At 44.6% G+C, this 230,686-nt stretch carries 199 protein-coding genes, 2 tRNA genes and 3 rRNA genes (2 of these 204 only partly in view); 117 read left to right on the forward strand and 87 right to left on the reverse strand.

Features of this window, described 5'->3' with window-relative positions; all coding sequences use genetic code 11:
- The 8 genes from spoT to AC0VYA_RS01765 all read left to right on the forward strand — a co-directional run.
- Positions 1 to 189: the 3' end of a bifunctional GTP diphosphokinase/guanosine-3',5'-bis pyrophosphate 3'-pyrophosphohydrolase gene (gene spoT / locus AC0VYA_RS01730; protein WP_011573278.1), read on the forward strand. Its footprint begins 1,941 nt before the window's first position; only the last 189 of its 2,130 coding nucleotides appear in the window; its start codon lies beyond the left edge, outside the window; its stop codon occupies positions 187 to 189.
- 21 nt (positions 190 to 210) lie between these two features.
- Positions 211 to 597, forward strand: coding sequence for a RidA family protein (locus tag AC0VYA_RS01735; RefSeq protein ID WP_006994679.1), 387 nt, complete (start codon positions 211 to 213; stop codon positions 595 to 597).
- A 193-nt stretch (positions 598 to 790) separates the two neighbouring features.
- Entirely contained in the window at positions 791 to 1,543 is a 753-nt protein-coding gene (trmH, locus tag AC0VYA_RS01740; protein ID WP_473481417.1) for a tRNA (guanosine(18)-2'-O)-methyltransferase TrmH, read from the forward strand.
- 36 nt (positions 1,544 to 1,579) lie between these two features.
- Positions 1,580 to 2,224 (forward strand): peroxiredoxin-like family protein, encoded by a 645-nt coding sequence (locus AC0VYA_RS01745; RefSeq protein ID WP_475489869.1) that lies wholly within the window; start codon positions 1,580 to 1,582, stop codon positions 2,222 to 2,224.
- Positions 2,225 to 2,426: 202 nt separating this feature from the next.
- Positions 2,427 to 4,502 (forward strand): ATP-dependent DNA helicase RecG, encoded by a 2,076-nt coding sequence (gene recG, locus AC0VYA_RS01750; RefSeq protein ID WP_473477698.1) that lies wholly within the window; start codon positions 2,427 to 2,429, stop codon positions 4,500 to 4,502.
- Positions 4,495 to 5,343, forward strand: coding sequence for a class I SAM-dependent methyltransferase (locus AC0VYA_RS01755; RefSeq protein WP_011573282.1), 849 nt, complete (start codon positions 4,495 to 4,497; stop codon positions 5,341 to 5,343). Before recG ends, AC0VYA_RS01755 begins: the two co-directional genes overlap by 8 nt.
- Positions 5,344 to 5,393: 50 nt before the next feature.
- On the forward strand, positions 5,394 to 5,789 hold the full coding sequence (locus tag AC0VYA_RS01760) for a VOC family protein (RefSeq protein WP_011573283.1): 396 nt from the start codon (positions 5,394 to 5,396) through the stop codon (positions 5,787 to 5,789).
- A gap of 36 nt (positions 5,790 to 5,825) precedes the next feature.
- The gene (locus tag AC0VYA_RS01765) at positions 5,826 to 6,305 is read left to right on the forward strand and encodes a redoxin family protein (protein ID WP_475489870.1); all 480 of its coding nucleotides are present in this window, start codon (positions 5,826 to 5,828) and stop codon (positions 6,303 to 6,305) included.
- Positions 6,306 to 6,344: 39 nt separating this feature from the next.
- Here AC0VYA_RS01765 and AC0VYA_RS01770 read toward each other — a convergent pair whose 3' ends face one another.
- A complete protein-coding gene (locus tag AC0VYA_RS01770; RefSeq protein WP_475489871.1) occupies positions 6,345 to 7,931 on the reverse strand; it encodes a hypothetical protein in 1,587 nt (528 codons plus the stop codon).
- 1 nt (position 7,932) lies between these two features.
- Entirely contained in the window at positions 7,933 to 8,844 is a 912-nt protein-coding gene (locus tag AC0VYA_RS01775) for an ATP-binding cassette domain-containing protein (protein WP_475489872.1), read from the reverse strand.
- A 223-nt stretch (positions 8,845 to 9,067) separates the two neighbouring features.
- Here AC0VYA_RS01775 and AC0VYA_RS01780 point away from each other — a divergent pair, with 223 nt between their 5' ends.
- The gene (locus AC0VYA_RS01780; RefSeq protein ID WP_011573287.1) at positions 9,068 to 9,814 is read left to right on the forward strand and encodes a helix-turn-helix transcriptional regulator; all 747 of its coding nucleotides are present in this window, start codon (positions 9,068 to 9,070) and stop codon (positions 9,812 to 9,814) included.
- Here the strand turns inward: AC0VYA_RS01780 and AC0VYA_RS01785 are convergent.
- Positions 9,811 to 10,758, reverse strand: a complete 948-nt coding sequence (locus AC0VYA_RS01785; RefSeq protein WP_475489873.1) for a hypothetical protein — start codon at positions 10,756 to 10,758, stop codon at positions 9,811 to 9,813. The genes AC0VYA_RS01780 and AC0VYA_RS01785 overlap by 4 nt on opposite strands.
- A 228-nt stretch (positions 10,759 to 10,986) precedes the next feature.
- Here AC0VYA_RS01785 and AC0VYA_RS01790 point away from each other — a divergent pair, with 228 nt between their 5' ends.
- Complete coding sequence (locus AC0VYA_RS01790; protein ID WP_011573289.1) at positions 10,987 to 11,580, forward strand: acyl-homoserine-lactone synthase; 594 nt, start codon at positions 10,987 to 10,989, stop codon at positions 11,578 to 11,580.
- A gap of 570 nt (positions 11,581 to 12,150) precedes the next feature.
- Here AC0VYA_RS01790 and AC0VYA_RS01795 read toward each other — a convergent pair.
- From AC0VYA_RS01795 to AC0VYA_RS01825, 7 genes are all read right to left on the reverse strand, one after another.
- Positions 12,151 to 12,357 carry a hypothetical protein gene (locus tag AC0VYA_RS01795; RefSeq protein WP_011573290.1) on the reverse strand — a complete coding sequence of 69 codons (207 nt, stop codon included), beginning with the start codon at positions 12,355 to 12,357 and terminating at the stop codon, positions 12,151 to 12,153.
- A gap of 48 nt (positions 12,358 to 12,405) precedes the next feature.
- Positions 12,406 to 12,621, reverse strand: a complete 216-nt coding sequence (locus tag AC0VYA_RS01800) for a hypothetical protein (RefSeq protein ID WP_011573291.1) — start codon at positions 12,619 to 12,621, stop codon at positions 12,406 to 12,408.
- 26 nt (positions 12,622 to 12,647) lie between these two features.
- Positions 12,648 to 12,863, reverse strand: coding sequence for a hypothetical protein (locus AC0VYA_RS01805; protein WP_475489874.1), 216 nt, complete (start codon positions 12,861 to 12,863; stop codon positions 12,648 to 12,650).
- Between the two features lie 26 nt (positions 12,864 to 12,889).
- Entirely contained in the window at positions 12,890 to 13,105 is a 216-nt protein-coding gene (locus AC0VYA_RS01810) for a hypothetical protein (RefSeq protein ID WP_006994693.1), read from the reverse strand.
- 26 nt (positions 13,106 to 13,131) lie between these two features.
- Positions 13,132 to 13,335 carry a hypothetical protein gene (locus AC0VYA_RS01815; protein ID WP_475489875.1) on the reverse strand — a complete coding sequence of 68 codons (204 nt, stop codon included), beginning with the start codon at positions 13,333 to 13,335 and terminating at the stop codon, positions 13,132 to 13,134.
- A 26-nt stretch (positions 13,336 to 13,361) separates the two neighbouring features.
- Positions 13,362 to 13,577, reverse strand: coding sequence for a hypothetical protein (locus AC0VYA_RS01820; RefSeq protein ID WP_011573295.1), 216 nt, complete (start codon positions 13,575 to 13,577; stop codon positions 13,362 to 13,364).
- A 106-nt stretch (positions 13,578 to 13,683) separates the two neighbouring features.
- Positions 13,684 to 14,943, reverse strand: coding sequence for a DUF6895 family protein (locus AC0VYA_RS01825; protein ID WP_475489876.1), 1,260 nt, complete (start codon positions 14,941 to 14,943; stop codon positions 13,684 to 13,686).
- A 175-nt stretch (positions 14,944 to 15,118) separates the two neighbouring features.
- Between AC0VYA_RS01825 and AC0VYA_RS01830 the strand changes: the two genes are divergently transcribed.
- The 5 genes from AC0VYA_RS01830 to htpX all read left to right on the forward strand — a co-directional run bounded on the left by AC0VYA_RS01830 (position 15,119) and on the right by htpX (position 19,727).
- Positions 15,119 to 16,408 (forward strand): DUF6895 family protein, encoded by a 1,290-nt coding sequence (locus AC0VYA_RS01830; RefSeq protein WP_475489877.1) that lies wholly within the window; start codon positions 15,119 to 15,121, stop codon positions 16,406 to 16,408.
- Between the two features lie 10 nt (positions 16,409 to 16,418).
- Positions 16,419 to 17,318, forward strand: coding sequence for a hypothetical protein (locus AC0VYA_RS01835; protein WP_475489878.1), 900 nt, complete (start codon positions 16,419 to 16,421; stop codon positions 17,316 to 17,318).
- A 287-nt stretch (positions 17,319 to 17,605) separates the two neighbouring features.
- Positions 17,606 to 17,821: a hypothetical protein gene (locus AC0VYA_RS01840; RefSeq protein ID WP_475491017.1), complete on the forward strand. Its 216-nt coding sequence runs from the start codon at positions 17,606 to 17,608 to the stop codon at positions 17,819 to 17,821.
- A 140-nt stretch (positions 17,822 to 17,961) separates the two neighbouring features.
- Complete coding sequence (locus tag AC0VYA_RS01845) at positions 17,962 to 18,753, forward strand: substrate-binding periplasmic protein (RefSeq protein WP_475491018.1); 792 nt, start codon at positions 17,962 to 17,964, stop codon at positions 18,751 to 18,753.
- Positions 18,754 to 18,854: 101 nt separating this feature from the next.
- On the forward strand, positions 18,855 to 19,727 hold the full coding sequence (gene htpX, locus AC0VYA_RS01850) for a protease HtpX (RefSeq protein ID WP_011573301.1): 873 nt from the start codon (positions 18,855 to 18,857) through the stop codon (positions 19,725 to 19,727).
- Here the strand turns inward: htpX and AC0VYA_RS01855 are convergent.
- Entirely contained in the window at positions 19,724 to 20,410 is a 687-nt protein-coding gene (locus AC0VYA_RS01855; protein ID WP_475489879.1) for a cyclase family protein, read from the reverse strand. The genes htpX and AC0VYA_RS01855 overlap by 4 nt on opposite strands.
- A gap of 126 nt (positions 20,411 to 20,536) precedes the next feature.
- Here AC0VYA_RS01855 and AC0VYA_RS01860 point away from each other — a divergent pair, with 126 nt between their 5' ends.
- From AC0VYA_RS01860 to AC0VYA_RS01880, 5 genes are all read left to right on the forward strand, one after another.
- Positions 20,537 to 21,718 (forward strand): BaiN/RdsA family NAD(P)/FAD-dependent oxidoreductase, encoded by a 1,182-nt coding sequence (locus AC0VYA_RS01860; protein WP_475489880.1) that lies wholly within the window; start codon positions 20,537 to 20,539, stop codon positions 21,716 to 21,718.
- A 291-nt stretch (positions 21,719 to 22,009) separates the two neighbouring features.
- Positions 22,010 to 23,500 (forward strand): SulP family inorganic anion transporter, encoded by a 1,491-nt coding sequence (locus tag AC0VYA_RS01865; RefSeq protein WP_475489881.1) that lies wholly within the window; start codon positions 22,010 to 22,012, stop codon positions 23,498 to 23,500.
- Positions 23,501 to 23,510: 10 nt separating this feature from the next.
- Positions 23,511 to 24,362: a universal stress protein gene (locus tag AC0VYA_RS01870; protein ID WP_475489882.1), complete on the forward strand. Its 852-nt coding sequence runs from the start codon at positions 23,511 to 23,513 to the stop codon at positions 24,360 to 24,362.
- 826 nt (positions 24,363 to 25,188) lie between these two features.
- Entirely contained in the window at positions 25,189 to 26,037 is an 849-nt protein-coding gene (locus AC0VYA_RS01875; RefSeq protein WP_473477746.1) for a hypothetical protein, read from the forward strand.
- A 54-nt stretch (positions 26,038 to 26,091) separates the two neighbouring features.
- Positions 26,092 to 26,520, forward strand: coding sequence for an acyl-CoA thioesterase (locus AC0VYA_RS01880; protein ID WP_011573312.1), 429 nt, complete (start codon positions 26,092 to 26,094; stop codon positions 26,518 to 26,520).
- An 81-nt stretch (positions 26,521 to 26,601) separates the two neighbouring features.
- On the opposite strand, the gene AC0VYA_RS01885 is transcribed toward AC0VYA_RS01880, so the two are convergent.
- Complete coding sequence (locus AC0VYA_RS01885; RefSeq protein ID WP_011573313.1) at positions 26,602 to 27,162, reverse strand: porin family protein; 561 nt, start codon at positions 27,160 to 27,162, stop codon at positions 26,602 to 26,604.
- A 284-nt stretch (positions 27,163 to 27,446) separates the two neighbouring features.
- Here AC0VYA_RS01885 and AC0VYA_RS01890 point away from each other — a divergent pair, with 284 nt between their 5' ends.
- Positions 27,447 to 27,674 (forward strand): EexN family lipoprotein, encoded by a 228-nt coding sequence (locus AC0VYA_RS01890; RefSeq protein ID WP_011573314.1) that lies wholly within the window; start codon positions 27,447 to 27,449, stop codon positions 27,672 to 27,674.
- 111 nt (positions 27,675 to 27,785) lie between these two features.
- Here the strand turns inward: AC0VYA_RS01890 and AC0VYA_RS01895 are convergent, their stop codons facing one another.
- Positions 27,786 to 28,493: a DUF1499 domain-containing protein gene (locus AC0VYA_RS01895; protein ID WP_475489883.1), complete on the reverse strand. Its 708-nt coding sequence runs from the start codon at positions 28,491 to 28,493 to the stop codon at positions 27,786 to 27,788.
- A 122-nt stretch (positions 28,494 to 28,615) separates the two neighbouring features.
- Between AC0VYA_RS01895 and AC0VYA_RS01900 the strand changes: the two genes are divergently transcribed.
- Positions 28,616 to 29,455 (forward strand): sterol desaturase family protein, encoded by an 840-nt coding sequence (locus AC0VYA_RS01900; protein ID WP_475489884.1) that lies wholly within the window; start codon positions 28,616 to 28,618, stop codon positions 29,453 to 29,455.
- A gap of 6 nt (positions 29,456 to 29,461) precedes the next feature.
- On the opposite strand, the gene AC0VYA_RS01905 is transcribed toward AC0VYA_RS01900, so the two are convergent.
- The 7 genes from AC0VYA_RS01905 to AC0VYA_RS01935 all read right to left on the reverse strand — a co-directional run bounded on the left by AC0VYA_RS01905 (position 29,462) and on the right by AC0VYA_RS01935 (position 39,171).
- A complete protein-coding gene (locus tag AC0VYA_RS01905; protein ID WP_011573317.1) occupies positions 29,462 to 30,082 on the reverse strand; it encodes a CDP-alcohol phosphatidyltransferase family protein in 621 nt (206 codons plus the stop codon).
- Between the two features lie 59 nt (positions 30,083 to 30,141).
- Complete coding sequence (locus tag AC0VYA_RS01910; RefSeq protein WP_475489885.1) at positions 30,142 to 30,822, reverse strand: ATP-binding cassette domain-containing protein; 681 nt, start codon at positions 30,820 to 30,822, stop codon at positions 30,142 to 30,144.
- Entirely contained in the window at positions 30,806 to 32,455 is a 1,650-nt protein-coding gene (locus AC0VYA_RS01915; protein ID WP_475489886.1) for an ABC transporter permease family protein, read from the reverse strand. Before AC0VYA_RS01915 ends, AC0VYA_RS01910 begins: the two co-directional genes overlap by 17 nt.
- On the reverse strand, positions 32,431 to 33,546 hold the full coding sequence (locus AC0VYA_RS01920) for an ABC transporter substrate-binding protein (RefSeq protein WP_475491019.1): 1,116 nt from the start codon (positions 33,544 to 33,546) through the stop codon (positions 32,431 to 32,433). Before AC0VYA_RS01920 ends, AC0VYA_RS01915 begins: the two co-directional genes overlap by 25 nt.
- Positions 33,547 to 33,634: 88 nt before the next feature.
- Positions 33,635 to 34,513, reverse strand: coding sequence for a DUF547 domain-containing protein (locus tag AC0VYA_RS01925; protein WP_475489887.1), 879 nt, complete (start codon positions 34,511 to 34,513; stop codon positions 33,635 to 33,637).
- A 95-nt stretch (positions 34,514 to 34,608) separates the two neighbouring features.
- The gene (locus AC0VYA_RS01930; protein ID WP_475489888.1) at positions 34,609 to 36,750 is read right to left on the reverse strand and encodes an FAD-dependent oxidoreductase; all 2,142 of its coding nucleotides are present in this window, start codon (positions 36,748 to 36,750) and stop codon (positions 34,609 to 34,611) included.
- Positions 36,751 to 36,771: 21 nt separating this feature from the next.
- Complete coding sequence (locus AC0VYA_RS01935; RefSeq protein WP_475489889.1) at positions 36,772 to 39,171, reverse strand: TonB-dependent receptor; 2,400 nt, start codon at positions 39,169 to 39,171, stop codon at positions 36,772 to 36,774.
- 339 nt (positions 39,172 to 39,510) lie between these two features.
- Here AC0VYA_RS01935 and AC0VYA_RS01940 point away from each other — a divergent pair, with 339 nt between their 5' ends.
- Positions 39,511 to 40,758 (forward strand): MFS transporter, encoded by a 1,248-nt coding sequence (locus tag AC0VYA_RS01940; RefSeq protein WP_475489890.1) that lies wholly within the window; start codon positions 39,511 to 39,513, stop codon positions 40,756 to 40,758.
- Here the strand turns inward: AC0VYA_RS01940 and AC0VYA_RS01945 are convergent.
- From AC0VYA_RS01945 to AC0VYA_RS01955, 3 genes are all read right to left on the reverse strand, one after another.
- Complete coding sequence (locus AC0VYA_RS01945) at positions 40,748 to 41,731, reverse strand: GGDEF domain-containing protein (protein ID WP_475489891.1); 984 nt, start codon at positions 41,729 to 41,731, stop codon at positions 40,748 to 40,750. The two genes, AC0VYA_RS01940 and AC0VYA_RS01945, sit on opposite strands and share 11 nt — an antisense overlap.
- A gap of 352 nt (positions 41,732 to 42,083) precedes the next feature.
- Complete coding sequence (locus AC0VYA_RS01950) at positions 42,084 to 42,281, reverse strand: hypothetical protein (protein WP_041713174.1); 198 nt, start codon at positions 42,279 to 42,281, stop codon at positions 42,084 to 42,086.
- 707 nt (positions 42,282 to 42,988) lie between these two features.
- Positions 42,989 to 43,300, reverse strand: coding sequence for a hypothetical protein (locus AC0VYA_RS01955; RefSeq protein WP_475489892.1), 312 nt, complete (start codon positions 43,298 to 43,300; stop codon positions 42,989 to 42,991).
- Positions 43,301 to 43,436: 136 nt separating this feature from the next.
- Between AC0VYA_RS01955 and AC0VYA_RS01960 the strand changes: the two genes are divergently transcribed.
- The 6 genes from AC0VYA_RS01960 (at position 43,437) to AC0VYA_RS01985 (ending at position 52,087) form a co-directional block, all read left to right on the forward strand.
- Positions 43,437 to 44,969 (forward strand): 16S ribosomal RNA (locus tag AC0VYA_RS01960).
- Positions 44,970 to 45,072: 103 nt separating this feature from the next.
- Positions 45,073 to 45,148 (forward strand) — tRNA-Ala (locus AC0VYA_RS01965).
- Positions 45,149 to 45,166: 18 nt separating this feature from the next.
- Positions 45,167 to 45,243: transfer RNA gene (locus AC0VYA_RS01970), tRNA-Ile, on the forward strand.
- 379 nt (positions 45,244 to 45,622) lie between these two features.
- Positions 45,623 to 48,507: ribosomal RNA gene (locus tag AC0VYA_RS01975) — 23S ribosomal RNA — on the forward strand.
- Between the two features lie 162 nt (positions 48,508 to 48,669).
- Positions 48,670 to 48,785: ribosomal RNA gene (gene rrf / locus AC0VYA_RS01980) — 5S ribosomal RNA — on the forward strand.
- Together the 16S, 23S and 5S rRNA genes with 2 tRNA genes alongside form the textbook arrangement of a ribosomal RNA operon.
- A gap of 1,100 nt (positions 48,786 to 49,885) precedes the next feature.
- On the forward strand, positions 49,886 to 52,087 hold the full coding sequence (locus tag AC0VYA_RS01985) for a hypothetical protein (protein WP_475489893.1): 2,202 nt from the start codon (positions 49,886 to 49,888) through the stop codon (positions 52,085 to 52,087).
- Positions 52,088 to 52,243: 156 nt separating this feature from the next.
- Here AC0VYA_RS01985 and AC0VYA_RS01990 read toward each other — a convergent pair whose 3' ends face one another.
- The 5 genes from AC0VYA_RS01990 to AC0VYA_RS02010 form a co-directional block, all read right to left on the reverse strand.
- Entirely contained in the window at positions 52,244 to 53,323 is a 1,080-nt protein-coding gene (locus AC0VYA_RS01990; protein WP_473477771.1) for a pyridoxal-phosphate dependent enzyme, read from the reverse strand.
- A gap of 388 nt (positions 53,324 to 53,711) precedes the next feature.
- Positions 53,712 to 54,107 carry a DP-EP family protein gene (locus AC0VYA_RS01995; protein WP_033186667.1) on the reverse strand — a complete coding sequence of 132 codons (396 nt, stop codon included), beginning with the start codon at positions 54,105 to 54,107 and terminating at the stop codon, positions 53,712 to 53,714.
- A 33-nt stretch (positions 54,108 to 54,140) separates the two neighbouring features.
- A complete protein-coding gene (locus AC0VYA_RS02000) occupies positions 54,141 to 57,509 on the reverse strand; it encodes an nSTAND1 domain-containing NTPase (RefSeq protein ID WP_475489894.1) in 3,369 nt (1,122 codons plus the stop codon).
- Positions 57,510 to 57,748: 239 nt separating this feature from the next.
- Positions 57,749 to 60,958: an efflux RND transporter permease subunit gene (locus tag AC0VYA_RS02005; protein ID WP_475489895.1), complete on the reverse strand. Its 3,210-nt coding sequence runs from the start codon at positions 60,956 to 60,958 to the stop codon at positions 57,749 to 57,751.
- A gap of 8 nt (positions 60,959 to 60,966) precedes the next feature.
- Positions 60,967 to 62,130, reverse strand: a complete 1,164-nt coding sequence (locus AC0VYA_RS02010) for an efflux RND transporter periplasmic adaptor subunit (protein ID WP_011573331.1) — start codon at positions 62,128 to 62,130, stop codon at positions 60,967 to 60,969.
- A 250-nt stretch (positions 62,131 to 62,380) separates the two neighbouring features.
- Here AC0VYA_RS02010 and AC0VYA_RS02015 point away from each other — a divergent pair, with 250 nt between their 5' ends.
- The 5 genes from AC0VYA_RS02015 to AC0VYA_RS02035 all read left to right on the forward strand — a co-directional run bounded on the left by AC0VYA_RS02015 (position 62,381) and on the right by AC0VYA_RS02035 (position 66,232).
- The gene (locus tag AC0VYA_RS02015) at positions 62,381 to 64,033 is read left to right on the forward strand and encodes a M28 family metallopeptidase (protein ID WP_475489896.1); all 1,653 of its coding nucleotides are present in this window, start codon (positions 62,381 to 62,383) and stop codon (positions 64,031 to 64,033) included.
- 102 nt (positions 64,034 to 64,135) lie between these two features.
- The gene (locus AC0VYA_RS02020; protein ID WP_475489897.1) at positions 64,136 to 64,678 is read left to right on the forward strand and encodes a DsrE family protein; all 543 of its coding nucleotides are present in this window, start codon (positions 64,136 to 64,138) and stop codon (positions 64,676 to 64,678) included.
- Positions 64,679 to 64,757: 79 nt separating this feature from the next.
- Positions 64,758 to 64,952, forward strand: a complete 195-nt coding sequence (locus tag AC0VYA_RS02025; RefSeq protein WP_041713179.1) for a DUF1049 domain-containing protein — start codon at positions 64,758 to 64,760, stop codon at positions 64,950 to 64,952.
- Positions 64,949 to 65,257, forward strand: coding sequence for a DUF167 family protein YggU (yggU, locus tag AC0VYA_RS02030; RefSeq protein WP_041713181.1), 309 nt, complete (start codon positions 64,949 to 64,951; stop codon positions 65,255 to 65,257). The genes AC0VYA_RS02025 and yggU overlap by 4 nt, the downstream gene beginning before the upstream one ends.
- 105 nt (positions 65,258 to 65,362) lie before the next feature.
- Positions 65,363 to 66,232 (forward strand): ATP-grasp domain-containing protein, encoded by an 870-nt coding sequence (locus tag AC0VYA_RS02035; protein WP_475489898.1) that lies wholly within the window; start codon positions 65,363 to 65,365, stop codon positions 66,230 to 66,232.
- Between the two features lie 60 nt (positions 66,233 to 66,292).
- On the opposite strand, the gene AC0VYA_RS02040 is transcribed toward AC0VYA_RS02035, so the two are convergent.
- On the reverse strand, positions 66,293 to 66,760 hold the full coding sequence (locus tag AC0VYA_RS02040) for an Lrp/AsnC family transcriptional regulator (protein ID WP_011573336.1): 468 nt from the start codon (positions 66,758 to 66,760) through the stop codon (positions 66,293 to 66,295).
- Between the two features lie 141 nt (positions 66,761 to 66,901).
- Between AC0VYA_RS02040 and AC0VYA_RS02045 the strand changes: the two genes are divergently transcribed.
- Positions 66,902 to 67,720, forward strand: coding sequence for a tryptophan 2,3-dioxygenase family protein (locus tag AC0VYA_RS02045; protein ID WP_475489899.1), 819 nt, complete (start codon positions 66,902 to 66,904; stop codon positions 67,718 to 67,720).
- Complete coding sequence (locus AC0VYA_RS02050) at positions 67,720 to 68,862, forward strand: aminotransferase class V-fold PLP-dependent enzyme (RefSeq protein ID WP_475489900.1); 1,143 nt, start codon at positions 67,720 to 67,722, stop codon at positions 68,860 to 68,862. The genes AC0VYA_RS02045 and AC0VYA_RS02050 overlap by 1 nt, the downstream gene beginning before the upstream one ends.
- 67 nt (positions 68,863 to 68,929) lie before the next feature.
- Here the strand turns inward: AC0VYA_RS02050 and AC0VYA_RS02055 are convergent, their stop codons facing one another.
- Entirely contained in the window at positions 68,930 to 69,559 is a 630-nt protein-coding gene (locus tag AC0VYA_RS02055; protein ID WP_475489901.1) for an HAD family hydrolase, read from the reverse strand.
- 335 nt (positions 69,560 to 69,894) lie between these two features.
- Here AC0VYA_RS02055 and AC0VYA_RS02060 point away from each other — a divergent pair, with 335 nt between their 5' ends.
- The 4 genes from AC0VYA_RS02060 (at position 69,895) to AC0VYA_RS02075 (ending at position 74,780) form a co-directional block, all read left to right on the forward strand.
- The gene (locus tag AC0VYA_RS02060) at positions 69,895 to 70,311 is read left to right on the forward strand and encodes a hypothetical protein (protein ID WP_475489902.1); all 417 of its coding nucleotides are present in this window, start codon (positions 69,895 to 69,897) and stop codon (positions 70,309 to 70,311) included.
- A 285-nt stretch (positions 70,312 to 70,596) separates the two neighbouring features.
- Positions 70,597 to 72,948: a TonB-dependent receptor gene (locus AC0VYA_RS02065; protein ID WP_475489903.1), complete on the forward strand. Its 2,352-nt coding sequence runs from the start codon at positions 70,597 to 70,599 to the stop codon at positions 72,946 to 72,948.
- 206 nt (positions 72,949 to 73,154) lie between these two features.
- Positions 73,155 to 73,901 carry a ferredoxin--NADP reductase gene (locus AC0VYA_RS02070; RefSeq protein WP_475489904.1) on the forward strand — a complete coding sequence of 249 codons (747 nt, stop codon included), beginning with the start codon at positions 73,155 to 73,157 and terminating at the stop codon, positions 73,899 to 73,901.
- Positions 73,902 to 74,099: 198 nt separating this feature from the next.
- Complete coding sequence (locus AC0VYA_RS02075; protein WP_475489905.1) at positions 74,100 to 74,780, forward strand: spermine/spermidine synthase domain-containing protein; 681 nt, start codon at positions 74,100 to 74,102, stop codon at positions 74,778 to 74,780.
- Between the two features lie 37 nt (positions 74,781 to 74,817).
- Here the strand turns inward: AC0VYA_RS02075 and cysG are convergent, their stop codons facing one another.
- Positions 74,818 to 76,206: a siroheme synthase CysG gene (gene cysG / locus AC0VYA_RS02080; RefSeq protein ID WP_475489906.1), complete on the reverse strand. Its 1,389-nt coding sequence runs from the start codon at positions 76,204 to 76,206 to the stop codon at positions 74,818 to 74,820.
- Positions 76,207 to 76,449: 243 nt separating this feature from the next.
- Positions 76,450 to 78,189 carry a DEAD/DEAH box helicase gene (locus AC0VYA_RS02085; RefSeq protein WP_011573345.1) on the reverse strand — a complete coding sequence of 580 codons (1,740 nt, stop codon included), beginning with the start codon at positions 78,187 to 78,189 and terminating at the stop codon, positions 76,450 to 76,452.
- 555 nt (positions 78,190 to 78,744) lie between these two features.
- On the opposite strand from AC0VYA_RS02085, the gene prsT reads away from it, so the two are divergent.
- The gene (gene prsT, locus AC0VYA_RS02090) at positions 78,745 to 81,486 is read left to right on the forward strand and encodes an XrtA/PEP-CTERM system TPR-repeat protein PrsT (protein ID WP_475489907.1); all 2,742 of its coding nucleotides are present in this window, start codon (positions 78,745 to 78,747) and stop codon (positions 81,484 to 81,486) included.
- A 96-nt stretch (positions 81,487 to 81,582) separates the two neighbouring features.
- On the opposite strand, the gene trxC is transcribed toward prsT, so the two are convergent.
- On the reverse strand, positions 81,583 to 82,011 hold the full coding sequence (trxC, locus tag AC0VYA_RS02095; RefSeq protein ID WP_475489908.1) for a thioredoxin TrxC: 429 nt from the start codon (positions 82,009 to 82,011) through the stop codon (positions 81,583 to 81,585).
- Positions 82,012 to 82,860 carry an ion transporter gene (locus AC0VYA_RS02100; protein WP_011573348.1) on the reverse strand — a complete coding sequence of 283 codons (849 nt, stop codon included), beginning with the start codon at positions 82,858 to 82,860 and terminating at the stop codon, positions 82,012 to 82,014.
- Between the two features lie 460 nt (positions 82,861 to 83,320).
- Between AC0VYA_RS02100 and AC0VYA_RS02105 the strand changes: the two genes are divergently transcribed.
- The 5 genes from AC0VYA_RS02105 (at position 83,321) to AC0VYA_RS02125 (ending at position 89,003) form a co-directional block, all read left to right on the forward strand.
- Positions 83,321 to 83,875, forward strand: a complete 555-nt coding sequence (locus tag AC0VYA_RS02105) for a biliverdin-producing heme oxygenase (RefSeq protein WP_475489909.1) — start codon at positions 83,321 to 83,323, stop codon at positions 83,873 to 83,875.
- Entirely contained in the window at positions 83,872 to 86,271 is a 2,400-nt protein-coding gene (locus tag AC0VYA_RS02110) for an ATP-binding protein (RefSeq protein ID WP_475489910.1), read from the forward strand. Before AC0VYA_RS02105 ends, AC0VYA_RS02110 begins: the two co-directional genes overlap by 4 nt.
- Positions 86,272 to 86,479: 208 nt before the next feature.
- A complete protein-coding gene (locus AC0VYA_RS02115) occupies positions 86,480 to 86,932 on the forward strand; it encodes a response regulator (protein ID WP_011573351.1) in 453 nt (150 codons plus the stop codon).
- Between the two features lie 292 nt (positions 86,933 to 87,224).
- Positions 87,225 to 88,385, forward strand: a complete 1,161-nt coding sequence (locus AC0VYA_RS02120) for an iron-containing alcohol dehydrogenase (protein WP_473477817.1) — start codon at positions 87,225 to 87,227, stop codon at positions 88,383 to 88,385.
- A gap of 150 nt (positions 88,386 to 88,535) precedes the next feature.
- Complete coding sequence (locus AC0VYA_RS02125) at positions 88,536 to 89,003, forward strand: acyl-CoA thioesterase (protein WP_011573353.1); 468 nt, start codon at positions 88,536 to 88,538, stop codon at positions 89,001 to 89,003.
- A 190-nt stretch (positions 89,004 to 89,193) separates the two neighbouring features.
- Here AC0VYA_RS02125 and AC0VYA_RS02130 read toward each other — a convergent pair whose 3' ends face one another.
- Together AC0VYA_RS02130 and fdxA are read right to left on the reverse strand one after the other, a co-directional pair.
- Positions 89,194 to 90,381: a hydroxymethylglutaryl-CoA reductase gene (locus AC0VYA_RS02130; RefSeq protein WP_475489911.1), complete on the reverse strand. Its 1,188-nt coding sequence runs from the start codon at positions 90,379 to 90,381 to the stop codon at positions 89,194 to 89,196.
- 156 nt (positions 90,382 to 90,537) lie between these two features.
- Positions 90,538 to 90,861, reverse strand: coding sequence for a ferredoxin FdxA (fdxA, locus tag AC0VYA_RS02135; RefSeq protein WP_011573355.1), 324 nt, complete (start codon positions 90,859 to 90,861; stop codon positions 90,538 to 90,540).
- 220 nt (positions 90,862 to 91,081) lie between these two features.
- Here fdxA and AC0VYA_RS02140 point away from each other — a divergent pair, with 220 nt between their 5' ends.
- Positions 91,082 to 92,695, forward strand: a complete 1,614-nt coding sequence (locus tag AC0VYA_RS02140) for an NAD(P)/FAD-dependent oxidoreductase (protein ID WP_475489912.1) — start codon at positions 91,082 to 91,084, stop codon at positions 92,693 to 92,695.
- Between the two features lie 71 nt (positions 92,696 to 92,766).
- Here AC0VYA_RS02140 and tolC read toward each other — a convergent pair whose 3' ends face one another.
- Entirely contained in the window at positions 92,767 to 94,077 is a 1,311-nt protein-coding gene (gene tolC, locus AC0VYA_RS02145; RefSeq protein WP_473477824.1) for an outer membrane channel protein TolC, read from the reverse strand.
- A 223-nt stretch (positions 94,078 to 94,300) separates the two neighbouring features.
- Between tolC and nudF the strand changes: the two genes are divergently transcribed.
- The 6 genes from nudF to AC0VYA_RS02175 all read left to right on the forward strand — a co-directional run bounded on the left by nudF (position 94,301) and on the right by AC0VYA_RS02175 (position 100,048).
- Entirely contained in the window at positions 94,301 to 94,921 is a 621-nt protein-coding gene (gene nudF, locus AC0VYA_RS02150) for an ADP-ribose diphosphatase (RefSeq protein WP_473477826.1), read from the forward strand.
- On the forward strand, positions 94,905 to 95,360 hold the full coding sequence (locus tag AC0VYA_RS02155) for a DUF1249 domain-containing protein (protein WP_011573359.1): 456 nt from the start codon (positions 94,905 to 94,907) through the stop codon (positions 95,358 to 95,360). Before nudF ends, AC0VYA_RS02155 begins: the two co-directional genes overlap by 17 nt.
- Before the next feature lie 15 nt (positions 95,361 to 95,375).
- Positions 95,376 to 96,128, forward strand: a complete 753-nt coding sequence (locus AC0VYA_RS02160) for a metallophosphoesterase (RefSeq protein WP_473477828.1) — start codon at positions 95,376 to 95,378, stop codon at positions 96,126 to 96,128.
- 10 nt (positions 96,129 to 96,138) lie between these two features.
- Positions 96,139 to 96,732, forward strand: coding sequence for a YqiA/YcfP family alpha/beta fold hydrolase (locus tag AC0VYA_RS02165; protein WP_011573361.1), 594 nt, complete (start codon positions 96,139 to 96,141; stop codon positions 96,730 to 96,732).
- Positions 96,733 to 96,816: 84 nt separating this feature from the next.
- Positions 96,817 to 98,706 (forward strand): DNA topoisomerase IV subunit B, encoded by a 1,890-nt coding sequence (gene parE, locus AC0VYA_RS02170; RefSeq protein ID WP_475489913.1) that lies wholly within the window; start codon positions 96,817 to 96,819, stop codon positions 98,704 to 98,706.
- A 52-nt stretch (positions 98,707 to 98,758) separates the two neighbouring features.
- The gene (locus AC0VYA_RS02175; protein WP_475489914.1) at positions 98,759 to 100,048 is read left to right on the forward strand and encodes a YfiM family lipoprotein; all 1,290 of its coding nucleotides are present in this window, start codon (positions 98,759 to 98,761) and stop codon (positions 100,046 to 100,048) included.
- Positions 100,049 to 100,070: 22 nt separating this feature from the next.
- Here the strand turns inward: AC0VYA_RS02175 and AC0VYA_RS02180 are convergent, their stop codons facing one another.
- Entirely contained in the window at positions 100,071 to 100,412 is a 342-nt protein-coding gene (locus AC0VYA_RS02180; RefSeq protein ID WP_473477834.1) for an SMR family transporter, read from the reverse strand.
- 18 nt (positions 100,413 to 100,430) lie between these two features.
- On the reverse strand, positions 100,431 to 100,742 hold the full coding sequence (locus tag AC0VYA_RS02185; protein WP_011573365.1) for a hypothetical protein: 312 nt from the start codon (positions 100,740 to 100,742) through the stop codon (positions 100,431 to 100,433).
- A gap of 115 nt (positions 100,743 to 100,857) precedes the next feature.
- Here AC0VYA_RS02185 and AC0VYA_RS02190 point away from each other — a divergent pair, with 115 nt between their 5' ends.
- Positions 100,858 to 101,046, forward strand: a complete 189-nt coding sequence (locus AC0VYA_RS02190) for a hypothetical protein (protein ID WP_041713191.1) — start codon at positions 100,858 to 100,860, stop codon at positions 101,044 to 101,046.
- On the opposite strand, the gene epmB is transcribed toward AC0VYA_RS02190, so the two are convergent.
- Positions 101,047 to 102,072, reverse strand: a complete 1,026-nt coding sequence (epmB, locus tag AC0VYA_RS02195) for an EF-P beta-lysylation protein EpmB (protein ID WP_475489915.1) — start codon at positions 102,070 to 102,072, stop codon at positions 101,047 to 101,049.
- Between the two features lie 37 nt (positions 102,073 to 102,109).
- Here epmB and efp point away from each other — a divergent pair, with 37 nt between their 5' ends.
- The 5 genes from efp (at position 102,110) to AC0VYA_RS02220 (ending at position 106,011) form a co-directional block, all read left to right on the forward strand.
- Positions 102,110 to 102,679 carry an elongation factor P gene (gene efp, locus AC0VYA_RS02200; protein WP_006992639.1) on the forward strand — a complete coding sequence of 190 codons (570 nt, stop codon included), beginning with the start codon at positions 102,110 to 102,112 and terminating at the stop codon, positions 102,677 to 102,679.
- A 69-nt stretch (positions 102,680 to 102,748) separates the two neighbouring features.
- The gene (gene epmA, locus AC0VYA_RS02205; protein WP_475489916.1) at positions 102,749 to 103,732 is read left to right on the forward strand and encodes an elongation factor P--(R)-beta-lysine ligase; all 984 of its coding nucleotides are present in this window, start codon (positions 102,749 to 102,751) and stop codon (positions 103,730 to 103,732) included.
- Between the two features lie 84 nt (positions 103,733 to 103,816).
- The gene (locus AC0VYA_RS02210) at positions 103,817 to 104,953 is read left to right on the forward strand and encodes a GGDEF domain-containing protein (RefSeq protein ID WP_475489917.1); all 1,137 of its coding nucleotides are present in this window, start codon (positions 103,817 to 103,819) and stop codon (positions 104,951 to 104,953) included.
- 67 nt (positions 104,954 to 105,020) lie between these two features.
- Entirely contained in the window at positions 105,021 to 105,473 is a 453-nt protein-coding gene (locus AC0VYA_RS02215) for a hypothetical protein (protein WP_475489918.1), read from the forward strand.
- 7 nt (positions 105,474 to 105,480) lie between these two features.
- The gene (locus tag AC0VYA_RS02220) at positions 105,481 to 106,011 is read left to right on the forward strand and encodes a GNAT family N-acetyltransferase (RefSeq protein ID WP_475489919.1); all 531 of its coding nucleotides are present in this window, start codon (positions 105,481 to 105,483) and stop codon (positions 106,009 to 106,011) included.
- Here the strand turns inward: AC0VYA_RS02220 and AC0VYA_RS02225 are convergent.
- Positions 105,997 to 106,593, reverse strand: a complete 597-nt coding sequence (locus tag AC0VYA_RS02225) for a peptidylprolyl isomerase (RefSeq protein WP_475489920.1) — start codon at positions 106,591 to 106,593, stop codon at positions 105,997 to 105,999. The two genes, AC0VYA_RS02220 and AC0VYA_RS02225, sit on opposite strands and share 15 nt — an antisense overlap.
- A gap of 13 nt (positions 106,594 to 106,606) precedes the next feature.
- Complete coding sequence (locus AC0VYA_RS02230; protein WP_475489921.1) at positions 106,607 to 107,761, reverse strand: methyltransferase; 1,155 nt, start codon at positions 107,759 to 107,761, stop codon at positions 106,607 to 106,609.
- Between the two features lie 25 nt (positions 107,762 to 107,786).
- Between AC0VYA_RS02230 and AC0VYA_RS02235 the strand changes: the two genes are divergently transcribed.
- The 15 genes from AC0VYA_RS02235 to AC0VYA_RS02305 all read left to right on the forward strand — a co-directional run bounded on the left by AC0VYA_RS02235 (position 107,787) and on the right by AC0VYA_RS02305 (position 120,459).
- Positions 107,787 to 108,419 carry an alpha-ketoglutarate-dependent dioxygenase AlkB family protein gene (locus AC0VYA_RS02235; protein ID WP_475489922.1) on the forward strand — a complete coding sequence of 211 codons (633 nt, stop codon included), beginning with the start codon at positions 107,787 to 107,789 and terminating at the stop codon, positions 108,417 to 108,419.
- Positions 108,420 to 108,464: 45 nt separating this feature from the next.
- Positions 108,465 to 108,779 (forward strand): transcriptional regulator BolA, encoded by a 315-nt coding sequence (gene bolA, locus AC0VYA_RS02240; protein ID WP_473477854.1) that lies wholly within the window; start codon positions 108,465 to 108,467, stop codon positions 108,777 to 108,779.
- A 97-nt stretch (positions 108,780 to 108,876) separates the two neighbouring features.
- Positions 108,877 to 109,047 carry a YqaE/Pmp3 family membrane protein gene (locus AC0VYA_RS02245; RefSeq protein ID WP_473477857.1) on the forward strand — a complete coding sequence of 57 codons (171 nt, stop codon included), beginning with the start codon at positions 108,877 to 108,879 and terminating at the stop codon, positions 109,045 to 109,047.
- 95 nt (positions 109,048 to 109,142) lie between these two features.
- Positions 109,143 to 110,324, forward strand: coding sequence for an enoyl-ACP reductase FabV (fabV, locus tag AC0VYA_RS02250; RefSeq protein WP_475489923.1), 1,182 nt, complete (start codon positions 109,143 to 109,145; stop codon positions 110,322 to 110,324).
- Positions 110,325 to 110,801: 477 nt separating this feature from the next.
- Entirely contained in the window at positions 110,802 to 112,142 is a 1,341-nt protein-coding gene (locus AC0VYA_RS02255) for a Na(+)-translocating NADH-quinone reductase subunit A (protein ID WP_475489924.1), read from the forward strand.
- A 3-nt stretch (positions 112,143 to 112,145) separates the two neighbouring features.
- A complete protein-coding gene (locus AC0VYA_RS02260) occupies positions 112,146 to 113,357 on the forward strand; it encodes an NADH:ubiquinone reductase (Na(+)-transporting) subunit B (RefSeq protein ID WP_011573378.1) in 1,212 nt (403 codons plus the stop codon).
- Positions 113,347 to 114,108: a Na(+)-translocating NADH-quinone reductase subunit C gene (locus AC0VYA_RS02265; protein ID WP_011573379.1), complete on the forward strand. Its 762-nt coding sequence runs from the start codon at positions 113,347 to 113,349 to the stop codon at positions 114,106 to 114,108. The genes AC0VYA_RS02260 and AC0VYA_RS02265 overlap by 11 nt, the downstream gene beginning before the upstream one ends.
- 11 nt (positions 114,109 to 114,119) lie before the next feature.
- Entirely contained in the window at positions 114,120 to 114,752 is a 633-nt protein-coding gene (locus AC0VYA_RS02270) for an NADH:ubiquinone reductase (Na(+)-transporting) subunit D (RefSeq protein ID WP_006992653.1), read from the forward strand.
- Positions 114,753 to 114,756: 4 nt separating this feature from the next.
- The gene (nqrE, locus tag AC0VYA_RS02275) at positions 114,757 to 115,365 is read left to right on the forward strand and encodes an NADH:ubiquinone reductase (Na(+)-transporting) subunit E (protein WP_006992654.1); all 609 of its coding nucleotides are present in this window, start codon (positions 114,757 to 114,759) and stop codon (positions 115,363 to 115,365) included.
- A gap of 24 nt (positions 115,366 to 115,389) precedes the next feature.
- Positions 115,390 to 116,616, forward strand: coding sequence for an NADH:ubiquinone reductase (Na(+)-transporting) subunit F (gene nqrF / locus AC0VYA_RS02280; protein WP_011573380.1), 1,227 nt, complete (start codon positions 115,390 to 115,392; stop codon positions 116,614 to 116,616).
- Between the two features lie 87 nt (positions 116,617 to 116,703).
- On the forward strand, positions 116,704 to 117,729 hold the full coding sequence (locus AC0VYA_RS02285; protein WP_475489925.1) for an FAD:protein FMN transferase: 1,026 nt from the start codon (positions 116,704 to 116,706) through the stop codon (positions 117,727 to 117,729).
- A gap of 34 nt (positions 117,730 to 117,763) precedes the next feature.
- A complete protein-coding gene (nqrM, locus tag AC0VYA_RS02290; protein WP_011573382.1) occupies positions 117,764 to 117,997 on the forward strand; it encodes a (Na+)-NQR maturation NqrM in 234 nt (77 codons plus the stop codon).
- A 95-nt stretch (positions 117,998 to 118,092) separates the two neighbouring features.
- The gene (gene dinB / locus AC0VYA_RS02295) at positions 118,093 to 119,163 is read left to right on the forward strand and encodes a DNA polymerase IV (RefSeq protein WP_475489926.1); all 1,071 of its coding nucleotides are present in this window, start codon (positions 118,093 to 118,095) and stop codon (positions 119,161 to 119,163) included.
- 123 nt (positions 119,164 to 119,286) lie between these two features.
- Entirely contained in the window at positions 119,287 to 119,502 is a 216-nt protein-coding gene (locus AC0VYA_RS02300) for a DUF1653 domain-containing protein (protein ID WP_475489927.1), read from the forward strand.
- Positions 119,503 to 119,580: 78 nt separating this feature from the next.
- A complete protein-coding gene (locus AC0VYA_RS02305) occupies positions 119,581 to 120,459 on the forward strand; it encodes an MBL fold metallo-hydrolase (RefSeq protein ID WP_475491020.1) in 879 nt (292 codons plus the stop codon).
- A gap of 96 nt (positions 120,460 to 120,555) precedes the next feature.
- On the opposite strand, the gene AC0VYA_RS02310 is transcribed toward AC0VYA_RS02305, so the two are convergent.
- The 5 genes from AC0VYA_RS02310 to AC0VYA_RS02330 all read right to left on the reverse strand — a co-directional run bounded on the left by AC0VYA_RS02310 (position 120,556) and on the right by AC0VYA_RS02330 (position 131,632).
- Positions 120,556 to 122,214 (reverse strand): amidohydrolase, encoded by a 1,659-nt coding sequence (locus AC0VYA_RS02310; protein ID WP_475489928.1) that lies wholly within the window; start codon positions 122,212 to 122,214, stop codon positions 120,556 to 120,558.
- 181 nt (positions 122,215 to 122,395) lie between these two features.
- Positions 122,396 to 124,483 carry an elongation factor G gene (fusA, locus tag AC0VYA_RS02315; RefSeq protein ID WP_011573387.1) on the reverse strand — a complete coding sequence of 696 codons (2,088 nt, stop codon included), beginning with the start codon at positions 124,481 to 124,483 and terminating at the stop codon, positions 122,396 to 122,398.
- A gap of 273 nt (positions 124,484 to 124,756) precedes the next feature.
- Positions 124,757 to 125,779, reverse strand: coding sequence for a diguanylate cyclase domain-containing protein (locus tag AC0VYA_RS02320; protein ID WP_473477874.1), 1,023 nt, complete (start codon positions 125,777 to 125,779; stop codon positions 124,757 to 124,759).
- Positions 125,780 to 125,925: 146 nt separating this feature from the next.
- Positions 125,926 to 129,267, reverse strand: a complete 3,342-nt coding sequence (locus AC0VYA_RS02325; RefSeq protein WP_475489929.1) for an amidohydrolase family protein — start codon at positions 129,265 to 129,267, stop codon at positions 125,926 to 125,928.
- A 154-nt stretch (positions 129,268 to 129,421) separates the two neighbouring features.
- Entirely contained in the window at positions 129,422 to 131,632 is a 2,211-nt protein-coding gene (locus AC0VYA_RS02330) for a GspE/PulE family protein (protein ID WP_475489930.1), read from the reverse strand.
- Positions 131,633 to 131,988: 356 nt separating this feature from the next.
- On the opposite strand from AC0VYA_RS02330, the gene rpsJ reads away from it, so the two are divergent.
- The 11 genes from rpsJ to rpsQ are packed head-to-tail and all read left to right on the forward strand — an operon-like array spanning position 131,989 to position 136,916.
- Complete coding sequence (gene rpsJ, locus AC0VYA_RS02335; RefSeq protein WP_006992667.1) at positions 131,989 to 132,300, forward strand: 30S ribosomal protein S10; 312 nt, start codon at positions 131,989 to 131,991, stop codon at positions 132,298 to 132,300.
- Positions 132,301 to 132,318: 18 nt separating this feature from the next.
- Positions 132,319 to 132,957, forward strand: a complete 639-nt coding sequence (gene rplC / locus AC0VYA_RS02340) for a 50S ribosomal protein L3 (protein WP_011573391.1) — start codon at positions 132,319 to 132,321, stop codon at positions 132,955 to 132,957.
- 18 nt (positions 132,958 to 132,975) lie between these two features.
- Positions 132,976 to 133,581, forward strand: coding sequence for a 50S ribosomal protein L4 (gene rplD, locus AC0VYA_RS02345; RefSeq protein WP_006992669.1), 606 nt, complete (start codon positions 132,976 to 132,978; stop codon positions 133,579 to 133,581).
- Positions 133,578 to 133,880, forward strand: a complete 303-nt coding sequence (gene rplW, locus AC0VYA_RS02350; protein WP_006992670.1) for a 50S ribosomal protein L23 — start codon at positions 133,578 to 133,580, stop codon at positions 133,878 to 133,880. The genes rplD and rplW overlap by 4 nt, the downstream gene beginning before the upstream one ends.
- A gap of 14 nt (positions 133,881 to 133,894) precedes the next feature.
- Complete coding sequence (rplB, locus tag AC0VYA_RS02355) at positions 133,895 to 134,719, forward strand: 50S ribosomal protein L2 (RefSeq protein WP_006992671.1); 825 nt, start codon at positions 133,895 to 133,897, stop codon at positions 134,717 to 134,719.
- A gap of 15 nt (positions 134,720 to 134,734) precedes the next feature.
- On the forward strand, positions 134,735 to 135,010 hold the full coding sequence (gene rpsS / locus AC0VYA_RS02360) for a 30S ribosomal protein S19 (RefSeq protein ID WP_011573392.1): 276 nt from the start codon (positions 134,735 to 134,737) through the stop codon (positions 135,008 to 135,010).
- A gap of 10 nt (positions 135,011 to 135,020) precedes the next feature.
- Complete coding sequence (gene rplV / locus AC0VYA_RS02365) at positions 135,021 to 135,353, forward strand: 50S ribosomal protein L22 (protein ID WP_006992673.1); 333 nt, start codon at positions 135,021 to 135,023, stop codon at positions 135,351 to 135,353.
- A 9-nt stretch (positions 135,354 to 135,362) separates the two neighbouring features.
- Positions 135,363 to 136,061 (forward strand): 30S ribosomal protein S3, encoded by a 699-nt coding sequence (gene rpsC / locus AC0VYA_RS02370; RefSeq protein WP_006992674.1) that lies wholly within the window; start codon positions 135,363 to 135,365, stop codon positions 136,059 to 136,061.
- 2 nt (positions 136,062 to 136,063) lie between these two features.
- Positions 136,064 to 136,474: a 50S ribosomal protein L16 gene (gene rplP, locus AC0VYA_RS02375; protein ID WP_006992675.1), complete on the forward strand. Its 411-nt coding sequence runs from the start codon at positions 136,064 to 136,066 to the stop codon at positions 136,472 to 136,474.
- On the forward strand, positions 136,474 to 136,665 hold the full coding sequence (gene rpmC, locus AC0VYA_RS02380; RefSeq protein ID WP_006992676.1) for a 50S ribosomal protein L29: 192 nt from the start codon (positions 136,474 to 136,476) through the stop codon (positions 136,663 to 136,665). Before rplP ends, rpmC begins: the two co-directional genes overlap by 1 nt.
- On the forward strand, positions 136,665 to 136,916 hold the full coding sequence (rpsQ, locus tag AC0VYA_RS02385; RefSeq protein ID WP_006992677.1) for a 30S ribosomal protein S17: 252 nt from the start codon (positions 136,665 to 136,667) through the stop codon (positions 136,914 to 136,916). Before rpmC ends, rpsQ begins: the two co-directional genes overlap by 1 nt.
- A gap of 102 nt (positions 136,917 to 137,018) precedes the next feature.
- On the opposite strand, the gene AC0VYA_RS02390 is transcribed toward rpsQ, so the two are convergent.
- Positions 137,019 to 138,707, reverse strand: a complete 1,689-nt coding sequence (locus tag AC0VYA_RS02390; protein ID WP_475489931.1) for a S41 family peptidase — start codon at positions 138,705 to 138,707, stop codon at positions 137,019 to 137,021.
- A 297-nt stretch (positions 138,708 to 139,004) separates the two neighbouring features.
- On the opposite strand from AC0VYA_RS02390, the gene AC0VYA_RS02395 reads away from it, so the two are divergent.
- Together AC0VYA_RS02395 and AC0VYA_RS02400 are read left to right on the forward strand one after the other, a co-directional pair.
- Complete coding sequence (locus AC0VYA_RS02395; RefSeq protein ID WP_475489932.1) at positions 139,005 to 140,132, forward strand: GGDEF domain-containing protein; 1,128 nt, start codon at positions 139,005 to 139,007, stop codon at positions 140,130 to 140,132.
- A 132-nt stretch (positions 140,133 to 140,264) separates the two neighbouring features.
- Positions 140,265 to 141,761 (forward strand): catalase, encoded by a 1,497-nt coding sequence (locus tag AC0VYA_RS02400; RefSeq protein ID WP_475489933.1) that lies wholly within the window; start codon positions 140,265 to 140,267, stop codon positions 141,759 to 141,761.
- 130 nt (positions 141,762 to 141,891) lie between these two features.
- On the opposite strand, the gene AC0VYA_RS02405 is transcribed toward AC0VYA_RS02400, so the two are convergent.
- The 3 genes from AC0VYA_RS02405 to AC0VYA_RS02415 are packed head-to-tail and all read right to left on the reverse strand — an operon-like array spanning position 141,892 to position 144,190.
- Positions 141,892 to 142,470, reverse strand: a complete 579-nt coding sequence (locus tag AC0VYA_RS02405) for a paraquat-inducible protein A (protein WP_473477893.1) — start codon at positions 142,468 to 142,470, stop codon at positions 141,892 to 141,894.
- Between the two features lie 21 nt (positions 142,471 to 142,491).
- Complete coding sequence (locus tag AC0VYA_RS02410) at positions 142,492 to 142,920, reverse strand: type 2 periplasmic-binding domain-containing protein (protein ID WP_473477895.1); 429 nt, start codon at positions 142,918 to 142,920, stop codon at positions 142,492 to 142,494.
- Between the two features lies 1 nt (position 142,921).
- Positions 142,922 to 144,190, reverse strand: a complete 1,269-nt coding sequence (locus AC0VYA_RS02415; RefSeq protein WP_475489934.1) for a hypothetical protein — start codon at positions 144,188 to 144,190, stop codon at positions 142,922 to 142,924.
- A gap of 284 nt (positions 144,191 to 144,474) precedes the next feature.
- Between AC0VYA_RS02415 and AC0VYA_RS02420 the strand changes: the two genes are divergently transcribed.
- Positions 144,475 to 145,044: a hypothetical protein gene (locus AC0VYA_RS02420; RefSeq protein WP_475489935.1), complete on the forward strand. Its 570-nt coding sequence runs from the start codon at positions 144,475 to 144,477 to the stop codon at positions 145,042 to 145,044.
- Between the two features lie 42 nt (positions 145,045 to 145,086).
- Here the strand turns inward: AC0VYA_RS02420 and purU are convergent, their stop codons facing one another.
- Together purU and thpR are read right to left on the reverse strand one after the other, a co-directional pair.
- The gene (purU, locus tag AC0VYA_RS02425) at positions 145,087 to 145,941 is read right to left on the reverse strand and encodes a formyltetrahydrofolate deformylase (protein ID WP_475489936.1); all 855 of its coding nucleotides are present in this window, start codon (positions 145,939 to 145,941) and stop codon (positions 145,087 to 145,089) included.
- 103 nt (positions 145,942 to 146,044) lie between these two features.
- Positions 146,045 to 146,575: an RNA 2',3'-cyclic phosphodiesterase gene (thpR, locus tag AC0VYA_RS02430; protein ID WP_475489937.1), complete on the reverse strand. Its 531-nt coding sequence runs from the start codon at positions 146,573 to 146,575 to the stop codon at positions 146,045 to 146,047.
- Between the two features lie 101 nt (positions 146,576 to 146,676).
- Here thpR and hrpB point away from each other — a divergent pair, with 101 nt between their 5' ends.
- Positions 146,677 to 149,157, forward strand: coding sequence for an ATP-dependent helicase HrpB (hrpB, locus tag AC0VYA_RS02435; protein ID WP_475489938.1), 2,481 nt, complete (start codon positions 146,677 to 146,679; stop codon positions 149,155 to 149,157).
- A 129-nt stretch (positions 149,158 to 149,286) separates the two neighbouring features.
- Positions 149,287 to 151,632: a penicillin-binding protein 1B gene (gene mrcB, locus AC0VYA_RS02440; protein WP_475489939.1), complete on the forward strand. Its 2,346-nt coding sequence runs from the start codon at positions 149,287 to 149,289 to the stop codon at positions 151,630 to 151,632.
- Positions 151,633 to 151,648: 16 nt separating this feature from the next.
- On the opposite strand, the gene AC0VYA_RS02445 is transcribed toward mrcB, so the two are convergent.
- The gene (locus tag AC0VYA_RS02445) at positions 151,649 to 152,515 is read right to left on the reverse strand and encodes a hypothetical protein (protein WP_475491021.1); all 867 of its coding nucleotides are present in this window, start codon (positions 152,513 to 152,515) and stop codon (positions 151,649 to 151,651) included.
- A gap of 435 nt (positions 152,516 to 152,950) precedes the next feature.
- Between AC0VYA_RS02445 and glnK the strand changes: the two genes are divergently transcribed.
- Together glnK and AC0VYA_RS02455 are read left to right on the forward strand one after the other, a co-directional pair.
- Complete coding sequence (gene glnK, locus AC0VYA_RS02450; RefSeq protein ID WP_006992692.1) at positions 152,951 to 153,289, forward strand: P-II family nitrogen regulator; 339 nt, start codon at positions 152,951 to 152,953, stop codon at positions 153,287 to 153,289.
- 20 nt (positions 153,290 to 153,309) lie between these two features.
- Positions 153,310 to 154,578 carry an ammonium transporter gene (locus AC0VYA_RS02455; RefSeq protein WP_011573406.1) on the forward strand — a complete coding sequence of 423 codons (1,269 nt, stop codon included), beginning with the start codon at positions 153,310 to 153,312 and terminating at the stop codon, positions 154,576 to 154,578.
- A 128-nt stretch (positions 154,579 to 154,706) separates the two neighbouring features.
- Here the strand turns inward: AC0VYA_RS02455 and AC0VYA_RS02460 are convergent, their stop codons facing one another.
- Both AC0VYA_RS02460 and AC0VYA_RS02465 read right to left on the reverse strand, forming a co-directional pair.
- Positions 154,707 to 155,510, reverse strand: a complete 804-nt coding sequence (locus tag AC0VYA_RS02460; protein WP_475489940.1) for a response regulator — start codon at positions 155,508 to 155,510, stop codon at positions 154,707 to 154,709.
- Positions 155,511 to 155,551: 41 nt separating this feature from the next.
- Positions 155,552 to 158,713, reverse strand: coding sequence for a ligand-binding sensor domain-containing protein (locus tag AC0VYA_RS02465; RefSeq protein ID WP_475489941.1), 3,162 nt, complete (start codon positions 158,711 to 158,713; stop codon positions 155,552 to 155,554).
- A 331-nt stretch (positions 158,714 to 159,044) separates the two neighbouring features.
- On the opposite strand from AC0VYA_RS02465, the gene AC0VYA_RS02470 reads away from it, so the two are divergent.
- The 3 genes from AC0VYA_RS02470 (at position 159,045) to AC0VYA_RS02480 (ending at position 165,133) form a co-directional block, all read left to right on the forward strand.
- A complete protein-coding gene (locus tag AC0VYA_RS02470; protein ID WP_475489942.1) occupies positions 159,045 to 162,728 on the forward strand; it encodes a hypothetical protein in 3,684 nt (1,227 codons plus the stop codon).
- Between the two features lie 88 nt (positions 162,729 to 162,816).
- Positions 162,817 to 163,950, forward strand: coding sequence for a hypothetical protein (locus AC0VYA_RS02475; RefSeq protein WP_475489943.1), 1,134 nt, complete (start codon positions 162,817 to 162,819; stop codon positions 163,948 to 163,950).
- A 262-nt stretch (positions 163,951 to 164,212) separates the two neighbouring features.
- On the forward strand, positions 164,213 to 165,133 hold the full coding sequence (locus tag AC0VYA_RS02480; protein ID WP_011573407.1) for a Dyp-type peroxidase: 921 nt from the start codon (positions 164,213 to 164,215) through the stop codon (positions 165,131 to 165,133).
- A gap of 362 nt (positions 165,134 to 165,495) precedes the next feature.
- Here AC0VYA_RS02480 and AC0VYA_RS02485 read toward each other — a convergent pair whose 3' ends face one another.
- Genes AC0VYA_RS02485 through AC0VYA_RS02495 form a run of 3 tightly spaced genes read right to left on the reverse strand, consistent with a single transcriptional unit; the run spans position 165,496 to position 168,989 of the window.
- The gene (locus tag AC0VYA_RS02485) at positions 165,496 to 166,590 is read right to left on the reverse strand and encodes an adenylate/guanylate cyclase domain-containing protein (RefSeq protein WP_475489944.1); all 1,095 of its coding nucleotides are present in this window, start codon (positions 166,588 to 166,590) and stop codon (positions 165,496 to 165,498) included.
- A 44-nt stretch (positions 166,591 to 166,634) separates the two neighbouring features.
- Positions 166,635 to 167,930 carry a glutamate-1-semialdehyde 2,1-aminomutase gene (gene hemL, locus AC0VYA_RS02490; RefSeq protein ID WP_475489945.1) on the reverse strand — a complete coding sequence of 432 codons (1,296 nt, stop codon included), beginning with the start codon at positions 167,928 to 167,930 and terminating at the stop codon, positions 166,635 to 166,637.
- A 54-nt stretch (positions 167,931 to 167,984) separates the two neighbouring features.
- On the reverse strand, positions 167,985 to 168,989 hold the full coding sequence (locus tag AC0VYA_RS02495) for an aspartate carbamoyltransferase (RefSeq protein ID WP_475489946.1): 1,005 nt from the start codon (positions 168,987 to 168,989) through the stop codon (positions 167,985 to 167,987).
- A 147-nt stretch (positions 168,990 to 169,136) separates the two neighbouring features.
- Here AC0VYA_RS02495 and AC0VYA_RS02500 point away from each other — a divergent pair, with 147 nt between their 5' ends.
- Complete coding sequence (locus AC0VYA_RS02500; protein ID WP_475489947.1) at positions 169,137 to 169,649, forward strand: AAA family ATPase; 513 nt, start codon at positions 169,137 to 169,139, stop codon at positions 169,647 to 169,649.
- A 60-nt stretch (positions 169,650 to 169,709) separates the two neighbouring features.
- Here the strand turns inward: AC0VYA_RS02500 and AC0VYA_RS02505 are convergent, their stop codons facing one another.
- The 3 genes from AC0VYA_RS02505 to AC0VYA_RS02515 all read right to left on the reverse strand — a co-directional run bounded on the left by AC0VYA_RS02505 (position 169,710) and on the right by AC0VYA_RS02515 (position 172,465).
- Positions 169,710 to 170,426 (reverse strand): SGNH/GDSL hydrolase family protein, encoded by a 717-nt coding sequence (locus AC0VYA_RS02505; RefSeq protein WP_475489948.1) that lies wholly within the window; start codon positions 170,424 to 170,426, stop codon positions 169,710 to 169,712.
- A gap of 220 nt (positions 170,427 to 170,646) precedes the next feature.
- The gene (locus tag AC0VYA_RS02510) at positions 170,647 to 171,708 is read right to left on the reverse strand and encodes a M12 family metallopeptidase (RefSeq protein WP_475489949.1); all 1,062 of its coding nucleotides are present in this window, start codon (positions 171,706 to 171,708) and stop codon (positions 170,647 to 170,649) included.
- A 304-nt stretch (positions 171,709 to 172,012) separates the two neighbouring features.
- Positions 172,013 to 172,465, reverse strand: a complete 453-nt coding sequence (locus tag AC0VYA_RS02515; RefSeq protein WP_011573413.1) for an Lrp/AsnC family transcriptional regulator — start codon at positions 172,463 to 172,465, stop codon at positions 172,013 to 172,015.
- 117 nt (positions 172,466 to 172,582) lie between these two features.
- On the opposite strand from AC0VYA_RS02515, the gene AC0VYA_RS02520 reads away from it, so the two are divergent.
- Positions 172,583 to 173,176 (forward strand): LysE family transporter, encoded by a 594-nt coding sequence (locus AC0VYA_RS02520; protein WP_473477932.1) that lies wholly within the window; start codon positions 172,583 to 172,585, stop codon positions 173,174 to 173,176.
- Positions 173,177 to 173,287: 111 nt separating this feature from the next.
- Here the strand turns inward: AC0VYA_RS02520 and AC0VYA_RS02525 are convergent, their stop codons facing one another.
- From AC0VYA_RS02525 to AC0VYA_RS02540, 4 genes are all read right to left on the reverse strand, one after another.
- Entirely contained in the window at positions 173,288 to 173,626 is a 339-nt protein-coding gene (locus AC0VYA_RS02525) for an FKBP-type peptidyl-prolyl cis-trans isomerase (protein WP_473477934.1), read from the reverse strand.
- A 182-nt stretch (positions 173,627 to 173,808) separates the two neighbouring features.
- Positions 173,809 to 174,264, reverse strand: coding sequence for a hypothetical protein (locus tag AC0VYA_RS02530; protein WP_475489950.1), 456 nt, complete (start codon positions 174,262 to 174,264; stop codon positions 173,809 to 173,811).
- Between the two features lie 317 nt (positions 174,265 to 174,581).
- Positions 174,582 to 175,103, reverse strand: coding sequence for a hypothetical protein (locus AC0VYA_RS02535; protein WP_475489951.1), 522 nt, complete (start codon positions 175,101 to 175,103; stop codon positions 174,582 to 174,584).
- Positions 175,091 to 177,766, reverse strand: coding sequence for a reprolysin-like metallopeptidase (locus AC0VYA_RS02540; protein WP_475489952.1), 2,676 nt, complete (start codon positions 177,764 to 177,766; stop codon positions 175,091 to 175,093). The genes AC0VYA_RS02535 and AC0VYA_RS02540 overlap by 13 nt, the downstream gene beginning before the upstream one ends.
- A gap of 457 nt (positions 177,767 to 178,223) precedes the next feature.
- On the opposite strand from AC0VYA_RS02540, the gene AC0VYA_RS02545 reads away from it, so the two are divergent.
- Positions 178,224 to 178,904 (forward strand): DUF2982 domain-containing protein, encoded by a 681-nt coding sequence (locus AC0VYA_RS02545; RefSeq protein ID WP_475489953.1) that lies wholly within the window; start codon positions 178,224 to 178,226, stop codon positions 178,902 to 178,904.
- Between the two features lie 47 nt (positions 178,905 to 178,951).
- On the opposite strand, the gene AC0VYA_RS02550 is transcribed toward AC0VYA_RS02545, so the two are convergent.
- A complete protein-coding gene (locus AC0VYA_RS02550; protein WP_475491022.1) occupies positions 178,952 to 182,089 on the reverse strand; it encodes a hybrid sensor histidine kinase/response regulator in 3,138 nt (1,045 codons plus the stop codon).
- Positions 182,090 to 182,248: 159 nt separating this feature from the next.
- Between AC0VYA_RS02550 and AC0VYA_RS02555 the strand changes: the two genes are divergently transcribed.
- The 4 genes from AC0VYA_RS02555 (at position 182,249) to AC0VYA_RS02570 (ending at position 188,613) form a co-directional block, all read left to right on the forward strand.
- Positions 182,249 to 183,364, forward strand: a complete 1,116-nt coding sequence (locus tag AC0VYA_RS02555) for a PQQ-dependent sugar dehydrogenase (RefSeq protein ID WP_011573421.1) — start codon at positions 182,249 to 182,251, stop codon at positions 183,362 to 183,364.
- Between the two features lie 82 nt (positions 183,365 to 183,446).
- Positions 183,447 to 185,759 (forward strand): DNA topoisomerase IV subunit A, encoded by a 2,313-nt coding sequence (gene parC / locus AC0VYA_RS02560; RefSeq protein ID WP_475489954.1) that lies wholly within the window; start codon positions 183,447 to 183,449, stop codon positions 185,757 to 185,759.
- 62 nt (positions 185,760 to 185,821) lie between these two features.
- On the forward strand, positions 185,822 to 187,486 hold the full coding sequence (locus AC0VYA_RS02565; RefSeq protein WP_475489955.1) for a carboxylesterase/lipase family protein: 1,665 nt from the start codon (positions 185,822 to 185,824) through the stop codon (positions 187,484 to 187,486).
- Between the two features lie 8 nt (positions 187,487 to 187,494).
- On the forward strand, positions 187,495 to 188,613 hold the full coding sequence (locus AC0VYA_RS02570; protein ID WP_475489956.1) for a M14 family metallopeptidase: 1,119 nt from the start codon (positions 187,495 to 187,497) through the stop codon (positions 188,611 to 188,613).
- A gap of 17 nt (positions 188,614 to 188,630) precedes the next feature.
- Here the strand turns inward: AC0VYA_RS02570 and AC0VYA_RS02575 are convergent, their stop codons facing one another.
- Positions 188,631 to 189,128 (reverse strand): Lrp/AsnC family transcriptional regulator, encoded by a 498-nt coding sequence (locus AC0VYA_RS02575; protein WP_475489957.1) that lies wholly within the window; start codon positions 189,126 to 189,128, stop codon positions 188,631 to 188,633.
- A 226-nt stretch (positions 189,129 to 189,354) separates the two neighbouring features.
- Positions 189,355 to 190,653 carry a peptidoglycan DD-metalloendopeptidase family protein gene (locus tag AC0VYA_RS02580; protein ID WP_475489958.1) on the reverse strand — a complete coding sequence of 433 codons (1,299 nt, stop codon included), beginning with the start codon at positions 190,651 to 190,653 and terminating at the stop codon, positions 189,355 to 189,357.
- A gap of 210 nt (positions 190,654 to 190,863) precedes the next feature.
- Here AC0VYA_RS02580 and tyrS point away from each other — a divergent pair, with 210 nt between their 5' ends.
- Complete coding sequence (gene tyrS / locus AC0VYA_RS02585) at positions 190,864 to 192,063, forward strand: tyrosine--tRNA ligase (RefSeq protein WP_475489959.1); 1,200 nt, start codon at positions 190,864 to 190,866, stop codon at positions 192,061 to 192,063.
- A 43-nt stretch (positions 192,064 to 192,106) separates the two neighbouring features.
- Here the strand turns inward: tyrS and AC0VYA_RS02590 are convergent, their stop codons facing one another.
- The 6 genes from AC0VYA_RS02590 to AC0VYA_RS02615 form a co-directional block, all read right to left on the reverse strand.
- The gene (locus tag AC0VYA_RS02590) at positions 192,107 to 192,523 is read right to left on the reverse strand and encodes a DUF2721 domain-containing protein (protein WP_011573428.1); all 417 of its coding nucleotides are present in this window, start codon (positions 192,521 to 192,523) and stop codon (positions 192,107 to 192,109) included.
- Between the two features lie 81 nt (positions 192,524 to 192,604).
- Positions 192,605 to 193,048 (reverse strand): hypothetical protein, encoded by a 444-nt coding sequence (locus tag AC0VYA_RS02595; RefSeq protein WP_475489960.1) that lies wholly within the window; start codon positions 193,046 to 193,048, stop codon positions 192,605 to 192,607.
- Positions 193,049 to 193,228: 180 nt separating this feature from the next.
- The gene (locus tag AC0VYA_RS02600) at positions 193,229 to 194,194 is read right to left on the reverse strand and encodes a cobalamin biosynthesis protein CobD/CbiB (RefSeq protein ID WP_475489961.1); all 966 of its coding nucleotides are present in this window, start codon (positions 194,192 to 194,194) and stop codon (positions 193,229 to 193,231) included.
- A 12-nt stretch (positions 194,195 to 194,206) separates the two neighbouring features.
- On the reverse strand, positions 194,207 to 194,914 hold the full coding sequence (locus tag AC0VYA_RS02605; RefSeq protein WP_473477956.1) for a 5'-methylthioadenosine/adenosylhomocysteine nucleosidase: 708 nt from the start codon (positions 194,912 to 194,914) through the stop codon (positions 194,207 to 194,209).
- A gap of 245 nt (positions 194,915 to 195,159) precedes the next feature.
- A complete protein-coding gene (locus AC0VYA_RS02610; RefSeq protein WP_475489962.1) occupies positions 195,160 to 196,326 on the reverse strand; it encodes a DcaP family trimeric outer membrane transporter in 1,167 nt (388 codons plus the stop codon).
- A gap of 180 nt (positions 196,327 to 196,506) precedes the next feature.
- The gene (locus tag AC0VYA_RS02615) at positions 196,507 to 198,192 is read right to left on the reverse strand and encodes a methyl-accepting chemotaxis protein (RefSeq protein WP_475489963.1); all 1,686 of its coding nucleotides are present in this window, start codon (positions 198,190 to 198,192) and stop codon (positions 196,507 to 196,509) included.
- A 316-nt stretch (positions 198,193 to 198,508) separates the two neighbouring features.
- On the opposite strand from AC0VYA_RS02615, the gene acs reads away from it, so the two are divergent.
- Positions 198,509 to 200,449 carry an acetate--CoA ligase gene (gene acs, locus AC0VYA_RS02620; RefSeq protein WP_473477964.1) on the forward strand — a complete coding sequence of 647 codons (1,941 nt, stop codon included), beginning with the start codon at positions 198,509 to 198,511 and terminating at the stop codon, positions 200,447 to 200,449.
- 19 nt (positions 200,450 to 200,468) lie between these two features.
- Positions 200,469 to 201,128 (forward strand): LuxR C-terminal-related transcriptional regulator, encoded by a 660-nt coding sequence (locus AC0VYA_RS02625; protein WP_473477967.1) that lies wholly within the window; start codon positions 200,469 to 200,471, stop codon positions 201,126 to 201,128.
- On the opposite strand, the gene AC0VYA_RS02630 is transcribed toward AC0VYA_RS02625, so the two are convergent.
- A complete protein-coding gene (locus AC0VYA_RS02630; RefSeq protein WP_011573436.1) occupies positions 201,076 to 204,513 on the reverse strand; it encodes a PAS domain-containing hybrid sensor histidine kinase/response regulator in 3,438 nt (1,145 codons plus the stop codon). The genes AC0VYA_RS02625 and AC0VYA_RS02630 overlap by 53 nt on opposite strands.
- 181 nt (positions 204,514 to 204,694) lie before the next feature.
- Here AC0VYA_RS02630 and AC0VYA_RS02635 point away from each other — a divergent pair, with 181 nt between their 5' ends.
- The 7 genes from AC0VYA_RS02635 (at position 204,695) to AC0VYA_RS02665 (ending at position 213,990) form a co-directional block, all read left to right on the forward strand.
- The gene (locus AC0VYA_RS02635) at positions 204,695 to 204,961 is read left to right on the forward strand and encodes a DUF4212 domain-containing protein (RefSeq protein ID WP_006992727.1); all 267 of its coding nucleotides are present in this window, start codon (positions 204,695 to 204,697) and stop codon (positions 204,959 to 204,961) included.
- 10 nt (positions 204,962 to 204,971) lie between these two features.
- Positions 204,972 to 206,693: a sodium:solute symporter family protein gene (locus AC0VYA_RS02640; protein ID WP_011573438.1), complete on the forward strand. Its 1,722-nt coding sequence runs from the start codon at positions 204,972 to 204,974 to the stop codon at positions 206,691 to 206,693.
- Between the two features lie 195 nt (positions 206,694 to 206,888).
- Complete coding sequence (locus AC0VYA_RS02645) at positions 206,889 to 208,031, forward strand: FIST signal transduction protein (protein ID WP_475489964.1); 1,143 nt, start codon at positions 206,889 to 206,891, stop codon at positions 208,029 to 208,031.
- A gap of 32 nt (positions 208,032 to 208,063) precedes the next feature.
- Positions 208,064 to 209,890 carry a putative bifunctional diguanylate cyclase/phosphodiesterase gene (locus AC0VYA_RS02650; RefSeq protein WP_011573440.1) on the forward strand — a complete coding sequence of 609 codons (1,827 nt, stop codon included), beginning with the start codon at positions 208,064 to 208,066 and terminating at the stop codon, positions 209,888 to 209,890.
- A 228-nt stretch (positions 209,891 to 210,118) separates the two neighbouring features.
- Positions 210,119 to 211,954: a DUF294 nucleotidyltransferase-like domain-containing protein gene (locus tag AC0VYA_RS02655; RefSeq protein ID WP_475489965.1), complete on the forward strand. Its 1,836-nt coding sequence runs from the start codon at positions 210,119 to 210,121 to the stop codon at positions 211,952 to 211,954.
- Positions 211,955 to 211,986: 32 nt separating this feature from the next.
- On the forward strand, positions 211,987 to 212,661 hold the full coding sequence (locus AC0VYA_RS02660; protein ID WP_475489966.1) for an exonuclease domain-containing protein: 675 nt from the start codon (positions 211,987 to 211,989) through the stop codon (positions 212,659 to 212,661).
- 150 nt (positions 212,662 to 212,811) lie between these two features.
- Positions 212,812 to 213,990 carry a tetratricopeptide repeat protein gene (locus AC0VYA_RS02665; RefSeq protein WP_475489967.1) on the forward strand — a complete coding sequence of 393 codons (1,179 nt, stop codon included), beginning with the start codon at positions 212,812 to 212,814 and terminating at the stop codon, positions 213,988 to 213,990.
- 62 nt (positions 213,991 to 214,052) lie between these two features.
- Here AC0VYA_RS02665 and AC0VYA_RS02670 read toward each other — a convergent pair whose 3' ends face one another.
- The 5 genes from AC0VYA_RS02670 to AC0VYA_RS02690 all read right to left on the reverse strand — a co-directional run bounded on the left by AC0VYA_RS02670 (position 214,053) and on the right by AC0VYA_RS02690 (position 218,791).
- Positions 214,053 to 214,892 (reverse strand): 2OG-Fe(II) oxygenase family protein, encoded by an 840-nt coding sequence (locus tag AC0VYA_RS02670; protein ID WP_011573444.1) that lies wholly within the window; start codon positions 214,890 to 214,892, stop codon positions 214,053 to 214,055.
- Positions 214,893 to 214,958: 66 nt separating this feature from the next.
- Complete coding sequence (locus AC0VYA_RS02675) at positions 214,959 to 216,167, reverse strand: NupC/NupG family nucleoside CNT transporter (RefSeq protein WP_006992735.1); 1,209 nt, start codon at positions 216,165 to 216,167, stop codon at positions 214,959 to 214,961.
- A 45-nt stretch (positions 216,168 to 216,212) separates the two neighbouring features.
- The gene (gene udk, locus AC0VYA_RS02680) at positions 216,213 to 216,836 is read right to left on the reverse strand and encodes a uridine kinase (RefSeq protein ID WP_006992736.1); all 624 of its coding nucleotides are present in this window, start codon (positions 216,834 to 216,836) and stop codon (positions 216,213 to 216,215) included.
- Positions 216,837 to 217,170: 334 nt separating this feature from the next.
- Positions 217,171 to 218,106, reverse strand: a complete 936-nt coding sequence (locus tag AC0VYA_RS02685) for a hypothetical protein (protein ID WP_475489968.1) — start codon at positions 218,104 to 218,106, stop codon at positions 217,171 to 217,173.
- Entirely contained in the window at positions 218,096 to 218,791 is a 696-nt protein-coding gene (locus AC0VYA_RS02690; RefSeq protein WP_475489969.1) for a PhnD/SsuA/transferrin family substrate-binding protein, read from the reverse strand. Before AC0VYA_RS02690 ends, AC0VYA_RS02685 begins: the two co-directional genes overlap by 11 nt.
- Positions 218,792 to 219,382: 591 nt before the next feature.
- Here AC0VYA_RS02690 and AC0VYA_RS02695 point away from each other — a divergent pair.
- Both AC0VYA_RS02695 and AC0VYA_RS02700 read left to right on the forward strand, forming a co-directional pair.
- Entirely contained in the window at positions 219,383 to 222,409 is a 3,027-nt protein-coding gene (locus AC0VYA_RS02695; RefSeq protein WP_011573447.1) for a TonB-dependent receptor, read from the forward strand.
- Between the two features lie 69 nt (positions 222,410 to 222,478).
- A complete protein-coding gene (locus AC0VYA_RS02700) occupies positions 222,479 to 223,654 on the forward strand; it encodes an endonuclease/exonuclease/phosphatase family protein (protein ID WP_475489970.1) in 1,176 nt (391 codons plus the stop codon).
- Positions 223,655 to 223,744: 90 nt separating this feature from the next.
- On the opposite strand, the gene argR is transcribed toward AC0VYA_RS02700, so the two are convergent.
- Positions 223,745 to 224,209 (reverse strand): transcriptional regulator ArgR, encoded by a 465-nt coding sequence (argR, locus tag AC0VYA_RS02705; RefSeq protein WP_006992741.1) that lies wholly within the window; start codon positions 224,207 to 224,209, stop codon positions 223,745 to 223,747.
- Between the two features lie 165 nt (positions 224,210 to 224,374).
- Between argR and mdh the strand changes: the two genes are divergently transcribed.
- Entirely contained in the window at positions 224,375 to 225,310 is a 936-nt protein-coding gene (mdh, locus tag AC0VYA_RS02710; protein WP_006992742.1) for a malate dehydrogenase, read from the forward strand.
- A 91-nt stretch (positions 225,311 to 225,401) separates the two neighbouring features.
- On the opposite strand, the gene AC0VYA_RS02715 is transcribed toward mdh, so the two are convergent.
- Both AC0VYA_RS02715 and AC0VYA_RS02720 read right to left on the reverse strand, forming a co-directional pair.
- Positions 225,402 to 226,007: a DUF2726 domain-containing protein gene (locus AC0VYA_RS02715; protein WP_475489971.1), complete on the reverse strand. Its 606-nt coding sequence runs from the start codon at positions 226,005 to 226,007 to the stop codon at positions 225,402 to 225,404.
- A gap of 137 nt (positions 226,008 to 226,144) precedes the next feature.
- Positions 226,145 to 226,537 carry a hypothetical protein gene (locus AC0VYA_RS02720; RefSeq protein WP_475489972.1) on the reverse strand — a complete coding sequence of 131 codons (393 nt, stop codon included), beginning with the start codon at positions 226,535 to 226,537 and terminating at the stop codon, positions 226,145 to 226,147.
- A gap of 119 nt (positions 226,538 to 226,656) precedes the next feature.
- Between AC0VYA_RS02720 and AC0VYA_RS02725 the strand changes: the two genes are divergently transcribed.
- Positions 226,657 to 227,178: a DUF2937 family protein gene (locus tag AC0VYA_RS02725; RefSeq protein ID WP_475489973.1), complete on the forward strand. Its 522-nt coding sequence runs from the start codon at positions 226,657 to 226,659 to the stop codon at positions 227,176 to 227,178.
- A gap of 153 nt (positions 227,179 to 227,331) precedes the next feature.
- On the opposite strand, the gene AC0VYA_RS02730 is transcribed toward AC0VYA_RS02725, so the two are convergent.
- The 3 genes from AC0VYA_RS02730 to AC0VYA_RS02740 all read right to left on the reverse strand — a co-directional run bounded on the left by AC0VYA_RS02730 (position 227,332) and on the right by AC0VYA_RS02740 (position 229,882).
- Positions 227,332 to 228,417: an EF-hand domain-containing protein gene (locus AC0VYA_RS02730; protein ID WP_475489974.1), complete on the reverse strand. Its 1,086-nt coding sequence runs from the start codon at positions 228,415 to 228,417 to the stop codon at positions 227,332 to 227,334.
- Between the two features lie 307 nt (positions 228,418 to 228,724).
- Positions 228,725 to 229,069: an iron-sulfur cluster insertion protein ErpA gene (gene erpA, locus AC0VYA_RS02735; protein WP_006992748.1), complete on the reverse strand. Its 345-nt coding sequence runs from the start codon at positions 229,067 to 229,069 to the stop codon at positions 228,725 to 228,727.
- A gap of 114 nt (positions 229,070 to 229,183) precedes the next feature.
- Positions 229,184 to 229,882 carry a DUF6776 family protein gene (locus AC0VYA_RS02740; protein WP_011573454.1) on the reverse strand — a complete coding sequence of 233 codons (699 nt, stop codon included), beginning with the start codon at positions 229,880 to 229,882 and terminating at the stop codon, positions 229,184 to 229,186.
- A gap of 113 nt (positions 229,883 to 229,995) precedes the next feature.
- Between AC0VYA_RS02740 and AC0VYA_RS02745 the strand changes: the two genes are divergently transcribed.
- On the forward strand, positions 229,996 to 230,686 hold the start of the coding sequence (locus AC0VYA_RS02745) for a chloride channel protein (RefSeq protein WP_473478003.1). Its footprint extends 989 nt past the window's final position; the window shows 691 of its 1,680 coding nt (coding positions 1-691); its start codon is at positions 229,996 to 229,998; its stop codon lies off the right edge, out of view.

Consider the following 230,686-nt stretch of genomic DNA (forward strand, 5'->3'; position numbering starts at 1 on the left):
TGCGGCTCTAATATCGTCGGTTTACAAACCGAAGAAAAAGAAAGCGGTATCTATTACATTGATATAGAACTGACCATCACAGATCGTATTCAGCTCGCTGATGTCATGCGAAAAATTCGCATCATGCCCGAAGTTCAAAGGGTTTCAAGGCACAGCCAATCTAAGCAGAATAAATCACCTAACGTATAAACTTTAAAAGGTAAGCATATTATGTCTAAGTCTGTTATTCATACTGACAAGGCTCCACAAGCTATTGGTACTTACAGCCAAGCGATTAAATCTGGCACTACTGTGTATTTGTCTGGGCAAATCCCTCTTGTGGCGGAAACCATGGAAATGATCTCTGACGATTTCGCCGAGCAAGCTGAACAAGTATTTAAAAATGTTCAAGCCGTTTGCCAGGCTGCAGGTGGTAGCACCAACGATTTGGCTAAAGTGAATATCTTCTTAACGGATTTATCTAACTTCGCCACTGTGAACGAAATCATGAGCAAGCATTTCAAGCAACCTTACCCTGCGCGCGCTGCTATCGGCGTGAAAGAATTGCCTAAAGGTGCTCAAATTGAAATCGATGGTGTGATGGAATTACCTGAGTAATATCAGGTATTACCTACAGCAACATTCACTCTAAAATACAGGTGGCGTTTTAGCGCCGCATTGCGCACGGGGAGTCCAAATGGCCGTGCGCTGATCAAAAGATGCTAGCCTACTCGGCACGCTTCGTCGCGGGCAACAGGGCTATATAACATCAATAAGAAAAAGAATATAAACCATGACTGCTATAGCCCCCATGTCAGTAGAGCGTTATCAGCGCATTCGTAAATTATTAAGTACCCGCCAGCCATCCTTAACGGTTTGTTTAGAACAAGTTCATAAACCACACAATGTATCTGCTGTTTTGCGCAGCTGTGACGCAGTGGGGATCAACCGTATTCATGGCGTATGGGATCAAAAAACCAAGATACGCAAAGGCACCGCTATGGGGTCAGAGCATTGGGTTAAAACCGAGATGCACACCAGTATTGGCGATGCTGTCAGCGTGTTAAAACAACAAAATATGCAAGTGTTGGTCACTCATTTATCTGATGATTCAGTGGATTTCAGGGACATAGACTACACCCAGCCCACGGCCATTATTCTTGGCCAAGAGAAGCACGGTGCTACCGAAGAAGCGATTGCCCTAGCTGACAAAAACATTGTCATTCCCATGGTCGGTATGGTGCAGTCATTGAACGTTTCGGTGGCTGCTGCTGTGGTGTTATACGAAGCTCAGCGTCAGCGAGAAGTGGCTGGTATGTACAACAGCCTTCAACTGAGCGAAGAAGAGTGTCAGCGTGTTCTATTTGAAGGCGGGTTTCCTGTGTTATCAAACGTGTGTCGTAACAAAGGCCTCGATTACCCACATATTGATGAAGGCGGTAACATAGTGGCTGATGCAAGCTGGTGGCAGAAAATGCAAACCACCGCAAAAGCGATGCGCCAACTAGAACAAGAAGCCATTAGCGAGATAGAATACGAGAAAAGCCATAGAGGTAATCGTTAAGTACACACGATTGTTACCCCGATAAAGGATTTCAAAATGATGACTAATATAAAAGCAACAAACGGTTGTTTACTTCTTTTACTCGCTGTTCTGTCCTCGCCTGTGTTAGCGTTTGAGCGCACTACCATTGCTGAAGGTGCCCAAGATGTCACCCCATTGCTAGTCGGCCATTTTGCCCCAAACACCAAATTGCAAACCGGTGATGGCGCGCCAGTCAGCTTGAAAGCCATCACTATGCAAAAGCCCACTGTGCTAATTTTTTATCGTGGTGGCTGGTGTCCTTACTGTAATCGTCAGTTGGCTGGACTAAAAGACATTGAAAAATCTCTGGATGATTTGGGTTATCAAATATTAGCGATATCCCCTGAAACGCCAGCGCAACTGCAAGCTCAAAAACTGCAAAGCAAGTTTACCGTACAGTTACTTTCTGATAGCAAGTTAGAGACAATACGCGGTTTTGGTATTGGTTATTATGTGCCTGAAGACAAAACCGCTCAGTACAAAGAAAAAAAAGGCATAGAGTTAAATGCATCAGCTAAAGCAGGGCGGGGTGTATTACCAGCACCAGCTGTGTTTATTCTAGATGAACAGGGGGTGATCAAATTCAGTTACGTGAACCCTGACTACAAACAACGATTGTCGCCTGAATTACTTTATCAAGCGGCTAAGTATTCGCTTTAACACTCGATGCACGAAATGCGGAGTAAAGATAGGCACAAATGATGTTAAGTTCTTGCCCCGATTGAGTAAATCGTGAAGTATAATAAACAACTCAGCGATATTTTGTATCTGATTTACTTGAAGGGCAGGCGGCTATTTCTTTGTTATCTATTGTGCTTTTAATCACTTTCCCTAATCGGCTCACGCAAGGTTCGGACTCTCGATGTTAGGGCTAGCCCAGACGCCAGTCACCCAGCTTAAAGGGGTTGGCAGCAAAGTCGCTGAAAAGTTGGTTAAGCTTGGCCTGCAATCAGTGCAGGACTTGTTATTTCACTTGCCCCATCGTTATGAAGATCGCACCCGCATTTATCCCATCGCTGAGCTAATGCCGCATTTGCATACCAGTGTCGAAGGCGAAGTCATGTCTAGCGATGTGCAGTTTGGCCGTAAACGCATGTTAATTGTGCGCATCAGCGACGGCACAGGCACCATCACATTACGCTTTTTTCATTTTTCAGCGGCGCAAAAAAACAGCTTAGAAAACGGTACGCGCATTCGTTGTTTCGGTGAGGTACGTGCGGGCAAATATGGCCTAGAGATCATGCACCCAGAATATAAAACCCTTAGTGCAGATTCCAACGCCCAGTTGGCTGAATCTTTAACGCCAGTTTATCCCTCTACTGAGGGCGTTAAACAAATTACCTTGCGTAATTTGACTGAGCAAGCCCTCACATTGCTTGATAAAGGCGGTTTAGCTGAATTGCTACCTGAGGATGTTTATCAGCAGCAAGTCGGTTTGATTGAAGCTTTACACTTGGTACACAGGCCTCCACCTGATGTGACGTTGGCTTTACTTGAGGAAGGTAAGCACCCCGCTCAGCAGCGCTTAGCGCTAGAAGAGCTATTGGCCCATCACTTAAGTGTGCTTAAAGTACGCCAGCAAAGTCAGTTACAAAAAGGCTTTGCCATCACCCCAAGTGAGCCCCTGCTGAAACAGCTACTCGATAGCTTGCCATTTGATTTAACGGGTGCCCAGCAACGTGTTATCAACGACATTCAACACGATATGCAGCGCCCAACCCCCATGATGCGTTTAGTGCAAGGGGACGTAGGGTCAGGTAAAACACTGGTCGCTGCCATGGCTGCGCTATCAGCGATCAGTGCAGGCTACCAAGTGGTTATGATGGCGCCTACTGAGCTGCTGGCAGAACAACATATGAATAATTTTCAAGGTTGGTTTGCTCCCCTAGGTATCGAGGTCGGCTGGCTGGCCGGTAAGTTAAAAGGTAAAGCTCGTAACGAAACCCTAGAAAATTTAGCCAGCGGCAAGCTGCAGTTACTGGTAGGCACTCACGCTGTGTTTCAAGAGACCGTACAATACCAATCCTTGGCACTGGTCATTGTGGACGAGCAACACAGATTCGGGGTGCATCAGCGCTTGGCATTGCGTGAAAAAGGCGTGCAGCAGGGGGCGTTTCCTCATCAGTTGATCATGACTGCAACGCCCATTCCACGCACACTAGCGATGACAGCCTATGCAGATCTAGACACTTCGGTAATCGACGAGCTACCGCCCGGACGCACGCCTATTACCACTGTGGTATTGCCCGAAACGAGACGCATAGAAGTGGTTGAACGGGTGCGCTTGGCGACTGTAGAGCAAGGCAGGCAAACCTATTGGGTATGCACCCTGATTGAAGAATCAGAAGTGTTGCAGTCTCAAGCGGCAGAAGAAACCGCTATTGCCTTAGCAACAGCCTTGCCTGAACTAAAGGTTGGTTTAGTGCACGGGCGCCTTAAAGCCGATGAAAAGCAGCGTTTAATGCAGCAATTTAAAGACGGCGAGATGGACTTATTGGTGGCTACCACCGTAATCGAGGTCGGGGTCGATGTGCCCAACGCCAGTTTGATGATCATCGAAAACCCAGAACGTTTAGGTTTAGCGCAATTACATCAACTTCGCGGGCGAGTTGGGCGAGGCTCAGTAGAAAGCCACTGCGTGTTGATGTATCAAAGCCCTTTGTCAAAGACGGCAGCAAAGCGATTAGCTGTGCTGCGTGAATCCCATGATGGTTTTTATATTGCCCAACAAGATTTAGAGATACGTGGCCCAGGGGAACTGTTGGGTACCAAGCAAACCGGCTTGGCTGACTTGCGTATCGCCGATTTGGTGCGTGACGCCGAGCTTATTCCTCAGGTACAAACCTTGTCTGTAAAATTATGGGAACAACATCCTGCAAATGCACAAGCCATTATTAATCGCTGGTTAGGTCACAAAGAGCATTTTGGTCATGCCTGATAATTCTTACATCAACGCGGTGACACATACCGTTGCAAAATCGCCGGCCACAGCACCTGTAAAGATGGCTCCTGTAGTCACTGTGCCAGAAAACGCCAGCCCCGAACTTGTTGAAAAAGCTAAAAACTTAGCATCTGTGTGGCAATTGAACTTCGATGGTAATGTCAGACATGGCTTAGTGTTGATGCAAAGCGAAGCGCATTTAGCGTTAAAGCAATTAGATGAGCCAAAAGTAGGCGAGGTACTAGTGGACTTTGCCTCTGACGCCCTGACGTTTAGGCGACTGCACGGTGGTGGTAAAAAAGAAGCCGTCGCCAAAGCGGTTGGTTTAAAAGGGCAGAGCGAATGGAGAGTTTTAGATGCCACAGCAGGCCTTGGGCGAGATGCGTTCGTGCTCGCAAGCCTAGGCTGCAGGGTTGATATGATTGAGCGCTCCCCAGTGGTAGCCGCCTTGTTAGCAGATGGACTTGAGCGAGCACACCACAGTGCAGAGCTAAGTGCTTGGCTGCCCCAACGAATGCGCTTACATCATGGCATCGCCGTTGATTTAATGGCGAACTGGTGTAACGAACCAGCAAATCTTGCTCCCGATGTGGTGTACCTTGACCCTATGTTCCCGCATCGTAAAAAAAGTGCTGCAGTGAAAAAAGAAATGCGCCTTTTTCAGCAATTGCTTGGTCCTGACGAAGACGCCGATGGGCTGCTCGCCCCCGCACTCGCGTTAGCCAAAAAGCGCGTGGTGGTAAAACGCCCAGCCGGTGCCCCTTTTTTAGCACAGCAAAAGCCCCATATCGAAATGCAAGGCAAGGCGAATCGCTTTGATGTATATCTGATTAATTAGCGCCGAAACCGCTGTTCCTCATTTATTGGGTTTTACTTAAAAGGAATAACATGCAACAAAGCGTATGTAACGTAAGTGTATTGGTCGACGATTACGATAAAGGCATTGAGTTTTACACCCAGTCATTGGGTTTCACTTTGCTTGAGGATATTAAAAACGGCCCAGATTCTCGCTGGGTGCGGATTGCTCCAAACAATGATGCTGGCCAAATAGGTGCCGCTTTAGTGCTGATGAAAGCGGCTGTTAACCAGCAGCAATGGGTGGGCAATCAAACAGGTGGTAGTGTGTCGTTTTTCCTGCAAACGGATGACTTTCACCGTGATTATCAAAACATGCTGCAACGCGAAGTGGTCTTTTTAGAAGAGCCAAGAGATGAGCCCTACGCCACAGTGGCAATATTCCAAGACTGTTTTGGCAACAAGTGGGATTTGCTGCAACCTAAGTAATGTCATGTCTATTGCTCATTTAACCAAGGAAATATTATGATCAACGTTGGCGATACCTTACCCGAAGTGACTTTTAGCTTGCGCGAAAATGGCGAAGCTAGTAACCCCACAACCGTTGACTTATTTGCGGATAAGAAAGTGGTGTTGTTTGCTGTTCCTGGCGCATTTACACCAACTTGTTCGAATACCCATTTGCCAGGCTATATTGCTTTGGCTGACAAACTAGCGGCAAAAGGCGTTGATAGCATTATCTGTTTATCGGTGAACGATGCATTTGTGATGGAAGCCTGGGGCAAGTCACAAAACGCAGAGAACGTGACTATGCTCGCTGATGGCGGTGCTGCGTTTAGCCAAGCCATTGGCCTTGCTAAAGACACAGGCTCCTTCGGTGGCTTACGCTCTGGCCGTTATTCTATGCTAGTGGAAAACGGTGTCGTTAAGGCACTAAACATCGAAGCCCCTGGCAAGTTTGAAGTCAGTGACGCGCAGACTATGTTGGCGGCATTAAACGGCTAAATTCAGCTAGGTAATTGGCGCGGTGCAATAGGATTTAACCTAATTAGCACCGCTTCTTACCTCTTCAACGACTGCTTTTTTGCTTTTTCCATACAAGAAGTTGCATCGCATGGTAAAGGGATTGGCATGATATCCAATGAGCAGGATAAATAAGGTAAAATTAGCCATCCATGTCGTGCTAAAGCCCTGACTGCTGGCTGTCACACCAATCAGATCACTATAAGGGGCGTGGTTGACCACACTGGTTATCCAGCAGAACAAAAAAATCAATTGGAACATCTTTTGCGAATGTAAAATCATGCTGCACGTGACTGATCCCAATGGGAGTAGTAAGCAGTATCCCAGAAGATGAAGTACCGCAATAAAATCCCCTTCTATTGCAAACCTGATTAACGCACCCAAGCAACATAGGCTTGTAAATATGCTTGCCCCAAGCACTCGTGTCAGCCTTAGGGTGAGTTGATTTCGGTAGGCTGATAAAAGCCCCGCGGTGTCAGAGCGCTCATCGCATATATTTACTTGGCAAACTGTCACCACAGGAAGGAGCCAGATAATAGCCAATATGACTGTGCGTAGAATATCGAGTGAAACCAATAAAGAAACTGAACATAAGCACGTAGCAATCACCCAAAAGCTGCGGTTTAAAAGAGTGCTCAGCATCCCTAGTTCCGCGCTTAACAGTGGGTAACGTGAATTTAGAGTAAAGAGATAATTAGTGAGCGCGAAGGAACTTGATGACGTTTTTTTCGAAGTAGAACCTGTGGTGGAACGAGTTGATTTGCTCTGATATAGGAGGTGACACGAACCATTTGCTAGCTTCAACGTGATTGCGAAAACCACTAAGCCTGATAATAGCTGTAAAATAACGGGTATGAAAACAAAGGTGTCATAATTGACCCCTTGCCAATCAAATGTTTCTTGAATGCGATTCAGCTTCGATATTCCTATCGATATATGTTGGACTTGCCCTGCGGTTAGTGAGGGGGCGGCTTGCTCCATTTGCCGGGTAAATTCGCTGTGAGCGGATAATCCAAAAATATTTAAAGTACTGAGTGTCGCCCAAACGAAAAAGTAGATTAGGTTGCTATATTTACGTATTTTTTCAGGGAGAATATCAAATAATAATGCAAAGCAACTTGCCAAAATAGTGACTGGGAGTATGAGCACTAGGTAGGGCAAGAGGTACGCAGTAACATATATGGTAGTTTGCTCTTGAGCGATTAACTGTTGCAACATGGCAGCTGCTATCATCAAAGTGCCAATGATATTTAGCAGTAAAACATTGACTACAAACTTAGTGCTTAAATACTGATTGATGGTGAAGGAAGAACAGAGTAATAAGCTCTGCATTTGAGATGTTTTTTCTTGGGCAACAATACCTGATAGTAAGTAATACCCAAACAGCAGCAGGAACGAAGAACTGACTAATGCTACCGACTCCCCCATCCACGCCGAATTGTATATTCCCCGATAGCCATTAATATCTAAAACGGCGTATCCAGCGCTCGCATCAGGAAAAAGAAACAATGTCGTTGCTATCATGCAAAGACAAGCTAACCACCAGTTAGTTTTGTGGATCCTGTTGTATAAGTCTAATCGAACAATTCGCCAGAAATACCAGTTCATTTTAGTGCTCCTGCAAAGGGCAAGGGGCTGTAAAGAATAGATACGCGTCTTCTAAATTGGGGGCGGTAGAACTGGCACATTCATTAGGGGGAGTGTCGTGAATAACCCTTAATCGCGTTTTCTCGTCAAAAGATTGTGTATCACAAACTTTAAACAGGGTCTCAATTTGCCTCACTTCTGAGTTTTCCACCATGATGTCCCACACCTTGCCCTTCATATGCTGAAGTAAATTTTCAGGTGTGTTGAAGGCACAAACCTCTCCCCTAGCGAGTACTAATATATTATCTGATATCGAGGCGAGGTCAGAAATGATATGGCTAGATAAAATAATAATTTTGTCTTTGGCTAATTTCTTTAGCAGGCTGCGAAAGGCAACTCGTTCATGGGGGTCTAACCCAACGGTAGGCTCATCAAAAATAAGTATGTCGGGTGCTCCAAGCAGCGCTTGTGCGATACCGAGTCGTTGACGCATGCCACCTGAAAACGTTGAAATTTTTTGGTTTTCAAATTCATGTAAGTTGAGCGCATGTAACAATTCAGAGATATCTTGAGCTACATGCGTTCTGGCCACCTGTTTAACCGCGGCTAAATACTGCAAAAATTGTTTTGCCGTTAAATTTTCATAGACAGCAAAGTGTTGCGGCAGCAGGCCTAATCGTTGCCTGATTAAGTGCGGGCAACCTGCTACATCTTGGCCATTTAGTTGGATGCTGCCAGAGCTGGGACGCTCCAACTGCGCAATTAACTTAAGCAGAGTCGATTTGCCGGCACCGTTCGATCCGACTAATCCAATTATGCCAGGAGTTAACGTTAAGCTTATGTTATTGAGCGCTGTTTGATTTTCGTCGTACGACTTGCTTAATTTTTGTATTTCCAGCTGAACTTGTTTTTTTGGAAACCTTGCGTTTGACATATTGCATGACCTCTGTAGGTTACAGAACCCCTATTGTAGGAGCTTATGTGCTACTTCCTACTTGTTACTTTTGACAGGTTTGCAGATTAATAGTGTGATCTTTTGGTAGTTTTACTTACCATTTTTTGCTAGCTTGGTTATTAAATGAACGAGTGCTACATGCTTAATGACGCAAACGCACTCTTCGTGACTAAAATCTAAAAACATTTCCAGCAAGGAAGGGATGATGCAAGTCGAAGAATTCTACGAATTACTAGAAAGTGTAGACGAAAGTAGCTCAATTGATGCTCTAAAGGAAACTTGCGAAAGGTTCTGTCAGCTAATTGATATCCCGTTTTATTTATTGGGCGTCATCGGGCAAACATCCTCATACTCACCGACGATTAGAGTTATTTCGAATTATCCAGAGAAATGGCTCGAGTTTTACTTTAAGGAAAGTGAACAACAAAACGACCCTGTTGTTAAATACATCTTTGAAAAGCAATCTCCTATCCGCTGGGACAAACTCGTTGAGTACCAAGACTTTTCTTCTACTAAAGGTTTGCTCGTTTTCGAAAAAGCAGCGGCATATGGCTTGTACAATGGGCTAAGCATCCCTATTCGATCTACTTCTGAGAATATCGCCGTATTCAGTGTAGCGATAGATGAACGTTCCGATGCGAATAGAGTATTAGATAACGCTCAGATGTTTTGCCACACATTTGCAACGCACTTATTCGAGCGATACGTTCTGCTTGAGATAAGTGCAAGCGACGAAACAGATAGACGGGAGCTAACGAAAAGAGAACTTGAATGCTTGTTTTGGGCTTGTGAAGGTAAAACAGCCTGGGAAATTTCGCAGATAATAAATGTTTCTGAGCGAACAGTTTTATTTCACTTAGGTAACTCAAACACCAAGCTAGGCGCTATTAATCGACAGCATGCTGTCGCGCTAGCGATCAAGAAGGGCATTATTAAACCAAATATCTAATTTAAGTATAAACGATGCTCACTGTTAAATTGTTGTTTAGTCATATCAGATTCAGGACGAGCGTTAAACCTTATCCCCTTACTGAAGTGATAGCTGCTGGATATTTTCCAATCGTTATTCAGTAAGTTTATCGGTTGAGTGTTTTCGAGTTCGGTCTGGTGTAAGCATAGATAATAAATCATTTCGTCGACGAGGCCACTCACGATCATTTCTTTAGCTAAATCAGTGTGAACAATGATCAGTCCACAGGTCATCTTATGTTCGCACGCGTGTGCTAAAAGTTTCTTCACGTCCAGTAAACTATTGACAGTGTGATGTTGAACAGCTTGGTTAGCATTATTTTTTGTGTTGCTGACATTGAATGGCAAACAACCGGGCTCTTCAGCTACAAACTCCATATTGCCAACCAGCCTTTTTATATAGTTGATCGCTTCTATATCCTCATCAAACGTAGAGAAATCCGCTTCTCTGCCCGACAGATCAGCACACGTGATACAACTTATCCAAGGCCTTTTCTTTTGTTCGTTGGTCTGCATGGTTATAACCGTCCCGAGATCCATCAATGCATTGTTGATAGCAATAACGTTGATATTGTTAGAAAGAAAATTGGTTTTATGATTGTCACTAAACCTAAAATGAGCGGGGATACGCGGATACAGAATGTTGACGATACCTGCGTCGGTGGCACTTTTAACCAGTGCGTTACTATCCTTAATCAAAGCATTTGGAGGCAAGGACAAGTAAAGGTCTGCCCCGGCACCACTTGCCTTTATCTGACTCAGTAGCAGAGCTTCAGATTCCAGCTGAGTGCTTCCTTGAAGCTTTAGTATCTTGCCCTTAAGACAAAATAACCAAGCTGCGCCACAATAATGTGAAATAGACGCTGCTTTATCTATTACTAACGACAAGCAGCGAGAACGTAAAGCAAAAATATTGTTGTTCATTGCGGTATCCACTTAACTCCATTTCGATATTTTAGCTGCTTTAAATGTTTATATATCCTGTTAGATCTGACGGTGTTTTATAAAAATACTGTCAGATACTACAGGAGAAAATTATTGGAATTAGGCTAGGGACAATGATTAAAACCCTACTGTAAAATGTGATAGCTGAATTTATTGAATTTCGTTGAATATGCTTAGTTGCAAGTTAACTAAACTAGGTTCAGCGCAATGAGACAAATAAAAGTAATAGATAAAAACAATAATGAATTTGGACGTAATCCAGAGTTAATTAATGATATGTTCAAATTAAGATCTGAAGTCTTTAAAGGGCGATTAGGTTGGGATGTCGAATCTGATAAAGGCTTGGAAAAAGACTTTTTTGATAACCAGCAGCCAAGTTATATTGCTATGTTGAATGAGAGCGATGATATTGTTGGTGGATGGCGTGCAATACCAACAACAAAAAGTTATATGCTAAAAGATATATTCCCAGAGTTATTGAGAGGGGAGTTAGCACCTGAAGAAAAAAATATTTGGGAAATAAGTCGCTTTGCTATTAGTAAAAATAGAACAGGGAAATCTGCTCGAGTCGCAAGCGAAGATACAGCTGCTTTAGTAAGTTCATTTTATTCATTTGCGATTAAAAATGGCATTACAGATTATGTACTGGTAACAACCACGGCCTGTGAGCGAATTCTTCGGTATTTGGGCGTAAATATGCGCAGAATGGGAGATGGTCAGGCGATGCAAATTGGGGTAGAGAAATCTGTTGCCCTATGGGTTAAAGTGGACAACAATTTAAATATTAATCCTATTCATTAACATTATATATTCCTATACTATTGGGCGCTCGTCTTTTGTACGTCGCCCGAACATTCATCTTTTTTACTTTCCAAGTGTATTCTCATTTTCCCCGTAATAGATATCAAATATCTTAATAAATATAATCTATTGAAATGGTGTTTTAGATCATTTCTCAAACTCTCTTATGCCTTATAAAAAGGGATAGGTGAACAGTGTTGTCTGTATCCTGTTAAGCGCTTGTATTGTCATTTTTAACGGGTTAATGCCGTTCCCTAGGCTACTTTAATTAATCTACAGCTGCGCAAGCTAAGCTCGACTTCATGAACATAAGCTACTGTATACAAAAAGCTGACTGAGTTAGCTACGCCTATATCATTGAAGTAACTGTGGTTTTTTAGTAAGTAAGCGTTTACTTTTACAGCCTTTAGCGAATGATGATAAGTCAGGGTGCTGATATGTGTTTCTAAATTGAAGTGGCACAAAATATTAAAAATTATCGTTTGCTGATATACATTCGGTGGGGAAAATAAGCGTGCTGATGAGTGAAAGACTGCGCCAGGATTCAAATTATCACTGGCGCCGTATATGCTAAGCCAATGTACTTGAACTAATCAAATCAGAAGCTTGTGTAGCAGCATCCATAATTTGCGGATCGATTTTGTCATAGAGTTGATTTAACAAATCGGAGTTTGCAATCGCTGTTATATTTTCTACTTCATCTGTTTTTACAATGAAGTAATAGTTTGTCATTGAATAAAAGTGTACACCGTTTACTGAAAATGCCGAGCCTTTCATAAAGAATCCTTTTTAAATTAAGGGCGGCTTGCACCGCCAGGTCACTTATTAGCTAACAGAAACTTTGCTAGCGATGTCGTTAATGCTATTGGCTGCATGTGTCGCTGCATCAAGTAGTGCAGGGTCCACTTTGTCAGCGAGTACGTTCATAAGGTCGGTGTTTACTGCAGCAGTTAAGTCACCTAGTTCTTTTGCGTCGTATACCAGCGCATAGTCAGTGAATGCGATGAAATTTACGCCTTGCGTTGCGAAGTTAAGTTGCATGGTGTTTCTCCTTTTTTAGTGTGTGATTAGCTAACAGATACGTTGCTAGCGATGTCGTTAATGCTATTGGCTGCTTGTGTCGCTGCATCAAGTAATGCAGGGTCCACTTTGTCAGCGAGTACGTTCATAAGGTCGGTGTTTACTGCGGCTGTTAAGCTGCCTAGTTCTTGTGCGTCATATACCAGTGCATAGTCAGTGAATGCGATGAAATTTACGCCTTGGGTTGCGAAGTTAAGTTGCATGGTGTTTCTCCTTTTTTAGTGTGTGATTAGCTAACAGATACGTTGCTAGCGATGTCGTTAATGCTATTGGCTGCTTGTGTCGCTGCATCAAGTAATGCAGGGTCCACTTTGTCAGCGAGTACGTTCATAAGATCGGTGTTTACTGCGGCAGTTAAGTCACCTAGTTCTTGTGCGTCATATACCAGTGCATAGCCAGTGAATGCGATGAAATTTACGCCTTGCGTTGCGAAGTTAAGTTGCATGGTGTTTCTCCTTTTTTAGTGTGTGATTAGCTAACAGATACGTTGCTAGCGATGTCGTTAATGCTATTGGCTGCATCAAGTAATGCAGGGTCCACTTTGTCAGCGAGTACGTTCATAAGATCGGTGTTTACTGCGGCAGTTAAGTCACCTAGTTCTTGTGCGTCATATACCAGTGCATAGCCAGTGAATGCGATGAAATTTACGCCTTGGGTTGCGAAGTTAAGTTGCATAGTGTTTCTCCTTTTTTAGTGTGTGATTAGCTAACAGATACGTTGCTAGCGATGTCGTTAATGCTATTGGCTGCATGTGTCGCTGCATCAAGTAATGCAGGGTCCACTTTGTCTGCGAGTACGTTCATCAGATCGGTGTTTACTGCGGCAGTTAAGTCACCTAGTTCTTGCGCGTCATATACCAGTGCATAGCCAGTGAATGCGATGAAATTTACGCCTTGGGTTGCGAAGTTAAGTTGCATGGTGTTTCTCTTTTCGTTTTATATACGTTATCGAACGAACTAATTTTTGTTGCGATAACAAGTTATGAATGACTAACGCAAATAAGTGCGTTAGCTATCCAATTTTTTAAGCAATTGCTAGTTTCTTCCAGTCGATACAGTCATCAATCTTTTTAATCGTGTTGTGGACTGAAGTTTCGAAGCAGTTACTTTTATTCTTTATTTTTTCGTCATGAAAATAGCCAATAGAGCCGTGTTCATTCCGTTGTGAATTAACAAATTGAATTGTGTTATCAATGACATGGCCCAAACCGACTGTCTCAATTGCTTCACGATCAGTTTCAAGTGATTTGAGAACGGTCAGCAGAAGGGGAAGGTTGTACTCGTCGGCCAATCTTAGGGAGTGCCCCAGGGAATATATGAGCTTTAAATCGATGGGGTCCGCGTCAACAAAAATGTCGTCTAATTGGTCATAAATAATTCGCAAGCACATCGCTGCGACCAGCATGGTGTGATAATTTTTAGCCCACGTTTGGAACTTTTCTCCGTGGCGCTGCTTAACATCATCACCCATTCGCCCTACCGGACCTGGAATGATTGTGTCGTTTTGTATCACCTTGGCGATTTCACAAAAAACCAAGTCCAAATGCCATTCTTTGCAATGCCCAGTTAAGGCGAGGGACGCAAGTAACTCTAGCGATACGTCGAGGTCTTGCTTTGCAATATATTTTATTAGCAGGGACTCTAGAGAGCCGGCAATCCCATGGTCGAAACGCAGCCCAACATCTAAAAAGTCATGGCATTTGCGCATGCCGGTCAGATAAAACACGTTATGCGTTAAAGCGTATGCCTGGGACTCATCAGTGTGAATAGGGTCGGGTAAACGGGTGAAGTTTGACATGGCATATAGACTTTTTACTGGGAATATATGTGCTAAGTCGCCGTGGATCTGCGTAGCAAAAATATAATCCATCATGCGAAAGGGCACTAACTCCAACGAACGTGCATGTTGTGAATAAAGCTCGTCCGTAAAATAGTTTTCGTGTTCTGTGTTGTTAACCCCAAGGTGCTTAGCGACTGCAATAGGTAATCCAAAGGCGAGGAAAAGTTCGCGATTTGCTTTAGCTAATTGAAGAAATTTTTCATCTTTCAGTTGATCAAAGAATTGTTTTTCAACGATTTTGCTTTTTGATTTAATTGTATGGTTATTACAGACTAATAAATACAGAGAGTATTCGCAAAATGACTTTCTATGTAAAAATGTAGTTTCATTATCTGAAATTCTATATAAATCAAAATATTCTTTATTTTCATCTATCCAAATGTCTATGTTTTTAATTTTGTTTTCTATGTCTTTCTTAAATAATTCACTTTTCAATTTATTCATTTTGTTTCCCCTGAAATTGATGGGGTAATAATTGTTTGTTTTTTTGATTTGGGAAACTGTAAAAAGTATCAGGTTATTATTTTTGGCGTTTAATTGAGGTTAACTGATAGATCTTACAGTTCGCTTAATGTTGTCTTTGATTACTATTAACGAACTTAAATAAGGAATGACTATCATGAATAATCAAAATTTTGCAGAAAGTAGTACGACGTTAAAATACTTAGAAAAAAGAATTAATAAAATTGATAACTGGGTAGATAGAAACTTGTCATGCTTCCAACCGCTAGTCGCTGACTGCCCCAAAGGGACTGATTATCGCCGTAAAGCGTTCGGCGAAGCTGGCTTGTACATATATGTAACCGCACAATATGAAGCATTTGGATCACCAACAGCATTAGTTGAAAGCTATTGGCAAACCATCTCTTGCAACGACTACTTAGACTTAGCTAGGCGGAATCTCTCCACATATGGTCTTTATGCATTCCCTGTCGCTGTGGCAAAAAGCTTGGGCAAAAGTACTGAAAAACTAGATGCTTATTTCGAAGATACTTACCTATCTACTCATTTACGATCTATAGAACTCCCCCCTTTTCGACTGATGGATAACCTGTTTTTCGCAAAAATGTATGGGTTATCTGAAATGCCGTATTCAGTTGAAGAGGTGAATAGGTTGACCAACATGAATCGTCTGCCAGATCCGATTCAATGTGATGAAGCGCAAGCTTATGCTTTAACGCATAATATTTTTTACTTGACTGGTATGAAGGTCAATCATGACTTTCTTGGGCTTGAGCCGACGTACGGACACCTTCAGTTACAAGCTCTAGAAGCTCTTTTCGTGCGCTATATGGCAAATAACAATTTAGATTTGGCGTTAGAGTTATTGATGTGTTTGATTTTGACAGGACTTTGCAAGCGTTGGCATTTGCAGTATGCATTAGACTTGGTAGACAAGAATTCAATTGATCACACTATAGTACCGGGCCCAGGTGAGCCAGAAGGTTTCGAAAAGCTAAGTGAAACCAGTGATGAATTTCAAACGTGGGTCAAGCATTACCACACAATGCTTGTGGCGGGCATGACATTTAGACTCGCCGCGACCCATATAGATAGCATATGGGCAAGAGGCCCCTCATTATCTTACTTCGCAGCATATGCTTCAGGACAGTTGGTTAGACTGCTTAATGATTACAACTTGCCATTAGCACTGACGGTGCTCAAGACTTTAGAAGAGCAAATACCAGATATTCGGCGTTTAGATATAGAGTATATCCTCACCTTTTCTCTGCGTTTTATCGAGCAACAATGCCAAGCAGACGGCAAAGTTGGCTTTTACTATGATCAATACCACGCGTTAACGACAACGGGGAAAACTTGGGAAGAAGCCGTTGATACGATTCAAGTGCCTTTATTGAATATTCACCGCCAAATCAATTGGCAACAATTCGATGCTTTAGCAAGCTAAGGAGGCGTACATGCAACTCACCATAAAAAAGTTTAACTTTCTTATTGCCGTTATTTTTTTCACCAGTATCTCAGTGCAATGTTTATTTGCCTATATCGACATTATTAGCTTTGGGGGAGTGCTAATAGTGAGCTTAATGTGGATCCCCTTATTGGCGTGTTTATTAAGCGGAAAAAAATGCATTCACTTGATGCTAAACAGTGTGAAACGTATCGATATTAAATGGATGGGGATAGGTATTTTTACTGGCTTCGTATTATTGTTCGCAGAGCAAGGCTCTTTGTTTTTTGGGCGACTGGGACATCTAAACGATCAAGTGTATTTTTTAGATACAGTGCGCCAGCAAATCCACATAACTAATGTCGCGTTGTTGTTAGGTAACGAGCCTCAATCCTACGCTTTCTTTGCCTTTAACTTGTGTCTTACGATCACTGTTGTTGGGGTGCTAATGGCTATTTTAGTTGTGTTTCCCTTCGAGGCTTGCTGGAGAGGAGTTATCTTTCAAGAGCTATCCAATTTGGTCGGGATCCATAAGGCTCCAATCTTTGTAGGTCTGTTGATTGGACTGTGTGCCATGCCTTTAAGCCTTTTTGGTTACATTAACCCGAACTCTCCCTTACTAAGTGCTTTTATTTACATGCCGCTGTTATCCGTAGGCCTGAGTTACGTGTTAGCGGGATTAGCAATAAATACAGTCAGTGCTTGGCCTACCGCCATTGCGTTAGGTATTTATTTCATTGGTAGTCGTAACTTGTTCTTGCTGCCCGATGATGCCGGCGCAAGTATGGCGGCTAAAGGGGTTGTTCTAGCTATAGCAACACTTTGGATCAGAAGTGCATTGATCAGCCGATTTGAACAAGCGGAGCAACAAAAAGAAAATATCACCCACCAAGCGGAAGCTTGCTCCTAGCGCAAAATAAGTGGCGGGTGTGGGTATTTCAATCGGATATGTATTTTTTACGGCACAACTGTCACCTGCTACTGGTGACAGTTGTCTGTGTTGCCACGCTTTCTACTTATTCATAATCTGTCTACGCCGACAAACCGGCACTGTAGTTCACCTCCAATCAGCTTTTTTATCTGCCGATGTATTCAGTATGATAATGCAAACTCAAAGGTTACAAATTGTGAGGTCTGGTTGATCCCGCCAAGGTTGAACTGTTAGGTTAGAGGTGAATTCTTGATGGAGGACGCATGATGACATCTCATAAACAGGATCAAAATGAACATGGTATCGCGCACTTTGCCGCTTTAAAAACCGCGATTGCCAATGGCGAAGAGCAAACCGTGAAAGAGTTACTGCCCCATGGGCCGATGCAAAGTCTTGAGAAAGATTACTTGGTAGAACTGGCGGAATTAAATAATAACCGCACTATTATCAAGCTACTGCAGGATATGCCTGCAAAAGACTAACTCTGAGTACTGCACTCATGCATTTGGGTGCAGGTGTCCACTGCCTCTAATCACCAGATTAACAAAGTTGACCCACAGGCGTGAAATACTCATACTCGTTGACTTAAAGTCGCTTAGTAAAGGAGTTTCGTTTGACGCTAGTGCGCTTGTGTAGACTTGCCATAATACTTCTTGTGTTACCGCTTAACGCGAAGTTGGCGAAAGCTACCGAACTCTATGAACTTACCTTTGCGGTCAACACTCCCGGTTCTTTTCCCTATTTATATTACGACGACCCTTCACAAACGTATAAAGGGATCGTGCCGGACTTTTTTGCAAATTTAAAACGTCGAGAACGAGTAGACGTTACCTTCGTGGATTCAAACCAACAGCGAAGTGAAACATTTGTAAAAGAAGGTAAAGTCGATTTATATCTTGCGAATGTGGGCTGGGTATCTGAGCCTAACAAGGTCATTACCAGCATACCGGTTATTCAGCATAAGACCTTTTTATATAGTCTCACGCCGTTTGATGACAATTTTGACTTCGCTGTCGTTGATAGTAAGCGTGTGTGTACCCAACAAGGGTATGTTTATACTGGTTTACAAGCCTCAATCGACGCTGGGAGATTGGTCCGTTTTGAATCCTCTAGTAAAGTTACGCTGGGTTCGATGTTGGCAAAGGGCCGTTGTGATTACGCGGTGCTCAACAATTACAGTGCTAAACTGGTTTTTTCTCGCCCCGAATTCTGTGGCGTAACAATTTATCAGTCCCCAAAAGCAACTAGCACGATCCCGTTGAATATTATTATGCGCCCTGCACTACACAAGGTGAAAGCTCTCATTGATGCTGAGCTCACAGGGTTTAAAGCAAGTGGTAAGGCGACTCAATCTTTAGCAGCACATTCTTCGATTCCTCGCTTTCCAATGCAGGGTCAATGTAGCTCTGTCTAACGAAGCCATATTTTTTAATAAATATTGAAACTGCGCACCTTTGCTATTGCGCTACGCAAGCATTGGCCACATATTAAGCATTCTAATTTGGAGTGTGAAATATGTTTCGAATACTAATGTTTTTAGCCACTAACATTGCCGTTATGGTATTGATTAGTTTGGTCTTTAGCCTGTTTGGTTTTCAAGGTTTGTTAGCACAAAACGGGGTTGATTTAGACTTGCAGGCTCTGCTTGTTTACTCGGCCGTTATTGGCTTTAGTGGCTCGATCATCTCCTTGTTAATCTCAAAGTTTATGGCCAAGCGCAGTATGAATGTGCATGTGCTTGAGCATCCTGAAAATGACACTGAACGTTGGTTACTACGCACGGTTGAGCGCCAAGCAGAACAAGCGAATATCGGCATGCCTGAGGTGGGTATATTCGTGCACGCAAGCCCCAATGCCTTTGCCACTGGGTGGAACAAAAACAATGCATTAGTGGCAGTCAGTACCGGCTTACTTGAAAACATGACCCAAAGCGAAGTTGAAGCTGTGCTAGCTCACGAAATTAGCCATGTTGCCAACGGCGATATGGTAACCATGACCCTAATCCAGGGCGTGCTGAATACCTTTGTGGTGTTTTTGTCGCGGGTTATCGGACATGTGGTAGACCGAGTCGTGTTTAAAGTCGAACGGGGTCATGGGCCAGCGTTTTGGATAGTGTCGATTATCAGCCAAGTAATACTCGGCATCTTAGCATCGATGATCGTAATGTGGTTTTCACGTTACCGTGAATTTAGAGCCGATGCTGGCGGTGCAAGTATCGCGGGGCGCAACAATATGATTGCTGCACTTAAGCGTTTAAAGCAAAACCAAGATGCGCCGCCCATGCCAGAGGAAATGGCTGCGTTTGCCATTAGTGCAGGCAAGGTGCAAAAGTTGTTTTCCAGCCACCCCCCGCTGGACAAACGCATAGAGGCACTGCAGAAAGGTTAGTTATTACTCTTTTCAATTTGCACAAATGCCCTAACAGGAAAGGTGCCGACACCGGTTATTTTAGGCGGCACCGCATAAAAACGTGCACCCTGGGTGGGCACTTTATCCAAATTGGTAAGGTGCTCGCAAATCAGTACGTTATTTGCCAATAGCAAGCTATGCACTGGGCGTTTTCGGCCACGGGTATCATCAATATTGTGTGAATCAATGCCCACCAATTTGGCGCCGTTATCAAGTAGCCACTGCGCAGCTTCTTCAGTCAAATAAGCATGGTTTTCAAAGTATTGCTCGCTGTTCCAATGCTTGCTCCAATTGGTATTAATAAGCACGGCCTTATCTGCCACATCTGTCTCTTTGAAAAAGTGCAGGCCAATCTCGATGTTATCTTTTGCATCAATCACCACTGTGGATAAATCAGCCAACAGCGCTAACGACACTTGTGCAAGGTCGTCACCATCAGCGGCAAAATGAAAAGGTGTGTCGATATAGGTGCCGGTATTACTAACCATTTCGATTTTGCCGATTTGCACTTGATAGTCATCACCGTAAACCTTTTTCGATTCTTCGCGGCTTAGGTAGTCGCACATAATGGGCGCAGGTAAACCTTTGTACGTGATTAAGCCGTCGTATATGCGATGGCTCAAATCGATAAAGGTACGTTTGTTAGATTGAGGGTCAGTCAATGAGACTCCTTAGGCGGGCTAAAACCGGAAATGACAAAGTGTTCAACTTAGCATTAATTTGGGTTTTTAAAGCAAAATTCTTTATACTCCGCGCGAAATACATCCCCTAAAATAACAGGCAGTAACGTGAAGAAAGTAGACGTAGTCGTCATAGGTGCAGGTGCCGCAGGTTTATTTTGCGCAGCGCAAGCGGGCAAACGTGGGCGTAGTGTGGCAGTACTCGACCATGCTAAGCGCATCGGTGGCAAAATTCTAATGTCTGGCGGTGGTCGCTGTAACTTCACCAATATGTATGCCTCCCATGAGAACTTTCTTTGTGATAACAAGCACTTCTGTAAATCAGCCTTGAGCCAATATACTCAATGGGATTTTATCAGTCTGGTGGCCGAATACGGCATTGCCTACCATGAAAAAACCTTGGGTCAGTTGTTTTGTGATGACAGCGCTAAAGACATTCTCAACATGCTATTGAGCGAGTGTGATAAAGCAGGCGCGACAGTCACCAATCAATGTGATGTGCTGCAAATCGATAAAACAGATGCTGGCTTTACTTTGCAAACCAGTAAAGGTGAATACCAATGTGAATCGCTGGTTATTGCCACCGGCGGGCTTTCTATGCCGAAGCTGGGTGCCAGTCCTTTTGGATACAAAGTCGCTGAGCAATTTGGTTTAGCCGTTAAACCGACTCGCGCTGGCTTGGTGCCGTTCACGTTGCATGAACAAGATAAGAGTGTACTCGCCGAGCTAAGCGGTATTTCCCTTGATGCTAGCGCTAGTTGTAATGACTCTAGCTTTAATGAAAATATCTTATTTACCCACAGAGGCTTAAGTGGCCCAGCCGTGCTGCAAATATCCTCTTTTTGGGAGCCAGGCCAAGCCGTAGATTTCGACTTGTACCCCAACGGCGACCTGCATGAGGAGCTGCAAAAAGCTCAACAAAGTCAGCCGGATGTGCTGCTTAGTAATGCCCTAGCGGCGTTTTACCCCAAACGTTATGTACAAACTGTGCTGCCGTACTTAAGCATTGAGAATAAGCCCCTAAAACAGTACCAAGGTAAGAGCCTAAATGACGTTGCACAAGCCTTTCATCAATGGCAGTTAAAACCCAATGGCACTGAAGGCTATCGCACCGCAGAAGTTACGCTCGGCGGCGTAGACACCGATTCTCTATCATCAAAAACCATGGAAGCTAAAGATGTGAAAGGCCTGTACTTCATCGGCGAAGTCATGGACGTTACAGGCTGGTTAGGGGGCTATAACTTCCAGTGGGCTTGGAGTAGCGGGTATGTAGCAGGGCAGGTGGTTTGATTTTGGTCTGTCATATCCACATTACTCGGGTCAATTGAACAAGCAATATAGGAAACAACGTTGCTGTAGACTCTTCTTGGACGAGATTGTGGATCCTGACATTTATGTCATGTATGATCCTCGAATCTGAAATCACATGGAGTCAAACTTGACACTTACGCCGCCCTAGGCTTCCCCCTCTGACTATCTTCTGCTCAGTTTGATGAGCAATTTCATCGCGTCCCTCGCGAGACTTATTTTTACATAATTTTATTCTCCTCTATTTGAGGAAAACAGTTTAGGTAACTTTGCATGTTTGAACACGTAAAGAGAGATTGGCTCTCTAATATTCGTGGTGATGTGCTTGCGGGTATTGTTGTGGCATTAGCCCTCATTCCCGAAGCCATCGCCTTTTCTATTATTGCGGGTGTTGACCCCAAAGTAGGTTTATACGCATCGTTTTGCATCGCGGTCATCATTTCTTTTGTTGGCGGAAGACCCGGTATGATTTCGGCTGCCACAGGCGCAATGGCGCTCTTAATGGTGACATTAGTGAAAGAGCACGGTCTCGAGTATTTGTTAGCCGCCACACTGCTTACAGGTGTGTTACAGATTATGGCTGGCTTTTTGCGCTTGGGTGAGTTGATGCGGTTTGTATCACGGTCGGTCGTTACAGGATTTGTTAATGCTCTCGCCATTCTGATATTTATGGCGCAATTACCCGAACTGACCAACGTGACTTATCATGTGTACGTTATGACCGCCGCTGGCCTTGGGATTATATATTTGTTCCCTTACCTTCCTGTTATAGGCAAAGCCATTCCTTCGCCACTCGTGTGTATTGTTACACTGACTATTGTTGCTATTGTTACAGGGTTAGACATACGTACCGTGGGTGATATGGGAGAGCTTCCTGACACATTACCGATATTTTTGTGGCCGGATGTGCCGTTGAATCTTGAAACGCTATTGATAGTCCTCCCTTATGCCGCGGGTCTTGCTGTAGTAGGTTTGCTGGAGTCAATGATGACAGCAACCATTGTTGATGATTTAACCGACACTAGCAGTGATAGAAACAAGGAATGTAAAGGTCAGGGGATTGCTAATATTGGTGCAGGTTTGTTTGGTGGCATGGCAGGGTGTGCCATGATTGGACAGTCTATCATCAATGTAAAGTCCGGTGGTCGTGGGAGACTGTCGAGTTTTGTCGCCGGTACATTTTTGCTGTTTATGGTACTCGTGTTGGATGAGTGGCTTCGTCAGATCCCAATGGCCGCATTAGTCGCCGTAATGATAATGGTTGCAATCGGAACCTTCTCTTGGACATCTGTAAAAGAGTTAGGCAAGCACCCGCTCTCTTCCAATATTGTAATGATAAGCACTGTCGTAGTTGTTGTGGCAACACACAATCTCGCAATTGGGGTGCTAGTCGGTGTTCTGCTTGCAACCCTGTTCTTCGCAAACAAAATTGGACGGTTCATGGCTGTTAAGTCATATTACTTTGAACCTGACAAGACCCGTAAGTATGAAGTCATTGGGCAGGTATTCTTTGCTTCCTCAGAGCAATTCATTGCTTCGTTTGATTTTAAAGAGGTCGTAAATACCGTTGTGATAGATCTTAATCACGCACACTTCTGGGATATTACTGCCGTGAATGCACTGGACAGAGTCGTCGTTAAATTCCGTCGTGAGGGCGCTACGGTCTCGGTTGTAGGGATGAACGAAGCGACAGAAACTGTCGTCGATAAGTTTGGGGTACATAACGATCCGGCGGAAGTTGAAAAGCTGATGGGTGGTCACTAGGAGATAAGCGATGAGAAAAATAATGACTTGTATTGACGGCTCTGGAATGACGCCTGCTGTTGTCAGAGCGGGTAAATGGGCCGCAACCAAGCTGGCAAAGGCGTTATGCTTTCTCCATACAATAGAGAAAACGCATCAACATGGCGCTGATGATTATACGGGGGCTATTGGTCTTGGTGCACGTTCTTCATTGTTAGAAGAGATGACCAAACTGGATGAGCAAAAGAGTAAAGTTGCGCTACAACTTGGAAGTGAACTACTTGAATCAGTCGTGTCTGATGCGCGTTCAACAGGCATAGAAACGGTGGAGTCTATGCAACGCCATGGCGATATTGTTGAGGCGATAATTGAGGTCGAGAGCGAGATCCGTTTGATTGTTATTGGCCGTAAAGGTGTGGATCACGACAACGAATTTAAAGCCATTGGCTCTCACCTTGAGACACTGCTGCGAACAGTATCCCAGCCAGTGCTCATTGTTCCTGAAGAGTTCTCGCCCCCTACGTCATTTATGATTGCTTATGACGGACGTGAGTCTGCTGATAGGGCGTTGCAAAAAGTGCTGGATGGCGGCCTCTTGCATGGTATTGATTGTCATTTGGTGGCGATAAAAAATAATGAATCCGGTCTTAAAGCTAAGTTTGATAGTGCTGCATCGCAATTAGCAGAGCGAGGCTTAAATGTGGCTACTGCTTTTCTAGAGGGCAATATTAAAGAGGAGCTGTTGAAATATCAGAAAGCGAATAACATTGAATTGTTAGTCATGGGGGCATTTGGTCACTCAAGATTGCGACAACTTTTTGTTGGTAGCAATACGTTAAAAATGCTGGAAACAACGAATATCCCGCTGATTGTTTTACGATAACCTACTCAGTGCGCAATAAGCATAGTTATTGCGCACTGCTTGCTCATCCTATCAGGCGCTAACTGTGACTAGCGCCTTAACCCAGCTACTTCTATTCGCTCTATGCGTTTGTGAACTCGACTACGCCTCCGCTTGGCCCGTTTTACATGATAAATATCATGTACCGCCTTATGCAGTCTCCATGCTTTACAACAATGTGTTCGTGAGTCTCAAGCATCTCGGCGAGGTGCAACAGATTCAGGCCATAGCATTCCTCAAATGCACAAATAAAACATTCACAGAACACGGTTAAAGATAACCTTCAATTCCCCTGGGTCATTAGCGACTACGACAGAATCGTTTAGTGCATACAAAATAAGCTGTAGTAGCTTGCATCTAATCTGACGGTTTCGAGTAATAGGTTCGGATTTCATCAGACAAGCAGCCATGTGCGATCACTGAACTTGAATGAACTACGCCGCGCAGCTTAGGTTAGCGAGTGGTGCACTTTGGAGTCGAATTCGCGAGTACCACTAGTACCAAACCCCACTAACTGGCACTACTACTTTGAGGGTTAAGCCATTATCACCAATAGATAATTACTCTTAGTCATGAAGTTGATATTTCGATTAAAACGACTAAATTAAAAAGTAGTGTATTCTTAAGGTTTGTGGTTGTTATATGTACTATTTATTCTGCTTCTTAGGCTTTATTGGCCGCAAACGTACTGCGTAATCAGGGAATAAACACTACGATGTTTTTTACGATCCCCTTACTATCAATGGCTATATTTAATTACCTAGAAAGGCTTTGTTTGTTTTACACGCTGAATAAGAAATTGCTGTGTATGGCTGTGCAGTGTGTACTCTTATTATTTTATAATGGTGATGCACTCGCCGAACCCGTAACAACCATTTTATACCCTAAGCCACTGTCAGTAGATGATCATCGTCCTATTTACCCTGTGCGGTTATTAGAGCTAGCGATAAGCAAATTGGGCAAACCTTATAGATTGAAACCGAGCAAAGGGTTAATGAACCAAAGTAGAGCACTGCGTATGGTCGGTACTCAAAATGCGCCTGATATTGTGTGGACCATGACCAGCAAAGAGCGAGAAGAGGCTTTCGAGCCCGTTAGAATTCCTATTTATAAAGGCTTAATTGGTTGGCGTTTATTTTTGGTTCATGCCGGAAACGAGAGACGATTTGAGCAGATCAATAGTTTAGCTGGTTTACAAAAATTCACTGCAGGGCAAGTACACGATTGGCCAGACACCTATATTATGAACAGCAGCGGGATAGATGTGATGTCGTCTTCTATGTATGAGCGCCTGTTTGTGATGTTAGACGGTGAGCGATTCGATTTTTTCCCGCGTTCGCTTATCGAAATCTGGAGTGAATTAGATGCTAGACCTCAATACAACCTTGCAGTGGAGAAACGCTTATTGCTGCGTTATCCCGCTGCGCTTTATTATTTCGTTAATCCGAATAATAAGGAACTTGCTGCAGACATAGAGCGTGGTTTACAAATCGCCATTGAAGATGGCTCCTTTGACCTGATGTTTGAAAAGCACAATCAATGGTTAATTGATAAATCTAATTTGTCTGAGCGAATTGTGATTGATTTACCAAACCCTTTACTGCCTGCACGCACACCGTTGAAAAATGCCGCTCTTTGGTATCAAATTGAACCGTAATTTAATGCTACAATCTGACTAAAATCCCCATTAAATCTTGATACAGGCAGCGAAATGCAAGAAGAAGCGCAAGAAGAACAGGCTCTCGGTAAACTCACCACTCGAACTCTCGCTATGCCAGCTGATACGAATGCAGCTGGGGATATATTTGGTGGCTGGGTATTATCCCAAATGGATATTGCGGCAGGCATATGTGCAGGGCAACGAGCTCAAGGGCGCGTAGTCACAGTGTCAGTAGAGAGCATGAGCTTTATCCGTCCTGTGCACGTCGGGGATATTCTAGGTTTGTATACCCGGGTTGTTAAGTTAGGGCGCACATCTATGGTGATCAACGTTGAAGCATGGGTAAGACGCGATAGAATAGGTTTGCGAGAGAAGGTCACCCAAGGACAATTTAAATTTGTTGCGATTGATGATAAAGGTGTACCGATGCCATTGCCATCAGAAGACGAATTGCCAGATTACGTGTTAGAGAATTTCTAAGTCTCTGTATAGCCAGTTGCACTGATGTAAACAGCGACAGGATCCCTGTCGCTGTGACGTCAGAAAGAAAAAGTCCTCTAACTAGAATGAATAACGAGCAGAGACACCCATAATATCGTTGTCATCGGACGTACGATAAGACACGCTCACCGCAGCTTCGGGAGTGAAGTAGTAACTGGCGCCTAAATTAAGGTACGTATCATCATCGTCGTCTAAATCGATATAGGATACGCCGCCATCTAATTCGATATTTGGTGTTACACGTGAGCGAATGCCCGCTGTTAAGCCGTATCCATTTTCATCATAATCCTCTAGTTCAGCTTCTTCATAACTGACTACACCGTATACATCCGTATTACTTGATGCTGCCATACGATAACCAATACCTAAACTAAGCTGGTTAAAGTCAATATCACTGTTGTTGATTTCATCAGAGGTGTCTGTGTACGAGCCATTCACAAAAACATTTTTACCTACCAATGCAGAACCAGAAACTTTGAAGCCATCTGGCTCGTAGTCGCTGTTGTCTACATCAATCTTTGCATAACCGCCTTCAACATAGTTGAAGTCAGGAGAGGCTGCGTAAGCAGTAGGAACGGAAATAACGGTCGCTGCTAATAAAGCAATTTTTGAAGCTTTCATTGAAATTCCTTAATAAAAATTAACTGAGTGAGCAACAAAAGTAGTGGATTAGAGACACCTAATCAGACAATAAAAACTACTTCTGTCCTGCGCTTAATAGATGATGTTAAGCAGCTGATTTTCAATAGAAAACGTTGTAATTTTTTAGATGTTTTTTTAGTATCTAAACGTGAAGAATTGTTAAGGGATATGTAACGCTCGATTTTTCAATTAGTTGTGAACCTAAGCTGGCGTTAAACCCGAACGTACAGCGTTTTAATCATCGGGAATTTAAGGAAGAAAAAATGAAAAAATATATGTTGATACTGCCTTTAGTGTGCGGTCTTTCCGCTTGCGGTACACCGTCAGTAGAGGATTTGGTCGATGATCCTGAACTGTTAAGCGAAGTACTCGCAACGTGCACAGAGAAACTCATGAAAGGTGAAGAAGTGAAAACCGAAGAGTGCCAAAATGCCACTGAAGCACAGAAGCAAATTCTGAATAATGTGATGAAAGGTTTACTTGGTAACTAAACTGCTTCGAAATATTGTTAAGTTGTACAAACGCCCAGCGATGAAAACACATCGCTGGGCGTTTTTTTATCATCTTGCATTATCAAGCGTCTGCAGATGAGAGGGCAAGAATTAAAGCTTGCTGTTTATAGCTTCGATTAGCGAGTGAATACGCTCAGCATTTTTACCCAAATCGCTTTTACCTACGCGGGATTTACTGCGTACATCAAGGAAGCTTTCTTCGCCTGTGGTACGAATACGTACAACAACGTCATCTTTAAAACCGAACCAGCCAGTGGTATCTGTTGCTTCAACAAGCCCTAGTGATTTGTCTGAGTTGACTAATTCCCAACCCAAATCATTGATCGCAGCTTGTGTTGCATCAAACAACTGTTCGGTGCTTTGGCTATATTTTTGCGTTGTCAGTTCTGGGTAAGCGTCACGCTGCTGTTTAGCGGTTTCTTCACCTGCATACTCGACCGGGTTAGGCGCGTCTGCACGCAAAGCAACAATTGCTACAAACTTAGGTGGGTTAACCAAATCTGTAGAAATATCATGAATTGGTGGGACTGATTTCGCTTTACTCATCATGCTCATAGGTAAACCAACAGCGATTAATGCCAACACCGCTGACACAGCAACACCTGCCCAGCTAATATTTTTACGCATAAAAATAATCTGGATAAGGATCAAAACTAATGCTGCGATACCGGCGTATACACCGAAGCGTAATGCAGCAAAAGCAGTGCCTAACTCGAGTATACCAAATTTGTAAAGGGGGCCAGGAAGGGCGACAAGCAAAATAGCCAGGAAGCTAACTAAGCTAACCAAGGTCTTCATAGGGTGTTCTCCGTTGTTATTATAGTACCGTAAATTTATGAACTCATGATATATGAACAACCTAATACTATCAGTAACAGTTTTTGGACTTAACTTTCTAATAAATATTAAAGTGGATAAGTATGCAAAATGAAGCCTGGTTGCGGATGGGCACCTTTATATTAGTGTTGGCCGTCATGATGATTTGGGAAGCACTATTGCCAAATCGGGTGTCACCTGTCGCGCGCTACAAACGCTGGTCGAGTAATTTTTTCTTGGTTCTTTGCGGCGCGCTAACCGGCAGGTTATTGGCACCAGCAGGCCTAGCTGTCGTGGCAATTTATGCTGATGAGCGGCAATTCGGCGTATTGAATATATTGCCTGTGCCTGAATGGGCGGCTGTTACCTTAGCGGTTATCGCCCTTGATTGCCTGATTTATTGGCAGCACCGCGTTTTTCATCGGGTGCCATTGTTGTGGCGTTTACATCGGGTACATCATGCTGACCCCCACCTCGATGCATCAACAGGCTTACGTTTTCACCCTATCGAAATTGCCTTGAGTTTATTGGTTAAGGGACTTGGTATCCTTTTATTAGGTGTGCCGGTCATAGCCATTTTAGTTTTTGAGATTGTGCTCAATGCCAGTGCTATTTTTAATCACAGCAACATAAAGCTGCCCAACTGGTTGGAAACGCCGTTGCGAAAGGTGATTGTGACTCAAGCCATGCATCGCATTCATCATAGCCAGGTAGTAAAGGAAACCGATAGTAATTTTGGTTTTTGTTTGTCTGTTTGGGATCGACTATTCCACAGCTACACACGCCAAGCTAAAGCCGGTGATGACGGCTTAACGCTTGGCTTAAATGAGTACGACAAAGAAAGTAATAATACGGGCATCGGTACCGTACTCATGATGCCATTTAGACACACACCTGAAAAAGAGCGTTGCCAAAAAGAGCGTCGCCAAAAAGAGCGCCGCTAAAAAGAGCTAGCTGTCTTTAGTGGCCACTAAGGTGTGATAACCCACCCAAATTCGAATGATCGCGGTAAGCCAGCAGATTGCAGCAAATACCGATGCTATCAATACAAATTGACTCGGGAATAAGCAAAATAAGCACAGCACTAGAATGGTTTCAAAGCCTTCTGCTAAACCGCCCATGTAGTGCAAGCTTTTCTGTGGGTAGTTAGGGCTGTCGATGCCATGTTTGCTGGCCATAATGGCAAAGGCCAAAAAGCTGCCACCTGTGCCCATAAATGACAGCATCAAAAAGCTGCCAGCTATGGCGTTGTCCACCGGGTTGGCGCAGACAAAAGCGAACACGATGGCTGAATAGAATATGAAATCTAAGGTGATATCCAAAAAGCCCCCAGCGTCTGAAGGGGATGTCTCTCTGGCGATTGCGCCGTCTAATCCGTCGCCCAGGCGATTTAGTAAGATCAAGCACAACGCCAGTACATATTGACCATAAATAATGGCCGGCACCGCAAGTATGCCAATAACAAAGCCGGCTACTGTCACCGAATCGGCGGTTGCTCCGCGTTTGATTAATTGTTTGGCCGCACTGCACAGAGGCTTTTTCAACAGTTTATTTAAAATAGGGTCTAGCATGCTTTACCTTATGTTTATGGGCCGCTAGAGGGCAGACCCATAGAGTCGAGTATACGTTATTAGTTGCGCTTAGCGTGTGATGCGCTTTGAAAGTATGCCCCTAAATCTATATGTTGAGCATGAGCAGGAATATTGTCGATATCGTGACTCACCATGATGCTAGGCACTCCTTGCTGTTGCAGTTGCTCAAATGCCCACTGACTTACCTTAGCATTCGTGTTTGGGTCAAGTGCAGCGAAGGGTTCATCCATCAATAAGGCTTGCGGTTGATTCGCTAGCGCACGCACCAAGCCAACGCGAGAGCGCTCGCCACCACTTAATTGATCGCTGAAATGTTCAGCCACATAACCCAGCTCAATCTTATCGAGCATATTTATCGCGGTTTTACGGCGCTGCTGTTTATTCTGTTTTTTACCTTGCTGATTTTTACCCGCTGCGGGTAGTGCAAAGCAGATATTGTCTACCACATTCAAATGCGGAAAAAGATGCACGTCTTGCATTAATAAACCGATGCCACGCTGCTCAACGTTCAGGTCGTTAATCGCTTGTTCGTTCAGGATAATTTCACCACTGATGTTGGCATGCTGAATCTTATCACCTAACAACCAGTGCAAAAATGTCGACTTGCCCATACCGCTTGGGCCAGTAAGCACCAGTAACTCACCTTGCTCGAGTGTTATATCGGGCAAGGAAATCTGCCCACTAACGGTGTTTATTTGGCAATTATTGATGCGCAGCATCGTAACTTCCTCGAAGACGTTGAGCCAGCACACTGGCGATGAAAAAGGCTACAAACGGCAGTAAAGCTTGCACTAACAGGTAGACCGCCGTGATGCTTTGCTCGTTTCCTGAAGCAATTGCGACTGCCTCAGTGGTGATGGTGGATACTCGCCCGGCTCCCATCATTAGGGTGGGAATGTATTGCGCAACACTGACCGAAAACGCGATGGCTAATGCGCTTATCAGAGCAGGGCGAAGCAACATGAAACGTACTTGCCACCAACGTTGCCAATAAGAATAGCCGAAACTGGCAGCAACCAACTCATAATGCCGATCCAGACTTTGAAACGGCCCGCGAAGCACTAAGTAGCTGTAAGCAAAGGTGAAGGGTAAATGCGAGAGGACTATCCAAGCCGTATTGTAACTCGCGCTCATATCGGTGTGAGCAATTTGCCACCCGTACACCATGCTTAGCTGGGGCAATAGTATTGCCAGTAACCACATATAATCGGGTAAATAGCGTTTGCTTTGTCGCTGCAGCTCTAGGGCAATTACGGTCATTGCCACACCCACAATACTGCTAAAAAAAGCAATGTTTAAGCTGTTCAGCAATGGCGCTTGCATGAAAAACCATTCATCTTGCCATAACGCGGTAGACCAACTCGTTGCGTTAAAGGGACTTTGCGTATTCCAGCCTAAGGACCACAGTAAAAAGGTGAGTAATATCACTAAGGTTAATAAACTAAAAAGCCCCAACCACGCAGTGAATACCCGAGCAAAGCGAGTGATTTTCAATGGGTTGGCCATAATGGCAAGCGTGCGAATTCGCTTTATGGCGAACCATTCATGAGTATAAATAGCCGCGACTAACACGCCAAGCATGACCAATAAAAGCAGATTGCCAAGAAAGGCCATTGCTTGCTCAGCTGCGGTGAAGCCAGTTTGCCAGTTATATAATACGACCGCGTAAAGTTCGGGAATATTGGGGCCAATCAGTAGGCTAACGTCCAGTACCGACAAGGTAAAAGCCATCGCTGCAAGTAAGGCTAACCGAGACTGCTTTAATACGGTAGGGAACACCAACAACCACCAACTGGCACTTTCACTGTAGCCAAGTGCTCGACCTTGTAATAACCAATCTTTAATCGCCAGCTGGCGACCCAGAGCGCTGAATATAAATAAAAAGAAGGGCACTTCTTTTATGCTGATAGCAATTAACATGGTCAACATACTTTTACGTCCAACGCCAAGCCACTCAGGTGGTGTGCTCCCAGCGAGCTCCCAAAGTGCACTCCACAACATTCCCCCTGAACTAAAGAGGTAGACTATGCCTAGAGCTACCGCTAAATGAGGGAGTGACAGCAAAGGGGCGAGGCGTTGCTCTAAGGCTTGCCAGCGGGGGTTAAAACGATACTGGCTGTATACGGTAAATGCCACATACAGCGCAATGATCGGCGCGAGGAATGAAAGCAGCAGAGAACTTAAAACTGATGACAGGAGGCCGTTGTAAGCAAAAAATACGCTAACGTGCTCCCATGAAATTGGCGGCGAGAGCCATAAGCCCAGCACGATACCAAAAACGGGCAGCCCTGCGACTAATGCAACAAGCAGCCAGCCAACAACAAGGGTTAAGCGCCGTATCTTTGTTGCCATGTATCTTCAATGATTTGTTGCCAAGAACTGTGTAATTCTTGCTGAGAGGGTAATGTTGAGGCTTTATCCAGTAATGGCGTTATGACTGCAGGGTCCCCCCAGGTACCATTAAGCTTGCGCTCTTGGGCTAACTCGCTCAATAGAAAATGGATCACCACTTTCGCGCCTGCTGGACTTTGCGCCCCTTTGGGAATGGCAAGGTTATGGCTGTTAGTAATAGCGCCGCCCGCAAAGTACACACGTTTTGCAGATTGAGGAATACGCATTTCATCTTGCTCTTTGCTTATTTGATTGGGGTTAAAACTAACGGCGATTGTCTGTTGATCTTGTTGAAAAAGTGCCAGTTGCTCTGTGTTTGAGCTAGGGAATGCACTGCCTTTTTGCCATAATAGTGGGTGCAGTTTATCAAGGTAATCCCATAATGCAGGCAGCAACTGCTGCTGGGATTCAGGTGTAGCAAGCTCGAATAAACGTTTATCATTATGACTAAGCGCCACTAAAAGCTGTTTCAAAAAAGTAGTGCCATGAAATTCAGGCGGGCGCGGGTAACTCATGCGGCCGGGTTGTTGCTTCGCTGCGCTAAGAATATCAACTGGGGTAACGCTTATCTGAGCAAAGACGTTTTCATTGGCAATAATATTGAATTGCCCTACGCCCCAAGGTATTTCGAAGCCATCCATAGGGACACCAAAGTCGTTGCGCAACGACAGCTGCTCAGTAGCCAGCAGCGCACTATTGGGGACAGCGTTTGTCAGCCCCCCTAATAACAATTCTTGTTCTTTTAGGTAGCTAAAGTTTTCACCATTTATCCACAGCAAATCGATAGCACTTTTGCTGCCATCTTCTGCTTTTAACCTACTAACCGCTTCGCTGATATCGGCTACTTTAACGTGACGCAAACGTACCTTATATCGACTGGCAATTTCCCGGGCTGCCCAGCGTAAATAGTCATTGACGGGTTTTGAACCACCCCAAGCATAAAAGTACACTGTGTCGCCGCGGGCAGTGGCTAAGGTTTGCTGCCACTGCTTGCTGCTTTCGCGCGGGCTAGCTTGATTACCCTTAAGGTCGTTTAACGCGTCATTTCCCATCGCCACAGATGGCGCTGCCAAGGCTGCCAATAGCAGTACTATCTTGGCCCCAACAGATACTTTAAGGTGGGTAAAAAAGCGCGTCAATTTAGAAGTTAGCCACATCATTTAAACGCCAGTCGTAATCCTTGAATGTAATAGGGTAGTCAGCGCTCTTGATTAAATTGCGCTGCTCTTGTGGATTACTGTCTCCCTCGACGAGTGCATCGCTGTAGTCATTGAGCAAATCGAATAATGAATTGAAACCCTGGTCGCCTTTTTCAAAGTCGCCGCGATACCATTTAAATATTGACGATAAAGACGCTTCACCCTTTTGGCCATGTACCTTTATCTCATTGCGGCTATTGTCTGCTAAAAACAGCTGCATTTGACTATCAAGTTGGGCTGTCAACGTGGTTGCTACGAATGCCTCACTACGCAGTGGTGGGCATGACACCGCTGCACAAACTAGGGCGGCATGAATACGTGGCTCTTTAAACCATTTACGCACCATTTCGTGTTCGATATCGTCTAAGTTGTGTTTTTCATTAAACAAAGTGAAGAACTTCTTTTCCCACGGAGTGGTGAATAAACTACCTAGGTCGCGAATTGAGTCAGCATCCCCTTGCTTAAACTCTTCCCAGTTATCGACAATCAGCTTCAGGGTAAAACCATTATATGCATTGATTAGAAAGCTCAGTTGTTGCTGCTTGTCCCATCCGTCAAACTGGCTTTTACTGACAGCAGAAAATGCATTTAACGATATGTGCAAAGTATCTTTTTGTACTGATAATCGTTGATAGTCCACTCGGGTTTGCTTCTTATCGTCAGACGTTTGCACTACTTGGGTTAATAGTTGATCAAAATTAGCATAGCTGTGATCGAATTCTGCAGCGTGTAACACGAACGAAAATGAGGCAAGTAGCAAACTACCTGCCGTTAGGGTATATCGAATCAAACGTGTAACTTGGTTTGATGGAGTATGCATACACTTCCCCGTTAGATTTATTTAAATTACGGAGCGTATGTTAATAATTGCAGCACGCCCGTTATCTTATAAGTAACTTCTAAGCAATCGATGCCTTACTTGCGACGCCACGTGTGGAAGCGTTCAAGGAAGTCGAGTACTTTTTGCGGTGCGTGATCTTTCTTCCAGTTCCCTGCGACGTTTTTATTCGCTTCAGCCATAGTAGGGTAAATATGGATAGTCCCCAAAATCTTGTTTAAACCAAGGCCGTGTTTCATGGCTAAAACGAACTCTGCCAGTAATTCACCCGCATTGGCACCGACTATGGTGGCACCCAAAATCTTATCTTTACCAGGCTTAGTGAGCACTTTAACAAAACCCCGTGCATGATCGTCAGCTAATGCACGGTCAAGACCGCCAATATCGTAACGTGTGACCTCTACTTCAATGCCTTGTTGCTTAGCAGACATTTCATTTAACCCTACCGTGGCAATTTCTGGCTCCGCAAAGGTTGCCCAAGGAATAACACTGTAGTCCACCTTAAATATTTTAAAGGGTCTAAATAACGCGTTGACCGCTGCATACCAAGCTTGGTGACTGGCGGTGTGAGTAAACTGATAAGGCCCGGCGACATCGCCTGCCGCCAAAATATTTGGGTACTTGGTTTGTAAAAAGTCATTGGTGATAACAGTACGGTCAGTCTCGATACCAAGTTTTTCTAAACCGAAGCCCGTTAGGTTCGCTTGGCGGCCCACAGCCACCAATATCTTATCGAACGGGATACGCTCTTCTTTACCTTCAAACTCAACCACTAACACATTGCCTTCGCTGGTGGTTTCAACTGCCATGGCGCTGGTGTTCAGGCGCAAGTCGATGCCGTCTTTTTCGAGTTGAATTTGTAAGTGCTTCGCTGCATCTGGGTCTTCTTTGCTCAATACTTGGTCGCCGCGTTCGATTTGCGTGACATGGGTGCCTAAACGACCAAATGCTTGAGACAGTTCGCAACCAATTGGGCCGCCGCCTAGTACTATCATACGTCTAGGCTGCTCGGTGATTTCCCAAAGGTTATCAGCGGTTAAATAGTCGATGTCTTTCAAACCTGGAATATCTGGTACAAATGCACGGGCGCCTGTGGCAATAACAATATTGCGCGTGGTTAATGATTCAACACCGTTCTCGGTTTGAATATCCACCTGCCAAGGCGACACGATGGTAGCATTACCTATGGCGACATTTACTCCCAGCGATTCATAACGCTCAACAGAATCGTGTGGCTCAATGGATTTAATCACGTTGTGAACCTTGTTCATGACCGCTTTAAAATCAATTTTTGGGGCATCATAGGTGACACCCGCGTTTTGCGAAGTGTGATGAATATGCGCTAGCTTACTGGCGTGCAATATACTTTTAGAAGGCACGCAACCCGTATTCAAACAGTCGCCGCCCATTTTATGACGCTCAACCAAGGTCACTTTAGATTTAATGGCCGCGGCAATATAAGCCGTTACCAAACCAGCCGAACCTGCACCGATAACCACTAGGTTACGATCGAATTTCTTGGGTTTTTTCCAGCCTTTGTAAACACGGCGTTGTTGCAGCGCACTTAAAATAAACTTAGCCAAAATCGGGAATATGCCTAATAGTACAAACGAAAGGATTAAATCCGTTGAGATAATGTCTGACAACTGGTTAATTTCGACTAATTGAGTACCTGCATTCACATAAACGGCAGTGCCAATCAACATGCCCAATTGGCTAACCCAGTAGTAAGTCCACGTTTTTATACCCGTCACACCCATCACTAGGTTGATGATAAAAAACGGGAAGATAGGCACTAAACGTAAGCTCAATAAGTAGAACGCACCGTCTTTTTCGATGCCTTTATCGATAGATTCTAGCTTTTTCGAGAAGGTACTTTTTACCCAATCCCGCAATAAGAAACGCGACGCTAAGAAGGCCAAGGTTGCACCAATGCTTGAAGCGAATGAGGCTAATAATAAGCCCCAGCCGAAGCCGAATAAGGCACCTGCGCCTAATGTAAGAATAGCTGCCCCAGGTACACTCAAGGCGGTGGCTGCAGCATAAATGGCCAAGTAGCCAACAAATGCGACCAACCAGTTCGCTTCAATATATTGCGCAAGATCTTGCTGATTGTTTTTAAGGCTCTCAAGTGTGAGGTATTGATTCAGGTCAAAGACAAAAAAGCTGGCGATGAGCGCAGCAATGACGATGACTAATATTGCACGTTTACTATTCATTTTGAGGTGAATCCTTAGGAGCTAGGCCTTAAAGTTGTAGGTGTAAGTTAACTGAACATTGCGTGGTAGCTCAGGGAAAACCAAGGTTGAGCCAAAATAACCGCCCTCAAATACGGGGCGCCAGTTGTTTTCATCGGTCAGGTTGCGTATTTCAAGGCGCAAGCTTGACTGATCGGTTAGGGCAACATTGGTATTAATATTAATGGTAATTTGATCACGGATTAACACAGAGGCAAGGTAATCCAGAGGATAACTTTTACTGTAAATAGCCGAGCCAGATACATCCCAGTTATCCCATATTTGATAGCCAGCACTGGCTGAAACCGTTTGTTGTGGTATACCTTGCACGCGCTCATTTGAGGGCGCAAAGCCAGCAAAATTAGGCGCACCGATACCTGTGCCTTGAATAATGTCGGGGCGCGAATTATCAAATGCGTCAGCCACTTGTTGTGAGTCTTGCGCGCTGGCTGAGTCGTCGTAACGGGCATCTAAGTAGCTGTAACCAAGATTGGCCCACAAACTACTGCCTTGATAAAAAACTTGCGCTTCAAAGCCTTTGGCGATAATGCCTGTGTTACTGCCATCGCGATTACGCAAGCTACGGGATTGCTCAAATACAGATGCATCGGCGTACCAAGGAGAGCCTACAGGTGAGAACTTCACACCCAATTCGTATAACTCGTTTTCAGTGGCAAAATTCAGTGGGTTTATTTTATTATCAGCGCCTAATACTGTTCCGCCGCCCATGCTGTTAGAGGTCGCTTCACTGTAGCTATACGTAGCATAGGTCACGATATCGTTATTGATTTTAAAGCGGGCGCTGGCTGAGCCGGAGTATAACCATTTGCTGAAGCTGTCTTCTGCCGCCACCTGACCTTGTGGTGGTAATGCATCCCGTGCGGTCACGTCATAGTGGTCAGCACGTAAGCCAACAGTGGTGCTAAATCGGCTGGTCCAGTCACTGTCTTGTTCGGCAAATAAACCCGTTTGCCACGTGGTTGAATCTGTGGTGTCGGACAATGAAAAGTCGTTGTTACCATCGCCATCGATGTCATAGTTAGCGCCCGGTGACACGAAAACCCCAGGGCGAAGTTCGACTAAGCGCGCCTGTTGGGCTTCAGTCAGAGGAATACGTCTTTGCTCTATGCTGCCAAGCAAATCGATAGGTAAGTCAGCTTCTGTCGTAAACTGACTATAGCCGAGTACGTTGTTGTACCTTAGGTCTATTCCCCAGGTGGTTTGCTGATCGCCAGACCAAGCTGAAGTCAGCTCAATCCGATTTTGCGCGGTTTTCGCCCCATCAATAATCTCGACAAAGCTGTTTTGCGCGATTTCTTCACGATCTAAATATTGAAAGTAACTGCGGTTAGTCAGAGTATGCACAGCATTTAGCTGACGCTCGTAGGTACTATGAAATACGTAAGTCTGTGCATTATTTATGTTGTCTGGGTCGGTAAGCACTGTGCTGCGAGGAATACGCACTTCGCCGGTAGGGGACACCACGGCAAAAGCGCCCGGCACTTGTGAGCCATTTGGCTGCACGCCTTGACCAGTAATATATAAACCGTTGTCGATTAGATTCTGTGTAGGGCGGTTAATGCCAGCGTTATCTGTAAACTCCACATCGTAGTATTCAAAGCTAATATCCCAGCTAGATTTATCATCTGGCAGAATTTTATAGGCAATGAATAAATCCTCGCTTTGAAATTCGGTAAAGTCGTAGTAACTGTTGTTGTCAATGTATTCAGCACTGACCCTAATACCGCTTTTACCTTCTTTGATTGTGGTATTTACGTCAACTTGGCCACGATAGTGCTCCCAACTACCTGCGCTAGCTTGCAGCTTTAAATCTGTTCCTGACAGGGTTGCGGTCTTGTTATTTAAATTAACAAAGCCCCCATTACGCTGGGTGGTGCCAAGTATGACCGAAGGCGCGCCTTTCACTACATCAATTTGCCCAACGCTGTTAAACGACAACGGGATCCCAAAACCATTGTTGCCTGCCTGACGACGCATACCCTGTTGAAATAATTCGCCTAATTGGCCGCGGATGGTTGGTAGACTAGGCGCACCAAAGCCACTGGCTGAATACGTGTTGGGCACTAAGGTGAGTACGTCTTGTAAGTCATCAATAGATAGCTGTTCTAACATGTCGCTGGAAATAGACGTTAAGGTGCGGGCTATTTCCGTTAAGTTTTTGTCTTTACCGAACGGGCCGTCGATCACTGCATTTTTAGGTGACATGATTAAAGTAGGTTGGGCAGAGCCAGTGACAGTGACGTGTTCAAGGTTATTATCTTGTTCATTACTGGTATTTGCCTCAGTACCAACTTGAGCAGGGCGACTCTGTTCTTGAGCGCTCAAAGTGAATGCCATCGCTAAGCTCGCGCTAACAAACAAGCTGTGCGGTAAAATCGACATGGTTTTTCCTTTTAAAATGATTCTGTGCCAAGAGACCTATCGGCGACAGTTTTTATTACACGAATATTCCAATGAATGGTTTTGTATTGGATTTAAGATTCAAATTTTTACGCATTACAGCCTGAATAGTTTGTTTTCATTCTAATGTATTGCCGACAATGCCTATGTTAGCGTAAATTTTCTAATTAAAAATCATAATAAACAATATGTTATAAGCTAACTAGAATGTAGGTAGAATCTAATTTTAAAGCGTGAACATTTTATTGATTGCTTAATAACCGAACTTCGAGAAATATTTTATTGTCATCATTAAACCACAATAAGAGGATATAAAATGGCATGAGCTTAGTGGATAAAGACAGCCGCTACTATCTAGCGGGTTTTTTAAATGCCTGCATTATGGCGAGTCTGATGCCTGTTCTGTCTTTATATGCATATCGTTATTTAGATACTACTGCTACTCAACTAAGCACGCTACTGGGGGGGTATGCGTTGAGCAGCATTATGTACGCGTTTCTCATTGCGCGTATTGTGGAGCAAGTTGGTAAGCATAAACATTGGCTATTAGGGATTAGTTTTTTAGCTGCAGGTGCATTGGTTGTGCTGGCTAACACGCAAAATTATCTGGTTGTATGTGTGGTGATGCTTGGCGTATTTGCCCCTTTTCATGCATCAACAGCCTTGTTAATGGGCCTAGCATTTCGTTATTTTCGTAAAACACAGATTAAGCGGGTCAACGCGAGGTTAATGGCGACAGTCAGTGCCGCTTGGGTTGTTTGTCCGAGTATGGCGTTTTACACGGTCGAGGAATTTGGTTTCTCTGTGTTTTTATATGCTCTGGCCTTAGTCATGCCCTTGCTTACTTTGATGTTTTGTACTTTACCCGCCTCAAATGAAAGAACAATTCAATCAGACGCAGAAATACATCAGCCTAGGGGACAACTGGCTGTAATAAAAAACAATGGCTTGTTAGCCCCAAAAACGAAAGTAAAAAATCGTTTAGGGCAGTACCTGCGCCTGTTACCTCCCGTACTGTTTTTCGCATTGCTCAGTTTCGCGATAAATTTATACCAACATATCTTGCCAGTTTATTTTGTGGAACAAGCACTGCCTGTCAGTTTGGTAGGTACGCTCTTTATGTGTGCCGCTATTGCTGAAATTGTGTTAATTGTTCGTTGTGTAAATCTATTGTCTCGCTTTACGTATTTTCAGTTATTCATCATTGCGAGCGTTAGTGGTATCGCGTTCTTTTTATTGCTTCCACTTAACCAAAGCATGACTTATTTATTCTTGATTCAGGTACTAAAGGCGCTGATGTACGGCTTAATGGCTGGATTAGGGGTTAATCTATTACAGCATTTGTTGCCTAACGAACCGACCTTCGGCGCCACTTTGTATCAAAACGCTTTTGCCGTGGGGATGCTATTCGCTGGGTTTGCCGCGGGTAAAACCATTGAGCTTATGCCGCCTAACTGGCTATTTAGCATCAGTGCGATGGTGACGTTGCTGTGCTTACTTATTCTTCTGGCCACCAAGCGTGCGTTTAGTATCACAAGACTACCTCATGTTGAGAATACTAAGGGCTAATGCTAATGCGATTACGCCCGTCAGATTTTGCTCGATACAATGCGGTATCCGAAGCGCAAATGAGAGCTTCGGATGTGCGAAATTGCCCTCCTAGCTCGGTGGCAATTCCTTGGCTCACACTGACTCTAAAACTGGACGGTAGACCCAAATCGCTAAAATTTAGAGTGTTTATTTGCTGTTGAATGTCTTTTGCTACTATTTCAGCACTAACAGAGCGCAAGCGCGGCAAAATGACTGCAAACTCTTCACCACCATAGCGCGCCGCTAAACTGTCATTTGACGGTAGGCACTGCTCAATCGTTCTGGCTATCTTCTGCAGACACTTATCGCCATTGACGTGTCCAAATTGGTCGTTGAACAATTTGAAATAATCTACATCGATAAGAATAAGACTAATGGCTTGTTCGGTATTAACGCAATCTAGCCAACTCTTTTGTAATGTTTTTTCGAGATTGTGGCGGTTTGCGAGCCCAGTTAAGTGATCTGTCGAGGCAAGTCGTCTTAGCTCACTGTATTCACTTTTATGTTTGGTCAGGTTATGCATAACACCGACGAACAAAGGAGTTGAAGCCGTTAAGGATGTTGGCAGGCATGACACTGATAAATCTGCCTCTAGCCAAGTATTATCGTGTCGGTTGATCAGTACCTCTTTAGGACCATGATTTAACGGTAGGCCTGAGGTTTTATTCCAATTGATAAACAAATATTCATATTGCTCACGATAACGCTCATGTAAAAACTGAAACCACTTTTGCCCTATTAGTGCTTCTTGGGGGGCGCCGAAAAACTTGGCTGCTAAAGGGTTTATTACCTCGATTACGCCATCTCCATTAACGATAAATATCGCTTCAGCAATGACGTTAACCATTTTGCTAAAGGCATGCATTTTTTCATTGAGTAATGGTAAAGAGAGCGCTTCTAACAATGATGAGCTATTTACTTTTTTGTTTTTTGGTTGGTTTGCATCCGGCATTGAGTGTCCTTTCAACTGTTCTCGTTGATTTATAGTGGGGACACTGTATTAAACTAAAGTCTCTAATACCTTCTGCTAACCTTCTGTTTGTAAGTATATGTTTTTTAATGGTTAAATTATTTTGCGTCACGGGGGAGCAAAACAATTAATGACGATTCACGATGAGATTTTTTGCATGTTAAATACCCGTCATACAAAAACGCGCTATAAATAGCGCGCTTAATCAATGACTCGAAAGTTTAGCCAGAGAGCATTCTCACGCTTACCCTGAATAAAGACAGGGTCACAAAAATAGGTTTTTAATCAGTGAGATGAAAAGCAAAATAAGAACGTAAGGTGAAGCCCCAATTGTTTATTGCAACTTGTGATTACGTTGGCGTATTGCGGTAAAACTAAAGTAGCACTTCAGTGCATAGGCACTCACGATCGGTATGCATATTACGCTAGCAACCGTAAACAAAATGTCACCCAGTGTTCCAAAAAATATACTTTGACTGACGTAACCCAATGCGCAAAGTAAAGCGATATGTAAAAGTAAGAAAGTTTTCATGTGAGCTCCTTTTGTATCTTAGTAAGCGTGGCGGCTGCTACTTACTAAAACTCAATGTGTAAATGCTGCGTTAATCGACGTTAATACTCTATACCCAGCACTTATCTATAACCTTCCGCTACTCTTCTGATTGTAACGTTATGATTTTCAGCAAGTATTTCTGATGAAGTTGTTGCGATTCACATGTCATCGGAATAGCTAAATGGGATAACTAAATATAGTGCTAAGTTATTCGCTCTAACCTATGACGGCGAATAGCAGGCAAGTTAGAGCGAGTGACAAGTGCAAGAGCGGTAATGTAGAAGCAGGAATATGGGCTTTTGTGAGGTATAGGATGTTTATTGTTACCGTCAGTGCGTATGCGAATTCGCGGCCACACCAGGCCGACGCAGTCGTGTTAGTGACTTGTGGTGCTTACTAATCTTTAATCTTCAATTAAGATTGTTACTAGTGGATCTTTCACAGCTATATAGATAAAAGAGCTTAAGTTGCTATTTTAGTTCCTAAAATAGCGATAGATAACAGATATAGAACGATACCTATGCGTGTCGTGACGTTTGTGTTTACCAAACAAGATGTTTGCTAAGTAATGTTTGCTAAGTAAAGCAGCGTACTAAAAAGCATAATCTACAGCTGACAGATCTTATTCGATCGGCTTTTGATAATTTCAAATCAATTGATCCGGTGTAAAAAGCACCAGATAGACCTTATTCTAAACGTATTGGTTGATTAGTAAGCAGTTGAACATTTTTTTGAAATAAACACTTGCGATCAAAAAAGGGATCTCTATAATGCGCCTCTCGCTTCGGGACAGCCGCTAAAACAGCTGCACCGACACTGGTTTTCACCAGGTGATGTAAGCCTTTTATAAAGACTTTAATCAGCGTGATGTAAGGCGGTTTAGTTTGGTTTTTCAGTTTGTGATTTACGTCAAAAATTGATTCGAAATTAAATGAAAATAACACCTTGACATCGAAACTTGAGAGCGTATTATACGCCTCCCGCTTAAGAGGGTCCACGGACAGCATCTTAAGCCGCTTCCAAGGAAGCACGCTACTTCGGTAGCACTGTTCTTTAACAATTAATAACAAAACAATCTGTGTGGGCACTCACTTGATGAGTGTCTACCAAAAAAATTCATGTTCGATAAATATTTAATTGAAGAGTTTGATCATGGCTCAGATTGAACGCTGGCGGCAGGCCTAACACATGCAAGTCGAACGGTAACATTTCTAGCTTGCTAGAAGATGACGAGTGGCGGACGGGTGAGTAATACTTAGGAATATGCCTTTGTGTGGGGGATAACTATTGGAAACGATAGCTAATACCGCATAACGTCTTCGGACCAAAGGGGGCTCCGGCTCCCGCGCAAAGAGTAGCCTAAGCGAGATTAGCTTGTTGGTGAGGTAAAGGCTCACCAAGGCGACGATCTCTAGCTGTTCTGAGAGGAAGATCAGCCACACTGGAACTGAGACACGGTCCAGACTCCTACGGGAGGCAGCAGTGGGGAATATTGCACAATGGGGGAAACCCTGATGCAGCCATGCCGCGTGTGTGAAGAAGGCCTTCGGGTTGTAAAGCACTTTCAGTTGTGAGGAAAGGTTAACGGTTAATACCCGTTAGCTGTGACGTTAGCAACAGAAGAAGGACCGGCTAACTCCGTGCCAGCAGCCGCGGTAATACGGAGGGTCCGAGCGTTAATCGGAATTACTGGGCGTAAAGCGCACGCAGGCGGTTTGTTAAGCTAGATGTGAAAGCCCTGGGCTCAACCTGGGAATTGCATTTAGAACTGGCAGGCTAGAGTTTTGGAGAGGGGAGTGGAATTCCAGGTGTAGCGGTGAAATGCGTAGATATCTGGAGGAACATCAGTGGCGAAGGCGACTCCCTGGTCAGTAACTGACGCTCATGTGCGAAAGTGTGGGTAGCGAACAGGATTAGATACCCTGGTAGTCCACACCGTAAACGCTGTCTACTAGCTGTTTGTGGATTTAATCCGTGAGTAGCGAAGCTAACGCGATAAGTAGACCGCCTGGGGAGTACGGCCGCAAGGTTAAAACTCAAATGAATTGACGGGGGCCCGCACAAGCGGTGGAGCATGTGGTTTAATTCGATGCAACGCGAAGAACCTTACCTACTCTTGACATACTAGAAACTTTTCAGAGATGAATTGGTGCCTTCGGGAATCTAGATACAGGTGCTGCATGGCTGTCGTCAGCTCGTGTCGTGAGATGTTGGGTTAAGTCCCGCAACGAGCGCAACCCCTGTCCTTAGTTGCCAGCCTTAAGTTGGGCACTCTAAGGAGACTGCCGGTGACAAACCGGAGGAAGGTGGGGACGACGTCAAGTCATCATGGCCCTTACGAGTAGGGCTACACACGTGCTACAATGGCGAGTACAGAGGGAAGCAAACTTGCGAGAGTAAGCGGATCCCTTAAAGCTCGTCGTAGTCCGGATTGGAGTCTGCAACTCGACTCCATGAAGTCGGAATCGCTAGTAATCGCAAATCAGAATGTTGCGGTGAATACGTTCCCGGGCCTTGTACACACCGCCCGTCACACCATGGGAGTGGGTTGCAAAAGAAGTAGCTAGTTTAACCTTCGGGAGGACGGTTACCACTTTGTGATTCATGACTGGGGTGAAGTCGTAACAAGGTAACCCTAGGGGAACCTGGGGTTGGATCACCTCCTTACTATTAGGTTAGGCCTCATCAGGCTGAGTGTTCACACAGATTGTTTTGTTGTTAGTAAAGAAGAACCGAGAGACTCTTTAAAAAGACTGATGTCGATTTAAGAGGGGCTATAGCTCAGCTGGGAGAGCGCCTGCCTTGCACGCAGGAGGTCAGCAGTTCGATCCTGCTTAGCTCCACCAAATTGCTTGCGCAATAATAGGCTTGTAGCTCAGCTGGTTAGAGCGCACCCCTGATAAGGGTGAGGTCGGCAGTTCAAGTCTGCCCAAGCCTACCAAATCTTTCCTACTCTGCGTTATGTAGTTCGTCGTTTAGCAGGCTAAACGTCCTCACTACATGCCTTGATTAGAAAAGATTGCAGCGGCATAGGAGACTCGGTTTTAGTAGAAAAGATTAGCCTTAATCAATGTGTACTGATTCAGTATTTATTGATTAGGGTTTTTTAAACCCTACGTGAATGCGTGCAAACGCAAACACATGTTCTTTAACAATATGGAAAGCTGATAAAAGTAATCAAAACTAAGAGAACTCTTTAAGAGCTTACTCTATCTGATTTGAAAATGAATACTTGTCACGCATGCAGAGTAGATATACTGATAACTTCGGTTATGAGTAACGTCTATACGTCAAATATTAAAGGTTATTTGGGGTTGTATGGTTAAGTGACTAAGCGTATACGGTGGATGCCTAGGCAGTTAGAGGCGATGAAGGACGTGTAAGTCTGCGAAAAGTTGTGGGGAGCCGACAAAATGCTTTGATCCACAAATGTCCGAATGGGGAAACCCACCGCTTCGGCGGTATCATGCAGTGAATACATAGCTGTATGAGGCAAACGAGGGGAACTGAAACATCTAAGTACCCTTAGGAAAAGAAATCAACCGAGATTCCCCTAGTAGCGGCGAGCGAACGGGGATTAGCCCTTAAGCTAATTATGAGCGAGTGGAAGGTGTTGGAAAGCACAGCGATACAAGGTGATAGCCCTGTACACGAACGCGAATTTTAAGTGAAATCGAGTAGGTCGGGACACGTGTTATCTTGACTGAACATGGGGGGACCATCCTCCAAGGCTAAATACTCCTAACTGACCGATAGTGAACTAGTACCGTGAGGGAAAGGCGAAAAGAACCCCTGTGAGGGGAGTGAAATAGAACCTGAAACCGTATACGTACAAGCAGTGGGAGCAGACTTGTTCTGTGACTGCGTACCTTTTGTATAATGGGTCAGCGACTTATATTTTGTAGCAAGGTTAACCGAATAGGGGAGCCGTAGCGAAAGCGAGTGTTAACTGCGCGTTTTAGTTGCAAGGTATAGACCCGAAACCCGGTGATCTAGCCATGGGCAGGTTGAAGGTTGAGTAACATCAACTGGAGGACCGAACCGACTAACGTTGAAAAGTTAGCGGATGACTTGTGGCTGGGGGTGAAAGGCCAATCAAACCGGGAGATAGCTGGTTCTCCCCGAAAGCTATTTAGGTAGCGCCTCGGACGAATACCACTGGGGGTAGAGCACTGTTAAGGCTAGGGGGTCATCCCGACTTACCAACCCTTTGCAAACTCCGAATACCAGTGAGTACTATCCGGGAGACACACGGCGGGTGCTAACGTCCGTCGTGAAGAGGGAAACAACCCAGACCGCCAGCTAAGGTCCCAAAATTATTGCTAAGTGGGAAACGATGTGGGAAGGCTAAGACAGCTAGGAGGTTGGCTTAGAAGCAGCCACCCTTTAAAGAAAGCGTAATAGCTCACTAGTCGAGTCGGCCTGCGCGGAAGATGTAACGGGGCTAAGCAATATACCGAAGCTGCGGACGCAAAGTTTACTTTGCGTGGTAGGGGAGCGTTGTGTAAGTGGCTGAAGGTGAACTGAGAGGTTTGCTGGACATATCACAAGTGCGAATGCTGACATGAGTAACGATAATGCGGGTGAAAAACCCGCACGCCGGAAGACCAAGGTTTCCTGTCCCATGCTAATCAGGGCAGGGTAAGTCGGCCCCTAAGGCGAGGCAGAAATGCGTAGTCGATGGGAAACGGATTAATATTTCCGTACTTGGTATATCAGTGATGGGGGGACGGAGAAGGTTATGCAAGCATAGCGTTGGTTGTCTATGTGAAAGTGTGTAGGGTTGAATCTTAGGTAAATCCGGGATTCTACATGCCTGAGACACGAGACGAGATTCTACGGAATTGAAGTTGCAAATACCCTGCTTCCAGGAAAAGCCTCTAAACTTATGATATATCGAACCGTACCCCAAACCGACACAGGTGGTCAGGTAGAGAATACTAAGGCGCTTGAGAGAACTCGGGTGAAGGAACTCGGCAAAATCGTACCGTAACTTCGGGAGAAGGTACGCCCCTGTTTGTGATTGAACTTGCTTCATGAGCGAATGGGGGCCGCAGTGAAAAGGTGGCTGGGACTGTTTATTAAAAACACAGCACTGTGCTAAATCGAAAGATGACGTATACGGTGTGACACCTGCCCGGTGCCGGAAGGTTAATTGATGGGGTTAGCGCAAGCGAAGCTCTTGATCGAAGCCCCGGTAAACGGCGGCCGTAACTATAACGGTCCTAAGGTAGCGAAATTCCTTGTCGGGTAAGTTCCGACCTGCACGAATGGTGTAACCATGGCCACGCTGTCTCCACCCGAGACTCAGTGAAATTGAAATCGCAGTGAAGATGCTGTGTACCCGCACCTAGACGGAAAGACCCCGTGAACCTTTACTATAGCTTGGCACTGAACATTGACCCTACATGTGTAGGATAGGTGGGAGACTTTGAAGCGTGAACGCCAGTTTGCGTGGAGTCAACCTTGAAATACCACCCTTGTACGTTTGATGTTCTAACGTTGTTCCCTTATCGGGAATGCGGACAGTGCCTGGTGGGTAGTTTGACTGGGGCGGTCTCCTCCCAAAGAGTAACGGAGGAGCACGAAGGTTGGCTAATCCTGGTCGGACATCAGGAGGTTAGTGCAATGGCATAAGCCAGCTTAACTGCGAGACAGACACGTCGAGCAGGTACGAAAGTAGGTCATAGTGATCCGGTGGTTCTGTATGGAAGGGCCATCGCTCAACGGATAAAAGGTACTCCGGGGATAACAGGCTGATACCGCCCAAGAGTTCATATCGACGGCGGTGTTTGGCACCTCGATGTCGGCTCATCACATCCTGGGGCTGAAGTCGGTCCCAAGGGTATGGCTGTTCGCCATTTAAAGTGGTACGCGAGCTGGGTTTAGAACGTCGTGAGACAGTTCGGTCCCTATCTGGTGTGGGCGTTGGATGATTGAGGGGAGCTGCTCCTAGTACGAGAGGACCGGAGTGGACGAACCGCTGGTGTTCGGGTTGTTTTGCCAAAAGCATTGCCCGGTAGCTACGTTCGGAATCGATAACCGCTGAAAGCATCTAAGCGGGAAGCGAGCCCCAAGATGAGTCATCCCTGGCAGTTTAACTGTCCTAAAGGGTTGTTGAAGACTACGACGTTGATAGGCAGGATGTGGAAGCGTTGCAAGGCGTTAAGCTAACCTGTACTAATTGCCCGTGAGGCTTAACCATACAACGCCCAAATGACTTTGGATGTTGTTTGTATGACAAGTATTAAAATCAAGAGTAAGACTAAAGAGATTTAGCGATGATTACAGCCAGACCTGCAAGGGAACGGCATCAGCTTTTACATATTAATTTATTGAGCTAAGGCTTGATAGATAACAGTTTATGTCTGGCGGCCATAGCGATGCGGCCCCACCTGATCCCATCTCGAACTCAGAAGTGAAACGCATTAGCGGCGATGGTAGTATGGGGTTTCCCCATGCGAGAGTAGCACACTGCCAGACTCCCATTTAGAATGAAGCCACCTATATCGGGTGGCTTTTTTCGTTTCTGCGCGATAGAAAAATCAACTGTAGTCGAAATCGCATTTTAAAGCTTGTTAACGAAGTAGACGCCTAGGTGTCATACATCCCTGTAGCTCAGTCCAGCCCGACATCCATGTCGGTCGTTCAAACGGCTGGAGCGGTGCTCCACAGAGCCCCGTTTTCACCCATCAAGGGCATTCGACTCTAGTGCTTTGCATGAGAGCTGAAGAACAACCCATCCCTGGTGTTGCGCACCAGCCACGCCATCCATGGCGTGTCGTTCAGTCGGGCAAAGCTGCGCTTCGCAAAAGCCTCCGCCTTCACCCCCATGCGAGAGTAGTACACCGCCAGACTCCCATTTAGAATGAAGCCACCTTAATCGGGTGGCTTTTTTCGTTTCTGCGACACAGAAAATACCAAAGGCAACCGAGACTACACCTCTAAGGTGGCTTCATCCTAAGCGCTGTCGCGCAACGCTACCCAGACATAGAGAAACCAAATCCCTCGAATGTCATGCGGGGCATCCCATGCAATAGTTGAGAAAATATTAAGCTACTCGTTGCCACTCATCCATGGGGCTACCTCCAGTGCAGCATCCATGCTGCCCGTTCAAGCGGCATGAACTACGTTCCTAAAAGCCCCGCTTTTACCGCCATGCGCGGCATCCGATGCGACAACCGCGTTGCGCCAACCGCGTTGTGAGGTTAGCACGGGGTGCACCGCACAATGATACTGGTGAAGCCTTAATCAAAAACCGCTGAAAGCATTCTGAGCTGAATTCGCGCTGACTTACTTATAAAGAACGGTTTTACTTGAGATCGCTACCTGAGGTTTCAACTTTTCAGAGTATCTTAAGTACATACCTATATATGAATTTTCATAACTTTCATCCTAAGCATCTAGGTTAGTCATGGCGGGGACTGTCATTCAAAGCGCAGTTAAGCGCTTGTTTACATAGAGTAACCAGCATTAAAAGGCTTGCAATTCGTATCAAATCCATCTACTACATGGTATCAAATATAAAAGGCGATATTAGATGCGTAGAGCAAGCGCTGTCTTGTTGATACAGGAAATACATTATGACCACTAAAACACAAATGGATTTACCGGCAGTTGATGAAACAACCGAGCAGGTTATCGAAAAAAAGTCTGATGCTAAAAAAATAACAAGTGAGTCTGCACCAAGCCCTCCCTCAGCGAGTGACACGCTAGTAACTGACCCGTACATGTACTTTACCGAACGGGATCTGGATAAAATTCTGGCGAATATCGATGCCTTGCGTAATAGCGTATTTCCTGTCATTAACCCAGACGCTGATATTGAGTCCCGCAGCCCACAAAACTTCCCCTCTGTGTGTCTTATTGGTTTAGGACGCTGTGGCTCAAATATCGCTCTGGACGTGGCTTCATTGGTGTATAACGCGCGTAATTTCTATTTAAATGAATTTGAAAACGAAGAGCGTGAAACACGTGAGCAAGAATACCGTCCCATGCGCTGGATTAAACGAGGCTTACATTTGTCGAGTGCTCAAGACGTGAAGCCTGTCTTCTTAATCGAGCCATTGGTCATGCTCGGGGATTTAGACAAAGACATTGAAGGTCGAGTACGCTTTTCTAATAAGGGCGAAAAAGCCAGTTTCCTACAAGAATATACCAAGATGAAAATCATGGACTTGTCTGAGGTACACGCTGGCGGGGCGGGTAATGCTCCCATACTTGGTCAGTATTTGGCCAAGATAATTCTTAATAAAGATACTCAGCGGTTTGCTAATAAAGATTGGAAATATATCCATTCATACCTGATTGATTCATGCGGTATTAAAGCGAATCAGTCTCGCTTGTATTTTTACATATTTAGCGCCGGTGGCGGCACCGGCTCTGGCATGGCGTCTGAGTTTGGCTTGGCACAGCAATATGCCTACATGAGTAAAACATTTGAGACCAGAGCGGTAAATGAAAGTGAGGATAACCGCGGGCATTCGTTTGTGTTTGAACCAATCTTTACCAGCGGTATTTGTATCTTACCCAATATCTCTGATCATGGTGTCGAGATGTCAGAGGCGCTGCATATCAATGCTGGCCGCTTACTGTGTAAATATATGGCGGAGGAGTGGGACTTCTCGTATAACTTCGACAAAGAAGACAGCAGCGACGCTAGTGCTATGCATCGTATTCGCCCATGGAATGCCATGATGCTCATTTCAAATGACATCATGCGTTATGCTGAAGAAACAGATGATAGCGGGATTCAATACATAGATGTGAACGCTATGGAAAAGCATGCGAACCAGTATATTTCTCAGCAAATATTCAATATTTTGACCGCTCAAGCGGTGACAACAGATTACGACGAAAATTACTTTCGCCGGGCAGGTATCGATATAGGCGAAACCATCCGTTTAGACGCCAATGATCTGTTTATGAGCTTGGCGGGGCCTGTTGCGCTAGCTTACGCTGAATCTGTGGTTCCTGTGGAAAACGTTTCTGCAGTGGATAAAATCAAAATTCTTGATAGAGGCGCGAATGATCTCGACATCGACGATCTGTTCTTTCGCTCTATAGACTTACCGCACTTCAATAAGGTGACCCAAGCGATAGAAGGGATAAGCTTATTGCCTATTGAATCCACTCGTTACCGTGAGCGTTTAAGTGAATACGTTAAAAGCGGTTATGACGCGACTCACCTTAAAGATTTACACTTTTTCAAAAACTGTTCATCTGTGGTCTCGATTATATCATTGCCTAAAGATTACAAGCTGTCGTACATGGACTTGAACCGTTTGAAGTCGCACCTGAACGCACTGTTTCCGAATACCACATTAAAGCGCTACGCATTGGTTATCGGTGCATCGGCGAATATTTCGCTGACCACGCTGGTAGTAAAAAGCCCGTGCTTAAGTGATGATTTCTTAACCCTTATTGTGGCGTACATTAAACGCTGTTTTGCCAAAGACAACTATCGTTTCGATGAGCAACTCGATCAGGCCATGCTTGATTTTATTCGTGGCGAAACATTCGATGAAGACGCCTTAGATGCCATGCTTGAAGAACATGAAAACCCCGCGAAAATTCTTGATACTAACTGGTACGCTATTAAGCCAATGTACGAGAAAAAGTACCGTGAGTTGATCCGCGAAAAAGACAAGTTCGTGTCAATAAACGATATTCGCTTAAGCCGTGATAGTGTGAAAAAAGCGATCAAGTATTTACGCGAGATTTATCGTCATAAAATCAGTAAAACCAAAGTGATATCGTTAAATGATGACAGCAGCGGAATGTAGATAACCCCAACAATTTACAGTCTATTGCTATGAATAAAAATGGTCCCAATCTCACCTTGATGCGGGCCATTTTTATTGGGCTGCTATTTCCAACCTAGATAGGTTATAGGGGGTTGCGCTGACTCAGAGGGTAACGAATTGCCGATTTTTGTGAAGCTACATCTCACCGGTCAGCATAAAGTTTTCGAGTTGTTGGGTATAAGGGGCTAAATCTAATTGCTGCTGCGCTACCCAGTCATCATCGTAATAGCTATTTAGATAGCGTTCGCCAGCGTCACAGATCATGCTCACTACACTACCTTGCTGCTTATTCTCTATCATCTGGGCAATAAGCTTAAGAGCTCCATATACGTTAGTACCCGTTGAGCCGCCACATTTTCGACCCAGTATGCCTTCAAGCCAGCGAATAGTGGCAATGGATGCGGCATCCGGAACCTGGATCATGTGATCTACCACGTCGGGCAAAAAGGAAGGCTCAACTCTGGGCCTGCCAATGCCTTCAATGCGAGAGCCCTTATTATTACTGATAGCACTATCACGGTCTCGGTAGTAGTCGTAAAAGACTGAATTATCAGGGTCGACAACCGCTAATTGGGTCTTAAGGTGTAATGCAGGGTTATAGCGTAAATAGCGGCCAATAGTGGCTGAGGTGCCACCCGTACCCGCGCTCACTACAATCCAACTGGGGATTTGATGTGTTTCCATGGCCATCTGAGCAAAAATACTTTCGGCGATGTTACTGTTGCCTCGCCAATCCGTGGCTCGTTCTGCGTAAGTAAATTGGTCCATGTAGTGACCATTTAATTCGTCCGCAAGTTGTTGTGCTTTGGCGTAAAGGTCGCTGGGCTCAACTTTAAAGCACTCGCCGCCGTAAAATTCAATTTGTTTTATCTTCTCACTCGCCGTGCTTTTGGGCACCACGGCAATAAAGCGTAAGCCAAGTAAACGCGCAAAATACGCTTCAGAGATGGCAGTACTGCCAGATGAAGACTCAACAATGGTGGTATTTTGATGGATTAGCCCGTTGCACAAGCCATATAAAAATAGCGAACGCGCCAAGCGATGTTTAAGGCTTCCTGTAGGGTGGGTGGATTCATCCTTGAGGTACAGAGACACGTCAACAAAACAGGGCAAGTCAACTTTGATTAGATGAGTGTCGGATGAGCGATTAAAATCAGCATTAATAATGGTTAATGCCGCGGCTAACCACTTTTTCTTTTCAGTTGGAAGGGTCATGACTGTTTTCTGGCTGTTGCTTTTGCACTACGATAGCCCAAAGGCACGGTGGAGTGAATGCGTAACTAAAGATAATGTCATGGTTGTGCTAAGAGGTTGGGACATTGCTGAAAGAAAAGGCAAAGAGTCAAGAGCCAAGTGTCAAGATCACAAATACCGTGCTGCTTTTGCCTCAGTTAAGGCAAAAGCGCCGGGTGCTCTTTATGGATTCACTTTACAGAGCCATTTTACAGCTGCTTTTTGCAGGCGTTTTTGTATACGAGCATGCACATGGCTCATGCACTCATTCGTACAGAACACTCATAAAACGCCCAGCATTTTATCCATCAGTAGTCAGTTAACATCCCTACGCTACTGTGCACTAGGAGTCACCTCATAAAGTGAAAAATTAGTCGGGGCGATTTTTTATTTTAGGGTCTGCGCTAATGATAGCGTTGGCAAATTCATCGTCGCCGCGCTGAATTAAGGTCAGCCTAACGGAGATATCTTGGGCGCTTTGGCAATCATTGTTAAAGCAAATAATATTACCCGCGCCGTTTATCATAAAGTCCCAATTAGTATCTGGGTTGCAGCCATCGTCGGTTTTCTGTAAGGCCCCGAAGAAAATATATGGATCTGTATTATCATCGGTATCAAGGGTGAAAATCGCCATGCCTGAGCGGTTGAAATCGAGCACTATTTCTTCATCCCAGCTTTTTTGCTCGCTATCGTAAAACTGCACTACAGGCTGGGGTCCTTGGCTTGTTAATACTCGCGATTTTATTTTTTTTATTTGTGGGAACATTTTTCTTCCTTTTTGGTTGAACGTTATGGTGAGCTAAAAACTATAATTTTTAATTTTCATCAACGCTAATTTATCAACGAACTGTTTAACTTTATCTTGCTGTTGCAAGCAGTCATGAGCTTGTACAAAAGGCAGCAGTACCTCGTAGCCGCTGTTATCCGTTACAATGGGTTGTAACAAGTTGACGGTCTGCTGACAGGCTTGGCGTTTAACGCTATTGGTAGTCATATTGGTTGTAGATACAGCACCTACCTGACTCTGTGAGTGCTCATCTTGTTTTGCTGCTAATAAATAAACATTACTTAAGGCGGTCAAGAGTAACTTGTTTGAAGGCTGCTCACTTAATAATTGTTCTAGTTTTGACTTTGCCAACGTAATTGCACGCTCGGCTAATGCCCAATCACCGCCAAGTTGATAGTTTTTGATAACAATGGCAATCAGAGAATGAAACTTCTTAGCTTTGAATATTATGTTTTGAAAGTCAGTCCACGTTATCGGTTGGCGATAAGGCGCTTTATGAATCACAGCCATTAAGTGGAGCTCAAATATGTCTGCTCGGAGTAAGTCGAGCTGCCATATTTCATTTGAAGGGTCTTGCTGTAACAGTTTATCTAAGTTGATTTTTGCTGATAAAACCGCCTGTTTTGCCGCTTTATATAGGCCTAGATAATACATTACATTGGCATTATTTAGGTAAGAGTACGCAATACTCTCTAGCAAGTTCGCATTTCCAACATGGGTTGCCAATAAGTCGGTGATAATATTCTGTACTTTCTCACGTGTGCGAACCGCTTGTTCTAGGCTGCCTAACTGCTCTTCTATTTCAGCTAGCCATTCTAAAGTATCTGCAATATCCACTTGAGACATATCAGTTTTGGGTAAATCTTCAGTGAGTTCATACTGAATCGCTAACGCCTTTTCAAACGCCACCTTAGCGACAGTCAAATCTTGTAGTTTACTGCTAACGGCACCCATCGCAAGATATGCATATGAAAGCTCAAGTTTTGCGTCATCACTGTTGGGCTCTAGCTGATTCATCAATTTACTAAACGACAGATATTCCTCGAAATGGGGCTTTGCTAAGGTGAATTCTGCCTTGTCCGAGGCCAGTTGCCCCAACCAAAATGCGTTCGCGCCTAGGGCTTTTAACAGTTCGCTGTTCTCGGGTTGTATTTTGTATAGTTTGTCTAGAATCGTTTTGGCTGAGCTAAAGGCTTGTTTGGCTTCATCATTTTTATTGCGCGAATAAGCCACTTCACCCATTGCAGCTAGGGTTTGAGCATGTTGAAAGCGGGTTTTAAAATTTTGCGCTGTGTCGGTTAAAGACGGGAAAAAAGACACCTCGACTTCTTCATCTTGTTGGCTAAAATACTCCAAGGCTTTATTGCTGATCCCATCAAGTAAATCCATGCGCTTTACACTGCGCAGTTTGTCGGCGAATTCGCCTACCATAAACCCTAATAGACTTTCGGCTTCCAAGCGTTTTTGCTGGGCTAAATTTTCTGCCTGTTGGCTTTTTACGCTCATAAACAGGGCGGTAAAGGTGAGGACACAAAGTAAGGTCACAGTGGTGCGTTTTAACCAGCGTTTTACGTTACCACTTTTTTGCGATGCTTTGATGAGGGCGCATTCTTCTTCATCAAGCTTAAAAACGGCGCTTTTTTGTAAGTTAACCGCTTCTAATAAGGGCTTTCCTTCCGGGAGTAAATACGCTTTGTTTCTATCCTCGAATTGCCAACGACCTGCTAATTGCTGTAATTGGCTTTTGATCCTGAGTGCGTCTCTGTGCTCGTTTATCCAGTTGCTGGCCCTTGGCCATTTTCGTAACAGGGCTTCATGGGCCAAGCTGAAACAGGGCTCACCGTGTTGCAGGTGTGATACCAGTAAGCGACTTTCCACCATGGCCTGTACGAGTTCATGTTGGCTCGAATGTTTAATCGGGTTGTCGTCTAGTTGCGACCAGCGAGCAGCACGACTGGTGATATTTTCACCGTCTGGGCTCAGGGTGACCAAGAGTGACAGTATGTACTCCAATTGGGATTGCTGGTCTTTTGAAAGTTGAAGGTAGATCTGTTCTGCTTTCTTACCTATGGCTCCTTCAATCCCCCCCAACTGACGATACACAGAGTACTGCATTTCGTTGTTAGCGCTACGTTGCTCGTACAACTCTTGCAGGGTGTACTGCAACATAGGCAGGGCGTCAGGGTGATTAACCGCTTCATGACATAAGATTTCATCTAGCGGGTTAGTGCTGTTCGGTTCGTTTGTCCAGCTTAGGTTTGCAGCCTTAGCGGGCAAGCGGATCATTTGACTGAGCTCACTTGATGACGGCGGCAGTAAATCGAAATGGGCGCCTTGGTCTTTGCCCGCCATTAAACTGGGATGCGCCACGACGAGCGGGTAAAAGTCATTGCGACAGGCACTGAAGATTAAAATGCTTCCTGATGTTGATAAGGTATCAAGGCATTTTAAAAAGCGTTTGCGTTCATCATCATTGAACACAGGGGATGAAAGTAAGACTTCTAGGCGGTCAATAAATAAAAATAGCTGGGGTTGTGCGTAACGACTAGCTGGCGTTTGCTGCTGGATAGAGGCTAGCGCCTTATTGCAAAGTACGGCTACTTGCGGGCAGTCTTTTTGCAGCATATCAGCGAGTGTTTCTGCGCTTAAGCCTTCAAACATGGGGATATCATTAACGTCCCAATCGAGCAATGAGGACGCCAAATCAATGAAGAGTCGAGATTGGCTGACATCGGCAAGATCTACACTGGTATAACTGACGACACCAATGCCGTCATGGCCGTTTTTATGAGTCAGGCGGGGTAACACCCCTGCATTGATTAACGAAGACTTGCCGCTGCCACTTGGACCAAGTACCAAGCAAAAAGCGTGTTTCGCACTGACTAACTTTGATACCCGAGTCAGTAAAGCGGTGATTTGTGCACTGCGACCAAAGAATACATTACTTTCATCAGGCTCAAAGGCGCTAAGGCCCGGAAAAGGCGAGCCCCCTTGCCAGTCGTTCGTGCTTTCTTGGGGATCGTTGGTTAACGCTTCATCCGGGAAGTCGAGCTTGGCAACGATGCGATAGCCGCGCTTACGGATGGTTTCAATATATTTGGGGGTACTGGGTTTATCGTTAAAGGCTTTTCTAAGTTGGGTAATGGCTTTGTGTACTGGATTGTCGCCAATTTCACTGCCCCAGCATTGACTGGCTATGTCATCGGCACTGAGTGCGTGTTCGTGGCCATTATCTCGGCGTTGTTGACACAGTAAAAGCAACACATCCATGGCTTTAGGTTCGAGTTGGGTAACGGCGTCGCCCGCGCGCACGCAATTGGTCTGAGGCGTGACTTGCCAGTCGCCAATGTAGAATATATTGGATATTTTTTTCGCGTTCACGTTCTTGTTTTACCCATTCATTCAGCCAGTGCACTGAAATCAGCAATGGAGCACCTCAAGTTTATATCTTGAAGTATGACGTTTTATTTTTATTTGTGGTTAAAGAATATACGTTATTTTAGCGTGTCTAGCATCTACTAAAGTCTAGTTGCTAAGGGTATCGGTCGCGTTGATGAAATATTAAGAGCAGAGATGAAAAAGGCGCCTTAAGGCGCCTTTTTCTTCTTACTATTAATGGGTTAGCTATTCTTTATTGCTTGATGCCTCTCGCGCTTGCGGCTAAACAAGCGACCAATCGCCGCAAAAATAGCTCTGAAAATATTCTTAATATCCTCGAGTATCAAATACAAGCAAGGCACGAGTATAAGTGTCACCATAGTCGCGTACATTACCGCAAACCCCAACGCCACAGCCATGGGAATAACGAACCGTGCCTGGAGGCTGGTTTCGAACATGATCGGCAATACACCGGCAAACGTGGTGATTGATGTTAAGGTGATTGCCCTGAAGCGAGCGCAACCCGCATTGACCACTGAATCTTTAATGCGAATGCCCATAGCACGTTGTTGGTTAACAAAGTCTGTCATAACCAGGCTGTCATTTATTACAACCCCTGCGGCGGCGATAATGCCGAAGGTCGACATCATGCTTAGATCTATACCAAACAAGAAATGCCCCCAAATAGCACCCGTTAAGCTAAAGGGAATAACAGACATGATAATAAGCGGTTGGCCGTAACTTTTAAGCGGTGCTGCGAGCAGGATGTAAACCATGATTAACCCTGCCACCAAGAACATAAGCTGCTGGCTTTGCTGTGCTTGCTGCTCTTCAATAGTGCCACCTAGTTCGGTTTTTACCCCTGGGAACTTTTCTTTCAGTAGAGGCAAGAGATCTTCTTCTACCGTCTGCACTACCTCATTTGGCTCTACTTCTTCTTCATCAATTGAGCCAAACACATACACGCTTCGGTATCCGCCTTCACGACGGATGTAGTTGATCCCCGGTTTTTCGGTCAGGCTCACAACATCACCAAGCATGACTTCCCTGCCAGCTGGCGTGGTAATAACCGCGTATTTTAACTCGGCAAAACGTTCCCGGGTTAGCTTGGGGTAGCGCACCATTACGCGCACTTCGTCACCGCCGCGGATCACCCGCTGGGCTTCACCACCGTAAAAACTAGCGCCAACTTGGCGGGCAATGTCGGCTAGATTTAAGCCTAAGTCGTAAGCCACAGGCAGCAGTTGCATTTGTACTTCTTTGCTAGCAGGGTCGATTGACGAACTGATATCAAACAGTCCATTTGTTTGCTGCAACATTGAGATAAACTCACGCCCCGCAGCGTTTAGGGTATCTATGTCACTGCCAAATAGCATGTAACCAAATTCACCGTCGTCATTGCCGCCGCCATTAATATCATCGATGATAGTAATTGACTTCATACCTGGAATATCAGGTAATTGTTCGCGCCAACGCCTAGCAAGCTCAAATGCGTCAAAATGACGGTCTTCTTCGTCAACCAAGGGAACTTGTACCCGACCTTCAGTGCGACCACGGTTGAATACCATAATGTCGCGCATCATCGAACTGCCGTATTCTTCGATGATTTGTTTATCTACGTTGATGACCATACTTTCTATGGTGATCAAAGCGTTGATTACCGCTTCATCTGGCACGTTTTCATTCATTTCAAACGTGATACCCGGAAAGTCATGAGGCACCTTGGGTGACGGGATCATGCGTACGTAGTTAGCAGACACCAAGCCCCAACTGATAACCAGCACAGCAATAAAGATACAAAAAACGAACCAGCGCCATTCGGTGCATCGTTCTACAAAGCGTTTGTATTTTCCGTTTACGAAACCAAAGAAGCGTTGGTTAAAGCGGGCACGCCAACTCGTTTCTTTCACTGGGGTAAACTTCATGTGGGCTAAGTGAGCCGGTAGGATCAGTTTTGACTCTATCAGGCTAAAGACTAGACATAAAATGACCACACAGGCGATTACGTAGAAAAACTGACCTTCAGGGCCGGTGGAAAACAAGGCCGGTGCAAATACTGCAATGGTGGTCAGTACGCCGAACGTGGCAGGCGTTGCCACGCGCTTCGCACCACGGATAACACTCTCAGCGCCGCCGCCTCTTTCTTCAATTTCACTGTATGCGCTTTCGCCTATTACAATGGCGTCGTCCACCACTATCCCTAGCACCATAATAAATGCGAAAAGTGACAGGATATTAATAGTGACACCAAAAACCGGCATCATCATGATGGCGCCCAAAAAGCACACGGGTAGACCGAGCATAACCCAGAATGCGAGCCTGAATCGCAAGAAAATGGTGAGCATAATTGCCACCAAAATAGCACCCTGAAATAAATTGCTGAGCATCATGTCTAGACGAGCATTGAGGTAGTACGTCATATCCACCAGAACTTTGAGCTGCAAGCCAGCGGGTAAGGTCTTATTGCGCATCTCAATATATTCTTTTACGGTTTTTGATACCGGAATGGTGCTTTGATCTTTGGTGGCCTTTACCGACATATATATGGCGTTTACACCAGAATATTTATAGTAACGCTGGCCTTCTTCAAATCCATCCTCAATGGTGGCTACGTCACCTAAATAGACTTTAGCACCCGTTTCACTGATTTTTATTGGGATCCTGCGAAACTCTTCGCCACTGTACATTTGGTTTTCAACACGAACGGCGACTATGCCTGAATCAGTACGAAGCTCGCCAGCGGATATGTTGGCTGAATAATTTTGTATTGCGAGCTGCACATCCCCTAAAGTGAGGTTGTATTTACGCAATACATCTGGCTGAATTTCAATCGCAATTTCATCTTCTGGTGCATCCACGCTCACCAGTGAAATATTACTGAGATGAAGAAGTTCATCTTCAATTTTTTTAGCGATAGGTTTTAGCTGCGTAATAGGTAGGTCACCCACTAGAGACATTTCAATCACATCTTGTTGGAACTCAATTTGTGAAATGTCCGGCGGCTCCATATCTGCAGGGAAAGTCGCAATACTATCAACCCGCGCTTTTACCTTATCAAGCACATCGGTGAGTTCTTTATTTTCCTGTATTTCTAAGGTTACTCGGCCACTACCACGAAATGCCCTTGAAGTCGCTTTCTTGATCTCGGTGATGTCCTTTAGTGACTCTTCAATTTTGATCAAAATACTTTCTTCGATCTCTTGAGGCGAGGCACCACGGTACACAGCACTGATATTGATGTAGTTAATTTCAATGTTCGGAAACATTTGGCGCTGGATCGTAAAGTAGCTAAACACCCCCATAATAATGATAAAAATCATCATCAAGTTGGCGGCTACTGAATTATTGGCAAAAAACGCGATTAAACCCGTTTGCTTAGGCTCGAAGGGGTTTGGTAGCTCAGGGTCTTCGTGAGGAACATCTGGGCGAGGAGCGGAATCTTCTGTAGACATACCTTCTCCTATTTCGCTTTCTGAGCGGTTAGCTCACTGGCTGATTTTCCACTACTGACTTTGACTTCCATGCCTGTTTGCGGGTATTCAGGCAGGGTCGTTACAATATTGTCGTTGTCAGAAATGCCTTTACTGATAAGCAAGTACTCGCCTTCCTCGCGAAGAATTTCGACTTTCTTAGGTTGTAGCTTGCTGTCTTTGTCCATTATCCACACCGTCTGGTTATTAACCAGCGCCTGAGGTAAGCGATAAATGTGCTCTAGGGTACGTCCAGGAAAACTAACCTGAACATAGTTACCAAATTTGAGGGCTGGCAAATTGCTTTTCAGGCTGTATGGATCGTTTACCCGAACCACTAATTGACTCATGCGGGTTGCTTGATCCACTACGCCTAAATCACGTGAAATTAATCCGGTACGCTCAATTGGACTGTAACCGTTGGTCACAACTTTGGCTTCTTTTTCTGCTAAGTCGTCGGGTAAAAATTCGCGGTCAAAACCAGCGATTGGGAAGATGACCTCAGCTGCTTCAACATTATATATTTCGCCTACAGAGGTACCTTGAGAGATAAATTGGCCAACACCGATATTACGGCTGATCACGAGTGCATCGTAGGGGGCAATAACTTCGCAGTTATCTAAATCGCGTTGAGCAATTTTTAGGCTGGCTTGTGCTGATTTCAAATTTGCCTGAGCGCTGAGCAATTGAGGTTTACGTAAATACAAATCAGACACTTTACTGCTTGGAAGACTTCTGGCTTCCTGCTCGGCAACGTCAGCACGGGCTTTTTCTTCTATTAATTGGGATTGGGCCAAACTGACATTGGCCTGTGCTTGTAAAAGCGCTGCTTCGTAGGCATCTTTTTCGATGCTAAATAAAACACTGCCACGCAGAACTAACCCACCGGCGACAAAGCTGGGGTGCCAGCTAATCACTTCGCCTGACACTTGGGCGGAAATCATAGTACGCTCTAGGGGCTGCACTTCACCGTGGTTGGAAATGACAACTTGATAATCTTCTGCATGGGCAGTTTCTACTGTAATCGTAGGGCGTGTATCGACAAGCTCTTTCTTCTCGTCTTCGGAAGCGCTGACTTCTATCAACGTCATTCCACCAAAGCCGGCGATAAGTGCTAGAAAGGGGAGTAGAACCTTCATCCATCTATTGTTCATTGGGGGGAAAAACCTTATTTGTGTGTTTCGTTATTATTATAATGAGTCGTTGAACGTGAATAGTAGTTCTACTTTTCATTCAACGAGTACTTCTAATTGTAAACAAAAGTATATCGGTTAACATCTGTCATTCCTATTTACTTATTCTTTTTTTTACCCATAAATTAACGTTAATTTTATCGCTAATCTCAGTAAAATTAACATGTTAACTTCGCTTTATTGGTGAAGTGCATCTAACCGGATCTAACGTATGAATTGCTCAATGTTACACCATAAGTTTTACAAACTTGTTAAAGCCAGTGCTATGCTAGGCCTTGTTCTAGCGCCCTTTTCGCTAAGTGCTCAAGATAAAGAGCACAACGTTAATCTCATCAACGTGGCACACCATATCGAGACGCTCGCCTCTGATACCTTTCAAGGAAGAGGTCCCCTAACGGAGGGGGAAACCTTAACGATTAACTATTTAGCCAAGCAGTATCAAGCGATGGGGTTGCAGGGCGGGAACCCACATGCACAGAAGTCGTCACCCGTAGCACAATTCCTACAACCTGTGCCCATGGCGCAGATTACGCCTGACCAAAACATGCGTTTACAAATAGGTGAGTTGTCTTTTCTCGCAGGAAGCGACTTCACCGCACGTACCGAACAGATTAACCCACAGATAACCCTTAACGATTCTGAATTAGTATTTGTCGGTTACGGGATCAACGCACCTGAGTATCAATGGAACGATTACGCCAATGTAGATGTTAAGGGCAAGACGGTTATCGTGTTAGTTAATGACCCAGGCTTTGCCACACAGAACCCAAGTGTGTTTACTGGCAATGCGATGACTTACTACGGTCGCTGGACATACAAGTACGAAGAAGCAGCCCGTCAGGGAGCAAAAGCCGTGCTGATTGTACATGAAACTGCCCCAGCAGCTTACCCATGGAGTGTGGTAGAAAGCTCAAACACGGGTAGCAAGTATACATTGGTTGATAATGAGCAAAATAAATCCAAGTTACCGATTATGGGTTGGATACAGTTGGCCGCAACAGAGCAAGTGTTCGAACAGTCAGGCCTCAATTATCAACAACTTAAAGCACAAGCATTGCAGAGCAATTTTAGTCCAGTGACGTTGAAGCAAACTGCCAATTTACGTCTTAAAAACACCATTAGCCAAGCGACGTCACACAATGTACTGGCAACAATTACCGGCAGTAAATACCCGGACGAATACGTATTGGTAGGCGCACACTGGGATCATTTTGGTACTAAACAAACCGCCGATGGCGATATTATTTATAACGGCGCCGTAGACAATGCTTCTGGTGTTGCTGGCACATTAGAAATGGCGCGTATGCTCAAGGCACAACATGATGTTAAACCATTCGAACGTTCCATTTTATTCATTAATTTCACCGCAGAAGAAACGGGGTTGATTGGCTCAGAGCAATTCTCAAAAGGGGATATCATCCCTACCAAGAAGATGGTTGCCTTGCTTAACATTGATGGTATGAACGTGTTGGATAAAGTGGATTATATTCTGCAGTACGGTGACGGTTTATCTGACATGGAAGATTACCTTGCAAACGCAGCCAAAGCGCAAGGGCGGCGAGTAAAGCTTGATCCTCGCCCCCAGAACGGCTTGTTTTTCCGCTCTGATCATTTTTCAATGGCTAAACAAGGTGTTCCGAGCTTGTTGTTTATGAGCTTAGGGGACACAGACCCTGATTATATCGCCCATAAATATCATAAAGCAGCGGATGACTTTTCAGCTGATTGGTCACTGGGTGGCGTAGAGCAAGACATTAAATTGATGGTCAATATTACCGCGACATTAGCAAACTCGAGAGACTGGCCAAAGTGGAAGATGGCCTCTGACTTTAAAGCGAGCCGTGAAGCTGACTTAGCCAAGTAATCTGTGTAACAATTAGCCAAAAGATGTTAACTGGCGCGAATCAATGCTAACTAGTGCGCATCAAAGCGAGCAAGCATATAACCGTGCGATAAATAGAGAGACATGATGGGTAAATTAAGGTTTGTGGTCTTAGCCATAATAGGCAGTGTCACTTGGGGGAACGCATTTGCAGAAGGCTTTGCAGATGGCCCTGTTATTTTTGGTTACGGACAACACGCGCCAGTAAAACAGGACGTTACATTACCAAAAGACACGGTATTTAAACTGACTTTTGATATTGACCAAGCAGGCAAAGAGGGAGCACTCAACCGCGGTATTGATACGGTAGCGCGTTTTATTAACATGCATGTTGCGAACGGCGTGCCGCTGGAAAATCTACATCTCGCTATGGTGATCCATGGTAGTGCCAGCAACGAAATGCTTAATACGAAGGCGTATAAGCAAAAATATGGCAAACCCAATCCAAATGCTGAACTGCTCAGCACCTTGATAGCCAATGGTGTGCAAATCATGCTGTGCGGGCAATCGGCTTATTATCATCAGATTGCCAACGATGACTTAATCGATGGCGTTGATATGGTGCTATCCGCTATGACCGCCCATATGTTGTTGCATCAACAAGGGTATAACGTGAATCCTTTTTGAGGGGAGAGTGCTTACCACTATGTAGATAATTTGACGCATATCCATAATCAAATTTACTGCACGTGATAACTTAAAATCGATGAACGATTCAGCGATTCAAATCGGCTTACCTTGCGCCTATCCGTTGTTGTGTCAATGGATCGGGGTTGCTCTCATTTTGGCTTTTGTGTTGGGCTTAGTTGCAATTGTTTACTCTGTATTAAAAGATAAAAAACGCCAAAAAATGAAGCGTGAGCAAAGGCGTCAGCAACGCGCCCAGGAGAAGAAGCATTGAAGAGTAGCGCTGCTCAGGTGATTGATGGTGATTTGCACTTGCGTATTTATACACAACCCAAAGCGTCTCGTGACGAAGTGGTGGGCCTCCACGGTGATGAGCTTAAGGTTGCGATCACCGCACCGCCCGTTGACGGTAAAGCCAATACGCATTTGATTAAATATTTAGCCAAGCAGTGCGGCGTGGCTAAATCGAAAGTGGTGATTACCAAAGGCCAATTAAACCGGCACAAAACAGTGCTTATTTCAAAGCCGCTAATCATACCTAAGGCCATTCAACAACATGTCGCAGATCACAGTAGTTAACCTGAGTTAACGCTTACCTGTGTTAGCATCGAATGCATGAATTATGAAGTTTTTGTATTTAGATTATGAACAGTTTGAGGTTATGAAGAATGAGGTTCAAATACTATGAAACGTTGTGCTTTTTTATCTACCGATAATCTAGAAGGGTACTTTGTTTACGACGAACTATTATACGAACCGTTAAAGCAACAAGGCTGGCAGGTTGAGGCGGTGTCTTGGCACGATAACACAGTGGATTGGGATCGTTTTGATGTGGTAGTAGTGCGCAGCACGTGGGACTATCAACAGCATGCCAAAGCGTTTATGCGGTGCTTACAGCGAATTGAAGATTCTAGCGCTATATTGGCCAATAGCTTACGGTTATTAACGTGGAATATTAGTAAAGAGTATTTAAAAGATATAGCCAGTCAGGGGATCGCAATTGTGCCTACCCTATGGCTAGACACATTCGATTTAGCAAAAGTCAGCGTGGGTTTTGAACGTTTTTCCTGTGATCGACTGGTCATAAAACCATGTATAAGTGCTAATGCTGATCATACTTACATGCTCGACCGAGAGCAGTTACTTGCCCAATCAAAAAATCTTGCTGAGGTCTTTAACGGGCGGGCGTTTATGGTTCAACCCTTTATTGAAGCCGTCGTAACCCAAGGGGAGTATTCGCTCTTTTACTTTAACGGTCACTTTAGCCACGCAATTTTAAAAACACCTGAGCCAGGTGATTTTAGAGTACAAGAAGAGCATGGTGGCAGTTTACAAGCTGTTGAGCCTGATGAAGAAATGTTTACTCAGGCTCGCCATACTATGGCGTCGCTGCCAGATGATGCCTTATATGCGCGCATCGATTTACTGCGTTATCAAGATGAGTATGTGGTGATTGAAATTGAGCTAATTGAACCGAGTCTGTACTTCAATATGGATGCCAACGCTCCAGCTAATTTTGTTGAGGCTTTCGTGGAATCATTTGGGAAAGGTTAGCGCTTTATCAGCCGGCGAGCGGGGTTTTTATCTGTAGCTGAGCCAGTGCTTATAAGCCAGCTATGGCAACATGTTTGAATATGGCCCATTATTTTTGACCATACGCGTGGATATCGAAGTATTAAAGCGTTGTACGCCGGGTAATCTGCTCAACTGTGCCCTTAACAGCTCGTCAAATGCCTCGATGTCAGTCGCAAGTATCTCCAGCACATAATCTGAATCCCCAGTGACAGCATGACAAGAGCGCACTGAAGCGTGTTCGATAATCGCCTTTTCAAACGCCTGATAATGTTCAAAATCGACCACCACATGCACCAATGCGCGAATGCTTAAGCCGAGCGCCTTGGTATTTAGTTGGGCGCTATATCCTTCAATAACCCCTGCCGATTGCAATTGCTGCACTTTATTCCAACAGGGTGTTTTACTGATACCTAGGGTATCACCTAGGTTTGCGAATGACATGCGACCATCTTTTTCCAAGGCATTGATGATTTTTATACTGCTTTTATCTAACACTTGTTTCTTCATATGTGAAATAACCAGAACGTTGTTCTTAAAATTCGCTTTCAATCAGTATAAATAGAACAATGTTCGAAGGCGAGTACTCTAGCATGATAGGCATTATTGACGTGTGAAGTCACGCAGCCAAACTGAGCAAGGATAATGTCTATGAATAAGCCTGAAACGCCCGATACTATTTTTCGCCAAAAGTACCATGCCCTACTTGATAAACCAGAGATGCTTGATTACGGCACTTATTTAAATTGTCAGCAGTTACTGAGTGCGCAAAAACCGTTAACCGAGCTGTGCAATGGCGACGAGTTACAGTTTCAAATAGTGCATCAAGTGGAAGAGTTGTGGATGAAACTCGCCATTTATACGCTGGTGGATGTATTGGAATTCATGCAGCAAGAAAACACCTTACGAGTGGTGACTTTGATGAAGCGCGTGAGTTTTATTCAGCGCATGATGAGTCAGCAATTGGATTTACTCGAAACCATGTCCCCAAAAGAGTATCAGCAAATTCGTTTGCAACTTGGCAATGGTAGCGGCCAAGAGTCACCTGGTTTTCGTACGTTATTGAAAATGCCAACCGACTTATGGAGCGTGTTCAACGAGCAATACTTAGTAGGGCGAAATAAAAACATCGAGCAAGTATACGATAGCCAATACAGTCACGACGAAAGTTACGTTGTGGCCGAGTGCTTAGCTGAATTTGATGAGCAATTACAAAAGTTTCGTAGCCTGCATATTTTTTTAATTCAACGTTCAATTGGCCTTGAGGCTAAGTCGTTGAAAGGGCGAGCCGTGACGCTATTGGAAAATGGCGCGAAACATCGATTTTTCCCTGAATTGTGGCAGGTGCGTAGCAGCATGACGGACAGCTGGGGCAGCGCTTATGGTGAAGTGCGAGAGTCAATTCATGAGGTTAAAAACCAAGTTGGTGGTGGTTGCCCGTTTCATCAAAATCCTAGTGAGGCCCTATAGTGCAAGATGCCAATCAGCAGTTTTCTTTACCTAAGGGGATGTATCTACTCAGCCATTCGGTGGGTTGCATGCCTGTGCTGACACGCAGCTTAGTGGGACAAACTTATTTCGAACCTTGGCAGCAAAAGGGTGGGGATGCTTGGCCGCAGTGGCTAACGATTATCGAGCAATTTTGTGAGGAATTGGGCACCTTGTTTAATGCCAGCTCAGCGGATTTTTGCCCTCAACCCAGTGTTTCAAGTGGGTTGAATCAATACTTGCAGTCCCTTGGGAGCGTTCAGTTAAAAAACGCCGGTAAACCCGCAACCCACAAACGCACAGTATTAATGCATGCGTCAGCATTTCCGTCTTTGGGCTTCGTTGTTCAAGGGTTGGCAGCTTACGGTTTTGAGCTGACGTTAATAGACAAGGATATTGACCCGAATGACGTTGCAGCTTGGCAAGCTCACTTAACTGAAGATGTAGAGGTGGCATTGATCACCCATGTGCACTCAAACAGCGGTGTGTTATCAAACGTAGCTGATATAAGCGCCTTGTGCCGGGCAAAGAATATTCGAGTAGTTGTGGATGTGGCGCAATCGGTAGGGGTTGTGCCGATTGATTTACAAACGTGGGACGTTGATGTGATCTTAGGCTCATGCGTCAAATGGTTGTGTGGCGGACCCGGAGCTGGCTTTATGTGGATAAACCCAAAGCATATTAATGCACTTGAACCAAAACAATTGGGCTGGTTTTCTCATCAAAATCCGTTTGAGTTTGATATCGAACACTTTGCGTTTGCAGACGCAGCAAAGCGCTTTTGGGGGGGCACGCCGAGTATCTTACCCTATGCCACAGCGCTGGTAGGTGTGCAGCAAGTCAACCAAATCGGTTCACAAAGCTTATTCGAACACAGTAAAGCGTTACAAAGAGTCGTGCTAGCCGATGCCGCCGAGCATGTGTTAACGCCGATAGATGTAGCGCAAACCGGCGGCACTTTGTGTGTGCATTTATCAGAGCCTAAGCTCACCCAATTGGAAAGCGACTTGCACGCAGCCAATGCGTATTTCGATCGAAGGGGCGATTGTCTGCGCCTGTCGTGGCATATTTACAACACAGAGCAAGAGGCACAACGTGTTGCTCAAATGTTTAAGGACTTGTAGGCAAGTACGATAGGCAAAGCTTCGGATTTGCCTTCATATTTCGCTGTTACTGTTCGATGATGAAACGTCATCGTCGTACTTCGCTTGTTTTTAACGCCGCTAAAAATTCGCTGAAGTGATTAAAGACCCAATCGGCCTGGTCGGCATATTCTGGGAGTTCATCTGGGGCGAATAAACAAGCAAGCATACCTGCGTTTTTCGCTGCTTGAATGTCATACAGATAATCTCCTACGTAGGCGAGTTGGTGAACGGGTAATTGCCACAATGTGGCGATGTGCAATAACGCTTGCGGATCAGGTTTAGGCGCAGCGTCTTCTCTGGTTACTATGGGATCAAACAGCGAAGCATGGTGTTTTAGCTTATGTTGAGTGGCGGGTTGGCTATTGCGCGTAACAATAGCGACAGGTTGCTGTGAGCTCGCCAGGCACTGAATCAATGGCAGGGCGCCGTCTATCCACAGGGCATTTTGCGCGTCTTGCAGTTCGTAATCTGCCACAATTCTATTCGCCACTATTTGCTGCGCTTCGTCTAATCCTTCGATAAAACGCAATATATCTTGTTTTGGTGGGCAACCGACTTGTTCGCGCAGGTATATGAAATCTAGCTTTGATGTCACCAATGTACCATCAAGATCAAAGATGAAACCTTTGATTTGATTGATAGGATGTGGGTTGGTTGGGCTTGTCCGGTTAATCATTTTTCTCCCTAGCCAGAGTGGTCAGTTTACGTGCTTGCTTCTGATATGCATCGAGTATCATGGTTAGCGCTATTCGGTTCAGTCTTATTCAACGTGGGCCAACATGTCATTCGACGGGCTAAAAATGCCGTTCGTCGCGTCACAGTAAAAACAGTCATTTGCGGTGTAATATTTTTCGTTTTTCTCGGTCTGGTGCTGTATCGACTTTTGTTGTAGTTATCCTGCCAATCGCTGTTGCACAAGCAGGCGTGGCGCTTTTTTAAATTCACTAACGCCGACATAGCGACCAGCTTACTATTAATAAGCTGTAAATAGTGACAATCAAGGAATCAAAAATGAGTGAAGCGGTATCTAACGATGTAAGAACCCGTCTACAGTGGTCTTTATTGGCTCTACGCCTTGGGGTGTTTATTGTGATGTTTATTTGGACAATGGACAAATTCGTTAACCCAGGCCATAGCATCGCTATCTTCGATAAGTTTTATTCTATTCCAGGCTTAGGTGAGACGGTTGCCCACATTATGGGCGCTTTGCAGCTACTGCTGGTATTGGCGTTTGTGACGGGCATTAAAAAACGTTTCACTTATGGGCTCATTTTCTTAATGCACGGAGGCTCTACGCTTTCAGCTTTTGCTCAATACTTTGATGCGTTCAATAACCTATTGTTCTTTGCTGCATGGCCTATGTGGGCAGCATGTTTCGCGCTATACCTACTACTTGACGAAGACACTAAGTTTACATTAGGTAAATAGCCTGCTTTTTATCACTTCATACTTGCTCACTTCATATTTGAGCATTTCATGTAGTGGCCACTGAGTCAGTAAAAAAAAGCCGATAGTGTCACTTCAAACTCATCGGCTTTTCCGTTTTTATAAGCTGTGCTTATTCACCATCATAAATATAAAATATTCAATGTTATTAAATAGTTGCCATGATCGGTTACGTCATCTATTTGTCATAAAATGGTCATGTAAGTTTCGCATTTACTGAGTACCTTTGCTGCGCTTATATCGCAGTCACTCTTAAATGGAACACACATGACAACAATAACATCCTCTATTTTTACCGTTAGTAAGCTAGCCCTTCTTGTTGCAGGGGTTATTGGAACGAATGCTTACGGGCAGACGTCACGTAATCAGCATCAAATCGAAGAAATTACCGTGACGGCGCAAAAACGCGATCAGTCAATTCAAGATGTGCCTGTCAGTATCAGTGCCTACGATGGTGCGTTGCTTGAGAGTTTAGGGGTTGCCGAGCTCGACACCTTATCCGAAATAACCCCTGGTTTGGTGATTCAAGAACAAAGCCCGAACAACCCGGGTTTCGTTATTCGGGGGATTACCTCAGACAGTGGTTCGTCACAGGCGGCGCCTCGTGTGTCGATTTACTATAACGGTGCTGACGTATCCCGCTCTCGGGGCTCGTATTTTGAATTGTTTGATATAGAGCGTATTGAAGTGGTTAAAGGCCCGCAAGCGACCCTGTTTGGCACGGCAGCATCAGTGGGGGCGTTAAGTGTTATCACCCGTAAACCCCAAGAAGAATTCGGTGCAGAAATAAAGGCCAGTGTGGGGAATTATTCAGCTGAAACCCTCAGTGGGTTCGTGACTGGCGGCAATAGCCAAGTGCAGGGGCGATTGGCGTTTAGCTATCGCCAGCGTGATGGTTTCATTCGTAATATTGCAGGGGAAGCGGGTTCGCAAACCCCTGACGGATTCGATCAGGAAGACATGCATGGTATTGAGCGCACAGCGTTTCGCCCGTCGCTACGTTTTACACCCACTGATGAGCTGACCATAGACTTAGTTTATACCCACGAAAAAAATGACGACACGGGAACATCGTTTAAAAATGGCTTATTTGCACCCACTGGTGGCGATACCAGCGCATTTAGTTTTGTGGAAATGTCAGGTAGTCCATTATCCCAAGAGGTGTTTGGCCGCAAAGATTTGGGCGTAGAACGCACCGTTGACGATCTTAACCTAACGGTTAATTGGGACATTAACCAAGACTTAACGTTTACCTCAATCACCGCTTCTCGTCGCTTTGATTCACTGGAAGTATTTGATGCCGATGGCACGCAAGCGTGGTTCTTAGAATTTGCTGAAGATGCCACTGGCGATCAATTCAGCCAAGAATTTCGCATGATTCATCAAGGTGACAAACTGACTACTATCGCCGGTGTGAGCTATTTCACCGAAGACGGTAGTCAAGCAGTGCCATTTAGCACAGAGGAATCTGTCTTTTTGAACTGCCTAGGGGCCTTTGCTGCTCTTGCGCAGCCATGCGTAGCAAACGATGGCTCTGTTCCTGTGCTCACGCCCATTTTAACTGAAGGGGCTGCTCAGCTTTTGCCGTATCGTTTAGAGTTTGAAAACTACGGCGAGACCGATGCTTACTCAGCGTTCGCTGATGTGACTTATGCCGTGAATGAGACGCTAGAGCTAACCGCCGGTTTACGCTATGTGCGTGAAGACAAAAAAAGTGGTTATCGCTCAGATGCGCCTGCAAGTGTATTAACTGGCAGTGAACTGTTTACCGTGGACACAGAAGGTCAGATTTTCCGTGCTGAAGAAGACTACGATGATTGGTTGCCACGCTTTAATATGTTGTACGTCTTAAATGAAGACATCAATATGTACGCGACCATTTCTAAAGGTCGCCGCTCTGATGTGTTGAATGTGACGTCAGTTCGCGGGGAAGATGGCTCGGGTGAGAAGTCTGTTACTGAAATCCCAGCTGAGATCATCTGGAACTACGAAGCGGGCATCAAAGGACAAGCGTTTGATAAATCTGTGAATTATAACGCCTCGGTGTTTTATCAAGACTATTCAAATTTCCAAGTTACTTTGTTAGATGACGAGGGCGTGGCATATGCCGCAGATGCTGGCTCGGCGACCAATGTTGGCGCTGAAGCAGAAGTGCGTGCCCTGTTAGGTGCTGATTTTGAGCTATTCGCTAATCTAGCTTATTTAGATGCAACCATAGACGACGACAGCACAAACGGTGATCTAGCGGGCAATCGCTTTCGCTTGCAGCCGGAATGGACAGCCAGTGTCGGCATGTTCTACGCGACTGCACTTTCGCAAGGTTATAACCTAACGAGTTCTTTAGTGTACAGCTACCGCTCAGACGTGTTCTTTGAACCGGCGAACGCGCCAATATCAGGTTTAGACATCAGCGAAGATTCCGTCAGCTTAGTCAGTGCCCGCATCGGTATTGCAGGTGCGGATGAAGATTGGGCAGTAAACTTGTTTGCCAGTAACTTGCTTGATAAAGAATATCTAGTGGACGCAGGTAATACCGGTGGCGGCTTTGGCAACCCAACTTTTGTCGCGGGGGCCCCACGCTTTTACGGCATCGAGTTCAAAATGCGTTTTGGCGAGTAGATAAACGTATGACCCGCGCTCTGTGCAAGTATGCACAAGAGCGTCAGTAACAATTGAAAGCCTGTACCCCGTTTCAGCACGTCGCTAAAACGGGGTTTTTAGTAAAGGGAGACACCGTAAATTCAATATTGCGGAATATAAATTCCTCTGCATCAACAGAATTATCATGGTAGCGTTTCAACTCAGTCTATTTAGTGGGAGGTTTTATGGCACAGTGGTTAGACGCAAAGGTCACAAAGCGGATTGATTGGAACGACCACCTTTTTAGCTTACGTTTTCAGTGCGCTGATTTTCCTGCGTATACTCCGGGCCAATTTACTAAAGTCGGCATCGCTCAAGATGACACCGTCATTTCTAGGCCTTATTCTTTAGTCAGCCACCCACGTAGCAGCGAATTGGAAATTATGGCTGTGCCGGTAGAGGAAGGCATTTTGTCACCTAAATTACATGAATTACATGAAGGTGATGGGCTAAAGGTTATGGCGCCAGCGACGGGCTTTTTGGTTTTAAATGAAGTACCAGACAGCGACAATATTTGGCTGATTGCCACAGGCACAGGAGTTGGGCCTTTTCTATCTATTCTTGCGGGCGAAGAGATTTGGCAGCGGTATAAAAAAGTTGTTTTAGTCTACGCGGCCCGGTATCAAAATGACTTGGCGTACGGCGAATTTATTCAACAGTGTAAAAGCCAACACTCAGATCAATTTAGTTACCTACCTATTGTCAGTCGAGAAGAAGGCAAAGGTGCATTGCACGGGCGTATACCTGAGTTATTGCAATCAGGAGCTATCATCAACACAGCCAATACGCCCTTAAGCGCCCAGCAAAGTCAGGTCATGTTATGCGGCAATCCACAAATGATCGAAGAGGCTATGGTGACGCTAAAAAACATGGGGCTGAAGAAGCATCTACGTCGCTCACCAGGTCAGATTACGCAGGAGCGTTACTGGTAGTTTTCGCGCGAATGCCAGCTGAATGTTAAGAATAGGCACGAAAATATGGTAGAGTGCGGCCAATAAAAAGCGCATCATTTGCTTATAGCTGATTATCTTTTTTCACTATGCTTAATCTCTGAAGCCGCACTCACTGATATTTTACTCTATGAGTCATGACTCAATGATCTCACATTCTCATTACACACTAGGTATTCTATGACCCCTTGGACGCAAATCAACAGCGCGCAAATACCGAATAATGGCGGTGAACTGACGTTACATCAGCGCGGTAAAGAGTTTTCAATTCGTATCGCTGGCAAGCGTGGTGAATTGATGAATAGCCGTGTTTTTAATTCCGAGAAAGTCCTGTCTCGAGTTGGCTGCGGTCATTTGAAAGATGTGGGCAACGCCAATGTGCTGGTGGGCGGTTTAGGCATGGGATATACACTAACTGCTGCCTTGAGTGTGCTGAATGAATCGGCGAGTGTCACGGTCGCCGAGCTTATCCCTGAGGTTGTTACGTGGAACCAAGGGCCATTAGGGCAGTGTTCCGGCTACCCATTGAAAGACCCTAGAACCCAAGTAAAAGTAGGGGACGTAACCAAGCTGTTAACTCTACAGAGCGAAACGTATGACGCAATTCTGTTGGACGTAGACAACGGCCCAAGAGGGTTGACGCATGCTGATAACAACTGGATATATTCAGAAGTGGGGCTCAAGGCTATTTTGCAGATGCTACGGCCAAAAGGCGTACTGGCAATTTGGTCTGCGGGCCCAGATTATTTATTTGAAGTGCGCCTTAAAAATGTCGGCTACAAAGTCGATACGCGCATCGCATCAGCCAGAGCTGATAAAGGTATCAAGCACACCATCTTCTTAGCTAAAAAGCCTGAATAGCCGGGTGACATCATAAGAGCAGTGAGCGTCGTTGACCTTAAGCGTCAGCGCCAAACCAGTTAAGTTTCTCTCGTAAGCTGACCACAGAACCAACAATGATAAGCGCCGGTGGTTTAATGCCGGCTTCTGCCACTTTTTGTTGAATATTTGCTAAGTTACCGGCCACGACTTTTTGCTCTGCGGTCGTTGCCGATTGCACCAGTGCAATTTCAGTGGTGTCCGGTAGGCCATGCTGAATAAGTTTCTCACAAATAACAGGCAAGCCTGTTAACCCCATATAGAATACAGTGGTTTGTTCAGGCTGGGCCAGCATGGGCCAGTTTAAGTTGATGCTATTATCCCGCAAGTGGCCTGTGGCAAATACCACCGACTTGGCGTGATCTCTGTGGGTCAGGGGAATGCCAGCGTAACTGGCAGCACCACTGGCGGCTGTAATGCCAGGCACCACTTGGAAGCTCACGCCTTTTTCCACTAGGGTCTCTATTTCTTCACCGCCGCGACCAAATATAAAAGGGTCACCGCCTTTTAGACGCACGACTCGATTCCCCTTTAAGGCTAAATCGGCCAGTAGCGCGTTAATTTCATCTTGTGGCACGGTATGTAAGCTGCGGGCTTTTCCCACGTATATTTTCTCTGCATCCCGGCGCACCAGTTCTAATATTTCTTTGGACACCAAGCGGTCATATACGACGACGTCGGCTTTTTGCATTAGGCGTAGCGCGCGAAACGTTAGTAAGTCTGGATCGCCTGGACCAGCACCGACCAAGTACACCTCTCCTTTGCCCGAGTCATGCTCGTCAAGGGCAAGTTTGTCTTGCATCATCTGTTCGGCTTTGCTGTTGTTGCCTTGTAGAACCTGTTCGGCGACATCGCCATCGAGGATATCTTCCCAAAAGTAACGGCGTTTTGTCACTGAGTTAAAGCGGGCTTTAACGGTTTCACGGAATTTTTCTGAAAACTGCCCCAGCAAACTGACCTTTTGCGGAATAACAGACTCGAGTTTCTGGCGTAAATAGCGCAGTAGTACAGGCGCAACACCGCCGCTGCTCATGGCGATAATAATCGGCGAGCGGTCAACAATTGAAGGGGTAATAAACTGACACAAAGGCGTATTATCAACCACATTCACCAGAATATTTTGTGCCTTAGCTTGGTGATGGATATCTATATTTAATTGGCTGTCGTCTGTGGCCACAAAGACTAATTGTTTGGCCGTGAGGTCACTCGATTCGTACCCACGAGTGTGCAGTGTGACTTGCCCTTCATCCGCTAAGCGTTGCACCGTATCACAGGCCCAAGGGGCAACCACTGTGATAGTGGCTGAGGTTTTTAACAGCAACTCCACTTTACGGGCAGCCACTTCCCCTGCACCGACAACGAGACAGTTCAGCTCTTTAGTATCAACAAAAATAGGGAAATATTGCATAGGGCTCGCTAACGCTTAAAACTCTTAATATAGATGCTATTCTGCGGGTTCTTCTTAGTTAAATAAAGCATTGTAATCAGAAAAGATATTCTTTTTAGTTATGATGGAAGTGGTTCTCATAGCCTTAAGCAAGACTTTTTAATAGGCATAAAAAAAGAGGCCAGTGGCCTCTTCTTATATTGTTAGCAATTTCACTTTTATTCGCCAATTAGAGGCGCATAAAAGGGCGACGTCAGGCTTAGCTTATTCAGGCTTACCACGACGACGTGGAGGCTGATCTGACCATTCACGCATGTTCAAACGCTGACCGGCAACACGGGTTTTTTGCAATGTATCTTGCGTTGCACGAGGCATATTTTTCGGCAAATCAACGGTACTGAAGTTATCGTAAATCTCGATAGCACCAATATTTTTACTGCTGATGTTTGCTTCATTAGCGATCGCGCCAACGATGTTGCCAGGCTTAGCGCCATGAGTATGACCTACTTCGATACGGTAGCGCTGCATGCCTTCTTCTGGCGTACTGCTTTTGCGAGCACGTTGTGGTCTGTCACCACCGCGGTCACCGCCACGCTCACGACCACGTCCACCGCGATCATCACGACCACCACGGTCATTTCTGTCACCACGAGGAGGGGCAGAGTTCAGGTCAGGACGGTCGCCTTCTTTCAGAATAAGCGGCTCGTCACCTTGAGCAATCTTAGCTAATGCAGCCATAATCACTTCTGGTGCGGCTTCGGTTTCTGCTTGAATTGACTCAACGATAGGGATCAATGTCTCAATGCTGCTGTCACCGATCGCTTCAATCACGCTGCTTTTGAAGCGGCTCAAACGCGTTTCATTTAGCTGAGAGATTGATGGGATTGGCATAGGATCAATCGATTGACGTGTAGCACGCTCGATTGAGAACAACATGCGCTTCTCACGATGTGAGATGAACAGTATTGCATCACCTTGACGACCAGCACGGCCAGTACGACCAATACGGTGAACGTAAGATTCTGTATCGTAAGGCACGTCGTAGTTGATAACGTGACTTACACGTTCAACGTCAAGGCCACGTGCAACAACGTCTGTTGCTACAAGAATATCAATTTTACCGCGCTTCAAACGTTCAACAGTACGTTCACGTGAGTTTTGCGGAATGTCACCGTTAAGAGGCTCAACAGCGTAGCCACGAGCAGACAATTTCTCAGAAAGCTCCATGGTTGCGGTTTTAGTACGTACGAAAATAATCACTGCATCAAACTCTTCCACTTCCATAATACGGGTAAGGGCTTCAAGTTTGTGGTGGCCAGCCACCTGGCAGTAACGCTGTTTGATGGTGCTAGCGGTAGCAACTTTAGATTCGATTTTTACTTGTTTAGGATCGCTCAAGTAACGCTTAGTAATTTTGCGGATTGGATCAGGCATAGTCGCTGAGAACAACGCAGTTTGGCGCTCTGCTGGTGCGTGGCTCAAAATCCACTCAACGTCATCGATGAAACCCATGCGTAGCATTTCGTCGGCTTCGTCTAATACCAAGAACTTAAGGTTATCTAATTTCAACGTGCCTTTTTTGATGTGGTCGATTACACGACCAGGCGTGCCGACTACAACCTGTGCACCACGTCTTAGTTGGCGAATTTGGTTGTCGTAAGATGAGCCACCGTAAATAGGTAATACGTTAAGTTTACGAGAGAAACTAGCGTATACCTGAAAGGCTTCAGCTACCTGAATCGCTAATTCGCGAGTCGGTGCCAAAACTAATAATTGAGTGTTGCTGTTGTTAGCATCCACGTTTGCAAGCATTGGCAATGCGAATGCTGCTGTTTTACCCGTACCGGTTTGCGCAGTACCAAGAAGATCGTGACCTTCCATGATTAGCGGAATACATTGAGCTTGGATTGGGGTTGGTTTTTCGTAACCTACTTTTTCTAAAGCTTGAAGCAATTCGGCAGGTAGGTTGAGGTCTTTAAAAGTCAATTCGACAGTGTCAGTCATTAATTATCCCTAGTTAGAAACACGCAGGATTAACTTAGATTTCACAGTCAAATTCTAAAACAAACCAGCGTGGATACACAAAAGAAGTATTATATGAGAAATCGCGTCTATACACCACGTTAGGCCGCGTTTTATTTGAACTAATCTGTATTTATTGAATATCTCTGATGAACTTGTTATCAATGCGTTAACGCAATGAAAAATAACCTTTAAAAAAGTGCAGAATTGTCACGAATTTAAAATAAAACTGACATGTTTAATGGTGTCGCTTACGGTAACAAATACTCAGTGAATAAAATTCCGGGTGAAAAATTACTCTTAGATGATTCTGGCGGAGTTAAACCGTTAAGCAAAGTCGAGTATAACTGAAAATAATTGCGTTGAAATTGCAACGATTGGCCGTTTCACTACACCAAGTGTTCAAGTAAGATAATTTTGTCGCATTTGCACGCTCAAAGGTTTCAGGCATAACACACTACCCGTTGCGCATCATAACAGGCTGCAATGTCGCACTAAGTAAAAGAGTGAAGAAACAGGATATGGATGATGAATAAAATGAGAAAAACGATAATCGCACTATCACTAGGGATGTTGATCAGTTGTGGGCAGCAAACTAGTGAAGAACATATCCAAGCCGCGCAAGAATTTATCGCGCAAAATGACAGTGCTTCGGCAATTATCTCGTTGAAAACCGCCGTACAATTAGCCCCTAAATCGCCAGAAGCGCGCTTTGAATTGGGTAAAGTTTACCTTGACGAAAAGCAATTTGAGAGTGCTGAAAAAGAACTCAGTCGCGCATTAGAATATGGTTACGATGGTGCGAAGGTGCTGCCGTTGCTGACCCGCGCCTACCAACGAACCGGCGCCTATGCGGCTATCAGTGAAATGGAAGATAACAACGTCGACCTGAGTAATGAGGACAAAGCGGAAATTGGTTATTTCAAAATCGTATCTTTAGTGCGATTAAATAAGCCCGATGATGCGCGCGCGATCATCGCTGATCAGTCGCAGTTACAGACAGATTCCGTCTTCAAGTCACTGAGCCAAGCTTATAAAGACATACTTGATAAAGATTATCCTCTGGCACTGCAAAGCCTTAGCGATATCAAAGATAGCCACCCTGATCATCCTGAAGTCCTTAAACTTTTGGCGCAACTGCATTTAAGCTTGGGCGACCCGAAAGCGGCGGCTCAAGCGTTTGACCGATATGTGTCTTTGTATCCCGATGATTTACAGACCACCTTTGTGCTTGCCAAACTCTGGGTAGATTTAGGGGAAACGGCAAAAGCGGAACCTTACCTCGATCAGTTATTGGCCGTGAATGCTAAGAATGGTTTGCTTAATCAACTTAAAGCGGCTGCACGAATAGCGGATAAAGACTATGGAGAGGCCCAGAAATACGCTGAGCTAGGTATTCAAAATGGTATGAATGATCCTTCGCTACGTTTAATTGCAGGTTATGCCGCATACCAGCAAAAAGATTTTGAGGCCGCTCAGCAGCACCTTTCATTAGTGGCCAGTAGTTTGCCTGGCAACCATCCTGGTTTACGTTTACTGGCTGCTAGCCAATTGCAGCTGGGCTTGAATGCTGAGGCGGGAGATGTGCTGGAGCGCATGGAGCAAGTCAACGAGCAAGATGCGCAACTGTTTTCAAAAGCCAGTTATGAGTTATTGCGTCAGGGAAATGTAAAAGACGCCCAAGAGCTAGTAGAGAAATCTTCCAGTATCAGTACCACGGCAGAAGACCTCACACGTTTAGGTTTGCTTAAACTCTCGCTGAATAATCTTGATGGTATCGTTAATCTAGAAGAGGCACTGGAAAAGTCACCTGAACTTGAGAGTGCTAAAAAAACACTCGCTACTGCCTACATCACCACTAAGCAATATGACAAAGCCCTAGAATTAGCGCAGCAATGGAAAGCCGAAGATGCCAATGACATCAGCGCGTATTTGCTGGCTGGCGAAGTGTTCAGTAAACAGCAAGATCTAAGCAATGCGAAAGCCGAGTTTGAGCAGGTGATGCGCATTGACCCTGAACACAAAGGCGCAGCGCTGGGCTTGGTCAACATCGCTATTACCGAAAAAGATGTGGTTCGAGCGCAATCAGGCTTAACGGCTTTGCTTAATCGTTTTCCTGATTATACGCCAGCATTGGCGACGGCTTATCTGTTTAATAAACAGCAAGGTAAAACACAGCAAGGTATTGAGGTTATCCAAAGCGCGCTGAACAAGGCGCCTGACAATCAAGAGCTGAGTATGTTGTATGCCCGTGTATTGCTGCTTGAAAAGCAATATGAGCAGGCACTGCAACAGTTCGTTAAATTTGATCAAAATGAATCTTCGCCACCTGCTTACCGGCAGGGGAAAGGCCAAGCGTTGATTCGTTCAGGTGATTTGCAGGGCGCACAGGATCATTATGACAAGTGGCTGAGCATTGCCCCGAACGACAAACAAGCCGTCGTGGGCAAGTTACTCCTGCTGGACAACACGGGCAAATTTGCCGAAGGCGTCAAGTTAAGCGAAGGTTTCTTAGCGGTGCGCAACGACACTCAAATGCAATTGCTTAACACGCATTTCTTATTGATGAATAAAGATATGGACGCAGGAAGGAAGGCCTACGAGGCAATACCGCAAGAGCTAAAAAGTATGCCCATTGTAAAGGGCTTTCGAGCACGTTTACTGATTGTTGATGGTGATTTTGAGCAAGCCGAGCCAAATGCTCATGCTGCCTATGAAGGTTTACCAAATGGCAGAAATCTAGTCTTGTGGGTGTTTACCCTTGAGCGATTAAATAAAAAAGAGCAAGCACTGAGTGCGATTAAAGCCCATTTAAACGTATCACCGAACGACGGTGCTGCTTTAATGATGTTGGCCGAAAGGCAAATTAATAGTGGTGATGACGAAGCTGTTGCTAGCTATCAAACCTTACTACAGAAAAACCCTAACAACTTTGTTGCACTGAATAATTTAGCCTATTTGTATCTACAGCAAAATCAGCTAGACAAAGCCCTGGAATATGCTGAAAGCGCGGTAAAACAGCGCCCTGATAATGCCGCCGCAGTAGATACCTATGCCCAAGTGTTGGTGGCTAAGGAAGAATACCGAAAAGCAGTGAAACAATACGATGCGGTTGTGAATGACAAAATGCGCAATGAAGAGATTTATCTCAATTACGTGGAAGCACTTTTCCTCGACGGCAGCACGTTGCTAGGCAAACGCAAGCTGGAACAACGTGAAATGAAAACTGATGAAAATATTGCTCGCCAAGCTCAATTGAAAGCCAAATACGCCGAGTAATCAACAACCTATAATCCGCTTTTACTAAAACAAAAGCCCGTAACGGAAATACGTCACGGGCTTTTTTATAGCGCTAAATGGCCAATGGTAAGCTGGCTAACATTTTTGTACGGCTTGCACTATCCACTGCTTTAATTGCGCTTCACCTAAAGCCCCTGAAATACGATCGATTTCTTTGCCTTGATGAAACAAAATCAACGTCGGAATACTACGGATACCGGCTTCACTACTGATCTGCTGAGCTTGCTCGGTATTTAACTGGGCGAATAATACGCTATCCGTTTGGCTGGCTAATTTGGCAAATACAGGAGCAAAGCTTTTGCACGGACCGCACCAACTGGCCCAAAAGTCGACCAGAACCGGCAAGTGGTTTCGCTCAATGTAGCGATAAAATTGATGCTGGGTGAGCTGGCACGGTTGATGGGTATGCAGCTTCTGCTGGCACTTGCCACAATTAGCCTGGGTATGATCCTTGCTCTCAGGGACGTTGTTAATGGCATAACAATGGGGACATACGATATGCATTTATTCTTTCTCCTGTTTCATAGTATGTGGAGACAACTGCTTAACCTGAAGCTGTAAATCTTTGATATGCACCAGCAAATCACTAAGCGTCGGCTCTTCTTCTAAATCGTGCTCAGCGGCATCTTCTTTGGCCTTTTGTTTGCGCGCCAATTCATTCTCCTGCTCCATTACACTGACGACTATGCCAATAACCATATTCAGAAAAGCAAAGGCGGTGAAGAAAATAAAGGTCAGATAGAACACCCAACTCAATGGGTAAACTTCCATTGTTTCATACATGACATCGGTCCAATCTTCGAACGTCATGACTCTAAACAAGGTCAATAATGAAATGGCGATATCCCCCCAAAGGTCTGGATTAATGCTCTCAAATAAGGTGCTACCTATCGCTGCATAGATATAAAAGATGATGAACATCAGTAGCATAACGTAACCAAGTTGAGGCAAGGCTTTTACCAAAGAGACTAAAAGTATGCGTAACTCAGGGATGATAGAAATCATCCGCAATACCCTAAATACTCTGACCAGACGAGCGATAACGGCCAAATCAGCGTCTTCAGCGGGGATAAGGCTGACAATAACGATCAAGGTATCGAATATATTCCAGAAGTTCTTAAAGAAATCCCGCTTTCGCTCTTCAGCTAAAAACCGAATGGTAATTTCAGTTAAGAAGAACGCGCTGATAAACCAATCTAAAAACTGTGTCACGTGGTACATGGTCACGGACATTTCATAGGTTTTCGCGCCCACTAACAGGGCGGAAAATATGATCACCGAAATCACAAAAATCTCGAACAGCTTGTTCGAACGAATACGAATAAATTTGGCTTGTAGGGATAAAGCGTTCATGGACTCACGAAGTTTATAAAAAATCGTCGATAGAATATTGGATTCTGCTCGGCTGTCAATTGAGGATTGGTATGTGAATGTGTATAAACCAAAGCGTAATGCATGAAGTGCAAACCAAACGTGATATTCTGATAAAAGCATCGAAAATACCTTTTTGTTAGATTAAATAACTAAAAATAATTTGAAATTCCAAATAAATGACAAGACATTATTTCGCGACGCGACAAATAAGCGAGGTCGCTGAACTCGTCTTACACCTTGCAAATTTCTAGCGCAGAAGCTTTGTCACGAAGGAGGCTTTTCAGTCAGAAATGAAGCTCAATATAAATACAGGATTGTTGCGCGAAGCAAACAAGACACGAGTATCAGTAATATGATGAATACCCAAGCGGAACCTATATCCATAGGCCATCTTCTTAAAACTAGCACCCAGGGCCTGCACAGAGAAGTGGAAGGCAGATTGTCAAAAATTTTATTTCACCGCGATTTGAGTGCGCAGGTATATTTGCAGGTATTGATGGCCATGCAAGCGGCTTATGTCTCAATGGAGCGAGCACTGCTTACTTTCCCTGAGTCTAAAGCAGCCTATAAAAACCGCAGTAAGCAAGCATTTATCAACAACGATATCGCTTATATGAAACAGACGCTGTTGGATCTTGAGCATGACATTCCAACGCGCGCCAGTAAGAAAGACGATTTAAGCCAGAATGTTAAACCGAACGTTGAATTGCACTCGACTGCTCAGGCGATGGGTATGATGTATGTTCTGGAAGGTGCAACCTTAGGCGGTGAACATATTCAGGCCCGATTAACTCGACACGATTGGTTAGATACTCATCACGGCGTAGCCTTTTTCAATAGCTATCAAGAGCAAAGAATGGTGCGCTGGGGCGAATTTTTAACTGTATTGCAGCAATACTACCTGCGGAATCCTGATGTTTGTGATGAAATCATGCAAGGCGCAGAATTAGCATTCGAATATATTCATGATTGTTTGGAGGGAATAAGCCTGTGAATAAACCGTTTGATGTGACACTGGATAATTGTCATAAAGAGCCCATCCATATCCCAGGTTCGATTCAACCTCATGGCTATCTATTACTGTTTGAGCCAAAAACACTGATATTACAGTATTGCAGTGAAAACGTAGCGGACTTAATGCAATGCTCGCTAGACGTGTTACTTGGGCAGTCATTGGATTCAATATTTGACCGCGAATTCGCCACAAAGGTAAAGGCACTCGATTTCGATAAAGGCTTTCACGAGGTTAACCCACAGCAAACGACACCGATTGCCGCGCTCGCTCAAGCGCTGAACTCTAATACCACGGGGCCGGTGACTGGCGCGCAAGCCGAGAGTATCAAAACACAATCAACTTACAATGCCATACTGAGCTTACACGACGACCTATTGGCCATTGAATTAGAGGCCGCGTTATCTGCTAGTTCAAGTTCGTTTAATCCCGTTAAAAATTTAATTAATCTATCGCTTAATGACTTGGCCCAAAGCCAAGACTTAAATAACGTTTTTGCTTATTCAGTTAACGAAATTCGCAAAGTCACTGGGTTTGATCGCGTCATGTTGTATAAGTTTGATGCGGACTATAACGGTGAAGTTGTTGCTGAGGCTAAAAAGCCTGAGTTGAACTCCTTTTTAAAACAGCACTTTCCTGAGTCAGATATACCAAAGCAGGCGAGGGAGCTGTACGTTAAAAACCCCATTAGACTGCTTGCTGATGTTAACGCCAAGCAGTCTATGTTGTACCCAAATGATCGGCCTGTTGACTTGAGTAAGGTGACGCTGCGCAGTGTGTCACCTATTCATTGTCAGTATTTACGTAACATGGGGGTGAATGCCTCTATGTCGATCAGCATAGTGGTGTCGGGCAAGTTGTGGGGGCTAATTGCATGTCATCACTATCGCTCTCATGTAGTGCCGTTTGAAACGCGTGAAGTGGCTTTATACATGGGGTTGATGTTGTCTTATTTGATTTCATTAAAAGTACAAGCTGATGCTGAGCACCGTGATTCGGCGGTGTTATCGTTAAATGCGTCGATCACCGCAAAAATGGCTGAGCGTATTTTCTTTACAGATGGTTTGCGTGAAGAAACAGACAATCTGATGCGTATGATGAACGCATCAGGCGTGGCCTGGCGACTAGAAGAAGACATAGAATGCTTTGGCAAAACCCCCAGCCCTGATCGCATAGAAGCGCTTTTTAACTGGGCGACATCAACCAAGTTAGTCACAGATACGATTTACCATACAAAGACCTTAGGTAAAGATAACCCTGACTTTATGGATATCAGTGACGTTGCCAGTGGCGTATTCATCTTGTCTGTTTCCTCTGTTAGTAACTTATTCTTGATATGGTTTAGGCAAGAGGTTGAACAAACCAAAGATTGGGGAGGGAAACCTGAAAAAACGATCGAGTTTTTAGATGATGGCAGCCATAGGCTGATGCCGCGAAGCTCTTTTCGTTTATGGCGTGAAAATGTCAAAAACCAATCGTTAGCCTGGGAAGCGGTAGAGTTATCCAGCGCTTTGAAATTCCGAGACACGATAGTGAACTATGTGTTGTCAAAATCGGAGCGTCTTGAGTTACTAAACGAAGCGTTAGAGCACAAAGTAGCTGTGCGTACCGACGAACTAAAAAAAGAAATTGCTAATAAAGAAAAAATGCAAGATGAGTTAGTGGAAGCCTTAGCCGCCTCTGAAGAATCTAACCGTGAGCTAGAGCGTTTTGCATTTGTTGCCTCACACGACCTTCAAGAGCCGCTTCGTAAAATTCAGTCGTTTGGTGGGCGTATTCAGCAAACAGAGGCCACGTTAAGCGATAGAGGCCATGGTTATCTAACCAAGATGATGAACTCAGCAGAAAGAATGCAGGCGCTGATTAAAGGCGTGCTGAGCTTTTCACGTATCCACAGATCTAATGACGAGTTTGTTCCTTTGAATTTTGATGACATTATTGAAGATGTGATCATGGATTTAGAAGTGTTGGTGACAGAGCAAAAGGCAGCTTTCTCAATCGATCATATTGGCACAGTGTACGGAGATAAAAACCAGCTTCGCCGTGTGGCGCAAAATATCATTCAGAACGCCCTAAAATTCACTAAAGAGGACGTCCCTCCGCACATTGTTATTGCCCTTAACGATAAAGACGAAGACTTTGTCACCATTGAATTTAAAGACAATGGCGTTGGATTTGCAAAAACGCATGAGCAGAAAATATTTGGTTTGTTTGAGCGTTTACACTCAAAAGCTGAGTATTCAGGGACTGGTCTAGGCTTAGCGATATGCAAAAAAATTATTAATCGACATCAGGGGAAAATTTGGGCTGAGTCTCAATTTGGTCAAGGCGCGTCATTTTTTATTACGTTGCCAATAAGATCAGAAGCAGTAGAATAATATTACGCTTTTAACTTATCTTAGACTAACTGGCTGTGATATTATTAGCCGTTAGTTTTTTTACGTGGTTTCAGGCATAGCAAGCGATTTATCATGCTTAAACTTGGGTCATAGGTACGATGCTTTTGCATTATAAATATTAGAATTACACGGACGGTCACTCAGGTTGAACCGTTACCATTCTAAAGTACAGAAGGTTGTGTTTAGTGTGAATAAAGATTCTGGTGTGATATCTAAAAAGCTCAGGGCAGTGAATTATATTCTGGTCGCGGATGACGACTTGGACGATCAAGAGTTGATTCAAGATGCATTAGCGGACAACGCAATAGGGACAGACAAACTGCGCTTCGTGAATGACGGAGAGGAGCTGACACGCTTTTTAGCCGATGCGAAAACGTTGCCTAGTATCATTCTGTTAGATTTAAATATGCCGCGAAAGTCGGGCCGGGAAGCATTAGACGATATTAAGCAAAATCCGTCTTTTAAGCATATCCCTGTGGTGATGTTTACCACCTCTGACTCTGACATCGATATTAAAGAATGTCATATGCTGGGGTGTAATGCGTATTTAACGAAACCTAATAATTACTTAGATTTAGTGGGCTCGATGAAAGACTTAGTTAGCTTTTGGTTCTTTCAAGCGCAAATACTGCACGATTAAATCCATGTTACATATGCCTGGTGCACGCGCTCAGGCATATTCCATTGCTGTTCAACACGTTACTTTTCTTTGGTCTACTTCTTCCGTTCTTTTAATAGCCAACTTTTTATCTTAGCCCTGTAGTTAGTCACTATGAGCCATCCTTCACCAATCATCTTCACCGATAGCACGTCATCTTTAACTCGTTATCTATAACGAGTGCTGAGCTAAATGTATCACTACGATAAAGCATGAGGCTAAAACTTCTCTGCTAGCATCTTTATATTCAATTTCAGCCTTAAGGTTGGCAGTGATGCATACAAACAATGACTTTGAGTTTAAAACCGTAGGCGATATCCGTTTTGGGGTGAATGCGGCTTTGTCTTTACCTGCACTGTTGATATCCCGCTTTGATGCGAAATCGATTCTCGTCATTACTGATAAAGGTTTATTAAACGCAGGGGTGCTTGATCCTGTTTTCGCTGAACTGGATGTGGCTGGCATAACATTCTCAGTGTTTGATGGGGTGCAGGCTGACCCACCAGAAGCCATTATTTTGGCGGCAGCTGAACAAGCGAAAAAAGCCGAAGTGGTGATTGGTATTGGCGGCGGCAGCTCTATGGACAGCGCTAAGCTTGCTGCTGTGTTGGCTATGGAGCAACAAAACCTTGCCGACATGTACGGAGTCGATTTAGTCACGTCTCAGCGTAAACCATTGGTATTGATACCTACTACCGCAGGAACAGGCTCAGAAGTTACCCCTATCTCAATTGTCACCACGGGTGAGTCCACCAAGGCTGGTGTCGTATCACCGGTTTTGTACCCCGATGTGGCGTTGCTTGACCCTTGTCTAACGGTGGGGTTACCAGCACATATTACGGCAGAAACGGGCGTCGATGCTATGGTGCACGCCATTGAAGCTTTCACCAGCAAACATAAGAAAAACCCTTTATCAGATAATCTCGCGATAAAAGCGTTGCAATTGTTGTCGACTCATCTTCCTCGTTGCTATGTAAACGGTAAAGACTTAGATCACAGAGGCGCTACGCTATTGGGCGCCATGCTCGCAGGGCAGGCGTTCGCTAACTCCCCAGTGGCGGCCGTGCACGCGTTGGCCTATCCATTAGGCGGTATTTATCATATGGCTCATGGTTTAACAAACGCACTTATGCTGCCTCACGTGATGCGTTTCAACTTGGCACACGCAGAGCAAGAATATGCCCAGTTAGGTGTAGTCGTTAACCCTCAATTAGCTGGGCTTAGCGTGAGGGAGCAAGCACTGGGTTTTATTGAATATATGCAGCAGTTTTGTTACGACCTTGGCATCACCAAGCGACTAAGAGATTACGGTATTGAGCAAGCTGCGCTAACGGATTTAGCCAACGCGGCCATGCTGCAAACGCGATTGTTAACCAATAATCCGCGAACGGTTACGTTTGATGATGCTCTCGCGTTATATCAAGAAGCGTGGTGAGAATAATTCAGAGTAAGCGATAGCCTATAATTTTGACGCTAGGTACTGCAGTAAATACGTCAATAAGTGGCTTAATAAGCACCTCAATAAGCACAGTGCAAATGGCCGTCGCGTTAAATGGTATCAACAACGAAAAATGGAGTTATATTGATGACAACGTCGACGACAGATAAAAAATCCCCCCCTACGCGTAGCGACTTTCGATACTTCGACACAATTGACACTCGTTGGTCGGACAATGATGTGTACGGTCATGTGAATAATGTCGCTTATTACAGTTTCTTCGACACTGTGGTAAATCGCTTACTGATCGATAACGGATGGCTACATCTTGATGGCCAAGGTCCGATTGGTTTGGTCGTTGAAACCCGCTGCCAATATTATGCGTCGGTAAGCTACCCAGCGGTGCTAGATATCGGCTTAACGGTGTTGAAACTAGGTAACAGCTCGGTGGTGTATCAATTAGCGGTATTTTCAGAAGGCAGTGAGCAGGCGAGTGCCGTTGGGCAATTTGTGCATGTTTACGTGGACCGACCGTCACATATGCCTACGCCTTTACCTACGGACTTGCGCGCTGGGCTAAGTCATTATTTAGTGGGTGGTGACGAGCCGGAATAAACGGCTTCACTGGCGCTCGCCGGTTGGGGATTGGCGACGCGTCGGTTCGGAATTGGTAAAGCGTCTTCAACGGGTAGAGAGTCCTCAACCGGTGGAGAGCCATCAACGGGTAAAAAGTCTTTAACTGAAAACGAGCCATCAAAGCGCTATGTACGCGCTTTAAATGAACTTACTGTCTATACCCGCTAACTTAGCGATTACGCCCTAGGGCATCATGACTGGTCACCCAGTCGCCTGCTAACACGGCGGCACTTAATGACAGCTCTCCTGCAAGTACGGTAGCGCCGATAATCTCTGCAAGTTTGCGTGCTTTACCTTCACCGAAGCAATCCATCATTTCTAAGCATTCTTTTTGTGTGGCAAGGGCAGTACCGCCACCAAAGGTCGCAACAATCAAAGAGGGCAGGGTAATAGCGATATAAAAGTTACCTTGCTCATCTACGTCCACAAACGATAAAGCGGCGGATGATTCTGCCACATTGGCGGCATCTTGGCCGCAGGCGATAAACATGGCCGTAATTCCGTTAGCCGAATGGGAGCCATTATTTATAGAGCCGGCCATAAAACTGCCCATATTGGATATTTGACGCATTTTAAACAGCATTTGTGCTGATACACCCAGTTTTGACTCTAAAATCTCACTGCTGATGGTTGCCTCAGCAATCACCCGCTTGCCGCGACTGTGAAGGGTATTCAGCTGGGAGTGTTTTTTATCGGTATCCATGGCACCAGACAAGTTATAGCGTTGCAAGCCGACCCCAGGAAAGTTTGCCTTCATCCATTCGCAAGCCGCAAACGTGGCTTTGCCCACCATATTTTGCCCAGCAGCATCACCGGTTGTGAAATTAAACCGTAAATATTGCATGCGCGCGGCAGCGTACTGTTCGATGTTACGTAGTTTCCCCACGCTGGTAGTGGTTTCGGCTTGTGCTTTTATGTCCTCGAAATTATCGGTTACCCAATTGCCAAAAGTTTGCGCTTGGCGGGCATCTTCAAAAATAAACACTGGGGCACGCTGCATGACATCATCGACAACTGTCACTTTTACGCCACCAGCGGCGCTGAGGACCCGCATGCCGCGGTTGTAACTAGCGACCAAGGTGCCCTCTGTGGTAGCAAGTGGCACGTAGAACTCACCCTTCGCATATTCGCCATTGACCTTAACTGGCCCTGCTAAGCCGATGGGCACTTGGGCAACACCGATGAAATTTTCAATATTGCCCGCGGTTTGCTCTGGGCTTAAGGAGTAATGGCCCACATGACTAAGCTCGCTTTGGGTGTGTTCTTTTACAAATGTGCGGCGTTGATGTGCCATATTCTGGCTATGATCGTGCTCTTTATCACGAGGAATGGAAGGTGCTGCTTTATTATCTGACATGGGCGAAATCGACTTTGTAGATAGAAGGTGTATCTACAATTATCAACAAAGCTTGGTACAGTGAAATGATTATGCTTAATTAATGTGCAATAGTTTTAGTGATAACAGGTTCAAACAAAGTGTGAGTGAGAGACATCCTCTTGTGGTGTTGACTAATCAGGTTTCTAAATACTCAATTTTATTAGGCACGCCGTCCCATTCTTTTGCATCAGCAGGGGGCGGAATGACTTCGATGATATTCGGCCAAATTTTCGATAATTCCGCGTTGAGCTCGTTAAAGGCTTCTTGGCCGGGTGGCAATTTATCATCCTGAAATATGGCTTTGGCAGGGCATTCTGGCTCGCATAACGCGCAATCGATACATATGTCAGGGTCGATCACCAAAAAATTGGGCCCTTCGAAGAAAGCATCCACTGGGCATACGGCAACACAATCGGTGTATTTGCATTTTATACAGTTGTCGGTGACTACAAATGTCATGGGCACAGTCTTGGTTAATCGATAATGGCGCCGATCATACTTATCAGCCGTATAAATACAAGATGCCAAGGTAGATGAAGGCTGATGTGACGCCTAGAGGCTGTTCATGCACGGAATATATTATGCAATAAACCAGACAGGCGAGCGCGCATGGCTTAAAATACTCGGCTTATTGTTTTTATCTGGGCTGTGTCCCTGCGTTTACCTTTTGGATATCTCTATGCTGCGTTTAACTGATATAAAATTGCCCCTTGATCACCAAGATGCTGATCTCACCCAAGCGATACTTGATAAATTAGGATGCGGCGCAGAGCAGTTAACCCAAGTTTCTGTATTTAAACGTGGTTTTGATGCGCGGAATAAGTTTGATATCCAACTGATTTACACCTTAGACGTGGACGTTGCTGAGCAAGAGGCCCTACTCGCTAAGTTTGAGAACGATCCCCACGTCAGATTATCACCAGATACCCGTTATAAATTTGTGGGTCATGCACCTGATGCACTGACTGAGCGTCCAGCCGTAATCGGTCTTGGACCTTGCGGCTTGTTTGCAGGCCTATTGTTAGCGCAAATGGGCTTTAAGCCCATTATTTTAGAGCGCGGTAAAGAAGTCCGTGAGCGAACTAAAGACACGTTCGGCTTTTGGCGTAAAAAGCCGCTTAATACTGAATCAAATGTGCAGTTCGGCGAAGGCGGCGCAGGCACATTTTCAGACGGCAAATTGTACAGCCAAGTGAAAGATCGCAAGCATTACGGGCGCAAAGTGCTTACCGAGTTTGTTGATGCCGGCGCCCCCGATGAAATTATGTATGTAAGTAAACCGCATATCGGTACGTTTAAGCTGGTGGCAATGGTTGAGCGCATGCGTGCACAAATTATTGAACTAGGCGGCGAGATTCGCTTTAGTACTCGAGTTGATGATGTGCATATTGAGCATGGTCAGTTGACCGGCTTGAGCTTATCAACGGGGGAACATTTAGCGTGTCGTCATGCTGTATTAGCTGTGGGGCATAGTGCTCGAGACACGTTTAAAATGCTGTATGAGCGTGACGTATATATAGAAGCCAAACCTTTTTCCGTCGGCTTTAGAATAGAGCACGAGCAATCCATGATCGATGAATGTCGCTTCGGCCCAAGTGCCGGTCACCCTATTCTGGGCGCGGCAGATTACAAACTGGTGCACCATTGTAAGAATGGCCGTGCGGTATACAGTTTTTGTATGTGCCCTGGCGGCACCGTTGTTGCAGCGGCCTCAGAAGAGGGCCGTGTGGTAACCAATGGCATGAGCCAATATTCTCGCCACGAGCGCAACGCAAATAGCGCCATAGTCGTAGGCATTGAGCCCAACAAAGATTTTCCTGGGCATCCTTTGGCGGGCATTGATTTGCAGCGCAAACTTGAAGAGCAAGCCTACGCTCTGGGCGGCAGCAATTACGATGCTCCAGCGCAGCTGATTGGCGATTTTTTGACAGGAAAAGCATCGGCAGAGCTAGGGGATGTGAAACCCTCTTATACGCCAGGGGTAAAACTTACGGACTTATCCAAGGTTTTACCGGACTATGCTATCAGCGCTATTCGTGAAGCTATTCCCGCGTTTGATAAGCAAATTAAAGGCTTTGCCAAAGCAGATGGTTTGTTAACTGGGGTCGAAACGCGTACCTCATCGCCTATTTCCATTAAGCGTGGCGCTGATTTCCAGAGTGTAAATGTTAATGGGCTCTATCCTGCAGGTGAAGGCGCTGGGTACGCCGGTGGGATTTTATCTGCCGGTATTGATGGCATTAAAGTGGCTGAAGCGGTGGCGCTGTCCATGTTAGCAAGCAGTCACGCGTAGCGTTAAACGAACACAAAAAAAGCAGCCTGAGCTGCTTTTTTTATGCGAAGTGCAATGTAAACCAGTACGCGTTATTTAATTTGCGCAGATAAACCTTGGTTAATGTCTGTTACGTCTTCGATTGATAACGTACCAGCGGCTAATTTCAGGTTGAGCGTGCTAACAACATAACCGTATCGAGCACTTGATAGGTTACGACGAGCATCAAACAAGTTACGTGTGCTGTCTAGTACATCAACAATAGTACGGGTACCCACATCAAAGCCGGCTTCTGTGGCTTTTAATGCACTCTGGGCAGATACGACTGCCTGCTCAAACGCCTTAATACGTGAAATGGCGGCTTTTATGTCATTGTAGTTTGAGCGCACGTTGCGGATAACTGAGCGGTGAATACGTTCGCGGTCTTCGCTGGTGGCAACAAATCTGTGTTTTGCAGAGTCGACATTGGCAGATACTCGGCCACCAGTGTACAAAGGCACGTCGACAGATAACGTCACACCATAGGTATTAAAACGGTCACTACCACCTGCGCCAGGGTTAATAGCGAAACCATCGGTGTCATTACTATTGGCACTACCGCTTATGCCGACAGTTGGGTAGTGCCCAGCACGAGCACTCTTAATATCAAACTTAGCGATATCCACACTGGCATTGGATACCAGTAATTCCAAATTTCGCTGCTCAGCAGTTTTTAGCCAATCGTTGACGTTCGCTGGGGTTGGCAAGCTGGCAGAGAACTGCTCAGTATTGAGCACATTCAAGTCTGGATAATAGACGCCTGTAATTTCGCGTAAAGCTTCAAGATTGGTTTCAACTGCGTTTTCGGCACTGATTTCGGCTGCAACTGAAGTATCGTACTGTGCTTGTGCTTCGTGCACATCTGTAATGGCAGTCAAACCCACTTCAAAGCGTTGCTTAGTTTGTTCAAGTTGGCGAGCAATGGCGCGTTTTTCGGCGCGAGCAAACGCTAAATCATCTTGGGCTTGAAGAGTATCAAAATAAGCACTAACCGTGCGTAAAATAAGGTTTTGCATCGTTAGCGCAAGGCTAGCATCTGATTGACTCGCAACAAGCTCTGCGCGATCTAAACCAACCCAAAGCGAACGATCATAGATAGTTTGTGATAAATTCACTGTAACGTCATTAGTTGAACGGTCTAAATCGCCATAAGTTTCTGCTGCCTGCAAGCTCAATGATACTTGGGGTAACAAGCCTGCGCGGCTGATTTCGATATCAGAAAAAGCCGCTTCTCTGTTTGCTTGTGATTGCAAGGTGGCTGGATCGTTTTGTAATGCTTGCTGATATACGCTTAGTAAGTCGTCAGCAAATGCGTTATTCGATACGCCAAAGCCAATCAATAGCGAAAGAAGTGTTTTTTTCATGTGTGTTCCTTGATGAATTTTACTGGTGGCATCGAGACCATTATTTTTTAGATTTACTATATGTCGCATTCTAAGACGCTAAAGTTTAAATACATTCAGCGTGAACACGAAACATCCAGACGTAAAACTGATGGCTCAAGTGTAACAGAATATTATACTGGCCATGAACCGCTAAATATTGCTTCACTATATGGTACTAAAGACTAAATTTGAAAGGGGATGTATGTCTAAAATTCAGCAGTTTTCCAGCAAAGACGTGGAAGTTACCCGCAAAGAACCACTTTACGACGGTTTTTTTAAAATGGTGAAGTACCATTTCAAGCATAAATTGTACAAAGGCGGTTGGAGTGACTTGATACAGCGAGAAATATTTGAACGTGGGCATGCGGTTGCGGTTCTGCCGTATGATCCCCATTTAAATGAGTTCGTTATGATTGAACAAATTCGGATTGGCGCTATGGCCACATCGGATTCGCCGTGGTTGTTAGAGATTGTGGCTGGTATCATTGACCCGGGCGAAACACCTGAAGCGGTATGTTATCGCGAGGCGCATGAAGAGGCAGGGGTGACGATTACCCACCTTAAGAAGGCCATCAGTTATCTTGCTAGCCCGGGCGGCACAACTGAAAGGTTACATATATATGTGGCCCAAGTTGATGCGAGTCAAGCGAAAGGTGTGCATGGACTCGACCATGAGAGTGAAGATATTTTGGTGCACCGAGTACCAGAAGAGCAAGCTCTGGAGTGGATTAATCAAGGAAAGATCGACAACGCAGCGACACTGATCGCGCTGCAATGGTTTGCTATGAATAAACAACGAGTACTTGATGACTGGAAAGAATGAACAAGATTTAAGACGTAAATACGTACCTCACCTGCCGAGTATTCAGCGGGTGTGTGCGATGAATTACGTGCGTCTGATTAAGCTTTTACCTGATTGTGATACTGAAGACTTGGAATATCAGTTCAAGGTGAATAAATCCTTGAATTACAGCATTAAAATTGTCGAGTGTAGCCGATATACCAGCACTGTGATCATGTCCCAAGAGTCAATTAATGGCCCCGATTTTATGCGGCCAGTGGTGCGTGCTCGTTTGTATCATGATGCGCAACTGGCCGAGGTGATTGAATCTCAACACATTGGTGCTCTGCAGCCTAGCTATGAGTATCCAAATATCAAAATGCATCAAAGAAATGAAAAAGAGATGGTGAACTTATTCTTGAGTGAGTGGTTACTGTTTTGCTCGAAACACAAAGATCAACTGCAAGCGGCGAGCGCGTAACGCGATGAGGTTGGCGTGAGTTTTAAAGTGGCGCAAATTTCAGATTGTCACTTGTTTGCTGATAAACGCCATGCGGGTTATCAAAACATAAATCCTTACACTACCTTGCAAGCCGTGTTAAAAAACGTGGGCCTTTGTCACCCAGATATGGTCATTGTGAGCGGTGATGTCAGTGCTGAAAACGATGCTGTTAAGGGTTTAGCCAGTTATCAGCTTTTTAGTCAACTGTGGCAACAAAGCAAGATTAGCGCGCCACTTTTAGTCATTCCAGGTAACCACGACCACCTTGAAGCATTAAATAGTGAGCTGAATCACCTGGCAGGATGGCCTTTATCCACGAGCGCGGGGCCGTATTGGAAGGTTCATGGTCTCAATACCAAAACTGATGATTCCTCGGGTGAAATATCCATGCGTCAACTTCAGTACCTGAATGAGCAAGTTAACCTAGACCCACAGCAACACCATTTGCTGGTGGTGCACCATCATCCTTATGCGTGTGGTGGCTGGATGGACAACCATCCTTGGCGTAACCGGGATGAGTTTATTCAGAATGTTGAGCAGCAGCCGCAAATCAAAGCTGTGATTTATGGGCATATTCATCAAGCGAGCGAAACACGCAGCCAAGATTGCGTATTTATGTCTGCGCCGTCTACATGCTGGCAGTGGGCAAACAGCAAAGAATTCGCCGCCAGTGGCGAAGCGCCGGGATATCGCGTCATTGAACTGGCTGATAACGGGCAAGTCGACAGTCACATTATTAGAATCTAACGGAATATACATGACAGACAGTAAACCAGAACAGGTTGTAATTTATTTACACGGTTTTTTAAGCTCACCTCAATCTGTGAAGGCTCAGCAGACTAAAGCGTTTGTAGATGAGCATTACCCAGATATCGTGTTTTATATTCCCCAGTTGGACAATCACCCCAAACCGGCCGCCAAAATGTTAGATGAGCTGGTTGCTCGTCACCCGAATGCAGATTTTGGTTTTATTGGGAGCTCTATGGGCGGTTATTTCTCAAGTTACCTGCTTGAACGTTATGGCGGTAAAGCGGTACTGATTAACCCTGCTGTTCAGCCTTACAATCTATTAGCTGATTACTTGGGGGAGCATATCAACCCTTATACTAAGAAAAGGTTCAGCTTAGATGAATCCCATACCCAAGATTTAACCACCTTTGATACCAAAACCTTGGCAAGCCCTCAAAACTACTGGGTGTTATTGCAAACGGCTGATGAAACCTTAGACTACCGTCAAGCAGAGCAGAAATACATGGGCGCAAAATTAACCATAGAAGAGGGCGGCGATCACAGTTTTCAGGGTTATGAGCGTTTCCTTGCTGATATTTTTCAGTTTCTGCTGCACGACTAATTGAAGATTGGTATAACATGAGCGTATTGGCTCTCACCTAACGCCTAGTCATTTTTATCAACGGCCACAACAAAAATAAGAACTATGTCTAATCAATATAACGCAGATGCAATTGAAGTTTTAAATGGCCTTGACCCGGTCAAACGTCGCCCTGGTATGTACACAGACACCACGCGTCCCAATCACCTTAGTCAAGAAGTCATAGATAACAGTGTGGATGAAGCCCTGGGAGGCTTTGCCAGTTCAATTAAAGTGGTACTGCACCCTGACCAATCATTAGAGGTGACCGATGATGGTCGTGGTATGCCTGTGGATATTCACGCAGAAGAGGGCATATCAGGCGTTGAATTAATTATGACCAAACTGCATGCCGGTGGTAAATTTTCGAATAAAAACTATCAGTTTTCTGGTGGTTTGCACGGCGTGGGTATTTCGGTCGTAAATGCCTTATCTAAACGGGTTGAGGTGAGTATTCGCCGCGATGGCAGTGTATACCAAATTGCGTTTGAGAATGGCGAGAAGGTTGAAGACCTAAAAGTGGTGGATACCTGCGGTAAACGTAATAGCGGTACGCGGGTTCATTTTTGGCCAGACGAGCAGTATTTTGATTCAGCTAAGTTTTCTGTGACTAAGCTGTTGCATGTGTTGCGAGCAAAAGCCGTTCTGTGTCCTGGTCTACGTATTCGCTTTGATGACAAAGTCAGCAAAGAAACACACGAGTGGTACTTTGAAGACGGTTTAAAAGATTATTTATATCAATCGGTTGGCGACAGTATCAGCTTGCCAGCGGATGCCCCCTTTGTGGGAGCAGTAAGCGGTAACACTGAAGCCGTTGATTGGGCGGTTATTTGGTTGCCTGAGGGCGGTGAAATGATCACCGAAAGCTATGTTAACCTCATACCTACCGCACAGGGCGGTACGCATGTGAACGGATTACGCCAAGGTCTGCTTGAGTCCATGCGTGAATTCTGTGAATTCCGAAATTTATTGCCTCGTGGCATTAAGTTAACCCCAGAAGATATTTGGGATCGCTGTAGCTATGTGTTGTCCACCAAGATGCAAGATCCGCAATTCGCCGGGCAAATTAAAGAGCGCTTGTCATCACGCCAGGCCGCTGCGTTTGTGTCAGGCATAGTCAAAGATGCCTTCAGTTTATGGCTAAATCAACACACCGCGATTGCTGAGCAATTGGCTGAAATGTGTATCAGCAATGCACAAACGCGTTTACGCCAGAGCAAAAAGGTCGCTCGTAAAAAGGTAACTCAAGGCCCCGCATTACCTGGCAAGTTAACCGATTGTTCGACCCAAGATACTGGACGTTCAGAATTATTTTTAGTAGAAGGTGATTCAGCTGGTGGCTCTGCTAAGCAGGCGAGAGATCGTGAGTTTCAAGCGATTATGCCCCTGCGTGGTAAGATTTTGAACAGCTGGGAAGTTGACTCTTCCCAAGTGCTCGCATCTCAAGAAATACATGATATTTCCGTTGCGTTGGGAATCGACCCTGATTCAGACGACTTAAGCGGCCTGCGTTACAACAAAGTCTGTATTCTTGCAGATGCTGACTCCGACGGACTGCACATCGCGACATTGTTGTGCGCCTTGTTCGTTAAACACTTTAGAACGCTAGTGGAAAATGGCCATGCCTATGTTGCTATGCCGCCGTTGTTTAGAATCGATGTGGGGAAAGAAGTCTTTTACGCCCTGGACGAAGGTGAAAAAAAAGGCATTTTGGATCGCATTGCCGCCGAGAAAAAACGCGGTAAGGTCAACGTGCAGCGCTTTAAAGGTCTGGGAGAAATGAACCCACTTCAATTGCGTGAAACGACCATGGATCCAAACACACGACGTTTGGTGCAACTGACCATAGAAGATCCTACCGAAATGTTAGAGACCATGGATATGTTACTGGCCAAAAAACGCGCTGGTGACAGAAAGTTGTGGTTAGAAAGCAAAGGCAATATGGCAGACGTGTAATTGTTAGCCTCGACCATCCGTTTTCAATCTTTTTAGTACGCAAGGACCTAATTTGCTGCGTTTTTTTAAATATTTACTGATTGTATTGGTACTGCTGATTGGCTTAGGCGTAGCGCTATTTATTGCCAGCGTTGAAGATGAGCCCCTTGTTGTAGCGACAAGCGCAACGCAAGTTGACGATGCTGACTCGGTAAAAGAATTGATTGAACAAATCAAACAGAGCGTGAGAGATCGCACGCTCGACCAGCAAATCCCTCTCACTGAGAATCAACTCAACAGCTTGGTGGGTTTTTTACAACGCGCGAAGGCGCAATTTCATGGTCAAGCTAACATTACCCCCCTTGCTAGTAGCTTGTCAGCGAGTTATCAATTACCGCCAAATCCAGTCGGTCGCTATGTTAATTTCAGTGCACTCATACTGCCCGGTCAAGGGCTGCAATTAGATGAAGTGCGCTTAGGCAGCATAGTACTGTCTGGTAAACAAACATTGGCAACCCTAGTTTGGTTGGCTGATTGGTGGACAAATAGCACGATAGCAAGTCAGTTCGTACAGCAAATTGATAGTATTCGTATGTTTCAAGGCAGTATGGTGATTGCTATGCGCCCGTTAGATGCCTTTCTACGAAACTTAAAAGATCTCAAGCGCGATATTGGTGAGGAAACGGATTTGAGCCTTGCCACTGCCCATTATTTACGTTTTCTCGCTGAACTAGATGTTGGACAGCGACCTACTGCACAATCATTGGCCCGGTTTATTCAACCACTGTTTGCTGAAGCATTGAGTCGGTCACACCAAGCGACGGCGGCGGAAGAAAATGAAGCGGCGATAATGGCATTAGCCACGTATGCTGGGCATCATCGATTTGCTAGTTTTATCGGCGATATACAGCCCAAATCTAAGCGAGTTGCAGTACCGCGCAACATGCCGACCCTTATGCACAGGACTGACTTGAGTCAGCATTTTATCTTCTCGGCCGCCATAAAAGTTTTATCTGAACAGGGTTTGACGGCAGCGATAGGTGAATTTAAGGAGTTGATGGATCGCGGCGCAGGTGGCAGTGGCTATAGCTTTGTCGATTTAGCCGCTGATCATGCAGGAGTGAAATTTGCGCTTGTGGCGACGGATGAAAAAACGGCGTTTGCGTTGCAACGTATGCTATCTGAAAATGCCAGTGAGAGCTCATTTTTCCCTGATACCAGTGGGTTACCTGAAAACTTGAATAAATCTGAGTTCACGAAGACGTTCAAACAAGTGGACAGCCCTGAATATAAACGTTTATTAGATGAGATTGACCAACGCATTTCGTTGCTGCCGGTCAGTCGATTACCTCTGGCTAAGTGATGCGCAGTAGGTATTTGACTCGTTAATGGCCCGTTGTTTTTGAAAATACATTGATGATAAGGACACCGCTTAAAATAAGGCCTATTCCGAGTATGGCCGCTAAGTCGGGCAACTCTTTATAGAAAATCGCGCTGAAAAGGGCAATCAACACTATGCCCATGCCTGCCCAAATCGCATAAGCAATCCCTACAGGCACAGTTTTTAGCACTAAAGACAGAAAATAAAACGCTGTCGCGTAGCCGATAACACATACCGCACTAGAGATGGTGTTATTAAAACCATCAGAAGCTTTAAGTGCCAAGGTACCGATGACCTCAGCCATAATGGCCGCCCCTAGGTACCAATATCCTATCGTTATTCCCATGGTCGTTTATGCCTTAAATTAGTCTTTAATGCTGACTTGAAACTGGCTCAGGGTGGAATGTAACAACTCTATTTTTTTTACTACCTTTGGCAAAGCTTGCTTTTGTTCTTCTGTGTCGAGTTGGCTCAAGCTGGCGATATCCATGGCTAACTCTTCGACATAGGGCTTAAAAAACCGGCCGCTGGCATTAAAGCCTGCATCTTCAGGGAAAATAGCCTGAAACTTACCTTTGCCAGCACTTTGTAACTTAGCAATGGTTGCGTCGGCATCAATGGACTTGCGATAGATGAGCTGGGCATTTTCAGTTAATTTTTCAATAATTGTTTGCATAGATTTGGCTTATTTGGTTGTTGGGTTAAAGTTTTAGGCAAACTTGCCGATAATGACGAAGAGCGGGCGATTCTGCCTGCTTTTCAACTTTGCTACAAGCAATAGGGGTTCTGGTATGGAAATTCAAGGAGGCGCAGCCTCTGGAGCATCCGGTGCGACGCTAGAAATCAAATCGTTACAGATGGCTAAATCCCAGCAGGAACGAGATGGTCAAGCGACGCTTCAGCTTCTGGAATCAGCAGCTGACGTACCATCATCTTCATCAAATCCAAATTTAGGCTCAGTGGTTAACACGTTTGCCTAATCAGGGATGAAGATTTAAATCAATTGGCGTTTTACCGGGTTGGCCGCCTATCTCGCGTACGAGTTTAGGCACCAGAAATCCCGGTAAGCGTTTTATCATTTTTGCCATAATGTCTTTCGCTATCTTATCGTCTTGATCAAAATGTTGGGCGCCTTGCACTTTGTCCATTACGTGTAGGTAATAAGGCATCACACCGGCATCAAATAGTCTTTCACTTAACGCGACCTGCACATCCGCACTGTCATTAATGTCTTTTAGCAGTACGCCTTGATTGAGTAAGGTTACCCCCGCCTTTGTTAATTCTTGCAATACTTCTTGTAACGCGAAGTCGATTTCTTGCGGGTGGTTAATGTGCAGCACCATCACAGGTTTGAGCCGGGTTTTAGTAAACCACTCTATCAGCTGGGGCGTAATACGAGCAGGGATAACAACAGGCAATCGAGTGTGAATTCTGATGCGTTTGATATGCGTTATTTCAGCTATTTCATCGGTTAACCATGCTAAAAAGTCATCTTTGGCCATCAAAGGGTCGCCGCCAGAATAAATGACTTCGTTAATGTTGCTGTCTTGCTTTATATAGTCGAGTGTTTCTTGCCACTCATGTTTGTTTAAGTGGTTATCGGAATAGGGGAAGTGGCGACGAAAACAGTAGCGGCAATTGACGGCACAACCACCGCGGACTAGCAGGAGTACACGACTTTTATACTTGTGTAATACGCCAGGTTTTTCATTTTGCTGTTCTTGTAGCGGGTCCAGTACGTAATTAGGGTCTGTTAGAAACTCTTTTTCGCTTGGAAATACTTGCTTAAAAAGTGCGTCGTTCGGGTCACCTTTTTTTATTCTCGCTGCGAACGGGAGAGGCACGCGCATAGGAAATAAGCGACGTGCAGCGATATCGTCGATAAACTCAGTGGGATCTAAATCTAGGTATTTGAGCAAAGCGACGGGATCGGAAAATGCACTTGAGAGTTCTTTTTGCCAGTTATTCTCTACAGCAATGAGTTTTTTAGGTATTATTTGTGTCAACTAGATACTCTACACAGTTAATTGATTACGAGGAAGCATGGCTAATATCAGCACTAATGAGTTCAAAGGCGGCGTTAAAATTATGCTCGACGGCGAACCTTGCAACATTCTTGAGAACGAATACGTTAAACCTGGTAAGGGCCAAGCCTTTAACCGCGTTAAGCTAAAGAAGCTTATCTCAGGTAAAACGTTGGAAAAAACCTTTAAATCAGGTGAGTCATTCGAAGCTGCGGACGTCATGGATATGGAATTGTCATATTTGTATACCGACGGTGAATTCTGGCATTTTATGAATAATGAATCATTTGAGCAAATCGCAGCTGACGATAAAGCCGTTGGCGATTCAGTTAAATGGTTAGTCGAAAATGACAGCTGCACGATTACCTTGTGGAATGGTACACCGATTGTTGTGACTCCTCCTAACTTTGTTGAACTTGAAATCACCGAAACTGATCCAGGTCTTAAAGGCGATACGGCTGGCACCGGCGGCAAACCCGCTACATTAACCACTGGCGCAGTGGTACGTGTACCTTTATTCGTACAAACGGGTGAAGTGGTTAAAGTTGATACGCGCAGTGGCGAATACGCATCACGCGCACAGAAGTAATTAACTGATATCGATGAAAAGCTCACGTTCATGTGAGCTTTTTTTATGCCTGCTATTCAAGGAGTTTTTATGAAACCTGAGCCCAGCCCTTGTTGGCAACCCACTGCTGACGTGGCCACACTTAAGCAAAGAGCGGCTATCATCACTAATATTCGTCAGTTTTTTGCACAACGAGATGTGTGGGAAGTAGAAACGCCCAGCCTTAGTAATGCAACAGTCAGCGATGTTCATATGCGCGTGTTTGACACGCAATTTGTTGATCCTATGTCACCACAGCAGCGAACCTTGTATCTGCAAACCTCTCCAGAATATGCCATGAAGCGACTATTATGTGCCGGCAGTGGTGCGATTTTTCAAATTGCCAAAGCGTTTCGTAATGAGGAGGCAGGCAAACATCATAATCCCGAATTTACTATGCTGGAGTGGTATCGCCCTGAGTTTGACCATAATCAGTTAATGGATGAACTTGATGAGTTGATGCAATCTGTGGTGGGCTGCTTGCCTGCAAAGCGTATGAGTTATCAAGACGCTTTTATCCAATATTTGACTATTGACCCTCTAAGCGCTCCGTTGTCGGCATTACAAACGAAGGGATGTGAGTTGGGATACGAGTATATATGCCGAGACGAGCAAGACAAAGATACTATTTTGCAGCTGCTGTTTAGCCACGAAGTAGAGCCTCATATTGCTAACAAATCCCCATGCTTTATTTTCGATTTTCCTGCAAGTCAAGCCGCGTTAGCGCGGGTAAGTGTGCAAGATGAGCGCGTCGCTGAGCGTTTTGAGCTCTACTATAAAGGATTAGAGCTGGCGAATGGCTTTCATGAATTGGCCAATGCCCCAGAGCAGCGTCAACGATTTGAGCGAGACAACCAACAACGAAAATCAGCAGGCTTATCTACTGTACCTATCGATGAGCTCTTCTTAGATGCGCTTGATGCCGGCTTGCCAGACTGTTCAGGGGTGGCCGTCGGGGTGGATCGACTTGTCATGTTGGCATTAGAAAAGTCAGATATTCAGCATGTACTGGCGTTTAATTATCAGAATGCATAAATTTCTGCTTTCACCCACTCGAAAACCGTATATGTCGACTATAGTTATTTAAAGGAAGCCGTATAGACGTATAACAGAACTCATATGCAGATAGTACCCAAGCCCTCCGCGCATCTAGCTGTAGCCTACCAGCAAGCATCCATTAAAAGTAACTTAACCCTCGTTTGGTATTTTTCTATCGTCGCTTTAATTGGCTTTGGTGTGCATCTGTTGCATCATCTTCGCTTGGGGACTGGGGCGTATAGCCCTGACATGATGCCTTATTTAGCCGTTTATTTATGCAATGTATTGTACGCCCTAGTGAATTTACTTTTGCTTCCATCTGCACGAGCTAATAACAACATTTCTTGGCGGACCGGGCTGTTAGAGCTCATGTACCCTGCGTTTCTCGCTTTCGTCGCTACGGTGCTCTCGATATACACCAGCGTGCAAGGCCATGGACCTGTCCCCTTCATTATGGGAATGATGGTCATCGCGATGTTGGTTCAAGGGCATTTGATATTTCTTTATGCTTTGTTGTTTGCGTGTTGGCTTGTTGTTAGCGCAGGTATGCTACAAATGCTACCTTTGGAGGAAGCTTCGTCACCGATTTTGACTTGCTTTACAACCATGTTGATTGCCTTCTTTATTGCGCGTCTAGCTGAGCGCACTCGCGTCGATCAATTTGAAATGCTGCAGGAATTGCATGAAAAAAACAGCTTATTGGGGGAGTTGGCAGTACAAGATCCCCTAACCAAGTTAAATAATAGGCGCTATTTTAGCAATAAATTGGAAGTGGAAACCGCGCGTAGTTTGCGTTATCAACATCCATTGAGCCTATTAGTTGTCGATGTGGATGATTTCAAAAAAATTAACGACAATGACGGGCATTTGGTTGGGGACGAAGTGTTAATCGAAATTTCGCAGCTTATTGCTCAGCAGTTACGGGCAGGGGATGTGGTGTGTCGTTACGGTGGTGACGAATTCGTTATCTTGTTAGTAGAAGCATGCGCGGAGCAGTCTCGGGAAATCGCAGATCGTATTTGCCAATCAGTTGATAGAACAAAATTTGGTCGCGCTAGCCACAAAGTCACCGTGAGCATTGGTTATGCGCAATATGTCGGGCAGCCTTTGGGTGATTTTATGCAACAAGCGGATAAGATGATGTACACCTCTAAGAAGCGAGGTAAAAATCAGGTCGCTTTCTTTGGGTACGGTATGGGAGCTGAATCCACGGAATAGCGCATTGCTTCCGCTCTACTAAATCCATACCATGTGGTTATGTGATCCCTTCTTAAGATTAATTCTTGTGCAACCTACTAATAGTGATATCCGAAATGCCTATCAGCAAGAGTGGATTACTCTGCAAAATCAGTATGATAGCTATGAAAAAGTGGCTGTGGCTATTAAATTAGTCGGCACGGCCTTGGTGGTGGCGGTGTTACTGTTAGCTGCTACTGAGATATTAGCTGTTGCCATTATTCTACTTTTTTGGGTGCAAGAAGCCATTTGGAAGACATTCCAAGGGCGCATAGAAACACGCCTGTTAGAAACTGAATTAATGCTAGCTCAAGATGCAGAACTAATGCTCCCTGATGCCGCGCCCATGCAGTTTAACCGCCATTGGTTATCTTCACGGCCTGGGGGAATGGGGCTGCTAGTTGAATACGTTAAATCTGCACTTCGCCCAACAGTCGCCATGCATTACGTATTGATGTTGCTTGTCACGCTAGTATTTTATATTGCTGCTCTTAAAGGTTAACCAACTCATGCCAGTAAAGTGCCCACATCTGAGAACCGCTAGGCTAACCATGCGCCTGTTAACTGATGATGATGCGGAATTTATACTTAGGTTGGTAAATGAACCAAGCTGGATAAAGTACATAGGAGATAGAAATATTCGCACTCTCGATGACGCCAAACATTATATTCAAACCGGACCATTAGCCATGTATGAGCAGCATGGCTATTGTCTCAACCTGGTTGAACGCTTAGCGGATAGTGTGCCTGTGGGAATGTGCGGTTTGTTAAAGAGAGAAACATTGGAATGGCCAGATATTGGCTTTGCATTTTGCGCCGAGTTTCATGGTCAAGGTTTCGCATTTGAAGCCGCTAAAGCCACATTGGAGGATGCACAAGATGCACTGGGGTTAACCCAGATTGCGGCAGTGACCGCACTGGATAACGACCCCTCTATAGCATTGTTAAATAAGCTTGGCTTCGCGCTTGTGAAACAAATTGGGTTTGAACCACAAGGCGAAGCAAGTCACTTATTTTTAAAAGCGTTAGACGGGCGGTAACACACTTACGCGTTTAATCAGTACAGGCTCAACAGGCACATCAGCCCAACCCCAAGTGGTGTCATAGTCTGTTTCGACCAGTGATATGGCATCAAGTGTATCTGTGCCTTCTACTACATAACCGAAAACGGTATAGCCCCAGTTCCGGCCCGGATCGAGACTGACGTTGTCATTCATGTTGAAGAAAAACTGCCTGTTTGAAGAATGCGGGTCTTTCTGGCGTGCCATGGCAATGGTGTACATTTCATTTTTCAAACCATTACCTGATTCATTGATTATATCTGGGAACGACGGTTTCTCAGCAAAATCAACATCGTACCCTCCGCCTTGAACCACAAAATTAGCCACGATTCGATGAAAAATAGTGTCTTCGTAACTGCGCTTGTCTACATAACGTAAAAAATTATTGACCGCGATAGGGGCTTTTGAGCGGTCGAGTTCAACTGTGATGTCACCCATGGAGGTCTCAATTTTTACCCTAGGATAAAAATTATCGGCTTGAATTTGGCTGCCATCGTCCTTTGGCTTAGCAACGGCAGACATACTGATAATAAAAATACTGATACACAGGGCGCGCAACATACTGGCCTCCTAATTACTTTTTGACTGCTGACAAAATACTGAATTTTCGGTCACTTGCAAGTACCTTGTAGTGACCGAAAAGGCGCTTAATGGTTTGTGGGTAATCTAAATGCCGATTGCCAACAACGCGCAACTCCCCAGCATGTTTAAGAATACGTTTACTGTCTTTGAACATTTGCAGGGCGATATGATCGGTAATGGTATTTTGTTGATGAAAGGGGGGATTACATAAAACGATATCAACTGTCGTCTCGTTTTCGCCTGATGATAGGTACTCGTCTAAACAGTTACTCACAATAAACTCACACTGAGCGAGCTTGTCTGGCATGTTTTGTTCGATGTTCATTTTTGCAGAAGCAATGGCCATAAAAGACTCGTCTACAAAAATGACGTGAGCGTCCGGTGATTTATGCAGTACATGCAGGCCTAATACCCCGTTACCGCAACCTAGATCCACGATGCGCTTATTATTAGCATCCGGTAGATGGGCAAGTAATACCCGCGCCCCTATATCTAACTGTTGGCGGGAGAAAACATTCGCAAGGTTGCTCATAGTAAAGAGCGTGTTGTCGGTTTTCCATTTTGTGGGGTAAGGGCTAACACTTTGTTTAACGCCGTCGTATTGGCAAAATATCAAGCGTGACTTTTTCTTAGCTAAGGATGTGGTGGTGAGCCCAAGGTGCTTTTCAAACAATGCCAGCGTTGATTTTTGAATGGCATTGGCTTTGCCCGCTGCGATGATGCGTGTTTCAGGGGTAACTGACGATTGTAAATCAATGAGTTGCTGTTCTAATAAAGCGAGGGTTTTAGGGACTTTAATTAAAACCAGATCAGCCTTTTGATTGGCTTTATACAGACTGTTCTGAGCGTTAACACTGTCAATGGAGAGGTGGTTGCGTTCAAGGTTTAAGGCCAGAGCCTTATGTGCGACAAAAGAATCGCTTATCCATAGGGGGGCGCTATGTGTTGCAAACCAAACGCCTAACGCACCAAAGTCATCATTGTATATATGGACATTAAGCCCATTAAGATCCGTGATATTCTGTGCCACGTATTCCATTAAGTATTCATCAGCTGAATCCCATGCTTGCCAGCTGACGTGTTGGTTTTCAGCAGGATATCTCAATAATTGGTAGCTATGATTTAAAAGCGTAAGTTCTGTTTTCATCTAATTCTTATATATCGAGGTTGGTTTGCAACAATCTAGTTTATTCCCGTCAGCTTCTTCTGATGAGGCTGAAATACTGCCTTTACCAGACGGAGATTTTCGCTATTTTCAACATTTCTTGTCCACTCAAGAAGCGGATAATTATTACCAGCGGCTGCTTGAGTCATTAGCTTGGCGACAAGATGATATCAAAATGTACGGTAAACAGGTTAAAATCCCACGCTTGCAAGCGTGGTACGGTGATAACGATGCGCTATATCAGTATTCAGGCCTCGATTTGCCACCTATACCTTGGACCGAAGAACTGCATTCCCTGAAAGTACAGTGTGAAAAAGCCTGTAAAAGCGTTTTTAACTCTGTATTGGCTAATTGTTATCGTGACGGTCAAGATAGTATGGCTTGGCATAGCGATGACGAACCTGAGTTAGGTGCTCGACCGGTTATTGCATCGTTGAGTTTGGGGCAGGTGCGAAATTTTGATTTAAAGCATCGAACGAGTGGGCAAAGACACAGGCTGCCTTTGGAGCACGGCAGTTTGTTCGTTATGGCTGGCAATTCCCAAGCAAATTGGCTGCATAGTTTAGCTAAAACGACAAAGTCGCTGGCACCACGTATTAATCTAACATTTCGTTTGGTCACACCAAATTTGCGCCGCTAACGAAATTCACTTACTCCTTCGGCAAAGCCGGACAAAGGGCAAAAAATGACAATACAACAATCAATCGAGCGTAAATTACAAGCCGGATTTAGCCCTGTTCATTTAGAGGTCGTTAATGAAAGCTTCATGCACAATGTACCAGAGGGCGCTGAAAGCCATTTTAAGGTCGTTATTGTCAGCGATGAGTTTGGCGGCAAACGCTTGATTGGTCGCCACCGTGCGGTGAATCAAATTTTGGCCGACGAGCTAGCTAATAATATTCATGCGTTAGCTATTCACACTTACACCCAAGAAGAATGGAATACGTTGCAACAACAATCGCCTGATTCACCAAATTGTCTTGGTGGTTCTAAATCATAAAGGCGTGAAATAATGGAAAATATGACGAATTTTTAATGTTCATGTATGGTTATAAAGCTATATCGCATTAAAATAATAAATTATAAGGCTCGTTATTATGCAAAAAGTCAATCCACTTAATTTGCTCTTGGCTATTTTTATACCTCCTTTGGGGGCGTTGCTCCAAGTAGGCCTGAGCGCACATTTTTTCTTAAATATCTTACTCACTCTTTTTGGTGTACTGCCTGGCGTAATCCACGCGGTATGGCTTGTTTTGAAAAATAAATAACCGCCATTAATGTGTCGGTGTTCGATCTGCTCAGAGTTGTTTAATTACTCTGGGCATTTACAATGGACGCCGCTTTTTTTATAGGAAAAATGAATATGGTTATTAAGCCAAAGATCCGTGGCTTTATTTGTACAAATGCTCACCCTGAAGGTTGCGCAGCAAGTGTTGCTCAACAAATTGAATATGTCTCCTCTCAGGGGGATCTTGGCAGCGGACCTAAAAATGTATTAGTGATTGGTTCTTCAACCGGTTATGGATTGGCCTCACGCATTGTGTCAGCTTTTGGTTATGGCGCGAACACTCTGGGTGTCTGTTTTGAAAAGGCGCCGAGTGAACGTAAAACGGCAACTGCAGGTTGGTATAATACTGCTGCTTTTCATAAAGAAGCGAAAGAGAAAGGGCTTTTTGCCCAAACCATAAACGGCGATGCGTTTTCTAAAGAGATAAAAGCGCAAGCAATTGAGACCATCAAACGTGAGATGGGTCAGGTTGATTTGGTGATATACAGTTTAGCGTCTCCACGTCGCACAGATCCCGAAACGGGAGAAGTATATAAGTCTACCTTGAAACCTGTGGGACAAGCTTATACCACTAAAACCTATGATACGGACAAAGACCGAATCCATGACATTTCTCTTGAACCTGCCAATGAAGATGAAATTGCACAAACGATCAAAGTCATGGGCGGTGAAGATTGGGAGTTATGGTTGGATGCCTTAGCAGAAGCAGACCTACTTGCCGAGGGCTGTAAAACCACAGCATATACCTATATTGGCAAAGAGCTAACTTGGCCGATTTACGGGCAAGCAACTATTGGCAAAGCGAAAGAAGATTTAGATCGTGCAGCGGCAGCCATCGTTAGCAAGAACCAAGAAAAGCACATTGAAGCCTATGTATCTTCATTGAAAGCACTTGTTACCCAAGCCAGTTCAGCTATTCCTGTTATGCCTTTGTATATTTCTCTTATTTATAAGGTGATGAAGGAAGAGGGCACGCACGAAGGGTGTATCGAACAAATCAAAGGCTTGTTCACAGAACGTTTATTTGCACAATCTCCCGCGTTAGATGAGCAAGGCCGTTTGCGTATGGATGGCAAAGAAACAAATGAGGCTACGCAAGCTAAGATCAAAGCGTTGTGGGATCAAGTTACACAAGAAAACTTTCATGAGCTAAGTGATTACGCCGGTTATCATCATGAGTTCTTAAAGCTTTTCGGTTTTGATGTCGAAGGTGTCGATTACGAGAAAGAACAAAATACGTTAGCCGATTGGGATTAATCGTCTACTATATTGGTATAAAAAACCGCCTCAATAAGGCGGTTTTTTTATGTCTAGGAAATAGATGCAAATAAGAGTTATTCGCATGCTCCGCAATGATGAATGTAAACAACTTGTTGCAATGTGGCTCTGTGTGGATAAGAAGCGGATAATGACGATAAAATACACTAAAAAAATTGTGCTTAAGCACATTTGGCATGGCAGAACCGGTAGGGATAATGTTAAAATTCCGGAGTTAGATTAAGTGGGAAATTCATATCCACAGAATCTCTGTAAAAGAGTACGAGAAAACACAGCGGTTAATTAAACTAATAAACGTGACTTCGTCAGTTAGTTATTTAAGCGATTACATTTACAAAATAACATCAAAAATACTCATCACGAATAGGTTTTTTGTCAACAAGTTGCTTACTTGGGTGGCATGTAGCTGAAAGGCTAACCGTGATGTGTATTGACTTTAGAGTAGTGCTATTGCGTATGATTAAAATCAAGAAAGGGTTAGATCTTCCGATTACGGGAGCGCCAGAACAAAAGATTCATGACGGTCCAGCGATTACTAAGGTTGCTGTGCTAGGTGAAGAGTACATTGGAATGCGTCCAACCATGCATGTTCAGGTTGGCGATAAAGTGCAGAAAGGCCAGATGCTTTTCGAAGACAAAAAGAATCCAGGTGTGAAGTTCACAGCACCTGCTTCTGGTAGTGTCATCGAAGTTAACCGTGGCGCAAAACGTGTTTTGCAGTCAGTGGTTATTCAAGTTGAAGGTGATGACGCAGTAGAATTCGACAAATATGCCGAATCTGAACTGTCATCTATAGCGGCCGACAAAGTGCAACACAATCTAGTGGAATCTGGATTATGGACTGCACTGCGTACGCGTCCTTATAGCAAAACCCCTGCTCTTGACAGCAAACCTCACTCCATATTCGTTAGCGCGATGGATACTAATCCATTAGCTGGCGATCCTGCCGTTATTATTGCCCCGCGTAGTGCAGATTTTATCAATGGTTTACGTGTTATCTCGCGTTTAACTGAAGGTAAGGTATTTGTGAGTAAAGCGCCCGGTGCTGATATTCCAGTAGGGGACGTGAAAGTTGACGTGAACGAATTTGCCGGACCACATCCTGCAGGTTTAGTGGGCACGCATATTCATCACCTAGATACTGTTGGTGCGGCTAAGAAAGTTTGGCATATCAACTACCAAGATGTGATTGCGGTTGGTGCGTTATTTACAACAGGTAAGTTGAATAACGAGCGTGTTATCGCCCTAGGCGGCCCCGCTGCTAAGAATCCGCGTTTAATTAAAACCGTGTTAGGTGCAAGTGTCAGTGAGTTGACCTCTGGTGAAACCACTGAAGGCGAAGTTCGCACAATTTCAGGCTCGGTTTTACAAGGTAATAACGCCCATGGCGTTCATGGTTATGTGGGTCGTTACCATGTTCAGCTTTCACTTCTTAGTGAAGGTCGTGAAAAAGAATTCCTAGGTTGGATTAAGCCAGGTGCCAATCAGCACTCTGTGACCCGTGCATACCTTGCACATTTTAGCCCTAAGAAATTATTCAATATGACAACCACCACTAATGGTTCAGACCGTTCTATGGTGCCAATTGGTAACTATGAGCGTGTTATGCCGTTAGATATTTTACCAACATTATTGTTGCGTGATTTGATTTCTGGTGACACTGACAGTGCTCAAACATTAGGTTGTTTAGAGTTAGACGAAGAAGATTTAGCGCTTTGTACCTATGTTTGCCCTGGTAAATATAATTACGGGCCGATCTTGCGTGAGAGTCTAGACAAGATTGAGAAAGAGGGTTAACTCATGGGTTTAAAAGCATATTTAGAGAAAATTGAACCTAACTTTGAAGCAGGTGGTAAGTACGAAAAATGGTATGCGCTTTACGAAGCAGCAGCGACCATTTTTTACACCCCTGGTAAAGTTAACAAAGCTGGCACTCACGTGCGTGACAGCATCGACTTAAAACGTATTATGATCATGGTATGGGCTGCTACGTTCCCTGCAATGTTCTACGGTATGTACAACATAGGTCAGCAAGCTCATAACGTTATTCTAAACGGTGGCGCGTCATTGCCTGATATGTGGCAAGCGGCTTTATTTACTGCGCTTGGCGGTCAAATAGGCCTTGAGTCTACCGGTGGATTAGCCATGTTCCTTTATGGTGCGTGTTTTTTCCTACCTATCTACGCCGTAACCTTTATTGTGGGCGGCTTCTGGGAAGTACTGTTTGCTTCTGTGCGTAAGCATGAAGTTAACGAAGGCTTCTTTGTTACCTCAGTACTTTTCGCATTAACCTTGCCTGCAACTATCCCTTTATGGCAGGTGGCGCTAGGTATTACCTTTGGTGTGGTGATTGCGAAAGAAGTCTTTGGCGGCACAGGCCGTAACTTCTTAAACCCTGCGCTTTCTGGTCGTGCGTTCCTATATTTTGCTTATCCTGCACAAATTTCAGGCGATGCAATTTGGACGGCTGCCGACGGTTTCTCAGGGGCGACTTGGTTAAGCCAAGCGGCTGCTGGCAATGTTACCGATTGGTCTTTGAATGCTGATTGGTGGGATGCATTCTTCGGAAATATTCAAGGTTCTGTCGGTGAAGTATCGTCACTGGCTATCTTGCTGGGTGGTTTGTTCATTATTTATATGCGTATTGCTTCATGGCGTATCGTGTTAGGTGTGCTGCTAGGCGGGGCGGTATTCAGTACTTTGCTTAACGTTATTGGCAGTGACACAAATGCTATGTTTGCTATGCCTTGGTACTGGCACGTAGTCACCGGTGGATTCGCCTTTGGTATGTTCTTTATGGCGACCGATCCTGTTTCAGCATCATTCACAAATAGTGCTAAATGGGCTTACGGTTTCTTAATCGGTTTAATGTGTGTATTGATTCGTGTACTCAACCCTGCTTTCCCTGAAGGTATGATGTTGGCAATCTTGTTTGCCAATTTATGGGCTCCACTATTCGATTATTTCGTCGCTCAAAGCAATATTAAACGGAGGATGGCACGTGTCGGCTAAAAAAGAAACATTAGGCAAAACGGTCGGCGTTGTTATCGCCGTATGTTTAGTTTGTTCGGTTATTGTATCAACGGCGGCGGTTAGCCTACGTTCACAACAACAAGCAAATGCGAAGCTAGATAAGCAAACTAATATCTTAGAATCTGCCGGCTTACTTGAAGCCGGGCAGAGTAAAGAGCAAATCGCAGCGACCTATGCAGATCGCGTACAAGAAAAGTTTGTTGATTTAGCAACGGGCCAGTACGTTGAGAAGGAAGCTGGCTATGATATGTATAAAGCAGCGCGTGACCCTGAAGAAAGTATCAAGCCTGTGCCTGATACCGCTGGGATTTTACGTCGCCCGAACGTTGCTAGTGTGTATTTAATTTCTAATCCTGACGGCGAAGTAACACGTATCGTGTTGCCTATCAACGGCAGTGGCTTATGGAACTTAATGTATGCCATGTTAGCGGTTGACTCTGACGGTAATACCGTTCGTGAGCTAGTGTATTACGATCAGCAAGAAACGCCTGGTCTTGGCGGTGAAGTTCAGAACCCTGAATGGAAAGCGAAGTGGGACGGTAAGAAATTGTATAAAAATGGCGAAGTGGCTATTGATGTGACCAAGGGCGCAAAAGCGAATGACCCTTATGAAGTTGATGCTTTGTCAGGTGCGACGTTAACCAGTAATGGCGTACAAAATACACTTGATTATTGGCTGGGTGAGAATGGCTTCGGTCCTTACCTTAAAAACCAACCATGGAAATCGTGAGAGACTAGACAATGGCTGATACTAAAGAAATGAAAAAGGTATTGTTTGGGCCAATCCTAGACAATAACCCAATAGCACTGCAAATACTGGGCGTATGTTCAGCATTGGCGGTAACCACTAAGTTAGAAACGGCATTAGTAATGTCACTTGCTCTTACTGCAGTAACGGCATTCTCTAACTTGTTTATCTCTATGATCCGTTCACAGATACCTTCATCAGTACGTATTATCGTGCAGATGACGATTATTGCGTCATTGGTAATCGTAGTGGATCAAATCCTGAAAGCTTATTCTTACGAGATATCCAAACAGCTGTCGGTATTCGTTGGCTTGATTATCACCAACTGTATCGTAATGGGTCGAGCTGAAGCCTTTGCTATGAAAAGCCCGCCATTTATCAGTTTCCTTGACGGGATTGGTAACGGCTTAGGCTACTCGTTTGTATTGATTGTTATCGGTACTATTAAAGAGTTGTTCGGTTTCGGTACTATTCTCGGTTTCGAAATTTTACCACTCATTCAAAATGGCGGTTGGTATCAAGGTAATGGTTTATTGATTTTACCTTTCAGCTCGTTCTTCTTAATCGGTGGTTTAATTTGGTTCATCAGAACTATTAAGCCTGAACAAGTAGAGCCTAAGGAGTAATTTCGTGGAACAATATCTTAGTTTATTTATCCGTTCTATCTTCCTAGAAAACATGGCGTTGTTCTATTTCTTGGGTATGTGTACTTTCTTGGCCGTATCAAAGAAAGTAAAAACGGCGATGGGTCTGGGTGTTGCGGTTATCGTAGTATTGACGATTTCTGTACCTGTAAACCAACTTGTTTATGCCAACATTCTTGCGCCTGGCGCACTAGGTTGGGCTGGCTTTCCTGACACCGATTTGAGCTTCTTAAGCTTTTTGACTTTCATTGGTGTAATCGCTGCTTTGGTTCAAATTCTTGAAATGACGCTAGATAAGTTTTTCCCTGCGCTATACAACGCGTTAGGTATTTTCTTACCTTTGATCACTGTTAACTGTGCAATTTTTGGTGGCGTAGCATTCGCTGTTCAGCGTGATTACACCTTCACCGAAAGTATCTTCTACGGTGCGGGTAGTGGTGCAGGTTGGGCATTAGCGATCACATTACTTGCGGCAGTGCGTGAGAAACTTAAGTATGCAGATATGCCAGAAGGCGTGCGTGGTTTAGGTTCCGTATTTATGATTGCAGGATTAATGGCGTTGGGCTTCCAGTCATTTTCTGGCGTATCAATTTAATCGAAACCGAATAGGAGTATTTAGATGTTAGACATTTATCTTGGCGTAGGAATGTTTATTGCCATCGTTCTAGCTTTGGTTTTGATCATTATGTTTGCCAAATCCAAGTTAGTGCCAGAAGGCGAAGTGACCATTTCTATCAATGGTGATCCAGACAAAGCAATCACTGCTCAGCCTGGTGATAAGTTATTAGGTGCCTTAGCAAACTCAGGCATATTCGTATCGTCAGCTTGTGGTGGCGGTGGCTCTTGTGGTCAATGTCGGGTGGACATTAAAGCAGGCGGCGGTGAAATTTTACCGACTGAGCTTGACCACATAAGCAAGCGTGAAGCGAAAGAAGGTTGCCGTTTATCGTGTCAGGTTTCTATTAAGCAGGACATGGACATCGAGCTACCTGAAGAGATTTTTGGTATCAAGAAGTGGGATTGTGAAGTTATCTCTAACGATAACAAAGCGACCTTCATTAAAGAGCTTAAACTTAAAATTCCTAATGGTGAAAGTGTGCCTTTCCGTGCCGGTGGTTATATTCAAATTGAAGCTCCACCTCACCATGTTAAATATAAAGACTTCGATGTTCCTGAAGAATATCGTGGTGACTGGGAACGTTTTGGCTTCTTTGATATTGAATCAAAAGTGGATGACGAAACGATTCGTGCATATTCAATGGCTAACTACCCAGAAGAAGAAGGTATTATCATGTTGAACGTGCGTGTGGCTTCACCACCGCCAAACAACTTGTCTTTACCTGCAGGTAAAATGTCATCTTATATCTGGAGCTTGAAAGAAGGCGACAAAGCCACTATTTCTGGCCCATTTGGTGAGTTCTTCGCTAAGAAGACCGACGCTGAGATGGTATTTATCGGTGGTGGTGCTGGTATGGCGCCAATGCGTTCGCATATCTTCGATCAACTTCGTCGTCTTAAAACAGATCGTAAAATTTCGTTCTGGTATGGCGCGCGTTCATTACGCGAAATGTTCTACGTAGAAGATTTCGATATGTTGCAGAAGGAAAACGACAACTTTAAGTGGCATGTTGCTTTGTCTGATCCACAACCAGAAGATAACTGGGAAGGTATGACAGGCTTTATCCACCAAGTATTGTTGGAAAACTATCTTAAAGATCATCCAGCTCCAGAAGACTGTGAGTTCTATATGTGTGGTCCTCCTATGATGAACGCAGCTGTTATCAGTATGCTGAAAGACTTAGGTGTTGAAGATGAAAACATCATGCTTGATGACTTCGGTGGTTAATTAGCTATCACTCGATAGTGAACAAAACCGAGTTAACAACACATGTAAATAAGGGACTTCGGTCCCTTTTTTTATTTAGGTGAAAAAATGATAAAGGGTGACAGCGGGAAGGCTAAATTCCTCAGTTTAATCTTGTGGATATGGCTGCTATGCAGTTGCAGTCAAGCGCCAACAGAAACACATTTAGCGGGCCATACCATGGGCACGACTTACAATGTGAAGTTCGTTAATAGAAATAATGTAAATGAACAAAAATTACATGACGACATCGATGCTGCATTGGTGAAAGTAAATGAATTGATGTCGACTTACGACGCCAATTCAGAACTGTCACGATTCAACCAGTGGAAGAGTGAAGCACCCTTTGCGTTATCTTCAGAAACGTTGAAGGTGATGCAGGAAGCGAAGCGCTTGGGCGAGTTAAGTCATGGCGTACTTGATGTGACTGTAGGGCCATTGGTTAACCTTTGGGGCTTTGGTCCTGATGCGAAACCTGAGAAACGCCCCAGTAAACAAACTGTGGCAGAAGTCAAAGCTCGCATCGGATTAGATAAATTGACCTTACTTGATAACGGCGCGCAAAAGTCTGAAATTGATTTGTATGTTGACCTGTCTACTATTGCCAAGGGCTATGGTGTCGATGTCGTGGCCGAGTTATTGGATGAAAAGGGTCTGCATGATTACCTAGTAGAGGTTGGCGGCGAAATGCGTGTCTCAGGGCATAAAGCAACTGGCAGAGAATGGCGTATAGCTGTTGAAAAACCTGTCTCGGTTGAGCGTGCGGTGCAAGAAATCATTTCGATAGGAACAAACGCAATTGCAACCTCAGGAGATTATCGCAACTACTTTGAAGAAGATGGTGTGCGATATTCCCACTTAATAGACCCACGTACAGGCGCACCTATCACGCACAATCTAGTCGCGGTGACTGTGGTGCATTCGTCCTCAATGACGGCAGACGGGTTAGCGACAGCGCTGATCGTAATGGGTAAGGAAGAAGCCTTTAACGTGGCGTTACAGAATGATTTAGCGGTATTAATGATCACACGAGAAAACGGCGAGTTTAAAGAGTATACTACGCCAAAATTTGAACCCTTCATTAATCGCCAATAGTAATAATCGAAAATGACCAATTCGGAGTGATATTTTGAGTACTTTTATCTTAGCATTCGTATTTTTTCTAGTCGTAGCAGTCGCTATGTCTCTCGGCTATTTAGTACAGCGTAAAGCGATAGCAGGTAGTTGCGGTGGTTTAGGCGCCTTGGGTATCGATAAAGCCTGTGATTGCCCAGAGCCATGTGATCGCAAAAAAGCCCGCTTAGAGCGAGAAGAAGCGCGTCAAGCCAAGCTGAATGAGTGGAAGCAAAACCAAATTCTTTAAGCTGTGTCGTCAGAAAATTCCCGGCAGTGAGATTTACATTGACTCTGGCGGACAATCGCGCAAAATAACTGTTTTTAAATACAGTTGTTTGTCAGATGCGTAAGATCATACACATCGATATGGACTGCTACTATGCCGCAGTCGAAATGCGCGATAACCCTCAATATCGCGACATCCCCCTTGCGATTGGGGGGAGTGCTGACCGCCGTGGCGTTATTTCGACCTGTAACTATGTGGCACGCAAGTATGGCGTTCGATCCGCTATGGCTACGGCCTATGCGCGTAAGCTCTGTCCTGATCTGGTTCTCGTTCCTGGCCGCATGGCTCTTTATAGCGAGATATCTCAGCAAATCCGCAAGATTTTTTTACGCTACACGGATAAAATCGAACCACTATCCCTAGATGAAGCATATCTGGATGTAACCGACAGTGAGCTTTTTTCGGGCAGTGCCACCTTAATTGCACAGGATATCCGCCGAGCGATTTTCGAAGAAACCGAACTGACCGCTTCTGCCGGTGTTGCACCCTGTAAGTTTGTGGCTAAAATTGCCAGTGACGAAAATAAGCCTAATGGGATCTGTGTGATCACACCAGATACTCAAGATGCGTTTGTGAAAACATTGGCACTGGGGAAAATCCCCGGTGTTGGCAAAGTCACGCTACAGAAACTCAATAATATGGGACTCTTTACCTGCCAAGACGTGCGAGATTATCCACTCGATGCATTCGTAAAAGCGTTTGGAAAATTTGGGCCTGTCATTTGGGATCGTAGTCACGGCATTGACGAGCGCGAGCTGTCTGTTAGTCGTAAGCGCAAGTCTGTTGGTGTAGAGCGCACTCTCGCCCAAGACATCACCACTGATGAAGAATGTTTGGCTATGCTGGAAAGCCTGTACCCCAAACTGCTGAGCCGTTTGGAGGCCGCAAGCCCTAAGCTAGTGATACAAAGTCAGGGCGTAAAACTAAAATTTAATAATTTTCAGCAAACGACAGTGGAGCATCGCCACCAAGTGCTCGATAAAACCTATTTCAAAACACTGCTAAGTGAAGCGTTAGAGCGGCGTGGCAGCAGGGGAATTCGCTTAGTGGGATTATCCGTTGGCTTACCCGAAACTGCTGACGTGCAACAAATGGTGTTTAACTTTGAGCATGAGCAAAACCGCTAGTACTTCTCCATCTTTCATTCTTCTGTTTTGCTAATTTTCGCTACCAATAGCCTTTGTATCTTTTTACACCTTGCTACGGGCAACTGTATACTGAGTGAATAAAACACGTATTTAGGGAGTAGTATGAGCATTGCAGTAGGAAAATATCGTCACTACAAGGGTAACGATTATGAAGTTATTGGGGTCGCTACGCATTCGGAAAACGATTCAGAATTAGTGGTGTATCGGCCTATGTATGGTGAGCGGGGCCTTTGGGTCCGCCCTTTGTCCATGTTTGAAGAAACGGTCGAAGTGAATGGTCAAACTGTGCCACGTTTTAGATTTATAGAAAGTGAATAATAGTCCTTACCGATTAGGTGAACGTAAATTACCCTATCTTCGTTCATGTATGAACAATCAATAATAATGGGAAACATGATGTTTAAATCAAAAGTGAATGCACTACGTTTTGCAATGGCAACACTAACGTTATTTGGTAGCACGACATTGAGCGCTGCTGATGATAGGTTCGCCGATGTACACATTAGCACCCAGGCGGTGAGTGGCTCAACATACATGCTCACTGGTGCAGGAGGTAATATCGGTGTGTCGGCTGGGGATGACGGTATTTTGATTATTGACGATCAGTTCGCTCCCTTGGCTGACAAAATCGCGCTCGCGATTGGCGATATTGCCAAGCAGCCAATGAAATACGTAATCAATACCCATTATCATGGTGATCACACAGGTTCCAACGCCTATTTTAAAGAAGTACAGGGAAGCACTATTTTTGCTCATGATAATGTGCGTAAACGCTTAGCCGCCGAAGACGGTCATAAACACGCAGCCTTACCTGTTGTGACCTATAAGCAGGGGCTGACGTTTCACTTCAATGGCGATACCATCAAGGTGCTACATCTTCCTGCAGGCCACACCGATAGCGACAGTGTTGTTTGGTTTGAACAGGCGAATGTATTGCACGCGGGGGATTTATTCTTTCAGGGGCGTTTCCCTTACATCGACTTGGCCGGTGGCGGCACGGTTAAAGGATACATTAGTAACGTTTCCACCGTGATCGACATGATAAACAACGATACTAAAGTCATGCCTGGACATGGTGAGTTAGCCGATAAGAAAGCTTATCAAGCGTCACTTGAGATGATGCAGCAAACCGCTAACTATGTTTCGGATAGAAAAGCCAAAGGCGCTAGCCTAGACTCGCTTATCGAAGAAGGTCTTGATGATAAATGGCAAGACTGGGCGTGGAACTTCATCACTGAAGAAAAGTGGATCACCACACTCTATAACGGCCAATAGTCGCTATGGATAGGCCTTTGGCGGTGCAAGCGTTGGAGGTATTGCCTTTTATTCTACAAGCAGTGCGAACCGTTATGCTAAAAGCGCGGCATCAGCTTACTCATTCTGGGCGCTATCGTAGCGTTTTACACCACCAACCCAGGTTTCAAGTACTTTGGTTTTCCATATATCCTGTGGGCTAATAGTGAATATATCCTGGTCGACTAAGATAAAATCAGCCCACTTACCAGATGACAAAGTACCTATGCTATTTTCTTGGTGAGCCGCATAGGCTCCGCTGTAAGTGAATCCTTTAAAAGCCTGCTCGACTGTTACTGCTTCTTCTTTGATCCAACCGGCCTCAGGTTGGTTGTTTCTATTCTGCCTTGTTACTGCAGCGTGTAAGCCGAAAAATGGGTTGGCCAATTCAACAGGAAAATCAGAGCCAAAAGGAACAATAGATCCCTGTTCTTCGAAAGTTTGCCAAGCATAGGCGCCTTTTAAACGCGCTTTACCAATTCGGTCTTGGGCCATGTTCATATCACTTGTGGCGTGTGTAGGCTGCATGGACGGAATTATTCCAAGGGTTTTGAATCTAGGTATGTCTGTTACATCGATAACTTGTGCATGCTCTACACGATTACGCAAGTGCTGCCCTTTGATTCGCGAAAAAGTCTCTTCGAATTGATCCAGCGCGAGTCTATTACCGCGGTCACCTATTTCATGAATATTAAGCTGAAAGCCATTGCCTATGATTAAATCAAATAATGGCTTGAGCTGCTTTATAAGGGTGAGTAATAGCCCAATGTTTTCATGGTCGTCTGAATATCCAGAAAGCATGGCTGCACCGCGGCTACCAAGCGCACCATCACCGTATACTTTGACGCTGCGGATTGACAAGTAATCGTATTGGTCGTGTATTGGACCTGCGTTGAGCATGTCTGCAAGCTTAGGATCTGTTGCTGCAAGCATAGCGTATATGCGCATGTTCAAATCCAGTTGCTGACTGCGCTTAATGTAATATTGGTAGGTAGCATAATTAATACCGGCATCGTGCGTGCTGGTGATCCCCAGTGAGAGCAAATGCGCTGCGGCAGCATCAAGTTTGCGCTGCAAATCTTGTTCGGTATCTTGAGGGATTTTTTCCACTAGCATGTTCATGGCGTTATCAATTAGTACACCAGTAGGCACACCGTTTTTATCCCTGACAATTTGGCCGCCTGGTGGGTCTAGTGAATCTTTGGTGACTCCCGCTATCTGCAATGCTTTGCTATTCGCCCAGCCAGCGTGTCCATCTATTCGGCTTATCCACACGGGACGGTCTTGAATATATTCGTCAAGCATCTCAGAGGTTGGAAATGCGTTATCGGCCCAAAGTACTTGGTTCCAGCCACCGCCCAATATCCATGTTAAATCAGGGTTTTGCTGAGCGTAATCTCGCACTTTTTGCGCGGAGGCTTTTGCACTAGAAATATCTCTGACATCTACTGCGAGTAGAGTTTCCCCCAAACCCAGTATGTGCCCATGGGCATCGATAAGGCCCGGCAGTAATACGCGCTTTTTTCCATCAATCATATCAGCATCAGGATAGGTATTTTTTAAGCTCGTGCCGCCAATAGCTAACACTCTGCCGCCATCGAAAACCATATCGGTAAACGTCACCATCTCCTCTTTATCGCTAAGGGTGTAACCATGCACATTGGTTAAGTGTGTTGGTGCGGCTAATGTGGCTGTACTTAACAAATAACCTAACAATATCAAGACTGAATATTTCATTGTGACGACCTTCGCTTAAAGTTGATGCGTCTATAATCTAAGAACAAACGTTGGCCTAAAGTCAGCAACTATGCAAATTATTAGGAGGTCTATAGGAAAGTAATAAATGAGTGACATGTAGATACAAAAAAGCCCCGCTTGTTTTCACAAGCAGGGCCTTAAATTTACCGGTAATTAATGATTACTTCTTAGCGTTACGCTCTTTAGTATCAGCAATTACTTTTTCAGCGACGTTGTTCGGACAAGGTGAGTAGTGTGAGAACTCCATAGAGAACTGACCACGACCTGACGTCATTGTACGCAATGAACCGATATAACCAAACATTTCTGAAAGAGGGATATCAGCCTTAACGCGAACACCAGTAACGCCAGCTTCTTGATCTTTGATCATACCGCGACGACGGTTCAAGTCACCGATAACATCACCAACATGGTCGTCTGGCGTGAACACGTCAACTTTCATGATAGGTTCAATCAACTGAGGACCCGCTTTAGGGATTGATTGACGGAATGCGCCTTTAGCAGCGATTTCAAATGCAACTGCTGATGAATCCACTGCGTGGAATCCACCGTCATAAAGCTCAACCTCAACATCTAACACAGGGAAGCCAGCAAGAACACCAGACTCCATCATGCTTGCAAAACCTTTTTCGATAGCAGGGAAGAATTCTTTTGGTACATTACCACCCACAACCACTGAGCTGAATGTGAAACCACTATTAGGTTCACCAGGCTTGATACGATAATCGATTTTACCGAACTGACCAGAACCACCAGATTGTTTCTTATGAGTGTAAGAATCTTCAACTTCTTGAGTGATCGTTTCACGGTATGCAACTTGAGGCTCACCGACTTCTAATTCAACACCGTAAGTACGCTTAAGAATATCTACTTTGATGTCCAAGTGAAGCTCGCCCATACCAGATAGGATTGTTTCACCTGAATCTTGGTCAGTTTCAACACGGAATGTAGGATCTTCTGCAACCATTTTACCGATAGCTAGACCCATCTTCTCAGTTGAACCTTTATCTTTAGGTGTAACAGAGATAGAGATTACTGGTTCAGGGAATACCATCGCTTCTAGGATGATTGGATCTTTAGGATCACATAAAGTGTGACCTGTTTGAACGTTACTCTTCATACCAACGATTGCGATGATGTCACCAGCTTGAGCGCTAGTTAACTCATTACGGTCATCGGCTTGCATTTCACACATACGACCAATACGTTCAGTTTTACCTGTTGCAGCATTAAGTATGGTGTCGCCTTTCTTAAGCGTACCAGAATAGATACGTACGAAAGTAAGAGCACCAAAACGGTCATCTGTAATTTTGAACGCTAACGCTTTAAATGTTTCATCTGGTGAAACAATTGCGTACTTACCATTCGGCTCACCTTCTTCGTCTGTAAGAGGTTGAGGGTCAACTTCTGTAGGACTAGGTAGGTAATCAACAACAGCATCAAGAATGTTTTGAACACCTTTGTTTTTGAATGCAGAACCACAGTAAGTCGGGAAGAAGTCCATAGTACGCGTACCTTTACGGATACAACGTTTAATGTCTTCCATAGAAGGCTCTTCGCCGTCCATGTAAGCCATCATTAGGTCATCGTCTTGCTCAACAGCAGTTTCGATCAACATTTCACGGTATTCTTCTACTTTATCCACCATGTCCGCAGGAACATCTGTGATTTCGTAGTTTTCAGGAAGACCAGTGTCATCCCAAATGAATGCTTTGCGAGTAAGAAGGTCAACCACACCAACGAAGTCATCTTCGATACCGATAGGTAGAACCATAACGAGTGGATTAGCACCAAGTACTTTTTTGGTTTGGTCAACTACGCGGTAGAAGTCAGCACCCATACGGTCCAACTTGTTTACGAAGATAATACGTGCAACTTCTGAGTCATTCGCATAACGCCAGTTAGTTTCTGACTGAGGCTCAACACCACCAGAACCACAGAAAACACCGATGCCGCCATCAAGTACTTTAAGTGAGCGGTAAACTTCAACAGTGAAGTCAACGTGCCCAGGAGTATCGATAACGTTGAAACGGTGGTCTTTCCAAAAACAACTAACCGCAGCTGATTGGATAGTAATACCGCGCTCAGCTTCTTGTTCCATGAAGTCAGTGGTAGATTCACCATCATGTACTTCACCGGTTTTGTGTATTTGACCGGTAAGCTTCAAAATTCGTTCTGTTGTGGTAGTTTTACCCGCATCAACGTGGGCGAAAATACCGATGTTTCTGTAACGTGCTAAATCTTTCATTTCTTCAACTTCAGTCTGAGTAAAAATTGCGCGGGATTATACAAGATATTTCCGCAGGATGCCGATTTTCTTTTTAGAAAAATCTAAATATTCACTTTTTTACGGAATTTGGGCGGCCGTTTAAAAGAATGCGCGGATTTTACATGGTTTAAGACAGCGAATAAAGTGGTGTTTTGTTTATTTATTAGGCAGGTAAATTGGCTACGTTAGGTCATTTTAATATTCTCGTGAATATAAGGAATCGGCACAATTTCTGAATGGAGAAAACAACAATTAACCGTTAGACATGGGCATTACACGATTTCGACCTAAGTTCTTTGCTTCATATAGCTGTTTATCCGCAGCCTCAATAAGCGCCAAGGGATTCATCCCGGTTTTCATTTCGGCAATACCAAATGAAGCACTTATTCCTCCGAGTACTTGGGATGTACGTTTATCTCTAACCCCAATTTTTTCGATAGATCTGCGCATGGTTTCGGCTATTTGTCTGGCGACGCTGAGCTTACTATTGGGAACAATAATGGCGAACTCTTCACCACCAAAGCGAAATGCTTGCGCTCCTTCTCTGCATGCAGCTTGGAGTTTTTTAGCGCTGGCTTTTAAAACCAAATCCCCCATGACATGCCCATGGGTGTCATTGATCTTTTTAAAATGATCTAAGTCAGCCAATATTAGGCACATGTTTGGTCGCATAGCATGTGCTGCTAACTCTTCGTCAAAGTATCTACGATTACACAGACCAGTCAAAGCGTCATATAAGGCTGCTTGTTGGCTTTGTTCAAGTTGATTTCTTAATCGCGTAATTTCTCTTTCTGCATCATTAAGTGCGGTGCTAAAAGATAAAGTACTTCCACGAATTTGTTTAGTTTGACTGACCAAGGTCCGGACTAAGTCCATGACCTCTTCCATACTCAAGCCCTCTCGCTCTACTTTCGCTAAGTCGTCCATGCAGGTATCCATGGTACTTTTAAAGTTACGCGTTTCACTGCGGGTATCTTGCACAGATTGAGACAGTTCAATCACCATGCTTTCAAGAGAGTGACGAAGCTCCCACACATCTACATCTTGTTCATCTGCTACATGTTTGCGATATAAGTCTCGGGTCTTTGAATCTGATATGGGTAAATTGCGCTGCAAAGCATGATCAAGAGTTTCATTAAGGGATTCAGATTCATTACTTGCATAGGTGTACCACAGGGCATAGTTGAGCGGCACGGCAGGAATCTTATGCTTAAGCAATAAAGGGATGGTGTTTTTTAGATGTTTAAATGAATTCTCTAAATCGTGATTTTTCACACAGGTCGCTCGTAAACCGATTGTTTTTCAAGCTTACCAGACTGTCATATAACGTCCAGAAAATGTCATTGCGCTCTGAATTAATGAAAGAGTAAAAAAAGACAGTGATTTAGGAGATAAACCACCGTCTTATCCGTGCATAGGGTTTAGTGAACCCAGTGATGCTTCTCTGATTTTTGTTGAATACTCTGTTGTGTTGCCTCAGGCATAAAGAGTGTATTGTTATTTTCAAAGAAGAAAGCAGGGCGCTTGGTTTTGCTGCCCACTTCGTTCATGGTCGCTGCATCATATATACGGCCGTTGATTACGGTATAAGTTACATATTCGCTGCGACGAATATCCGTTAATACGTCACCGTCGATAATCATCATATCCGCTAACTTGCCTGCTTCAATACTTCCTAGTTGCTTGCCCATGCCTAGGTGCGTGGCGCCATCAATAGTGCCACCTCGCAGTGCTTCCCATGGTGTGAAACCACCTTGCGTCATTAGCCAAAGCTCCCAGTGCGCAGCTAAGCCTTCACGTTGCCCGTGAGCGCCGATATGTACGCTTACGCCTTTATCACGTAATGTTTTAGCGTATTGTGCAACAAATACGTGGTTGTATTGATTATCTGGGGCGGTAGGGCGACGAATAGCGCGTCTATCTAACAGAAAGCTAGGTGTGTAGCGCAAAAGTCTTTCGTTTTTCCATACCTCTGTGCGGTCATACCAATACTCTTCACCCATTAGGCCGCCATAGGACACTACGAACGTTGGGGTGTAACCAAACTCAGTTTCCGCCCACAATGCCGTCAAGTCTTGATAGCCTTTCGCTATTGGAAGGGAATGCTCGAGCCCTGTATGACCATCTACTAACATAGAGATATTTTGCTGATATTTACCGCCACCTTCTGGCACTACCATCAGGTTTAATTCACGGGCCGCGGCTAATATTTGCTGGCGTTGGTCGCGTCGAGGTTGGTTATAACTTTTAACTGAAATCGCTCCGGCATCTTTAAGGCGACGCAAGTGAGTCAGTGCATCCTCATAGCTATTAATAATCGCCTTATAGCCTAGGGCTTCCGCACCATAAATAATGGTACCGGTAGAGTAGGTGCGAGGGGCAACGCGTTTGCCAGCTTTTTGCAATTCGCTGGCAGCAAAAATTTCTGAGGTGTCATTTGATGGGTCATGGATAGTCGTCACACCAAAGGCGAGAGCTGAGTACATGTTCCAGTTTTGCTCTGGGATAATCTCGTTACTGCCTTGTGAGCCATGAGCGTGAGCATCAATCAAGCCTGGTAGAATTGTTTTGCCAGTGGTGTCAATTTTAAGAGCATTGTTGGGAATAGTAATGTCTTCACGTTTGCCTACTTCAACAATCTTATTGTCCTTGATAACAACTACAGCATCTTCAATGATTTCTTGTTGGTTATTGGCGTCACGCATAGTGACAACTGTACCGCCCACAAGTGCTTTATAACCTGAGGGCTTATCGGTTTTCTGCTCAAATGAGAGTGACATGCCCTCAGTAACAGGGTCAGGTAAATCTTCGGCTGCGCCGGGTACGAATGCAAATGCTTCTTTTAACTCGCGCTCATAGTAAGTCGCTGCGTGATACCAACTAACCGCTTGGCTGTCGCTGCGCCAAGTCAGATATTCTCCTGCGCGATCCGAGAGTTGCTTAATAGGAATGGTGGTACTTTTGGGGCCAATATCTTGTTTTTGGCCTATCTCGGTGAAAGGTGCAATGTACGCTTTATATTGGTATACGAAGGCAATCCATTTTTTATCTGGGGATAAGCGATACTCAGCGATTTTGTCACCACCGTATAAATGTTCACGTTTATCTTCGCCATTGAGGTCAACACTGACTAACTGTTGTTCAGGGTAATCACTGCCAGATACAGACTCGGTAAAATACACCCGGCTGTTGTCACCAGCGAAATGTGGCGCGCTACCGTTTTTGGCGACACGCCTGTGTTTTTCACCCTTTACCGTAGCGGTATAGATACCAGGTTCCACAGAGTATTCTGGGGCCAATAAATAGCCACCAGTTTTCTTATTGTAGGTAATCAGTTTGTCGTCCGTAGAGAAGCTTGGCTCGATAAAGTGCCCAGGCTCTTTGCTGATTACTTTTTCTGAACGACCGGAAGCGGATACAGTGCGCACACTGCCTAAGTCTTTATCGTTCCACGTGGTGAAAACAATTTTTTTACCATCGTGAGAGTAGCGAGGATAGTACTCGTCATGATCGTTCTGCCGAGTAAGGCGTTTCACTTTACCGCTTTTGATCTCTTTAATGTAAAGCTTACCAAGCGCCTGAAAAACAATGTTTTGCCCATTAGGGGATTTCTGCGCCCAGCGCGCCATTTTTACCGCAAATTTTTCGGGGGCTACATCAACGTCAAAACGCACTGCATCTGCGTATTTTACGGTTGCTTTTACTGATACAGGAATGTCTTTAACTGCTTGCGTTTTTACATCAATTGAGTGGAATTTACCACCGGTCCAAAACACGATGCTTTTTGAATTAGGCATCCAATCAAAGTAGGGAAAATACCCTTCTGAGCCGAACCCTTCTTGCATGTCACGTTCAAGTTTTAAGTAGAGAAGGGATTCAACACCTGTGGCAATATCTTTAACAAACAGTCCGGTTTTCTCTTTGACTCTGCGTATGAAAGCAATCTGCTTACCGTCTGGAGAGGGGGTAGGAACAACAGCTCCCCCTGTGCCGCTGATGTACCGTTCTTCTTCGCCTGTGTTCATATCGTAACGAGTAATGGCGAAGATAGATTTTAGCGGGTCACGGTTATAATCAAAGGTGCTACCGGGTGATACATCTTGGGTGTAATACAGGTATTTCCCATCGGGGGAGAAAGCCGGGTCTGCTATGTTCTTTTGATCTGGGTTGCCATGCACACGTTTCTTAAGCACCATGCCATCACCGCCAGAGTGGTGATATAGCCAGATTTCGCCAGCCGGAATACTGCGGCTAGACATTATTCCTTTATTCGCCACTATATATTGGCCGTCAGGGCTCCATTTAGGAGAATGAATTAAGTTATTCTTCTCCTTGGTTACTTGCACTAAATTACTGCCGTCACTGTTCATCACCCAAACGTTCGACATGCCACCGCGATCGGATATAAACGCTATTTTTTTGCCATCAGGGCTGAACGTAGGTTGGATATTCCATGCGAAATCTTGCGTTAACGAGGTGGCCTCGCCGCCAGCGATAGAGCTGACATATAGATCGCCTAGCATATCAAAAACAAATTTCTCACCATTTGGCGAAACATCAAGACTAGACCAAGTCGTTTCATCAGTATCAATGGTGATTTCGTTTAAGTTAAAGGGGGGATTCAATACGTCCCATTCTGCTTCGCTGCTTTCTTTTGTGAGTACATTTTGCTTAGCTTTTTGAAGCTCAACGCGACTGAATGCGTCAGCGCTTAAGCTTAGCATCGTGCTAAATAGCGCGACGTTGATAAGATTCTTATACATGTGTGATTCCCTGAGAGCTTAATTATTATAAAAAGTCGACTATTAGAAAGCGAAAAATATACAAAACATCTGTACCGAAGACTATCTTCCTCAGTACTTTTAATTTGGCCAAAATAGCTAAATTGTGAACTTAAGTTCACAGGTGATGAATTTTTTATACACCCGCTAGCATTTGAATTTGTGCAATATCAGTATCCCCTTTTAGCACTTTTAAAATGCCATCTTGAATCAAGGTGCGCATACCATCTTCCATGGCCTGCGCTTTAAGTTGGCTGACAGGTGCTTCCTTATATACCATTGAGCGCAGTGCGGGTGTCATGCTGAGTAATTCATGAACTCCGGTTCTACCTTTATAGCCTGTGTTACCACATCTATCGCAGCCTTTGGGTTTATACAGCATCAAGGTCGGCTGGAGGCTAAGCTCGGATACGTAGTCCGCACCGTACTGGCGCGTGATAAACTCTACATCAGTGTCTGATGCTGGGGTCGCTTCTTTGCAGTTTTTACACAAGGTACGCACCAAGCGCTGGGCCAAAATACCGATGCAGGCATCAGAAAAGTTAACGGGGTCGATGCCCAAATCTAACAGACGAGTAATGGTTTCAGGGGCGGAATTGGTGTGCAAAGTAGAGAACACTAAATGCCCTGTAAGCGACGCTTCGACGCCGGCATGGGCGGTCTCTTTGTCACGCATTTCACCAATTAATATGATGTCTGGGTCTGCCCGTAAAAAAGCGCGTAGGGCGCTGGCAAAGGTAAATCCGATGCGAGGACTTACTTGGACTTGCTGCAAGCCTGCTTGTGTGATTTCGACGGGGTCTTCAGCTGTCCATATTTTTTTATCAGGGGTATTAATGTGGCCTAGCACAGCGTGTAGAGTGGTGGTTTTACCTGAGCCTGTTGGGCCAACGACCAGCAAAATGCCATGGGGCTTTTCAATCATGCGTAATATGCTTTGGTTATTGGCTGGTGATAGATTTATTTTCTCCATAGGCAGTGCGCCGCCGGTAGCAAGAATACGCATAACAACACCTTCCCCGGCCACAGTGGGAATCGTCGCCACGCGTACTTCGATAATTTGCCCTGATAATTTAAAGGCGAGCTTGCCATCTTGAGGTAGGCGCTTCTCGGCGATGTTCAAATTAGACATGATCTTGATGCGGGCAATTACGGCATTGTGGTGCGAAGCAGGCACTTGGGTGATATCGCGGCACACTCCGTCAATGCGCATACGAACTCTTGTTGGCGCATTTTTCTCTGCATCTATATGAATATCAGATGCATCGAGTCGCTTGGCATCGTGCAAAATACGGCTGACCAGGCGCACTACAGCTGGTGCATCGTCAGACATATCATCAGCTTGCTCATCGGCTTCTTGACCACTGGTTTCTATTTCATCTAGGATCTCGTTCATGGCGCCAGGACCAGCGCCACCACCGCTTGCTTCACCTAAGTATTGTAAAACGGTGTTAGGCAGTGCGACCGAGATCCCATAGCTATCAATGCCTAATGCACTCTCAATTTCCATCAGTAAATTGGCATTACTGGGCTGCGCCATTAGCACAGTGGGTTTTTCACTGGCATCGGTGATCACCGCAACAAAGTTACGTTTCAGATATGATAAATTTAATTTGCTGTCGCTTTGATATAGATGAAATCGGTCCGGTTTATAACCGATGTAAGGGACTTGATAATGCACTGACAGCGCGATACCCATCTCGTCTTCTGGTATGCGCTTTTCCGTCATCAATCGTTGAACGAGGTGGGCGTGATCAGGATTAGTGTGTACATACTTCGCCAATGTGTCTTCATCTATTACGTTTCTATGGACTAGATAATCGAACGGCTGGCTAGTTCCACCAAGCTCATAGCGAAACTTATTGCCTAAAGCCTGTGCGACTTTATCGGCTAACGCTAAGTCGGCCGATTGAAAGACACCATCGTTTCTATTGATGATTTGCATAATACCCATCAACACACCTGCGTTTAAAATAGGTATGCAAATAAGGTTCTGTGTTTTGAAGGTAGAGCTTTTATCGAATTTATCAGCGAATTTTAGCCGTGGATGTATCGCAGATAGCTCTTCACTGCTATAGGGGTCATTAACAATCAGTGGCTTTTGACTTAATGCTACGTAACCCGCAATCGACTGCGGGCTAATGGGGACTTTAATTTCTTGTATCTCATTGCCTGTTTTAAAGCGGGCAACAAGATCTTGGTGCTGCATTCTGCGCTGAAAGATACTCATGCGTTGAACATTAAATAATGATAGTAACAATGGCTCTAATTTGTCGTAAGCACTGATTAAAGAAGGGGCGTTAGCTAATAGTTGCTTAAGTTCTTGTAAAGCCGATTGATGTTCCATAGAAGCCTGCGTCAAATTTGTTTTTTATTTATACTTATCGTCACACTATAGCCGAGTGAATAATGGGATAACACTTGTTTTACATTCATGGGAAAAAGTTGAACGTGGTAGGTATTTAAAAGTAATGGGTAGGTAATCTCTATTATTTTACAATTGGTTGTTGCAAAAATAAGCGATACAGGTATACTTCGCGCCCACTTGTCCAGAAGGGCAATGGTTTTGACTTAGGCCTCGGCCGAACGTCATTAAATACAGGACCCTAATTTTGGGTTAGCAGTTTTTCATTCATCCCCCTACCTAAAGTAAAAAGGTAGTCGAGGATGGTTTTTTTTGTTCTTTCGATTGGAGCTTAATCGATGCCAAATCAAAGAATTCGTATTCGTTTGAAAGCGTTTGATCACAAGTTGATCGATCAGTCTACGGCTGAAATCGTTGAAACTGCGAAGCGTACCGGTGCTCAGGTTAGTGGACCTATTCCTCTACCTACCCGTAAAGAGCGTTATACAATACTTACTTCACCTCACGTAAACAAAGATGCGCGTGATCAGTATGAAATTCGTACACATAAGCGTTTGGTGGATATCATCGAGCCTACTGATAAAACAGTAGATGCCTTGATGAGATTGGACTTGGCTGCCGGTGTTGATGTTCAAATCAGCCTGGGCTAACAAGAGAGGGTTTTAACAATGGCGATTGGTCTTATCGGTCGTAAAGTTGGTATGACACGCATCTTCACTGAAGACGGCGTATCAATACCAGTGACTGTTATAGAAGCCACCCCGAACCGTGTTACTCAGTTACGTACTGATGAAACCGACGGGTATACAGCGCTTCAAGTAACCGCTGGCGACAAAAAAGCGAACCGCGTAAATAAAGCAGCAGCAGGTCATTTTGCTAAAGCTGGCGTGGAAGCTGGTCGTGGTTTATGGGAATTCCGTTTAGACGGCAACGAAGGCGAAGGCATAGAAGTTGGCAGTGAAATCACTGTTGAAATCTTTGCTGAAACCAAAATGGTTGACGTTGCAGGAACTTCTAAAGGTAAAGGTTTCCAAGGTGCTATTAAGCGCTGGAACTTTAGCCACCAACGTAATTCACATGGTAACTCATTGTCTCACCGTGCTCCTGGTTCAATTGGCCAAAACCAATCACCAGGTAAAGTCTTCAAAGGCAAAAAAATGGCCGGTCAGATGGGAAATAAACGTGTGACAGTTCAGTCTTTGGATGTAGTACGTGTTGACGCAGAGAACAACCTTCTTCTAGTAAGAGGCAATGTTCCTGGAGCGCCAGGTGGCGACGTCATCATCAAAGCTGCAGTTAAAGCGTAACGTCTGGGGAGTTAAGTGATGGAATTAGTATTGAAAGATGCGCAAAGCGCTCTTGAAGTATCCGAAGCAACCTTTGGACGTGAATTTAACGAAGCACTAGTACATCAAGTAGTAGTTGCATTCGGTGCAGGCGCCCGTCAGGGTTCTAAAGCACAAAAAACACGCTCTGAAGTTCGTGGTGGTGGTGCCAAACCTTGGCGTCAAAAAGGAACAGGTCGTGCCCGTGCTGGTACTATCCGTAGTCCTATCTGGCGTTCTGGTGGTGTAACATTCGCTGCTAAGCCACAGGATCACAGCCAAAAGGTTAACAAGAAGATGTACCGTGGTGCGATTCAAAGCATCCTGTCTGAATTGGTACGTCAAGAACGTTTAATCGTGGTTGAAAAGTTTTCAGTTGAAGCGCCTAAAACTAAAGAATTACTTTCTAAGTTAAATGGCCTTGAGCTAAGTGATGTACTAATCGTAACGTCTGAAGTTGATGAGAACTTGTTCTTAGCAGCTCGCAACTTATACAAAGTTGACGTACGTGATGTACAAGGCATTGACCCAGTCAGCCTGATCGCATTCGAAAAAGTGTTGATAACTGCTGATGCAGTGAAAGCATTAGAGGAGGCGTTAGCATGATTAACGAAGAACGTCTTTTAAAAGTGGTTTTAGCACCACATGTTTCTGAAAAAGCAACGCTTGCAGCTGAAGTTAACAACACTGTTGTTTTCAAAGTGCTTAAAGATGCGAACAAAGAAGAAATCAAAGCGGCAGTTGAAAAATTGTTCGAAGTTGAAGTTAATTCTGTTCGTACTGTTAACGTAAAGGGTAAAACCAAGCGTCACGGTGCATCTTTCGGCAAGCGTAAAGACTGGAAAAAAGCTTACGTAGTGCTTAAAGAAGGTCAAGACATCGACTTTGCTGGCAGCGAAGGCTAAGAAGGGGACTAGACATGCCATTATTGAAAGCTAAGCCGACTTCTGCTGGTCGTCGTCACGTAGTTCAGGTTGTTAACCCTGATCTACACAAAGGCGCTCCTTACGCTCCTTTGCTTGAAAAGAACAGCAAATCTGGTGGCCGTAATAATAACGGACGTATCACAGTACGTCACGTTGGTGGTGGCCACAAGCAACACTATCGTGTTATAGATTTCAAACGCAACAAAGACGGCATTCCAGCTAAAATTGAGCGTTTAGAATATGATCCTAACCGTTCTGCAAACATCTGTTTGGTGTTGTACGCAGACGGCGAACGTCGCTATATCTTGGCACCTAAGGGCGCTAAAGCAGGTGATCAGATTCAATCTGGTTCAGACGCTGCGATCAAAGCTGGTAACTCTTTACCAATGCGTAACATCCCAGTAGGTACTACGGTACACGCTATTGAGATGAAGCCTGGTAAAGGTGCACAAATTGCTCGTTCTGCTGGTCAGTACGCTCAAATCCTAGCGCGTGCCGAGGGTTATGTAACTCTTCGTTTACGTTCTGGTGAAGTTCGTCGAGTATTAGCAGACTGCCGTGCCACTATTGGCGAAATCGGTAATGCAGAACACATGCTACGTTCACTTGGTAAAGCCGGTGCGAACAGATGGCGCGGTATCCGCCCAACAGTTCGTGGTGTTGCCATGAACCCAGTAGATCACCCACACGGTGGTGGTGAAGGACGCACATCAGGCGGCCGTCACCCAGTATCACCTTGGGGTGTTCCAACTAAGGGTAAGAAAACCCGTAGTAACAAGCGTACCGATAAACTTATCGTACGTCGTCGTAATAAGTAACAGCGAGGATTCACCATGCCACGTTCTCTCAAGAAGGGTCCATTTATAGACCTACACTTGCTGAAGAAGGTTGAGGCTGCAGTGGAAAAGAACGACAAGAAACCAATCAAAACTTGGTCTCGTCGTTCTATGATCATCCCAGATATGATTGGGTTGACCATTGCGGTCCATAACGGTCGCCAGCACGTTCCAGTTTTCGTCAGTGACGAAATGGTCGGCCATAAGTTGGGCGAATTTGCACCAACGCGTACTTACCGCGGCCATGTCGCGGATAAGAAAGCTAAGAGATAGGGGATAAAATATGGAAGCATTAGCTACACATCGCCATGCCCGTACCTCGGCTCAAAAGGCACGCTTGGTTGCAGATCAAATTCGCGGTTTACATGTTGAAAAAGCACTTGAACTTTTGGCTTATAGCCCTAAGAAAAGTGCCGATCTAATCAAAAAAGTATTAGAGTCAGCAATTGCGAACGCTGAACATAACGAAGGCGCAGACATCGATGAATTGACTGTCTCAAAAGTTTTCGTTGATGAAGGCCCAACTATGAAGCGTATCAAGCCAAGAGCCAAAGGCCGTGCTGATCGTATATTTAAGCGTAGCAGTCACATCACTGTTGTTGTGGCTGATAACTAGGAGAAGATAATGGGACAGAAGGTACATCCTACAGGCATACGCCTGGGTATCAGCAAACCATGGACATCTACCTGGTACGCTAATACTGCAGATTATGCAGATAACTTGTTTAATGATCATCAGGTACGTCAGTATCTGACAAAGGCACTTAAGACTGCTTCTCTTTCTAAGATCGTTATTGAGCGTCCAGCGAAAAGCATCCGTGTGACTATTCACACTGCTCGTCCTGGCGTTGTAATCGGTAAGAAAGGTGAAGACGTTGAGAAGCTACGGAAGCATGTATCTAAGTTGGCCGGCGTGCCTGCTCAGATTAACATCGCTGAAGTACGCAAGCCTGAATTAGACGGTCAACTGGTTGCTGACAGCATTGCTAGTCAGTTAGAGCGTCGTGTAATGTTCCGTCGTGCTATGAAGCGCGCAGTACAGAACGCGATGAGAATTGGTGCCAAAGGTATTAAAGTTCAAGTAAGTGGCCGTTTAGGCGGTGCTGAGATTGCGCGTGCCGAGTGGTATCGTGAAGGTCGTGTTCCATTACACACTTTCCGTGCTGACATCGACTATGCAACATCAGAAGCTAACACGACTTACGGTATCATTGGCGTGAAGGTCTGGATCTTCAAAGGTGAAGTATTGGGCGGATTGCCTCTTACGCAAGAGCAACCAGCTCAGCCTAAGAAGAAAGGCCGTTCACCTAAGCGTGAGGGCTAATTATGTTACAACCTAAACGTATGAAGTTCCGTAAAATGCACAAAGGTCGTAATCGTGGCTATGCCGCTGGTGACAGTGTGAGTTTTGGAACGTTCGGACTAAAATCCGTTGGCCGTGGTCGTATGACTGCTCGCCAAATCGAAGCAGCTCGTCGTGCTATGACACGTGCCGTTAAGCGTCAAGGTAAAATTTGGATTCGAGTTTTCCCTGACAAGCCAATTACTGAGAAGCCTCTTGAAGTGCGTCAAGGTAAAGGTAAAGGTAACGTTGAATACTGGGTTTGCCAAATTCAACCAGGTCGTGTTCTATATGAAATGGAAGGTGTTCCAGAGTCAGTAGCTCGCGAAGCGTTTGAATTGGCCGCGTCAAAACTGCCGTTTAAAACCACCTTTGTAACTCGGACGGTGATGTAATGAAAGCCACAGAACTGAAAGATAAAAGCGTAGAAGAATTGAACACTGAGCTATTAAACTTGCTTCGTGAACAATTCAACCTACGTATGCAAGCGAGTACTGGCCAGCTTGAAAAAACTGACCAAATTCGTAAAGTACGTCGCAGTATTGCGCGTGTTAAAACCATTCTGACTCAAAAGGCTGCTGCATAATGACTGAACAATCAAGTCGTACAGTACAAGGTCGTGTGGTCAGCAACAAAATGGATAAAACCATTACTGTTGCAGTAGAGCGTAAAGTGAAACACCCTATTTATGGTAAGTTCATTAAGCGTACTACTAAGCTACACGCTCATGACGAGACTAACCAATGCAACACAGGCGACGTAGTAACAGTACGTGAATGTCGTCCTATGTCTAAATCCAAAAACTGGATGTTGGTAGATATCGTTACTAAAGCTTAATAAGTTTTAGATACAATTTAAAAGGCGCGCCTCGTAAGAGTCGCGCCTTTTTTGTTTCTGTGTTCTTATAATATTTTTGCAAGGACCCGATTCACGCAGGATTTACTTTTGTGGCTCACCAATAGGTTGGTTAAGGGCATTTTCAAGCATGATGGCATCGAGAATACTAACAGAGGTTTGAATGCTCGGACCTTGACTGACAGGAAACTGGGCTACGGCTATTTTCGCTTTAGCTTGTACCGGGCACTGGCCGGTTTGTAAGTGATTTACCGCTGCGCTGAGCATGCGTTCATCAGTAGAGCCTAATGCGTGACTAAAGTCATCTTCCACTAAGCAGCCTTGCACATCAGCTTCAAATATGGGGTTAGGGGTAGGAATAAATCCGTCTGAATATTCGCCAAAGCCTTTTTGATTACTGCCTTGAAACTGTATTGTGAAGTAGGTGGTGCCACAGTTATCTGTAGGATAAAAGCCGTAGGGTTTGCCGCATGTTGTATCGCCAATTATAACCACCTCAACATCGATGCCTCTTAAACCGTTTATAACCGCTTCGCTTGCTGAGCAGGTTGCACCACTGGACAGTATATATATCGTATTTAAGCCCAAGCTGGGTAGGGCATTTAACGTAAACACATTCCGTTCATAATCTATTTCGCGGTTATAAAACGGGGTTGGTTGAAGTCGCCTGCCTGTGACTGGATCAAAAGTCGGATGCTTATCATTGAACTTAAGTTCATCAAAGATGAGGCCGTCTGTTTGCTGTTCTCCTGTGACCATAAATGCCAATTGTGAGGCCATAGACAGCAAGCCACCGCCGTTATAGCGCAAGTCTAGTATGAGGGCTTGCACATTGTTTTGGCTAAATAGATTGAAAGCGGATATTAAAGGACCCTGTGCGCTCTGAATATGGCTATCAAACTGAACGTAACCGACAGAACCTATCTCTGTTGATAATACCGTCGAGTTTCGTACGGGCGAAAGTTCAACATTACTGGGTGTTAATGAGTAGTCGCGCTGAACTCCACTTTTCTTTTGCAAGGTAAACTGAAACACTTGCCCTGCGCTTGAAGGAAAAAGTGCCTCGTTGATTGTATCAACGTCATCATTATTCTCAGTGTTAATAAAATCGATAGTGTCTATTGCAATCAACTCATCACCACGTTCAATCCCAGCGTTTTCTGCAGGAGAGCCAGGTTGTGTGTAGCGCACAATAATGCGTCTTGGCGCGCTCGCCTGAATAAACTCCCAACTGATACCGTAACCAAAGGACTGACCTCGTTGAGTGCGGGTTAAATACTCATCTGTGCTTTGAGAAAAGTGAAAGTTGTCTTTAAATGATCCCGCGTCGGACCGAAAATCTGTTTTCAGTTGCTCGAAGTATTTTGAAGTTGAGAAATCAGCCGGATTATTGTCGTCGACTTCGTCATACCAAAGGTAAGTGTTATTGGTCCAAGAGCGCAGCCAAAGCTTTTCATCAAGAGCATCACCAGCAGCATCGGTAAAAGCTTCCCCCGTTACGCTGCTGACTCCGCTTCTAGGGATGGCGCAGCTATCTTTAAATAGAGACTCGTCTTCGTAGACCCCAGATACCCAGCGTGCTTCAGAGGAAGGCACAGTGGGGGTTGAAGAGCTCGAACTTGCACCTCCATTTCCCCCACCGCAAGACATTAAGAATACACTTACATTTATTAATGTAAGTTGGCACAGCAATTTTAAATTCACGAAAAACTCACTTTTTATAAATCTAACGTTATTACGCGACAAATTGTTTGTGGAGGCAAATTTATTCATCCATTTCGATTTTAGTGTGTTGATGCCGGCGCTAATTTAAAGTCCGATTTCAAGTACCGAATTAAATCAAAATAGATTGTTTCAAGCGTTCTTGCACTTTTGTCGAATAACCTAAAGTCCAATGTTTAAAACGCTCTTTGCAGACTAAAATTTTGCCACTTAACACACTAAAACTATGACTTAACCTCTATCACCGCAGTAAATTTGACTGAGCGTTTCACTATGCCTTGGAGGCACAAAAGTATGACTACAAATCGCTCTTCACATTATCCACCGGGTTATGCACGAGGCGCCGCAATGTCCAGTACGGTATACTTATTACTCGGTGTATTACTTGCTGTGTTTGTTTTTTTAACATTAGATAGAGTCATTCAAGCGCAAGCAAAGATCACCCACGAAGTCAATATCAGCGGGCAGCAACGCATGTTGCTTCAAAGAGCGAGTTTATTTGCTTCAGCTTACCTATACAGTGAAGATATTGCAGCCAAACAAACCAGTTTGCAGGCTTTAGGAGAAATGCAGGTCAACCATCAGCATTTAACAGAGCCTCATTTCAGCGCATTAGAAAAAGGCCAAGCGTCCCCTTTGTCTGCTGAGCTACAAGCGCTTTATTTCACTGCTGATAATAATGTTACCGAACAATTAACTATATTTGGTGATCAACTCTACTTCGCTTTGAATCTAGAGAAAATTCAGAATGGGGCGAAGTTAGATGCTAAGGCATTGATGGAGATGGCGTATACACCATTATTACAGAAACTTGAGGATGTCACGCGGCAATATGAGATCCAGGATAACAAGCGAATTGATGCCTTGAGATCCGTTCAACGAGTGGTGTTTTGGATGACGATAGCTATCTTACTTCTCGGTTTATGTCTGATGATGTTTAACTTTAACAAGCACGCTCACATCGAATTAGCCGCAAAATCCTTGGGGGGGGATTCTGGGCAAGAAACGCCTGTTTTTAATCTCAATGCGCTAGAGTTATCGGCACGCAAGCTTATCGCCACAGCACGACGCCACAACGAGTCTATGAGTGTTCTCGCGTTTGATATCGACCGCTTCCCACAAATACTCACCAATTACGGTCGGGACACCGCGGATGAAGTATTGAACCAAGTTGCAAAATCAATCTCAACTGTGTGTCGCGACTCTGACTATCTTGGTCAAATAGAAGATGAAAAATTTGTTCTTTTGTTGCCAAAAACGTCAGCCAAACAGGCTATGTGTTTAGCAAATAAAATTAGCTCGTACTTTGAGCAGCTAAAAAGCAATGCGCAGTTAAGGGAGGTTATTCCGTCGGTGAGCATTGGTATTAGTGAACTTGACGTTGACGATAGCGTCTTGCAGCCGATTATCACTCGGGCATTTCACGCATTAACTCTTCATTCTAGTCTAAAGCACGGGCGAGTTTGTGTGGGCTGATTGAGTACCATGATTAATCCCATCTAGTTTGTTCATGACACTTTCTTGTATGGCACTGCTACAATTCTTGATAACGATCTACTGAAACTATGTAAGCGTAGATTTGATAATTGAAGCAATGGAGAGAAGCGTATGTCAGATAAACCAAGATTAACCACCAGTGCTGGTGCACCAGTTCCCTCAAATAGTACTTCAAGGTCGGCAGGCGAGCGCGGACCGCTGCTGCTCACTGATTATCAACTGATTGAAAAACTAGCTCATCAGAACCGTGAACGTATTCCTGAACGCGCAGTTCACGCCAAAGGCTGGGGCTTGAAAGGCAAATTTACTGTTACCCATGATATTAGCCAATATTCTTGTGCTAAATTATTCTCCAGCGTAGGCAATACCACTGAAGTGTTAAGCCGTTGGTCTACAGTGGCAGGAGAGTCCGGCGCGGCAGATACAGAACGTGATGTACGTGGCTTTAGTCTCAAGTTTTATACCGAAGAAGGTAATTGGGATATGGTGGGTAACAATACCCCAGTATTCTTTATAAGAGACGGTTTCAAGTTTCCTGACTTTATCCGCACCCAAAAGCGCCACCCCAAAACAAATTTACGCTCTCCTGAAGCCATGTTCGACTTCTGGGCGGCCCAGCCAGAATGCGTGCATCAAGTGACTATTCTTATGTCAGATCGTGGGATCCCAGTTAATCCGATGTACATGAACGGTTATGGTAGCCACACTTTTAGTATGTGGAATAAAGATGCTGAGCGCCACTGGGTTAAATTTCACTTTAAAACACAGCAAGGCCATAAGCATTACACCAATGCTGAAGCAGAAGCGTTAACGGGCAAAACCCGAGAGGCTTATCAAGAAGACTTGTATAACGCGATAGAGGAAGGAAATTTCCCTAAATGGACCATGTACATTCAGGTTATGCCCGAGTTAGAAGCAGAGAATCAACCTTTCAATCCTTTTGACATCACAAAAATTTGGCCTCACGCTGACTTCCCGCTCATTGAAGTGGGTGAGCTGGAAATGAATGAAAATCCTGAGAACTATTTTCAGATGGTTGAAAATGCAGCTTACAGTCCATCAAATGTAGTACCTGGAATTGGCTATAGCCCAGACAAGATGCTACAAGCGCGCGTTTTCTCATACGCAGATGCTCATCGTTACCGCTTAGGGACGCATTACGAAGCTTTACCGGCCAATGCGGCTAAGGCATCTAACATACAGCATTATCATAAGGACGGTTCAATGCGTTTTTTCACCAATGACTTTGGTAATCCAGACGCCTACTATGAGCCAAATCAACATAATGGACCCGTCGCTGATGCTAGCGTTGAAGAGCCGCCGTTGCGTATTGACGGAGACGCCGCTCGCTACGAACAACAAGAGAGTGATGCCGATTATGTGCAGCCTAGGGCTTTGTATGAAATGTTTGATGATGCGCAAAAGCAGCGCTTATACGACAATTACGCGGCAGCGATGGGGCCTTGTTCCTCCTCGGTGAAAGAGCGTTGGTATGCAGTGTTAGAAAAAGTGCATCCAGAATATGCAAGAGGTGTGCGTTTAGCGAATGAAAATCTAGACAGTGACACAAATGCAGTACCGGTTACCGATGACACACCTGTTAGATAGTGTAAGTCGTTAGCTTTTAATACCATTACGCCATAGCGACGCCTTAATCAAAACCGCTGGACGCATTCTGAGGCGGGCACTTATTAATGCGGATTGGTACAAAAGGTCGCATTAGCGGCCTTTTTAGTTTTTATACATCGATTTCGACGCGTTGCAGTGTATAGGGTGATGTGGCTATATGACTGGCCAGCAATGATATTAAGCAATAGCCGACAAAATAGAAAAAGCCGTCACCCGCGGCTGATAGGGTTTGGGTACTGATATCAATACCTATGGTGAAGCCAAATAAATTGAGAGTTTCTTGGGACAAGGTATCTGCATGATTGGTGGATAAAATAGCTAAAAAGACCGCAACTACGAACACATCAGCCATTGACCACTTACCAATAGTTGCCACAAATTGCGTTACTTGGCGAGCCAAATTATGGTTACGAGTAAAATACATGATGCTCATCAAAGTGGTCTTTAAAATTGGAATACACACTGAGAATAAAAAAATCAAGGCAGCAACTAAAAAACGTTCACTGTCCCAAAGTTCATGCACCATGCTCAAAATAGATAATTCTTTGTCGATAAGATTGGATGTCATGCCTGCAGTATTTAACAGTGCGGTCATTTCCATGCTTAATGCGAACATGGGCAGGGTAATGCCTGGAATAAAAAGTGCGATAGCCATGATGTTCAGGGCGAATGATAGGTGCTTTTTCAAAAAATCGTCTCGTATGTAGCGCTACTCCTCGAAACGATAAACGACTTTTAACGAATCATCCACCTCTGATTCTAGAACATACCCAATCGCTTTATCTGAGCGACGAAGCTCATCAAGCATTTCATCATTTGAAGGAAAATTACTCGGTGGACTTGCGCGGCCTGAGAACAGAAGGCGAGCCCAATAAGCATTAATCTTCTCTTCACTTTTATTGACTAATAATTGATAAAACTGCTGCTTTTCATTACTGCCAGTAGTGCGATCTAACGGTTTTGCTACTACACCATTTGGGAAGGTATTATATCGACCCATGTAAATATCAATGACCTGCGTTTTACTCAACGAATCAAGGGTATTACCTTTCCCGACTACAACCACCAAGGCGAGGCTTGAGTGAGAAACGACAATCAGTGCAACAATACTAAAAAAACGAGTGATGAGAGCACCCATGCTAAAATACCCAATTCAGGTTAAGGCTCGTCACTGTGACGCTCTCCCTCGAATCTGGTTGAACGTTAACTTTCCATATGCCGAACCCATCGTCAGCAATAACGCTGTAATCCATCTGAAATTTCGCAATTAAGGACGCTGATAGTTGCCATTTTGTACCTAAGCTAAACGTATGTTGTTTGGTTCTATTCTGATTAAATAAGTTCGTTATGCTAGGACCAAATGACTGGATGGTTGCCACGACTTCGGCAGGAGCAAATGGGGATATTTCACCTACACCGTCATCCACATTATCTTTTGTTGGCTCGATGGCGGACACGGTCACGAAATAAGTAATACCCTCAGGTTGATACCCTATACTGAGATAACCAGAGACAGAATCTCGCTCTAATTCCCAGTCAGATTTAATGAATCCTAATTCAGTTTGCACTAACCATAAGTCGTTATCATATTGATATCCAAGACCGAAAAATTGTTGATCTTTGCTTTCGAAACTTACTCTATCAAGTAATTCAGGGCCGCCTGGCCAAACGCTTGGTGGAAACAGCGCGATTGCGGCATCGAAAGCGCTTAAATCTGCGCTAAAGTTGTCTACTTCTGCACTTAGATATGAAGCTCTTAGCTGCCAATTATCTTGCTGATAAGAAACTGAAGTGGTTAACACATCAGTAAAATCGATATCATATGCTCGTCCCGTAGTAGCAATACGGGCATCAGACTCACCAAATCCAGCTTTTAGCTGTAAAAAGCCATTTCCTAGGGAGTGCTTATAGGCGATATCAGCCCCTTCAAACTGAGATACGGATGTGACCTTGCTATAGAACTCAGCAGGTGGGCGTGCCCAGAGGTAAGCATATCCCACTGATTTGTATTCAGATAAAAAGTAAATGTCAGTGTTCATTCGACCTGCACGAAATTCCCAGCGACTGTCTAACTTGTATCGTAAGAAGGCCACATCAATATAATTGAGTACAGAAGAATCTTGTTTGTCTCTATAGACGGCTTGCACAATCGCATCCCATTGGGGGGCGAAGCTAATATTCGCTTGAGCACCTATTAGCGAATCTGGTGCGAACGAAAAACCGCTACGGGCTGGTGTTTTAAAATTGGTATGGAATCCCAAATCATCACTGTCATTATAAATAGCTCCCAAAGTGGCGAAGCCATTGAATTTAATCATGTCACTTTCAGCGAGTGCCATGTCTATACTGACTATGCTGAGTAGTAAGTACGTAAACGTGCTTCGAGCTAGTGTAGTGTAGTTAGGCATGGTTAATAATGTTCTCTAAATTCAGGGTGGCCGTAATAGGCTTGATGCCAAAGCTTCAAATAACATGATTACATAATAGTCTGGCGAATCATCTAGGTAATTTGTCTTAGTGATAACAAAATGACCAGTGGATATACCTATTTGCAGCGTGTTAGACCGTTAGTATAGCGGGCAATAACGTGTTTTAGGTATTAAAAAAAATACTAAATAATGCACTTCAATACCCATTGCCGCGATTTGCGAGCTACAGTTACATCCTGAGTATTTTTGATAGAGTCACTCCATTGCGAATCATCATTTGTTTTATAGCCATTGTTTATGCCTCACAGGGGGCCGCCACAGAATTGAATTGGCAGCAAACATTGCAATGGTTAAAGCAAACCTTACCGCAAAGTGCAGAATTAGACTTCGATAAAAAAAGCATCAAATTCGATGGGTGTCATCAACGTGATTATCAACTCACATTCCATCAAGAACTTGGTGAGGGTCTTTCTATTGATACTCAAATTGGATATGTGAAAGGTGAACTGAGTTGGGGCGCTCACAATCAAAAAACAACCACTCGTCAATGGGCCATTTTACCCCGTTATCGTTTGAATCATCGCGTGAGTTTAGGCTTAGGATACGTTCGCCAGATGGACACCAACCTTGAAACCTCTCAAGGTGCTGATATTCAACTTCCTGCGAGCAATCAATGGTTATTGAGCTCGCGCTTTATGTTGGACTCTGAGAAACAGTACGTAGAAGTTGCTGTATCCCGAGCCCTTTGGCAAGCAAACGATGCTAGTCAGGCGTGGGCAGGTCAAGGGCGAGCAGACAAACAGATTAATTTGGTATACGTCGCGAACTTCTAGCGTACTTTTAGCGAATGACCGCCTGACAGCGTTACTGTTAACTTAAGCAAATACCACGGTTTTCGAATGATGAATAATCACTCTGTCTTCCAAATGATAGCGAACGCCATTCGCTAACGCTGTTTTTTCACAATTCTTGCCTTTACGCACCATATCTTGCGCTGAATCACTATGACTAATCCGCATTACTTCCTGCTCGATGATAGGGCCTTCATCTAAGTCACTTGTTACATAATGGCACGTAGCACCAATCAGCTTTACCCCCCTGTCATAGGCTTGTTGATAAGGTTTTGCACCGGCAAACGATGGTAAGAAACTGTGATGAATATTAATCGCTCGCCCGGCTAACTCTTTGCACAAAGCGTCAGGTAGAATTTGCATAAAGCGCGCAAGGACCGTCAAATCAATATCGTATTGTTTAATCAATTGACTGATTTGAGCGAATGCCGCTTCTTTACCGAGTGATTTAAAATCTATCCAATGAAAAGGAATGCTATGCCAGTCAGCAAATTGTTTCATCTGCGGGTGGTTGGCAATAATGCAGGGGATTTCACAGTTAAGCTCTTTACTGTGCCAGCGGTGTAACAAATCCATTAAGCAGTGGGATTCATGACTGGCCAGTAGTGCCATTTTTGGTTTCTTACTCGAATCTATTAATTTCCAATTCATTGAGTATTTTTCTGCAATCGGTGCGAAACCCAAGCGGATCTGTTCAATATCCATGGTTAATGAGTCAGTAGAAATCTCATGACGCATAAAAAAGCGCCCTGTTTGCAAATCAGTATGATGACTTGCTTCAACGATTGTCGCGTTATGTTGGGCTAAAAATTGGCTCACGCTGGCGACAAGGCCAACTTGATCTGGACAATCGATGACCAGTCTTAATGTTTGTTCCATGGGGAAATCATCACTTCAAAAATTTGCACCTGTTTTACCTTGCTAGCGAAGCAAGGTAAATAGCGAATCGTTATGGATTAGCTCAAATTGTATTATTTTTTGCTTAAAAGGAGAAACGGGGTGAAAACGGCCAGGTTAGTACTGGCCGGTAGGTGACGCCATGTGCACTTGAAGCCGATTCGTATAAGGTCAGTTCGGTTGCTTGAAATGCAAAATTAGGCTCTATTAACGCAGCCGGTGGATTTTCACTGCATTTTCTAGCCAACGTTAAATGAGATATATAATCGCGCTTTTGCATGGTAATGCCACACGCTGGTGACGCTTTTTGTAGTAATGCCACCAAATCGAGTTGTTCTTTTGAAACTTGAGTGTTACCCAGCCACAACGCTTTGGGTTTCGACCAATAGCCAACATAATCCAAAGTGAGTGAAAAGCATTGGGTATTTAAGTGCGCATCAATATACTGACTGAGAGAGTCAAGTTGCGATTCGTTTATATTACCTAAAAAGGCCAAGGTAATGTGAAAATTACTCGCTTTGACTGGACTATAAAATTGCGGGAACGCTTTATCGCGCCAAGTTTCTATGGCTAACTTAGTGGTGCCAGGTGGGGTAAGAGCGAAAAAAGCGCGCATAGGATACTCCTGAAAACTTCTGCAATGAAAATCACCACAGGATACACTAAGCGAAGGCGCTAGTGCTCGGCCTATCCCGTTAATTTGCATGAGATACCGCTTTGTTTTCAGTGAACACACAATTACCCGTCGAAGATATCCTACCGGCGCTGCACGATGGCCTGAACAACAATGATGTCATACTGGTTGCCCCGCCAGGCGCAGGCAAGTCAACCCGTGTGCCATTAGCTTTATTGCAGCACAGTACGTTTGCCACACAAAAAATCATTATGTTGCAACCAAGGCGTATTGCCGCACGAAATATCGCCCACTATCTAGCCAAGCAACTGGGGGAGGAAGTAGGGCAAACAGTAGGATATCGTATACGTGGTGATAGCCGTGTTAGCAAGGCGACCCGTCTCGAGATTGTTACTGAGGGCATACTGACCCGCATGTTGCAAAATGACCCAGAATTATCGAGCGTGAGTCTGGTTATTTTCGACGAGTTTCATGAGCGCAGCATGCACGCCGACTTTTCGTTGGCATTGTGCCTAGAAGTGAAAGACGCCTTACGCGACGACTTGCGCTTATTGGTGATGTCAGCCACCTTGGACGTTTCAAGCTTAGAAAAACTGTTGCCTAACGCTGATTCTATCGCCTGTGAGGGGAGAGGTTACCCTATTGAAACCTACTACCGGCCAGATGCCACTGCGGGCTCTATTGTAGATAAAACAGCACGTTTGACGTTATTCGCAGCCGCAAAGCATCAAGGAGACATATTGGTCTTTTTACCCGGCCAAGGTGAAATTCGTCGTTGTGAAAAAATACTTGCCCAATCACTTTCCAAAGGCTGCCAAATACATTGTTTGTTCTCTCAACAAACCTTAGCGGCTCAAGAAGCTGCGTTGCTACCCGACCCCCAAGGGCGACGTAAAATTATACTCGCTACCAATATTGCTGAAACCAGCCTAACCATTGAAGGTGTGAGTGTTGTGGTTGATAGCGGTATGCAAAAAGGCGCGATTTACCAGCTAAATAAAGGGCTTACTCAGTTGCGCAGTCAGATGATTTCAAAAGCATCAGCTATTCAGCGCGCTGGCCGTGCAGGGCGTTTAGGACCGGGAGTGTGTTATAGATTGTGGAGCAAAGAGCAACACCAACGTTTAGCTGAACACGGCCAAGCCGAGATCCTCACTAGCGACATATCTCCTTTCTTACTTGAAGCCTGCGTTTGGGGGGCGCAAATTTCTGAGTTTGCGCTTATTGATATGCCAAGTGATGCACAAATTGCTCAAGCTCACAGCGTGTTAATGGGCTTGCAAATCATCGATGCTAATTTTCAGGTTACTCCTCATGGCAAAGAGGTTCACTCGCTTGGCAGCCAAGCGCATATTGCGACTATGTTACTCAAGAGCAGCGAGCTCAGTGCAGGGCATCGAAGTTTAGCCTGCGCTTTGGCGGCGCTGTTAGAAGATAAGGATCCGCTTGGGGCTCAAGCTGGCAGCCTTTGTTACGATCGACTGATCCTATTACAGCAACAGAAAAGTCACCCTTTGTGGCGAGCCATTCGCCAGTGGCATAAAAAACTAGCATGTGATGTCACTCATTGGCCTTTAGAAGATACAGGTGTACTACTTGGCTTTGCTTTCCCACACTGGATTGCTAAAGCAAGTGACTCAGGTCGCTACGGGCTTGTTGATGGGACGGGGGCTCAGCTCAGTGAACATGACTCGCTAATGGGCCAATCATGGTTAGCGGTAGGGCAGATGATGCTCACCAATAGTGCGCAAAGCAACGCTAAAATCATGCTAGCAGAGCCTCTTAGTCGACAGCAAATAGACAAATATTTCAATCATCTTATCGACTCTGAAACGCGCTGCGAGTGGGATAGCTCTCGCTCGGCCATCGTAACTCAATCTGTGCAGCGATTGGGCCGAATTGTGCTTAAGAAAATGCCCAGCGCTAAGCCGAGCGTTGAGCAAATAACTGCTTTATGGCATAAGCAAATTAAAGAGCGGGGTGTGATGAGCCTGCCTTTTAACGACGCCGCATTGCAACTTATCTATCGTTTACGGATGGCTAAAGAGTACTTAACCGATGGGCAATGGCCGGATGTCAGTGAGTTTGGGCTATTAAGCAATCTTCATCACTGGCTAATGCCATATTTGCATGATGTGTTGAGTTGGCAACAACTGTCGAAATTAGACTTTTATTCGTTATTATTTAATCAACTAGATTACGCCTCGCAGCAGGCACTTAATCAGTTATTTCCCACTAAAATAACCGTGCCAAGCACCAGTCGTATTAGCGTACAGTATGATGCTGTAGGTGGAGCGTCTCTATCTGTCAGGATGCAAGAAGTTTATGGTTTAGCGGACACCCCTAGTGTCGCTAGAGGTAAAGTAAAAATACAAATGATTTTGCTCTCACCGGCGGGTCGCCCACTGCAGCAGACCCAAGATTTAGCCGGTTTTTGGAAAGGCAGTTACAAAGAAGTACAAAAAGAAATGAAAGGTCGTTACCAAAAGCATTTTTGGCCTGACGATCCGGCTAATGCACAAGCTACCAGTAAGACAAAAAAGAAGATGAGCAATACCCAGTGAACTGCTAGGATATGCGCGAGCGAACCTCCCTCTTTTTCTCTTATCCATCAACAGATAAATATCATTGTTCATCTCAATAATACGGGATTTGAGTAACGGTGCGATATTTAAGGTGATTTATAAAATATTATGAAAAAAACCGCTAAAAATAAGTCTAAATCCAGCCAGTCAGGGGCATCATCCAAGCTCAGGCGTTTACATCCTTGGGTGTGGCTTAAGCGCAATTGGTGGCGCTTACTCATTATTTTGACCGCCGTTGTAGCTGCATACGGAGTGTATTTAGACGCACAAATTGTGAAGCAATTTAGTGGTAATAAGTGGCAGGTGCCTGCTCAAATTTTTGCGCGCCCAATGCATTTTGAGCTTAAACAAGAGATAACGACTCAAGAGATAGTTGAGGAACTAGAACTACTGGGTTATCGCAAAGTACGCCACGCAGACGATACCGGAGAATATCAATTAAAGGCCACAGGGGTACGTATTCAACGTCGTGCTTTTCATTTTCCTCATGGCAAAGAATCTGAAGTCGCACTGGATATAACATTGGCCAATGGCCGGGTTGCAAGCTTACGCAATTTAGATAATAACCAAGCCTTAAATGACGTTTACTTGGAGCCTTGGCTTGTGACTCGCCTAATGAGCAGTGGGCGAGAAGATCGCATGTTGGTCAATTTAGATGGCGTACCGCAGTCCCTTATCAAGGCGTTGGTGTTGGTTGAAGATAAAGACTTTTACAAACATTATGGTATTGCACCGCTTTCTATATTACGCGCGCTTATTGCCAATGTATCCGCAGGGCGAGCGGTTCAAGGCGGCAGCACCTTGACCCAGCAATTGGTTAAAAATCTGTTTTTAACCAATGAAAAGTCACTGGTACGCAAAGCTAAAGAAGCATTAATGGCGTTGATTATCGACGCACGTTACAGCAAAGATGAAATTATCGAAGCGTATCTCAATGAAGTTTTTCTCGGTCAAAATGGCAACACAGGTGTACATGGTTTTGGTTTAGCCAGCTTGTTTTATTTCGACCGTCCGATTGCTGAATTAAACGTAGCGGAAATAGCGACCTTGGTTGGTATCATAAAAGGGCCGTCTTATTACAATCCAAGACGTCATCCTGAGCGAGTCATTGAGCGTAGAAATTTGGTACTGCGTATCCTATTTGAAAACAACGAACTGCAAAGAAACGAATACGAATACGCTATTAATCAACCTCTTAATTTGGCAACCGGGGCAAGTTTAACCTCTGGAAAGCCCCCTGCCTTTATGAGCATGGTGCGCAGAGAATTAAAAACGGTTTTGTCGGACCCAAACATGCGAGAGTCTGGTCTGAAAGTCTTCACGACCTTGGACTCTGTGGCCCAGAGAAAAGCCGAACAAGCCCTAAAAGTGGGAGTAAAAGCCCAGCAAAAGCGTATGAAACTGACCGCTTTGCAAGCAGCTATGGTGGTAACGGATATTAAAAGCGGTGAAGTACGCTCCATCGTCGGTGACGTTAATCCGCAATTTCAAGGCTTTAATCGGGCACTCGACGCCAAAAGAGCTATCGGTTCACTGATAAAACCTGCCATTTACTTGACCGCATTAGAGCGTGCGGCGCAATATAATTTGGCGACTCCGTTAAAAGACGAACCCATTAGCTTAAAAAGTACCTATGGAAAAATGTGGGAGCCGAAAAACGCCGATAAAAAATTCCGCGGTCAAGTCAGTTTAGTGGAAGCGTTAACACAATCCTTGAATGTTCCAACGGTAAACCTGGGCATGGAAGTCGGGCTAGACGATATTGCTGCCACCGTGGAGCGTTTAGGCGTGAACGAGCCGATGGATATCTATCCAGCAATGACGTTAGGGGCGGTGAATTTATCTCCTATTCAAGTCAATCAGATGTATCAAACCATCGCAAACAATGGGCGATTCATTCCTTTGCACGCGGTAACGGCCGTTTTATCGCCGAAGAACAAGCCATTATGGCGTTTTAGTGCAAGAGGGGAGCAGCGAGCAGATCATAAAGCCACTTACTTATTAAACTACGCACTACACAAAGTGACGCGTGAAGGGACGGCAAGACAGATAAAACAAACCTTCGGCGATATCAATATGGCAGGTAAAACCGGCACCACAGATGATTATCGTGACAGTTGGTTCAGCGGATTTGATAATAATATTTTAGTAACCAGTTGGATGGGGAAAGACAACAACGAACCTATTAATTTGAGCGGTGCCAGTGGTGCTATGCAGTTATTTATTGGTTACCAGAAGCTGCAGCAACCTAAGTCATTCGTCAGGCGCTATCCTAAAGGGTTGGGTATTGCCCATTTTGAAGAGCAAAGCGGTGCGCTTAGCCGCCCAGGTTGTGCTAATACCATTAGTGTTCCGGCGATTTTGGACGCCCTTCCTCCTGTGCCAAAAACCTGTAACGGGGAAGTACGAGGCCCACTCAAGAAATCACTATGGGAAAGGCTGTTCGGTAACTAAGCGTTGACCCGCAAGGTTAGTTGTTTTTTTTGTCTTTCATGGCAGGTAGATGGGCTGTTTTATTCAGCCTGTCTTGGATAAACGATTCAGCACCATTGGTGGTAGTACATTTAATATTGCCACCCATCAACCCTGACAATACAGCTACGCCTTTGTTGGTGTAACTAGAGCAATCTGCCAATACTTCGTTTTCTTTTTCCAGCTTTTCGTCTTCCGTTAACTGACTTAGTTCAGGCTTATCAAACAAGCTTGGCGATGTTTGCTCACGTCGATAACGCGCGGCTTCTTCGGCTGCTAAATCCGCGATAGATTGTTGGGTAGAGCTGTGAAGTTGATCTTTAACCTTATCCGCTACAGTTTGTTCTTGCCCTTCAGCGAGCTTTGGTCTCTTGTTGCTTTCTGGAAGCGCCATGGGATCTTGCTGCATAAAACTGGCTTCATTCTTCGTTTCTGGTGGTGCTACCTCTGGCGTCGGTTCAGGCTCTGGGGTGGGCTCAGGCGCTATTTCAGCTAACGGCGTAGGCGTAGGTTCTGGCGTCACAACCGCTGGTGGGACTTGCTCTACCACTGCCGGCTCTTCGAGTTGGGCACCGGCTTTAGGCTCGGGTACCGTCTCTGACTCTAACGCAGGTTTATCGACTGGCGCAGGCTCAGGTGCGGGTTCAGGGGGCACGCTGATAGTGGGAAAGATCAACCGGGCAGTAATAGGCTTAATTTGAGGCGTACTGTCTTGTGATGTTTCGAAATTCGGTATTTCGTTTGGCGTGCGGGCAATGAGCGCGAAAATAATAACGTGTAACAGTAAAGACACTAAAATTATCCATAATGTTCCCATTTTCGCTTTTGGTCTTGGCGGTAAGCTGGGGCTGAAATCCGCTTTCATTGGGTAGTGGTCTGTTATAAGCACGTGATCATTAATGGATTAAAAACAGAGTAGAGTAACAGATCGCCTGTTAAGTTCAGCAGCCGCTATGTAAAGGTAGTGTAAAGATGGAAGGCGCAGTGTCGTTCGACCTAGTTTAATTCTGCGCACCACCATTTCCTTACACGCGATATGTGCTTATACCCTGTTCAAACAACTTCCACTCAACCGCGATTATTCACTGAAACGTGATGATACAAAATTTAATACTGGCCTTGTGCGCTAATTCGGTGCAATTGACCAAAATTGAACCAGTTTTGTGCGGGGTGTGTTCCTAAGTTAATACTTTTTCAACGTAAGTTAATGATTTTATTAGTTTAAAATTTATGGCATGTCTCTTGTTCTATCTTCTGCAAACGTAGCGCAATTATCATAATAAATATCGGGAGCAGCAATATGAAACTAGTCACAGCGATCATCAAGCCATTCAAGCTAGATGATGTGCGCGAAGCCATTTCTGAAATAGGGATTGACGGGTTAACCGTTACCGAAGTCAAAGGTTTTGGGCGTCAAAAAGGTCACACTGAATTATATCGTGGTGCGGAGTATCAAGTGGATTTCTTACCAAAAGTGAAGCTAGAGGTCGCGGTTCAAGACGACCAAGTGGAACGTTTGGTTGAGGCCATCGTAGGCGCCGCTAAAACCGGCAAAATCGGTGACGGCAAGGTCTTTGTTTATGACTTAGAGCACGCAGTTCGAATTCGTACGGGTGAGACCGACGGCGAAGCTATTTAGAGATACAGAGGATAATAATAATGGAACAAGCATTTCACCTTCAATACGCTATGGATACGTTTTATTTCCTAGTGTGTGGCGCACTCGTAATGTGGATGGCCGCTGGCTTCTCTATGTTAGAAGCAGGTTTAGTTCGCTCAAAGAACACTACCGAAATACTCACTAAAAATATCGCGCTTTTCGCGATTTCTTGTCTTATGTACTTAGTGTGCGGCTACGCCATTATGTACGGCGGCGATTACTTCTTAACAGGCATCGAAAGTGTTGATGTTACAGAAACTCTAGGCGAATTTGCTGGTCGTGAAGATGGTTTTGAAGGTGGTTCGATTTACTCGGGCGCATCAGATTTCTTCTTCCAAGTTGTATTCGTAGCAACTGCTATGTCAATTGTATCTGGCGCGGTAGCTGAGCGTATGAAACTTTGGGCTTTCCTTGCTTTCGCCGTTGTAATGACCGCATTCATCTATCCTATGGAAGGTGGCTGGACATGGGGTGGTAACTCTGTATTTGGTCTATATAGCCTAGGCGATGACTTTGGTTTCTCTGATTTTGCAGGTTCAGGTATCGTGCACATGGCTGGTGCAGCTGCAGCGCTTGCAGGTGTATTGTTACTGGGTGCTCGTAAAGGCAAATATACTGCTGATGGCAAAGTAAACGCTATCCCAGGCGCAAACCTACCTATGGCGACATTAGGCACGTTTATTTTGTGGATGGGTTGGTTCGGTTTCAACGGTGGTTCAGTATTAAAACTGGGCGACATTGCTAATGCTAACTCAGTGGCTATGGTGTTCTTAAACACAAATGCAGCAGCAGCAGGTGGGGCAGTAGCGGCCTTAGTCCTGGCTAAAATCTTGTTTAAGAAAGCGGATTTAACCATGGTGCTTAACGGTGCATTGGCTGGCTTAGTCGCCATTACGGCTGAGCCTTCAACACCATCGGCATTGGGCGCAACTATTATTGGTGCTATTGGTGGTGTGATTGTAGTGTTCTCTATTATCAGCCTTGATAAGCTGAAAATTGATGATCCAGTAGGTGCTATCTCTGTACACGGTGTGGTAGGTTTCTTCGGCGTAATGGTGGTGCCTGCAACGAATGATGGCGCGACTTATCTTGGTCAATTCGTTGGTGCTATGACTATCTTCGTATGGGTATTCTTCGCTAGCTTGATTGTTTGGGCAATCCTCAAAGCTGTGATGGGTATCAGAGTGACTGAAGAAGAAGAGTTCGAAGGTGTTGATATTAGCGAATGTGGATTAGAAGCCTACCCAGACTTCACCAGCGGCCGTTAAGCAACGCTTAAATAAGTAAAACACACAAAAGGTGGGTCAATCATAATAACAATACTCACCTAATCCCTTTGAATCGGGGGATATATGCAAAAATAAAAAGCCTCGCTCAGCGAGGCTTTTTTGTTTTATCAAAGGGTATTTTTAAGAAATTTTAGCGGAGGTACAGTATATTTTGCTTTAAAAGCATTACTAAAATTCGCAGAGTTGGAATAACCCAATACGTCAGCGACCTCTTGGGTAGACGGTAATTGGTGTAGTAGTTTAGATGCTAAAAATAAGCGATAACTGATGATGTATTCTTGGCTTGATAGCTGGAAGTAATTGCTCAGAATTAGGTTTAACTTATTTTTGGGCTGAGTCATTAGGGCGTATATATCTTTGAGTTTAGCCCCCGATTTAATCCGCTTCTGTGCCGCTTGATGGAAATCGAGCAATACCGTCAATTCTTTTTCATTCATACCTAAGGCACTTAAATGGACTTGCTCACTGTGTTCATTATTGGGTATGGCATCGGTAAGCGTTTTAATCTGCTCTTCCAAAATATCACTGTATCGCTCTGCTTTTTCTAAGAATACGGTTGCACCATGTTGTAGGGCTTTTTTATGGGTGTCGTCTTGGGCTGAACCGGTTAAAAACAGTATAAAGACCGATTTAGAATATTTTCTTCGTACGGCTCGCATAAAATTTAAGCCGTTCATAGGCTGCATAAGCCAATCGACAATAATGAGCGATGGGCTTACCAGTGACATATTCTCAAGTGCTATCAGAGCATCGTGATAGACAAAGGGCTCGATACCTAAATCTAAACATAACTCTTCGAGATAATCTGTCATTGAGCTGTCGTCGTCGACGATCATCACTTTTTGATTATTCTCGGTTAGTTTATTTAACTCGGTGAAATAGTGATCGATTAACATTCTTAGTAACTGCATTTAAAAAACGTAAGTGAAAAATAATCAACATATAGCCTTGTTCAAGGTCTAACAAAGGGTATATGGACCCACACATTTGTACCTTTCTCGTTGTTTTGAGTAACAAATTCAATGCTACCATTGAGTAGGTCGAGCAAGGACTTTACATTGGTTAATCCCACACCGGACCCCCTACTTTTGTATGAGTTACTATCAGAGCGATAATGTAGCTGAAAAATTTTATCTAAATCTTGCTCATCAAATCCACAGCCTTGATCTCGAACATTTATCCGCAGGATATGCTCTTTCACATCGGCATATAGTTTCACAATTCCCTGTCGCTCTGAAAACTTTATGGCATTGGTTAATATGTTTTCAATAATCAGAAAAAGTGCTTTCTCAGGTGCATGCAACACTAGTTCTTCTGTCACTGACTGGGCAATGTCTACCTCAACAAAAACATTGGTATCATGGGCAATAGGCTGAATAAGTTCGATCGTTTGCATCATCGTTTGTCGTATCGGCTGGTCGGTCAGTTCTGGCGCTTGAAAGCCTTGTTTGCTCAATTGCAATAATTCATCGATTAGCTCAGACGTATCCGTTAGGGCACTTTGTAGCTTATGGTTTTTGCGCTTAAGGCTATCGATGTCACTTGCAGACAGTGGGTAGTCTTGCTGCAAACGTTTATCGATCTGCTTGGATAATCCGATACTGGCAAATACGGGTGATTTAAAGCTGTGTTGTATCTGTAGATACAAATTTTCCTTGAATGACAAGTGTTGCTTAATTTGCTTGTGTTGCTCCAAAATCATATGATTTTTATTTAACAGCATACGGGTATATCGGCGATCATATAGCCATTTGAGCATTAAAAAGACTAGCAAAGACACTAAAATTAAATAGCTGATATAGGCGAAAGTAGAAAGCAGCGGGTGGCCTTTCTTAGCCACGCTTAGCACGTCACCGGGCTTGTCTGATAAGGGGATATCAAATTTTCCGTTTGCCAGTCTGCTTAAGCTAAGGCTGGTATTTCGGTAATCAATGCTTGTTGCTTTGGGGGCTACTAGGCCGAAATAAGGCTGGTTAAACGTTAGAGTGAAGTTTTCAACCGTCCAATCGAGGTCCAAAGCGGTGGTCAAAAACAGTGGACGAGAGGTTATCTGTGGTACTTTTTCCCAGAGGCCATAGGTATCACCGGCATAATCAACACTTGAAATTACCCGAGAATAAGACGGAACTTCATTACTGATAAAGGTTTCAGGTTCAAACACAACAAAACCATTGATTGTTCCCAACACCAAGCGGTTTTGACTATCAAGTAAGGCTGCATTTAGATTATGTTCGTTGCTTGATAATCCATGCTCCTCTTTGAATACCTGCGCTAAGCCTGTTTTTACGGAATATCGGTAAACCCCGTTATTAGAAGTTACCCACAGGGTCTCGTCTTGTTGCTCTGTGTTAGCCGTTTGAATCAAAACCGAATAAGCATTGCCCTGTGTGATCCCCAGATACTCAAACTTATTGTGCTTTGCATCAAATATGTACACGCCACCATCAGTGGCAATAAAATACTGATCATCGTGCCTCGGGGTAATATCGAATACCCAGTCTGTCTTTAACTCTGAGTTTAGCTCATCGAAATGGCGAAATTGATGACTGCTAATCTCAAACGTACTTAGACCACTGCCGGTGCCTATGAGTATAGTGTTCTCGCTGATGGAGAGGGTGTAAATATCTTTTCTACCAAGCGTATGTTTGGGACCCCACACATGCCACTTGCGCTCAGTGATATCGAATGAGATCAAACCTGCGCTTGAACCTACCCACAACACACCGTCCTTTGCGGCTAATTTATAATTATAGGCAGCACCGATAGGAGAGTTGGTTTCGTCAAAATGCTGGATGACTTTATGAGATAACAAGTCAATTTGATAAAGATTATTGCGCGCAGCAACCCACAAAAAATTGTCAATTTGTAAGGTATCGTAGACCACAACTTTCGCTAATTCCGGGATTGGCTGCGCACTGACGCCGTCAAATTTATACAAGCCCGCAAGCGTACCCACCCAAAGCGCGCCTGACGTTTGTTCAGTGAGTGACAAAATATAATTATTGTATGTTTGGCTGTCTGTTGCTCGGTAAATAGCCACTTGCTTACGTTGTAAATTGGTCACCGACAAACCTCGGTTTGTTCCTATCCAAATGCGGCCTGAGTCATCCAAAGATATCTTTCGAACAGTGTTGCTAAGAAGTGAATGGTTGCTTAAATTATTGTTGAATATACTAGTCCAGCCTTTTTGCAATGGTTGTGGTGCATTGAGGGAACGGTAGTTTAGCCCTGAGCGCGTACCGACCCATAGGGTGTTTTCGTTATCAATAGCCAAGGTAAGTATGCGATTGGCTGACAAGCTATCAGTTATGTATGGTTGTGCATATATATGTTGGCTAGCGCCAGACTGGTCGATTATGTGTAGGCCGTTATCGGTGCCTAACCATAGCCTGTTATCATTATCGAGTAACATGTCTTGTATGTGATTTTTTTGCGTAGGATTATCGCTAAAAAGCTGAGCCGTAAATTGCTGTTCCTTCGATCTATAACTGAATAGGGCGTTATTGGCACTCAACCAAATCTTGTCTTGCGTTGGGTCGTACAAAATTTTGCGCACAAACATATGACACTTATCGGTCTGCGAAATATTATCGCAAAAGCTTGCTGGCAGGGCCTGAGGTGAGCTCTGTCCTCCATAAAATGCTTGAATTTGCAATGCATCGTCCAGTACATAAATACCTCGGTCTGTGCCTAACCAATATGTATCCTTTATCTGAGCGATGGAGTACACCCCTGCGCCTGATAACTCAGCGTATCGTATCTCACCAGAGAGTTGGTTAACCACGACTAAGCCATCAAGGGTTGCTACAAAAAGATGCTCAGAAAAGGCTTTGATGTCTCGAATGTAGCGATATTTTGGCAAGGAGCTTGGACTAAGATCAACTAACGTGACGGTATTGCCATCAAAGCGATGAAGACCATCCTGAGTACCTATCCAGGTAAAGCCATATTGGTCATTGGCTAGGCTATAAACGGAGGCTTGATTTAGTCCTTGCTCTAGAGAAACATTGTCAAAGTAAAAGTCCCGCTGCACCGCATGCTGTTCTGTTTGCTGTATAGATTGCGCAGAAAAACTGTACAAAACCAGGCTAAGTAAAAGAGTAAAAAACTGCACTAAACGTCCATGTATCAATAGCTTATAGCTGATAAGTATGCAAAATTTCTGCTGCCTAAGAAACTATTAAAATTCACTCTTTTATTGTGCTAATTCAACTATTTCCGCCTTTTAAATGCTCACAACCCTTTGTTTCTCTGACTATTAGTGACTTTTTAGCGACACATAAAACGATGCAATACTGGCCAGCGATTTACATTTTGACACTTGCTCAAACGTAAAAATCCACTGGCAGTTACCCCATTCTATTTTGAGAAGCGCTTATGGGATGGTTTGGGGTTAAAAGCAGCGGAAGATAATAAAAACAGCCCAAAGTTGATTAAGGATAAGTATGAAAGCACACAAAACGTTAGTTTCGGTATCTGTAGCTGCATTGCTCAGCGCCTGTGGCGGCTCCTCAGATAGTAAGGTCGATGCGCCGGTTATTGAGGCCCCAGCCCCAGTGGAAACCACCATTAATGGCCAAGCGATCAAAGGCTTATTAGCCAATGCGCTCGTAACGGTGTTCAAATATGTTGATGGCGCAGCGGTGCCGCTAACCAATGATGAGCTTAAAGACAGCGAAATTAAAACCGACGCTCAAGGTATATATACCTTTACTGTGCTTGACTACAGCGGGCCAATAAAAATTGAGTTATCCGTAGACAGCGATGCACCAACCACCATGGTATGTGATGCGCCAGCAGGCTGCGGCAGCGCAGAATTCGGCGAAACGGTTGATCTAACTGCGCTAGACCCAAATTTTACTTTATCGTCTGTGACCAATGTGACTTCAGGGGAAGAAACGCAACTTAATGTTTCTGCGCTAACCCACTTAGCCACCATCTTGGTTGAGCAACAAGAATCGATCAGCGCAGAGGTCATCAGCGAACAAAGCGCAATTATTGCCAATACTTTCGGTATTCAAGGCAGTTTAACTAGCCAAACACCTACTTCAATTGAAGACAGCGCACAAGTTGCCGCTGAAGATAACGATAATGAATTACGCTATGGGCTTATTAACGCCGGTATCGCTCAAGCTTTGTTTGCCGGCGAGAGTAGTGCGGAAAACGTGATGTCTGAAAAATTTGCGGCACTTGCGATAGATCTGGTTGAAGGCAATGGTCAGTTGCTTAATAGCCAAGATGAAGATGACGATTTTGAATTGGCGATTAGCGATGTATTATCGGGTGCACAATCTGCGGCCGACACGGTTGCTCAGAACGTTGCCGACAACGCTGAATTAACAGATACCCAAGCGCTATTGACCTCGTTATCGCAGCTGGAGGTAAAGCTAGCAAACGAACAACAGAATAATAACCTACTGGCCGGTGAAAGTGGTCGCGTAGCCGTAGGGGCAGATACAGTCACCCAAGGTGATGCTGTAGCCAAAGCCAAAGCCATGGTTGATGACGTGCGCGTATTGGCGAATTTGTTTGATTTACAAAGTGACGAAAATGCAGCGGTCGCCACGTTAGGTGAAGAATATCTAACCTTACTTGATGATGCAGGGCAAATGATTGAAGCCCAAGCGGATGACTTTGTGCTGCTCAGTCAAGTGGCTCAAGCTGTCACGCAACTCAGCATAGCGCTAGAAGATGAGAGCGAAACGCAAACCGTCTTTACTATTAGCGAGCTTATCGACGCTGAAGGTGTGGTTGGCAGTATTACCTATGATGAAGCCAACTATTTGTTTGCCGTTGATGCATCTTCGCCGGACGGGCAAGTGGTTAGTCTCAATGCAAGCGTTGTATTAGACGAAACTGGCACGAAAGTGACGCTGGCGATTGACGGAACATTAGACAATTCCCAAGCGAGTTTTTCGATAGCACAAGGCAGTCAAATAGTGCTTGAACTGGCAGACGCTGCCGAAAGCCTAGATTACTTGCAAGGTCGAGATGTGGACGTCATGCCCATTGCAGGGGAATTAGCCCTTGATGTTACCTTGGCGCAAAAAACCAGTGATACGGTAACAGACCCTGTGACATTTAGCGGTCAAGTCTCGGCTAGATTACTGCCGCTAGAGATTGCTCGTCTAAGTGAAGATTACGACCATCAAGTCAACAATGGGAATTTGTATGTCGCTCAGTCCGAGGTGGTCGCCCTGCCAGAGGTGCTCAGTTTAGCTGGTAGCTTCAGTTCACTCAGCGGTGATGAGGTTCGTGCTTCACTCACGGTTGATGTGGCTAATGCTGATGGTTACCAAGCTCCTGAATTTACTTATATTGGCCGTGAAATAGATGATGTGTATGGCATTCAAGTGTCAGAAGATGGTTTGACCTTAAAAACCATCGTACCACCAGAAGCGGATCACCCAGGTTATACCAGCACTCGGGTATTTGAGGTGCTCACTTTCAGCGAAGGAGCCTATAAAGAAGTACGGACTTTTGTGCCGAGTGAGCCAACAGAAGATTTCTTCGGTAATGGTTATGAGGAAACTGTGCTCAGCAGTGGGGGCTTTAACGGTAACCGTTCCGAGTCTTTCTTTATGACAAAAACCTACAAGTATGGGGAAGACGGATACTCAATTCGGTCACAAACCATAGTGCCTGCATTTAACGATGACGGCAGCGTAGGGGGATTTGAAGTCTTTTCAATGCAATTGAGCTCTGATGGCCCACAAGATATTGAAATCAACCGAGACATGATGCTAAACGCTGAGGGCGAGATCATTGACGCTCAAGGTGCTGTGATATCGCGCACGACAAACTCAGTGGGATTTTATTATAGCTTTGAAGAGCTATCGCACATTGGATGGCTATTTAGTGACTTGATGGACGTTGCGAGCAATGCTGCTGAACGTTTTACTAAGATGCGTATTGGCAGTCCTTATCCGGCAACATTTGATTTCCCTGATTTGGGCAACGTAGCTGTGCTGTGGACAGAAGAAAATATAGCTCAAGTCACACCTGGGGCGGATGTGTCTTTCAGCGGCATACTTTATCAAGCACGTATTAAAGATGCCTTAGCCGTTGACGTCAGTGACGATGCCAATACGGTGACCGCTACGCTAGACGATCAATTAACGGTGACCACAGGTTATGTTGAAGATGAAGCGGGGAACCATGAGGTTTCGATATTATCTACAGATGAAAACGGCGAGGTGTTTAAGCAGCACATTAGTGTCGACAAAACAGCTAGAAACCTTGATAAACCATTGCTATTGGTGAATATGCAGGCGACGTTCTATCAGCAGTATCGTCAAGCTCAACGTTTGTCTCTGATCCCAGGAGACAACAACGGTGACGGTATTGCAGATGGATATGAAGTCAATGTGTTTTATGGTGAGTATTTTGATAGCGAAGGTAATTTAATTGACTATGGCACGGACGAAGTAGTCGAAAACCCGAGCTCTAATTATTATCTTTCTGCCAACGAACAATGGGATAGTTTTTTTGATGAAATTACTATCGGCTATGACCCGCTAACAGCAAGCAATGCCTTAGATGTATTCTCCGGTTTGATGGAGTACAAGGATGGTGATTCGTTTACAGAGCTTCAATACAGCTTTGATGATTATAGCGTTGCTGAGCAAGGGGTTTATAACATTCGCTTAAATGCCGAAGAACTCTCGACTTTAGCAGCCGGAGCGAGTACCCGTTTTGATGCTGTTATTGCTGAGCCCGACTCAAAAACTAAGTTAGAAGACGATGAAACCTATTTTGATATAAATGCGGCCTTGTCTGTAGGAGTGACATTAGGCGACTACGTACTCGACTTGACATTACAAGGTCAACGCAGTGCACGTGAAGAAGGGCAGTTCTCATTAGATGTGCAGTATCAAATCCCGGATGAGGACACTCAGCGTTCGTTCACGGTTAACGCCAACACTGAGCAAGAAAATGCTTACGTCGTCAGAAACAACGAAAATGTGACTTTAGTACTGAGTAATGTACAAGCTCAGGCTGATGCCGAAGGCGAAGCAAGACTTGGTCAAATTATTGTGGGCTCAAACGCAGAAGTTGCTGCTGAGATCGTTGACCGAAACGGTGTCATTATGGTGCTTTACGCTGATGAAACAGTAGAAAGCCTGTAGTTACCTCACTCATTTTCATAACCTTTAAAAGCATGTCATTCACTTTGTGAGTGGCATGCTTCTTTCGTAGTTAATTCCTTCGTACTAGATGATGCTAAAACTAAACATATTTAAATGTATTTCGGTGGCATGCACTGGTGTAGCAATATGCCACGGTGATGTACTTGCACAAGAGCAATCTCACAGGTTTGCTCCCTCGAGCCAAGTCAGCGCGTATTTCACGAGTGAGTCCTACAGTCATATCTTACCAATCAAGCAATTGGTTGAGGATGAGTGGCTTACTCAGCCTAAGCATGATGCGGATCTCGCGTTTAGCCAAAATGAGCTGGGCAGCGAAGTAATAATCAATAATTGGAGTATTAACCCCGCGTACCGAGTTGATTATTTTGTCGATACAAATCCTGATACCGCTTACGCCTTTTATGCCGATCGAGCCGACCTGCCGGCCGACGCCCAGCAAACGTACGACCTTGCACTCTCACTTCGAGAAAGTCGCGCGAAAGGCTTACGCTTAGGTTACCAGTGGCAGAATGGTGATTTTTTCAGTCATATTAAACTGGGCTACTGGGCGATTACTGATGCGCGTGATTCCACATTACGCGGTGTGCTTTCCCAAAACAGCGAGGGTGAATTACAAGGTAGCGGTCAGTTAACCGAGTACTACACTGACAACAATTTTTTGAAACGCCCTAACATCAATGGTGAGCGCTGGAATAACAGTGGAACCGGCTACACCTTGGATATCGCCTTAGCGTGGCAGGTTACATCCAAACTTATGTTACGCCTTGACGCGCAGGACCTGTACTCGCATTTTACTTTGGATGACGCGGGCTTTAGTGATGGCGTGGTTGATACTGATAATCAATACATTAAAGCCAGTGGAATTACAGGTTTCAAGCCCTTGTACAGCGGTATCGAAACCAGCAGTAGCCATGACTACCACATGCCTAAACGAGTTAATCTGCGAGTCGATTATCAAATGGAAACTATTGGAATACACAGCCAGTTAAAAACGATAGGTAACGATGAATTTTATCTACTAGGAGCGAGCTTTTCTTTTGCTGAAAAGAGCCGCTTAACCATGTTGGTGGATGTAGAGCGAGCAACACCGCAGGTAATGCTTGAAACAAAATGGTTAGATATCACCCTCGCCCTCGACAAATTAAAAGCCGAAAGTGCATATCAGCTTAACCTAGGCGTGAGACTATATTGCACATTCTGAGTCTGATTGTTTAACAACTGCGAAGAGTCTACGCTTGCTTAGTGAGTAACCTTTTTATAATCCAAGGGCTAAAGTGGCTAAGTTTCGGCCATTTCCTTAGCGGTATTGGGCGTTCTTAATGTGTGGATTATGCCTAAGGTGCAAAATCGCGTATATTAGCCGGTAGCGCCAAGCCCCATGTAAGAGGGTATTAATATTTATTGGGTATCCCCCTTAGATGAATACAGCGCTTGACTAAAACTACACTGACACTAAGAAATATATGCCACAACCACAAAAAGGGATTTGTGCTGAAGCAAGCTTGCATGCCCTGTATTTACTGCTCAATGTGAACGATGATGATGATTCAGTCATGCGCATCAAGATCGCACAAATTGTCGACTTATTTGCCCATTATGATGAAGAGCATTATGAGGCAATGGTCACCGGCGTTGTTGCCATAGGCAGTAGCTATTGGCACGACGTTTATCCGGGATTAATTCCTGTCGAATTAGCGCCGTTTCCTGATATGCACTGTGATGACCGCAGTGCCCCTGTCGCACCTTGTGATTTATTTATTCAAATTCGCGCTGACAGGGCGGATATTTGCCATGCCCTTGCCATGGAAATCATGCGTTTGCTTGGCAGCCATGTGGATTTGATTGAAGATATACGCGGATTCAGATATTTAGATGGTCGTGATTTAACTGGATTTATTTACGCCGACGACAACCCCAAAGGTATGCATAAGTTAGATATCGCGTTAGTGGGGGAGCTCGATCCAGACTTTGCTGGTGGCAGTTACATACATGTGCAAAGGTACCGTCACAATATTGCTAAGTGGGAGCAATTGTCTGCCTATCATCAAGAATACATAATGGGCCGTAAAAAATCGGATAACAGCCCCCTGAGTGATGCCTTTAAATCACCTCGTAGTCATTACGATTGTACCCAGATTACAGACAATGAAAGCCGACCTATGCGGATTTTGCGCCAGAGCATGCCCTATGGAGATATGCATGTGCAGGGGCTGTTTTTTGTCAGTTGTGCTCGCAGTCCTAAGCCATTCGAGCATATGCTACGCAATATGATCATGAATGATGAAAACGGTGAATATGACCGCTTTTTGGATTATACCAGTGCTGAAACTGGCGCTGCGTTTTTTGCTCCATCGCTTACCTTTATTAAGCAGCGCGCAAATTAATTAAACGGCGGTCAGAGAACGAGAGCGCCTGCGAGAATGTGGTCAATAAGGTGGCTTAACCTTGTCACGATATCGTAACGTAGCCGCCATGGCTTTGTCATAAAACCCTTCTATTATCCTTTCGCCTTGTAGGCTAAATGTATGTGTTCCGTGGACTTTTAGGGGCAACACTCTGGTTGCCCTGTTTTTTACTTTCTCGCATTATTCAGCTTGTCTAAAAAAATGCCCCCGCTGTCTTTTTTTGCACTCTCATTAGTTGAAAGGGTGCAACTATTCTGTACACCGACGCCTTGTTTAAAATCCCTCGGACGAATTCTGGTTGGTCATTTACTCATGTGGATTGGTATGAACGCCGTTTAATACTATAGCTGAACGGTTCCATCCCAGTCGGCAAGTAGTTTTTGCTCGGCTAATTGTTGGCATTGACTGATGTGCAGTTTAGGTAAGTAATCATCTGGTGAGAGCGTGGCAGCTTGTTCAAAGCAATTAATGGCTTGTGCCCAGTTTTGCTTAAATCGATACGTCAGGCCTTGCTTGATAAGTGCCATGTTACTTAACTTTAGCTGCTGAAGCTCTTTGGGTAAGTGAGCAATCACTTCGTGTATTTCAATGGCATTGCTTCGCCCTTTTACTTTAACCCAATCCAGCAAGCGAGCGTTAAAACGTTCAGGCTGTGCGGCTTGTTGCAATGCTTGTGCGCTCACTACGATATCGCAGTGATAAATAGGGGCTAATGCCTCCAAACGATAAGCGATGTTAACGCTATCACCGATTACGGTGGTGTCCATGCGATCATCAGAGCCAACGGTGCCAAGTACCACAGGGCCAAAGTGAATGCCTATGCCGATTTCAATTGATGGATAACCACTGTTTTGTCTATGTTGATTATATATACTCAGTGCTTGGCGCAAGTCGAGGGCAGCACACAGTGCATCTCTGGCTTTGTCTTCGTCGCAGCCATCAGGGTGATCAAATAATGCCATGATGGCATCGCCGATAAATTTGTCGATAAAGCCGCCATTGAGATGAATGGGGTCGTTCATACGTAAGAAATATGAATTCAGAAAACGCATCAGTTCTTGCGGACTCATATTTTCTGATAAACCTGTGAAGCCACGAATGTCACAGAACAAAATCGCTACATCGTCTTCCACCGCGTGGCCTAATTCAAGCACGCTGGACCCATGTTTGGCAAAATGGTCAACAAACTGTTTTGGCACAAATTTTTGAAAGGTATGACGCAGGCGCAAAGCTTCATCAGCTCGTTGCTCGAAACGTTCGGTGGGCAATTCTTCAAAAGACTTCTGATTAACCGCGCGAGGCTTTGGGGTAACATCAGACATTTTTTCATGGCTTAACGCTTTAAGCTTTTTCAGTAAAAATGCGATGACAACTAAACAAACAACACAAAACGCCAGCAAAACAACGAGTAGGGACTCAGAGATAAATTCCAACATAACACTTACATTGCTTCGCTAGCGATTGATTAGGTACAGCTACATTAACCGAACTTTTTTGCTACGTCAGCCAGAACCTTCTCAGCAATTTGTAGTGTTTGCTGAATAATTTCAGGGCTATGCTGAGCCGATACAAAGCCTGCTTCGTAAGATGCAGGTGCCAGATAAACGCCGTTTTCTAACATGCCATGGTAGAAATGATTAAACTGCTTGGTATTGCAGTTAATCGCTTGTTGGTAGTTCGTGACGCACTCTACATCAGTGAAAAACAGACCAAACATGCTGCCAGCATAGTTAACAGACATGGGGATACCCAGTCCATTGGCGATGGCTTTTATGCCTTCTGCCAAGGTTTTGGTCGCTTCACTTAACTCTTCATAAAGGCCCGGGCGTTTGACTTGATTTAGGGCAGCTAAACCTGCTGCCATCGCCACTGGGTTGCCAGATAGCGTACCCGCTTGATACACAGGGCCTGAAGGCGCGATGTGTTGCATGATGTCGCGTTTACCACCGAAAGCGCCTACCGGCATGCCGCCGCCAATCACTTTACCGAGGCACGTTAAGTCCGGCACGATATTGTATTTGGCTTGTGCGCCGCCTAACGCGACGCGAAATCCGGTCATGACTTCATCAAAAATCAGCACTGCGCCGTATTTATCGCACACATCACGCAACCCTTGAAGGAAGCCGTGGACTGGGGGAATACAATTCATATTTCCAGCAACGGGTTCCACGATGATACAGGCGATGTCGTCTGGGTATTGCTCAAATGCTTGAACTACCGAGTCGATATTATTGTATTCCATTGTCAGAGTGTGTTTAGCAAAGTCAGCTGGAATACCAGGTGAGCTAGGTACACCAAAAGTCAACGCGCCTGATCCTGCTTTTACCAGCAGGGCATCGGCGTGACCGTGATAACAACCCTCGAATTTAAGGATTTTATCACGCTTGGTATACCCTCTAGCTAGGCGAATAGCGCTCATAGTGGCTTCGGTACCTGAGTTGACCATGCGTAGCATTTCCATAGATGGCACCAATTCGCTGACTAAATCAGCAATGGTAACCTCTGCCTCAGTTGGTGCACCAAAACTTAGACCATTTTGCGCGGCATCAATCACCGCTTGGCGAATAATGGGGTTGTTGTGGCCTAGTACCATTGGTCCCCACGACTGCACGTAATCAATGTATTGTTTGCCGTCGGCGTCGTATAAATAAGGGCCATCTGCCTTTTCGATGAAAGGGGGAGTGCCACCTACGGCTTTAAATGCGCGCACGGGAGAGTTAACCCCACCAGGAATGTGCTTTTGAGCGCGAGCGAAAAGTTGTTCTGATTTTTGCATATTATTAATCTTCTTCTATTACTTTGTGAAATGGCTAAGTGGATAAATAGGGCGCTAGTGGCCGTTGTACCAATGCACTTCTTTGTCGAATTTGCTAACGATATTTTCAACCCCTAAGGTCAAGGCAAACAACGCCATTCTTACCAGTACGCCATTGTCGGTTTGGCGAAAGATGGCCAGATTTGGGTTCATATTTAAATCGTTGTCTAACTCATTGGCTTCCGTGCGTGAATCTCGCGGTAACGGATGCATAATCACTGTTTTAGATTGAAAGTGCTTGGTATAAATTTGCTGATTCAAGCGGAATTTCCCCCGGTACAAATTTGCCTCTTCTTGTGAGCCAAATCGTTCTTCTTGCACTCGGGTTTGATAGCAGATATCCGCATCAAAGTTACCCTCTAGGGTTTCACTGATAGTGTAGCTGTGCCCCGCATTTTCAATGGCACTTAGAATCGCATCCGGCATTGCCAGCTCTTTGGGTGAAATAAGCGTAAAGCGAATATTTTTGAACAGACAAAGTAGTTTACTTAACGAGTGTACGGTTCGGCCATATTTCAGATCACCAATCATAGCGATATGCAGGCCGTCAATGTTGCCGCCATGGTATAGCAGTTCTTTTTGAATAGTATATAAATCAAGAAGGGCTTGCGTAGGGTGCTCGTTAGCGCCATCACCACCATTTATCACTGGCACACGACTACCTTGGGCAAATTCAGCGACTGAGCCTGAATCAGGGTGGCGCATAGTGATGATATCGGAGTAGCCACTGAGTACACGAGCGGTATCGTACAAAGACTCGCCTTTGGCCAACGCGGAGTTACTCATACCAGTGGTTTCACGTACCTCACCACCGAGTAAGTTAAAAGCGGTACCGAAACTGACTCTAGTACGTGTGCTAGGCTCGAAAAATAAATTTCCGAGGATCGCACCATCAAGTACCGTGGTCCGTTTTTGGCGTTTTGCATAGGGCGCCATTTGATTAGCGACATCGAATACGCGTTCTATCGATTCACGGTCGAACTGATTAACGGAAAGAATATGACTACCTTCGAATTTCATTTGCCCTGCGCCTATGTTGAGAAAACCGCGAGGATTTTATCAAACTTATGATGAATAGGGCGAAATCTATTGTAATGAATCGTCAATTTGTCATTAAGCCGTGATAAATTAATTTTAATCGCCAATCATTTTAACGGGCTTCCAAGGATGACTACGAGTACATACACTAGCGAGCCAAAACGTATTATCATATTTGGTAATTCTGGATCAGGTAAATCTACTTTGGCAAAGCACTTAGCCAGTACATTGAACATCGCGCATCTGGATCTAGATACGCTGGCTTGGCTACCTACAGAAGTATCAGAGCGGGCACCTGTTGCTGACTCTATGCGCAGTATCAACGCATTTATTCATACCCAAAAAAACTGGGTTATCGAAGGCTGTTACAGCGATTTACTCGCCGAGCTTACTGGCCATGCAAGTGAGTTAATCTTTATGGATTTACCGATAGCAGCTTGCGTTGAAAATGCCCGAAACAGACCTTGGGAGCCGCATAAATACCCATCTAAAGAAGCGCAAGATGCAAATTTGCCGATGTTGATCGACTGGATCACTGATTACGCAGCCCGCAGTGATACATTTTCATTAGCCGCGCACAAAACTCTGTTTGACGCTTACCAAGGCAACAAAAAACGGATTGTCGCAAATAGCGCGGAATGACGATAGAAAGGCATATTACGTAACGTATGGTGATGATATATATGTTTTATCGTATGTTACTCATGCATGTCGAATGAGTTTTTCTTGTAATACGCGTGCCAAGTATTCGCCCCACAATTGATAGGCAAGGGCACCAGGATGAAAGCCATCATCAGCGATAAAGCGCCGATCGATGGGGAAGGGGGCACTGACAAAATGACATTGGGGATTGGTTTGGCAGAATTTTTCTGCAAGATCATTTAAGTGCTTGGCTCTAACGCCCAACCACCAACGCAAGGGCTGGGGTAAAGCTGGAAATAAATGCATAGGTGGCAGGCTTGAAAAAAGTACGCGCTTTGCGCCGAATTTATCCTGTAAGGCTTGGGAGATGAAAGCAAGATTGCTTAACCATTTACGAGACGATGTAAGCCCAGTTACGTCGTTCACGCCAATAGAGATAACGACCGTTTCATACGCTTGAGTAGATTCAATGTGTTGGATTTTTTTCAGTAATTCTGCGGAAGTATCCCCCGTTTTCGCCATGAGCTTCCAAGCAACTTGGTAATGTGGCCCAAGAGTATTTAACATGTTGCCCGCCAAGGCGTATCGCTGTAATTCAACCCCGACTCCAGCGGCGGCTGAGTCGCCAATGATCAATAGCGACAACGGGGGGCCACTGCCGAATGTGCCTTCTCGACACCCCTCCGGCTCGGGTAATTTAGGCGTTACTCGCCTGACGTATTTCCCCTGTATGATGAACAGTAAAGCGAGAAAAACAGAAGCAAGGTGATAGAGCATAGCACGTCCATGTTAAGTCAATAGGCGGTGGACATCCTATAAAGCAACGCCATTGGGAGCAAGCCTTATAGGGGCATTTAAAGGTAGTCAATTAGTCGCATAAGGCGATGGTGATAAGTGCTTAATAAGCACGATTAAGCGACTAGATTGGCCGTAAAAAATAGCTGCACTCAAGGAATTTAGCCAGTTATGATCTGTTAAAAAACTGGCTACATTCCTTTTACCAGAGCATCACACCACCTTCGCCGGATGCGCCTGCGCTGTATAACCGTAAACGTAAGTAGTAGCGCCGGCCCTTAATCAATCTGAGGGTTATTTTCGAATTATAATTTGTGCCGCTATCGTCATCCCCTGCTAAGTAAATAGGCTCGCCATCGTCATCTTCGAACAGCACAATGACGGTATCCATTGTGCCGAAAGTTTGTATGTTATAGGTGCGGCTAATATTTGGCTCTATCGTAAAGTCCAACTGCTGGCCGGGAGTAATGTCGAGCTTTTGGGATAGAAAGGGCGCTAGTTCAGGCCATTGAGCAACACTATTGTCTGGGTAAAACTTAAGCGCTTCTTGTATGTCCATTTCTGACAACCCAGGAGCAGGAATAAGGGGCTGTTGTTGATACTCCGCAGGGGAAAGGATCAGGCCAGCATCAAATTGATAATGCATGATAGAATCTCGGTCCCAAGGGGAACCAGTAGCATCTTGTGGTGACAATTTTCGGATAATATTGTGGTAAGTCGTTGCATCATCCCAGTAATTAGGTGAGCCCGCAAAGTTTGCATAAACGGCGTTTTCATCCCAAATAATACCTGCTTTGTGGTTTTGATGTTCGTGGGGGAAACCCATGGCGTGGCCAATTTCATGTAGCGCTGTGTCACGGCCGTAAGGGGTCGTTAGGTCCCAGCCAAAATTCATGGTTTGCTCTTCGTGATTTGGCACCAGATCGATACAGTCTCTGCCCACATATGACCACGAACTGCCAGGGGCGAACCCAATTCTAAATTCTGCTTGGGCTGAGTCAGCAACCTCAATAAAATCTAGGCCTATACCTAGGTTCTTCCATTCATCAAAGGCTTCTCTGACCGCTTGCAGCTGGTTGGCTTGCCCCGCTAGTTGGGCTTGGTTCTGCATAAAGTAGTAGTGCAACACGGTGTGATTGACCCATTTTTTTTCGATATAGCGCACTAAAGATTCGCGATTCCTATCAATATTCGGGTCTAGTTTACGGGGTTCTACCAAGGGTAAGTTACAGATACTGGGGGCACTATGCTCACATGTTTTCATGTTCAAATCCTTCTGGAAAAGAAACAGCACACAGGCCGACGCGATAACGCAGAGCTAATAGCGAGTAGGTTAAACGCGTCGTGTATGCAAGAAACGCACTGTTTCACACTAGGTTTAGGCGGGTATTTCGAAACTGCGCAAACGCCAGTCTATGCGCTTACTCATGCTTGTAAGCGTACAATAATACCCTAGAACATTGCGTCAAAACCTTCCATTAATTTAACTCAATTTAAGCGTTATTTGATAAGCCTACTTTAGACGCTGTTGGTCTCATATCTGCGCCAATGTGATCGAAACGATTAAACTAGGTGCGCTGATCTTTTGGCGAGTCCATAACAACATGAGTAGTGATCGTGCTGACTTGAGGCAAAGTGCCCAGAATATCAGTGTGGAAAGATTTGTAGGTTTTCAAATTGGTTGTTTCTACGCGCAAAATGTATTCGAAAGAGCCTGTGACGTTATGGCACTCTTTTACCTCGTCAGCGCTTGCGATCGCCTGCTCAAAAGCATCTTGTGAGCCCTTGGTATGTTTTCCCAAGCCAACCGTAACGTACGCAATAAACCCGTTACCGAGTAGTTCGCTGTCTAAAATAGCGCGATAGCCTTTAATCACACCGCTATTTTCGAGTTCTTGCACGCGGCGCAAACACGCCGAGGCAGATAGGCCAATTTTGTCAGCAAGCTCTGTATTGGCGATCCTCCCTTGCTGGCTAAGTTCATGCAATATTCTTTCGTTATATTTGTCTTTTAGATTCATTTGTTGTGCTCTTGCATGGTTTTCCGCTGTTTATAGCGCAGTAATTTCAATCATAGCTCTTTATAATTGCATACTTCGCTTTTCGGTAAAACCACCTCTAACAGGGATCAACATTCAATGACGTTTGACATTCTCACCGCGCTTATGCTGTTTGCACTTGTGTCTTCAATTACACCTGGGCCGAACAACTTAATGTTGATGGCATCAGGCGCCAACTATGGTGTTAAGCGTTCATTGCCGCATATGTTCGGTGTGTCACTGGGATTTACCTTAATGGTGGCGCTGGTGGGGTTAGGGATCATGCAAATATTTGATATGTTTCCTGTTACCTACCAAATTTTAAAAGTGATGAGTGTCACTTATTTACTCTACTTGGCCTATAAAATTGCCACGGCTTCAAACGCTAAACAGAGCAATACAACTGATGCAAAGCCGATGACCTTTTTTCAAGCGGTGATGTTTCAGTGGGTGAACCCTAAAGCGTGGACGATGGCATTAACGGCTATTAGCGTCTATGCACCCTCGAAAAGTGTGTTAGCTGTGGTGATGGTTTCAGGTGTTTTTGGTGCGGTGAATTTCCCCTGTATTAGTGGCTGGACAATTTTAGGCCAAAAAATACAAGGCTTCTTAACGGATAACAAGCGCCTTAGGGCGTTCAACTTCACCATGGCGGGGCTGTTGGTGTTATCTCTTTATCCTGTGTTTTTATAATTATGGCTAATACAGAGTCACGCCAATTCCCGTAAATAATAACCACTGAATGAGGGGGAATGATTTATTGGAATGGGTATTGATTCGCACTAGCCAAAATCATGCTAGAAATTAGTCTCGGGTCAACACTTCGAGTAATTCAATTTCGAACGTCAAGTCGGAATTGGGCGGGATCATGTTACCTATTTGACGTTCACCATAGGCAAGAGCTGCAGGTACCCAAAGCTTACGTTTTCCGCCTTCTTTCATACCTTTCAAGCCGAGTACCCAACCTTGTATCACACGTTTATTGCTTAGCACTACCTGAAAAGGTGCGTTGTTTTTATGGGATGAGTCGAACTCGGTGCCATCTTCCAAGAAGCCGCGATAATGCGCCGTGATAAGCGCACCGCGCTCGGCTGCCTTTCCACTACCTTCGACCAAATCTTCAATTTTTACATCTTGTTGCACGTTTATGACTCGCTCTATATGAAATAAGTGGGATTTTAAAAGACCGGCGTCAGTGAAATAATCAATCGCCAGTTTAATCAACAATAATAAAGGGAAAATGGATGTAAAAGAAGGGGGGCTAGCGAGCGTGCCCAGCTTCACTAGCCATAACACGTTATCCACATCTGATGAGTAGTTGGGGATTACTTGAGATCCAACTCTTGATATTGGCTGGAACTGAGCGTTTTACGCATGGTTCCTCGCTCGCCAAACTCTTTATCTGCTTTGCGCTCGTTGGTTGACATCATTTCTTCTACTTTCTTTTGAAACGCTTCGTACTCTGCTGTCTTGATATAGTCTTTATACTCAACCACCAAAATCAGGTCTGGCTCACCTTCTCGCGCATGATTGTTTGCCAGAACATGATAATCCACCACATGGCCTTCTTTTTTAGCGAACTCGTAAACATCCTTCCAGCTTCCCGCCAAATGATCCATATAGTTTTCAAATTGCCCTGGCAATATTTTGATGCCATGTGCTTCCCATACGGTTCCATATGAGTAGCTAGATTCTTGGGCAACTGCGGTGGTTGAAATACCGAATGCCAACATACTGCATATCAACATACGAGGAAGTACTGCCATTTTTATATTATTCATATTGTTTGTCCTTTTTAATATCACCTCACCCTGAGGTGACTTGGTATTAACGTTCGCCGAGAAAGTCGCAAGCGAATCAGTTCAAAGTTGGCGCTAAAAATCAAGGTACCGTTAACAAAAGGAGGACTACAGTGAACCTATATTTGCTGCTCATACAGCGTGTAGCGGTATGAATGATATGTCGCGCTTCGAAAAAGTTTACGCGGCATTATATTTTTAGGGAGAAATTGAGCTGTTTTTGAGCAACTTTTGAGAAGATGGGGAGCTACCAAGCAAGTTGCTTGGTAGGCTTAGTGCTTCACGAGTGATGAGGTATTTTAAGGTAATACGCAGGCGGCGATGACTTTCCGGTTGTACATCACCGCGTAGTCATGTGCTTTTGAGCGTAATGATGTTTGCTCACCGACGCGCAGCGTATCTCCTGTACCTTTTAAAGTACGATAGCCACACTGTTGCTGAATGCGAGCCAAAGGGTACACGGCTAAATCAACGCCAGGTATGGATATCGCGCGCCCTGCGAAAGCTAGTAATCGTAGATCGCCCTTGTGGATGGCCTGCTTAGCGTCGTGGAGCGGATCTGCATCTGTTACCCAACTTAGGGGATGTACATCCATTTTCACATTGTTCTGGCTTGAAGGTGTTTTGGGTTGAGCCCCTGATACGCTATGTGCATTCCTGGCTTCGGTGTTGGCTGCGGGCGCAATTTCGCCGGCGGTTTGCCCAACTAGGCTATTTTCCGGCGTATCTGCACTGCCGAAACAAGCGCAAGCAGTGAGGTTTGTCAGCCCAATCAACATGATAGGGCCAAGCACTGATAGGCGTGTAATTAACAAGCCCATTTTGCTGACTTACGTGAACGCCTGCCTATGAACATCATCACGCTCACTAAACCAAGCCACAGGTAACTAAACGAGCCACCGCCACCAGAGCTACTGCCAGTCGTTGGCGCAGTAGTCGTGGGCGTTGCTGTAACTGTTATCGTCAGGGTTGCAATGTTGGTGGCAATGCCATCGCTTACAATATAGGTCAGGCTTTCATTGCCTGAAAACCCATTGGCTGGCTGATAACTAATTTGGTTGCCACTGATGCTAACAGTCCCTGAGCCAGTGTAACTTATGTCGCTGATGCTGAGGTTGTCGCCATCAATATCCGTATCATTATTTAGCACACTGATAAGCGCAGCTGCGCTATCCTGCTCAACGGTTTGGCTGTCATCGCTGGCCTGTGGGGCATCATTGACCGGGTTAACATTCACCACCAATGGGAAAGCGCTTGAGTCTTCGATACCATCATTGACTGTGATCGAGACTGACAGCTCGCCGCTAAAGTTCGCATCAGGTACTAGGGTTACACCATCTTCGATGCTGTAATTACTGCCTACTTGTAACGCTAAGGTGAAGTTATCTGGGTAACTAGAATCTGGATCAGTGACTTGTAGGGCAGTTAACGTCAGGGTAAGTGTGTCGTCTTCATCGACATTTAATGCAGACTGGCCATCAATTACGGGGGCGACATTTGAGCCACCTTGGGTAATCGCAAAGTTGGCAGGGTTTACAGCGTAAAAGACGTTATCAACACAACTGACTTTTATACGTGCGTTGGTGGTGTTGGTGTTTGGTGAAAATACCACTTGTTCGCCATCATTGGGGGTGTCGCGTATAAGAATACTGTCGAAAGTATTATCACCGTCTAAATCTGCTGTGATGTCTACCGAGGGGCAACTTATCGGTGCATTTTGTGTACTGGCGGTATTCCAGGCAATGGTTTGAGCTGCATTACCTTGCCAAACACTGGTCGCTGTGGGTTGAGTGACCGCAAATGCGGTGCCCGTATTTGTGACACTCAGCATTATGTCAGCAGTGTCTACGCCGCCTCTATTGTCTTTTACCGTAACGCGAAAGTTTAGTTCTCGATCGGTTGTAGGGTAAGCCTCACCAAAACTAACGGTATTCTCCAACACATCCTCTAAAGCAGGGAAATAACGATAGCTCTCACTGACTGCAGAGTACGAGCGAAACAGTGGATTCGCGCCATTATCGCTGCGCATGTCGCTGGCGGTGGCCGTTCCACCCGTGTCGCCACCGGCATCAATTTGCTCCCAGGTATAGGTTAGTGTTTCATCATCAGTTGCTTGTGCATCGAGTATAAACGGCGTGTTCGCTGGAATAGAGTAATTTGTTGAGGTCACAGAGACTTGTGGCGCAGCATTGTTCAAACTGCTTGTGGTGCCACAAAGTCGGCCGCGTCCTGTCTCAACATAGTCACGTATTTGTTCTACTGAGCCCGCGTGGAAATAAGGTGAACTGGTGTTTTGTAAATTCTGAGTGCCGCATATACCTGCGTAGGACATAATTGTAGAGCCACTGCCCGGTTCAAATGCGCTCGAACTACTGCGCTGTTCTTCGTCACAGGAGTCAAAATCTTGTGCGTTAAAAGAGTGTTCCGCATCCAGTTGGTGGCCCAATTCATGGATCACCAAATCAATATAGAAGCGCTCCCCTTGGGGAGAAGTATTGCCTGTATATCCTCTGGCTTTGTGAGTACTCAAACATACTACGCCAACGAACGCTAGCCCGCCTGGATTAGTGGCAAGTAAATGCCCTATATCGTAATTGCTAGAGCCTACAGCATCATCAATGACTTGTTGATTGGTGTCTAAATCTTCGTTTGCATCACTGTTGGTAAAGGGGTCAGTAGCGGCATCTGTATAAATAATATCTTCGTTATCAATCAACTCAAATTGTATGGCAGTATCCACCAGTAAAATCTGATTCACTCGGTTGACCAAAGTGATCATTTCTGCCACTGCGTCGGCTTTTGTTCCACCTACTGCTTGAGTGTATTCGCCAGTAGCACTGAGGGCTAAACGGTAGGTGGTTAGGGTGTCGCCTGTGGTTTTCTGAGCGGTGATTAAATCGGTGTTGGTTTCTTCCTGCGCTGAAAGGGTGACAATTGAATCATCCATACCTTGTGGTAGCAGGCTTTTGCCGTCAGAGTCGAGGTAATAATAGCTAACATATTGTTCATCGTTTTTTTCGTAAACTGGGCTTAATAACGCCCACTGACCATTTTGACGAAATATACCCGTCAGCCCTTTATGAGTCAGGCTGAAACGGCCAACATTTTGCGGAGCATTCACTTGCACCGCATCGTATGACATAAACTGAGGGTAGCGTGCAGCTAAATCGTCTGACATCACGCGAGAAGGCGTGAGTGTAAAGTCAGCGTAGGTGCCATCAGGCAAGGGCAGAGCTAAGGTGATAGCGGCGGTTTTATCTGAGAAACGTTGTTGCAATGAGTCGCTGGCAAGGGACTGATAGTTACCTTTAACGACGGCAACTTTTGGCGCGGTGTCCTCAGCGCTAAATTTAGCTTGGGCTGAAGCTACCCACAATGATTCAGCACTAGCAGTGCCTGCGCTAAGTGCACCGATGCCAGAGGCGGCGATAAGTAACATACGTTGGGCAAATTTACTGAAATTGTATTTGTTTACTACCTGCATAAAACAACCTTGAACAATTGACTGCTTTCGGGAAGCGTCCCGATTAAGCTAAGCGGCCAGCTTAAAATTAAAGAACAGTCTGATCCTTGCTTGTTCTACTTCACTTGATACCGACCCAACAAAAAGGTTAAGCCTGAACAGTTACACGAGCCTTATTCTAGTGATAAATCGTGAAACTTGTATCACAAATCTTGAGTTTTACTGGCTGAACAGAGTATGAATTAGCAAATAGCGTATTTTACCAACACGGGAATCAGGTAGAATATCCCTATTCTATCGACCCGAGCAATAAAGCTTATGCCAACAACAAAGCGTGATGCGCGACCGACAAAAGTCACCTTGTTCAGCATGTTAAAAACAGATTGTCCAAAATGTATGCGCATGCGCTATATCATTCTGTGGGGCATACTCATGGCAGTGATGTACTTCTGGTTTTGGGGTTAAATAAAGGAACAAAATGCAAGATGTAATACAGATCCGCGCTTCTGCGAAACGTAATGTTCTCACCACCAGTTTGTTCGGTGTTACGGGTATTTTTGTGGCTGCAGGTATTTTCGCTTGGATGCCCGAGGCATTCTTTTTGGCCGGTGTGTTTGTGACGAGTGCTTCAATAGTGGCACTGTTGATTGCTTGGTTTAAATTTCGTGAGCCTATTTTCAGCTTAGAATTATCCCATGATTCTATTTGTTACCAGCATCGAAAAGGACAATGGCATGTGAGTTGGCACAATATCCAACGTATTGACGTCCCTCGCGCGCATCGAGACTTAGCACTTGAAGATTTGAGCTTGGTGGGCATAAAACTTAAAGACTATCGGCCCTTTTTAACCACAACACCGATCAAGTTGATGATTCATTTGTTGATGGAACAGCGTTCTCTGCTGTTATTAGGGGATAAAGCTGACAGTGCCTCAGGACTGAGTTTCAGTGCTAACCTAGTAGAAGATGATAAACATAAGTTACCCGATGGAACTGTGCTTACTGGCACACAGGCCATGCTAGCTAACCGAATGACAAAGTTGCGTGAACGATTAGGTTACGACTTGTATATCAACGTGTCTGAGCTTGACCGCAGTGAGCAAGAGTTCGTTACGCTATTGCGTGAGTGCCAGGAGTTTGTGCAGAACCAACAGAAATAATCTGCTTAGTATTGGCTAACATCTTGACGTCATCAGGGGGGAAATGACTAGTCCCTGATGTTGTGTTTGATGTCCTTCTCTTGTCTCAGCAGGGCTTTAACATCGTTAATCAGTCTGGCCAAAGTCGAGGGTACCTTGTCAAATTGTTCTCGCTTCAACTGGCTCTCTAATTCTGAACAACTGCTATGCAGCGCTACCGCCCCCGTATAACAGCATACACCGTGCAGTGCATGCACAACTTGTTGCAGTTCATTGTGTTCAGGGGACGCCTGTAGCCGTTCAAATTTGCTTTCGAATGAAGGAAGTTGCTTAATGAATTGGTTGAACAGATCTCTGGCAGCGTCAACATTTTGATTGGCGCGTTTGAGTGCCAAGGGCCAATTAAATACCTCAATGTGTTCGTCTTCTTCCATCCCTTGATGGCACCAGCGATTAATCAAATCAACTAGGTCGGAAAGGTCGAGAGGTTTTGGCAAATAATCGTCCATCCCACTATTTAATAGGCGCTGCTGTTCTTCCTTAAACGCATGGGCCGTTACTGCAATAATGGGGGTGCCGAAATTAAGTTTCGTTTCTCGAATTAGTTTGGTTGCTTGTAAGCCATCCATATTGGGCATTTGCACATCCATCAATATCAGATCAAATTCGCTTTCTTTGCATAAATTGACTGCATCTTGACCACTGAACGCGAGTTTAAGCTCAAGGCGTGATGGCTTAAGCCACGTGCTTAACAAGCGTAAATTCATTTCCATATCATCTACCGCCAGTACGGTAACTGCAGGCAAATCTTGCAAACGCTTCTGCAACTCATTAACCGGTGCATGCGTGGGCTTGTGCATAATTTCTTTCAGCTTACCTGGGGTCAGAGGTAAGCGCAGTTGAGGGGTAAATTGCCCAGTAAATTGAGAAAAGCGGCAACAAGAGTCCTCGCCTGAGCACAATAACACCTTATGTTTAGCTACAATGTTGCTTGCGCTAGAAAAGGCCTGTTCATTGGCGGCTTGATTATGTGGGTGTATGCAAAATATCATGCAATCAAAAGCTTTTGTGCAGGTTTGCAAAAAGGCAATTGAGTCGACACTGGTGACAATTGCCCCCAGGGATTTGAGTAATTTACTGGCAGTGAAGCGCGCGTTGGGGTAAGGCTCGTACAGCAATACCGTTTGATCTTGCCAGTCGCTTTTTGGCGAAATACTGGGTTTAGTGTTTAAAATGTTCATGCGAACAGTGACATTAAAAGTACTGCCTTGACCAGGGGAGCTTTGCAGCGACAATTGCCCGTGCATTAATTTGACTAACTCTTTACAGATAACCAAACCTAGCCCAGTGCCTTGGTAAGAGCGATTGAGCGCATCATCAACCTGTGAAAATGCGGTAAATAGCTTGCGCTTATCTTCTCGGCTTATACCGATACCCGTGTCTTCAATTTTAATGTTTAACTCAAAAATACCATGCTCTAATACTTTACCAGACGCCGCTAAACCAATGTGTCCGGTATCGGTAAATTTCAGGGCGTTGCCCAACAAGTTATTGAGAATCTGGCGTATTCGATAGCTGTCGCCTATCAGCTTGAGTGGCAATGGCTCTATGTCATACACAAACTCAAGGCCTTTTAGATGAGCGGATTTGGCCATCACGCCTATCATCTCTTCGAGTAACTCGTTTATTGAAAAAGGATGACTGTTAATTTGGAGTTTACCGGCTTCAATTTTCGACACATCCAGCACGTCGTTAACTATGGTCATCAGGTTGTCAGCGGCAGCGTTAATAATGTTGATTTGGTCGCGTTTATCGGCAGAAAAATCGCCTTGTTGCAACTCTTTACTAAAACCGAGGATTGCATTGAGAGGAGTTCTAATTTCGTGGCTCATGTTAGCCAGAAACTGAGATTTAACGTTGCTCGCAGCCACTGCCTCTTTACGAGCAATATCTAGTCGAACGTTTTGTTCTTCCACTAATTCAATATTGTTACGTAAATCATTGGTTGCTTGCTGTACTTCAATCTCAAGTTGGTGGCGGCTTTTGTCCATCAAGGCCAGTGAAAATAATGCGGATTCAAAGAACACACCGAACTGAAAACAATAGGTAGTGAAAAAATTAGAGGGCAGCATATCCACTAAGCTAAACATACCTATTAATGCGCATGTGGCTAAAATACTCCATGCGAAAATAAAATAGCGCGCGGCATAAAACTGATTTGAGTAGCTTTCGAACCCAGCATAGGTGTAGCAACTAATGGCCAGCATACTGACAACATACACGGCGGCATTTTGCCAAACGGGCGGAAACAAATTCACCATAGAGCATAAGCCCATTAACGCTAAAAGCCCGATGCTGACTTTAATGAAGGGAAGTGTTTTAGGTGCCGTAACTTTGGCTTCTAAAAACACAATCGTGAATAACCCAGAGCCAATACCAATCAGCACAAAAATGATGTCCGTATGCGTGTCGAACCAATGCGATAATGCTTGGGGGAGCATCATATTGGCGTGCCCGCCCCACACGAATTGCCAAACAATGACTGTGCAGATATACCCAACATAGGCCAATAAACTAGACTCACGAAGAGCAAAATAGACCACCAAATTGTATATGGCTAAAATAATCAAGCCACCGTAAAATAACCCCCACAACAAGCTATCATAAAAGCTCTGCATTTCGTGAGAAGTACTGGATTGGATGCTAATGGGTGCAACTAAACTGCTATGCTGGCTCTGCAAGCGCACAAACAATTCAACAGTTTGTGCATAGGGCAATTCGACTTTCATCATAGGTAAGCGATAGTGAGTTTTCATGCCTAGCTTGCCCTGAAAACTCGAAGCAAGAATCTGCCCATCTTGCATCAGGTACATATCGACATTATCAAGCTGCGAAAACGCAACACTGACCACCCATTTGTCTGTGGTAGTCACATTACTCAAGGTGGTGTATAGCCATACACCGTGTTCAGAAAAACCATAATTGGGGTTGCCGCCTGAGTGCCAAACAAACTGGGAGAGCATGTCTCGGGCTTGTGTCACGCTGAGCTCAATGCCGTCTTCTTGCATGACGCTGATAGATGATGACAGGCTAACTTCCTGATCTTTAGAGATTAGTTGCACAAGACTTTCGACTTGTTGGGCATTGCCAGTTGATACCCCCCCCAAGGCCATCAAGCAAACCAACAGAGCCAGCCAAAGCTGCATAGGGTGTTTTAAAAAGTCGTGAAGCCTCAAAGTGTCTCCTGCACAGCTAGAATTAACCCAAAGGCCCGTCGAAAATATTTTGCTAATTGGCGACAATCTTTGTAGTTAACATAGATATCTTTATAATTGTTATGTTCTTACCATCACTGGAAATAATCTATGATACTTCGCCGTTTGATTCTACTTTCTTTTGTCAGTTTTGCTGGCATAGCTAAGTCGTTACCGTTAGAAAAGCTCTCTCTACCTACTGGGTACAGCATTGAAGTCTACGCCTCAGATGTCAAAAATGCTCGCCAGATGGCGCTCAGTGATAACGGCATTTTATTTGTTGGTAGCCGAGACAGTGGGCTTTTAACTGCTGTTGTGGATAAAGATCAAGACGGCAATGTGGACGAGGTACTGCAAATTGCCAAAGATTTAACCATGCCCTCAGGGCTCACCATCAAAGATGGTGACTTATATGTGGCAGAGGTCAGCCGAATTCTGAAATACGCCAATATTGAGCAGAATTTTCGCGAATTACCTGAGCCTGAAGTGGTCATTGATGGCTTGCCTGATAAAAAACACCATGGCTGGAAGAACATTGATTTTGGGCCAGATGATTGGTTATACGTTCCTGTTGGCGCGCCATGTAATATATGTGAAACCAATGGCGGTGAGAAGTTTGATAATCCTGAATTTGCCTCGATTTTAAAATACAACTTAAAAACCAAAGAGCGAGTTTGGGTCGCAAAAGGGGTAAGAAATAGTGTGGGGTTTGATTGGCACCCGCAAACTAACCAAATGTGGTTTAGCGATAACGGCCGCGACATGATGGGAGACGATATTCCACCGTGTGAAATCAATCGTGTTGACGAGATAGGTGCTCACTATGGTTACCCCTATTATCATGGTGGCACCATAGCCGACCCAGAGTTCGGTACAGACAAAAATGCCGCAGACTATGTTGCACCCGCATTGAATTTGGGCGCGCATGTTGCGCCATTAGGTATCCATTTTTACCATGGTGATATGTTTCCAGCAGATGCCCAAAACAATCTGTTTGTTGCTGAACACGGCTCATGGAACCGGAGCAAAAAGTCTGGTTACAAAGTCATGCGAGCGATATTGAAAGATAACGAAATTGTTGAATATCAACCTTTCATTGAAGGCTGGTTGCAAGCGGATGAAACATCGTGGGGGCGCCCAGTTGCTATGCTTACCATGCCAGATGGTAGCTTGTTAGTATCCGATGATTTCGCGAATGTTATTTATAGGGTAACCTACCAGAAGTAATCCACTTTTTACGTTTAAAGCGGGAGCGAAAACGTTGGTTTTCGCTCCCCAACAATAATAACAGCGGCCGATATAGCACACTATGAGTCAAGAAATCATTATCAATAAAGACGGTATCGAACAGCTTCCGATGCGTCAATTCACCGAAGAGTCTTACCTCAATTATTCCATGTACGTCATCATGGATCGGGCTTTGCCCCATATCGGCGACGGATTAAAGCCAGTGCAGCGGCGTATTGTGTACGCCATGTCAGAACTTGGCTTGAGTAACAATGCTAAGTATAAAAAGTCGGCGCGTACAGTGGGGGACGTATTAGGTAAATTTCATCCCCACGGTGATTCTGCCTGTTATGAGGCTATGGTATTGATGGCGCAGCCATTCTCTTATCGCTACCCGCTGGTGGATGGGCAAGGAAACTGGGGGGCGCCAGACGACCCTAAATCATTTGCTGCCATGCGTTATACCGAATCTCGATTGTCTAAGTTTAGCGAAGTGCTGTTGACCGAACTTGGACAAGGTACGGTTGATTGGCAACCTAACTTTGATGGCACGTTAGACGAGCCCAAAATATTGCCAGCACGCTTACCGCATATTTTGCTCAATGGTATTACCGGCATCGCGGTCGGTATGGCCACTGATATTCCGCCACATAATGTACGAGAAGTGGCCAATGCCTGTGCCCACTTATTGGATAATAGCAAAGCGGAATTACACGAATTATTGGAGTTCGTACAAGGGCCTGATTACCCCACTGATGCTGAAATAATCACCCCACAAAGCGACATTCGTAAAATGTATGAAACCGGTCGTGGCTCAATTAAAATGCGCGCTGTGTATTATGAAGAAGCTGGCGATATTATTATCACGGCGTTGCCACATCAAGCCTCTGGCGGCAAAGTTTTAGAACAAATCGCGGCCCAGATGCAGGCTAAAAAACTGCCTATGGTCAGTGATTTACGTGATGAGTCGGATCACGAAAACCCAACCCGTTTATTGATCACACCGCGCTCAAACCGCGTCGACGTTGAGCAATTAATGCAGCACCTGTTTGCCACCACTGATTTAGAGAAAAATTACCGCGTCAATATCAATATGATTGGGCTAGATGGTCGCCCACAAGTCAAAGACTTGCGCATGATTCTGTCTGAATGGTTGATATTTAGAAAGGACACGGTGGTTAGACGCCTGCAATATCGATTAGATAAGGTATTGGCGCGCTTACATATTTTAGAAGGCTTGATGATTGCCTTCCTAAATATTGACGAAGTTATTCGTATCATTCGCTACGAGGACAAACCAAAGCTTGTCCTGATGGATACCTTCTCGCTATCAGACATTCAAGCGGAAGCTATTCTAGAGTTAAAGCTACGTCATTTAGCCAAGCTTGAAGAAATGAAAATCAAAGGTGAGCAAGACGAACTGGCCAAAGAACGTGACGAGCTGCAACTTATCCTCGGGTCTGACCGCCGTCTTAAGACCCTGATCAAAAAAGAAATTTTAGCCGCAGCAGAAATGTACGGTGATGATAGACGCTCACCGATTATTGAACGTTCTGAGTCAAAAGCCTTGAGTGAGAAAGAGCTTATTCCATCAGAAGCTGTCACCGTTGTACTGTCAGAAAAAGGTTGGGCACGTTGCGCCAAAGGGCATGATGTAGACGTGGTCGGTTTGAGTTACAAGGCGGGGGATAAGTACCTCGCCAGCAGCAAAGGACGAAGTAACCAGCAAGCCGTATTTATGGATACCTCCGGGCGGGCCTTTTCCTGTGATGCCCATTTACTGCCCTCAGCCCGAAGCCAAGGTGAGCCTATAACGGGACGTTTTAGTATCGTCAGTGGGGAAAGCGTTGAGCACGTGGTAATGGGACAAGACGAGCAGCAATATCTGATTGCCTCTGATGCGGGCTACGGATTTGTCGGCAAATTTGCCGACATGATCAGTAAAAACCGAGCTGGGAAAGCTTATATTTCTTTACCTAAAGCCGCCAAAATCATCGCGCCTCAAGCAGTGCACGACTTATCCAGTGATTGGTGTTTAGCGATTTCCAATGAAGGGCGCATGTTAATGTTCCCGTTACGAGACTTACCCAGCCTAGGAAAAGGTAAAGGGAATAAAATTATCAGCATCCCTTCGGCTAAATCACAAGCTCGGGAAGAGTTCGTCAAGGTGCTCGCTGTCGTCCCTCAAGGGGCCAATATAAAAGTATTGGCGGGCAAACGCGGTATGACATTAACCGCTGACGACTTAACTCACTATCAAGGTGAGAGAGGACGTCGCGGCAACAAACTCCCCAGAGGCTTACAGCGTGTCGATGGTATTGAAGTTGAAGCGGCTACCGGTGTTAGCGACCAGGCTGACGATGCCGGTGAGTTACCTAATGAGCCATCCCTATAATCCTGCTTGATCGGCTATAGGTTTTTTCTATAGCCGATGGTTATTTCATAAAAGGAATATTCATGCAATTCGCCTTAGTCGCCTTCGCTTTATTCATCAGTTCTTTCGCCGCCATAGCAGAGCAAATCACGACCCAATATGGCTTGCTATCGGGTCAAAAAAACAATAAATCTCAGATCTTTTCATTTAAAGGGATCCCATTTGCTGCGCCGCCGGTGGGTGAGCTTCGCTGGCAGCCGCCTCAACCGGTTAGGGCGTGGCAAGGTGTCAGAGACGCGACAAAGTTCGCCCCTCGTCCAATGCAAAATCCCATCTATAGCGATATGCAGTTTCGCTCACAAGAGGTTAGCGAAGACAGCTTGTACCTTAACGTGTGGACACCGAACACAAGTGATAGCGCCAAATTGCCGGTGTTACTGTACTTTCATGGCGGAGGCTTTATTGCAGGCAGTGGCGATGAAAAGCGTTACGACGGCGCCTCTATGGCACAAAAAGGCATCGTGGTCGTTACAGCGAATTATCGGCTTGGTGTATTTGGCTTTTTCGCACATGAAGGTTTGTCTAAACAAACAGACTATCACGGCTCGGGCAATTACGGCTTAATGGACCAACAAGCAGCACTTAAATGGGTGGCCGAGAATATTCAACAGTTCGGGGGCGATCCTAAGCGTATAACGATCGCAGGGGAGTCTGCAGGCTCGATTTCCGTTTCAGCACTCATGGTGGCACCTTCGGCAAAACCATATATCGCCGGTGCAATTGGTGAAAGCGGCTCGATTGTTGGACCACCACTTGACCCGTTAGCACTCAAAGATGCCGAACAGTACGGTCAGAAAGTGGCAACGACTGCACTTAAAGATACTCCTGAGCAAAACGTAGTTCTTGCTGAAGAGCGCATTGCAGCGCTAAGAAAGATACCTGCACAAACTTTGTTAGATAAGGTCACTAAAGGCGGTTTCATTTATTTTAAACCAAACATTGATGGCGCCTTCTTTCCTGAATCACCTGATGCGTTATTCGCCAAGGGGACACAAGCAAAAGTGCCTTTGCTGCTTGGGGATAACTCGCAAGAAGGCGGCTATCAGCAGATCATGGTTGATGGGGCACCCACTGTTGAGCATTATGTTGATAAAATAAAACGCCTTTACCCAGATGATTTTAAGGAGGTGCTAAGCCTCTATCCTGGCGAAAATAGTGCGCAAGTTATTGCATCTGCGCAGGCGCTGGCCAGTGATCGTTTCATGGGGATAGCAACCTTCAACTGGGCTTATCAAAACGTTAAGACTAATACAGCTCCAAGCTTTTACTATTTTTATGACCATATTCGCCCAGCCATGATTGGGGCAAAGAACGTTCTGCCTGTGAATAAACCAAGAGGTGCTGTGCACTCTGCTGAAATTGAATACGCCTTAGGTAATTTAGATGCCAATCCATTATACGAATGGCAAGACGCGGATTATCAAGTTTCAGAGATTATGCAGCAGTACTTTGCTCATTTTATCAAAACAGGTGTGCCCAATGGGACTGACGACGCCAATCACGCTTTGCCTCATTGGCCACAATTTAGTCAGCATAAACGTATGGTGTTAAAGGCGCAGCCTAAAGTGGAAGACATTCGTTACCTGCAAGAGCGACATGCTTTTCATCGTCGCTATTACTTTGAAAAAGCCCAACTCGAAAAAGACAGTTTGAAAGGGATCATTGAAAAAAGCAGCACACCCCAGTGAGTTCGACCGTGAGCAATCAATTTAAGAAAGAATATATAGTGGTGGCGCAAAATGCGTCTGGGCGAAACATGAACGTGCCTCTGTATCGCTTTATTGGCCAAAAGCCAGGCCCTAAAGTGTACATTCAAAGCTCAATACACGGTGCTGAAGTGCAGGGAAATGTGGTGATCTACCACCTTATTCAACTGTTAAAAAAAATGCCTATTTGCGGCGAAGTGATACTGGTGCCCAATTGTAACCCAGTTGGCACCAATATAAAGGCGGGGGAATACACCTTAGGGCGGTTTGATCCTGTCAACGGTACGAATTGGAATCGTGGGTATTTTTACGATGCGAGCTTGATTGAAGATTTCGCACAAACAGTGCAAAACGATGAGTCTATCTCTCAAATTAAACAACGCTTTCGTCAGCAAATTAAGCATATTCTGGCGTCTAAACTGGAAGAGCCGTGGGGTATCGGCCTAGCACAACGGCTGAATTTAAAGTTACAGCAACTGGCCTTTGACGCCGATTTTGTACTCGATTTACATAATGGGCCTGTTTCTACGCGGCATATTTATGTGCCTGAATATGCGCAAAAATCGGCAAGTTTGTTCAATATTCCTCACGTCATATTGATCCCGAATAAATTTGCTGGAGCCTTGGATGAAGCAACTTTTTGCCCATGGTGGACGTTGCAAGATTTGGTTAGTCACAAGCGCCAGCAAGATGTTGACTTTGGGGTTGAGGCATTCACGCTGGAAATGGGTAGCCAAGAGGTAATTAATTTTTCTGAGGGAGAGTACGATGCAAACAGCATTTTATCCTATCTCAATGGAAAAGGCTGTTTATTACAAAGTGATATTCACCCAGAAGCGATGCGTCGAGTGGCCACCTATTTGAAGAACTACAAGGTTTTATATACTCAACAAGGCGGTATGGTGGAATATTTAGCCAAGCTGGGCGACGTTGTGAAAAAAGGCCAGCCGCTAGCTAAATTACTGAATGTGGATGAACTTGATACAGAAAATGCCACTGAATTGGTAGTGGCACAATGTGATCTTATCCCCATTTTGCACTTTCCTTCAGCTTCGATATTGAGTGGTACTCAGCTATACAAGTGCTTTACTCACTACTTCGAACTTTAAACAATTAGTCGCCGCTTTTAGGTCGTACCTTGGGGGTAAAAAGTAGGTAATTGTTGTGAGCATCTGTGCTCGTAAACTAACGCGCTTTCAACATGGTTCACTTCAGGCCTAGCGGTAAGTTGGTTAAATACAAAATCTCGCAAATGACTAGAGTCAGTCACGGTGACGTGCAATAAAAAATCGATGTTGCCACCCATGTGAAATACGCTAAGCACTTCGGGGTGAGGTAATAAGTCAGTAACAAAGTCATCTACCGCTAAACGGTTGTGATCAGACAATCGAATCGAAATCATCGCTTGTATATGACCGCCTAAGGCATTCAAATCTATCTGTAACGATGCGCCTTGAATGATCTCATCTGCTTGCAGGCGCTTGATACGCTCAAGACAAGATGAGGGCGCTAAACCCACCCGTTTAGCTATTTCTTTATTGGTGGTACGAGCATCTTCGTACAAGGATGCAAGAATATCCAAATCTATGCTGTCTAGGGGCCGGCTATTTTTCTTAGGCATCATATGCTCTCTATGGATAGGTACTGTAAATGACGAGTTACACTACGTGAATAGGCATCAGGCTTCGCATAGGTCAATTGGGTAAAAGAGTGTCAGAACGTGTGGTAAGGGCAGCATCAATGCTGGTGCCTTACATTAGCCCAATAAATAGCTTAAGCATGGGCTCCTATCGATTTGATTTTTAACGTTGCCTAGCAGACAAGATGAAAGCTAGGCACATACACTACTACTAATTCATCGCCAACATAATGCGCTTGCTATTAGTCAGTAACTCAAGTTGCTCTTTTGCCACGAGTTCGAATGCGCTGCGCTCTTTCTTGGCGATAGGGAGTGCTTTAGGCAAAGAAACGGTTCTAGGGTTGCGATGTACGCCATCCACTAAAAATTCGTAATGTAAATGCGGGCCAGAAGCTAACCCTGTAGAGCCAACAGTGCCGATAACATCGCCTTGCTTAACAGTTTGTCCCACTTTGACTTTACGCTTGGTAAAGTGCAAATACTTGGTCACGTACTTTTCACCGTGTTGAATAAAAACGTGATTACCATTGTATTTATCGTATGAAGAGCGAATAACCTTACCATCGCCAGCGGCCATTACGGGGGTGCCGCGATTTGCTGCGTAATCTACGCCACGGTGGGCTTTCCAGCGTTTTTGGACTGGATGAAAGCGACGTTTTGTGAAACTAGAGCTGATGTATTTAAAGCTAACCGGTGCGCGTAAAAAACTTTTACGCATACTACGCCCTTCTGGGGTGTAGTAATTGCCATCAGAGTAACGGATAGCGGTAAAGGTGTTGCCACCGTTGATAAATTCAGCTGAAACAATATCGCCGTATTCTACGAATTCACCGTCTATGTATTTTTCTTCAAAGACAACATTAAAATTGTCACCTTGGCGAATTTCTAAAGCAAAATCGATATCCCAGCCAAATATCGCCGCTAGGCTCATGATTTGACTTTCAGATAGGTGGGCTTTTACACCCGCATTCCAGAAACTGCTGTTAATCTCGCCTTGCGCATAGTTCAAGCGGGTATCGACTTTCTTTTTGTCCACGCGAGCGGTGAGTTGATTTTTTTCATCAGGATGAATAAGTAGGGTTTCGGTATTTGAAAACGCATAACTTAAGCCAGCAAATGAGCCGTTTTCATCAACTTGCAGTGATACGAGTTGACCAGGGCGGATCTTTAAAAGCATTTTAGCGAGTTCGCCAGCACTGCTCACATTATAAGTGTCGCGAGCGGACAGCCCGGCGCGCTTAAAAATCTTGGCCAGCGTATCCCCGCGCTTAACTTGATAAGTGTTCCATTCAACGTCATCGCTAACGTGTTCTTCACTGCTGACCGATAAATGATCTGTGCTAATAGGCAGTTCGTAGCGTTTACCGATCTCTAATAAAGCGGCCTCGGTGTTACGAGAAGCGCTGGCACGGTCTGATGGGAATAGGGCAAGAATAAGCACGATAGACGCGAGGGAAGCAACCGCCCACTTATGTGCTTTAGGTAATTGTGAAAAGGCTTTTTTTACCACAGGAAAATTCAACTCATACAACTGTTAAGTGTGCAGAATATAATGATTGAACGGGATTTTCTAGAGGAAGGTCGTTTTTTGTACATCTTTAGTATGATATGAGTATAAGAATCCTTTGATTAATCCTTATACGCCCTTTCAATAGCAGACGCTGCAACGTAAAATAATCGATTAAATTTATTCGTATTATCATATTTATAAGGGTTCAAAATGGCAGATTGGCAAAGCGCATTTGCTGAGCTTCAGCGTGGTGCTGAAGAAATATTGTTGGAAGAAGAACTGATTGCCAAGCTAAAAGAAGGCAAACCGTTAAAAATTAAAGCAGGCTTTGATCCTACAGCGCCAGACTTACACCTAGGTCATACGGTTTTAATTAATAAACTGCGGTCTTTTCAGCAGCTTGGGCACGAAGTTATTTTTCTGATCGGTGATTTCACCGGAATGATAGGTGATCCCACAGGCAAAAATGTTACTCGTAAGCCATTGACCCGAGAAGACGTACTAGCGAATGCTGAAACCTACAAAGAGCAGGTATTCAAAATTCTTGATCCGGCTAAAACCACGATCCGTTTTAATTCAGAGTGGATGGAAGGCCTAGGGGCCTCTGGTATGATCAAGTTAGCCTCAAGTCAAACTGTGGCACGTATGTTAGAGCGAGATGATTTTAAAAAGCGCTATGCCAACGGCCAGCCTATCGCTATTCATGAGTTCTTGTATCCGCTCGTTCAAGGCTGGGATTCTGTTGCCCTTGAGTCTGATGTTGAATTAGGCGGAACAGATCAGCGTTTCAACTTATTGATGGGCCGTGAATTGCAAAAAGGGCAGGGTCAACGACCACAAACTGTTTTGATGATGCCGTTGCTTGAAGGGTTAGACGGCGTACAGAAAATGTCTAAGTCCCTTGGAAACTATATTGGTATCACCGATTCACCAAGCGATATGTTCGGTAAAATTATGTCGATTTCAGATGATTTGATGTGGCGCTACTATGATTTACTTAGCTTTAAGGCCATTGAAGAAATTACGCTTTACAAAGAGCAAGTCGCTGGGGGCACGAACCCAAGAGACATAAAAATTGCGCTGGCTAAGGAGATTATTGCGCGTTTTCACGATGATGCTGCTGCAGAAGCCGCTCACCATGAATTTATCCAACGCTTCCAGAAAAATGCCATCCCAGATGAGATGCCTGAATTCACTTTTGAGGCAGGTGCAGAAGGTATGGCTGTTGCCAACTTGCTTAAAGAGGCTGCTTTAGTGGCATCGACTTCAGAAGCGATGCGCATGATTAAACAAGGCGCGGTTAAAATGGACGGAGAAAAAGTGGCAGACCAAAAAGCCATTTTTACCTCGTTACAAGAAGCCGTTTTCCAAGTGGGCAAACGCAAATTTGCGCGAGTGACGCTAAGCTAAGTCCAATAGGCGGTTTGCTCGTATGGTGAGCGAACCGCTTTTCTTAAGGTTTTTCGCGAGAAGGTTTACGCTTTTTCCTATCTAGATTGAAGTGACTTAAATGTAAGTCTAGCGCTTCTACCGAAATATTTATCTCCCTCACCGACAAACCTAGTGAATAAAGCAGCAATACAAGGCTGCCTGCGAAAATAGTACTGCCTATCGTTTGATATTCAGCGTAAATCGCTAACATGGATAAAACACACAGAAAAAAGCTAAAGGCGCCAAATTCTTGCATGCGTTTAATCAGTTGAATACGAGTACGCAAATTATTAATTTGGGCATGGGTATTCTCTTGATCCTGCGTGGGGTCAAGATTTCGGATTGTGCTGGCTAACGTCAAAAATCGATTGGTATAAGCCAATAATAATAACGAAATTGCCGGAAAGAGCATCGCTGGAGTGGTCAAAGTGATGGTCATAATAAGGAAGTGTGTCTAGCCGCTAATACTTATATTGATTATGCCACAGTTTACCTTTGCGCCCACCGAGTGAATACACAATTACTTTTCTTGACTGTTATCGATAGCGCTATATTGCTTCAATTCTTTGGTTAACTGGGAGAAAGCGCTTTGCTGGCTGCCAAACATGCGCTCTTCAAGGGCGGCTGTGAGCCCCGCTTTTTGTCGAATAGACTTCAATTGAGATATGCCCACAGCAGACGTCAAACAATAGGCGTCACCAATGCAATTATTTTTTACGCTCATAACAAAGCATTCGAGTAAGTATTGTCCTGCTTGCGGGGTCGCGGCAAGATGCAATTGAGCATTACCTAGGTAAGCCCAAGGTTCCCCATTAAAATCGCTAACAATCTTGCACAACGTTGCAAGATAGCGCTGAGCAATTTGGTCGCAACAAGCACCATTGAACGTGCACATCACGACATTACTTGAAACCTCAAATGAATAACTGCCTGATGCTGTGGAATACGAAAATTTTGGGGTCATATACAACTCGAATTATGTTTACGCGAAAAAACGATTAAAACGTCAATTTGATAAAATGGCAGGACTCGTTAATCAGGCGAGAATATAACATGTAAGGGTAATTAGTTATACGAAAATGCGCAGGATAATACTGGTGGCCAATGACTTTCAATGGCTAAACTCACCTTAAAATCAACCTCCCTAAAGGTGCAAGCGATAAAGGCCCACTGCAATACATAAGCACAGTACCCAAAAAGCGAATTTGCATAAAACAATGTGGTTGGAAAGACGCTTTATATCGATGGTGTCAACTTGGCGTTTCCCGCCACACTTTATAGAGCGCTTTTTGGTGTTTTCATAAATAGCCGGGCCACTGAGCTCTATACCCAATGCCCCACCGTGCAAAGCGAGTAATACCTGATGGGCGCTGCTAGAACGAGGAAGCGCGCGCCACGCGCTAATGGCACTGGTGACACTGCCCATCAATGTAAATAGAAACGAGGTTAAACGCAGAGGAACCCACTGCACAACGAGAAGCGTCTTGGCAGAAGGTTGACCGAAGTACGTGAATTGAGTGAGTTTGGTATTCCAGCAATGAGAAAATTCATACACGAGGCGATAACACAGTGCCGTAACCGGCCCGAATAAAAGAAACAACATCGCAGTACACAGGTACTGTTGATGAAAACGCAGGGTCATACTCTCAATGGTGGCTTTCACTAATCCCACTTGTGAAAGAAGCTCAGTTTCTCGCAGCACCATAGGTTTTAGAGTCTGTCTGGCAAGGGTTTTCTTCCCAGATAGCAAAGCAGAATACACTTTTTTACCACGAGTCATTACATGCTGATACTGCAAGGCGACGAGAAGTAGCATGGCGTCAAAGAAGAGCGGGAATTCAGCCATATTGATAAAAATAGCCAATATGACTGCGACTGGGCTTATCAATACCAATGGCGCTAATGTCCCTGATATACGCAATTGCAGCGGGGCTCTATCGGCACAAGGGTTCACCTTGTCAGCCATTCTTGTGGCGACGAGTTTCGCAAAAAAAAGCGGGTGATAGCGCTCAGGCCAATGTAATAGCATTTCAACTAACATCACCACGCCCAGCACCCAAATTGGTTGCAGCGCGGGTGATTGCAAGAACACATCGATATCGCTTGGCAAGGTATATGTGACTTATTTAGTTTGGTTTTGAAGTACAGTGAGCATTTCCATCACCAGCATGGCTGAGTGTTTTGCTGCCTGCTCTAAGTATGTTTGAAAGGATACGGTCGAAGCTTTGCCTGCAATATCTGACAAAGAGCGGATCACCAAAAATGGCACGTTAAGCAAGTGACAGGTTTGGCCTATCGCGACGCCTTCCATTTCTGCCGCGGCGATAGCGGGGAAATCGGTTCGTAGTTTAGCGGCTGCTTCGTCGCTGCCGATAAAAGCATCACCAGTACAAATTAGCCCGCGCTTAGTCTTGGCTTCACCTAAGGTGATTGCGGCTTTCTCGGCCGCCTCAATTAGTGCGGCATCACATAGATAGGTTTCTGGCATACCAGCACATTGGCCCAGAGCATAACCAAAGTGGGTCAAGTCGGCGTCGTGGTGTACAACTTCATTAGCGATCACGATATCACCTATGCTCAATGCTTGGTCAAATCCACCCGCTGAGCCGGTGTTGACCACGAAATCCGGAGCAAATTTATCCACGACTATGGTCGTGGCAACTGCTGCCGCAACTTTGCCAATGCCACATTTAACTAAGACGACGTCGGCACCCTGTAACTGGCCAGTGTAAAGTGTTAAATGCGCATGTTGATGCTCAACAAGCCCACTAATTGATTCTTTCAGAAGGGTAATCTCTTCATCCATGGCACCTAAAATGGCAATTTTCATATGTAGTTCTTCTCACTCGAATAATGAGCGCAGTTTATTACGGATGGCATCAAGATGAAACTAGAGGTATTTATAATCAAAGATAAACAGTCACCAGAGATGAATACGAATAGGGCGGAGGTGACGTAAAAAAGCGCCATCCTTAGAGGCTATTTGTCTTAACAAAGAGCTTCTAAGGTAGCGCAAGCAAGCGGCAAGTTGGGATTTGCCTCTCTTTCAAACGTGAATAACCGTTTTAACCAAGTTTAAAATGCATACTTTGCTGAAAACTGTAAGCGACTCATATCGCCGTCTGCATCTGACTCAAGGGTTTTCTTAGCGTAGGCATATTCGGCGCCAAAGGTTAGCTCAGGTGATGGGGAGTAAAGAATATTGGCTCTGGCACTGTAGGTTTCCTTAATGACACCTAAGCCCGTCAAGTCAGTATCGTTATCTGCGCTGAACATGGCGTAGCTGAAGGTACTGCGCCACTGAGGATCCCAAAAGTGACGATAAGCCACCGTGAAACCACGAACATCGATAGTATCGAGCTCATTATTCGCATCTAATACTGCACTGTTAACGGCATTTAAGGCGATATACCGACCCAGTCCGCTGCCGATATTAGCCATCACGCGCACATCGTCTTGACCGAAATTAATCTTACTGGTGATGCTAAGGCCATAACCAACGTCGTCTGTATCAATATCACTGCCATTTTGCTTTTCGATATAAGAGAGTTGACGCACTAAGCCGGCAAATGACACATGTCCCCAGGATTGATTTAACGTATAACGCGCTGCTAGATCAGGCACTGAGTTGTCATCAGCGACAATACGACCACTGCCGCCAAAAGGTGTCACTGTGGTTTCCGGGTTTTCTAAGGCAACTTCAAAGGCTCCCGAGGTGTATCTGACCATGGTTTGTCGCGCGAAAATGGTGCCGTCAGTTACCCCAATGAAATCTAAAGATTCAGGCAGGGTTTTAACGTCTTGAAATGTGGACCAGGTTTGGCCAATCAACCAGTTGTTGTACTTGATAAAAGCATGGCGAATTCTGGGCTCATATGAATTACTGATCCGCTCGTTACCATCAGGTGTGGTATGAAAATCAAATTCAAGTACACCTGTGATTTTTTCGTTGTTACTCAATAGGGTATTGGTGGTGAAGCGAAAGCGAGATTGTTTAATATGGGCATCAAATTGTGCGCTTTCTTTTTCCCCGCCCGTGGGTGTCAGACTTGGGATGTAGAAGTCACGTCCAATAGTACCAGAGGGTAATGTTCCATCGCTGTATTGACTCACCATGGCATCTGCTTTGACGTAACCGCTGAAACCAAATGTGGTTTTATCTAACGGGTTAGCAAGAGAAGTAAATGACACGGTGGAGCATGCTAAAGCTAAACTTGTGAGTGATATGCGTTTTATTTTCATTTGTCTGTCCGTTTAGTCGCTATTTACGTTATCTACTCTGGGACATGTTCAAAAAAACGGCTATAAGCTCATGGTCTATGATACCAAGGTCTTAACAATATTTACTTTAGTTTAACTTTTTTTGTTTTTCGCAATTTATTGTTTAATCCGTCATGGAATTAATTCAATCGGGCGCAATCGCTATACTTTAAACTGGCCGACTAGCCCTTCTAGCTCGGCCGTTTTTTGGCGCAAACTTTCCGCAGTTTTACCATTTTTAACCGCAATACCACTGAGCTCTGTTGTTTGGTTTGATATATCAATAATACGCTGACTGATTTCTTTGCCTACAATACTTTGTTCTCGGGCGGCGGTGGCTATTTGAACATTAAGATTATTCATTGTGGCAACTGATTTAGATATTTCGCCCAATGATACGGCCGTGGTGCTAATGCTTTTTTCGGTTTCATTGCTGCGTTGTTTGCTATCGCTCATCACTACCACTGCAGCGCGCGAACCACTTTGTAACTTGGCGATCATATTTTGTATTTCTTCGGTGCTTCCTTGTGTTTTACTGGCTAAGTTCCTTACTTCATCAGCCACAACTGCGAAGCCTCGGCCCTGTTCTCCTGCTCTAGCGGCTTCAATAGCCGCGTTCAGCGCCAGCAAGTTTGTTTGCCCTGCAATACTTTCGATAACTAATAGCACTGCACCGATGTTTTCTACGTCATCACCTACTTGTGTGACAACTTCTTCTGTGGCCGACAACTCATTGAGCAAAAGCGACATCTCGTGACAGCTTTGCTCGACACTTCGCATCGCTTGGTGACCATTGTTATCCGCTTCTAGCGCTGCTGAAGCGGCGGCATCAGCGTTAACAGAAACTTGATGGGCTGTTTCTGACATCTGTGAGGTAGCGCTGGCGACTTGGTCAATTTCGTTATGTTGCTTAATACTCAAATCCTTTATCGAAAGCGTTTGCGTGCCAAGCTCATCACTATTTTGTTTCACTCGTAAGCTGATATCGCGCACATTACCAATGATTGTCTGTAGTTTGCTCAGTAGGGTATTTAAGTGACTCGCGAGTTCACCTAGCTCGTGGTTGTCGTTGAGATTTAGACGACGGGTTAGGTCTCCCTCAGCACTAGAGAGCTCTTTTATCGATTGGGTCACGGTGTTTAACGGTGAAAGGATCGAGCGGACTAAAAGCAGTCCAAGCATCAGTAACAGCAGCAGTAATATTCCTGAGACTAGGGTGACTGAGGTGATTAATGTTGCGCGGGATTCATCAATGTGTTGCGAAAATACGCTTACTTGGTCATCAATGCTGTCGATGTACAAGCCAGTACCAAGCATCATTTTCCATTCTGGAAGGTAAATAGCGTAAGACAGTTTTGCGGCCGGCGTATCCTCCCCTAATCGAGGAAAATGATAAGTCACAAATTCATTCCCTTGAGCAAATTTGTTATTGCGACCCGCAGCAATTAAATCTCTAATCAGATAGATCCCGTTTACGTCCTTAAAGTCATAATAACTCTGGCCAATACCTGCTTCATTTTCACCGTTAAATAGACGTACTGCTTTATCATCATAACCAAATATATATCCGTCTTTACCAAATGTTAGTCGCTTAAGTATCTCAATAGCCTCGCGTTTGTCGCCACCTTCTTGATAAATCGGTTTTACCGCGCTGTAAGCTAATTCTACGGTGTTTTTAAGTTCCCCCTTTTTGCTCTCAATGAGTAAAGTTTGCGCGGACTTTTCCACGGTCCCCGTCAGAGCAGTGACCTGTGAAATAATAATCAGCAAGAGGATTGATACCAGACTGACCAAGGGAACAATTGAGATGATCAGAAGGCGATTCTTAATGGATATATAACTAAACATTTGCGCACCTTAGGGTAGAGCACAAGCTTTTTAGAAAGACAAAAGCGATGGCGAAGTGATTGTTTGCTGAAGCAGAGTTTAGCTCATGGATCTGTATTGTGATGTTTCTGTAATATGCCCAAAGTGACGAGGGCAGAGCCTAAAGTGCTCGCATAACGAAATAAAGCAAGGGTAATTGTTAAATGATGTCGGCAATTGTATTATTTTGATTACTCATATGTAACGCAGGGATAAGACCAAGGTCTCATTCCGGTTTGTGTGCTTACGAGTACAGTGCTCAGTATTCTTATTTGTGTATTCAGTTTTTGGAGTCATTATGTCGCAACAAATTTATCCCGTTCCAGCACACGCTAAAGAGCATAGCCACCTTACACCAGCCGATTACGCGCGCATGTACGCAGAATCAGTAGAGCAACCTGAAGTATTCTGGGCTGAGCAAGCTAAATCACTTGATTGGGTCAAAACCCCAACCAAAATCAAAAACACGTCTTTTGATGCTCATCATGTAAGTATCAAGTGGTTTGAAGACGGCGAATTGAATGTGGCATACAACTGTATTGACCGTCACTTAGCGAAAAGAGGTCACGTAACAGCCTTTATTTGGGAAGGTGACGACCCTCATAGCCACGACATTATCACTTACCATCGTTTACATGACGAAGTCGCGAAAATCGCCAACGGCTTGCGCAAGCTAGGTGTAGGCAAGGGCGACAGAGTTGCGATTTATATGCCTATGATCCCGCAGGCTGTGTATGCCATGCTTGCATGCGCGCGGATAGGCGCTGTACACACCGTCATTTTCGGCGGCTTTTCGCCTAATGCAATTGCCGACAGAGTGAATAATTGTCAAGCGAAGGTGTTGATTACCGCGGATGAAGGGCTAAGAGCTGGTAAGCATATTCCATTAAAAGACAATGTGGATACAGCATTGGCTGAACATGACTGCCCTAGCATGGAGCAAGTTATCGTATTCAAACATACCGGCAGTCACGTGAGCTGGGGTAAAGATGATGTTTGGTGGCATGACTTAACGGATGATTGTTCTACCGATTGTCCGCCAGAGGTAATGAACGCAGAAGATCCGCTTTTTATCTTGTATACATCCGGCTCTACCGGCCAGCCTAAAGGAGTAGTGCACACCACCGGGGGTTACTTGCTATGGGCATCCATCACCCATAAATACGTTTTTGATTATAAACCAGGAGATATTTACTGGTGTGCAGCCGATGTTGGCTGGGTGACAGGTCACAGTTATATCGTATATGGCCCTCTTGCCAACGGCGCGACCAGTGTTATGTTTGAAGGGGTACCTACTTACCCTGATGTACGCCGAATTGGCCAAATCGTTGATAAGCACAAGGTGAATATCCTTTACACGGCACCTACTGCTATTCGTGCATTAATGGCCCACGGTGATTTCCCCACTGAGGGGATTAGTGGCGAATCATTACGCTTACTTGGTTCAGTGGGTGAGCCCATTAACCCAGAGGCATGGCATTGGTATTATACGACTGTTGGCCAGTCACGATGCCCGATTGTGGACACATGGTGGCAAACTGAAACGGGCGCTGCCATGTTAACACCTCTCCCCAGTGTCACAGCGATGAAGCCAGGCGCTGCTAGCCATCCATTTTTCGGTGTGCAGCCCGCATTGGTAGATGGCCAAGGCAATGAATTGTCTGGCGCAACTGAAGGCAATTTAATTATTACCGATAGTTGGCCAGGTCAAGCGCGCACCGTTTACGGCGATCACGAACGTTTTGTGCAAACGTATTTCACCACTTACCCTGGTACCTATTGCACCGGTGATGGTGCTCGTCGTGACGAGGACGATTACTTCTGGATCACAGGGCGAGTAGATGATGTACTCAATGTGTCGGGACATCGCTTAGGTACCGCTGAAATTGAAAGTGCACTGGTTTCCCATAATGCGGTAGCTGAAGCCGCGGTGGTAGGCTACCCCCATGATTTGAAAGGCCAAGGTATTTATGTATATCTGATGCCCAATGAAGGTGTTGAGATAACGGATGAGCTTACAAAAGAGGTTTCTAATTGGGTACGTAAAGAACTTAGCCCCATTGCGACACCAGACTTGATACAATGGTCCTCAGGGTTACCGAAAACACGCTCTGGTAAAATTATGCGCCGGATTTTGCGCAAAATTGCTGCCAATGAATATGAACAACTCGGTGATACGTCTACGTTAGCTGACCCAAGTGTGGTTGATACCCTAATAGAGCAACGTTTGAACCGATAAAAATGGATAATAGCCATCTATGATAACGCTACTGGTTGCAGATGATCATCCCTTGTATAGGGATGCTTTACGCGGAGCCTTAACACTGTCGTTCAGCGATTTAACGTTGCTTGAAGCAGCCGATTTAATGCAAACAGTAGCCTTATTAGAAGAGCATAAAGACATTGATTTGTTGCTCTTGGATTTACACATGCCAGGCAGTGGTGATTTGTTTGGTCTGATACATATTCGTAAGCTATTCCCTGAATTACCAGTGGCTGTGGTGTCAGGTTTAGAAGATCCGATGATTATCACCAAAGTGATTAATCTAGGCGCCTTAGGTTTTGTGCCTAAGACCACTGGGGCTTCACAAATCGCTGATGCGGTAACCAGTATGCTAGAAGGTGACATTTGGTTACCTGAGAGTTATGCCAGTGATGAAGTGGAATTAGACAATGAATTTGCTGAGCTGGCTGATAATGTGGCCAGTTTAACACCTGCGCAATATAAGGTGTTGTGCTATATGCGAGATGGCTTATTAAACAAGCAAATCGCTTACAACCTAGATATAGCAACCGCCACGGTGAAAGCACACGTGACGGCTATCTTCAAGAAACTACACATCAATAATCGAACTCAAGCCGTGCTTATTGCCTCACAACTTCAGCTTGAGCCGCCTGCAGCAGCGCCCTCAACTTAGCCGGCTTCACAGGTTTAGACAAATAGCCACAACCTTGCTCTTTACAGCGTTGCACTAACTCAAGTTCAATATTAGCGGTAATCAAGATCGCTGGAACATTATTGGCATGAATATCACAGATACGCTCTCTTAACTGCTCAATAAGCTGTAGCCCGTCTATATCGCTGCTCAACTGAAAATCCATTAAGATCACATCTGGTACAAAATGCCCTAAAGATGCCAACGCAGCGCTAGGGGTTTGCTCAGAGTGAGAAACCACTTTCCATTTCGCCAATAACGATTGCAGTGCATCAAGGTTCTGACTTTGATCGTCGACACAAAGCACTTTCAGGTCATGAAACCCCACCTTATTTATTTGCACTGGGCTGTTTGTTTCAATCGGCCGACTGGAGGGTAATTGAATGCTGAAACGGCTTCCATGGTTGATACGCGAAGCGACCGTTAAATTTGCATCCAGAATACTGGCAAGTCTTTGTACAACGCCAAGTCCTAATCCCACGCCTTGTTGTTGATGGCCGGATATACGATAAAAATCGCCGAATATCTTGTCTAATTGATCTGGCGCAATGCCAGAGCCCGTGTCAAAAACGTCGAACGCTACATTTTCTCCCTTCGTTCGAACAGAGACCAATACGCCTCCAGTCTGGGTATATTTCAGGGCATTAGAAACAAAGTTCTGCATGATGCGATAAAGATATGTACGATCGGTTTTTACCCATACATCAGCCACCCGGGAACGCAGTTGCAAACCTTTGTGTTCGGCAATGAGTTCAAATTCAGCGATAAGCGGTTGTAGCACATCGCGTACGTTAATCGCTTTGTATTCCGGCTTTAACTCACCTTGGTCAATACGCGCAATATCTAACAGCGTGGCGATGAGTGCTTCACTGGCCTGGATGCTATTGGATAGTTTGCCAACGGTTTGCCTTGCATCGTCATTTAGCTTAGCTTCTTCTAACGCACCAAGATATAACTTAGCGGCATTTAACGGCTGCAAAATGTCGTGACTGGCAAGCGCCAAAAAGCGCGTTTTACTGGCGTTAGCCTGCTCTGCTACCTTACGCGCACTGACCAATTGGGTTTCAGCGTCCGCCCGGCGCTGTATTTCCAAACGCAACTCAGCATTAATGGTTTGCACTTCTTGACTGCGTTTTTGTATTCGATTTTCTAAATCGATATTGGCTTCTTTTAGGGCGTGTTGGGTTTCAATGTGCTCTGTTACATCGTTAAAACTGGTCACAAATCCGCCTCCAGGTAATGGGGTACCGATCATCTCTAACGTTCTGCCGTCACTGCGCTGCCGCAAAAAACGATGGCTGGTGCCTTTGCGCATATGCTCAAGTCGCTTTTGTACTAAGATTTCTACTTCGCCCGCGCCGCACTCACCACGCTGAGCATTGTATCGAACAAGATCTTCTACAGGTCGGCCCACGCGGATCATATTTGCTGGGTAACTAAAGAGCGCTAAGTAGCTTTTGTTCCACGCGACTAAATTTAAGTCTCGGTCAATCACGCTTATTCCTTGTTCGAGACTTTCTAATGAGGCGACCAAAGCGCTCATATTAAATTGGATTGCCTGGGTGGTATCGTCAAAAAAGTTAACGACTTCTTCGAAATTCAACTTTTTACCACTTATAGCACTGTCGACTAACGCTTTTGCAGAAGAAGCGCCTATTACGCCGCCAAGAGCTCGTTCGCTAAAGAGTACAAACTCTTCAGTGGCAGACTCCGCTGGATTTAGAATGTGGCCGTTACGTTGTTGGTAATCACTGAGCAATTGTTTACACCGTTTCTCCCCCAAAAAGGTGCTTAATAACGTGTGTAAATCTTCAACTGTGGTGTGGGTGCGAGGCGCGTTGTGATGTTTTGACTTGTCATCCGTGGTGGTGACAAAGGCTTCCGCTTGAATGCGATCAATTAGACGAACATCTGCCACATAGGAAAACAACACGTAAGCAAAGGTGTTGGCGAGCAAGCTATAAATGGCGACGGCGTTAATGGTGTCGTTGAGTATCAGGTTTTGCCCTGCGTCATTTAACAAAGGCAGCATTAACCACAATATCCATGAGCCAATACCGGCCATTAGACCAGCGTAAACTCCTTGCGCATGGCCTCGCTTCCAATATAAACCGCCGACAATGGCGGGTAACAACTGTATGACCAGAGAAAATGCGATCAGTCCAATAGAGGCAAGAGTGCGACTGTCAGTCATTTGTTGATAATACAAATAGGCTAAAGACAAAATTGCAGCGATAACCAAACGGCGAATAAGCAGAATGCGTTTAGTGAAATTGGGCGGAACACCTGCGCCGCGATGCTCCGCTAACAAATTCGGCAAAATTACATCGTTGGTCAGCATGGTGCTCAGGGTTAACGTGGCGACGATGATCATCGCTGTGGCAGCAGATAAGCCACCTACAAATACCAGTACTTGCAATAACATATTACCGCTATTCATCGCCATGCCTAGCACGTATGTATCTGGCTCTTGGCTGGTTAAGCGGAACATGTCGTCTCCTGCCGCAGAAATAATTGGGATCAGGATCGCGATACACAATAAGTACAGTGGGAATAACCAACGAGCGGTTTTTAAGTGACTGAGCTTTAAGTTATCTACAATAGCGACGTGAAACTGGCGAGGCAGACATACTACTGCGCCAGCGGCCATGAGGGTTTGTGCAAAAAATGAGAATGACCATATATTGCCCAGTGCGTTAAGGGTGGTGAACTCTTGCAGTAACGGAGTATCGGAATGTTGTGAATATGTTAGATACCCAAAACTAGCCACGGCAATCAAAGCGCATAATTTAATCACCGACTCAAAGGAAATTGCTACCATTAACCCGCGCCGGTACTCAGTCACATCTGTGTGCTGAGTACCGAAATAGATAGAGAACAAAGCAATAAACGTGGTGGCGCCCAGCACCACCAGCTCAGCATGAGTCTGGCCTGATACCATTAAAAATGCTGAACCAACGGCTTTTAGTTGCAAAGCGATATACGGAATAATGGCTAACAGCGCTATTAAGGTGACGAGTAAAGCGATAGTTTGACGCTTACCGTAACGAGACGAAATGAAATCGGCAATCGTGGTAATGTGCTGACGTTTACTCACCGCAATCAGTTTGCGCAAGAAGCGATACCCGAACAAATACAACAACATGGGGCCTAAAAAGATAGGCAAATAATCCCATGTATCTCTTGATGCCTCGCCGACAGAGCCAAAAAAAGTCCACGCGGTACAGTAAATTGCCAGTGCCAGCGAATAAATTGCAGGGTGTGAGCTAATACGCTTGGCCAGAGGGCTCTTCCCGTCTCCCCATTTGGCTACCCAAAACAATCCCATCAAATAGACGATGGCTAATACCATCCAACCTAAAGCCATACATTTTCCTAATAGCAGTGACGCTGATTAAAACTTATTTTGCAACCGGAGGCTGCGATTTATAAGGACTGTAGCACAGGTCGCTGTATTTAATTAACCCGTAAGACCATGGTCTCATTCCGTCTTGTAAAACATGAGTCTACAGTTATTTACATCTTATTAACCTTGGATGAAAAACAAGATGGCATTTAAAAACGAAGAAGATAAAAAAGCATACTGGCGGGAAAATCTCGCTCTTATGACAAAACTACTAGTTGTTTGGTTTGTCGTGTCCTTTGGTTTCGGAATTTTATTAGTGGATTTACTCGACCAAATTCAAGTGTTCGGCTTTAAATTGGGCTTTTGGTTTGCGCAGCAAGGAGCAATCTACGTATTTGTCGCGTTGATATTTATCTACATGTACAAAATGAATCAACTCGATAAGCGCTACGGCGTCGACGAAGAATAGGAGCGTTAAGATGGATGTTCAAGTACTCACATTTTTAATCGTAGGAGCTTCTTTTGCTCTGTACATCGCTATTGCGATTTGGGCTCGTGCTGGGTCAACACAAGAATTCTATGTGGCTGGTGGCGGTGTTCACCCTATAGCAAACGGCATGGCAACAGCCGCTGATTGGATGTCAGCAGCATCGTTCATATCAATGGCTGGGTTGATCTCATTTATGGGCTACGACGGGGCTGTATATCTACTCGGCTGGACTGGCGGATACGTATTATTAGCCCTTTGCTTAGCGCCATATTTACGCAAGTTTGGGAAGTTTACGGTTCCGGATTTCATCGGCGATCGTTACTACTCACAAACCGCGCGTACAGTGGCTGTTGTATGTGCCATATTCGTTTGCTTCACATATGTCGCAGGTCAGATGCGTGGGGTCGGCGTAGTGTTTAGCCGCTTCCTTGAAGTCGACATCGTCACGGGTGTTGTGATTGGTATGGCGATTGTGTTTTTCTATACCGTGCTAGGCGGCATGAAAGGTATTACTTACACTCAAGTCGCGCAGTACTGCGTGCTTATTTTCGCTTACTTAGTGCCCGCCGTATTTATCTCCATCATGGTCACGGGGCACGTACTACCGCAAACCGGCTTTGGTGCGAGTTTAGCCGATGGGTCGGGGGTGTATCTGCTGGAAAAACTAGATGGTCTCTCGACACAACTAGGATTCAACGAGTACACCTCCGGTACCAAGGGCACCTTCGATGTATTTTGCATCACGGCAGCACTCATGGTCGGTACTGCAGGTCTGCCCCATGTAATAGTGCGCTTCTTCACCGTACCTAAAGTACGTGATGCGCGTAAGAGTGCTGGTTGGGCTTTACTGTTTATCGCTATTTTATATACCACAGCCCCTTCTATTGCCGCATTTGCGCGAGTTAATATGATTGAGACCATCAATGGTCCAACCGTCAGCGAGCAAGCGCCCACTGGTACGCCATATAGCGAAGCTCCTAGCTGGATAACTAATTGGGAAAAAACTGGGCTGATTAGCTGGGATGACAAAAACCAAGACGGTAAAATGTTCTACTCAGGTGATGAGCGAAACGAGATGCAAGTAGATCGTGACATTATGGTGATGGCCAACCCTGAAATTGCCAATTTACCGGCATGGGTTATTGCGTTGGTCGCTGCAGGTGGCATTGCTGCCGCATTATCAACCTCCGCCGGGCTGTTATTGGTTATCTCTACATCGGTCTCACACGATTTGCTTAAACGCAACCTAATGCCCAACATAACCGACAAAAAAGAGCTGTTTTATGCGCGCTTGGCTGCGGGCGTAGCGATTGTTATTGCAGGATACTTTGGGGTCAATCCCCCTGGATTTGTCGCGCAGGTGGTCGCATTCGCATTCGGCTTAGCAGCTTCGTCATTCTTCCCTGCCATCATAATGGGAATATTTATGAAGCGTATGAATGACAAAGGGGCGATTTCTGGCATGTTAGCGGGGATTGGCTTTACCGCAGCGTACATTATTTACTTTAAGTTTGTTAACCCTGCGGCGAATGTGTCAGAGAACTGGTGGTTTGGCGTTTCACCTGAAGGAATAGGTGCAATTGGTATGTTGGTGAACTTCGCTGTGGCATTATTAGTATTCAAAATGACGGAGGAAGCGCCACAAGAGATTCAACAGTTAGTAGAGGATATTCGCTATCCTAAAGGTGCTGGAGATGCAACTGCACATTAATTGCTAAAAACTACCATTCAAAAAGGAATGAAATAGCCTTTTACTACAATAGCGCCCACCTCGTTGGGCGCTTTTTTATGTGAGCCTCAAGAAAGAAAAATAACAGAATTTCGTTGCTGGTAATTTGCACGCTATTAGCTATTATTGTCTGCATATCAAACGTTTAACAATCTCGTTGAGGTGTTAGGGATATGGATGGCAGTTTTCAGTGATGTGCAATTTACCTCAAACGTTACGGTTAAAGCACTAGCCGATAGTGTTGCTGAATTGATGCTGTCACAGCCAAAGGGGATCATGATCCTGTGCAGCGAAGAAGCGGCTTCTTGGGGAGACGATTTTAAGCAATATGTGGGTACATTAGATGTGCCTATCTTCGGCGGGATATTTCCAGGTCTTATCCTCGACTCGCGCTTTGAGCCCCGCGGTATTTTAGTGGTTGGTTTGCGCAACAATATTCGTGTTTGCGTCATTGAGAGTGTTTCAACTTGTGCTCCAGTGTCGTCAAACATGGCTTATATGTCTCAGTCTGTGAATTCCGTGATGATATTGACTGATGCGCTATCAAGGCAGATTGATGGTTATCTGCAACATGTACTGGGATTTCTACCAGAAGATTGCAGTGTCTTTGGAGGTGGAGCGGGAACGCTTGAATTCAAGGCGCAACCTTGCCTCTTTAGTGCTGCCGGCATGCATCAAGATGCGATGATTTTAGTCGAAATGTCGACTCATTGGGATTTGTCCGTAGGCCATGGTTGGGAAATACTTGCAGGCCCATTTCTGGCTAACAGCACTGATGATAACTGTGTGTTAGAGTTAAATTTTGAGCCTGCTGCGCAGCTATACGAGCGAGTCGTCCAAGAGCATAGTAAGCTGAGTTTCGACAAGCACGAATTTTTTGACATAGCGAAAACGTTCCCTTTCGGGTTGGCTAGGCTAGACGACGAAGTGCTTATTCGTGATCCTCTTAAACTGGAGGGTAGCGGGCTTGTTTGTGCAGGAGATATACCTGAGAACACCATGCTGTACATCATGTGTGGAGATGCTGAAAAATTAATAGCTGCGGCTTCTGGCGCAGTAAATCAAGCGCTTTCTACACTAAATGATACGCATGAAGTAACGGATTGCTTTTTGTTTGATTGCGTTAGTAGGCAGTTGTTTTTGCAAGATAAATTTGCCACAGAACTCGATTTGATTCACCGAGAAATAGCACCGCCGTACCGCACAGTTGGGGCGCTAGTATTAGGCGAGATAGAGCTAGGTGCCGGGGGGATTCTCAGTTTACATAATAAAACGGCTGTTGCTGCCTTAGCTCGAGCGAGCAAGCAGGATGTGGTATGAATGGCGTTTTATATTTAAGTTGGGGCCTGTGAATGAGTGAAATGAGTCGCACCTTGCAGATTATTTCTATTCAGCACGAGCTAGCCATGAGTATCGGATTGGATCTCAACCTAGATAAGATGCTTCAGCTATTTCTCGATAGAGCCAAAAAACGTCTGAGTTTACGCAGCGCAGTAGTATTTAAAGAAGCACCGCGCTCAAGAAATGATTCAGACATACTCTGCTACCCTTATAATCATCGCCCAGATGATACAAATGACTGGTTAACCGAGCAGGTGTACGAGTTTAGCCAGCTCAACGTGCAAAGCGTCTGCCGTCAGCGCGGTGATACTTATTATTATCTGTTTAAAATTCCTAAATTTGGTGCAATCAGTTTCGAACGCAAACGGACGCCTATCGATGACATCGTTCTTAATGCGCTAATGCCCCTATTTGGCCGCTTGGCTGTGAGTTGCCAAGCTTGCTTAGAGCATCAAAATTTGGTGGATGAAATTAGTAATCGTAAAGCGGTAGAAGAGCAGCTTAGATTGCAAACTTATCAAGACGTTTTGACTGGCTTACCTAACCGAAAAATGCTCAATATCAACTTACAAAGTTTACTGACGAATGCTCAGCAGCATGGTCAATATGGGGCCGTGTTTTTTATCGACTTAGACCGTTTCAAGTTAATAAACGATACTTTAGGGCATTCTGTTGGTGATGAATTGCTGATTAATATCACAAGCAAATTAAAAGCCTGTATCCGCCGTGATGATACCTTGGCCAGAGTAGGCGGGGATGAGTTCATCTTGCTACTTGGCGACATAGGGCCGACGGAACAGAGCGCAGTTGGCAAGGCTACCAAAGTAGCGGATAAAATGCTTAGCCTCACTCGGGATAGTATTGAGTTATCCCGTTGCGCTGTGTTTACCAGCTTTAGTATCGGCATCGCCCTGTTTCCATCACCTGAGCTCAATGCCAATAAATCAATTGCTGAGCAAGCTAAGCAACTTATAAAACACGCTGATATTGCCATGTACAAAATTAAACACACTAGTCGCAATGATTATTTATTTTACCGTCACGAATTACAAATCATGGCGACTTTTCGCTCTGAGGTAGAGCAGCGTCTACATGTGGCTTTACGTGAAGAAGCATTCGAGTTGTATTTTCAGCCTATGGTTAATGTGGCAGGCGAGATAGTGGCCGCAGAGGGATTGCTGCGCTGGCATGATGAAAAACTAGGCTGGGTTGGGCCTCAGGAATTCATTCCAGTGGCAGAGGAATGCGGTTTGATTGTAGAAATCGGTCAATGGGTCTTGCGCCAGACGTGTGTATTGATTTCGCAGCACCTTGATTGGTTTTCTGAAGGAAATTTGCGCTACATCAGTATCAATATTAGCCCGCGACAGTTTAGTCAACCCCACTTCGTTGCTCAAGTGTTGGAGATAATTGAGGAATTCACGTTCCCCCATTCTTATTTACGCTTGGAAATAACGGAAGGCGTTGCGATGGAAAACATTACCAGCGCTATTTATATTATGAATGCGTTAATTGTGCATGAGCTATTTTTTATGTTGGACGATTTTGGTAGCGGCTATTCGTCGCTTTCTTATTTACATCAGTTGCCGCTAAAGTCAGTCAAAATAGATCGTAGTTTTGTGTCGAAAATAGATCAAAACACGGATAACCAAGTTATCGTTGAGGCGATTATTTATATCTCTCAGCACTTTTCATTAGAATGTGTTGTAGAGGGCCTAGAAACATCTCAAGAACACGCTTATTTTCATGAAAAGGATGTTGCAGCTATTCAAGGGTTTCATTTCTATAAACCCTTACCAAGGGAAGCGTTTGTCAACTTGCTTGAGTCGACCAATTGAACATTACACGACAGTGAATACATCAAGTAAAAAGCGCTTTGGTTAGTTCCTTTTAAATTTTCGCAGAGTGATTAATTATTTCGTGAAATTGGTATAAGAAATTCTCTTGTTAAACAGGGCCTGCTTTGGTCAAATCAAGGTTCGCGCAGCGTATCGGCAAAACGTTTCATTGCAATAGATTTGTAGAATTGAAATGCGCCACTATCAGTTATTTATTTTGGAGTTTCAATGAATCATATCCCTCAGCACATCTTAGAGTTTTTGCGCGATTCCGCTCCCTTTGAGGTGCTTGATGAGCATGAAATGAATAGGTTGGCGCAGTCCATTACGGTCGCTTATTTTAGCCAAGAAGATGTAACGAATATTCTGAAACAGCAGCAAGGGGGATTGTTTCTTATATGCAGTGGGCAATATTCAGTTAAGGATTCCGCTGAATCAGAACGCCACGTAAGTGATGGGGATTATTTCGGCTGTGACAACTTATGGCAAAAACAGCCGAATAAAATAGCAGTCACTGTCGATAGCCCGGGGTTAGTGTATTGCATCCCGAAAAAAAGTTTCGCCCAATGTGTTGCTAGCCATCCGAGTATTGAAGTTTTCTTTCGAAATTATACCTCTGAGCAAATTTATAGTGACCATGTAGATGACTCAAAGTCTATGTGGCTTTACAAGCCGATAAGCGAAGTGATTTCTGATGGGGTTGTGAGCGAGGATATCAACAGCTCAATTTTGCAAGGGGTGCAAGTTATGTCAAAAAGCGGCGTTTCTTCTCTTGTAATCACGGATAACCAATTACTGGTGGGTATACTAACTGACCGAGATATACGAAATCGCGTGGTGGCGCAGCAAACCGATGTGAACCTTGCGGTTAGTGAAATAATGACGCGAGACCCAGTGAAAATTAGCGATCAGCGGACATTATTCGATGCCTTGTGCGTCATGACCGAGCACAATGTGCACCATTTACCCGTCGTGGATAAAAACAGCGGGGTTCCCCTTGGGATGTTGACGGCGAGCGATATGATACGTCATCAAAGAGGGAATGTGCTTTTCGTTATTAACGAGTTAACAAAAGCGCCGTCTTTGTACGAATTAACAAGACTTTCGTGGCAACTACCACATTATTTTTCGAAACACGCTAAACGTCTCGGCGACTTTGATATTGCCGGCAAGGTATTGTCTCAGGCAACGGATATTATGACGCGAAAGCTCATTGGCTTTTATCAGCAACAGCATGGTGAAGCACCGATGGAATTTTGTTGGCTTGTTTACGGCTCTCAAGCGCGAGAAGACCAGACCATGGGATCTGATCAAGACAACGGATTACTGTTCGCCACAGAGCCGAACCCTGAGCAATCTGCCTATTTTGCAGATATGGCTGAGTACGTATGCAGGGGCCTAGATAAGTGCGGTATTAAATTGTGCACTGGAAATATTATGGCCAGTAACCCAGCATTGCGTTTGTCAATAAAACAAGCTGTTCAGCAAGCACAAAGTTGGGTGCGGGAGCCGAGTCCGGAAGCTATCTTGAACTGCAATATATTTCTTGATGTACGCGCAGTGGCAGGAAATCGATTTTTGCTTTCTCAATTACATGTGGAGCGTAAGGAGTTACTCAAACAATCGAGGTTTATTGCCGCGCTTACGCGTCACGCCAGTGATGGGCATGTTCCTTTGTCTATGTTTCAGAAATTTGTATATAAAAAAGGGTTACCTAAAAAAGATTGCATCGATATGAAAAATAGTGGGGTGGCGATCATCAACAACCTAGTGCGGATTTACTCCTTAGCCAATGGCTTAACCATGCCATCCATTCCTCATCGACTAGAGGGGCTGTTGTCACACGCAGGGTTATCGAGTAAAGACGTCAAAAATCTGCGCGATATATGGCTGTTTCTTAATCGCTTACGGTGGCGTCATCAAATTCAAAATAAGGTGACTGACAACTATGTTTCGATCAGCGATTTGTCGTCTATCGAGAAATATCAATTGAAAGAGGCAATGCGCGTTATCCGAAGAACACAGCAAGCCGCTGTGTTTAAATTTGCCGGTGGTTTAGGTTAACGCAAACCGAGTATGCCCAGAGAGAAAGACTGATGTTTAAAAAACTAAAAAAGTGGTTTGCACCTAAGCCACCTATCCCAGAAGCTTGGTTAGGCATGCCACTGGCTGACATTCCTTTTTTATGTATTGATCTAGAGCTCACGTCCCTTGATTTGAATGACACTAAAATTCTATCGATAGGGTGGGTTGAGGGTAAGGGCAAGCAGATTTCTCTGCAAAGTTGTTATTATCAGGTGATATCAACAACAGCTTCGTTAAATCAAAGCCCGGTAATCCACGGTTTAACCGCTGATCATATTGCCAAAGGGCAACCGTTGCGTATCGCGTTGGAGGCGCTAAAACAATTTGCTAGTAGTCATGTATGGGTGTTTCATTGTACCCATCTTGATATGACGGTGTTAAACGGTGTATTTAAAAAGTTGAATATCCCTCTTCCCACAGTCGTAACGCTAGACACATTGCGTTTTGGACTGTATCAACTGACTAAGAATTTACGTCCGCCCCCGCCAAATGCTGTGGTGTTACCCGTGTGTCGCGCGCGTTATAATTTGCCAGCGGTACCGGCACACAATGCTCTGGACGATGCGATGGCGACTTTGGAATTACTGTTTGCGCAAATCCAAAAATTTGCGCCGAAAAATACCGATACGTTAAAGACGTTGATGGTGACTGATGCACTTGAAGTCTTTCCTGCGCCTAATGATTGAGCGGGTGATACAGGACGACGTAGATTACATTACGGAGATACTTTCCCGTTAATTGATTGTTAATAAGTTGTTACTTATTTTTTCTCTTTGTTATAGCTTAATGCTGCCTTTTTAACTAAATTTGAAGCAGAAGCAAAGAGGAGAAGTATCGTGAATTATCTTACGAAGCAGCATTCATTCTGGTTAACGCTACTAGTATTGTTTAGTTTAACGGCTTGCCAAAGCGCCCCGACAGTACAACAGGTATCTGGCTCTATTTTAGATGATGATGCCTTTCCTTTGGCGAAAGACGTCCATATCGAATCTGAAAAAGACATTTTCCGTTTAGACAAGGATGCGCGAAACTATGTAAAGCGCACGGTGGGGCACATAGACGATCCTATCGAACGAACGGAAACACTGGCGCGCAGTATATTTAAACGGTTGAGCTTTGATTTACTCTATCGTGGCGATGCAAATACGACGGCCAATGAAACCTTTCACAACCGAGCAGCAAATTGCCTTTCTTTGTCAATTATGACCTACGCATTAGCCAATGAGGCTGATTTAAGCGTTCGGTTTCAAGATGTACAGATCCCGGAGTATTGGACTCGCAGAGACGGTATTAGCTTGCTAAATGGGCATATAAACTTACAGATAATACCTAGGTCGCGAAGTGCTAATTCCTTTTATTTTTACAAACGCGGTTACCAAATTGATTTCGACCCCCAAGCGTTGAGACAGCACTTCCCAAAAACGCAGCTAACAAAACAACAAGTCATTGCCATGTTTTATAATAACAAAGGCGCGGATGCCCTCTTATCCAATGACAGAGACCGAGCATACGCGTATTTCTCAGCGGCGCTGAAAGTTGAACCAAATTTCGATTCAGCGTTAGTGAACTTAGGCTTTTTGTACCGAGTTTCAGAGCGATACGCTCTATCTGAAAGAGCGTATTTGAAAGCGCTGTCGTCGTCACCTGATAACTTGACCGCTTGGGAAAATCTCGCATATTTATATAATTATTCTAATAAAATGACGCAGGCTCAGGAGATCCTTGCGCGAGTTGAAAGTAAACGTCTGCGAAATCCCTTTTATCATCTCGATCTAGGCCGACGTGAGTTTGACCAAGGAGATTTACAGGGAGCGCTAGCGCATTTTAATCGCGCACTAGCGATTGATAAAGATCGCCACGAAATCTTCTTTGCGTTAGCCAGAACATATCATGCTATGGGACAAATGACGCTAAGTGAGCGCTACTTGAAGAAGGCCAAACGCACCACTAAAAACCTGCAAGAGAAGGAGTTATACCAAGGGAAGCTGGACCTTCTTTCTCGTTCATCAATATAATTTTAGGCCAAAAAAAACCTACTTCACATTGAAGTAGGTTTTTGACGTATCTATAGATATATCTAGGCTACGCCTAATTCTCGCAATCTCTCTGCTAAATAGGTTTTGGCTGTGTGACGTTCAGACAAGACCACTTCTGGACGAGGGTGTAAGAATAAGGGCAGTGAAATTCGTGATTTAGTTTGATCTGCACCTTGAGGATTAATCACCCGGTGAGACGTAGATGGGAAGTAGCCACCGGATGCCTCTTGAAGCATATCACCAATATTCACAATCAAAGTCCCGAAGTCACAAGGCACATCAATCCACTCGTCACCAGTGCCTTTCACTTGTAATCCTGGCTCATTAGCTGAAGGAAGTATCGTTAAAAGGTTGATGTCTTCATGGGCGGCGGCACGAATAGCATCCGGCTCCTCGCTTCCTGTAATTGGCGGGTAGTGCAAAACACGAAGTAGTGTTTGATCACTGTCTACTGCCATGCCAGAAAGTGGTTCGCTGTAATGTGCAGCAACATCTGCCGGTGAATATTTCTCAACCCAACCGAGTAACTCAGATGCTAGATTGTTAGCTGCTTGATAATAGTCTTGCAGTTCTTGCTTTAAATCAGGAGGGCATTTCCCCCAAGGATAATAATGAAAGTACTCTTTGATATCTTTCTTTTTAAACCCTTTGGCGGTTTCTGAAACCTTGGTTGAAAAAAAGCCATCGTGACTTTGGTTATCAAACGCGTAGTGCAGTTTGTCATCAGAATTAAAAAACGCCTGCCAGTTTTCGTAGATACTGGTTACCGTTGATTGTTCGATAGGGTGGTTCTTTAGCACTCCAAAGCCGGTTTGGCGCAATGATTCAACGAACTTTTTGTCCGCGTCTGGTGCTGTGTAATCGACGGCGAGCAATTGCATAATAATCTTTCCTGTCTTTAAGTGTGAATGGATTGCCCACCTTGGCAGTCATTCCTTTTTCAATTTCTATAAGCTGAGGTACAAGCCAGCTAAGGCGGCACTCATTAAGTTTGCGAGAGTGGCGGCCAGCACTGCTTTTAGGCCCATTTGCGCGATTTCTTTACGTCGCCCTGGAGCTAATGCACCAATGCCACCCATTAAAATAGCGATGGATGAAAAGTTAGCGAAGCCGCACAACGAGAAAATAACAATAGCTTGGGTGCCTGGCGATAAGTCAGCTTGGTATTTCAGAAAGTCCACGTAAGCTACAAATTCGTTCACCACCATTTTTTGCCCGATAAAACTACCGGCGAGATTGGCTTCATCCCAAGGTACCCCAAGTGCCCATGCAAGCGGCTGGAACACATACCCAAGAATGACTTCAAAGCTTAAGTTCTCGACCCCTACAAGACCGCCGGCCCACCCAATAAGGCCATTTAATAGTGCAATTAATGCAATGAAAGCAAGTAACATGGCGCCCACATTCAACGCGAGATGCATACCCGATGCTGCACCGCTTGCTGCAGCATCAAAAATATTAGCGTATTTGTCTTCTTCGTTGTTGACCTCAGTCAACTCGTTTTTAAATTCTTGGGTTTCAGGCATGATGATCTTTGCCATCAACAGGCCGCCCGGTGCCGCCATAAAGCTAGCCGCAAGTAGATATTTAATTTCAACACCCATTCCGGCGTAACCTGCCATAACTGAGCCAGCAATAGACGCCAGCCCACCGACCATAATGGCAAACAGCTCTGAGCGTGTCATATGAGGAATAAATGGCTTAACGACTAATGGGGCTTCGGTTTGACCTACAAATATATTCGCAGCAGCAGACATGGACTCTGGACGACTTGTCTTAAGGGCAATTTGCAAGAACCCGCCGATCAGACGAATGATCCAAGACATCACACCAAGATGATAAAGCACGGTAATTAAGGACGAGAAAAAAACGATAACAGGGAGCACGTTAAAGGCGAAGATAAAGCCAAGTGATTTATTGCCTAACTGACCAAAAATGAAATCGATGCCTTGTTGGCTATATTCAATTATATTTTTTACATAGACGGTTAAGCCCAGTAAAAATTCTTTCCCTGGGGGGAAGTACAGGACCAAAGCACCAATAATAGCCTGAATAGCAAAAGCGCCACCCACAGTGCGCCAATTTATCGACTTACGATGCGCTGAGAGCAAAATCGCAAGTATGAACAGAACAGCTATGCCAATCAAACTGACCATTCTAACTCCTTAATTATTGTTTTTATATCGTCGTTATTTTAATGGCTAAAGTAGCGTCTGCTGGATATGAGATTTAATGACATCCAATGCAATACGGTTTTTTCCACCCTGGGTCACAATAACATCAGCAGTAAAACGACTCGGCGCGATAAACTGGTGATACATGGGCTTGACGGTTGATTCATATTGTTTTGCAACCGAATCTAACGTGCGTCCTCGTTCAGCTATATCTCGCTTCATTCGACGCAATAAGCAAATGTCTAGCGGTGTATCTACGAAAATCTTAATATCAAACAAAGGCTGAAGCTCTTGATTTGCTAGCAACATGATCCCTTCAATGATGATAACAGGTGCTGACATCAGCTTTTCGGTTTGAGCCAAGCGAGTGTGAGTTTTATAACAGTAGTGAGGGTAATCAACTGACTGCCAGTTCTTCAAAGCCTGTAAGTGCTCAACCAATAACTCGTGTTCAAACGCTTTGGGATGATCGTAATTATTCTTTTCTCGCTCTTCCATGGGTAGATGGTCTTGGGCGCGATAATAATGATCTTCACGAAGTATTTGTACATGTTTGCCGTCTTCTGAGAATTCTTTAAGCAAGTTTTCAGTAAACAGCGATTTACCCGAGCCAGAAGCACCGGAGATAGCGATAACGAGGGGGGCAGACATACTACTCCGAAATGATAGAGATGAGATTGTCTGAAAGATACCAGCGAACGGTCAAAAAGTCAGTTTTCACAACGCATTTATATAGCAATTTTTATGACAATTGGTAAATCCACACAATGTTAGCCCCTCTGGTTAACATTAACGCAACAAGGTTACGATTTGTGGACCATATGGTCAAGTTTTTGTTGGGTTAGGTTTTTATGTATGCAGAGTGAGCACATTACTAATTTGAAAACATTAAATTTACCTAGAGCGCTTTGCAACATCCTGGAAATAAATACTAGAGAGGTTAGGGGGCGTATATTTTACCTGAGTGGGTTATCAGTGAGAGAAGTTACTTTCCAATAAAGAGGACTTTTTCTGTGCTGATATTAGGCAGCGCGTAATTATGCAGTTTAGAGCGAGAGCCTTCACCTTGCGCCTTAGGTGGATAGAACAGCTCCTTTTCTTCTTGATGATCGACGAATATCTCGTCCAACGCTGAGCGAATTTCACTCAACGTTTTATCTAGGTTGGCTGCAAAATCTGGACGTTTGCGTTTGGTATGCCCTAAATCGATCAAACGATAAAAGTATTTATTTGCTATCTGAATCAACTCTTCAGGTACGTCACTGCTGTTGCTCAAATTAGCGCTGTTATCTTGTATGCAATAGTCCACAAGGGCCGCATAAAAGCAAAAAGGTTTGTTTGGTAATATTATTGGCGTTGTACCGTCGACATAACTTATGCTCTTGGTTTTTAGGTCAATAATTAATTGATGATTCACGGGCGTTTCTAACTCTTTGTGTAAGTTAGCTGTGTTTCTGTGAGTTAATCTTAACCTTTGAATACATAGGTAACTAAGCAGTGTGGCAAGTATGAGTGGAGTAAGCCCAATGTAATCTACTATCGAGGGAGCATTAACAGCGTACTGGATTGCGATTTTCTGATCATGAGTTTCTAGGTATGTTTCTCGACTAGCCCCCGCTCTTTGAATATCCGCTTCTACGATCCCTTGTATTGAGATGACATCGATAGGGGAGCGTTGTTTATCAAGTACACGATTTAGATCTGAAATGTAGTGACTGACAGAGCGTGTATCTGCCACCGTTTTAAATTTGGGGTTCGCTAAGCGTAATTTGGGTAAGTCGATTGCAATACGTTTTTCAATGTTAGCTAAGAATTGAGCTTGGTTTGATATCGCTTGGAAATGAACGCCAATAACAAAGGCAAACTGAAAAATTAACCATATGAGGGTAAAAAGGCCAACGTAAATCAGTTTAGTTTTCATGGTCTAGCACTTCATTTGAATTCTTTGTCAACGGGCAGTGATAGGGCACTAGCTCAAGCTGGCGGTAATAGTTTGATTGCGTATTGATCGATAGAGTCGACAAGGTATTCTGTATTTCGCAGATCAAATCGGTATTTTGGGTTTCCATCTTCAAATACCACTTACTGCCACTGACCTTCGTGTTTATCGGGGTGATGTAATTAGCGGAAAAGCGCTCCGCGTCTTTTTCTTTCCAAAATGAAGATATGATATCCACACTACCAGTTGCAAGAAGGTCGCGCAGGGCCTCATGAGAATTAACATATACGATATTCATATTCGCTTCTGAGATGCCCAATTCATTCAGTAGCCCCTTAGGTACAATATGGCCTGAGCGGCTGCTAGGGTAGTCCAAAAGCCCTAAGCGTTTACCCCATAAATATTGTTTAGTCAGTTCCGGTTTCTCTTTTAAGGAAATCAAATACGTGGAGTAGTCTTTATATTGAGCGACGGTTTGGTATCGGTAAGTCGTTTCTGCAGCAAAAGCTAACATGACGTTTTCTTTGACCAAGGCAAGATCAGCAATCCCTTTACCGACATATTGAATAATTTCTTGCTCGTTGTGGCTCCACTGGACAGTGACAATTCCATACTGGCGGTTAATTGTCTGGTTACTGCACAAAGACGAAAGGAGCTTGCTAGCCATACCTTGATCGGTTATAAAAACAACAAATTCGTCACTATTATTTACCGATTGTGTTTGGCAAGTGAGCGATTGTGAAATTAAATTAGATAAATTTTCACTTTTTATTACGCTTGATAAGACACCTGCATACCAGCTGGCGAGCATAAATATTCCGGATAGGATAGGCAAGGCAATCGCGTTAATCGACAAAATTCTATTCTGCACTCAAGTTCGGTATGTTTACTTGTTGAACTGATTTGACCAGTTAGTCTTACTTAAAGCAATAGGTAAATTTATTTGAAGGTGTTAACTTATTGATTTAAAATGATTAATAATAAGAAGTTATGAATGTTGTTGAGGGGTTTTTACTTAGCGAAATTTGTTCACACTGGCTAAGTCAAAGTTTGTCACAAATCGTGTCACCTCATGACGTATAAAAATAAAAGTGACCGTTCAAAAAGAAAATTAGAAAGCGGGTAGGGAATTTTTGACCAGTTAGTCAAATTTTTTGATTACTGGTCAGTGCAGTAATATAAATGCAACATAAAAATAAAATAATAGCGGCATAAAAATTAACACGATTTAATACTCACAAACCTTAGGAAACACACAATGCTAAGAAAAACTAAACTCACCAGCATCGCGCTTGCGGTAGCCATGTCATTAGGCATGTCTTCTGCTGCTCTTGCGCAAACCACCTCTTCAGGAATGACAGGGCAAATTGTAGGCCCAAATGGTAACCCTGCGGCAGGTACTGTAGTTAAAGTCACTCACGTACCAACTGGTGCAGTAAAAACGGCAACTGTTAACTCTGCAGGTACGTTTAATCTTAATGGTTTACGCGTTGGTGGTCCTTACACTATTGAGCTTGACTCAAATACTTTTGCTGACCAAACGATAGAAGATGTTTATTTAAGCTTAGGTGAAACGGCGCCCATTAATCGCGTTTTGGCCAGTGAAGAGAATATTGAACGCATCGCTGTGTCAGCTTCACAAATCAGCAGCTTATCTTTTGGTAAAATAGGCCCAGGTGCTAACTTTGACCTATCCACGTTAGAAAATGCCCCTGCGATTAATCGTGACTTGACTGATATCGTTAGAATCGATCCTCGTATCTACGTTGATGAAGGTGGAAGCGGCGGTATTCAGTGTGTGGGTAAAAGCCCTCGTTTCAACAGCTTGACCGTTGACGGTGTGCGCATGAATGACTTGTTTGGTCTTAACTCTAACGGTTACCCAACTGAAAGAATGCCTTTCTCTTATGATGCTATCGAAGGTGTTGCAGTAGAAATCGCACCGTTCGACGTTATATATGGTGGTTTCTCAGCATGTAATATTAGTGCGGTAAGTAAAACAGGTACCAACGAAGTGCATGGCTCTGCTTTTTATGATTACGGTAGCAATGACTTGCGCGGTGATTCTTTAGAAGGCGACGACATTAATCTCGGTGACTACACTGAGAAGCGTTACGGTTTTAGCGTAGGTGCCCCGCTAATCAAAGATACATTATTTATTTTCGCTGCATACGAGAAGCTAGAAGGCGCCAATATTTTTGACCGAGGCGTAGCTGGCTCAGGTGCAATCAATGAGGTTGCTCTCTCGCAAACGCAATTAGATGACATTATCCGTATCTCGAATGATTTATATCAGTTTGACCCGGGGACGGTCCCTTCAAGCCTTGCAAACGAAGATGAAAAGCTTTTAGTCAAATTAGATTGGAACATAAACGAGCAACACCGAGCGTCTTTTACCTATAACTGGAATGACGGCAATAATTTTGCTGAATCAGATGGGGATTCAGATGAATTTGAACTTTCTAGTCACTTCTACGAACGTGGCGCAGAGCTAACCTCGTACTCAGGCGTATTGTACTCTGATTGGAATGACAAATTCTCAACTGAAGTACGCCTTTCTTATACCGAATTGGACAATCGTCAAAACTCTTTAACGGGTGATGGCACAGTAGGTGGGAATGACTTCGGTGAAGTTAAGATCTTTTTAGAAGACATGACTGTCTTTTTAGGTTCGGATGATAGCCGTCAAGTGAATGACTTGAACTGGGACGCACTTAGCATGATGTTCCGTGGTAACTACTACATGGATAACGGTCATACACTCACGTTTGGTTATGAGAGCGATGACTTAGAAATATATAACATTTTCGTACAGCATGCTGAAACGTCACTTTCTTTTGATAGCATTGCAGATTTTGAAAATGGCATCGCTAGTGACGTTGAGTATGGCCATGCTTATTCTGGAGACATTAATGACCGAGCTGCTGAGTGGGGTTACACGTCACACAGCACTTACCTTCAAGATGAGTTTTATTTAACTGATGATTTGAAAGTAATCGCAGGTTTACGTTACGACTGGATAACTACATCAGACAAACCTGTAGAGAATGCAGATTTTCTTGCAGGCAATGGTTATAGCAACACTGCTAACTTGGACGGTATTAGCTTGTTACAACCACGGATTGGTTTGAACTATACGCTAAGTGACAGTACCGAAATCCGTGGTGGTGTTGGTCTATTCTCTGGTGGTAACCCGAACGTATGGATGACCAATAACTATCAAAATACCAATGTAACTGGCGGTGAAGTAGACGGCGGCGATTTTGGTTATGATGATGGCTCTCGCAGCTTATTCGATGACGATGTTGTTTGGGTTAATGTTGAAGATGGCGCACCGGTTGGACCAGGTTATGGTGTTCCATCTGAACTTGATGACTTGTTAGACAACGGTAACGCAGGTAACTTCGAGTCAAATAATTTAGATCCAGATTTTAAAATGCCAAGTGAGTGGAAAGTATCAGCGGGTATCACTCATGTTACTGACTCAGATTATGTTTTAAATGCAGATTTACTAGTGTCGTTTACGCAAGACCAAGCGATGATAAAATACGTTGGTATTGAAGAAGTTGGCATAACCGATGCTGGTTATGTGGATTATGACAGAAACGGTTATGGCTCACTTGAGTTGACAAATTCTGATGAGGTGTCAACGTCATATTCACTGACTGGTACTCTAGAGAAAACTTGGGATAACGGCTTGCGCTTAGTAACTGGTTACTCGTATAACCATGCTGAAGATGTGCAGCCTATGACCAGCTCGGTTGCATTTTCTAACTATCAATATCGTGCGTTTACTAATCCTAATGAAGATGTATCTTCATTGTCAGATTGGAATATTGAGCATCGTTTCACTGCAGACTTTAGTTACGCAGTAGAGCTATTTGCAGGTTTAGAAACACGCTTCAACATGTATGCGTTGGCGCAATCAGGTCGACCATATAGCTTCACGCTATCTCAAGATGACGGCAATAGTGCTTTTGGATTTACACCGTATCTAGATAGCAATAGTGTGCTACCTATCGGAGCGGAGCGTAACGATCAAGAGAGTGATTGGTGGACCAAGGTTGATATTGCGGTAAGACAAGAGATACCAGCATTTGCTGATGGTCACTCGGCAACGGTGAGCTTAACCATGGATAACTTCACTAACTTCCTTAACGATGATTGGGGTATCTTGGAAGAAGTTTCTTTCAATACTGCGACAATAGGTAATTCATCTCCTCAAAGTCGCCAAGGTGATGCATCTTTGTGGGAAATGCGTATCGGTGTTAACTACAGATTCTAATCATTAAATGATTATGATTGAAAGCCGGCTCTTGTAGCCGGCTTTTTTATTGGTGTTAAGGATGTAAAAATGTACAAATTTCTGGGGTTATTGTTTTTATTTGCTGGAGTGTCTTTAGTGTCGGAAGCGAAAACAGTGCGGATAGCGACGTTTAATGTGAGTATGGAGGCGAGTAATTACTTACCTAAAGGAGTAACACCGACCGGCCAGGAGCTGTTTGAAAACTTGAAGAGCGGTGACAATCAACAGATCAAAAATATTGCTGAGATTATTCAGCGTGGGCGCCCTGATATTATCTTACTGAACGAGTTTGATTACACCTCAGATGATGACAAGGGTGTAAAGGCATTCATCAATCACTATTTGTCCGTCTCTCAGCTAGGCACCAAGAATATTGATTACCCTTATTACTACACCGCACCTGTGAATACGGGCGTTCCTTCTGGGGTCGACCTTAACCATAATGGAACGTCCACTGACAATGGTGGCGATACCTTTGCCTTTGGTTTGTATCCAGGGCAATACGGCATGGTTTTGCTCAGCCGTTTTCCCATTAAACGCGAGAAAATAAGAACGTTTCAGCACTTCTTGTGGAAGGATATGCCTAACGGGCTGCTTAACAGCGTAAAAACTGAAGGCGGCGTAGATTGGTACACGCCCCAAGCAAAATCCATATTTAGGTTGTCGTCTAAGTCCCATTGGGATGTACCCATCAGCATCGATGGTAAGCTAGTTCATGTTCTAGCAAGCCACCCCACACCGCCGGTTTTTGATGGCCCGGAAAACCGAAATGGAAAGCGAAACCACGATGAGATCCGTTTTTGGACTGATTACATATCGGGTGGTAAGGGCGCTGATTATATTTATGATGATAAACAGCAAAGGGGCGGACTAAGAAGTGAGCATTTTGTCGTCTTGGGTGACTTGAATGCCTCTGCTGAAGAAGGCGATGGTCACAAAGACGGCATTGGCTCATTGCTTAAAAATTCAAAGGTGAATAGCCACAATATTCCTATGAGTGCAGGCGGCGCAGTGCATAGCCCCGAAAACGCTCTGGGAGCTTCTCATACCGCTTTTTGGCGTATGCGGGCTGATTATGTTCTTCCTAGTAAGAAGCTGGGTGAGGTAAGCGCCAGTGGCGTATTTTGGCCAACATCTGACGAGGCTAGCTATCGATTGATCCAAAATCGCCAGGCATCATCCGATCATCGCTTGGTGTGGGTAGATGTAGACGTTACTGAGTAATAGCGCTCAACGGCGTTTTAAACGTTAGTGATGAGCCTGTACAGTCCTAGTGTGTGTACAGGCTCTAGTGTGTTCAGGCAACATGCCGCGTCATACATTTTCGAATAACGCTTCGACACGCATGCGGATTTCTTCAATTTGGTTGATATCAGACGGAGCAATAAAAATCGTATCGTCGCCCGCAATTGTGCCTAAAACGCCATCTTTTTGACTCAAGGAATCTAACAATCTAGCAATGAGCTGCGCTGCACCTGGACTTGTGCGGATGATGATCATCACATTGTTGTGGACTATATCTAACACTAATTGACGAAGCGGGCTGCGAGCCGTAGGCATGCCTAGCTCTGGAGGTAAACAATAGACCATGTCTCCTCTGGCGTTGCGCGTGCGCACTGCACCGAACTTACTGAGCATTCGGGATACTTTGGATTGACTGATATTGTCGAAGTTTTGCGTTTTCAACGCGTCGACAATATCCCCTTGAGAGCCAAAGTTTTCGGCCTTTAAGATATCCTTAAATGCCTTGATGAGTTCTTCTTGCTTATGAGTAGCCATATATTCCTCTATTTATAGTGGCTATTTTGCCTTAGTACTTGAACTTAAGCAATTTGCCCTCACATTCAAATTCGAACATTTTCAGCTCAGCATTTATTTGTTTTTTCGCGGGTCTTGCATTAGTGTTTCGTTCGCGAATTGATTAGCATTCCACAGGAGAGAATTATGAAAGTAGCGGTATTAGGTGCAGCTGGCGGTATAGGCCAAGCATTATCATTGTTGTTAAAAACTCAATTGCCAGCTGGTACAGAGCTAGCCCTTTACGACGTAGCCCCTGTCGTACCTGGCGTTGCGGTTGATTTAAGTCATATCCCTACTGACGTAAAAGTTGAAGGTTTCGGTAAAGACGACCTAGCTAAAGCGTTAACAGGCAGTGACATTGTTCTTATTCCTGCTGGTGTTCCACGTAAGCCGGGTATGGACCGTTCTGATTTGTTCAACATCAACGCTGGTATCGTTAGAAACCTAGTTGACAGTGTTGCGGACAATTGTCCAGAAGCTTGTTTATGCATCATAACTAACCCAGTTAACACCACAGTGGCAATTGCTGCAGAAGCGTTGAAAGCTAAGGGTGTTTACAACAAAAACAAATTGTTCGGTGTAACGACTCTTGACGTTATTCGTGCAGAAACGTTTGTGGGCAATTTACGTGACTTGAACCCTGCTAACGTGCATGTTCCTGTTATCGGTGGTCATTCTGGTACCACTATTCTTCCTCTGCTTTCTCAGGTGGAAGGTGTTGAATTTACTGATGAAGAAGTCGCTAGTTTGACGACTCGTATCCAAAATGCAGGTACAGAAGTGGTTGAAGCTAAGGCAGGCGGCGGATCAGCTACCTTATCAATGGGCCAAGCCGCTGCTCGTTTCTGTTTGTCGCTTGTATCTGCAATGCGCGGTGAAAATGTGGTTGAATACACCTATGTTGAAACCAACAGTGATGACGCACAATTCTTCTCACACCCAGTTCGTTTGGGCAAGAATGGCGTAGAAGAAATTCTACCTTACGGTGAGCTAAGTGACTTCGAGCAAAAAGCAAAAGAGTCTATGCTTGAAGGTTTACGTGGCGACATTAAACTAGGTGTTGAATTCGTTAATAACTAATTCATTTTCCTAGAATCAAAAAAAACCAGCAGATGCTGGTTTTTTTATATCTGCTATTCAGCAAATCAATACTGCACAGCGTCCTTTGAAGTTAAGCCGCCATAGGATCTTGTCCTAAGGGCTTCGTTGGGCGTGTGGCGATGTTAGGATCTTTAACTTGACCTGCAGTGCCTGCAACTAATGGGGTGTTTTTTGAGGCAATGCGTACTGACGCTAATTTGGCATCAATGCACTGGCGTATATCATGCGCGGTATACCCTGAGCGCACTTTAATGCGCACATGGGGAATACGAGCCGCATCTAGTGCGCCGCTGACAAACCAATCGCGTTGGCGTTTATAACCGTCTTTGCCGTTTTGTGTGGCATGCACTAAGTCTATAGCCACCACAGGTGACATATCGGCTTTTGAGCATAAAACAAAATCTAAATGGCGGCCGCTCGTACGACTCAACGCACTTTTGCCTGCTTTCTTGCTGGTGCTTTCCCTTGTGGCGACCACATCAGACAGTTTAACTCGGCACATTACTCTAAATTGGTTGCCCACAGCCTCATCGATAAGAGCCAGAAAGCTGCGCTCTACAGGAGTAAATAAATTAGTCTTCTTTTTAAACGGGAAGGTTAAGCTGGGTTCATTTAATTTCACTGCACCGATTGCCACCACAATCAATATCATCATTAAGATAATTGCCAATTCCATACCTGCTCCTATAGGCCTGCCAAATTTTTGACAGTTTCCGCCTGTGTTGATGTCTATAGGAGATATTGCAAAGAGAGTGCCAGAGGTCTGTCCGTTTTATTAGCAGGGGCTTTTAATCCCCATTTATCAATCCCCATTTATTTAGAGTTGATAAGTATATCTACTTGGCTGCCTGCTCCATCTGGGGAAATAACAATAATTTTGTGGTCGTTTTGCAGGCGCATAAGAATGCGATTTTGGGATAAACGTTGAGAGATTGGCCCATCTAGACGCTGTCGGAAAAACGCGAGAAGCTCATTGGAGGTCTGTTTGCTATGGTAGGTTAATGATGCTGGAAGCGCGTCGGCAAATAAAAGACAAGCACTGGCGTCTGTTGGTATATCAATCCCATGAAAAGCCGCGGGGCAAGTCGTTGGGGCACCACTGTCAACGTTTAGCGCGTGGTTTTGTGCGCTTAGAACGCCCGAGTATACTCCGCTAATAAGTAAGCAAAGCGTGCTGCGTTTAACGACTGCTATTGTATTCCCCATCTGATACTCCGTATAAAGTACCAGCATAATAGATTTATGATGAATAACTGACAATCTCTGATACCGTATCTTAGGTATAGCATCCCATTTATGCGTATAGCGCGGTTGGAGGAGGGTAAATGAATATTGTTCGAGAGTATTTGCGTTTGGCTGTTTTTGCCATTGGATTACTTTCAGGCGTACAGATCCCAGCCTTTATTGACCAGTATCAGAAGCGCGTTGACGCTCACTTACTTGAAGCGAAACAAAATTTAGCTGGCTTTGAGCAAACGGCAGAGCGTTACTTCAAAGGCGATATGCAAAAATTAATTCGCCATTATCAGCAAAGTGAAGATGCGATATTCCGCCAAGATGCTAAGAATGTTCAGCTTATTTTTAACCGTGCCAGCCTGCTGCAAGTTCAATGGGATAATTTAAACAAGGGCGTCGTACAACGTGCGTATTATTTGGCAACTCAATATAACCCTCAAATTTTACAAGAGACGATCACTCAATATAGTTACACGGTGCCATTGAACCCTGTAGCGTTAGGGTGGGGGATATGTATCGCATTATTGTTTGCAGCCCTGTTTGATATGACGATAGGTATAAGTGCAAAAACTTGCTCAGTGTGCTTTCACGCGGTCCGTAAACGCAGTTAATTTGGAGCTGATGTGAGCGCTCACTTACTCTCTATGCTTTGTTTTTCTCATGAAAAATTGATGGTCGTAAGTCATAGAGAAGGAGTCAAAGCCAGCTTGCGTGATTACAAGCCGGCTGAATGCAGTTAATTGCACCTATCGAAATAATTGCGTTTACTCTGATTCATAAGGATGGCGAACGGAATAACGCATGGTTAATTGCTGCCCCTTAACGAAGGTGTCGTATTCCTCTTGGCTAATTTTGTCATCACTGTTTATATCTGCGTTGTCAAAGTGCTCTGATATTTCTGCATTTTTTGCTTCCTCTTTGCTGATAAATCCGTCAGCGTCCGTATCTACCTCTGAAAATTCTTGCTCGACCGGGGCTGGTTGATCAGGCGCTTTCAGTGCAGGGTTGTTACTTTCTAAATCTGCGTTGATGGCTACATCCGACGAAGCTGCCAAATTTTGCTGTTCTGTTTCGCTTTTCGCTGGTACTTCATTTACGTGGCCTTCGACCCCGGTGGATTCGAGCTCTTTGTTCATTGCATCTGCACTGTGATCGAGTGAGCTTTGTCCTTTCGCGCTTAGCTCTTTGGCATTATCAAGTGCATTTTGGGCGTTTGATTCTGCGTCTTTCATTTTGTTATTTATGCCTGCACCTGCACTGGCATTTACATCATCATGACTATCATGTTCAGTAAGTTGGGTATCAAGCTTTGCATTACTGTTTTGTGCGTTGGCCGAAATGGCATTTTGCTTGGCTTGACTTAATTTCGTATCGGCCGCGTCTTTGGGGTTGTCGTTTGCTTCTTTTGCAGCGCTTTCGGCATGGACCATGTCTTTGTCGGCTTTGGCCATCGACTCTGATGTATCACCTATCGCTGCGTTAGTGTCAGATGTGGAAAGTTGGTCGCTTGAATCAGTGGTGTTAGCATTTTTGCCTGTGACAACTGTATCTGCCAATCCTATGTCCGCTTTACTGTAGATGCTGGCATAGGTGTTAAACTCTCTGGGGCTTAATTGTCCGTTCTCGTCTTCATCGACTTTGACAAAATAATTCCAAATATTATCTTTACTGGCTTCACCTTGTGAAATGACGCCATCTTCATTGGTGTCTAACGTCGCGAAATTACTATCGGTTGCTTGCGGTGTGCTTTCTTGCCCTGTACTTTCTTGAGTCGTCGTATCCTGTTGCGCCGCAAATGCTGAGGTAGCTAATACACTGGTAATAATCGATGCTAAGGTGAGTTTCTTCATAATCAAATCCTTGGTTCGTATATCTGCATATAAAAATACACAAATGTGACTTTCAAAGACGATAATACATATCTCGTGCCACTAAATAATTCTCTTAATATTCAGCTGGTTACCAATATTCAGTTCTTTCTGTTAACAGTATGTTGCGTAATGATGGAGACGCAAAATGAAAAAAATTCATCAAGCAATATAGGAGAAAAAAATGGGAGAAAAAGCACGGGAGAAAAAGCGGGGAAAAATAGTACCCAAGAGCATTAAAAAGGCACGTGAAACCGCACGTTACAGTCTCACGTTTGATAAGCGGGGGTTATACGGTGAAAGAAGCGCCGCAGCCACATGTCGTGGTCGCATTTGGGTTATTGACTAAGAAACGAGAGCCTTCAAGACCCTCAGTGTAATCAACCTCGCCACCTACTAGGTACTGAAGGCTCATAGGGTCAACCACTAAGGTCACCTGATCTTTGTCTATGGTCGTGTCACCGTCATTTACTTTCTCATCGAAGGTAAAGCCGTATTGAAAACCTGAACAACCACCGCCGGTAACATAAACGCGTAATTTTAAATTAGGGTTTTCTTCTTCCTCGACAAGCGCCTTAACTTTACGTGCGGCGGCGTCGGAGAATTCGATTGGAACTGCTGTTTGCACCGACATAAATTACCTCTGTGTATACAAATAAGTGAATAGGGGATAGCGCGGATCTTAAGATTTTACTGTAAGCGAGCTACATAATGCCGCTATTATCTAATACCTGACTAATCTTATCAACTATTCGCTCGTCGATAGTACCCAATCAAAGGTTTTATTTAGTTCACCGAGTTTACGTTTGTATTTATAAACATCAGCAGTGATGACCACTTTTTCGGCTAAAAAGTCCATTGGTAAGGTAAATTCCTGCTCTAACATTTGGAAGTATTTAAAGCGAAATGTTAGTGGACCTTGGTCGCTGAGTGACGTTAAAGGATAGCTTTTGGGGTGTCCATTTTCACTGCCATGTATCACTAATTGTACAGTACCATTGAGCGTAGCTTTGATTTTATCTTGCTGTAAAAGTACTAATTTAAAGCGATAATAGTTTTCACTTAAGGTTTTCTCGACAGCGAATCCATCAATACCTAAGCCTGTCGCACTTAGCTCAGGGGCCATCACTTGTTGATAAAATCCAAGCTCTTTACGCAAAGATACTTCCCGAGCGAGCGCAAGTTCTGTTTCTTCAGCGAGTTTTTTTTGGGTGGTCGTCGCAATATCTAACTCAACACTCATTACATTTACTTGGCGTGATAGCTCCGCGTTCTCTAGCCGCAGACTCTCGCTACTATTTTTAAGCTGCTTTAAGAGTGTTTGTTGTTCATCACTGAGTCTATAGCCAAAAGAAAAAGCTAAGTAGCCGGTTGATAATAGAATAACTAAACATAAGGCGTAAAACTGATAAGGGCCGAAGCGCTGTTTTAACTCTGTATAATTCACAAATTACTTTACCTCGCCAGCACAATAAAACCAGAAATATAAGGTAATTCCTTACATTACAGCGGCTTGTGGTAAGATGCTGTCATTCCCTAACGTATTAATAGCGCTAATATATGTCCCTTAATGCTTTTCGACAAGAGCTGGCTACACCGCGCACCTCTATTCAATTGTGCGTATTGGGTATTATTGGCGGTGTTTGCGCTGCATCGGTGATCATATTATTCCGCTTAAGCGTGGAATGGCTGCAGCTTCTTTATCTTGATGAAGTGAATAATTTTACGACATTATCTGCTCTAGAGCGGGCGATCATGCCTGTTATAGGCGTAGTGCTTATTTTGTGTGTTGCCTACCTTACTGGTTTTAAGCATTACCGAATGGGTATTCCTTTTGTGATCCACCGCGTTAAAAAACGCTTCGGACATATCCCTTTTCGTACGACGGTCAATCAATTTTTTGGTGGTGCATTCGCATTAGCGAGCGGCTTTTCTGTTGGTAGAGAAGGCCCATCGGTGCACTTAGGCGCAGCAGGTAGTAGTTTTTTTGGACAATGGTTAAAACTGCCTGATAACAGTATTCGCATCTTGTCGGGATGCGGAATCGCCGCTGGTATATCTGCTTCGTTTAATACACCTTTTGCTGCCGTCATTTTCGTAATGGAAGTGGTACTGCGCGAATATAAGATCCATATTTTTATTCCTATTATGTTAGCGGCGGCTTGTGGCACCGTGATGACCAGAGCGGTATTTGGTCAAGCGCAAGAGCTCGACTTTATAGAATTTTTTGAATTCAGCCGCTGGATATACC

This window comes from Paraglaciecola sp. QJM3NY_14, from assembly GCF_056173245.1.

What these genes read in the sequence shown, in the direction of transcription:
- fusA (WP_011573387.1), bottom strand. Translation starts at nt 124,483, where the DNA reads ATGAAAGATTTAGCACGTTACAGAAACATCGGTATTTTCGCCCACGTT.
- AC0VYA_RS02075 (WP_475489905.1), top strand. Translation starts at nt 74,100, where the DNA reads ATGACCCCTTGGACGCAAATCAACAGCGCGCAAATACCGAATAATGGC.
- AC0VYA_RS02180 (WP_473477834.1), bottom strand. Translation starts at nt 100,412, where the DNA reads ATGGGAATAACGATAGGATATTGGTACCTAGGGGCGGCCATTATGGCT.
- thpR (WP_475489937.1), bottom strand. Translation starts at nt 146,575, where the DNA reads ATGCGCGCTTTTTTCGCTCTTACCCCACCTGGCACCACTAAGTTAGCC.
- AC0VYA_RS02700 (WP_475489970.1), top strand. Translation starts at nt 222,479, where the DNA reads ATGTACAAATTTCTGGGGTTATTGTTTTTATTTGCTGGAGTGTCTTTA.
- AC0VYA_RS02325 (WP_475489929.1), bottom strand. Translation starts at nt 129,267, where the DNA reads ATGTATAAGAATCTTATCAACGTCGCGCTATTTAGCACGATGCTAAGC.
- AC0VYA_RS02475 (WP_475489943.1), top strand. Translation starts at nt 162,817, where the DNA reads ATGATGCTAAAACTAAACATATTTAAATGTATTTCGGTGGCATGCACT.
- AC0VYA_RS02085 (WP_011573345.1), bottom strand. Translation starts at nt 78,189, where the DNA reads ATGACTGACACTGTCGAATTGACTTTTAAAGACCTCAACCTACCTGCC.
- AC0VYA_RS01795 (WP_011573290.1), bottom strand. Translation starts at nt 12,357, where the DNA reads ATGAAAGGCTCGGCATTTTCAGTAAACGGTGTACACTTTTATTCAATG.
- rpsJ (WP_006992667.1), top strand. Translation starts at nt 131,989, where the DNA reads ATGCCAAATCAAAGAATTCGTATTCGTTTGAAAGCGTTTGATCACAAG.
- AC0VYA_RS02225 (WP_475489920.1), bottom strand. Translation starts at nt 106,593, where the DNA reads ATGTTGCGCGCCCTGTGTATCAGTATTTTTATTATCAGTATGTCTGCC.
- AC0VYA_RS02015 (WP_475489896.1), top strand. Translation starts at nt 62,381, where the DNA reads ATGAATTGCTCAATGTTACACCATAAGTTTTACAAACTTGTTAAAGCC.
- htpX (WP_011573301.1), top strand. Translation starts at nt 18,855, where the DNA reads ATGTTTCGAATACTAATGTTTTTAGCCACTAACATTGCCGTTATGGTA.
- AC0VYA_RS01945 (WP_475489891.1), bottom strand. Translation starts at nt 41,731, where the DNA reads ATGCCGGATGCAAACCAACCAAAAAACAAAAAAGTAAATAGCTCATCA.
- AC0VYA_RS01775 (WP_475489872.1), bottom strand. Translation starts at nt 8,844, where the DNA reads ATGTCAAACGCAAGGTTTCCAAAAAAACAAGTTCAGCTGGAAATACAA.
- AC0VYA_RS02455 (WP_011573406.1), top strand. Translation starts at nt 153,310, where the DNA reads ATGGAACAAGCATTTCACCTTCAATACGCTATGGATACGTTTTATTTC.
- AC0VYA_RS01880 (WP_011573312.1), top strand. Translation starts at nt 26,092, where the DNA reads ATGCAAGAAGAAGCGCAAGAAGAACAGGCTCTCGGTAAACTCACCACT.
- rpsC (WP_006992674.1), top strand. Translation starts at nt 135,363, where the DNA reads ATGGGACAGAAGGTACATCCTACAGGCATACGCCTGGGTATCAGCAAA.
- glnK (WP_006992692.1), top strand. Translation starts at nt 152,951, where the DNA reads ATGAAACTAGTCACAGCGATCATCAAGCCATTCAAGCTAGATGATGTG.
- AC0VYA_RS02270 (WP_006992653.1), top strand. Translation starts at nt 114,120, where the DNA reads ATGGCTGATACTAAAGAAATGAAAAAGGTATTGTTTGGGCCAATCCTA.
- AC0VYA_RS01840 (WP_475491017.1), top strand. Translation starts at nt 17,606, where the DNA reads ATGACATCTCATAAACAGGATCAAAATGAACATGGTATCGCGCACTTT.
- AC0VYA_RS02625 (WP_473477967.1), top strand. Translation starts at nt 200,469, where the DNA reads ATGATAACGCTACTGGTTGCAGATGATCATCCCTTGTATAGGGATGCT.
- bolA (WP_473477854.1), top strand. Translation starts at nt 108,465, where the DNA reads ATGACAATACAACAATCAATCGAGCGTAAATTACAAGCCGGATTTAGC.
- AC0VYA_RS01930 (WP_475489888.1), bottom strand. Translation starts at nt 36,750, where the DNA reads ATGAATAGTAAACGTGCAATATTAGTCATCGTCATTGCTGCGCTCATC.
- argR (WP_006992741.1), bottom strand. Translation starts at nt 224,209, where the DNA reads ATGGCTACTCATAAGCAAGAAGAACTCATCAAGGCATTTAAGGATATC.
- AC0VYA_RS01820 (WP_011573295.1), bottom strand. Translation starts at nt 13,577, where the DNA reads ATGCAACTTAACTTCGCAACCCAAGGCGTAAATTTCATCGCATTCACT.
- AC0VYA_RS01745 (WP_475489869.1), top strand. Translation starts at nt 1,580, where the DNA reads ATGATGACTAATATAAAAGCAACAAACGGTTGTTTACTTCTTTTACTC.
- AC0VYA_RS01875 (WP_473477746.1), top strand. Translation starts at nt 25,189, where the DNA reads ATGGCTGTGCAGTGTGTACTCTTATTATTTTATAATGGTGATGCACTC.
- fabV (WP_475489923.1), top strand. Translation starts at nt 109,143, where the DNA reads ATGGTTATTAAGCCAAAGATCCGTGGCTTTATTTGTACAAATGCTCAC.
- AC0VYA_RS02675 (WP_006992735.1), bottom strand. Translation starts at nt 216,167, where the DNA reads ATGGTCAGTTTGATTGGCATAGCTGTTCTGTTCATACTTGCGATTTTG.
- AC0VYA_RS02330 (WP_475489930.1), bottom strand. Translation starts at nt 131,632, where the DNA reads ATGGAACATCAATCGGCTTTACAAGAACTTAAGCAACTATTAGCTAAC.
- AC0VYA_RS01950 (WP_041713174.1), bottom strand. Translation starts at nt 42,281, where the DNA reads ATGAAAACTTTCTTACTTTTACATATCGCTTTACTTTGCGCATTGGGT.
- AC0VYA_RS01755 (WP_011573282.1), top strand. Translation starts at nt 4,495, where the DNA reads ATGCCTGATAATTCTTACATCAACGCGGTGACACATACCGTTGCAAAA.
- AC0VYA_RS02140 (WP_475489912.1), top strand. Translation starts at nt 91,082, where the DNA reads ATGCTGCGTTTAACTGATATAAAATTGCCCCTTGATCACCAAGATGCT.
- AC0VYA_RS01900 (WP_475489884.1), top strand. Translation starts at nt 28,616, where the DNA reads ATGCAAAATGAAGCCTGGTTGCGGATGGGCACCTTTATATTAGTGTTG.
- AC0VYA_RS01765 (WP_475489870.1), top strand. Translation starts at nt 5,826, where the DNA reads ATGATCAACGTTGGCGATACCTTACCCGAAGTGACTTTTAGCTTGCGC.
- AC0VYA_RS02720 (WP_475489972.1), bottom strand. Translation starts at nt 226,537, where the DNA reads ATGGGGAATACAATAGCAGTCGTTAAACGCAGCACGCTTTGCTTACTT.
- rplD (WP_006992669.1), top strand. Translation starts at nt 132,976, where the DNA reads ATGGAATTAGTATTGAAAGATGCGCAAAGCGCTCTTGAAGTATCCGAA.
- AC0VYA_RS02220 (WP_475489919.1), top strand. Translation starts at nt 105,481, where the DNA reads ATGCCAGTAAAGTGCCCACATCTGAGAACCGCTAGGCTAACCATGCGC.
- epmA (WP_475489916.1), top strand. Translation starts at nt 102,749, where the DNA reads ATGAAACCTGAGCCCAGCCCTTGTTGGCAACCCACTGCTGACGTGGCC.
- AC0VYA_RS02125 (WP_011573353.1), top strand. Translation starts at nt 88,536, where the DNA reads ATGACAACGTCGACGACAGATAAAAAATCCCCCCCTACGCGTAGCGAC.
- acs (WP_473477964.1), top strand. Translation starts at nt 198,509, where the DNA reads ATGTCGCAACAAATTTATCCCGTTCCAGCACACGCTAAAGAGCATAGC.
- AC0VYA_RS02555 (WP_011573421.1), top strand. Translation starts at nt 182,249, where the DNA reads ATGATACTTCGCCGTTTGATTCTACTTTCTTTTGTCAGTTTTGCTGGC.
- AC0VYA_RS02460 (WP_475489940.1), bottom strand. Translation starts at nt 155,510, where the DNA reads ATGCAGTTACTAAGAATGTTAATCGATCACTATTTCACCGAGTTAAAT.
- rpmC (WP_006992676.1), top strand. Translation starts at nt 136,474, where the DNA reads ATGAAAGCCACAGAACTGAAAGATAAAAGCGTAGAAGAATTGAACACT.
- AC0VYA_RS02165 (WP_011573361.1), top strand. Translation starts at nt 96,139, where the DNA reads ATGACAGACAGTAAACCAGAACAGGTTGTAATTTATTTACACGGTTTT.
- rplV (WP_006992673.1), top strand. Translation starts at nt 135,021, where the DNA reads ATGGAAGCATTAGCTACACATCGCCATGCCCGTACCTCGGCTCAAAAG.
- recG (WP_473477698.1), top strand. Translation starts at nt 2,427, where the DNA reads ATGTTAGGGCTAGCCCAGACGCCAGTCACCCAGCTTAAAGGGGTTGGC.
- trmH (WP_473481417.1), top strand. Translation starts at nt 791, where the DNA reads ATGTCAGTAGAGCGTTATCAGCGCATTCGTAAATTATTAAGTACCCGC.
- AC0VYA_RS01985 (WP_475489893.1), top strand. Translation starts at nt 49,886, where the DNA reads ATGACCACTAAAACACAAATGGATTTACCGGCAGTTGATGAAACAACC.
- AC0VYA_RS02055 (WP_475489901.1), bottom strand. Translation starts at nt 69,559, where the DNA reads ATGATTAACCGGACAAGCCCAACCAACCCACATCCTATCAATCAAATC.
- AC0VYA_RS02045 (WP_475489899.1), top strand. Translation starts at nt 66,902, where the DNA reads ATGAATAAGCCTGAAACGCCCGATACTATTTTTCGCCAAAAGTACCAT.
- AC0VYA_RS02255 (WP_475489924.1), top strand. Translation starts at nt 110,802, where the DNA reads ATGATTAAAATCAAGAAAGGGTTAGATCTTCCGATTACGGGAGCGCCA.
- AC0VYA_RS02400 (WP_475489933.1), top strand. Translation starts at nt 140,265, where the DNA reads ATGTCAGATAAACCAAGATTAACCACCAGTGCTGGTGCACCAGTTCCC.
- AC0VYA_RS02120 (WP_473477817.1), top strand. Translation starts at nt 87,225, where the DNA reads ATGCATACAAACAATGACTTTGAGTTTAAAACCGTAGGCGATATCCGT.
- AC0VYA_RS02545 (WP_475489953.1), top strand. Translation starts at nt 178,224, where the DNA reads ATGCAAGATGTAATACAGATCCGCGCTTCTGCGAAACGTAATGTTCTC.
- AC0VYA_RS02100 (WP_011573348.1), bottom strand. Translation starts at nt 82,860, where the DNA reads ATGAACGCTTTATCCCTACAAGCCAAATTTATTCGTATTCGTTCGAAC.
- AC0VYA_RS02535 (WP_475489951.1), bottom strand. Translation starts at nt 175,103, where the DNA reads ATGGGCTTGTTAATTACACGCCTATCAGTGCTTGGCCCTATCATGTTG.
- rplC (WP_011573391.1), top strand. Translation starts at nt 132,319, where the DNA reads ATGGCGATTGGTCTTATCGGTCGTAAAGTTGGTATGACACGCATCTTC.
- AC0VYA_RS02300 (WP_475489927.1), top strand. Translation starts at nt 119,287, where the DNA reads ATGAGCATTGCAGTAGGAAAATATCGTCACTACAAGGGTAACGATTAT.
- AC0VYA_RS02730 (WP_475489974.1), bottom strand. Translation starts at nt 228,417, where the DNA reads ATGAAGAAACTCACCTTAGCATCGATTATTACCAGTGTATTAGCTACC.
- AC0VYA_RS02060 (WP_475489902.1), top strand. Translation starts at nt 69,895, where the DNA reads ATGAGTGAAGCGGTATCTAACGATGTAAGAACCCGTCTACAGTGGTCT.
- AC0VYA_RS02505 (WP_475489948.1), bottom strand. Translation starts at nt 170,426, where the DNA reads ATGCTCTATCACCTTGCTTCTGTTTTTCTCGCTTTACTGTTCATCATA.
- mdh (WP_006992742.1), top strand. Translation starts at nt 224,375, where the DNA reads ATGAAAGTAGCGGTATTAGGTGCAGCTGGCGGTATAGGCCAAGCATTA.
- AC0VYA_RS02305 (WP_475491020.1), top strand. Translation starts at nt 119,581, where the DNA reads ATGTTTAAATCAAAAGTGAATGCACTACGTTTTGCAATGGCAACACTA.
- AC0VYA_RS02530 (WP_475489950.1), bottom strand. Translation starts at nt 174,264, where the DNA reads ATGAATAATATAAAAATGGCAGTACTTCCTCGTATGTTGATATGCAGT.
- AC0VYA_RS02415 (WP_475489934.1), bottom strand. Translation starts at nt 144,190, where the DNA reads ATGCCTAACTACACTACACTAGCTCGAAGCACGTTTACGTACTTACTA.
- AC0VYA_RS02590 (WP_011573428.1), bottom strand. Translation starts at nt 192,523, where the DNA reads ATGACCATCACTTTGACCACTCCAGCGATGCTCTTTCCGGCAATTTCG.
- AC0VYA_RS01770 (WP_475489871.1), bottom strand. Translation starts at nt 7,931, where the DNA reads ATGAACTGGTATTTCTGGCGAATTGTTCGATTAGACTTATACAACAGG.
- AC0VYA_RS02130 (WP_475489911.1), bottom strand. Translation starts at nt 90,381, where the DNA reads ATGTCAGATAATAAAGCAGCACCTTCCATTCCTCGTGATAAAGAGCAC.
- AC0VYA_RS02510 (WP_475489949.1), bottom strand. Translation starts at nt 171,708, where the DNA reads ATGAAAACATGTGAGCATAGTGCCCCCAGTATCTGTAACTTACCCTTG.
- AC0VYA_RS01925 (WP_475489887.1), bottom strand. Translation starts at nt 34,513, where the DNA reads ATGCATACTCCATCAAACCAAGTTACACGTTTGATTCGATATACCCTA.
- AC0VYA_RS01940 (WP_475489890.1), top strand. Translation starts at nt 39,511, where the DNA reads ATGAGCTTAGTGGATAAAGACAGCCGCTACTATCTAGCGGGTTTTTTA.
- AC0VYA_RS02495 (WP_475489946.1), bottom strand. Translation starts at nt 168,989, where the DNA reads ATGAAATTCGAAGGTAGTCATATTCTTTCCGTTAATCAGTTCGACCGT.
- AC0VYA_RS01815 (WP_475489875.1), bottom strand. Translation starts at nt 13,335, where the DNA reads ATGCAACTTAACTTCGCAACCCAAGGCGTAAATTTCATCGCATTCACT.
- AC0VYA_RS01780 (WP_011573287.1), top strand. Translation starts at nt 9,068, where the DNA reads ATGATGCAAGTCGAAGAATTCTACGAATTACTAGAAAGTGTAGACGAA.
- rpsS (WP_011573392.1), top strand. Translation starts at nt 134,735, where the DNA reads ATGCCACGTTCTCTCAAGAAGGGTCCATTTATAGACCTACACTTGCTG.
- AC0VYA_RS02005 (WP_475489895.1), bottom strand. Translation starts at nt 60,958, where the DNA reads ATGTCTACAGAAGATTCCGCTCCTCGCCCAGATGTTCCTCACGAAGAC.
- AC0VYA_RS02575 (WP_475489957.1), bottom strand. Translation starts at nt 189,128, where the DNA reads ATGATGCCTAAGAAAAATAGCCGGCCCCTAGACAGCATAGATTTGGAT.
- AC0VYA_RS02670 (WP_011573444.1), bottom strand. Translation starts at nt 214,892, where the DNA reads ATGCAATTGCTCGCCGTCGATTACACAGCACCAGACGCGGACAAAAAG.
- nqrF (WP_011573380.1), top strand. Translation starts at nt 115,390, where the DNA reads ATGTTAGACATTTATCTTGGCGTAGGAATGTTTATTGCCATCGTTCTA.
- AC0VYA_RS01835 (WP_475489878.1), top strand. Translation starts at nt 16,419, where the DNA reads ATGCAACTCACCATAAAAAAGTTTAACTTTCTTATTGCCGTTATTTTT.
- AC0VYA_RS01995 (WP_033186667.1), bottom strand. Translation starts at nt 54,107, where the DNA reads ATGTTCCCACAAATAAAAAAAATAAAATCGCGAGTATTAACAAGCCAA.
- AC0VYA_RS01865 (WP_475489881.1), top strand. Translation starts at nt 22,010, where the DNA reads ATGTTTGAACACGTAAAGAGAGATTGGCTCTCTAATATTCGTGGTGAT.
- AC0VYA_RS02210 (WP_475489917.1), top strand. Translation starts at nt 103,817, where the DNA reads ATGCAGATAGTACCCAAGCCCTCCGCGCATCTAGCTGTAGCCTACCAG.
- AC0VYA_RS01760 (WP_011573283.1), top strand. Translation starts at nt 5,394, where the DNA reads ATGCAACAAAGCGTATGTAACGTAAGTGTATTGGTCGACGATTACGAT.
- AC0VYA_RS02520 (WP_473477932.1), top strand. Translation starts at nt 172,583, where the DNA reads ATGACGTTTGACATTCTCACCGCGCTTATGCTGTTTGCACTTGTGTCT.
- AC0VYA_RS02480 (WP_011573407.1), top strand. Translation starts at nt 164,213, where the DNA reads ATGCCACAACCACAAAAAGGGATTTGTGCTGAAGCAAGCTTGCATGCC.
- hemL (WP_475489945.1), bottom strand. Translation starts at nt 167,930, where the DNA reads ATGCAAAAATCAGAACAACTTTTCGCTCGCGCTCAAAAGCACATTCCT.
- AC0VYA_RS01890 (WP_011573314.1), top strand. Translation starts at nt 27,447, where the DNA reads ATGAAAAAATATATGTTGATACTGCCTTTAGTGTGCGGTCTTTCCGCT.
- AC0VYA_RS02190 (WP_041713191.1), top strand. Translation starts at nt 100,858, where the DNA reads ATGGAAATTCAAGGAGGCGCAGCCTCTGGAGCATCCGGTGCGACGCTA.
- AC0VYA_RS01735 (WP_006994679.1), top strand. Translation starts at nt 211, where the DNA reads ATGTCTAAGTCTGTTATTCATACTGACAAGGCTCCACAAGCTATTGGT.
- AC0VYA_RS02185 (WP_011573365.1), bottom strand. Translation starts at nt 100,742, where the DNA reads ATGCAAACAATTATTGAAAAATTAACTGAAAATGCCCAGCTCATCTAT.
- AC0VYA_RS02230 (WP_475489921.1), bottom strand. Translation starts at nt 107,761, where the DNA reads ATGAAAACAGAACTTACGCTTTTAAATCATAGCTACCAATTATTGAGA.
- AC0VYA_RS02040 (WP_011573336.1), bottom strand. Translation starts at nt 66,760, where the DNA reads ATGAAGAAACAAGTGTTAGATAAAAGCAGTATAAAAATCATCAATGCC.
- AC0VYA_RS02540 (WP_475489952.1), bottom strand. Translation starts at nt 177,766, where the DNA reads ATGCAGGTAGTAAACAAATACAATTTCAGTAAATTTGCCCAACGTATG.
- AC0VYA_RS01785 (WP_475489873.1), bottom strand. Translation starts at nt 10,758, where the DNA reads ATGAACAACAATATTTTTGCTTTACGTTCTCGCTGCTTGTCGTTAGTA.
- AC0VYA_RS01830 (WP_475489877.1), top strand. Translation starts at nt 15,119, where the DNA reads ATGAATAATCAAAATTTTGCAGAAAGTAGTACGACGTTAAAATACTTA.
- AC0VYA_RS02610 (WP_475489962.1), bottom strand. Translation starts at nt 196,326, where the DNA reads ATGAAAATAAAACGCATATCACTCACAAGTTTAGCTTTAGCATGCTCC.
- AC0VYA_RS02650 (WP_011573440.1), top strand. Translation starts at nt 208,064, where the DNA reads ATGAGTGAAATGAGTCGCACCTTGCAGATTATTTCTATTCAGCACGAG.
- parE (WP_475489913.1), top strand. Translation starts at nt 96,817, where the DNA reads ATGTCTAATCAATATAACGCAGATGCAATTGAAGTTTTAAATGGCCTT.
- AC0VYA_RS02260 (WP_011573378.1), top strand. Translation starts at nt 112,146, where the DNA reads ATGGGTTTAAAAGCATATTTAGAGAAAATTGAACCTAACTTTGAAGCA.
- prsT (WP_475489907.1), top strand. Translation starts at nt 78,745, where the DNA reads ATGAGAAAAACGATAATCGCACTATCACTAGGGATGTTGATCAGTTGT.
- AC0VYA_RS01810 (WP_006994693.1), bottom strand. Translation starts at nt 13,105, where the DNA reads ATGCAACTTAACTTCGCAACGCAAGGCGTAAATTTCATCGCATTCACT.
- AC0VYA_RS02630 (WP_011573436.1), bottom strand. Translation starts at nt 204,513, where the DNA reads ATGGCTTTAGGTTGGATGGTATTAGCCATCGTCTATTTGATGGGATTG.
- AC0VYA_RS02690 (WP_475489969.1), bottom strand. Translation starts at nt 218,791, where the DNA reads ATGGCTAGCAAGCTCCTTTCGTCTTTGTGCAGTAACCAGACAATTAAC.
- parC (WP_475489954.1), top strand. Translation starts at nt 183,447, where the DNA reads ATGAGTCAAGAAATCATTATCAATAAAGACGGTATCGAACAGCTTCCG.
- AC0VYA_RS02725 (WP_475489973.1), top strand. Translation starts at nt 226,657, where the DNA reads ATGAATATTGTTCGAGAGTATTTGCGTTTGGCTGTTTTTGCCATTGGA.
- AC0VYA_RS02685 (WP_475489968.1), bottom strand. Translation starts at nt 218,106, where the DNA reads ATGAAAACTAAACTGATTTACGTTGGCCTTTTTACCCTCATATGGTTA.
- AC0VYA_RS02655 (WP_475489965.1), top strand. Translation starts at nt 210,119, where the DNA reads ATGAATCATATCCCTCAGCACATCTTAGAGTTTTTGCGCGATTCCGCT.
- cysG (WP_475489906.1), bottom strand. Translation starts at nt 76,206, where the DNA reads ATGCAATATTTCCCTATTTTTGTTGATACTAAAGAGCTGAACTGTCTC.
- erpA (WP_006992748.1), bottom strand. Translation starts at nt 229,069, where the DNA reads ATGTCGGTGCAAACAGCAGTTCCAATCGAATTCTCCGACGCCGCCGCA.
- AC0VYA_RS01910 (WP_475489885.1), bottom strand. Translation starts at nt 30,822, where the DNA reads ATGCTGCGCATCAATAATTGCCAAATAAACACCGTTAGTGGGCAGATT.
- dinB (WP_475489926.1), top strand. Translation starts at nt 118,093, where the DNA reads ATGCGTAAGATCATACACATCGATATGGACTGCTACTATGCCGCAGTC.
- tyrS (WP_475489959.1), top strand. Translation starts at nt 190,864, where the DNA reads ATGGCAGATTGGCAAAGCGCATTTGCTGAGCTTCAGCGTGGTGCTGAA.
- rplP (WP_006992675.1), top strand. Translation starts at nt 136,064, where the DNA reads ATGTTACAACCTAAACGTATGAAGTTCCGTAAAATGCACAAAGGTCGT.
- AC0VYA_RS01825 (WP_475489876.1), bottom strand. Translation starts at nt 14,943, where the DNA reads ATGAATAAATTGAAAAGTGAATTATTTAAGAAAGACATAGAAAACAAA.
- AC0VYA_RS01800 (WP_011573291.1), bottom strand. Translation starts at nt 12,621, where the DNA reads ATGCAACTTAACTTCGCAACGCAAGGCGTAAATTTCATCGCATTCACT.
- AC0VYA_RS02500 (WP_475489947.1), top strand. Translation starts at nt 169,137, where the DNA reads ATGACTACGAGTACATACACTAGCGAGCCAAAACGTATTATCATATTT.
- AC0VYA_RS02565 (WP_475489955.1), top strand. Translation starts at nt 185,822, where the DNA reads ATGCAATTCGCCTTAGTCGCCTTCGCTTTATTCATCAGTTCTTTCGCC.
- AC0VYA_RS02020 (WP_475489897.1), top strand. Translation starts at nt 64,136, where the DNA reads ATGATGGGTAAATTAAGGTTTGTGGTCTTAGCCATAATAGGCAGTGTC.
- AC0VYA_RS02550 (WP_475491022.1), bottom strand. Translation starts at nt 182,089, where the DNA reads ATGCAGCTTTGGCTGGCTCTGTTGGTTTGCTTGATGGCCTTGGGGGGG.
- AC0VYA_RS02485 (WP_475489944.1), bottom strand. Translation starts at nt 166,590, where the DNA reads ATGTTGGAATTTATCTCTGAGTCCCTACTCGTTGTTTTGCTGGCGTTT.
- udk (WP_006992736.1), bottom strand. Translation starts at nt 216,836, where the DNA reads ATGTCTGCCCCCCTCGTTATCGCTATCTCCGGTGCTTCTGGCTCGGGT.
- AC0VYA_RS02470 (WP_475489942.1), top strand. Translation starts at nt 159,045, where the DNA reads ATGAAAGCACACAAAACGTTAGTTTCGGTATCTGTAGCTGCATTGCTC.
- AC0VYA_RS02605 (WP_473477956.1), bottom strand. Translation starts at nt 194,914, where the DNA reads ATGAAAATTGCCATTTTAGGTGCCATGGATGAAGAGATTACCCTTCTG.
- AC0VYA_RS02410 (WP_473477895.1), bottom strand. Translation starts at nt 142,920, where the DNA reads ATGGGTGCTCTCATCACTCGTTTTTTTAGTATTGTTGCACTGATTGTC.
- AC0VYA_RS02395 (WP_475489932.1), top strand. Translation starts at nt 139,005, where the DNA reads ATGTCCAGTACGGTATACTTATTACTCGGTGTATTACTTGCTGTGTTT.
- AC0VYA_RS02595 (WP_475489960.1), bottom strand. Translation starts at nt 193,048, where the DNA reads ATGACCCCAAAATTTTCGTATTCCACAGCATCAGGCAGTTATTCATTT.
- efp (WP_006992639.1), top strand. Translation starts at nt 102,110, where the DNA reads ATGGCTAATATCAGCACTAATGAGTTCAAAGGCGGCGTTAAAATTATG.
- nudF (WP_473477826.1), top strand. Translation starts at nt 94,301, where the DNA reads ATGTCTAAAATTCAGCAGTTTTCCAGCAAAGACGTGGAAGTTACCCGC.
- AC0VYA_RS01790 (WP_011573289.1), top strand. Translation starts at nt 10,987, where the DNA reads ATGAGACAAATAAAAGTAATAGATAAAAACAATAATGAATTTGGACGT.
- AC0VYA_RS02515 (WP_011573413.1), bottom strand. Translation starts at nt 172,465, where the DNA reads ATGAATCTAAAAGACAAATATAACGAAAGAATATTGCATGAACTTAGC.
- mrcB (WP_475489939.1), top strand. Translation starts at nt 149,287, where the DNA reads ATGAAAAAAACCGCTAAAAATAAGTCTAAATCCAGCCAGTCAGGGGCA.
- AC0VYA_RS01905 (WP_011573317.1), bottom strand. Translation starts at nt 30,082, where the DNA reads ATGCTAGACCCTATTTTAAATAAACTGTTGAAAAAGCCTCTGTGCAGT.
- AC0VYA_RS02070 (WP_475489904.1), top strand. Translation starts at nt 73,155, where the DNA reads ATGGCACAGTGGTTAGACGCAAAGGTCACAAAGCGGATTGATTGGAAC.
- AC0VYA_RS02635 (WP_006992727.1), top strand. Translation starts at nt 204,695, where the DNA reads ATGGCATTTAAAAACGAAGAAGATAAAAAAGCATACTGGCGGGAAAAT.
- AC0VYA_RS01895 (WP_475489883.1), bottom strand. Translation starts at nt 28,493, where the DNA reads ATGAAGACCTTGGTTAGCTTAGTTAGCTTCCTGGCTATTTTGCTTGTC.
- rplB (WP_006992671.1), top strand. Translation starts at nt 133,895, where the DNA reads ATGCCATTATTGAAAGCTAAGCCGACTTCTGCTGGTCGTCGTCACGTA.
- tolC (WP_473477824.1), bottom strand. Translation starts at nt 94,077, where the DNA reads ATGAAAAAAACACTTCTTTCGCTATTGATTGGCTTTGGCGTATCGAAT.
- AC0VYA_RS02245 (WP_473477857.1), top strand. Translation starts at nt 108,877, where the DNA reads ATGCAAAAAGTCAATCCACTTAATTTGCTCTTGGCTATTTTTATACCT.
- purU (WP_475489936.1), bottom strand. Translation starts at nt 145,941, where the DNA reads ATGGAACAAACATTAAGACTGGTCATCGATTGTCCAGATCAAGTTGGC.
- AC0VYA_RS02310 (WP_475489928.1), bottom strand. Translation starts at nt 122,214, where the DNA reads ATGAAATATTCAGTCTTGATATTGTTAGGTTATTTGTTAAGTACAGCC.
- AC0VYA_RS01990 (WP_473477771.1), bottom strand. Translation starts at nt 53,323, where the DNA reads ATGACCCTTCCAACTGAAAAGAAAAAGTGGTTAGCCGCGGCATTAACC.
- rplW (WP_006992670.1), top strand. Translation starts at nt 133,578, where the DNA reads ATGATTAACGAAGAACGTCTTTTAAAAGTGGTTTTAGCACCACATGTT.
- rpsQ (WP_006992677.1), top strand. Translation starts at nt 136,665, where the DNA reads ATGACTGAACAATCAAGTCGTACAGTACAAGGTCGTGTGGTCAGCAAC.
- AC0VYA_RS01915 (WP_475489886.1), bottom strand. Translation starts at nt 32,455, where the DNA reads ATGGCAACAAAGATACGGCGCTTAACCCTTGTTGTTGGCTGGCTGCTT.
- AC0VYA_RS02390 (WP_475489931.1), bottom strand. Translation starts at nt 138,707, where the DNA reads ATGAATAAATTTGCCTCCACAAACAATTTGTCGCGTAATAACGTTAGA.
- AC0VYA_RS02035 (WP_475489898.1), top strand. Translation starts at nt 65,363, where the DNA reads ATGAAACGTTGTGCTTTTTTATCTACCGATAATCTAGAAGGGTACTTT.
- AC0VYA_RS01935 (WP_475489889.1), bottom strand. Translation starts at nt 39,171, where the DNA reads ATGTCGATTTTACCGCACAGCTTGTTTGTTAGCGCGAGCTTAGCGATG.
- AC0VYA_RS01885 (WP_011573313.1), bottom strand. Translation starts at nt 27,162, where the DNA reads ATGAAAGCTTCAAAAATTGCTTTATTAGCAGCGACCGTTATTTCCGTT.
- AC0VYA_RS02025 (WP_041713179.1), top strand. Translation starts at nt 64,758, where the DNA reads ATGAACGATTCAGCGATTCAAATCGGCTTACCTTGCGCCTATCCGTTG.
- AC0VYA_RS02155 (WP_011573359.1), top strand. Translation starts at nt 94,905, where the DNA reads ATGACTGGAAAGAATGAACAAGATTTAAGACGTAAATACGTACCTCAC.
- AC0VYA_RS02645 (WP_475489964.1), top strand. Translation starts at nt 206,889, where the DNA reads ATGGCAGTTTTCAGTGATGTGCAATTTACCTCAAACGTTACGGTTAAA.
- AC0VYA_RS02010 (WP_011573331.1), bottom strand. Translation starts at nt 62,130, where the DNA reads ATGAACAATAGATGGATGAAGGTTCTACTCCCCTTTCTAGCACTTATC.
- AC0VYA_RS02615 (WP_475489963.1), bottom strand. Translation starts at nt 198,192, where the DNA reads ATGTTTAGTTATATATCCATTAAGAATCGCCTTCTGATCATCTCAATT.
- AC0VYA_RS02445 (WP_475491021.1), bottom strand. Translation starts at nt 152,515, where the DNA reads ATGAAAGCGGATTTCAGCCCCAGCTTACCGCCAAGACCAAAAGCGAAA.
- AC0VYA_RS02065 (WP_475489903.1), top strand. Translation starts at nt 70,597, where the DNA reads ATGACAACAATAACATCCTCTATTTTTACCGTTAGTAAGCTAGCCCTT.
- fdxA (WP_011573355.1), bottom strand. Translation starts at nt 90,861, where the DNA reads ATGACATTTGTAGTCACCGACAACTGTATAAAATGCAAATACACCGAT.
- AC0VYA_RS02715 (WP_475489971.1), bottom strand. Translation starts at nt 226,007, where the DNA reads ATGGAATTGGCAATTATCTTAATGATGATATTGATTGTGGTGGCAATC.
- trxC (WP_475489908.1), bottom strand. Translation starts at nt 82,011, where the DNA reads ATGCATATCGTATGTCCCCATTGTTATGCCATTAACAACGTCCCTGAG.
- AC0VYA_RS02660 (WP_475489966.1), top strand. Translation starts at nt 211,987, where the DNA reads ATGTTTAAAAAACTAAAAAAGTGGTTTGCACCTAAGCCACCTATCCCA.
- AC0VYA_RS01805 (WP_475489874.1), bottom strand. Translation starts at nt 12,863, where the DNA reads ATGCAACTTAACTTCGCAACCCAAGGCGTAAATTTCATCGCATTCACT.
- AC0VYA_RS02285 (WP_475489925.1), top strand. Translation starts at nt 116,704, where the DNA reads ATGATAAAGGGTGACAGCGGGAAGGCTAAATTCCTCAGTTTAATCTTG.
- AC0VYA_RS02695 (WP_011573447.1), top strand. Translation starts at nt 219,383, where the DNA reads ATGCTAAGAAAAACTAAACTCACCAGCATCGCGCTTGCGGTAGCCATG.
- AC0VYA_RS01870 (WP_475489882.1), top strand. Translation starts at nt 23,511, where the DNA reads ATGAGAAAAATAATGACTTGTATTGACGGCTCTGGAATGACGCCTGCT.
- AC0VYA_RS02640 (WP_011573438.1), top strand. Translation starts at nt 204,972, where the DNA reads ATGGATGTTCAAGTACTCACATTTTTAATCGTAGGAGCTTCTTTTGCT.
- AC0VYA_RS01920 (WP_475491019.1), bottom strand. Translation starts at nt 33,546, where the DNA reads ATGGGAAATGACGCGTTAAACGACCTTAAGGGTAATCAAGCTAGCCCG.